The sequence below is a fragment of the Lentibacillus daqui genome (assembly GCF_027186265.1).
GTDB lineage: Bacteria > Bacillota > Bacilli > Bacillales > Amphibacillaceae > Lentibacillus_C > Lentibacillus_C daqui.
On sequence record NZ_CP114176.1, the window covers coordinates 1,094,967 to 1,325,652 of the forward strand.

Annotated in this window: 226 protein-coding genes, 1 tRNA gene, 1 other RNA gene, 2 pseudogenes and 3 riboswitches (2 of these 233 only partly in view); of the genes and pseudogenes, 192 read left to right on the plus strand and 38 right to left on the minus strand. The window is 40.3% G+C overall.

The genetic code is table 11. The features are described from left to right. The 5 genes from O2S85_RS05580 to O2S85_RS05600 all read left to right on the plus strand — a co-directional run. Positions 1 to 1,192 carry the 3' portion of a sensor histidine kinase gene (locus tag O2S85_RS05580; protein ID WP_269411708.1) on the plus strand. It extends 212 nt beyond the left edge of the window, so 1,192 of the gene's 1,404 nt are visible here — the last part of the coding sequence; its start codon lies beyond the left edge, outside the window; it ends in the stop codon at positions 1,190 to 1,192. A 19-nt stretch (positions 1,193 to 1,211) separates the two neighbouring features. Then, entirely contained in the window at positions 1,212 to 2,642 is a 1,431-nt protein-coding gene (locus O2S85_RS05585) for a response regulator transcription factor (protein ID WP_269411709.1), read from the plus strand. A gap of 118 nt (positions 2,643 to 2,760) precedes the next feature. Further along, a complete protein-coding gene (locus O2S85_RS05590) occupies positions 2,761 to 4,062 on the plus strand; it encodes an ABC transporter substrate-binding protein (protein WP_269411710.1) in 1,302 nt (433 codons plus the stop codon). A 313-nt stretch (positions 4,063 to 4,375) separates the two neighbouring features. Further along, on the plus strand, positions 4,376 to 5,314 hold the full coding sequence (locus tag O2S85_RS05595) for a carbohydrate ABC transporter permease (protein WP_269411711.1): 939 nt from the start codon (positions 4,376 to 4,378) through the stop codon (positions 5,312 to 5,314). A gap of 68 nt (positions 5,315 to 5,382) precedes the next feature. Further along, entirely contained in the window at positions 5,383 to 6,135 is a 753-nt protein-coding gene (locus tag O2S85_RS05600) for a carbohydrate ABC transporter permease (protein WP_269412485.1), read from the plus strand. A gap of 158 nt (positions 6,136 to 6,293) precedes the next feature. Here the strand turns inward: O2S85_RS05600 and O2S85_RS05605 are convergent, their stop codons facing one another. Next, a complete protein-coding gene (locus O2S85_RS05605) occupies positions 6,294 to 7,085 on the minus strand; it encodes an SDR family oxidoreductase (RefSeq protein ID WP_269411712.1) in 792 nt (263 codons plus the stop codon). A gap of 158 nt (positions 7,086 to 7,243) precedes the next feature. Continuing rightward, positions 7,244 to 7,289, plus strand: a riboswitch (PreQ1 riboswitch). A 72-nt stretch (positions 7,290 to 7,361) separates the two neighbouring features. Between O2S85_RS05605 and queF the strand changes: the two genes are divergently transcribed. Together queF and O2S85_RS05615 are read left to right on the plus strand one after the other, a co-directional pair. Further along, a complete protein-coding gene (gene queF, locus O2S85_RS05610; protein WP_269411713.1) occupies positions 7,362 to 7,859 on the plus strand; it encodes a preQ(1) synthase in 498 nt (165 codons plus the stop codon). Positions 7,860 to 8,446: 587 nt separating this feature from the next. Then, entirely contained in the window at positions 8,447 to 9,634 is a 1,188-nt protein-coding gene (locus tag O2S85_RS05615; RefSeq protein WP_269411714.1) for a M24 family metallopeptidase, read from the plus strand. 71 nt (positions 9,635 to 9,705) lie between these two features. Here the strand turns inward: O2S85_RS05615 and O2S85_RS05620 are convergent, their stop codons facing one another. Then, complete coding sequence (locus O2S85_RS05620; RefSeq protein WP_269411715.1) at positions 9,706 to 10,680, minus strand: 2-hydroxyacid dehydrogenase; 975 nt, start codon at positions 10,678 to 10,680, stop codon at positions 9,706 to 9,708. A 175-nt stretch (positions 10,681 to 10,855) separates the two neighbouring features. On the opposite strand from O2S85_RS05620, the gene O2S85_RS05625 reads away from it, so the two are divergent. Genes O2S85_RS05625 through O2S85_RS05645 form a run of 5 tightly spaced genes read left to right on the plus strand, consistent with a single transcriptional unit; the run spans position 10,856 to position 16,169 of the window. Continuing rightward, positions 10,856 to 12,049 (plus strand): M20 metallopeptidase family protein, encoded by a 1,194-nt coding sequence (locus O2S85_RS05625; RefSeq protein WP_269411716.1) that lies wholly within the window; start codon positions 10,856 to 10,858, stop codon positions 12,047 to 12,049. A gap of 14 nt (positions 12,050 to 12,063) precedes the next feature. Next, positions 12,064 to 13,053, plus strand: a complete 990-nt coding sequence (gene eutB, locus O2S85_RS05630) for a hydroxyectoine utilization dehydratase EutB (protein ID WP_269411717.1) — start codon at positions 12,064 to 12,066, stop codon at positions 13,051 to 13,053. A 14-nt stretch (positions 13,054 to 13,067) separates the two neighbouring features. Next, a complete protein-coding gene (gene dat / locus O2S85_RS05635) occupies positions 13,068 to 13,901 on the plus strand; it encodes a D-amino-acid transaminase (protein ID WP_367748391.1) in 834 nt (277 codons plus the stop codon). A 30-nt stretch (positions 13,902 to 13,931) separates the two neighbouring features. Beyond that, positions 13,932 to 15,056, plus strand: a complete 1,125-nt coding sequence (gene alr, locus O2S85_RS05640; protein ID WP_269411719.1) for an alanine racemase — start codon at positions 13,932 to 13,934, stop codon at positions 15,054 to 15,056. A gap of 42 nt (positions 15,057 to 15,098) precedes the next feature. Beyond that, positions 15,099 to 16,169: a tartrate dehydrogenase gene (locus tag O2S85_RS05645; protein WP_269411720.1), complete on the plus strand. Its 1,071-nt coding sequence runs from the start codon at positions 15,099 to 15,101 to the stop codon at positions 16,167 to 16,169. Between the two features lie 95 nt (positions 16,170 to 16,264). On the opposite strand, the gene O2S85_RS05650 is transcribed toward O2S85_RS05645, so the two are convergent. The 7 genes from O2S85_RS05650 to rfbA all read right to left on the minus strand — a co-directional run bounded on the left by O2S85_RS05650 (position 16,265) and on the right by rfbA (position 23,092). Continuing rightward, positions 16,265 to 17,971, minus strand: a complete 1,707-nt coding sequence (locus O2S85_RS05650) for a DUF6044 family protein (protein ID WP_269411721.1) — start codon at positions 17,969 to 17,971, stop codon at positions 16,265 to 16,267. Beyond that, positions 17,934 to 19,055 (minus strand): dTDP-4-amino-4,6-dideoxygalactose transaminase, encoded by a 1,122-nt coding sequence (gene rffA / locus O2S85_RS05655; protein WP_269411722.1) that lies wholly within the window; start codon positions 19,053 to 19,055, stop codon positions 17,934 to 17,936. Before rffA ends, O2S85_RS05650 begins: the two co-directional genes overlap by 38 nt. Before the next feature lie 76 nt (positions 19,056 to 19,131). Continuing rightward, a complete protein-coding gene (locus tag O2S85_RS05660; protein ID WP_269411723.1) occupies positions 19,132 to 19,497 on the minus strand; it encodes an EamA family transporter in 366 nt (121 codons plus the stop codon). Beyond that, a complete protein-coding gene (locus tag O2S85_RS05665; RefSeq protein WP_269411724.1) occupies positions 19,497 to 20,189 on the minus strand; it encodes a GNAT family N-acetyltransferase in 693 nt (230 codons plus the stop codon). Before O2S85_RS05665 ends, O2S85_RS05660 begins: the two co-directional genes overlap by 1 nt. Positions 20,190 to 20,194: 5 nt before the next feature. After that, entirely contained in the window at positions 20,195 to 21,154 is a 960-nt protein-coding gene (locus O2S85_RS05670; RefSeq protein WP_269411725.1) for a glycosyltransferase family 2 protein, read from the minus strand. Further along, a complete protein-coding gene (rfbB, locus tag O2S85_RS05675; protein ID WP_269411726.1) occupies positions 21,133 to 22,167 on the minus strand; it encodes a dTDP-glucose 4,6-dehydratase in 1,035 nt (344 codons plus the stop codon). The genes O2S85_RS05670 and rfbB overlap by 22 nt, the downstream gene beginning before the upstream one ends. Next, complete coding sequence (rfbA, locus tag O2S85_RS05680) at positions 22,160 to 23,092, minus strand: glucose-1-phosphate thymidylyltransferase RfbA (protein ID WP_269411727.1); 933 nt, start codon at positions 23,090 to 23,092, stop codon at positions 22,160 to 22,162. Before rfbA ends, rfbB begins: the two co-directional genes overlap by 8 nt. Before the next feature lie 254 nt (positions 23,093 to 23,346). On the opposite strand from rfbA, the gene O2S85_RS05685 reads away from it, so the two are divergent. The 17 genes from O2S85_RS05685 (at position 23,347) to O2S85_RS05765 (ending at position 39,936) form a co-directional block, all read left to right on the plus strand. After that, entirely contained in the window at positions 23,347 to 23,805 is a 459-nt protein-coding gene (locus O2S85_RS05685; RefSeq protein WP_269411728.1) for a hypothetical protein, read from the plus strand. Between the two features lie 95 nt (positions 23,806 to 23,900). Then, entirely contained in the window at positions 23,901 to 24,854 is a 954-nt protein-coding gene (locus O2S85_RS05690) for a threonine ammonia-lyase (RefSeq protein ID WP_269411729.1), read from the plus strand. Between the two features lie 104 nt (positions 24,855 to 24,958). Then, positions 24,959 to 26,368 carry an NADP-dependent phosphogluconate dehydrogenase gene (gnd, locus tag O2S85_RS05695; protein WP_269411730.1) on the plus strand — a complete coding sequence of 470 codons (1,410 nt, stop codon included), beginning with the start codon at positions 24,959 to 24,961 and terminating at the stop codon, positions 26,366 to 26,368. Between the two features lie 191 nt (positions 26,369 to 26,559). Continuing rightward, positions 26,560 to 26,760 carry an alpha/beta-type small acid-soluble spore protein gene (locus O2S85_RS05700; protein ID WP_269411731.1) on the plus strand — a complete coding sequence of 67 codons (201 nt, stop codon included), beginning with the start codon at positions 26,560 to 26,562 and terminating at the stop codon, positions 26,758 to 26,760. 111 nt (positions 26,761 to 26,871) lie between these two features. Then, entirely contained in the window at positions 26,872 to 27,624 is a 753-nt protein-coding gene (locus O2S85_RS05705; protein ID WP_269411732.1) for an alpha/beta hydrolase, read from the plus strand. 38 nt (positions 27,625 to 27,662) lie between these two features. Then, complete coding sequence (locus O2S85_RS05710; RefSeq protein ID WP_269411733.1) at positions 27,663 to 28,613, plus strand: dipeptidase; 951 nt, start codon at positions 27,663 to 27,665, stop codon at positions 28,611 to 28,613. Positions 28,614 to 28,741: 128 nt separating this feature from the next. Then, positions 28,742 to 29,959, plus strand: coding sequence for a formaldehyde dehydrogenase, glutathione-independent (gene fdhA / locus O2S85_RS05715; RefSeq protein WP_269411734.1), 1,218 nt, complete (start codon positions 28,742 to 28,744; stop codon positions 29,957 to 29,959). Between the two features lie 189 nt (positions 29,960 to 30,148). Continuing rightward, positions 30,149 to 31,852, plus strand: coding sequence for an IS1182 family transposase (locus O2S85_RS05720; RefSeq protein WP_269411735.1), 1,704 nt, complete (start codon positions 30,149 to 30,151; stop codon positions 31,850 to 31,852). 377 nt (positions 31,853 to 32,229) lie between these two features. After that, complete coding sequence (locus tag O2S85_RS05725) at positions 32,230 to 33,060, plus strand: MIP/aquaporin family protein (protein ID WP_269412486.1); 831 nt, start codon at positions 32,230 to 32,232, stop codon at positions 33,058 to 33,060. Between the two features lie 15 nt (positions 33,061 to 33,075). Further along, a complete protein-coding gene (gene glpK / locus O2S85_RS05730) occupies positions 33,076 to 34,572 on the plus strand; it encodes a glycerol kinase GlpK (protein ID WP_269411736.1) in 1,497 nt (498 codons plus the stop codon). Positions 34,573 to 34,681: 109 nt separating this feature from the next. Then, complete coding sequence (dhaK, locus tag O2S85_RS05735; RefSeq protein ID WP_269411737.1) at positions 34,682 to 35,674, plus strand: dihydroxyacetone kinase subunit DhaK; 993 nt, start codon at positions 34,682 to 34,684, stop codon at positions 35,672 to 35,674. Positions 35,675 to 35,687: 13 nt separating this feature from the next. Further along, entirely contained in the window at positions 35,688 to 36,308 is a 621-nt protein-coding gene (gene dhaL, locus O2S85_RS05740; RefSeq protein ID WP_269411738.1) for a dihydroxyacetone kinase subunit DhaL, read from the plus strand. A gap of 4 nt (positions 36,309 to 36,312) precedes the next feature. Next, entirely contained in the window at positions 36,313 to 36,684 is a 372-nt protein-coding gene (gene dhaM / locus O2S85_RS05745; protein WP_269411739.1) for a dihydroxyacetone kinase phosphoryl donor subunit DhaM, read from the plus strand. 57 nt (positions 36,685 to 36,741) lie between these two features. Then, positions 36,742 to 37,287: a glycerol-3-phosphate responsive antiterminator gene (locus O2S85_RS05750; protein ID WP_269412487.1), complete on the plus strand. Its 546-nt coding sequence runs from the start codon at positions 36,742 to 36,744 to the stop codon at positions 37,285 to 37,287. Positions 37,288 to 37,818: 531 nt separating this feature from the next. Then, positions 37,819 to 38,046, plus strand: a complete 228-nt coding sequence (locus tag O2S85_RS05755; protein WP_269411740.1) for a DUF2164 domain-containing protein — start codon at positions 37,819 to 37,821, stop codon at positions 38,044 to 38,046. A gap of 17 nt (positions 38,047 to 38,063) precedes the next feature. Beyond that, positions 38,064 to 38,246, plus strand: coding sequence for a YwbE family protein (locus O2S85_RS05760; RefSeq protein WP_269412488.1), 183 nt, complete (start codon positions 38,064 to 38,066; stop codon positions 38,244 to 38,246). Positions 38,247 to 38,376: 130 nt separating this feature from the next. After that, positions 38,377 to 39,936 (plus strand): FMN-binding glutamate synthase family protein, encoded by a 1,560-nt coding sequence (locus O2S85_RS05765; RefSeq protein WP_269411741.1) that lies wholly within the window; start codon positions 38,377 to 38,379, stop codon positions 39,934 to 39,936. A 218-nt stretch (positions 39,937 to 40,154) separates the two neighbouring features. On the opposite strand, the gene O2S85_RS05770 is transcribed toward O2S85_RS05765, so the two are convergent. Further along, complete coding sequence (locus tag O2S85_RS05770) at positions 40,155 to 41,009, minus strand: CvfB family protein (RefSeq protein WP_269411742.1); 855 nt, start codon at positions 41,007 to 41,009, stop codon at positions 40,155 to 40,157. 623 nt (positions 41,010 to 41,632) lie between these two features. On the opposite strand from O2S85_RS05770, the gene O2S85_RS05775 reads away from it, so the two are divergent. Both O2S85_RS05775 and O2S85_RS05780 read left to right on the plus strand, forming a co-directional pair. Beyond that, positions 41,633 to 41,953, plus strand: coding sequence for a CHY zinc finger protein (locus tag O2S85_RS05775; protein ID WP_269412489.1), 321 nt, complete (start codon positions 41,633 to 41,635; stop codon positions 41,951 to 41,953). Between the two features lie 195 nt (positions 41,954 to 42,148). Beyond that, complete coding sequence (locus O2S85_RS05780) at positions 42,149 to 42,388, plus strand: ferredoxin family protein (protein ID WP_269411743.1); 240 nt, start codon at positions 42,149 to 42,151, stop codon at positions 42,386 to 42,388. A 272-nt stretch (positions 42,389 to 42,660) separates the two neighbouring features. On the opposite strand, the gene ytaF is transcribed toward O2S85_RS05780, so the two are convergent. Further along, positions 42,661 to 43,275 carry a sporulation membrane protein YtaF gene (gene ytaF, locus O2S85_RS05785; RefSeq protein ID WP_269411744.1) on the minus strand — a complete coding sequence of 205 codons (615 nt, stop codon included), beginning with the start codon at positions 43,273 to 43,275 and terminating at the stop codon, positions 42,661 to 42,663. A 605-nt stretch (positions 43,276 to 43,880) separates the two neighbouring features. Then, positions 43,881 to 45,197, minus strand: a complete 1,317-nt coding sequence (locus O2S85_RS05790; protein ID WP_269410923.1) for an IS1380 family transposase — start codon at positions 45,195 to 45,197, stop codon at positions 43,881 to 43,883. Between the two features lie 897 nt (positions 45,198 to 46,094). Here O2S85_RS05790 and O2S85_RS05795 point away from each other — a divergent pair. Continuing rightward, positions 46,095 to 46,229 carry a hypothetical protein gene (locus O2S85_RS05795; protein ID WP_269411745.1) on the plus strand — a complete coding sequence of 45 codons (135 nt, stop codon included), beginning with the start codon at positions 46,095 to 46,097 and terminating at the stop codon, positions 46,227 to 46,229. A gap of 55 nt (positions 46,230 to 46,284) precedes the next feature. Here O2S85_RS05795 and O2S85_RS05800 read toward each other — a convergent pair whose 3' ends face one another. Next, positions 46,285 to 47,646, minus strand: a complete 1,362-nt coding sequence (locus tag O2S85_RS05800; RefSeq protein WP_269409153.1) for an IS4 family transposase — start codon at positions 47,644 to 47,646, stop codon at positions 46,285 to 46,287. A gap of 203 nt (positions 47,647 to 47,849) precedes the next feature. Here O2S85_RS05800 and O2S85_RS05805 point away from each other — a divergent pair, with 203 nt between their 5' ends. From O2S85_RS05805 to O2S85_RS05820, 4 genes are read left to right on the plus strand one after another with little or no spacing between them, the layout of a single operon-like run. Next, on the plus strand, positions 47,850 to 48,407 hold the full coding sequence (locus O2S85_RS05805) for a hypothetical protein (RefSeq protein WP_269411746.1): 558 nt from the start codon (positions 47,850 to 47,852) through the stop codon (positions 48,405 to 48,407). Next, positions 48,397 to 48,876, plus strand: coding sequence for an NADPH-dependent FMN reductase (locus O2S85_RS05810; protein WP_269411747.1), 480 nt, complete (start codon positions 48,397 to 48,399; stop codon positions 48,874 to 48,876). The genes O2S85_RS05805 and O2S85_RS05810 overlap by 11 nt, the downstream gene beginning before the upstream one ends. After that, on the plus strand, positions 48,873 to 50,159 hold the full coding sequence (locus tag O2S85_RS05815) for a CocE/NonD family hydrolase (RefSeq protein WP_269411748.1): 1,287 nt from the start codon (positions 48,873 to 48,875) through the stop codon (positions 50,157 to 50,159). Before O2S85_RS05810 ends, O2S85_RS05815 begins: the two co-directional genes overlap by 4 nt. Beyond that, the gene (locus O2S85_RS05820; RefSeq protein WP_269411749.1) at positions 50,149 to 51,432 is read left to right on the plus strand and encodes a YcaO-like family protein; all 1,284 of its coding nucleotides are present in this window, start codon (positions 50,149 to 50,151) and stop codon (positions 51,430 to 51,432) included. The genes O2S85_RS05815 and O2S85_RS05820 overlap by 11 nt, the downstream gene beginning before the upstream one ends. Positions 51,433 to 51,620: 188 nt before the next feature. Here O2S85_RS05820 and O2S85_RS05825 read toward each other — a convergent pair whose 3' ends face one another. Further along, positions 51,621 to 52,802 carry an IS256 family transposase gene (locus O2S85_RS05825; protein WP_269411750.1) on the minus strand — a complete coding sequence of 394 codons (1,182 nt, stop codon included), beginning with the start codon at positions 52,800 to 52,802 and terminating at the stop codon, positions 51,621 to 51,623. Between the two features lie 26 nt (positions 52,803 to 52,828). Here O2S85_RS05825 and O2S85_RS05830 point away from each other — a divergent pair, with 26 nt between their 5' ends. The 14 genes and pseudogenes from O2S85_RS05830 to allB all read left to right on the plus strand — a co-directional run bounded on the left by O2S85_RS05830 (position 52,829) and on the right by allB (position 69,859). Then, a complete protein-coding gene (locus O2S85_RS05830) occupies positions 52,829 to 53,506 on the plus strand; it encodes a class I SAM-dependent methyltransferase (protein ID WP_269411751.1) in 678 nt (225 codons plus the stop codon). After that, positions 53,499 to 54,728, plus strand: a complete 1,230-nt coding sequence (locus tag O2S85_RS05835) for an MFS transporter (RefSeq protein ID WP_269411752.1) — start codon at positions 53,499 to 53,501, stop codon at positions 54,726 to 54,728. The genes O2S85_RS05830 and O2S85_RS05835 overlap by 8 nt, the downstream gene beginning before the upstream one ends. Beyond that, positions 54,715 to 55,200: a GNAT family N-acetyltransferase gene (locus O2S85_RS05840; protein WP_269411753.1), complete on the plus strand. Its 486-nt coding sequence runs from the start codon at positions 54,715 to 54,717 to the stop codon at positions 55,198 to 55,200. The genes O2S85_RS05835 and O2S85_RS05840 overlap by 14 nt, the downstream gene beginning before the upstream one ends. A gap of 38 nt (positions 55,201 to 55,238) precedes the next feature. Then, positions 55,239 to 55,748, plus strand: a complete 510-nt coding sequence (locus O2S85_RS05845) for a GNAT family N-acetyltransferase (protein WP_369419890.1) — start codon at positions 55,239 to 55,241, stop codon at positions 55,746 to 55,748. Between the two features lie 297 nt (positions 55,749 to 56,045). Then, positions 56,046 to 58,220, plus strand: coding sequence for a DNA topoisomerase III (locus O2S85_RS05850; RefSeq protein WP_269411754.1), 2,175 nt, complete (start codon positions 56,046 to 56,048; stop codon positions 58,218 to 58,220). 389 nt (positions 58,221 to 58,609) lie between these two features. Then, a complete protein-coding gene (locus O2S85_RS05855) occupies positions 58,610 to 59,458 on the plus strand; it encodes a sugar phosphate isomerase/epimerase family protein (protein WP_269411755.1) in 849 nt (282 codons plus the stop codon). Between the two features lie 98 nt (positions 59,459 to 59,556). Then, positions 59,557 to 60,795, plus strand: a complete 1,239-nt coding sequence (locus O2S85_RS05860; RefSeq protein WP_269411756.1) for a pyridoxal-phosphate-dependent aminotransferase family protein — start codon at positions 59,557 to 59,559, stop codon at positions 60,793 to 60,795. Between the two features lie 440 nt (positions 60,796 to 61,235). Next, positions 61,236 to 62,480: an allantoate deiminase gene (gene allC, locus O2S85_RS05865; RefSeq protein WP_269411757.1), complete on the plus strand. Its 1,245-nt coding sequence runs from the start codon at positions 61,236 to 61,238 to the stop codon at positions 62,478 to 62,480. Next, positions 62,477 to 64,228, plus strand: coding sequence for an acyl-CoA synthetase FdrA (gene fdrA / locus O2S85_RS05870; RefSeq protein WP_269411758.1), 1,752 nt, complete (start codon positions 62,477 to 62,479; stop codon positions 64,226 to 64,228). Before allC ends, fdrA begins: the two co-directional genes overlap by 4 nt. Before the next feature lie 62 nt (positions 64,229 to 64,290). Then, positions 64,291 to 65,554, plus strand: a pseudogene (locus O2S85_RS05875) (YlbE family protein). Between the two features lie 63 nt (positions 65,555 to 65,617). Then, positions 65,618 to 66,586: a carbamate kinase gene (arcC, locus tag O2S85_RS05880; protein ID WP_269411759.1), complete on the plus strand. Its 969-nt coding sequence runs from the start codon at positions 65,618 to 65,620 to the stop codon at positions 66,584 to 66,586. A 13-nt stretch (positions 66,587 to 66,599) separates the two neighbouring features. Next, entirely contained in the window at positions 66,600 to 67,364 is a 765-nt protein-coding gene (gene allE, locus O2S85_RS05885; protein ID WP_269411760.1) for a (S)-ureidoglycine aminohydrolase, read from the plus strand. A gap of 106 nt (positions 67,365 to 67,470) precedes the next feature. Further along, a complete protein-coding gene (gene allD / locus O2S85_RS05890; RefSeq protein WP_269411761.1) occupies positions 67,471 to 68,520 on the plus strand; it encodes an ureidoglycolate dehydrogenase in 1,050 nt (349 codons plus the stop codon). A 70-nt stretch (positions 68,521 to 68,590) separates the two neighbouring features. Next, a complete protein-coding gene (gene allB / locus O2S85_RS05895; protein ID WP_269411762.1) occupies positions 68,591 to 69,859 on the plus strand; it encodes an allantoinase AllB in 1,269 nt (422 codons plus the stop codon). Here the strand turns inward: allB and O2S85_RS05900 are convergent. Then, positions 69,809 to 71,170: an IS4 family transposase gene (locus tag O2S85_RS05900; protein ID WP_269411003.1), complete on the minus strand. Its 1,362-nt coding sequence runs from the start codon at positions 71,168 to 71,170 to the stop codon at positions 69,809 to 69,811. The genes allB and O2S85_RS05900 overlap by 51 nt on opposite strands. A 166-nt stretch (positions 71,171 to 71,336) precedes the next feature. Between O2S85_RS05900 and O2S85_RS05905 the strand changes: the two genes are divergently transcribed. From O2S85_RS05905 to O2S85_RS05935, 7 genes are all read left to right on the plus strand, one after another. After that, positions 71,337 to 71,483: a hypothetical protein gene (locus tag O2S85_RS05905; protein WP_269411763.1), complete on the plus strand. Its 147-nt coding sequence runs from the start codon at positions 71,337 to 71,339 to the stop codon at positions 71,481 to 71,483. Positions 71,484 to 71,751: 268 nt separating this feature from the next. Further along, a complete protein-coding gene (locus O2S85_RS05910; RefSeq protein WP_269411750.1) occupies positions 71,752 to 72,933 on the plus strand; it encodes an IS256 family transposase in 1,182 nt (393 codons plus the stop codon). Positions 72,934 to 73,207: 274 nt separating this feature from the next. Then, positions 73,208 to 73,708, plus strand: coding sequence for a 2-oxo-4-hydroxy-4-carboxy-5-ureidoimidazoline decarboxylase (gene uraD / locus O2S85_RS05915; protein ID WP_269412491.1), 501 nt, complete (start codon positions 73,208 to 73,210; stop codon positions 73,706 to 73,708). A 21-nt stretch (positions 73,709 to 73,729) separates the two neighbouring features. Beyond that, positions 73,730 to 74,707, plus strand: coding sequence for a factor-independent urate hydroxylase (gene pucL / locus O2S85_RS05920; protein ID WP_269411764.1), 978 nt, complete (start codon positions 73,730 to 73,732; stop codon positions 74,705 to 74,707). Further along, positions 74,704 to 75,057, plus strand: a complete 354-nt coding sequence (uraH, locus tag O2S85_RS05925; RefSeq protein ID WP_269411765.1) for a hydroxyisourate hydrolase — start codon at positions 74,704 to 74,706, stop codon at positions 75,055 to 75,057. The genes pucL and uraH overlap by 4 nt, the downstream gene beginning before the upstream one ends. A 249-nt stretch (positions 75,058 to 75,306) precedes the next feature. Then, positions 75,307 to 76,665: a nucleobase:cation symporter-2 family protein gene (locus O2S85_RS05930; protein WP_269411766.1), complete on the plus strand. Its 1,359-nt coding sequence runs from the start codon at positions 75,307 to 75,309 to the stop codon at positions 76,663 to 76,665. Positions 76,666 to 76,692: 27 nt separating this feature from the next. Beyond that, entirely contained in the window at positions 76,693 to 77,139 is a 447-nt protein-coding gene (locus O2S85_RS05935; RefSeq protein ID WP_269411767.1) for a nucleoside deaminase, read from the plus strand. Between the two features lie 73 nt (positions 77,140 to 77,212). On the opposite strand, the gene O2S85_RS05940 is transcribed toward O2S85_RS05935, so the two are convergent. Then, the gene (locus O2S85_RS05940) at positions 77,213 to 78,856 is read right to left on the minus strand and encodes a PucR family transcriptional regulator (RefSeq protein WP_269411768.1); all 1,644 of its coding nucleotides are present in this window, start codon (positions 78,854 to 78,856) and stop codon (positions 77,213 to 77,215) included. A gap of 158 nt (positions 78,857 to 79,014) precedes the next feature. On the opposite strand from O2S85_RS05940, the gene O2S85_RS05945 reads away from it, so the two are divergent. Together O2S85_RS05945 and O2S85_RS05950 are read left to right on the plus strand one after the other, a co-directional pair. Next, positions 79,015 to 79,992: an oxamate carbamoyltransferase subunit AllH family protein gene (locus O2S85_RS05945; protein WP_269411769.1), complete on the plus strand. Its 978-nt coding sequence runs from the start codon at positions 79,015 to 79,017 to the stop codon at positions 79,990 to 79,992. A 42-nt stretch (positions 79,993 to 80,034) separates the two neighbouring features. After that, positions 80,035 to 81,390: a uracil/xanthine transporter gene (locus tag O2S85_RS05950; protein ID WP_269411770.1), complete on the plus strand. Its 1,356-nt coding sequence runs from the start codon at positions 80,035 to 80,037 to the stop codon at positions 81,388 to 81,390. A gap of 65 nt (positions 81,391 to 81,455) precedes the next feature. Here the strand turns inward: O2S85_RS05950 and O2S85_RS05955 are convergent, their stop codons facing one another. The 3 genes from O2S85_RS05955 to O2S85_RS18760 form a co-directional block, all read right to left on the minus strand. Continuing rightward, complete coding sequence (locus O2S85_RS05955) at positions 81,456 to 82,022, minus strand: DJ-1/PfpI family protein (protein ID WP_269411771.1); 567 nt, start codon at positions 82,020 to 82,022, stop codon at positions 81,456 to 81,458. A 194-nt stretch (positions 82,023 to 82,216) separates the two neighbouring features. Next, positions 82,217 to 84,103 carry a thioredoxin domain-containing protein gene (locus tag O2S85_RS05960; RefSeq protein WP_369419895.1) on the minus strand — a complete coding sequence of 629 codons (1,887 nt, stop codon included), beginning with the start codon at positions 84,101 to 84,103 and terminating at the stop codon, positions 82,217 to 82,219. Positions 84,104 to 84,140: 37 nt separating this feature from the next. Beyond that, positions 84,141 to 84,302, minus strand: coding sequence for a DUF255 domain-containing protein (locus O2S85_RS18760; protein WP_367746733.1), 162 nt, complete (start codon positions 84,300 to 84,302; stop codon positions 84,141 to 84,143). Between the two features lie 265 nt (positions 84,303 to 84,567). Here O2S85_RS18760 and O2S85_RS05965 point away from each other — a divergent pair, with 265 nt between their 5' ends. After that, positions 84,568 to 85,323, plus strand: coding sequence for an acyl-[acyl-carrier-protein] thioesterase (locus tag O2S85_RS05965; protein ID WP_269411772.1), 756 nt, complete (start codon positions 84,568 to 84,570; stop codon positions 85,321 to 85,323). 252 nt (positions 85,324 to 85,575) lie between these two features. On the opposite strand, the gene betA is transcribed toward O2S85_RS05965, so the two are convergent. Beyond that, the gene (gene betA / locus O2S85_RS05970) at positions 85,576 to 87,261 is read right to left on the minus strand and encodes a choline dehydrogenase (RefSeq protein ID WP_269411773.1); all 1,686 of its coding nucleotides are present in this window, start codon (positions 87,259 to 87,261) and stop codon (positions 85,576 to 85,578) included. 32 nt (positions 87,262 to 87,293) lie between these two features. Continuing rightward, on the minus strand, positions 87,294 to 88,763 hold the full coding sequence (betB, locus tag O2S85_RS05975; protein WP_269412492.1) for a betaine-aldehyde dehydrogenase: 1,470 nt from the start codon (positions 88,761 to 88,763) through the stop codon (positions 87,294 to 87,296). 250 nt (positions 88,764 to 89,013) lie between these two features. Between betB and cudC the strand changes: the two genes are divergently transcribed. Both cudC and O2S85_RS05985 read left to right on the plus strand, forming a co-directional pair. Then, positions 89,014 to 89,577 (plus strand): choline uptake/conversion transcriptional regulator CudC, encoded by a 564-nt coding sequence (cudC, locus tag O2S85_RS05980; RefSeq protein WP_269411774.1) that lies wholly within the window; start codon positions 89,014 to 89,016, stop codon positions 89,575 to 89,577. 33 nt (positions 89,578 to 89,610) lie between these two features. Then, complete coding sequence (locus O2S85_RS05985) at positions 89,611 to 90,504, plus strand: glycine betaine ABC transporter substrate-binding protein (protein WP_269411775.1); 894 nt, start codon at positions 89,611 to 89,613, stop codon at positions 90,502 to 90,504. Between the two features lie 61 nt (positions 90,505 to 90,565). Here O2S85_RS05985 and O2S85_RS05990 read toward each other — a convergent pair whose 3' ends face one another. Further along, positions 90,566 to 90,703 carry a hypothetical protein gene (locus O2S85_RS05990; RefSeq protein ID WP_269411776.1) on the minus strand — a complete coding sequence of 46 codons (138 nt, stop codon included), beginning with the start codon at positions 90,701 to 90,703 and terminating at the stop codon, positions 90,566 to 90,568. A gap of 131 nt (positions 90,704 to 90,834) precedes the next feature. After that, positions 90,835 to 91,251 carry a YmaF family protein gene (locus O2S85_RS05995; RefSeq protein ID WP_269411777.1) on the minus strand — a complete coding sequence of 139 codons (417 nt, stop codon included), beginning with the start codon at positions 91,249 to 91,251 and terminating at the stop codon, positions 90,835 to 90,837. Between the two features lie 222 nt (positions 91,252 to 91,473). On the opposite strand from O2S85_RS05995, the gene O2S85_RS06000 reads away from it, so the two are divergent. Next, complete coding sequence (locus tag O2S85_RS06000; protein WP_269411778.1) at positions 91,474 to 91,929, plus strand: flavodoxin domain-containing protein; 456 nt, start codon at positions 91,474 to 91,476, stop codon at positions 91,927 to 91,929. A gap of 65 nt (positions 91,930 to 91,994) precedes the next feature. On the opposite strand, the gene O2S85_RS06005 is transcribed toward O2S85_RS06000, so the two are convergent. Continuing rightward, positions 91,995 to 92,612, minus strand: a complete 618-nt coding sequence (locus O2S85_RS06005) for a C39 family peptidase (RefSeq protein WP_269411779.1) — start codon at positions 92,610 to 92,612, stop codon at positions 91,995 to 91,997. Between the two features lie 298 nt (positions 92,613 to 92,910). Here O2S85_RS06005 and O2S85_RS06010 point away from each other — a divergent pair, with 298 nt between their 5' ends. Both O2S85_RS06010 and O2S85_RS06015 read left to right on the plus strand, forming a co-directional pair. Then, a complete protein-coding gene (locus O2S85_RS06010) occupies positions 92,911 to 93,138 on the plus strand; it encodes a hypothetical protein (RefSeq protein ID WP_269411780.1) in 228 nt (75 codons plus the stop codon). Positions 93,139 to 93,238: 100 nt separating this feature from the next. Next, positions 93,239 to 94,192, plus strand: a complete 954-nt coding sequence (locus O2S85_RS06015) for a DMT family transporter (protein WP_269411781.1) — start codon at positions 93,239 to 93,241, stop codon at positions 94,190 to 94,192. Positions 94,193 to 94,251: 59 nt separating this feature from the next. Here O2S85_RS06015 and O2S85_RS06020 read toward each other — a convergent pair whose 3' ends face one another. Further along, the gene (locus O2S85_RS06020; RefSeq protein ID WP_269411782.1) at positions 94,252 to 95,586 is read right to left on the minus strand and encodes a short-chain fatty acid transporter; all 1,335 of its coding nucleotides are present in this window, start codon (positions 95,584 to 95,586) and stop codon (positions 94,252 to 94,254) included. A gap of 202 nt (positions 95,587 to 95,788) precedes the next feature. Here O2S85_RS06020 and phnX point away from each other — a divergent pair, with 202 nt between their 5' ends. The 5 genes from phnX (at position 95,789) to xsc (ending at position 101,964) form a co-directional block, all read left to right on the plus strand. After that, positions 95,789 to 96,613, plus strand: coding sequence for a phosphonoacetaldehyde hydrolase (gene phnX, locus O2S85_RS06025; protein ID WP_269411783.1), 825 nt, complete (start codon positions 95,789 to 95,791; stop codon positions 96,611 to 96,613). A 57-nt stretch (positions 96,614 to 96,670) separates the two neighbouring features. Beyond that, positions 96,671 to 97,393 (plus strand): GntR family transcriptional regulator, encoded by a 723-nt coding sequence (locus tag O2S85_RS06030; RefSeq protein WP_269411784.1) that lies wholly within the window; start codon positions 96,671 to 96,673, stop codon positions 97,391 to 97,393. A gap of 405 nt (positions 97,394 to 97,798) precedes the next feature. After that, a complete protein-coding gene (locus O2S85_RS06035) occupies positions 97,799 to 99,154 on the plus strand; it encodes an aminotransferase (RefSeq protein ID WP_269411785.1) in 1,356 nt (451 codons plus the stop codon). Positions 99,155 to 99,216: 62 nt separating this feature from the next. Continuing rightward, entirely contained in the window at positions 99,217 to 100,155 is a 939-nt protein-coding gene (locus O2S85_RS06040) for a selenium metabolism-associated LysR family transcriptional regulator (RefSeq protein ID WP_269411786.1), read from the plus strand. Positions 100,156 to 100,188: 33 nt separating this feature from the next. Further along, positions 100,189 to 101,964, plus strand: coding sequence for a sulfoacetaldehyde acetyltransferase (xsc, locus tag O2S85_RS06045; protein ID WP_269411787.1), 1,776 nt, complete (start codon positions 100,189 to 100,191; stop codon positions 101,962 to 101,964). 320 nt (positions 101,965 to 102,284) lie between these two features. Here xsc and O2S85_RS06050 read toward each other — a convergent pair whose 3' ends face one another. Continuing rightward, positions 102,285 to 103,784: an APC family permease gene (locus tag O2S85_RS06050; protein ID WP_269411788.1), complete on the minus strand. Its 1,500-nt coding sequence runs from the start codon at positions 103,782 to 103,784 to the stop codon at positions 102,285 to 102,287. A 403-nt stretch (positions 103,785 to 104,187) separates the two neighbouring features. Between O2S85_RS06050 and O2S85_RS18765 the strand changes: the two genes are divergently transcribed. From O2S85_RS18765 to O2S85_RS06120, 15 genes are all read left to right on the plus strand, one after another. Beyond that, positions 104,188 to 104,289, plus strand: coding sequence for a putative holin-like toxin (locus O2S85_RS18765; RefSeq protein ID WP_367746730.1), 102 nt, complete (start codon positions 104,188 to 104,190; stop codon positions 104,287 to 104,289). A gap of 376 nt (positions 104,290 to 104,665) precedes the next feature. Then, the gene (locus O2S85_RS06055; protein WP_439649452.1) at positions 104,666 to 105,880 is read left to right on the plus strand and encodes a CynX/NimT family MFS transporter; all 1,215 of its coding nucleotides are present in this window, start codon (positions 104,666 to 104,668) and stop codon (positions 105,878 to 105,880) included. Between the two features lie 101 nt (positions 105,881 to 105,981). Then, positions 105,982 to 106,146 carry a hypothetical protein gene (locus O2S85_RS06060; RefSeq protein ID WP_269411790.1) on the plus strand — a complete coding sequence of 55 codons (165 nt, stop codon included), beginning with the start codon at positions 105,982 to 105,984 and terminating at the stop codon, positions 106,144 to 106,146. Positions 106,147 to 106,433: 287 nt separating this feature from the next. Continuing rightward, positions 106,434 to 107,165, plus strand: a complete 732-nt coding sequence (gene pxpB, locus O2S85_RS06065; RefSeq protein WP_269411791.1) for a 5-oxoprolinase subunit PxpB — start codon at positions 106,434 to 106,436, stop codon at positions 107,163 to 107,165. Between the two features lie 57 nt (positions 107,166 to 107,222). Further along, positions 107,223 to 107,975 (plus strand): LamB/YcsF family protein, encoded by a 753-nt coding sequence (locus tag O2S85_RS06070; RefSeq protein ID WP_439649437.1) that lies wholly within the window; start codon positions 107,223 to 107,225, stop codon positions 107,973 to 107,975. Positions 107,976 to 108,002: 27 nt separating this feature from the next. Then, complete coding sequence (locus O2S85_RS06075) at positions 108,003 to 108,956, plus strand: 5-oxoprolinase subunit C family protein (protein ID WP_269411793.1); 954 nt, start codon at positions 108,003 to 108,005, stop codon at positions 108,954 to 108,956. After that, a complete protein-coding gene (locus O2S85_RS06080) occupies positions 108,953 to 109,522 on the plus strand; it encodes a nucleotidyltransferase family protein (protein ID WP_269411794.1) in 570 nt (189 codons plus the stop codon). The genes O2S85_RS06075 and O2S85_RS06080 overlap by 4 nt, the downstream gene beginning before the upstream one ends. Positions 109,523 to 109,571: 49 nt before the next feature. Beyond that, complete coding sequence (locus O2S85_RS06085) at positions 109,572 to 110,066, plus strand: DUF1648 domain-containing protein (RefSeq protein WP_269411795.1); 495 nt, start codon at positions 109,572 to 109,574, stop codon at positions 110,064 to 110,066. Between the two features lie 189 nt (positions 110,067 to 110,255). Further along, positions 110,256 to 110,996, plus strand: coding sequence for a Cof-type HAD-IIB family hydrolase (locus tag O2S85_RS06090; protein WP_269411796.1), 741 nt, complete (start codon positions 110,256 to 110,258; stop codon positions 110,994 to 110,996). 206 nt (positions 110,997 to 111,202) lie between these two features. Then, the gene (locus O2S85_RS06095; protein ID WP_269411797.1) at positions 111,203 to 111,388 is read left to right on the plus strand and encodes a cold-shock protein; all 186 of its coding nucleotides are present in this window, start codon (positions 111,203 to 111,205) and stop codon (positions 111,386 to 111,388) included. A 363-nt stretch (positions 111,389 to 111,751) separates the two neighbouring features. After that, entirely contained in the window at positions 111,752 to 113,275 is a 1,524-nt protein-coding gene (gene exaC, locus O2S85_RS06100; protein ID WP_269411798.1) for an acetaldehyde dehydrogenase ExaC, read from the plus strand. Positions 113,276 to 113,346: 71 nt separating this feature from the next. Continuing rightward, positions 113,347 to 113,700 carry a DUF779 domain-containing protein gene (locus O2S85_RS06105; RefSeq protein WP_269411799.1) on the plus strand — a complete coding sequence of 118 codons (354 nt, stop codon included), beginning with the start codon at positions 113,347 to 113,349 and terminating at the stop codon, positions 113,698 to 113,700. Between the two features lie 123 nt (positions 113,701 to 113,823). Beyond that, positions 113,824 to 114,864, plus strand: coding sequence for a hypothetical protein (locus O2S85_RS06110; RefSeq protein ID WP_269411800.1), 1,041 nt, complete (start codon positions 113,824 to 113,826; stop codon positions 114,862 to 114,864). A gap of 173 nt (positions 114,865 to 115,037) precedes the next feature. Further along, the gene (locus O2S85_RS06115) at positions 115,038 to 115,505 is read left to right on the plus strand and encodes an IDEAL domain-containing protein (RefSeq protein WP_369419905.1); all 468 of its coding nucleotides are present in this window, start codon (positions 115,038 to 115,040) and stop codon (positions 115,503 to 115,505) included. A gap of 143 nt (positions 115,506 to 115,648) precedes the next feature. Further along, positions 115,649 to 116,086, plus strand: a complete 438-nt coding sequence (locus O2S85_RS06120; RefSeq protein WP_269411801.1) for an IDEAL domain-containing protein — start codon at positions 115,649 to 115,651, stop codon at positions 116,084 to 116,086. A gap of 119 nt (positions 116,087 to 116,205) precedes the next feature. Here the strand turns inward: O2S85_RS06120 and O2S85_RS06125 are convergent, their stop codons facing one another. After that, the gene (locus O2S85_RS06125; protein ID WP_269411802.1) at positions 116,206 to 118,245 is read right to left on the minus strand and encodes a penicillin-binding transpeptidase domain-containing protein; all 2,040 of its coding nucleotides are present in this window, start codon (positions 118,243 to 118,245) and stop codon (positions 116,206 to 116,208) included. 329 nt (positions 118,246 to 118,574) lie between these two features. Between O2S85_RS06125 and O2S85_RS06130 the strand changes: the two genes are divergently transcribed. The 5 genes from O2S85_RS06130 (at position 118,575) to nagB (ending at position 121,872) form a co-directional block, all read left to right on the plus strand. Continuing rightward, positions 118,575 to 118,700: an anti-repressor SinI family protein gene (locus tag O2S85_RS06130; protein WP_269411803.1), complete on the plus strand. Its 126-nt coding sequence runs from the start codon at positions 118,575 to 118,577 to the stop codon at positions 118,698 to 118,700. Between the two features lie 79 nt (positions 118,701 to 118,779). Continuing rightward, the gene (locus tag O2S85_RS06135; protein ID WP_269411804.1) at positions 118,780 to 119,112 is read left to right on the plus strand and encodes a helix-turn-helix domain-containing protein; all 333 of its coding nucleotides are present in this window, start codon (positions 118,780 to 118,782) and stop codon (positions 119,110 to 119,112) included. 357 nt (positions 119,113 to 119,469) lie between these two features. Continuing rightward, positions 119,470 to 119,622: a hypothetical protein gene (locus O2S85_RS06140; protein ID WP_269411805.1), complete on the plus strand. Its 153-nt coding sequence runs from the start codon at positions 119,470 to 119,472 to the stop codon at positions 119,620 to 119,622. 337 nt (positions 119,623 to 119,959) lie between these two features. Continuing rightward, positions 119,960 to 121,144, plus strand: coding sequence for an N-acetylglucosamine-6-phosphate deacetylase (nagA, locus tag O2S85_RS06145; protein ID WP_269411806.1), 1,185 nt, complete (start codon positions 119,960 to 119,962; stop codon positions 121,142 to 121,144). Next, positions 121,144 to 121,872 carry a glucosamine-6-phosphate deaminase gene (gene nagB, locus O2S85_RS06150; protein ID WP_269411807.1) on the plus strand — a complete coding sequence of 243 codons (729 nt, stop codon included), beginning with the start codon at positions 121,144 to 121,146 and terminating at the stop codon, positions 121,870 to 121,872. Before nagA ends, nagB begins: the two co-directional genes overlap by 1 nt. A 253-nt stretch (positions 121,873 to 122,125) precedes the next feature. On the opposite strand, the gene O2S85_RS06155 is transcribed toward nagB, so the two are convergent. Further along, positions 122,126 to 122,758 carry a YigZ family protein gene (locus O2S85_RS06155; protein WP_269411808.1) on the minus strand — a complete coding sequence of 211 codons (633 nt, stop codon included), beginning with the start codon at positions 122,756 to 122,758 and terminating at the stop codon, positions 122,126 to 122,128. Between the two features lie 179 nt (positions 122,759 to 122,937). Here O2S85_RS06155 and O2S85_RS06160 point away from each other — a divergent pair, with 179 nt between their 5' ends. From O2S85_RS06160 to O2S85_RS06340, 38 genes and pseudogenes are all read left to right on the plus strand, one after another. Next, positions 122,938 to 124,077: a sensor histidine kinase gene (locus O2S85_RS06160; RefSeq protein ID WP_269411809.1), complete on the plus strand. Its 1,140-nt coding sequence runs from the start codon at positions 122,938 to 122,940 to the stop codon at positions 124,075 to 124,077. A gap of 132 nt (positions 124,078 to 124,209) precedes the next feature. Then, complete coding sequence (locus O2S85_RS06165) at positions 124,210 to 124,902, plus strand: response regulator (RefSeq protein ID WP_269411810.1); 693 nt, start codon at positions 124,210 to 124,212, stop codon at positions 124,900 to 124,902. A 158-nt stretch (positions 124,903 to 125,060) separates the two neighbouring features. Further along, on the plus strand, positions 125,061 to 125,903 hold the full coding sequence (locus O2S85_RS06170) for a DegV family protein (RefSeq protein ID WP_269411811.1): 843 nt from the start codon (positions 125,061 to 125,063) through the stop codon (positions 125,901 to 125,903). 297 nt (positions 125,904 to 126,200) lie between these two features. Beyond that, positions 126,201 to 127,601 (plus strand): ATP-dependent helicase ComFA, encoded by a 1,401-nt coding sequence (locus O2S85_RS06175; RefSeq protein WP_269411812.1) that lies wholly within the window; start codon positions 126,201 to 126,203, stop codon positions 127,599 to 127,601. Between the two features lie 10 nt (positions 127,602 to 127,611). After that, complete coding sequence (locus tag O2S85_RS06180) at positions 127,612 to 127,755, plus strand: hypothetical protein (RefSeq protein ID WP_269411813.1); 144 nt, start codon at positions 127,612 to 127,614, stop codon at positions 127,753 to 127,755. Then, the gene (locus tag O2S85_RS06185; RefSeq protein ID WP_269411814.1) at positions 127,748 to 128,284 is read left to right on the plus strand and encodes a ComF family protein; all 537 of its coding nucleotides are present in this window, start codon (positions 127,748 to 127,750) and stop codon (positions 128,282 to 128,284) included. The genes O2S85_RS06180 and O2S85_RS06185 overlap by 8 nt, the downstream gene beginning before the upstream one ends. Before the next feature lie 168 nt (positions 128,285 to 128,452). After that, a complete protein-coding gene (locus tag O2S85_RS18770; protein WP_369420077.1) occupies positions 128,453 to 128,614 on the plus strand; it encodes a flagellar biosynthesis anti-sigma factor FlgM in 162 nt (53 codons plus the stop codon). Further along, on the plus strand, positions 128,596 to 128,742 hold the full coding sequence (locus O2S85_RS06190) for a hypothetical protein (RefSeq protein WP_269411815.1): 147 nt from the start codon (positions 128,596 to 128,598) through the stop codon (positions 128,740 to 128,742). Before O2S85_RS18770 ends, O2S85_RS06190 begins: the two co-directional genes overlap by 19 nt. Before the next feature lie 149 nt (positions 128,743 to 128,891). Then, positions 128,892 to 129,104, plus strand: coding sequence for a flagellar filament capping protein FliD (gene fliD, locus O2S85_RS06195; RefSeq protein ID WP_269411816.1), 213 nt, complete (start codon positions 128,892 to 128,894; stop codon positions 129,102 to 129,104). A 49-nt stretch (positions 129,105 to 129,153) separates the two neighbouring features. Next, positions 129,154 to 129,294 (plus strand): annotated as a pseudogene (locus O2S85_RS06200) (flagellar export chaperone FliS); the annotation flags it as partial. Between the two features lie 218 nt (positions 129,295 to 129,512). Continuing rightward, positions 129,513 to 130,076, plus strand: a complete 564-nt coding sequence (hpf, locus tag O2S85_RS06205) for a ribosome hibernation-promoting factor, HPF/YfiA family (RefSeq protein WP_269411817.1) — start codon at positions 129,513 to 129,515, stop codon at positions 130,074 to 130,076. 388 nt (positions 130,077 to 130,464) lie between these two features. Then, entirely contained in the window at positions 130,465 to 130,626 is a 162-nt protein-coding gene (locus O2S85_RS06210) for a hypothetical protein (protein WP_269411818.1), read from the plus strand. 381 nt (positions 130,627 to 131,007) lie between these two features. Continuing rightward, complete coding sequence (gene secA / locus O2S85_RS06215; RefSeq protein ID WP_269411819.1) at positions 131,008 to 133,521, plus strand: preprotein translocase subunit SecA; 2,514 nt, start codon at positions 131,008 to 131,010, stop codon at positions 133,519 to 133,521. 268 nt (positions 133,522 to 133,789) lie between these two features. Next, a protein-coding gene (gene prfB / locus O2S85_RS06220; protein ID WP_269411820.1) for a peptide chain release factor 2 occupies positions 133,790 to 134,891 on the plus strand; the annotation gives its coding sequence in 2 pieces (ribosomal slippage) (positions 133,790 to 133,861 and positions 133,863 to 134,891; 1,101 coding nt in all). A 180-nt stretch (positions 134,892 to 135,071) separates the two neighbouring features. Further along, entirely contained in the window at positions 135,072 to 135,440 is a 369-nt protein-coding gene (cccB, locus tag O2S85_RS06225) for a cytochrome c551 (RefSeq protein ID WP_269411821.1), read from the plus strand. Positions 135,441 to 135,932: 492 nt separating this feature from the next. Then, positions 135,933 to 136,619 carry a cell division ATP-binding protein FtsE gene (ftsE, locus tag O2S85_RS06230; RefSeq protein ID WP_269411822.1) on the plus strand — a complete coding sequence of 229 codons (687 nt, stop codon included), beginning with the start codon at positions 135,933 to 135,935 and terminating at the stop codon, positions 136,617 to 136,619. Next, entirely contained in the window at positions 136,609 to 137,502 is an 894-nt protein-coding gene (ftsX, locus tag O2S85_RS06235) for a permease-like cell division protein FtsX (protein WP_269411823.1), read from the plus strand. Before ftsE ends, ftsX begins: the two co-directional genes overlap by 11 nt. Positions 137,503 to 137,642: 140 nt before the next feature. After that, a complete protein-coding gene (locus O2S85_RS06240) occupies positions 137,643 to 139,019 on the plus strand; it encodes a murein hydrolase activator EnvC family protein (protein WP_269411824.1) in 1,377 nt (458 codons plus the stop codon). 258 nt (positions 139,020 to 139,277) lie between these two features. Beyond that, positions 139,278 to 140,732, plus strand: a complete 1,455-nt coding sequence (locus O2S85_RS06245) for a S41 family peptidase (protein WP_269412494.1) — start codon at positions 139,278 to 139,280, stop codon at positions 140,730 to 140,732. A gap of 132 nt (positions 140,733 to 140,864) precedes the next feature. Further along, the gene (locus tag O2S85_RS06250) at positions 140,865 to 142,100 is read left to right on the plus strand and encodes a PDZ domain-containing protein (protein ID WP_269411825.1); all 1,236 of its coding nucleotides are present in this window, start codon (positions 140,865 to 140,867) and stop codon (positions 142,098 to 142,100) included. A gap of 176 nt (positions 142,101 to 142,276) precedes the next feature. After that, positions 142,277 to 144,262 carry an excinuclease ABC subunit UvrB gene (gene uvrB / locus O2S85_RS06255; RefSeq protein ID WP_269411826.1) on the plus strand — a complete coding sequence of 662 codons (1,986 nt, stop codon included), beginning with the start codon at positions 142,277 to 142,279 and terminating at the stop codon, positions 144,260 to 144,262. A gap of 288 nt (positions 144,263 to 144,550) precedes the next feature. After that, positions 144,551 to 147,427 carry an excinuclease ABC subunit UvrA gene (gene uvrA / locus O2S85_RS06260; RefSeq protein WP_269411827.1) on the plus strand — a complete coding sequence of 959 codons (2,877 nt, stop codon included), beginning with the start codon at positions 144,551 to 144,553 and terminating at the stop codon, positions 147,425 to 147,427. A gap of 154 nt (positions 147,428 to 147,581) precedes the next feature. Further along, the gene (locus O2S85_RS06265) at positions 147,582 to 147,932 is read left to right on the plus strand and encodes a YojF family protein (RefSeq protein ID WP_269411828.1); all 351 of its coding nucleotides are present in this window, start codon (positions 147,582 to 147,584) and stop codon (positions 147,930 to 147,932) included. A gap of 28 nt (positions 147,933 to 147,960) precedes the next feature. Next, positions 147,961 to 148,626, plus strand: coding sequence for a bacillithiol biosynthesis deacetylase BshB2 (bshB2, locus tag O2S85_RS06270; protein ID WP_269411829.1), 666 nt, complete (start codon positions 147,961 to 147,963; stop codon positions 148,624 to 148,626). Between the two features lie 141 nt (positions 148,627 to 148,767). After that, the gene (locus tag O2S85_RS06275; RefSeq protein WP_269411830.1) at positions 148,768 to 148,965 is read left to right on the plus strand and encodes a PspC domain-containing protein; all 198 of its coding nucleotides are present in this window, start codon (positions 148,768 to 148,770) and stop codon (positions 148,963 to 148,965) included. Then, a complete protein-coding gene (locus O2S85_RS06280) occupies positions 148,965 to 149,321 on the plus strand; it encodes a phage holin family protein (RefSeq protein ID WP_269411831.1) in 357 nt (118 codons plus the stop codon). The genes O2S85_RS06275 and O2S85_RS06280 overlap by 1 nt, the downstream gene beginning before the upstream one ends. A gap of 214 nt (positions 149,322 to 149,535) precedes the next feature. Beyond that, a complete protein-coding gene (gene hprK, locus O2S85_RS06285) occupies positions 149,536 to 150,471 on the plus strand; it encodes an HPr(Ser) kinase/phosphatase (protein WP_269411832.1) in 936 nt (311 codons plus the stop codon). 11 nt (positions 150,472 to 150,482) lie between these two features. Beyond that, complete coding sequence (gene lgt / locus O2S85_RS06290; RefSeq protein WP_269411833.1) at positions 150,483 to 151,322, plus strand: prolipoprotein diacylglyceryl transferase; 840 nt, start codon at positions 150,483 to 150,485, stop codon at positions 151,320 to 151,322. A 36-nt stretch (positions 151,323 to 151,358) separates the two neighbouring features. Then, positions 151,359 to 151,997 carry a pyrophosphatase PpaX gene (gene ppaX, locus O2S85_RS06295; RefSeq protein ID WP_269411834.1) on the plus strand — a complete coding sequence of 213 codons (639 nt, stop codon included), beginning with the start codon at positions 151,359 to 151,361 and terminating at the stop codon, positions 151,995 to 151,997. A gap of 3 nt (positions 151,998 to 152,000) precedes the next feature. Then, positions 152,001 to 152,519, plus strand: a complete 519-nt coding sequence (locus tag O2S85_RS06300; RefSeq protein WP_269411835.1) for an acyltransferase — start codon at positions 152,001 to 152,003, stop codon at positions 152,517 to 152,519. Between the two features lie 435 nt (positions 152,520 to 152,954). Next, positions 152,955 to 154,616, plus strand: a complete 1,662-nt coding sequence (locus tag O2S85_RS06305) for a glycerol-3-phosphate dehydrogenase/oxidase (RefSeq protein ID WP_269411836.1) — start codon at positions 152,955 to 152,957, stop codon at positions 154,614 to 154,616. Between the two features lie 180 nt (positions 154,617 to 154,796). Beyond that, entirely contained in the window at positions 154,797 to 155,798 is a 1,002-nt protein-coding gene (locus O2S85_RS06310) for a tetratricopeptide repeat protein (protein WP_269411837.1), read from the plus strand. A gap of 84 nt (positions 155,799 to 155,882) precedes the next feature. Beyond that, positions 155,883 to 156,839, plus strand: coding sequence for a thioredoxin-disulfide reductase (gene trxB, locus O2S85_RS06315; protein WP_269411838.1), 957 nt, complete (start codon positions 155,883 to 155,885; stop codon positions 156,837 to 156,839). 242 nt (positions 156,840 to 157,081) lie between these two features. Beyond that, positions 157,082 to 157,552 carry an 8-oxo-dGTP diphosphatase gene (locus O2S85_RS06320; RefSeq protein ID WP_269411839.1) on the plus strand — a complete coding sequence of 157 codons (471 nt, stop codon included), beginning with the start codon at positions 157,082 to 157,084 and terminating at the stop codon, positions 157,550 to 157,552. Positions 157,553 to 157,569: 17 nt separating this feature from the next. Then, positions 157,570 to 158,460 carry an RNase adapter RapZ gene (gene rapZ / locus O2S85_RS06325; RefSeq protein ID WP_269411840.1) on the plus strand — a complete coding sequence of 297 codons (891 nt, stop codon included), beginning with the start codon at positions 157,570 to 157,572 and terminating at the stop codon, positions 158,458 to 158,460. Beyond that, positions 158,457 to 159,416: a gluconeogenesis morphogenetic factor MgfK gene (gene mgfK, locus O2S85_RS06330; RefSeq protein WP_269411841.1), complete on the plus strand. Its 960-nt coding sequence runs from the start codon at positions 158,457 to 158,459 to the stop codon at positions 159,414 to 159,416. Before rapZ ends, mgfK begins: the two co-directional genes overlap by 4 nt. 68 nt (positions 159,417 to 159,484) lie before the next feature. Beyond that, positions 159,485 to 160,441, plus strand: coding sequence for a DNA-binding protein WhiA (gene whiA / locus O2S85_RS06335; RefSeq protein WP_269411842.1), 957 nt, complete (start codon positions 159,485 to 159,487; stop codon positions 160,439 to 160,441). 121 nt (positions 160,442 to 160,562) lie between these two features. Continuing rightward, positions 160,563 to 160,817, plus strand: a complete 255-nt coding sequence (locus tag O2S85_RS06340) for an HPr family phosphocarrier protein (protein ID WP_269411843.1) — start codon at positions 160,563 to 160,565, stop codon at positions 160,815 to 160,817. Positions 160,818 to 160,926: 109 nt separating this feature from the next. On the opposite strand, the gene clpP is transcribed toward O2S85_RS06340, so the two are convergent. Next, positions 160,927 to 161,523, minus strand: a complete 597-nt coding sequence (gene clpP, locus O2S85_RS06345; protein WP_269411844.1) for an ATP-dependent Clp endopeptidase proteolytic subunit ClpP — start codon at positions 161,521 to 161,523, stop codon at positions 160,927 to 160,929. A gap of 790 nt (positions 161,524 to 162,313) precedes the next feature. Between clpP and O2S85_RS06350 the strand changes: the two genes are divergently transcribed. The 10 genes from O2S85_RS06350 (at position 162,314) to O2S85_RS06395 (ending at position 171,689) form a co-directional block, all read left to right on the plus strand. Then, positions 162,314 to 162,389, plus strand: a tRNA-Arg gene (locus O2S85_RS06350). A 210-nt stretch (positions 162,390 to 162,599) separates the two neighbouring features. Further along, positions 162,600 to 162,842, plus strand: a complete 243-nt coding sequence (locus O2S85_RS06355; protein WP_269411845.1) for a glutaredoxin family protein — start codon at positions 162,600 to 162,602, stop codon at positions 162,840 to 162,842. A 135-nt stretch (positions 162,843 to 162,977) separates the two neighbouring features. Continuing rightward, positions 162,978 to 163,997, plus strand: coding sequence for a sugar-binding transcriptional regulator (locus tag O2S85_RS06360; RefSeq protein WP_269411846.1), 1,020 nt, complete (start codon positions 162,978 to 162,980; stop codon positions 163,995 to 163,997). Positions 163,998 to 164,034: 37 nt separating this feature from the next. Beyond that, positions 164,035 to 165,042: a type I glyceraldehyde-3-phosphate dehydrogenase gene (gene gap / locus O2S85_RS06365; RefSeq protein ID WP_269411847.1), complete on the plus strand. Its 1,008-nt coding sequence runs from the start codon at positions 164,035 to 164,037 to the stop codon at positions 165,040 to 165,042. Between the two features lie 117 nt (positions 165,043 to 165,159). Then, complete coding sequence (locus tag O2S85_RS06370; RefSeq protein WP_269411848.1) at positions 165,160 to 166,341, plus strand: phosphoglycerate kinase; 1,182 nt, start codon at positions 165,160 to 165,162, stop codon at positions 166,339 to 166,341. A gap of 18 nt (positions 166,342 to 166,359) precedes the next feature. Continuing rightward, positions 166,360 to 167,118 (plus strand): triose-phosphate isomerase, encoded by a 759-nt coding sequence (gene tpiA, locus O2S85_RS06375; RefSeq protein ID WP_269411849.1) that lies wholly within the window; start codon positions 166,360 to 166,362, stop codon positions 167,116 to 167,118. Next, positions 167,115 to 168,656, plus strand: coding sequence for a 2,3-bisphosphoglycerate-independent phosphoglycerate mutase (gene gpmI / locus O2S85_RS06380; RefSeq protein WP_269411850.1), 1,542 nt, complete (start codon positions 167,115 to 167,117; stop codon positions 168,654 to 168,656). Before tpiA ends, gpmI begins: the two co-directional genes overlap by 4 nt. A gap of 26 nt (positions 168,657 to 168,682) precedes the next feature. Next, positions 168,683 to 169,969, plus strand: coding sequence for a phosphopyruvate hydratase (eno, locus tag O2S85_RS06385; protein ID WP_269411851.1), 1,287 nt, complete (start codon positions 168,683 to 168,685; stop codon positions 169,967 to 169,969). A 130-nt stretch (positions 169,970 to 170,099) separates the two neighbouring features. Next, a complete protein-coding gene (locus tag O2S85_RS06390; protein ID WP_269411852.1) occupies positions 170,100 to 171,053 on the plus strand; it encodes a nucleoside hydrolase in 954 nt (317 codons plus the stop codon). A gap of 48 nt (positions 171,054 to 171,101) precedes the next feature. Beyond that, entirely contained in the window at positions 171,102 to 171,689 is a 588-nt protein-coding gene (locus tag O2S85_RS06395; protein WP_269411853.1) for a nitroreductase family protein, read from the plus strand. Positions 171,690 to 171,817: 128 nt separating this feature from the next. On the opposite strand, the gene ptsP is transcribed toward O2S85_RS06395, so the two are convergent. Continuing rightward, the gene (gene ptsP / locus O2S85_RS06400) at positions 171,818 to 173,530 is read right to left on the minus strand and encodes a phosphoenolpyruvate--protein phosphotransferase (RefSeq protein WP_269411854.1); all 1,713 of its coding nucleotides are present in this window, start codon (positions 173,528 to 173,530) and stop codon (positions 171,818 to 171,820) included. A 254-nt stretch (positions 173,531 to 173,784) separates the two neighbouring features. Here ptsP and secG point away from each other — a divergent pair, with 254 nt between their 5' ends. The 44 genes from secG (at position 173,785) to O2S85_RS06615 (ending at position 217,027) form a co-directional block, all read left to right on the plus strand. After that, complete coding sequence (gene secG / locus O2S85_RS06405) at positions 173,785 to 174,018, plus strand: preprotein translocase subunit SecG (protein WP_269411855.1); 234 nt, start codon at positions 173,785 to 173,787, stop codon at positions 174,016 to 174,018. A gap of 306 nt (positions 174,019 to 174,324) precedes the next feature. Further along, the gene (locus O2S85_RS06410) at positions 174,325 to 175,071 is read left to right on the plus strand and encodes an alpha/beta hydrolase (protein ID WP_269411856.1); all 747 of its coding nucleotides are present in this window, start codon (positions 174,325 to 174,327) and stop codon (positions 175,069 to 175,071) included. A 61-nt stretch (positions 175,072 to 175,132) separates the two neighbouring features. After that, complete coding sequence (rnr, locus tag O2S85_RS06415; RefSeq protein ID WP_269411857.1) at positions 175,133 to 177,301, plus strand: ribonuclease R; 2,169 nt, start codon at positions 175,133 to 175,135, stop codon at positions 177,299 to 177,301. Between the two features lie 237 nt (positions 177,302 to 177,538). Next, a complete protein-coding gene (locus O2S85_RS06420) occupies positions 177,539 to 178,282 on the plus strand; it encodes a metal ABC transporter ATP-binding protein (RefSeq protein WP_269411858.1) in 744 nt (247 codons plus the stop codon). Further along, positions 178,282 to 179,139 carry a metal ABC transporter permease gene (locus O2S85_RS06425; protein WP_269411859.1) on the plus strand — a complete coding sequence of 286 codons (858 nt, stop codon included), beginning with the start codon at positions 178,282 to 178,284 and terminating at the stop codon, positions 179,137 to 179,139. The genes O2S85_RS06420 and O2S85_RS06425 overlap by 1 nt, the downstream gene beginning before the upstream one ends. 36 nt (positions 179,140 to 179,175) lie before the next feature. Next, positions 179,176 to 180,111, plus strand: coding sequence for a metal ABC transporter solute-binding protein, Zn/Mn family (locus tag O2S85_RS06430; RefSeq protein WP_439649453.1), 936 nt, complete (start codon positions 179,176 to 179,178; stop codon positions 180,109 to 180,111). Between the two features lie 119 nt (positions 180,112 to 180,230). Further along, complete coding sequence (gene smpB / locus O2S85_RS06435; RefSeq protein ID WP_269411860.1) at positions 180,231 to 180,698, plus strand: SsrA-binding protein SmpB; 468 nt, start codon at positions 180,231 to 180,233, stop codon at positions 180,696 to 180,698. Positions 180,699 to 180,828: 130 nt separating this feature from the next. Continuing rightward, positions 180,829 to 181,195, plus strand: a transfer-messenger RNA (tmRNA) gene (gene ssrA / locus O2S85_RS06440). A gap of 330 nt (positions 181,196 to 181,525) precedes the next feature. Next, complete coding sequence (locus O2S85_RS06445; RefSeq protein ID WP_269411861.1) at positions 181,526 to 181,882, plus strand: carboxymuconolactone decarboxylase family protein; 357 nt, start codon at positions 181,526 to 181,528, stop codon at positions 181,880 to 181,882. Continuing rightward, positions 181,879 to 182,181, plus strand: a complete 303-nt coding sequence (locus O2S85_RS06450) for a carboxymuconolactone decarboxylase family protein (RefSeq protein WP_269411862.1) — start codon at positions 181,879 to 181,881, stop codon at positions 182,179 to 182,181. The genes O2S85_RS06445 and O2S85_RS06450 overlap by 4 nt, the downstream gene beginning before the upstream one ends. A 192-nt stretch (positions 182,182 to 182,373) precedes the next feature. Further along, positions 182,374 to 182,478, plus strand: a complete 105-nt coding sequence (locus O2S85_RS06455) for a TetR family transcriptional regulator (RefSeq protein ID WP_269412496.1) — start codon at positions 182,374 to 182,376, stop codon at positions 182,476 to 182,478. Between the two features lie 92 nt (positions 182,479 to 182,570). Then, the gene (locus O2S85_RS06460) at positions 182,571 to 182,717 is read left to right on the plus strand and encodes an anti-repressor SinI family protein (protein ID WP_269411863.1); all 147 of its coding nucleotides are present in this window, start codon (positions 182,571 to 182,573) and stop codon (positions 182,715 to 182,717) included. A gap of 104 nt (positions 182,718 to 182,821) precedes the next feature. Continuing rightward, positions 182,822 to 183,877 (plus strand): M42 family metallopeptidase, encoded by a 1,056-nt coding sequence (locus O2S85_RS06465; protein WP_269411864.1) that lies wholly within the window; start codon positions 182,822 to 182,824, stop codon positions 183,875 to 183,877. Positions 183,878 to 184,044: 167 nt separating this feature from the next. Continuing rightward, complete coding sequence (locus O2S85_RS18775) at positions 184,045 to 184,401, plus strand: nucleotidyltransferase family protein (protein ID WP_367746709.1); 357 nt, start codon at positions 184,045 to 184,047, stop codon at positions 184,399 to 184,401. 51 nt (positions 184,402 to 184,452) lie between these two features. Beyond that, positions 184,453 to 184,758, plus strand: coding sequence for a nucleotidyltransferase substrate binding protein (locus tag O2S85_RS06470; protein ID WP_269411865.1), 306 nt, complete (start codon positions 184,453 to 184,455; stop codon positions 184,756 to 184,758). 281 nt (positions 184,759 to 185,039) lie between these two features. Further along, positions 185,040 to 186,044, plus strand: coding sequence for an LLM class flavin-dependent oxidoreductase (locus O2S85_RS06475; protein WP_269411866.1), 1,005 nt, complete (start codon positions 185,040 to 185,042; stop codon positions 186,042 to 186,044). Positions 186,045 to 186,246: 202 nt separating this feature from the next. Continuing rightward, the gene (locus O2S85_RS06480) at positions 186,247 to 186,444 is read left to right on the plus strand and encodes a hypothetical protein (RefSeq protein ID WP_269411867.1); all 198 of its coding nucleotides are present in this window, start codon (positions 186,247 to 186,249) and stop codon (positions 186,442 to 186,444) included. A 653-nt stretch (positions 186,445 to 187,097) separates the two neighbouring features. After that, the gene (aceA, locus tag O2S85_RS06490; protein ID WP_269411868.1) at positions 187,098 to 188,375 is read left to right on the plus strand and encodes an isocitrate lyase; all 1,278 of its coding nucleotides are present in this window, start codon (positions 187,098 to 187,100) and stop codon (positions 188,373 to 188,375) included. Positions 188,376 to 188,525: 150 nt separating this feature from the next. Continuing rightward, positions 188,526 to 189,110 carry a nitroreductase family protein gene (locus O2S85_RS06495; protein WP_269411869.1) on the plus strand — a complete coding sequence of 195 codons (585 nt, stop codon included), beginning with the start codon at positions 188,526 to 188,528 and terminating at the stop codon, positions 189,108 to 189,110. 139 nt (positions 189,111 to 189,249) lie between these two features. Further along, positions 189,250 to 190,536, plus strand: coding sequence for a hemolysin family protein (locus O2S85_RS06500; RefSeq protein WP_269411870.1), 1,287 nt, complete (start codon positions 189,250 to 189,252; stop codon positions 190,534 to 190,536). 221 nt (positions 190,537 to 190,757) lie between these two features. Continuing rightward, on the plus strand, positions 190,758 to 192,836 hold the full coding sequence (locus tag O2S85_RS06505) for a heavy metal translocating P-type ATPase (RefSeq protein WP_269411871.1): 2,079 nt from the start codon (positions 190,758 to 190,760) through the stop codon (positions 192,834 to 192,836). Between the two features lie 222 nt (positions 192,837 to 193,058). Continuing rightward, the gene (locus O2S85_RS06510; protein WP_269411872.1) at positions 193,059 to 195,458 is read left to right on the plus strand and encodes a 3-hydroxyacyl-CoA dehydrogenase/enoyl-CoA hydratase family protein; all 2,400 of its coding nucleotides are present in this window, start codon (positions 193,059 to 193,061) and stop codon (positions 195,456 to 195,458) included. Positions 195,459 to 195,503: 45 nt separating this feature from the next. Beyond that, positions 195,504 to 196,679, plus strand: coding sequence for an acetyl-CoA C-acetyltransferase (locus O2S85_RS06515; protein ID WP_269411873.1), 1,176 nt, complete (start codon positions 195,504 to 195,506; stop codon positions 196,677 to 196,679). A 44-nt stretch (positions 196,680 to 196,723) separates the two neighbouring features. Continuing rightward, positions 196,724 to 198,508, plus strand: a complete 1,785-nt coding sequence (locus tag O2S85_RS06520; RefSeq protein ID WP_269411874.1) for an acyl-CoA dehydrogenase FadE — start codon at positions 196,724 to 196,726, stop codon at positions 198,506 to 198,508. Positions 198,509 to 198,812: 304 nt separating this feature from the next. Next, positions 198,813 to 199,169, plus strand: coding sequence for an arsenate reductase family protein (locus O2S85_RS06525; RefSeq protein WP_269411875.1), 357 nt, complete (start codon positions 198,813 to 198,815; stop codon positions 199,167 to 199,169). 196 nt (positions 199,170 to 199,365) lie between these two features. After that, positions 199,366 to 199,749 carry a glycine cleavage system protein GcvH gene (gcvH, locus tag O2S85_RS06530; RefSeq protein WP_269411876.1) on the plus strand — a complete coding sequence of 128 codons (384 nt, stop codon included), beginning with the start codon at positions 199,366 to 199,368 and terminating at the stop codon, positions 199,747 to 199,749. A gap of 134 nt (positions 199,750 to 199,883) precedes the next feature. Further along, complete coding sequence (locus tag O2S85_RS06535) at positions 199,884 to 200,237, plus strand: toprim domain-containing protein (RefSeq protein ID WP_269411877.1); 354 nt, start codon at positions 199,884 to 199,886, stop codon at positions 200,235 to 200,237. A 10-nt stretch (positions 200,238 to 200,247) separates the two neighbouring features. After that, a complete protein-coding gene (locus tag O2S85_RS06540; protein WP_269411878.1) occupies positions 200,248 to 200,562 on the plus strand; it encodes a thioredoxin family protein in 315 nt (104 codons plus the stop codon). Between the two features lie 214 nt (positions 200,563 to 200,776). After that, positions 200,777 to 200,885: riboswitch (SAM riboswitch) on the plus strand. A gap of 151 nt (positions 200,886 to 201,036) precedes the next feature. Continuing rightward, the gene (locus O2S85_RS06545; RefSeq protein WP_269411879.1) at positions 201,037 to 202,068 is read left to right on the plus strand and encodes a methionine ABC transporter ATP-binding protein; all 1,032 of its coding nucleotides are present in this window, start codon (positions 201,037 to 201,039) and stop codon (positions 202,066 to 202,068) included. After that, positions 202,058 to 202,726, plus strand: a complete 669-nt coding sequence (locus O2S85_RS06550; protein ID WP_269411880.1) for a methionine ABC transporter permease — start codon at positions 202,058 to 202,060, stop codon at positions 202,724 to 202,726. Before O2S85_RS06545 ends, O2S85_RS06550 begins: the two co-directional genes overlap by 11 nt. A gap of 15 nt (positions 202,727 to 202,741) precedes the next feature. Next, a complete protein-coding gene (locus tag O2S85_RS06555) occupies positions 202,742 to 203,575 on the plus strand; it encodes a MetQ/NlpA family ABC transporter substrate-binding protein (RefSeq protein WP_269411881.1) in 834 nt (277 codons plus the stop codon). 248 nt (positions 203,576 to 203,823) lie between these two features. Continuing rightward, complete coding sequence (locus tag O2S85_RS18965; protein ID WP_483101289.1) at positions 203,824 to 203,964, plus strand: YuzK family famiily protein; 141 nt, start codon at positions 203,824 to 203,826, stop codon at positions 203,962 to 203,964. A gap of 370 nt (positions 203,965 to 204,334) precedes the next feature. Then, positions 204,335 to 205,129 (plus strand): Fe-S cluster assembly ATPase SufC, encoded by a 795-nt coding sequence (sufC, locus tag O2S85_RS06560; RefSeq protein WP_269411882.1) that lies wholly within the window; start codon positions 204,335 to 204,337, stop codon positions 205,127 to 205,129. Positions 205,130 to 205,147: 18 nt separating this feature from the next. Further along, a complete protein-coding gene (gene sufD / locus O2S85_RS06565; RefSeq protein WP_269411883.1) occupies positions 205,148 to 206,455 on the plus strand; it encodes a Fe-S cluster assembly protein SufD in 1,308 nt (435 codons plus the stop codon). Then, positions 206,455 to 207,675, plus strand: a complete 1,221-nt coding sequence (locus tag O2S85_RS06570) for a cysteine desulfurase (protein ID WP_269411884.1) — start codon at positions 206,455 to 206,457, stop codon at positions 207,673 to 207,675. The genes sufD and O2S85_RS06570 overlap by 1 nt, the downstream gene beginning before the upstream one ends. Then, entirely contained in the window at positions 207,665 to 208,099 is a 435-nt protein-coding gene (sufU, locus tag O2S85_RS06575) for a Fe-S cluster assembly sulfur transfer protein SufU (RefSeq protein ID WP_269412497.1), read from the plus strand. The genes O2S85_RS06570 and sufU overlap by 11 nt, the downstream gene beginning before the upstream one ends. Before the next feature lie 79 nt (positions 208,100 to 208,178). After that, positions 208,179 to 209,576, plus strand: a complete 1,398-nt coding sequence (gene sufB / locus O2S85_RS06580) for a Fe-S cluster assembly protein SufB (RefSeq protein ID WP_269411885.1) — start codon at positions 208,179 to 208,181, stop codon at positions 209,574 to 209,576. 147 nt (positions 209,577 to 209,723) lie between these two features. Further along, positions 209,724 to 210,533, plus strand: coding sequence for a sulfite exporter TauE/SafE family protein (locus O2S85_RS06585; RefSeq protein WP_269411886.1), 810 nt, complete (start codon positions 209,724 to 209,726; stop codon positions 210,531 to 210,533). A gap of 3 nt (positions 210,534 to 210,536) precedes the next feature. Then, entirely contained in the window at positions 210,537 to 211,937 is a 1,401-nt protein-coding gene (locus O2S85_RS06590) for a bifunctional metallophosphatase/5'-nucleotidase (protein ID WP_269411887.1), read from the plus strand. A gap of 95 nt (positions 211,938 to 212,032) precedes the next feature. Beyond that, on the plus strand, positions 212,033 to 212,335 hold the full coding sequence (locus O2S85_RS06595; protein WP_269411888.1) for a YunC family protein: 303 nt from the start codon (positions 212,033 to 212,035) through the stop codon (positions 212,333 to 212,335). A gap of 161 nt (positions 212,336 to 212,496) precedes the next feature. Then, positions 212,497 to 213,279, plus strand: a complete 783-nt coding sequence (yunB, locus tag O2S85_RS06600; protein WP_269411889.1) for a sporulation protein YunB — start codon at positions 212,497 to 212,499, stop codon at positions 213,277 to 213,279. Positions 213,280 to 213,323: 44 nt separating this feature from the next. Next, positions 213,324 to 213,501: riboswitch (Lysine riboswitch) on the plus strand. 116 nt (positions 213,502 to 213,617) lie between these two features. Continuing rightward, the gene (locus tag O2S85_RS06605) at positions 213,618 to 215,168 is read left to right on the plus strand and encodes a Na+/H+ antiporter NhaC family protein (RefSeq protein ID WP_269411890.1); all 1,551 of its coding nucleotides are present in this window, start codon (positions 213,618 to 213,620) and stop codon (positions 215,166 to 215,168) included. 217 nt (positions 215,169 to 215,385) lie between these two features. Next, on the plus strand, positions 215,386 to 216,915 hold the full coding sequence (locus O2S85_RS06610; RefSeq protein WP_269411891.1) for a sodium-dependent transporter: 1,530 nt from the start codon (positions 215,386 to 215,388) through the stop codon (positions 216,913 to 216,915). Between the two features lies 1 nt (position 216,916). Beyond that, positions 216,917 to 217,027 (plus strand): methionine/alanine import family NSS transporter small subunit, encoded by a 111-nt coding sequence (locus O2S85_RS06615; protein WP_269411892.1) that lies wholly within the window; start codon positions 216,917 to 216,919, stop codon positions 217,025 to 217,027. Between the two features lie 228 nt (positions 217,028 to 217,255). Here O2S85_RS06615 and O2S85_RS06620 read toward each other — a convergent pair whose 3' ends face one another. Continuing rightward, complete coding sequence (locus O2S85_RS06620; protein ID WP_439649438.1) at positions 217,256 to 218,227, minus strand: M23 family metallopeptidase; 972 nt, start codon at positions 218,225 to 218,227, stop codon at positions 217,256 to 217,258. 71 nt (positions 218,228 to 218,298) lie between these two features. Further along, positions 218,299 to 218,880: a YhcN/YlaJ family sporulation lipoprotein gene (locus O2S85_RS06625; protein ID WP_269411893.1), complete on the minus strand. Its 582-nt coding sequence runs from the start codon at positions 218,878 to 218,880 to the stop codon at positions 218,299 to 218,301. Between the two features lie 157 nt (positions 218,881 to 219,037). Between O2S85_RS06625 and O2S85_RS06630 the strand changes: the two genes are divergently transcribed. Further along, positions 219,038 to 219,313, plus strand: a complete 276-nt coding sequence (locus O2S85_RS06630) for a YutD family protein (RefSeq protein ID WP_269411894.1) — start codon at positions 219,038 to 219,040, stop codon at positions 219,311 to 219,313. 71 nt (positions 219,314 to 219,384) lie between these two features. Here O2S85_RS06630 and O2S85_RS06635 read toward each other — a convergent pair whose 3' ends face one another. Next, positions 219,385 to 219,672, minus strand: coding sequence for a hypothetical protein (locus tag O2S85_RS06635; RefSeq protein WP_269411895.1), 288 nt, complete (start codon positions 219,670 to 219,672; stop codon positions 219,385 to 219,387). 149 nt (positions 219,673 to 219,821) lie between these two features. Here O2S85_RS06635 and O2S85_RS06640 point away from each other — a divergent pair, with 149 nt between their 5' ends. After that, the gene (locus tag O2S85_RS06640) at positions 219,822 to 220,259 is read left to right on the plus strand and encodes a DUF86 domain-containing protein (RefSeq protein WP_269411896.1); all 438 of its coding nucleotides are present in this window, start codon (positions 219,822 to 219,824) and stop codon (positions 220,257 to 220,259) included. A 13-nt stretch (positions 220,260 to 220,272) separates the two neighbouring features. After that, on the plus strand, positions 220,273 to 221,043 hold the full coding sequence (gene nucF / locus O2S85_RS06645) for a 5' nucleotidase NucF (protein WP_304608131.1): 771 nt from the start codon (positions 220,273 to 220,275) through the stop codon (positions 221,041 to 221,043). 39 nt (positions 221,044 to 221,082) lie between these two features. Here nucF and O2S85_RS06650 read toward each other — a convergent pair whose 3' ends face one another. Next, entirely contained in the window at positions 221,083 to 221,595 is a 513-nt protein-coding gene (locus tag O2S85_RS06650) for a phosphatidylglycerophosphatase A family protein (RefSeq protein ID WP_269411898.1), read from the minus strand. Between the two features lie 220 nt (positions 221,596 to 221,815). On the opposite strand from O2S85_RS06650, the gene O2S85_RS06655 reads away from it, so the two are divergent. Further along, positions 221,816 to 222,790, plus strand: coding sequence for a YutH/CotS family kinase-like spore coat protein (locus O2S85_RS06655; protein WP_269411899.1), 975 nt, complete (start codon positions 221,816 to 221,818; stop codon positions 222,788 to 222,790). Between the two features lie 22 nt (positions 222,791 to 222,812). Beyond that, positions 222,813 to 223,778: a 2-hydroxyacid dehydrogenase gene (locus tag O2S85_RS06660; RefSeq protein ID WP_269411900.1), complete on the plus strand. Its 966-nt coding sequence runs from the start codon at positions 222,813 to 222,815 to the stop codon at positions 223,776 to 223,778. A gap of 412 nt (positions 223,779 to 224,190) precedes the next feature. On the opposite strand, the gene O2S85_RS06665 is transcribed toward O2S85_RS06660, so the two are convergent. Continuing rightward, positions 224,191 to 224,415 carry a NifU family protein gene (locus O2S85_RS06665; protein WP_269411901.1) on the minus strand — a complete coding sequence of 75 codons (225 nt, stop codon included), beginning with the start codon at positions 224,413 to 224,415 and terminating at the stop codon, positions 224,191 to 224,193. Positions 224,416 to 224,565: 150 nt separating this feature from the next. On the opposite strand from O2S85_RS06665, the gene O2S85_RS06670 reads away from it, so the two are divergent. Beyond that, positions 224,566 to 224,895, plus strand: a complete 330-nt coding sequence (locus tag O2S85_RS06670) for a YuzD family protein (RefSeq protein ID WP_269411902.1) — start codon at positions 224,566 to 224,568, stop codon at positions 224,893 to 224,895. 558 nt (positions 224,896 to 225,453) lie between these two features. Beyond that, positions 225,454 to 225,810, plus strand: coding sequence for a HesB/IscA family protein (locus O2S85_RS06675; RefSeq protein WP_269411903.1), 357 nt, complete (start codon positions 225,454 to 225,456; stop codon positions 225,808 to 225,810). A gap of 230 nt (positions 225,811 to 226,040) precedes the next feature. On the opposite strand, the gene O2S85_RS06680 is transcribed toward O2S85_RS06675, so the two are convergent. Beyond that, a complete protein-coding gene (locus tag O2S85_RS06680) occupies positions 226,041 to 227,024 on the minus strand; it encodes an NAD(P)/FAD-dependent oxidoreductase (RefSeq protein WP_269411904.1) in 984 nt (327 codons plus the stop codon). Between the two features lie 293 nt (positions 227,025 to 227,317). Between O2S85_RS06680 and O2S85_RS06685 the strand changes: the two genes are divergently transcribed. The 3 genes from O2S85_RS06685 to O2S85_RS06695 all read left to right on the plus strand — a co-directional run bounded on the left by O2S85_RS06685 (position 227,318) and on the right by O2S85_RS06695 (position 229,486). Beyond that, a complete protein-coding gene (locus O2S85_RS06685) occupies positions 227,318 to 228,538 on the plus strand; it encodes an NAD(P)/FAD-dependent oxidoreductase (RefSeq protein WP_269411905.1) in 1,221 nt (406 codons plus the stop codon). A gap of 147 nt (positions 228,539 to 228,685) precedes the next feature. Next, on the plus strand, positions 228,686 to 228,997 hold the full coding sequence (locus O2S85_RS06690) for a YuiB family protein (RefSeq protein WP_269411906.1): 312 nt from the start codon (positions 228,686 to 228,688) through the stop codon (positions 228,995 to 228,997). A gap of 294 nt (positions 228,998 to 229,291) precedes the next feature. After that, entirely contained in the window at positions 229,292 to 229,486 is a 195-nt protein-coding gene (locus O2S85_RS06695; protein ID WP_269411907.1) for a hypothetical protein, read from the plus strand. 41 nt (positions 229,487 to 229,527) lie between these two features. Here the strand turns inward: O2S85_RS06695 and O2S85_RS06700 are convergent, their stop codons facing one another. Both O2S85_RS06700 and deoD read right to left on the minus strand, forming a co-directional pair. Then, the gene (locus O2S85_RS06700) at positions 229,528 to 230,136 is read right to left on the minus strand and encodes a biotin transporter BioY (protein WP_269411908.1); all 609 of its coding nucleotides are present in this window, start codon (positions 230,134 to 230,136) and stop codon (positions 229,528 to 229,530) included. Positions 230,137 to 230,282: 146 nt separating this feature from the next. Continuing rightward, on the minus strand, positions 230,283 to 230,686 hold the 3' portion of the coding sequence (deoD, locus tag O2S85_RS06705) for a purine-nucleoside phosphorylase (protein WP_269411909.1). 304 nt of this gene lie beyond the right edge of the window; only the last 404 of its 708 coding nucleotides appear in the window; its start codon lies beyond the right edge, outside the window; it ends in the stop codon at positions 230,283 to 230,285.

Here is a 230,686-nt window from a genome sequence, read left to right on the forward strand (position 1 = left end):
TAAAACCATCTTACAAAATGAAATGGAAAAAATAACGAATACTTTCTATGATATTGATCCGATCAAAATTAAAAACTACCAAAATCTATTGGAATCGTTCATATTGGAAAGTGAATTGACGGTTGGTTTCGTATTTCGGGATGACATTGAGCAATATACCTATCATTTGGAGCAAACGCATAATGCATCGGATTACATACAGGAAGCAACCCTCGAATTAATTGATCTTGAATTAACGGCGTATCAATCATTCTATCAGGACCTGCAAGCAAGGAATCATGCTTTTTTCTATTTTATCCTTTTGTTATTTGTTTCTACAATCATGTTGGCGATATTCTTTGCCTGGTGGTTTTCCAAAGGGATTACCAAACCTATTGATAAACTATCCCATGCAGCAAAAGAGGTTGCAGCAGGTAATTTAACCGGAAGCCCGATTACCATACGCTCCAATGATGAATTGCAATTACTTGGTGATACATTTAACAGTATGCGCACAAATATTCATTATCTGGTCGAGGAAATTAGGGATCAATCCGAAATGGACCGTCTTTTGAAAGATATGGAATTAAAACACTTGCAAAGTCAGATTAATCCGCATTTCTTGTTTAATACGCTTAATACTTTATCGAAAATGGCCTATTTGGAAGATGCGCAGTCAACATCAGCTTTGATTGATTCAGTGGCAACATTATTGAGGCACAATCTGGGGGATATTGATAGTCAGGTGACGCTTGGAGACGAGGTGAAGGTTGTAAGGGATTATTTTCATATTCAAAAGACCAGGTTTTCCGAACGGATCCAATTCGATATGTCAATCGATGAAACTTGTTTAGCAATTCAGATACCACGATTAACCCTGCAGCCGCTTGTAGAAAATGCTTTTATCCATGGGATTGAGGAAAAAGAGGATGGTGGCACCATCACATTGACAATTTTTCCATGTGGGGAAGACGTTGTCGTTCAAATACATGATGACGGTGTCGGTATGACAGAAACTAAAGTTAATGAGCTAATGTCACTGATGAAGCGTAAGGGTAGGCATGTGGGACATTCGACAGGAATCGGTTTAACTAATGTGATCCATCGTCTGCAACTATTCTATCAAAAGAACCATGTTGTGGACATTCAATCGGAACCAGGTCATGGCACAACCATTTCGCTGTTCCTTCCCAAATATAACGTGGAAACATAACCAAAGGAGTAGAATATATATGCGCATATTAATTGCTGAGGATGAATTACTCGAACGAAAAGCAATGGTAAAGTTTATCGCAGCGAATTTTACTGATTTGGAAGTTGTTGGAGAGGCGTCTAATGGAAGAAAGGCGATTGAATTAGCACGGCATTATAAACCTGACATCATTTTTATGGATATTAAAATGCCGGGTATTAATGGACTTGAGGCGATAGAAACGATCATCCATGAAACTGCTTCCGTCAAGTTTATTCTTGTTTCAGCATATGACTCGTTTGCTTATGCAAAAAAGGCGATGCAGTTTGGCATCAAGGAATATATTTTAAAACCGGGGAAAAAGGTGGATATCATTCAGGCGATTCGTCGGGTGCAAAAGGAAATTATCCGGGAACGAGAACAACTTGCGGAACAATCGCAAACTAATCAGCTGGTTAAGGAACATCTGTTGACCAAATTGATGAAATATCCAGTTGATGATGCAACCAAACGCCTTCAACAGCAATTTTTCCCACAACTGAAAAATGGATACTTTCTTGTAGTGCAGGCAGTTAATGAAATTTCATATGATCAGGTCAAACAAATCTTTACCTTTCATCTTCCCGCGTCCTTTATTATGCAGCAACAAGGGGATTGGTATAATGTTTGTGTTTTTTCGTCTGCAAAAGTAGATAAAGCGGTAATATTGCAGACGGCCAGAATGATTCAAATGACATTGGGCGGAAATAGCTTCATTGGTGCAAGTTATTCATATCCTGTTGATGATTTACCTAAGGCTTATCATGAAGCTTTTTCAGCCTGCTTTGAACTGGAAAAGGAGCAAAACCGCCACTACGGATTTTTTATGAGCAAACGAACCTATTTATCGATTAACCAACCAGTTGCTAAACTACTGGATTTGATCGAACGTTGTAATGACCAGGAAGCATTGCAGTTTTACAGGGATAACCTGGGTCAATTTACCGCCAACGACCGGGATGAAATATACATGAAGATAAAATCAATGTTGACCAACCGTGGGCTAACCGCGCCGGAACAAAGCTTATCCGATTTAACCACAACCAAGGACTGGGAAAAATTTATTACGGTTTGTTGTTTGCAAATGCAGGAATATCACCAATCAAAACAATATATGGAGAAAGCAAAGCAATTTATCAAGCAGCATTATCGGGACACTATAACCCTGGAAGAAACAGCGGATCAAGTGAATTTAAGTCCCAATTATTTTTCTAATCTATTTAAGCAGGAAGAAGGTGCTACATTCATTGAATACGTTACCCGGGTACGTTTACAGAAGGCAAAAGAATTACTGGAGGAAAATAGCTATTCATTGAAAGAAATTAGTGCATTGGTTGGATACAATGATCCCAATTATTTTAGCCGAGTGTTTAAGAAACATTATTCCAAATCACCGAAACAGTTCCAACAGGCTATTGGATCAAAGACATAAATACCGAAACCATAAAAAAATGAAGAGAATCGTAAAAATGTACAGAAATTCTTCCATCCAAATACTAAAGTTTAGATTTATAATTTGTGTAAGCGTTAACAAAGGGGAGGGGGAATCAATGGTGAAAAAGATGTATGGATTTATTTTATTTTCCGTGTTCGCACTTGTACTCGCGGCATGTGGTTCAGATGCGGATTCGTCAGGCAAGTCCAAAGATGAATCTGCATCTGATTCAGGTGACAGTGCCAATGATGAGGTAGAAATCTTTAGCTGGTGGACCGGTGCAGGAGAGGAGGATGGCCTGCTTGCGCTTATTGATCTTTTTGAGGAAAAACATCCGGATATTAAAATTAAGAATGCTGCTGTTGCAGGTGGGGCGGGTACAAATGCAAAGGCAGTATTGGCAACGCGCATGCAGGGGGACGATCCACCGTCAACTTTTCAGGTCCATGGTGGTGCTGAATTGAATGAAGGCTGGGTGGCGGCTGACAAAATGGAACCATTGGATGACTTTTATAAAGAGAACGATTTAATGGATAAATTCCCGGATGACCTGATTGATCTTGTCAGTAAAGACGGAAAGATTTACTCCGTGCCGGTTGATATTCACCGGGGAAATGTCTTGTTCTATAACATGAAAGTATTTGAAGAAAATGATATTGACGTACCAAAAACATTCGATGAATTTATCGCCGCTGCGGACAAATTGCAGGATGCCGGGATAACGCCACTTGCATTAGGGGATAAAGAAGGCTGGCCAGCAACCCAAGTATTGGAAAATATTTTGTTGGGTGTACTTGGTCCTGACGATTATAACAAGTTATTCGCAGGTGAAATCGAATTTGATGATAAGCGTGTCAAGAAAGCCATTGACCAATTCGATAAAATGCTTGATTACGTAAATGATGACCACGCTTCCCGTAACTGGCAGGATTCCGCTCAATTAGTAGCAAATGGGGAAGCAGCCATGATTAATATGGGTGACTGGGCAAAAGGGTATTTTAACAACGATCTGGATATGGAAACCAATAAAGACTTCGGATACTTTGCTTTTCCTGAAACAGATGGAAACTTTGTTGTAATCACGGATACATTCGGATTGCCACAAGGCGTTGACAATCCAGATAATGTCAAGGAATTTCTAAAGGTTCTTAGTTCTGTGGAAGGTCAAGACGCATTTAATCCGTTAAAAGGTTCCATTCCTGCACGGGTTGATGCAGATAAATCAAAGTATGATGAATACGGCAACGACGCCATGGATGATTTCAATGATTCACGATTGGTTCCAAGTCTTGCCCACGGATCAGCGGCTTCGGAAGGATTTTTAACCAAAGTCAATCAGGCAGTTAATATTTTTGTAACACAACGAGATGCGGATAATCTTATTCAGGCGTTGAAAAGCGCGGCAGCAGAGCTATAAGTGCGTGTTCAAAAGGAGGATAAAAAGGACCGAGAAGTTCAAGGTGGCGTAGCTTTGAGCACCGGAGTGTACATAAAAGGTACATGAGGAGTGGAAAAGCAAGCCAACGAGCTTCTTCAAAGGAAGGCCGACTAAAAACGGGCTTGCGCTCAGGCGTCGACATACCCCTTTTGCAGGGGCATGTCATTTTTACCGGACTTTTTGAACATCCTCTATAAACATAAGTAATTGGATGGAGGCTGTCTTATTTATGGCAACAGCCTCCAGATTTTTTGACTGATAAGCTTGGATCCTCTTGATAGGAGGCGATGATATGGAGAGAGAAATACAAATCAAGCGTAAGAAGCGGTTGACAAAGGATCAGTGGACAGCAATAGCTTTTTTAATTCCATCCTTTATATTGATTCTCATTTTTGTTTACGGATTTATCGGCTGGACCGGATATGTTTCATTAAGTAACTGGAATACGTTAGTTCCGGATTTATCATTTGCCGGATTGAAAAACTATATCTATTTATTTCATGATTTTCGCTTTCAGGCAGATCTGAGAAATACATTATTTTTTACCGTGCTATTTATTGCTCTGGTGATTGTGTTGGGAATGGGAATTGCTATTCTGATCGATCAAAAGCTTAAAGGGGAATCTATTTTCCGAAATATATTTTTATTCCCGATGGCTCTATCATTCATTGTGACCGGGGTCGTTTGGCAATGGCTGCTTAATCCGTCAACAGGGTTTAACCATTTCTTGAACATGGTTGGTATTGAACCGAAATGGTATACGGACACCAATGTGTTAGCCGGGTTTCAGTGGGGAAGCATTGAGTTCGGCTTGCCCGTTGCAATTATTGCGGTTGTTATTGCAGCGGTATGGCAAATGACCGGTTTTTCGTTGGCTATGTATTTGGCGGGACTCCGGGGCATTTCGGATGAACTTCGGGAAGCAGCACGCATAGACGGAGCGAGTGAATTTCAGGTATATCGAAAAGTTGTATTGCCTATGCTTATGCCAATTACAGTGAGTGTCATTATTATTATGGCCCATATCTCCTTAAAAATATTTGATCTGATCTACGCGATGACCGGATCTGGAGCCAATTTTGTAACGGATGTTCCTGGTGTCTATATGTTTGAGACAACGTTTAGAGGAAATTATTATGCAAATGGAGCAGCAATTGCTATTATCATGTTGCTGTTGGTCGCGATATTTATTGTTCCATATTTATGGAATAGTCGAAAGGGGGATCAATAGTGGCAGCATCCTATATTGGTAAATTCATTAAATACTTGATTCTCATCGTTTTGGCTATTTTATTTTTGATGCCAATCTACGTCATCATTGTCACGAGTTTAAAGCCATTGGATGAAGTATCACTTGAGCAAATGTGGGCATTACCAACAACGATTGATTTCAGCTCGTATGCCCAAGCTTTTACAAACCTGGCACCCAACTTTTGGAACAGTGTTTATCTGGTAATCCCTGCGACTTTATTGTCAGCTTTACTTGGTGCTATGAATGGATATGTGTTATCTAAGTGGAAATTTAAAGGGTCGAATACGATATTTACGATTATTCTTTTCGGCATGTTTATACCATACCAAAGTATTTTGATTCCATTAATCCAATTTTTACGGTCAATCGATTTATATAATACAATTTCGGGATTGGTACTGGTTCATGTTGTCTATGGTCTGCCAATAACTACGTTGATGTTTCGCAATTTTTATGCCAGTATCCCGGACACGATGATCGAAGCTGCAAAAATCGATGGTGCTAGTTTTTTGGGGATTTTCCGGCATATTATGATTCCCCTGTCGATCACGGGGTTTGTTGTTGTAGCAATTTGGCAGTTTACAAATATTTGGAATGAATTTTTGTTTGCTGTAACCATTACAACGTCAGATAAACAACCAATTATGGTCGCTCTGCAAAACTTATCCGGCAGTCAGATTGTTCAATGGAATGTGCAAATGGCTGGGGCATTACTAGCTGCATTGCCAACATTGCTTGTCTATATCTTTTTAGGTAAGTATTTTGTCAGGGGCTTGTTGGCAGGATCGGTGAAAGGATAGCTTACTTTCTGGGATTCTCTATGACGAGTAATAAGACTCTCACCCAAAAATTGTCTGGGTGGGAGATGAGAAATAGGTGGTATGAAAGTGAGGTTTGGATTGATTTATAGTTGGAAAAGCGCTGCAAACTCAAAGATTCCGCAGCGCTTTTGTTCTATCTACAATGCCTTGACCAGTCCACCATCAACGACAAGTGTTTGCCCGGTTACATACGTATTTGCCTGGGAACATAGGAAGACAACCATCTTGGCAAACTCATCCGGTTCACCGTAACGTTGCATGGGAATCGATTGTTCTGATTTTTTTCTTTGCTCATCCGGGTCCATGTTTTGCTTTTTCGCAGTGATTTGATCGAGACTAGTCACCCGGTCAGTCGCAATCCTGCCTGGCCCAATCGTATTGATTAAAATATTGTCCGCTGCAAGTTCCTGTGACAAGCTTTTGGCAAGACCAACAATCCCCGCCCGAAACGTATTGGACAAAATCAGATTGTCCAATGTCTGTTTAATGGATGAGGACGTGATATTAACAATGTGCCCGCTTTGTTGCTTTTTCATATATGGCAGTGCTTCACGGATTGCCCGGACAAAACTTAACAGGTTTAATTCAAATGCGTTTTGCCAGGCGTCGTCATCAAAATCATCAAATAAACCAGCAGGAGGACCGCCCGCATTATTGACAAGGATATCAATCGTTCCATGTTTCGCAGCTGCTTTCGCGATTAATTGTTTGATGGAATCAGGGTTGGTAATGTCACAAACTTGATAGTGAACATGCGCATTCCCTGTTTCTTTTTGGATCTCATTTTTTGTTTTCTCCAGTTCACTTTCATTCCGGCTGGCGATGAAAACATGTGCCCCTTCCTCCGCAAATAGGTGTGCAGTTGCTTTGCCCAAACCTTTACTAGATGCCAATACAACAACCGACTTGCCTTCAAGACCTAAATTCATGGAATGACCTCCAATCAAATTTTTACTTGTGTTTTTATTATGAAATGAGGTGGGACGAAATTCAAATGTTAAGCTGGATAACCTCTAAATTAACGTTGACATCCTCAAGCCTTCCAGATATAATTACCAGCAGAAACAATGGGTGAATACCTAACTATACTGGAGAGGTTCTTAGTTCAACCCTCTATAAAAAACTAAGGACAAAACATGTCATGATCCAAAAACCATGTGCCTTAGGGGACCATGGTTTTTTTATGGAGTAAAGGAGGATTTAACGTGGCAGGGCGCGATGATAATGACTTGACTGATCTTACTTTGTTAGGCAGTCAAGGAACAACATATGCCTTTGATTACACACCGGAAGTATTGGAGACATTTGATAACAAGCATCCGAATAGGGATTATTTTGTGAAATTTAACTGCCCTGAGTTTACAACGCTTTGTCCGAAAACTGGACAGCCGGATTTTGGAACCGTTTATATCAGCTATATTCCAGATCAAAAGATGGTAGAAAGCAAATCACTAAAGCTGTATCTATTCAGTTTTCGTAATCATGGGGATTTTCATGAAGACAGTATGAATATCATTATGAATGACCTGATTGATCTAATGGATCCGCGTTACATTGAGGTGTGGGGAAAGTTTACACCTAGAGGCGGTATTTCAATTGATCCATATTGTAACTATGGCAAACCAGGTACCAAATTTGCGCAAATGGCTGACCATCGGTTGATGAATCATGATTTGAATCCAGAGAAAATAGACAATCGTTAATTTGTATCAATTACTCTGGAAACCCCGCAAATCACTGCTACATATCAGTATTGGCGGCGATGGATCCGTACTGATTTAGCCGTATGAATGGCTGATTATTGGTGCCTGGGTCATCCTTGGAGTCATACGCTATAACGTGACTATTGGGAACAACGGCAAAAAGTATTCCAATAAACACATGGAGAAGGAATTGAATCGCGTTGCATGACAGATTTTGAGCGAACCGCGGTGAATCGTTGGTTCGCTTTTACATAACTAAAATTGCAAAATAATGATTCGCAATAGTTATTGCATTCAAAAAAGTGTTGATTTATAATATAGTTAAAACCACATTGACAGGTTCCAAAATGATTTTTTTTGCATTTTATATAGTAAGCACCTTTATTACTAAATTCCTTTTAGTGCGTATGTACAAAGCCCGTTTTATCTTGTGGACAAATAACAGGATAGGAATAAAAATGCAGAAGATGGTTTCCGTAAAACCGAAACCTAAATGAAATCCGGAAATGAGCTAAGAATTGTAAACGCGTTCATTCACTATCCTGTTGTTCAGCAAGTTATATTTGCTTGAGAGGATGGGATGAGGGATGTTAACATTTTCGGTTTCGGAGTTTAAGGAACGATTAGTGAAAACAAAACAGCGGATGACAAATGCCGGGGTTGATATTTTGCTGGTGACCGATCCAGCAAACATGAATTATTTAACAGGGTATGATGCCTGGTCATTTTATGTTCATCAGGTGCTTATTATCCTGATCGATGAAGAACAGCCGATTTGGGTGGGGCGTGGTCAAGATGCAAGTGCGGCCAGTCACACTACTTGGCTGGATGATGATCATATTATTCCATATGGCGATCATTATGTGCAGTCAACCCAGAGGCATCCAATGGACTTTGTTTGTGATTTGTTAAAAATGCGAAAACGAGATAAGCAAACGATTGCCGTTGAATGTGATGCGTATTATTTTACGGCTAAATGCTATTTGCAACTTGTGAAAGGTTTGCCAAATGCGACATTTAAAGATGGTACCAATATGGTTAACTGGGTTCGGATTGTCAAGTCGGATCAAGAAATCGCTTATATGAAACGAGCCGGCAAAATCGCGGAAAAGGCGATGCAGACCGCGTTTGACATGATGGATGAAGGGGTAAGAGAATGTGATGTTGTTGCAGGCATTGCTCATGCTCAAATAAGCGGCCTGGAGGATTTTGGTGGTGATTACCCAGCAATTGTTCCATTATTGCCAACAGGTGAAAAAACCTCAGCATGTCATTTAACGTGGACCGAGGATCGTTTTAAACAGGGGGATCCAGCGATTATTGAATTGGCAGGTTGTTATAAACGTTACCATTCACCATTGGCCCGAACGATTGTAATTGGTGTGCCGACTGAACGAATGCAGTATGTCGCGGACTGTGTCGTAGAAGGGTTAAATGCAGCACTGGATGCAGTCAAACCTGGTATAACCTGCGAGGAACTTGAAATGGTTTGGCGTAGAGTTATTGAGAAAAATGGTATTAAAAAAGAATCACGGATGGGCTATTCGATGGGATTGAATTACCCACCAGACTGGGGAGAGCATACGGCAAGCTTAAGGCCTGGAGATCGTACTATTCTGGAGCCAAACATGACTTTCCATTTGATCCCGGGAATATGGATGGAGAATATGGGTGTAGAAATTAGTGAATCATTCCGGGTTACCGAAACAGGCTGTGAATTATTAGCTGATTTTCCGCGTGAATTGATGGTGAAGCCGCATATCAGACTGGCATAATACGAAAGAGATTAGCCCCTCACTACTCTAATGCGTTAATGTAGTGAGGGGGCTAACCGCATATGTCCTTCTTACTCAGCTTTTATTTTGATTAAATTCGGCGGTGTCTTCCCATTCAAACCGGCTTCTAAATTATACGCAGCAAGTTCTGACATTTTTAGCTCGGTTTCATGTGTGGATGACCCAATATGAGGGGTGGTCACCACATTTTTTAATGCTAGTAGCGGATTATCTATAGCGACTGGTTCGGTAGCAAACACATCCAAACCTGCTGCGGCTATGTCGCCGTTTTGTAATGCCCGGATCAATGCCGGTTCATCAACTGTTTTTCCACGCGAGCCATTAATAAACATGGCAGATGGTTTCATCATTTGGAATTCCTTTTCTCCCATCAGGCCTTTCGTTTCGTTTGTTAATGGTGTAATCAAACAAACAAAATCAGCTTCACCTAATAATCCGTCAAGACTACGATAGGAAGCGGCGAATTTTTCTTCTGCTTCAGGTTTTCGGCTGCGGCTATGATACAAAATGTTCATATCGAAACCAAAATGGGCACGTTGGGCGAGTGCTTTACCAATACGTCCCATGCCAATAATGCCAAGGGTTTTGTGGTGAACATCTACTCCAAAATACTCGGGGCCGATTGCCTCTTGTTTCCATTCTCCATTTTTTACAAGCCGGTCAAGTTCCGGTATTCGTCTTGCAGTTGCGATTAAAATGCCAAAAATCGTATCGGCAACCGTATCATTAAGTACATCCGGTGTGTTGGTTGCCATGATTCCCCGTTTATTAAGTTCTTCTAAATCCAGGTTGCTATAGCCAACGGAAACATTACTAATAATTTTCAATTTTGGTGCTTGCTCCAACAATTCCCGATCAACCACCAATTCTAAGCCAATAATTCCTTCAGTTTCCTGTAAACAGGTTAAAAACGCTTTATCAGTTTTTGTGTCGATATCTTTAAAAAAGTGTACATCATATTTTTGTTGCAATGCTTCTAAGACAGGTTTTTCCACACGGTTATAAGCAATAACTTTCCTCTTCATACGATTCCTCCATTTCACACACCATCCTACCTTAAAAATAGCGATATTTTATCATGAAGTCAACACGCTAAAAGGAATATTTCAAATTATAGGATGTTGATTGACAATTTGAATAGTCTGAATTAATCTGAATATAATTGGAATAATGCTTGCTTGATGGAAAGGTGATTTGGAAATGGAAAAATCGGTACGTGACCGTGCAAGTGAACTAACACCCCAGTTGATAAAGTGGCGACGTAAATTTCACCAGTTTCCGGAATTGAGTTTTCAAGAAAAGAAGACGTCAAAATATGTGAAATCAGTTTTGGATGATATCCCTGGCATGCAAGTGGAGATGGGTGTTGGTTATCCTACTGCTGTTGTTGGCACGCTTTCCAATGGCTCAGGACCAACCATTGCCATTCGCGCCGATATGGATGCATTGCCGATTCAAGAGGAGAATGCCCACGCATATCGCTCAAAGCATGAAGGTGTGATGCATGCGTGTGGTCATGATGCCCATATATCGATTGGGTTGGGCGTTGCAAGTTTGCTTGGTGACAGTTTTCAAAACGGTCGCTTACAGGGAACGGTTAAATTCCTATTTCAACCGGCGGAAGAGAAAGCGGATGTCAAAGGTTCTACCGGTGCACCCTATCTGATCAAAGCTGGTGTATTGGATGATGTGAATAGCGTAATGGCACTGCATATGAACCCGGAAAACCCAGTCGGTGAGGTGAAGATTCACGATGGGTATAGTATGGCAAATGTCGATGTGTTTCAAGCGACAGTATATGGAACAGGTGGTCATGGCGCCTATCCGCACCTTGGAACAGACCCGGTATGGATGCTTGGACCGGTATTGCAGGCATTGCATGGGATCGTGGCTAGAAGAATTTCCCCGCTGGACGCCGCAGTCATTAGCATTGGCAGTATCACAAGCGGGTTTGCCAGCAATGTGATTCCATCCGAAGTTGTCGTGAAAGGAACCATTCGCAGTTACCACCCGAATGTACGAAAAAAGATTCATGATGAGCTTCAGAAGGCATTTTCATTAGTAAATGTTTTAGGTGGGGCATTTGATTTAACGATTACACCAGAGGATCCGGCATTGAAAAATGATCCCGCCGTTAATCAACACCTTCGTCAGGTCATCAATGATTTATATCCCGATTTCACCATTATCGATGCACCATTTGGGTTGGGCGGGGAAGATTTTGCCCATATGACCAAAGTTGTGCCAGGTTCCATGTTTTTCCTTGGGTGTGCGATTGGAGATGGTGTCCATCGTGAGTTGCATACGCCAACTTTTGATATTGATGAACGGGTTTTGCCAGTGGGTGTTGCGATTTTGACAGAAGCTGCAGAGCGATATTTGCGGATAACCTGAAGGAGGACAATTTTATGTCAAGTTCGCCGATAACGTTACGGGATATATGGAAAGCTCGTCAACGGATTGCACCCTTTGTACAAAAAACACCATTAATCTATTCCCCATCGCTATCAGAATTTGCTGGAACCTTGGTCTATTTAAAACTGGAAAATTTAAATGTTAGCGGCTCATTTAAAATCAGAGGGGCAGCAAATAAAATCCTTCATTTGACACCAGAACAGCAAAAACTTGGTGTAACCACATTTTCGACAGGGAACTTTGGTATGAGTGTTGCATACATGGCGGAAAAACTGGGCATCCAGGCAACCATTTGTATCTCTAACCGTGTTCCTAACGCCAAAATCAAACAGTTGCAGCGATCTGGAGCCCGGCTGGATATTGATGGCAAATCACAAGATGATGCCGAACAGCGCAGTTACCAACTGGAAAAAGAGCAGGGAATGACCGTGATTCATCCGTTTGACGACCAAGATGTCATTGCCGGTCAAGGAACAATCGGCCTGGAACTGCTTGACGATTTACCAGATGTTGATACAGTCATCGGTGGATTATCCGGTGGAGGGCTTCATTCCGGTTTGGGTGTTGCTCTAAAAGAAACCGATCCAACGATTAAGGTTATCGGACTATCAACTGCAAAAGGGGCGGCAATGCACGCTAGTATTCGAGCGGGCAAACCAGTTATCGTAGAGGAAGAGAATACCTTAGCTGACAGTTTGCTAGGCGGAATCGGTGTCAATAACCAGTACACTTTTAATATGGTGCAGCGATATGTGGATGATATTATTTTATTAAATGAAGATGAATTTGCCCAAGGGATGGCTTTTATGCTTGATAAGCACCGAATGGCTATCGAGGGAGCGGCTGCATCCGGGATTGGTGCGATTTTAAATCGGCGAATACAATTAGGTTCGCGTGTAGTCGTCATTGTTAGCGGGGGCAGTGTAGATACATCGGTTATATTAGCGATTACCAAAGCATATATAGAAGACGAAAAGGGGTGATTTTTGTGCATCATATGCTTTATAATGATCGAATCGTCAAGCGGGAAAATCTAGTTGATATTGAGGATCGGGGCTATCAATTTGGTGACGGGATCTATGAGGTGATCGGTGTCTATAACGGCACCCCTTTGATGCTGGATGAGCATATGGCACGTTTACAAAGGAGCGCTCGTGAAATACAATTAACTTTACCTTCTTCCATCAACCATTTGAAAAATAATCTACTGGAATTGGTAAAACAAAATGAGCTAAATGAGGGCATTATTTATATGCAAGTTTCCAGGGGGGTTGCACCACGCTGGCATCAGTTTCCGAATACTGAAGTTTCCCCGGTAACAATCGCTTATACAAGGGAGGAACCACGGGAGACCAATGTAGAGGACGAAGGAGCAACAGCGGTACTGACCGAGGATATCCGTTGGTTGCGTTGTGATATTAAAACACTTAACTTACTGCCAAATGTGCTTGCCAAACAAAAGGCAGTAGAACACCATGCGATTGAAGCGATTCTTCATCGGGGGAACGTGGTTACCGAAGCAAGTGCGTCCAATGTGTTTATTGTCAAAAATGGAGAACTGTATACCCACCCGGCAAACAACTATATTTTGAATGGCATCACCCGGCAAAAAGTTTTACAGTTATGTCACGACCTAAACGTAAAGGTAAATGAGAAACTATATACGGTTGATGATTTACTGCATGCCGATGAGGTGTTTATATCCGCCACCAAATTGGATGTTGTGCCGATTTTACATGTCGATGAACATATCATTGGTTCTGGAAAACCTGGTATGATTACGAGACAGATAATCGCTGCATTTCGTTCTTTCTACCAGCAAACAACGTAAGCTAACCCGATCTGGGAAGGGTGTGTTGTCATGCATGCATTTGAATCTTATCATCCTACTATTGCTGAAATTAACATCAATGCTTTCAAAGAAAATCTCACAAAGCTAAAACAGATAGCCAAAAACAGTAACCTGCTTGCCGTCATTAAAACGGATGGATATGGGCATGGGATTGTACCGATCGGGCATGCCGCTGTTCAAGCCGGGGCGGATCGTCTGGGGATTACCACCGTAGCGGAGGGGGCATTGCTTCGTGAAAGTGGTGTTAAGAACCCGATTCAGCTATTAAGTGCGATTACACCGGAACAAGCGGGGGCAGTTGTTGCCAATCAATTAACAGCTTCCATTTCTTCCTCACAAATAGCCATTGCCATTAGTAATGAAGCAAAAAAGCAAGGAACAACCGCAGCTGTGCATCTGAAAATCGACACAGGACTGCATCGATTCGGGGTGAATCCCGAGCAGGCCGTAGCTGTTTGTCGATCATGTTTTTCACTCCCGGGACTATATTGGGAAGGAATCTATACGCATTTTTCTTGTGCCGATGAAGGAGACTGGCAGACAACCAATCAGCAATTTCACCTGTTTACGACGACGGTATCCGATTTAGACAAACACGGATTTCATTTTCCCCTTCATCATGTTGCTGGTTCAACGATTACCATGAAACGAAATGATTGGCATCTCGATATGGTCCGACCCGGGATTGCTTTATTCGGCTACCATCCCGATCGACGCCAACAGAATATCTTGCCGTTAAAGCCAGTTTTGACACTAAAATCGAAAATCCTCCAAGTACGGGAACTGCCACCTCATACGCCGGTTGGTTACGGTGGAGAATACGTTACGAAGACAACAGAAAAAATTGCGGTCGTACCTATTGGCCATGGTGACGGCTATCAGCGAATCTTATCAAATAAGGGAGAAATGTTAGTAAAAGGAAATAGAGCCGGGATTGTTGGTACGATTTCATTAGACCAGACGTTAATTAATGTCACAGGAATATCGGATGTTAACGAAGGGGATGAGGTAGTTATTATTGGCGAACAGGGAGACGATGACATACCGGCATATGAAATAGCGGACTGGATGAACAGTATTGTTGACGAGGTTCTGGCTAGTTTGATGGAACGTATCCCGAGGGTGTATATTTGAGATTGGATACAGGCGTAATCCAAGAAGGTGAGGAGATAATAAATGAAGAACTTAAAAATTGCACTTATTCCGGGTGATGGTATTGGACCAGAGGTGATAGCAGAGGGAGTAAAGATTTTGCGTGCCATCGAAAAAATGGACTCCTCGCTTTCGTTTTCATTTTCCGAGTTTCCGTGGGGATGTGAATATTATCTTAGGGAAGGCAAAATGATGGATGATGATGGGATTGAACAATTAAAACCATTTGATGCCATCTATCTTGGTGCAGTCGGTTATCCAGGTGTGCCAGATCATGTTTCGTTACGTGATTTGTTAATACGGATTCGCAGACAGTTCGATCAGTACGTTAATTTACGGCCAGTGACATTATTAAATCCATCGCTAACACCGCTAAAAGGAAAAACGGAACAGGATATTGATTTTCTGGTTATTCGGGAAAATAGTGAAGGAGAATATTCGGGTGCAGGGGATTGGCTATATAAAGGCAAGCCAGAAGAAGTTGTGCTGCAGACAGGTGTATTTTCCCGAAAAGGCACCGAACGGATTATTCGTTATGCGTATGAAGAAGCGCGCCGGACAAATCGGTCATTGACCAGTGTTAGTAAAGGAAATGCCTTGAATTACTCGATGGTGTTTTGGGATGAAGTGTTTGCGGAAATTGGCAAGGAATACCCCGATGTGGAGACATATTCGTATTTGGTTGATGCGGCAAGTCTTTATTTTGTGTCTAACCCGGAACGATTTGGTGTAGTCGTTACGTCTAATTTGTTTGGTGACATATTAACCGATATTGGAGCAGCAATTACTGGTGGCATGGGGCTTGCGACAGGGGCAAATATTAACCCCAAGAAAAAGTTCCCGTCCATGTTTGAGCCTGTCCATGGATCTGCACCAGACATTGCCGGAAAGGGGGTTGCTAATCCAATTGCCTCCATCTGGTCAGTTAGCCAGATGATGGACTTTTTTGGAGAAAAACAATGGGGAGCAGCGATTCTTCACACCATAAAGGAATTACTCCAGGAGACAGATTCGCTTACACCTGATCTTGGCGGTAAGGGGTCTACCAGCGATGTAGGTGATCGCTTTGTTGAATTGTTGGAACGTAACGGTTGAGGCTCAACAACTAAAAACGAATGATACAATTGGGTTGTATCATTCGTTTTTTTATTTAAAAGGAGAGTGGATCGCACTTGGACAAGGTAACTTCCTTATTCTCCCTTGTTCACACGTGCTTGATATAAATAAATTTTCCAAGGGTAACCTTTTTTCTGAAAGCTGCGTTCATAATGAAGGTCGTTTTCTTGATAATTTTCGATTGGGACAGCGGAAAAGATGTAATCACCGCCAAGATCTTTGAATGCTTTGGTATTGATATCAAGGTCTTTAATGGTTTTTTTGCTGTTTTTCGTGAACATATAATGCTTGCCGATTTCACTTACATAAATATAGGCTCTGCCGCCCCAGGTATCGTAGTAGGATTTTAATGTTTTGTTTTTATCAAGCTCTGGCGCAATGATTTTACGAAATTTGTGTTTATAGGATAATGGATAACTATTATTGTAGGTATCCAGCGTATAAAAGCCATTGTACTGGGCAATGGCCGGGTGCAAGCCAATATTGACGATACGGTAGTCGGATGGGTCTTTTCCAATATAATCTTTCACGTCATCAAATAATTCAGTTGCATAAAATTGTTTGAATGTCGGGTTCTTCGTTTGACTGTATTTGGTTTCTTCGTTTAACGAAAAGACCATACAAACCTGCAAAATGATCAACAGGATGACGAATGGCTTAAAGAATTTAAAGTGTTTCCATAAAATTGTTAAGGCAAGCGCGAAACAAATATACCAAATCGGCGGGTCCAGAAAATGAATCCGGCTAAAATTAAATGTATTGGCTATCATAATATTATCTTTTACCACGCGCCAGCCTTCCCAATACCAGAACGCATACCATAATGACAGGAATACATTAAATAGAAATAGGTATAGGAGCAATTTTGGTTTTAGATAGCGATAGGCAGCTACAAGCAGACCCAGACCGATAACTGGGAAGATAACTAAATAGTGAATCGATAAATCATGCGTATGCCCGTTGATCAAATTATGTAGAAACAACTGAAACGTACCCGGTAAATCTTTATGTCCGAGGTCCAATTCATCACGATGCGAGGTAAACCCGCCCTCTAAAAACATCGAATAAATCAGCAAATATTCTTTAGCAAGATAAACGGCTGTCATTCCGGCAATCGCTGCAAAAAAAGGCCAATTAACGTGCTTGGTACGGATCCAATCTACTAACCACAATATTCCCATTAACCCAAGAAAAAAGACAAACGTCAGAATAAAGCTTGAGAAAAAGGGAATGAGCAATAGGATAATCCAATTATAGACTGGTGTCGATTTCCCTGATGTGCGGATCGTTAAGAAAATATGTAATGCCAATGGTAATCCGGCGATCGATAATAAACCGGACGGCCAATATGGTAAAAGCGCAAATCCCAATGATACGCCAACAATGATGAATGATGTTGACTGGTTACGTAAAAAATGCTTTTTAAGTAGTAAATACATACCGAAAAAAGCGACAAGCCGCATGATGGTTTGACTGATCGTATAAGCTGTCATTGGTTTGAACAGCACATACATCCAAACCACAGCATCGAAACCGGACGGAAGTGTACTTCTTGGCAATCCATTAATGATATTCGGCAGTGCAACATCATGTAATGTAAAGATATGTCCGCTCTCAGCTAATATTTTATACCAGACGATGTTGGAGTCCATATTATCATGGACGCGGATATGAGCATCTTCACCCAGCCAATAATAGGGAAATAGATAAGCGATAATCACTAGAAGTGCGATCAGAATATATTTATGATTGGTAATACGTGTAAATAGATTGGACCACATGATCGACAGCCTCTTCTCCAATTCCATAATATAACGGCAAGCGCAATAAGCGTTCACTTTCCGTGGTTGTATAGTGGTCTGTGCCAACGAACTTTCCGAACTTTTTCCCAGCGTATGAACTGTGCAATGGTACGTAGTGGGTTACGGCCATGATATCTTTGTTCTTTAAAAATTCCATTAGCCCGTCACGTTCCGCTTCATCTTTTGCCTTGATAAAAAACATGTGGGCATTATGTTGACAATCTTCCGGGATGGATGGTAGTTCGATCTGCTCCATGCCTTCTAAAGCCTGTTTATATTGCTGCCAGGTGGCAAGCCGATCCTGAGTTATTGTTTCCGCATGTTCTAACTGCACGGACAGATAAGCCGCGTTTAAGTCGCTTAATAAAAAGGATGAGCCAACATCACGCCAGGTATACTTATCAACCAGCCCCTTTTTAAATTGTTTTCGGTTCGTGCCTTTTTCCTGAATGATTTCTGCAGGTTCTATCGCTGTTGGGTCGTTAATAATAAGTGCACCACCTTCTCCACATATATAATTTTTGGTGTCGTGGAAGCTAAACGTACCAAAGTGGCCAATGGTACCCAATGGCTTTCCTTTATATGTACAGCAGAGTGCTTGTGCTGCATCCTCGATTACCCATAAGTTGTAACGATGGGCAATCTCCATAATGGCATCCATATCACAGGCCACACCTGCATAATGAACCACAACAATTGCCTTTGTCCGTTCGGTGATTGCAGCTTCTATTTGGACTGGATCAATATTCATCGTTTCAGGTTGAATATCAACAAATCGAATGGACGCTCCTCTAATGGCAAACGCGTTTGCGGTGGAGACAAAGGTATAGGATGGCATAATTACTTCATCCCCGGTCGTAATTTCAGTTAGTAATGCAGTCATTTCCAGGGCTGCTGTACAGGACGGAGTTAATAACGCCCGCTCACACCCCAAGTGATCTTCCAACCAATCCGTACATTTTTTTCCAAATGGGCCATTACCAGACAATTTATTATTTTTAATTGCTTCGTGCATCGCCTTTTCTTCTTCGCCCACATTACAGGGTACATTAAATGGAATCATCTTTGTTCACCTCGTTTTGTGCCAATAGTTTCCTGCCATTATTCGTTCTCAACAAAATGTTTTAAACCATCTACAACTACAGCGATTGACTCGTAACGATGATGCCTGAAACAATTAGGGCGAGACCAATTACTTTTTGCAGCGTAACAGGTTCCTGAAATAAGAAAACAGATAGTAAGAACACTAAAACAAATGAAAGACTCATAAATGGATAGGCATAACTAATATTAAACTTGGTCATGGCTGCCATCCAAAATAAAGAAGCTACAAAAGCGGAAAGAAATCCGGATAAAATAACCGGATCCAATAATAGCTTTAGCAGGAAAACAAGTTTATCGAGCCACCCATCAGGCAGACTGCCAGCACGGTCAATTTTCCATTTTAAAATTAATTGACCGTAAACCGTAAAGAAAATCGTGCCAAAAATATATGCGTATCCCATTATTTTTCCTCCGGGGCAGGACCTGTTAATTTATGATAGACATCTGTCGTACGCTTTAATTTAAATCCGAGACTAATAAATAGATTTAAAGATGCCAGATTTGCCGCAGAAATCGAAGTCTTTAATTGCTCATATCCAAGTTCAAATTGCGCTTGACAGCATTTACTGGTAAAAGCTTTTGTCAGTCCCTTGCCGCGAAATGTTTCTTTTATTCCGAGCAGAAGTACTTTATCGTCTTCATAACCGTAAAATCCTGCAAGTTCCCCATGATTGTAAAGAGCAATAATCAGATCCTTTTCCTGCAAATCACGTACCCAATTCATATAACGAAGATCAGCCATGAAGGACGGGATATGAAAGTCCCGATGGAAACGGCTAATTTCAAATACTTCCTCGGCGATCGCATAGACATCTTCTGTTACATAATTCTTGGAAATTGAAGTCCCTTCCTGCTCAATCAGCTGTAAGTCTTTCTTTTGACAAACGGGTTCGATCATGGTGTCCATGTAATAAAAACCATGTTTGAAAAGCAGTTCCGTGTTTGCCATTGGATCTACCTTAATCGTGTAGTGACCATCATATCGATCGGTTTCGTTAAGCGCTTCTTCTGTTAGTGAGGTGACTTCGTATGTATCAATATGAAAATTTCGTTTATCCCAAGGAGTTGGACGTAAATAGGTTGCTGTCTTCATATATATCAGCTCTCTTTCTTTGCATCCTCAGATTCGTTTGTTGTTTCCCGAATCAGATAAAGTGGTCTGGCTTTTGTTTCATTAAATACTTTGCCAAGATATAAACCAAGTACCCCGGTGTTAAATAAAATCAATCCACCAATAAAATACAGGGAAACCATCACACTAGTCCATCCTTGTACAGTTGCATCAAGGAAAAAATAGCGGATAAATAGATAAACGCCAAACAGAAAGGAAACAAAGGAAATCAAAAATCCCAATTGTATTGATAGCCGTAATGGCATGTTGGATTGGGATATGATCGCGTTGGTTCCCAATTTAACCAGCCTTTTTATATTATAGGAGGTTTTTCCTTCTTTTCTGGCATTATGCTTTACACGTACTGTTCCTGTTTTATACCCCATCCACTGAACAAATAAAGGAAAAAAGCGGGTTTGTTCACGCATGGTTCGAAAGCCTTCAATTACTTTTCTCTCACTAATACTGAAATTGGCAATGGTATAATCGGAATTCCACCCCGTAAAGAAATCATAGATACGGTAAAACAACTGTGATGATTTCCGCTTAAGCCATTTATCCTGACGTTTTGTTCTGTTGCCAAAAACAACTTCATATCCTTCTAATGCTTTTTGATATAATGTCGTAATCTCTTCCGGGCGATCTTGCAAGTCACAATCCATCACCACTACCCAGTCGCCGTTGGTATAATCAAGACCGGCAGTAATGGCATGATGTTGACCAAAGTTACGGGCCAGGTCGATTCCTTTGATCCGATTATCCTTTTGGCTGAGCTGCTTGATCGTCTCCCACGCCTGGTCAGGGCTTGCATCATTGACTAAAAAAATTTCGAGTTGGGCTGGAATGGCTTCAATTGTGTTGATGATACGGGTACATAATTCTACCAGACATGTTCTGCATCCGTAGACAGGGATGACGACCGAAATCAGAGGGTAACTTTTTCCCATTTATTCACATACCATTCTACCGTTTGTTTGATACCGTCATGAAATGTGATTTCCGGTTTCCAGCCCAGTGCATCCCTGATTTTTGTATCATCAACTGCGTATCGCCGGTCATGTCCCAACCGATCTGTGGTAAATTCAATAAGATCAGAAAAATGCTCAATTGAATTTTTAGCTTTTCGTTCCGGCTTTAGCTGATCAAGTATACTGCAGATCTCCTGAGCAATCCTGATATTGGTCCATTCGTTACCGCCACCAATGTTATACGTTTCCAGACGGTTTCCATGATGGTAAATCAAGTCAATTGCCCGGCAGTGATCGGTTACATGAAGCCAATCGCGGATATTTTGTCCGTCACCGTAAATCGGAATTGGCTCTAGTGCAAGTGCTTTCGCAATAATCGTTGGAATCAGTTTTTCGTCATGTTGTTTTGGCCCGTAATTATTGGAGCAGCTTGATATCACGACATTCATGCCATACGTGTAGCCGAAACTTTTCACTAGTAAATTGGCGCTTGCTTTTGATGCACTATACGGGTTGCGTGGATCATACGGTGTGTTTTCATTAAATTTACCTGTTTTTCCGAGTGATCCGTAGATTTCATCGGTAGAAATATGATGAAATCGGCGTTCCTGAAGTACCCCTTGTTGTTCCCATGCGTTTCTTGCAGCCTGTAATAACACTAATGTGCCAGTAATATTTGTTTCGGCAAATTGTTTGGCATCTTGAATCGACCGGTCAACATGTGATTCAGCGGCAAAATGGATAACGCCATCAATATTAAACTCCGAAAAAATGGAAGTGATCAATTTTTCATCGGTTATATTACCCTTGACAAAATGATAATTCGGGTGGTACTGTACTTCAATTAGATTATCCGTTGTACCGGCATATGTCAGCTTATCAATATTGATAAGCTGACAATCAGGATATTGTTGCAGAAAATAAGTAATGAAATTGGATCCGATAAATCCTGCTCCTCCGGTAACAAGAAGGGTAGGCTTTCGTTTATTCATTTTCAACCAGTCCTAACATTGGGTTGCGATCGATGGCTTCCCAGTACTGCTCCGTATGCTTGCGATTGGCAATGTCCAGCAAATACTTTCCATAATCATTTTTTTCCATCGACTTCCCTTTTTTGTATAATGCTGCTTTTGATATATATCCCATATAATAGGAAATTTCCTCCAAACATGCCAGTTTAAAGCCTTGGCGCTGTTGAATGTTTTTTACAAAGGCACTGGCGTCAAACAAGGATTCGTGGGTTCCGGCATCCATCCAGGCGAAACCTCTTCCCAACAACTGAACATCTAATTGTCCGCGCTTTAAGTACTCTTTATTCAAATCGGTAATTTCCAGTTCTCCGCGTTTGGAGAAGCTTAATTTGCGGGCGTAATCCACTGCACGTGCATCGTAAATGTATAGTCCGGTTACTGCAAAGTCCGATTTTGGTTCAGCGGGTTTTTCTTCCAGTGAAATGACTTTTTGTCTGTGATCGAATTCCACTACGCCAAATCGTTCCGGATCCTTTACCCGATAACCAAAGATGGTTGCATGCCGGTGATTGCTGATGGCCTCACGAAGCATCGTTGTAAATCCTTGCCCATAAAAAATATTATCACCAAGAATAAGGGTGACGTTATCTTTTCCGATAAAATCTTCGGCAATCATAAATGCTTCCGGAATACCATTCGGTTCGGTTTGCTCTTGATAGGTGAGTGAAATTCCGAAACTTGAGCCATCACCAAGCAATTCTTCAAATCTGGGACGGTCATGAGGTGTGCTGATGATCATGATTTCTTTAATTCCACCTAACATCAATACAGATAACGGATAATAAATCATCGGTTTGTCAAAAACAGCCAAAAGATGCTTGTTGATGCTATTTGTACTTGGTGATAAACGGGTTCCGCTGCCACCAGCCAATATAATACCTTTCATGAATACCATCCCTTCCACTTTTTAACTTTTTCACTAATATGATTATAAACGATCTCTTAACAAGGTATAACCGTTTTGCATGAAAATTAATCTTACAATTTTATTTCAGATTTATCGCAAAAGTGTGGGACAAGAGATGTTTTTTCTTGAGGCGTGTTTTTCGACATTATTTGCAGTCTTTGCATCTCTTCCAATACTATTTGTCCCAGTCGTGGAATAAGGATATAGAAAACACACCATAGGGGATGGATGGCATGAAAGGTAAGGTAATCGGGATAATGATTTTGTTATTTACTGCAATTGCTCTGGCCACAGGAGGTTATTTTTATTTTCGCCAATCACCAGAAGATATGGCACAAAAAGCAGTAGATACATTTTATACATATGAACAGGACGGTGCATTTTCTGAATCATGGGCCATGTTCCACCCACAGATGAAAGAAAAAATCGATAAGGTTCAATATCTGCAAATTCGGCCGCATGTGTTCCTAAATGACTTTGGTGTTGATACATTCACCTATACGCTTGGTGAACCGGAAAAGACGGAAGGATGGACAATGGAAGAGGGTGCGGAACCAATTGATGTGGCATATAAAGTAACTGTAACACAGACATTCAAAGGGAAATTCGGCAACTTTAATATTGTTCAGGATGTATACACGACTCTTGTGAAAGGGGAATGGACGATTCTATGGGATTATGGGGACAGATGAATGATGTACGGATGTACGATTGTAGTTGTTGATTATCCAGGGACAATTCGTCTAAACTTATTTTAAAGATATTTTTCAAGGGGGGGAATAAATTCATGGTACATATTGACGATATTCGGCAGGCAAAGAAACGAATTTCCGATATTATTCATACAACACCAATCCTTACATCAAAACAACTCTCATCTATGTGTGGAAATGAAATATTTTTAAAAGGTGAGCATCTGCAAACAACGGGTGCCTTTAAAATTAGGGGAGCGACAAATAAGGTAAAACAGGTTGCAAAGGAAGGAGCGCGATTTGTCACGGCTGCGTCATCAGGGAACCACGGACAAGCGGTTGCCTATATTGCCAATGTGCTGGGTGTGGATGCAACAATTGTTGTTCCGGAAGATGTAACCGAAAGTAAACTGCATGCCATCCAGTCTTATAATGGAAAAATTGAAAAATGCGGATTAACGTCAGCGGAGCGCCTGCCACGGGCCAAAGAGCTTGCGCATGAGGAAAATGGTGTGTTCATTCCGCCATATGATGACCCTTATATTATTGCCGGGCAGGGAACAGCAGGTCTGGAAATTTTGCAACAATTGGATGACGTCGATATGGTTGTCGTACCGGTCGGGGGTGGTGGGTTAATTTCCGGAATTTTAACCGCCATCAAAGAAACAAAGCCACATGTGAAAGTGATTGGCGTGGAGCCGGAAATTGCGAATGATACCTATTTATCATTGAAAAAGGGGAAAATTACCGATATTTCCGAAACGAGAACAATTGCTGATGGACTTCGGACCAGTCAGCCGGGCGATTTGACCTTCCCAATTGTGCAAAAGTACCTCGATGATTTAGTCCTTGTCAGTGAACACGAAATTAGTCAAGCATTATTCTTTGTGCTTGAACGCATGAAACAGCTTATTGAGCCATCCAGCGCTGTATCCGTAGCTGCAGCGATGTTTGACAAGCTGGGTGTAAAAGACAAAAATGTTGTATGTGTGCTTTCGGGTGGAAATGTGGATGTGCGTAATTTAAGTGGAATTTTTCCAAGAGATTAAACTGGGCAATTTACTACAATGAGTGGTTTTTAATGATATAATTGATGAGATGGAAGAACAATAAACTGATAAATAAATGAGTTAGATTCAGAAAGGAAATGAATATGGTAAAACAACAAATTGGTGTGATCGGATTAGCAGTTATGGGAAAAAATCTGGCATTAAACATTGAAAGCAGAGGGTACTCTGTCGCAGTATTTAACCGTTCCCCTGAAAAAACAGAAGCGTTTTTGGCAGACGAAGCGCAAGGGAAAAATATTACTGGCGTACAATCAATTGAAGAATTTGTAAACACGCTGGAAAAACCACGAAAAATTTTGCTGATGGTAAAAGCAGGTCCGGCAACCGATGCAACGATTGCCTCTTTGCAGCCTTACTTGGAAAAAGGCGATATTTTGATTGATGGTGGGAACACACTATTTGAAGATACCATCCGCCGGAATAAACAGTTGCAAGAAACTGGTATCCACTTCATTGGTACAGGCGTTTCCGGTGGTGAAGAAGGCGCATTGAACGGCCCTTCCATGATGCCTGGTGGACAAAAAGAAGCCTATGATCTTGTCGCACCAATTTTTGAAGCTATCGCCGCCAATGTTGATGGTGATCCATGTGTGACATATATTGGTCCAAATGGTGCCGGTCATTTTGTGAAAATGGTACATAACGGTATCGAATATGGAGATATGCAACTAATTTCGGAAGCTTACTACATTTTGAAACATGTGCTTGGTATGAACAACGATGAACTTCATGATGTTTTTGCCGAATGGAATAAGGGTGAATTGGACAGTTATTTGATTGAAATTACATCGGATATTTTTACCAAGGTAGATGAGGAAACAGGGAATCGTCTAATTGATGTTATTTTGGACAAGGCAGGACAAAAAGGAACTGGTAAATGGACAAGCAAAAATGCCTTAGATTTGGGAGTGCCGTTACCATTAATTACCGAATCGGTGTTTGCCCGGTTTATTTCGGCGATGAAAGATGAGCGTGTGCAAGCAAGCAAAGTGTTAAGTGGACCGAACACCGGTGGATATGATGGCAAGCGCGAAGAACTCATTGAAGCTGTACGCAAAGCATTATATATGAGTAAAATCTGTTCCTATGCCCAAGGATTTGCGCAAATGCGTGCAGCTTCAGAGGAACATGATTGGCATTTGCAATATGGCGATATCGCGATGATTTGGCGTGGTGGCTGCATTATACGTGCGCGTTTCTTGCAAAAAATCAAGGACGCTTACGATCGTGAACCAGCGCTTGCCAATTTATTGCTCGATCCTTACTTTAAAGAAATTGTGGAAAACTATCAATCGGCATTAAGGGAAGTGGTTTCCATTGCTGTGAAACATGGAATTGCTGTACCTGCCTTCTCAAGTGCGATTGCTTATTATGACAGTTACCGTTCCGCAGATTTGCCTGCCAATCTGCTACAGGCGCAGCGTGATTACTTTGGCGCTCATACGTATGAACGAAAAGATAAAGATGGTGTATTTCACGCCAATTGGTTTTAATAACGATAAAGTGAAACTCTTCATTTGATGGAAGGGTTTCTATTTTTTAAAGGCCAGGAAGTATAAGAATCCAGGTTACGGATTAGACCGCAAGCAAGCCAGCTTTTAACAGGGATAACCAGTGACAAAAAAGTAAAATATACAGATGAACAGAGTACTTCTGTTCCTAAACCCCACAAGGAGTGATCGGTGTGGCAGACAACAATCGTAATCAATTGTTAGTGCCTGGTGCAAGAGATGCAATGGAAAACATGAAGGATGAAATTGCAAATGAATTTGGTGTCAAGCCTGGAGCGGACACAACTGCACGTGAAAACGGATCGGTGGGTGGCGAGATGGTCAAACGAATGATCCAAATCGCTGAACAAAATATGCAAAATGGCAAACAGTAGTATGCCTAAGCCATCGTTTATGGCAAAAGGGGACACCCGAGGTTTCGGGGTCCTCTTTGTTTGTGGTAAACTGGATTTGTCAGAAATTTTATTTACCAAGGAGGAGAAACTATGTCACAATCGTTTCAGGTCATAAAAGGGGCGGAAGAATTTTATTTTCCCGGAAATGATACCGGTGTATTAGTCATCCACGGATTTACAGGTTCAACACAAAGTATGTATTATCTTGGAGACGAGCTGGCGAATGCTGGTTTTACAGTGTTCGGGCCACGTTTAACCGGGCATGGAACTGCGCCGGAGGATATGGAAACAGCGACATATCAGGATTGGATCCAAACAGTTGAAGATGGATTGGAAAAATTGAAAGTCACCTGTTCCTCCGTTTTTGTGGCGGGGTTATCGATGGGGGGGACGTTAACATTATATTTGGCAGAAAATCATCCAGAAATTAAAGGGATTATCCCCATAAATGCGGCTGTAGAGATGCAGGAAATGAAGCAAAATTATAAAGCGTTATCTTCTGCCAATACAAGGTTTGTAGAAGGTATTGGTTCTGATATTAAACAACCTGGTGTGAAAGAATTGGCATATGCACAAACCCCGGTAAAATCAATGGGAGAACTTATTTCTCTGGCTGAACTTGTCAGGAACGATTTGCCAAAAATTACTGCACCAATACTTATTTTTTCATCTGCCGAAGACCATGTGGTTCCCCCGGAAAATTCCCGGGAAATATATGAGTCAGTTTCATCGGAAAACCGTACGATCACGATTTTGGAAAATAGTTATCATGTTGCCACTTTGGATCATGATAAAGAATTAATTGCTGAAAAAAGTATTAAATTTATTCAATCACTGCAGTAATTCATCTAATAACCAAAACAAACAAAGGAGTCCTAGCTTTGAACATAATCGATACACATTGTGATGTTTTATTAAAACTGCAAATGGCTAAAAGAGGAAAGCCGTTTGGCCAGGAACCAATCCATTTTCAGGACTCTGATCGGCTGGACAGTAATTTAACCCGTTTAAAGCAAGGTGGTGTACGGGTTCAGTTTTTTGCTATATTTATTGACCCGGATGTACCGTCCGATGAAAAATGGCAACACGCGCTCGAGCAAGTTGATTTGTTTTATACAGAAATATTAGAAAAACATCACGAAATCAAACATATTAGAAGTTGGACAGATCTGGATCAATTGCAAAAATGTGAAATGGGTGCCGTGTTGACATTGGAAGGTGCTGATGCATTTGGTAATGATCTGATCAAATTACGCCATTTATATCGATTGGGTGTTCTATCGCTCGGTCTGACCTGGAATAATGCCAACCTTTGCGCTGATGGGGCAGGAGAACCACGCGGCGGAGGCTTGACATTATTGGGAAAAGAAGTCGTCAAGCTGAATAATCAGCATCATGTCTTCACTGATGTATCACACGCGACGGTAAACGGCTTTTGGGATATTTTGGAGTATACTGATTATCCGCTCGCCAGCCATTCGAATGCACGAGCGATTTGTGATCACCCGCGAAACCTGTATGATGACCAAATCAAACGGATGTTTGCTAAAAATGGACTGATCCAGGTTGTTTTTCATCCGCTCTTTTTAACCGGGGATGAAAATCATGCAACGATTACCGATTTATTGCGACATATAGAGCATTTATGCAGCCTTGGCGGGGTCAAGCAAATCGGTTTTGGTTCTGATTTTGATGGTATCAGTCACTATGTTCGTGATCTGGAAAATGCCGCAAAATATCCTAATCTAATCAATGAACTGCAAAAGCATTATTCGGAAGACGAAGTGAAAGGATTCTGTTACCAAAACTTTTTAGACCATCGGCCAATCTAGTAAAAGTGTAGTCTACTTTCCTCTTGTTAATAGGTCATCCCCGCTTTCTGCGCATTTTTTACTACTCTGCATCATAGAATGGTAGCACGTACAATTTGTACAACTATTTTTAAGGGAGTGGATTAGTATTGGCAGGAAATCGTGGCGTTGTCTATGTAAAACCTGGGGAAGTTGAGGTTCGGGATCTCGACTATCCGGATTTGGTACTACACGATGGCCCAGGTGTTAACCCGTTAAACGTAGGCAGAAAATGTAATCATGGTGTTATTTTAAAAGTTATTACGACTAATATTTGCGGCAGTGACCAGCATATGGTTCGCGGCAGAACAACTGCTCCGAGTGGATTAGTATTGGGTCACGAAATTACTGGAGAGGTAATCGAAGTTGGTAGTGATGTAGAATTTATTAAAAAAGGTGACATGGTGTCGGTCCCGTTTAATATTGCCTGCGGTCGCTGTCCGAGCTGTCGCCGACAAGATACACATATTTGCGAAAATGTGAATCCGGATCGCCCGGGGTCTGCATATGGTTACGTGGATATGGGCGGCTGGGTTGGCGGGCAGTCCGAATATGTAATGGTGCCATATGCTGACTTCCAGTTATTAAAATTCCCTGACAAAGATCAAGCGATGGACAAAATTCTGGATTTAACCATGTTATCGGATATCTTTCCTACAGGGTATCACGGTGCGGTGAGTGCCGGGGTAAAAACTGGGTCTACTGTATATGTTGCTGGTGCTGGTCCGGTCGGATTGGCAGCCGCACATTCCGCCCAGTTGCTTGGTGCGTCCGTTGTTATTGTTGGTGACATGATTGAAGAGCGCTTGCAACAGGCAAGAAGCTTTGGATGTGAAACGATCAATTTAAGAGAACATGCGAACGTTGGCGAACAAATCGATCAAATTCTGGGTGTTCCTGAAGTAGATTGTGCAATTGATGCGGTTGGGTTTGAAGCAAGTGGGCATGGCGAAGGAGCGGGAGAAGCACCGGCAACCGTGCTTAATACGGTGATGGATATCACCCGAGCCGGTGGGAGACTGGGGATCCCAGGGCTTTATGTTACAGGCGATCCCGGTGCAAAGGATGCTGATGCTAAAGAAGGCACCTTGAAAATCAGGTTCGGATTAGGCTTTGCCAAAGCACATACATTTGTGACCGGTCAAACACCGGTAATGAAATATCATCGTGATCTAATGAAGGCTATTTTGAGTGGAAAAGCACAAATCGCAAAGGCAGTCAACGCAACCTTGATTTCCCTTAACGAAGCTCCGGCCGGGTATAAGCGGTTTGATGGTGGTGTCTCGAAAAAATTTGTCATAGACCCACATGGTTTGGTGCGAAATTAACTTGGATTAATAATAATGAAAAAGGGGAAAGAGGCTGGGACAAAACTCCAGTAAATAAAAATTAAGGCGTAGGAGCTTACACTAAAAAAGTGTAGGCCCCACGCCTTTTTTGACATTATTTTAGTAAACAAAAAGGACACCCTTTGATAAAATTAAAGTAACTACACAATAATTTATGGAGGTGTCCTTATGTTTAAACATTATACCATGAATCAGGTAGTTTTGCCGCTAGATTTAGAAATTAAATTGAAAGAGAATGATATTGCTTTTGCGATCAATGATCTTGTCGAGAGTATTCCTGAAGAGGTTTTCGATGACTTTATACGACAAACCGGCCGTCCTGCGTACCATCCTCGCATGATGTTGAAAGTCATTTTGTGTGGGTATACGCAATCCGTGTTTTCTGGTCGTAAAATAGAAGCTTTATTACAGGATAGTATCCGCATGATGTGGTTGGCTCAAGGACATGAACCCAGCTATCGCACGATCAATCGATTCCGTTCTAATCCACACAGCGAAAAGTTATTGCGTGAATGCTTTGTCCAGTTCCGGAATCAGCTTGTGGAAAAGGAATTGATTGAAGAGGAAGCCATTTTTATTGATGGTACAAAAATTGAAGCGAACGCCAATAAGTTCACCTTTGTGTGGCGGAAATCCGTTGAAAAATATAGTGATAAGCTAATCGAAAAGTCCAATCAACTGTATGATGAGCTGTTGGAGAAGGAGATCATCCCGGCAATAGAGCGAGAAACAGAAGAGGAACTTTCCGTTAAAGAAATGGGAGAAGTAGTCGAAAAGTTAGATGAAAAGGTTGAGGAATACGATAAAAAAATCGAAGCTTGTGAGGTTGGTAGCGAACGAAAGAAAATCCGTTCCGAACGTAAATTTCCAAAACAAGCTCGCAAGAAATTTACCGATTTCATCAACCGTAAACAAAAGTATCAAAACGATATGGAGATTTTTGGTGATCGCAATAGTTACTCAAAAACGGATCCAGATGCGACGTTTATGCGCATGAAGGATGACTACATGAAGAACGGTCAATTGAAAGCTGGTTACAATGTCCAGATTGCAACGGAAGGTCAATACGCGCTCGCTTACGATGTTTTCCCAAACCCGACGGATACACGCACCTTAATTCCTTTTCTCGACTCGATTGAAGAAAACTTTTTCGAACTGCCGGAACACGTTGTCGCGGATGCCGGATATGGCAGTGAACAGAATTATGAAGATATCATCGAGAACCGAAATCGAACGCCACTTATTACATACAATCAATATCGAAAGGAGAAGAAAAAGAAGCATAAGGACAACGCTTTTCATGTAGATAATTGGGATTATAATGAGGACGAAGATACTTTTCTGTGCCCAAATGGACGGAAAGTACGATTTAGCCATCATTCCAAACGAACAGACAGGTACGGATTCACCCGTGAATTTAAAGTGTACGAATGTGAGCACTGTTCGGGCTGTCCACTCCGCGATTTATGCACGAAAGCAAAAGAAGGGAACAACCGAAGAGTCTACATTAATGAAAAGTGGGAATCCCAAAAAGAATATGTACGTGCGAAGCTTTCAGACGAGAAAACTGGTGAAATTTACGGAAAACGTAAAATCGATGTAGAACCAGCGTTCGGCTTTCTGAAGGCTAATTTGCGTTTCACTCGTTTTTCCGTTAGAGGAAAACAGAAAGTGAAAAATGAATTAGGAATTGCATTGATGGCGGTGAACTTGAGAAAGTACACCGCCACGAACAGTAAATTAGTACCGGAAGATAGAAACAACTCCACAAAAAAGGTTCCAAGCAAACTTTTGATTTGCTTGGAACCTTTTTATTTACTATTTTTGGCTAGTTATGTCCCAGCCTCTTTTTCTTTGAGGATTAATGTGTAGATATTAGGGAATAAGAATGTATATAAGGAAATATATTTAGACTCGGACGATGCCAGCCCATCATGCACTTAAGATGTTAATATGTTATTTGTAGGAATGAACAGTACGGAATGGACATAAATTTTTATAACAATTAAATTCATCAAGGGGCTTATATTACGAAATGCGGAGTTTCGGAATAAAAAAATTTTCATTGACAGCGATTACAGTATAAGAGTATACTAAACCTAACAAGTTAATGATGTGTCGGAGATTTGGAGACCCGCATTTCAATGGTATCTTTTGTAGGGAAAGGTATATCTATTGAAATGCGGGTCTTTTTCTTTTATTTCATTTCTTGTTGCAAAATGAAATTTACTGAAAAAGGGGTGGGAGATATGTCCGAGTTTTTAGCCGAGCTTATTGGTACGATGATCCTAATTATTTTAGGAGGAGGTGTCGTTGGAGGTGTCACGTTAAAAAGTTCCAAATCTGAAGGAGCTGACTGGATTGTTGTGACCGTTGGCTGGGGTCTCGGTGTTACCATGGGGGTTTACGCTGTTGGGAATTTTACCGGAGCGCACTTAAACCCTGCGGTGACATTAGGATTCGCTGCAGCCGGCGATTTTCCATGGGCGAAGGTTCTAACGTATATTAGTGCACAAATGATTGGTGCAATCATCGGTGCTTGTATTGTCTTTTTAAATTATTTACCACATTGGAAGGAAACAAAAGATCAGGCCGCAAAATTGGGTGTGTTTGCAACTGGTCCGGCTATTCGCAGTTTTTTCTCCAATTTGGCAAGTGAGGTTATTGGCACGTTTGTCTTAGTGCTGGGTTTAATGTTTATTGGTGCAAATGAAATTACAGAAGGGTTGAACCCGCTGATTGTTGGGGCGTTGATCCTGGCAATTGGTGTTTCACTGGGTGGTTCGACCGGATATGCCATTAATCCGGCCCGTGATCTTGGCCCACGAATTGCCCATGCTTTTTTACCGATACCAGGTAAAGGTGGATCGGATTGGAGATATGCCTGGATCCCGGTTGTTGGACCAATTATTGGCGGGGTCTATGGTGCACTATTTTATAATGCTATGTTTGCAGGGGAATTTTCGGTATCATTTTGGATAGGAAGTATCATTGTATTGTTCATTTTGATCGGAGCAGCGGTACATGAACTGAATAAGGGAAGAAACGAAAATAAAATAGGCGAAGACATAAAAAATTAACGAGGAGGAATTATGATGAGTAAAGAACAGTATATTTTAGCGTTGGATCAGGGAACAACAAGTTCACGAGCCATATTATTTGATCATAGTGGTGCAATTGTGGAGACAGCACAGAATGAATTTGAACAATTCTTTGAACATCCTGGCTGGGTTGAGCACGATGCAAATGAGATTTGGAATTCTGTACTGGGGTGTATGGCTGAAGTATTGCGTAAGGCGGATGTTGATCCAAGTCAGATCGCTGGCATCGGGATTACCAATCAGCGGGAAACAGCAGTTGTTTGGGATAAAAACACCGGTAAGCCAATTTATAAAGCGATTGTCTGGCAGTCAAGACAAACGGAGGGTATATGCAAAGAATTACGCGATGCTGGCTATAATGATGTGATTCGCGATAAAACAGGGTTACTGATAGATCCATACTTTTCCGGAACAAAAGTAAAGTGGATCCTTGATAACATCGATGGTGCAAGAGAAAAAGCGGATAATGGCGAATTATTATTTGGCACGATGGATACTTGGCTGGTTTATAAATTATCCGGTGGAAAAACACATATTACTGATTATTCCAATGCCTCCAGAACACTGATGTTTAACATTTATGATTTGCAGTGGGATGATGAACTTTTGGATATTTTGAACGTTCCGAAGAGTATGTTGCCTGAAGTTCGCCAATCATCTGAAATATATGCTCACACAGTTGACTATCATTTCTTCGGTCATGAAGTGCCAATCGCAGGAATTGCTGGAGATCAACATGCAGCATTGTTTGGTCAGGCTTGTTTTGAAGAGGGAATGGCCAAAAACACATACGGTACAGGCTGTTTCATGCTGATGAACACAGGTGATAAAGGGGTAAAATCAGAAAATGGACTGTTAACTACATTGGCATGGGGTGTTGACGGAAAAGTGGAATATGCATTGGAAGGTAGTATTTTCGTTGCTGGTTCTGCAATCCAGTGGCTGCGTGATGGTTTAAAATTGATTGAAGACGCACCACAAAGTGAAGCGTTTGCCACAGAAGTTGATTCGACTGATGGCGTTTATATGGTACCTGCTTTTGTCGGATTGGGAACCCCTTATTGGGATAGTGAAGCACGGGGGGCAGTTTTCGGATTGACTCGCGGTACGACGAAATCCCATTTTATTCGGGCTACACTGGAATCATTGGCATATCAGACTAAAGATGTGCTGGATGCAATGATTGCTGATTCAGGAACTGATTTAAAAGGTCTGCGTGTGGACGGCGGTGCAGTGAAAAATAATTTCCTCATGCAGTTCCAGAGTGATATGTTAGGTGTACCGGTGGAACGACCGGTTGTTCAGGAGACAACCGCATTAGGTGCCGCCTATTTGGCAGGACTGGCGGTTGGATATTGGAAAGACAAAGAAGAGATTTCAAAGCAGTGGCAAAATGAAAAAACGTTTACGAATCAAATGGATGAGGAAAAACGTAATGAATACTATCAAGGCTGGAAAAAGGCCGTACATGCAACACGACAATTTAAATAATGATGTCGAGACCAACTATAGCAGTTGGTCTCTCGTTTAGTTATGCAAAGCTGCTTTTTTAGGTTATTCTGAAAGTGGGTTTCAAGTCATATAGGGAGTGATGAGTGGGATGAAAAAAATCGTAAATAATCCGGAACAGGTTGTCACTGACATGTTTAAGGGGTTTGTTTCGGCACATGCAAACACCATGAAACAACTATCTGAAACAACAGTCGTGACACGTAAAGAAGCACCTATCACGGGAAAAGTTGGTCTTGTCAGTGGTGGAGGAAGTGGACATGAACCTGCACATGCTGGATATGTCGGCAAGGGTATGCTGGACGCTGCCGTGTTTGGGGAAGTATTCACGTCACCAACGCCTGATCAGGTATTCGAAGCCATTAAGGCAGTTGATAGCGGAGCCGGAGTTCTGTTGATTATTAAAAATTACACAGGTGATGTAATGAATTTTGAAATGGCCCAAGAGATGGCTGAAGCTGAGGGAATTCAGGTTGATAAAGTTGTGGTCAATGATGATGTTGCAGTTGAAGACAGTTCGTTCACAACGGGTCGACGCGGAATCGCAGGAACTATTTTTGTCCATAAAATTGCTGGCGCGATTGCCGAACAGGGTAAGTCGCTGGCTGAGGTGAAGGCTGCCGCGGAAAAAACGATTGACTACGTTCGCTCGATCGGAATGGCAATTGCACCTTGTACCGTTCCAGCAGCAGGGAACCCAAGCTTTACGCTGGCCGAAGATGAGATGGAAATCGGGATTGGCATTCATGGTGAACCAGGAATAGAACGAAAAAAATTGGCAAATGCTAACGAGATCGCAACCGAATTGGTTGAAAAAATTTTAGCAGATATGGATTTTACCGATAGTGATGTGGCAGTGATGATCAATGGTTTAGGTTCTACTCCGGAGATGGAATTATATATTGTGAATGGGAGAGTCCAGGAAATATTACAAGAAAAAGGCATAACGGTCTATCGCACATTTGTGGGAGAATTTATGACCTCATTGGAAATGGCGGGATGTTCCGTATCATTGTTAAAACTGGATAATCAGCTGAAAGCATTATTGGACGCCCCATCTGAAGCACCAGCATTTCGTAACTGAAGGAGGAAAAGAAATGGATGTTTTTCAGGTAGAACATGCACATACATGGCTAAAGCTTGCCAATGAACGAATTCAGGCCAATAAGGAACAATTAACCGAACTGGATCAGGCAATCGGCGACGGAGATCACGGCATTAATATGGCCCGTGGTTTCAAGGAAGTGATAAGCAAACTTGATGCAAATGATTACGATACAGTAGCTGATGTTATGAAGGATACAGCAATGACTTTAATGTCCAAAGTTGGTGGTGCTTCCGGGCCGTTATATGGAACTGCTTTTTTAAAATTGTCCATGGCTTTTAAAGGAAAGAATGTCGATTATCAAACATTCATAAAAGGAATCGATGAAGCAGTAAATGGATTGAAACAGCGTGGCAAGGCGGAAATAGGTGAAAAAACGCTTGTTGATGTATGGGCTGCTGTTTCCGAAACACTACAGGACAACACAACGTTTGCAGGTGACACGATTCTTCAAACAGCTAAAACAGCAATGGAGCATACGAAGGAAACGATGGCAACCAAAGGTCGGGCTGCATATTTCAAGGAGCGATCGATTGGGCATCTTGATCCAGGAGCTGTTTCTTCCTACTATCTATTTGAAGCATTAAGCCTTACAATTGATGAAGGAGCGTGACCCCATGGCTTACACAGGACTGGTGTTAATCTCGCATAGCCAAAAGATTGCAGAAGGTATGAAAGAAATTATTCGACAAGTGATCAAGGAGGTTCCGATTCAGCCAGCTGGGGGAACCGACGAAAATGAGATAGGTACAAGCATCGATAAAATACTGCAAGCCATTGAACAGGCGGATGATGGGAATGGAGTCATCCTCATGTATGATCTTGGCAGTGCCAAAATGAATGCGGAAATGGCCATAGAGATGACTGACAGGGAAAATATTAAACTCGCTGAAGCACCATTAGTCGAAGGATCCTATGTCGCTGCTGTTGAAGCAGGACAGGGAAAATCTGTTGATGCGATTATCGACAATCTGAAACGCCATTTTTAAGGCCATTTTTACTGCTTTTAAACTGTAATGAAGAACTACGCTTTGAGGTGATCAAATATCGTTGAACTAAATGGAATCTTGCCAGCAGTCAGAGAAATGAAGGATTTTGAGAAATTGTTATCCAGTGATCACGAATGGATTATATTTTTGGAATCAAGACTTTCACAAATTAAAAACCTTGTTAGATATGCCAAGCGAAGTAAGAAAAAGGTATTGATTCACGCTGACCTTATTCAAGGATTAAAAACCGATGACTACGGAATTGAGTTTGTTTTTCGGGAAATCAAACCAGATGGCATTATCTCGACTCGGGGTAATGTCATTTCCCTGGCAAAGCAACATCATTTGTTAGCAGTTCAGCGAATGTTCGCTGTCGATTCCCATGCACTGGACAATACCATCCAGATTATCAATCGTGTGCAGCCGCACTATATTGAAATTATGCCAGGAATCGTACCAAACTTAATTACTGAGGTTTCGGAGCGGACTGGTACTCCGGTCATTGCCGGCGGACTGATTCGAACGGGTGAGGAAGTGCAAAACGCCTATGCTGCCGGGGCAAAAGCGATTTCCACTTCAGAAAATGAATTGTGGGATCTCTAAAAATAAAGTTGCCTGATTGGTTTTAACAGATTCCTTTTGAGGAGCACATCATATCTTTGACATCCTAAAATGGCGGAAAATATCATATTGCCTTTAATAAACTCGTTATATGTTAGCTTATTGAGGTTTCAGCTAATTCGACAATATGAATAACAGATTGGGAACAAAAATTCTCACTCTGTTATTTTTTATGTTAAACTATTCGTCATTTGCAAATCATTACCTTCTGCTTTTTTATCAAACAAGACAGGTCATCTCCCGGCCGATTCCCATTATTTCCTTTCCCATCAACCGAGAGAGGTCATCTACGGTCGATTTTATAAAGTTTTTGGCATTTTCTTGATGCTATTATGCCAGGTGCTAATAACTTCAACGATTCAAATGACCTTCTGCAAATGATTGGGCATGGATTGGGGGTTTACATAAGGTTTAACGTTGAATTTGGAGAAGAGGAACGCAGGAAAAAGATTAGGCAGTTCTGGTTAAGGTTGATATAATGTTAGTAATATCTGTAAAGGGGTGCGCGTTACGATGAAATCGAAATTCACATTGACAAAGGAACAAAAAGAGGAACTAACTGGTTTAATAAAGGGCTATTTTAGCAAAGAGCGTGACGAAGAAATAGGCGATTTAGCTGCTATGTTATTACTGGAATTTTTCATGGATGAACTTGCACCTATTTTTTACAACATGGCTGTAGAGGATTGCCATGCTTTTATGAGCGGAAAGCTGGATGATTTATTTGAAATTCAGAAGTAGGAGGAAGAATCATGCCAATGGATGGGAGATATCGTAAAAACATTTATCCCGGATTAGCAGTTTCTATTATTTTGAAAAAAGATCAGCGGACCGGGAAGACAACCGATGGTATCGTTAAAGATATATTGACAAAATCGGCTTACCATCCTCATGGAATCAAGGTACGATTAGCGGATGGACAGGTTGGACGTGTAGTGTAGGAGATGCTCGGTGAATAAGTTGATAAAATGGCTGATACTGGCAAGTTTTCAAGAAGAAGTGTGGATTTGATTCTCTAAAATGATGCAACCTAATTGTACTACAAGTATATGGTAAAGGCGGGTAGTTAGCATGAATATAGCCAATATCATGACAATTATTGGGTTTGTTACGGTTGTACTCGTGTTATTGGTGTTGAGCATAATTTGGATCTATGTGTTCTTCGTTGACCGGACCCAAAAGCAGCATCCGGTGTTAAGAAATTATCCTGTTATTGGGCGGGCACGATACTTTTTTGAAAAGATTGGGCCGGAACTACGTCAATATTTTTTTAATAACGATAACGAGGGAAAACCTTTTTCACGCCGGGATTATCAACATATTGTTAAAACAGCTAAATATAAACGGGACGTCGTTGGTTTTGGTTCACAGCGAGATTTTGATGCAGCCGGTTTTTTTGTGCGAAATTCGATGTTTCCCAAACTAACAGAAGAAGTAAACATAGATCGGAAAACAAAAGTGACTACTCAACGGTACTTGCTGTTGAAAGATCCACTATTTACGGAAAGAAAAGAAAAACTGGAGGATAACGAATCACTAGCATACTTGCTTCCGGAAGAAGACGCAATTGTCATTGGGGAGAATACCCGTCATCCATTTGTTGTTAGAGGTCAAATTGGTATGTCAGCAATGAGTTACGGCGCTCTTGGTCCCAAGGCGATTACAGCATTATCAGAAGGGTTGGGGATTGCTAAGGGTACCTGGATGAATACGGGAGAAGGTGGTCTATCCGATTACCACTTAAAGGGCGACGTCGATATTATAATGCAAATTGGACCCGGTTTGTTTGGAGTAAGGGAAAAGGATGGCAGCTTTGACTGGAATGAGTTACTGGAAAAAAGCAAGATTCCACAAATCAAAGCATTTGAATTAAAGCTTGCTCAAGGTGCTAAAGCACGCGGAGGGCACATTGACGGGGAAAAGGTCACTGAAGAGATTGCCCGGATCCGTCGTGTCGAGCCTTACAAATCTGTGGACAGTCCAAACCGGTTTACCGAATACAGTGATATTCCCTCTTTGTTTGAGTTTATCGAACGGATTCGGGAACATACTGGGAAACCTGTTGGCATGAAAATCGTAATCGGCAGCCCGGATGAAGCGGATGAATTAGCCAAACAGATCAAAGAGTTAGGAAAAAATCCTGACTTTATTACTGTTGATGGTGGAGAGGGCGGTACAGGGGCATCATATCAAGAACTTGCTGACAGTGTTGGACTTCCAATTAAAGCTGCACTTCCACTTGTAAATGACGCATTGGAAAAACATCGGGTTCGCAACCGGGTGAAAATCATTGCCTCGGGTAAATTATTTTCGCCAGACCGGGTAGCGATTGCTCTGGGAATGGGAGCAGATATGGTTAATATAGCGCGTGGTTTTATGATTACCGTTGGATGTATTCAAACCTTGAAATGTCAATCCAATGTTTGCCCGGTTGGTGTCGCCACGACAGACCCGGAACTGCAAAAGGCGCTTGTCATTGATGAAAAGAAATGGCGGACCGCAAATTACGTCATCACCTTACGAAGAGGGCTATTCCGGATTGCCGCAGCAGCTGGCCTTAATTCCCCACGAAAATTTTCCCGAGAACATATTGTTTATAAGGATGAAAAAGGCAAAATTCAGCCATGGTAAATGATGCAAAAAAGAGTGCGTTCCGGAAAACGTACTCTTTTTGTCAACATATATTGCATACCTGCTCGAAAACGCCCGTGAGCTGCTCGGGAAGTGCGCAGCGCATACTCGCTCGAAAAATCTCTATAGTCGCTCACGAAAGGAACTTCCGCTCGAGTGAGATGAAAAACCAATCAAGGGGGATCAGGGTCTATCCAGTGAAGCGATCTTGTCTGTTTCTATTTCAAATATGTATTCTCATCCCGTTGTTCAACCTTTCCTTCTTTCATAAGTTTACCTAAAGCACGTTTAAATGCAGCTTTACTAATTTGGAAGGTTCCCCTAATATCTTCCGGATCGCTTTTGTCGCTAAACGGAATGACACCATTATGCTCCTGTAAATGCTGTAAAATTTGATCGGCATCTTCGCTCATACTTTCCCCTTTAAGTGGTCTTAGCGAAACGTTTAAAGTTCCGTCATTTTTTACTTCAATAACGCGACCTGTCACCCATTCGCCAAGCCGAGGTTCTTGCTTTCGTTCGGTATGATGGATGAATCCACGGTAGTCATCCTCTGTAATGATCGCTGCCCCTTCTTTATTGGTTCGATATACTCTGCCACTAATCGATTTGTTCAGCAGTTCTTCCGGTGCCCATTCCCATTGTTTGGATAAAATAGCCTCTGTCGCCGGAATTGCCAGTAAACGGCCTTTTTGATCTTTTCCCAAGGTAACATAAAGCATGTCACCGGGCTCTGGCCAAACGTCTACAAATAATGGCAAATCATCCTTTGAAACGAGTATCTCTTTGGCTATTCCGATATTGACAAACACACCTAAACTGGGCATGACTTCAACCACTTCCGCCCAATCATAGACGTCCATTTGAATGGAGGGCAACCGGGTAGTAGCAATGGTTTGTCCCTTTTTATTCTGGTATAAAAAGACGTCAACTGTATGTTCGGGTTCTAGTTCATATTCTGTTTCATTATGGTGCAAAAGTGCTTCATTTCTATCTTTTGTTAAAACATAACCGGTATCAATTTTTCGTGCTACAGTCATCGGCTGAACTTTGCCGATTGGTAATGTATTCATAATCGTAAGTCCCTACTTTCATATATATGCGTTCAAAAAGGAGGATAAAAAAGACCGACTTTTAGTGAAGATCCCTATCAAGTGTCCTTTTTACCGGAGTTTTTGAACATCATCCATGTATTGGAAAAGGGGCACCTCATGATTAAGGTACCCCTTTGATTGCTAAAGTAACACATAAGATTTACGTTTTTAGTGCCCGAAATGTTTCGGGTGGGAATTCTTGATTTTACTGGACGTTCAAAAGTTTAACAACGTCCTGCTTTATATTCCTGATTAATGTCGTGAGAAATCTTAGGTTTGACCAAGAATTCACTCATGCCGCGGGTTTTGTCCATTGGGTGTTTTCTAACTTAAGCAATGTCAGCCCTACCTGCTCTGACATCCTTGCGACCCCGTAGTCGCGCCAGTGTGAATAAGTATCTTCAAAAACATTCCGTGAATGCCAGAATACTTATTGTTACTTCATAGATGTACAATCATCACATATTTACTTGCAATTGTCAAGAGTTACGAAAAATTATTCTGGCATTACCAACAAAACCGAGGTTGTTTTGAACACTTCTTTTAATTTCCCACCTGGAGTTATCTTCCCCAAGACTGGTATAATTAAACAAAAAGGAGCGATGAACGTGTGTAAAGTACATGGAGCGATTGATTCGGAAACGAGATGTCAACACTATCATGGAGAAAATGATCGAATTGCCATTAAGTTTTATTGTTGCGGAGAGTATTTTTCTTGCTATCAGTGCCATGCGGAGAAAGGTTGCGGGAAAACAAAGGTGTGGCCACAATCAGAATTTAATCAACGAGCCATACTGTGCGGTGCGTGTGGTACGAAACTTTCCATTCAAGATTATTTAAATTGTGGTGCAATCTGCCCCGAATGCGGTGCAAACTTCAATCCCGGATGTTCGCTGCATCAGCATTTATACTTTGATGTGTAAACTATCGATCCAATAGCGGAATTTCAACCAAAATGGTAATCGACTCGATATCGATCACATGTCAACTTTACAAGTGAATTCATAGTTATTTAGGCAAATTTACAATAGGACAAAGCGAAACACTTGAAAAAAGCCGATCACATAGTATTAAATTGACTATGGAAACTTATTTTCCAAGGTAGGGAGGGAAAAATAGTGGCATTTGTAATATTGGAACCTTGTATAAACGAAAAATCAGCGGAATGTGTGAGCGTTTGTCCTGTTGATTGTATAGAGGAAGGACCGGATCAGTTTTATATTGACCCGGATGTTTGTATCGATTGCGCAGCTTGCAAGGCAGTTTGCCCGGTTGATGCAATTGAGGAGGAGTATGATCTCACATCAAAGCAAGAGTATTATTTGGAGAAGGCAGAAAACTTTTTCCGAGATCGATAAACGATAAAGCTTGCTGTCGATGATCAACAACATATAATGTTCATCATTTTGTATGGCGTTTCATGGTTTGCTTTTTTTCAAAGGGTGGATATTTGTATACACCGAAGAAAGGATAGAAATATGATTCGAACCATTTTAATAATTATTGGTGCAATTGTGGTGATTGGCTGGATCATTTCCATTTTATAAAATTTGTAATGCCGGCCAAGGTTTGATCCTTGTCCGGCGGTAAGTTTCAGGTAGAACCATACATGTTTTAAACCGTGGATTTCTCACAACATGTTGTAAATTCCGAGTGAAATAAGCAAAAAAGGTGGAAGCAGTATTAACTTTTTGATCCATCGGTTGTTGGAGAGGAACATACCGACATGAGTTCCGCAAAATACCAATAGCCCACTCATAAATGCTATCAAACTTGCCGTTAATATTGGAGAATAGCCCACCATTGCCGCACTTAAGCCAGCGCCAAAGGCATCAAGAGCCAGAGCAAAACCAAGCAAAAAGGCCTCCTTGTTGGAAATTATTCCAGATTGATCCAAATCCGCCTGTTGTGGTTCTTTCAGCACGGATTTAAACTGGGAGAACTGTGATTTCTTGACTTCTATTTGACCATCTGGTTTTGATCTGGTTACATTCCACAAACAAAACAATCCGATCAAAACCAATATTACCCCGCCAATGATTTTGGCCGCTTTCTCCGAGATAAAAGTCGTTAATACACTCCCGATTGTCATCGCAGTCAGTACAATAATTCCTGAGCAAAGCATAATAATCAATAAAGCGGTAACCGGAATTCGTATGCGGCGCATGCCATAAGCGATGCCAACACCAAAACCATCCAAACTGACGGCCATAACCAAGAAGAATAGCCCTGTATAAAACAGCATAGTTAATCAAATCCTTTAGTATTACGTTCTAAAATATTGTATGGCAAACCGCTGTTGTTGTGATGCTTGACAGGTGTTGATTTTTAGATTACCTACCATATCTCTTTAACACTTTAAAAATTGGTATGTTAAAGCGTATTATAAATATAAAAAATGTTTTATGGAATGAGAAAAGATGGCGATTATGCTTTGCTCTCGAGAGTAGATACTGTTGTTAACAAATAATTAGTAGAAATATAAAGCATTGTAAATCCCGTGGGGAAAAGGTGCAATCAATATTATGAACATCCCATTGTTACAAAAAGTTTCCTCCCTTGTATATCAGATATGAATTTCGTTAGTATCAGTAATGATCAGAGAAGAAAAGACGTTGTGAAAGAAAATAATCCGTATTAGGGAGAAAACATTATCCTGAATTATTCATACTTCTAACCAAAAAGATAAATGAAGCTTAGCCCTGGGTTATTTTCGTAAAATAAGATGGAACCTTTCCAGAAATGGTTTGCTTAAACTAGAGATCCTTGAAAATCTCTAGTTTTTGGACATACGACTCCCTTGGTCTTACGATGGTTTTTTAAATGTGCTTAGAGAACAGCGGTATGGCCTCACTCTAATTGTAATCTTTGAATTCGCTGTAATACTTTCCAGAAAAACGATTGATACACAAAGCTGGAGGCTAATTTAAAGTAAAGAGATCGTCCTGACTTTACCAATTTACTGGCGACTTTAATGATTCTAGTTCGTATCGTTTGGATCCGCATGTTTTTCTGTTCTTCAGGAAAACAAAGCGTACGCATCCAATTCGTAAGGTTATAAGCTAACAAACTAAGCATCATTCTAACCTCATTGCATTCAAATTTATGGCTGCTCATGCGATCCAGGTTAAACCCATTTTTGGATTCCTTGATATAATTCTCCATCGTTCCTCTTTTCTGGTAGGAATGAACAATATCTTTAGGAGAGAAGACATCAGTCAGGTTCGTTACAAAGAAAGCGTGCGTGAAAAACAATTCACCGGCCGGACGAACGGATTGGATGATCACTTTTCTTGGCTTGGACCATGATTTTGCCTGATACTCGGCTTCTTCATAATAGATTTCCGATTTTGTCACATCGGTTGGAACAGTGGAAGGGTGCAGCTCATCGGCAAGTCGCTGCAAATTAGGATTGGATTTCAAACGAATCACATAATAAACCGATTCATCCTCGCACAGTTCATATAGGCCCGGGACGGCGAAGCCACTGTCACCGCGCAGAAACGGGATGGTTTCAGGAAACTGCTCATTGTAATGGTTGATAACAGGCTCGATAAAATCCACCACGCCATTGGAAGTATAGACATTGCCTGGGCGTAGTTTTGCTTTCAAAAAATCGCCGGTGATACCGTCAAAAGCAACTAAAGGATGAAATCCAATGGTTCCATAATGCGTATTGAATGTTGCATCCTCCTGATCGCCATATGTATCTGCATGAGTGGAATCCAAATCCAGAATAATCGACTTGGCATTTCTATATTGATGCACCTTGTCTAAAAGTTCCTGGTTTGCCTGGTTTAATTGTTCCATCGATTCATCATCAAATCGCGGGAAAAGCCGGGATAAACTTGGTTGGGAAGCTAAAGCATCTGTTCCTACAACCTGCGTAAAGACAGGATCATTCGTTAATTGATCAGCTGCGTCATCTTCGGCATATCCAGCAATGATTTGATACATCTTTTGGCGAAGTAACTGTTCATTGGAGTGAACATAGTAACGTCGATCATCTTTAAGCTTTAAATGCTTTGTCAGCGTTGAGAAGAAGCCAATCTTTTCATCGAACTCTCGGAATAAGAGTTCACCTGTATCGGATGAAAGTGCACCACCATCGTTAGATAATTTGATTTGGCGATTGAAATCTAGCGGTATTTGCGGTAAAGTAGCCAATATAAGAACCCCTTTCTGTTGGTTTTTGTTGGTACTTTAACTGTAACAGAAAATGGGTTCTTTTTTCATTTATTAGATGAATAAATGTTTTGGCTAAACCGACTGTCAGATAAGCATTTAAACTGTATTATAGAATTTCAGTGAATAATTCAGGATTATATGTATTATGGAAAATTTTCAGGGATTAAATGTTCTGGTCATTAATATTGGGCTATACGGGATGAATGCCGATAGCAAATTAGAAAGATGAATTATTCGTGTTAAATTGTGCCGGATATTCATCCTATGATTGAGAAGGTATTGAATGAAGAATAGACGTAATACGAAAATGTCAATTAGCTGGACAAAAATTCAGGCAGTTTGAATTTGTGGGGGAGGCTATTGGATCGTTCAATGAAACTATTGCACATACAGCTGGGATGAATTAATTGGCTCTTCGCTATCTAATGTTGAAATAGCAAATTAGTAGGGCTGTATTTATGCCGTTAATTTGGGGCACCTCATGTTGGATCTGCCACTGACCGTAATATGATCAAAGCTAAACCGGACAAGGGAATGGGTTCAGTTGCCGGCTCAACATTCTCCACCTATAACTTAAATATTTGACCTCACGTCCGATTCTGGAAAATTAACGGCATTCAACACTATATAGCGAGGAACCAATTAATTTAGATTTGTCTCGGAATCCTTTGGCATCTCTGTCTTTTAAGCTGATTTTTAAGAAGAAACTGTATACACCAATAACCTGAATTACTAATTGGAGTTTAATGCATCTTAATTCCTTACTACTACTTGAGTATAACCTGTTATCAAATAATTCATATCACTTGCAAAACTTTACATTGAATGCTTTAATTAATATAAACCGGTTCACAACTTAAAAGGGAGGTGTAACTAGTGGAAAATTATAATCAAGATCAGGAAGAAAAAAATACATTAAAGCCTGAATTATCTGTTCAACTTTCTTGTCATCATGCATTGGTTCATAACCCATTTGTTTGGGAAGATGATGAAGATGAAAAATCTGAATAACAACTAGGTTATTTCGATTTTGGATTATGGTTACCTAATTTCTTAAATAAAGACCTCAACTTTCGCAGCACAAATTAGGCAGGTACACCTTGATATAGTTAGGCAGACCTGCAGCCCAATGCTGTAGTTGACTTTTGATTAGTTTTTTAAATTTACTATTTGTCTTTTTTAGGGCATCTTCAAGAAGCTCGATTAATTGCTGTAGTGCCACAGCCCAATCAAGTTCCTTTACCTCATCACAGAGTTCATAAAACATACCGCCGAGTGTACGGTCGTCTGTACTGCATCGATTTTGCCAGGACAATAGGATATACCTTGTGAATACAATCGTTGTATGGGCGATAAGAGAGTCATATGATCTACCTTGAAACTCTTTTTGAAGTTTCAAAAGGGACTTCGTTGCCTTAAAGAAAACTTCAATATCCCACCGCATGCCATAAATGCGGATAATTTCTTGTTCGGTTAATGTACAATCTGTGCTCAAGATTGCCAGCCATTCGCTCTTCTTATTTCGATTGCGAATAAATACAATTTTCACATCCACCCCATTCTTCATTGTGGTATGAATGGAACGCAAAATGTTTTTATGATGTGCTGTAGGTTTAGCTAACCGATACAACTGTTTCAAACCAACCCAGTTGTCATTAACCAGGTATCTTTGGTTGGTATCTTTAACCATGCCAATAACGTCAACACCTTGTTCTACAATGGATCCTATAAGTGGCTGCTGTGTGAACCATGAATCCATTAAAACGTAGGATGCGTCAATACCTTTGGAGAATGCACGTTTGATCATTCCCGGTAATTGTTCTGGAGCTTTTTGTAAAGCTTCTTGTCGTCTTTTATAACCAGACGTACGCTTATCGATGCTTTCATTTATGCCGTTGATTACAGCCTTTTGAGAGCTCAACAACGAGAAATCAATTGGCATAAAAGTGGCGCCATCAGACCAACCAAGCGTGAGCATACGAAACCCTTTATAATAACGCATTTTTTGGGAAGCGTGATCAAAACAGCGGGCAAGTAACTCTACTTTTTTACTACGGTTCCGTTCATAAGATGAATCATCAACAATTAGTACTCTCGGACGGTCATTTTTAGTTAATGTGCTAACTTTACTAATAGTGGCTGCACTTAATGAAAGCAAAAAGCGTCGCCAATTGTATCTTGGGTTGTTTAGGAAACGGTATATCGCATTCTTTTCAGGTAGACTATCCGATTTCTTGCTTTGCAAAAGTCTGAACCAGTTTTTACCTTCGAAGATCAGACAGAAAATGAGTTTGAAAATATAAGCACAAGTGAAACCAAGGTTTTTATTGATCCCTGCGTCCCTTAGGTGTTTTAGAATATTTAATTCGTCAAATGCAGATTTTAATTCTTTTGGCAGTTGATTTTCTTTGTCATTATTCGCTATCATAGTAGTAGGCACCTCGCTCATGGTAGTTTTTTCTAGTCAATTAAACTATACCAAAAGTGGAGGTGTTTTTCTTTTATAACGATTGAATGTCAAGAACTATATTTGATTTATCACACGCTACGTCGCGGCTTAGTTAAATTAACTTTTTACTCCGCGAAAGTTGAGTAAAGACGAGGCCTCGTCAAATATACAAGGTGATAATATTGGAAAAGTATACAGAGGTTTACCACTGTTATGATGCTTATGGAAATATATTAACATTTGATGCTACAGGAAATGTTGTCGAAAAGACACAAATTGTTGATCATAAATCAGAATCATTTTCAGATGACGGAAATATACAGTCATTATTGTTCAAGGACACACTAGAGTCCCGGCTAAGTAAAAGTGTAATTAAGCAGGATAGAAATTACTATTTTTATTCGGAAATTTCAAATATACATAGTGATATTAGGAATACCATTCCTATTTATATTGGGAATTATTTTTTGATAATTGGACCACAAGTATTCTCGGAAAATAGTGCTTGTATAAACTGTATGTATCAACGTATTTCCGGTACAGATTTATACAGCAAAGTCCTAAAGGAGCACTCACACTTTAACTCGACACTTATTAATTTTATGGTGAAATTTATAAAAAGCAATAAGGAAATTGAAGAAAATAGAATTGAAATAATTGATATATTAGATAACAGGCAAAACTCATACATCCTTAAAGTTCCTGGTTGCAAGAATGAGGTGCATATTAATGAAAAATAAGACTTTAATCATTAATGGCTCCCCAAGAAAGAATAATAATTCAAGCTTGGTAGTTCGGGAAATAGAAGAGTTTTTAAAAAATCTCAATAAAAATTATTTGGTTTTAAAATTAAATGAAAACAAAAATATTAAAGAAATTATTAATGCCTTCAATAATTCAAGTCAACTAATATGGGTTGTACCAGAATATAACTGGAGTTATCCTGGCGTTATTAAAATGTTAGTAGAACAAATAGGTGTTGAATTACTGCAAGAAAAGTTTAATATTGTTATTTCAGTGTCGATAGGACCAAGTTCCAGAAATGCGCTCTCATCAATGGCAAATTTATTATTTTCAATGAACTCGATAACATTAACACCTGGGGTTGAAATAAATAATATTAGAGATTGTAATCCAGAGTATATTCAGGAACATATTTTACCTCCTATAAAAAATTTATTCTATTTTAGTAGGAAGGTTAAAGAATGATTAGTTTTGATAGTTTTAAATTTCACGACATGTTTACTATGAAATTTGTTCCTAGTAAAGAAGCTGAAAAAATTATATTATTAAGGACCCCCTATAACTCTCAAAATTATTTAGTGTGGGCTGAGAATCTAGTGAAGAGATTAAATTCAATTGTTTACATACAGGATGTAAGAGGAAGATATCAATCTAATGGTGAGTGGATTCCTTATAAAAATGAAGAAAAAGATTGCTTTCTTCTAGCCGAGCACGTAAACAAAAATAACAATAAAAATTTGCCCGTATTTGTTGTTGGATCTTCTTATGAGGCCTATACCGCCAGGTTAACGGCTCTGTATTTAAAAAACGTTGGTGGAGTAGTTTTAAGAGTAGGGGTTAGGTCAGAATATGAGGCAATGTACAATAATAATTCTTTTAGGCTATCTGATCGTATTTGGTGGATGATGACCCATGGATTGAACAAAGAATCTGATTATAATACATTTCAAGAACTACTTACAAATAATCCGGATATATGGAAATGGAGTCGTGAAGAGTGGTGTAAGTTTCTCGATTATCCTTTTTTATTTTCCATGGTGACCAAAGGTGTTATCCCTTTTCCTAAATGTCCCGTTTATATAATAGGTGGTTGGAGAGATGGTTATGTCGATGGCAGCTGGCGTGATTATATTAATTGGTTATCAACGAACAAGAACATCATCATTGGAGACTGGGATCATAGTTTACATTCAGAAGAAATGAAAAAGGTTAAAGAAATAACATGGTTGAAGGACCACAAAGATTTATCAAAATCTAGATATAAAATTATGTCTTCTAATGATTGGGTTATTAATCCAAAACTTAATAAAGATATCATAACCATTGAAAAGAATTTTTCTAGGTCTTTTTTTTATAGTGATGGAATTGAGTCGGATTATTTTGGCATGCCCCTTATAAATGGAGTGAACTCTCTAAATATACCATTAAAAATTAATGAAATAGGTTTTTATATCGGTACACCTATCTTAGAATACCGAATAAATGAAAAAAATAATTGGTATGCGCAGATAATAAGAAAGAGTAATGGAAATATTGAAATTCTATCAACCTTCATACTAAAACCTGAAAATATTAATTCAATAGGTATGCCATTTGCTTTTTTTAATGATTCTATGGAAATAATTGAATTAAGAGTTTCGCCTTGTTTTCATCCTATTTACTATAGCCCGATTGTTTCAAAGAATTATTCAATTCACATTAAAAATTTAACTATCTATAAGAAAAGTGGTGATAAACGTGGTAATTAAAGATATAACGGATACTATTAAAAACAAGCCGTTGATTATTGATAAACGTACTGGGATTATTAATTCCGTAAGACAGATAATTACTAATGAATTTCCTGATGTATTTACAGTAAATGCAATTGTTAATAATACAGCTTATTATGATAGAAAATGGCCGTGTGATAGAGCAGGTAGCGGGACGGCATATACACTTGACACGGCAATTAATAGTGCAATTGGTGAGGCAATTGAGAGATACTGCGGGAATATTGTTAATAATGAACTAATATACGCAAACGTGAATGAATTACAAGAGAGAAAAAAAACTTACTATAAGGTAGAACGTTTTGTTAAATATAGTGAAGCCCAATATCAAGCAAAAGGCTTTCCCTTTAAGAAACAAGGTGATGACGAACAAACCTATTGGATAGAAGGTAAAAGTTTATTAAACGGGGAAAAAGTTTTGGTTCCTGCTAGTTTGGCATATGTAAACTATTGGATGTTAGGAGAAAAACAAAAAAAGTTTCATTTTCCTCAACTATCTGGTATCGCAAGTGGTACATCATATGAATCTGCGATTCTTTCAGGATTAGGCGAAGTTATTGAAAGGGACATCACCATGAAATGGTGGATTAGTTCGCTTAATAAAAACATAATAGAGAAAAGTATGATCAATGATAGTCTTAGTTTTACTGTCTATCAGTTAGGAAACACCCCACTTCTTACCATTGCTGCTTTTCTTTGGGATGACTTAAATATGCTGTGTAATGTTGGCTTTTCAAGTCGATTTGATTTAAATGATGCAGTCAGTAAAGCTAAAAGCGAGGCCATTCAGCTAAGAAATACATCTTTGTCCTTGTTAAATAATGATCAAAAGGCCAACAAAAGTAATATTTTGGGGCCTGAACATTATTTAAAAGAATTTAAGATGGATAGAAGTTACGAAAAGGATTATAGAAAAGATTATAAAGATATGTATGATTTAATTCATAATACTCAGTATTACCTCGATCCTAATAATGTAAAAAAATTAGAGAAGTATAGGCTGGGAGAAACTACAAAACCAAACAAAAGTGAATCTTCAAATTTAAAAGAGTTAATTAAATCTATTGGCAAAAGATATGAAAATGTTATTGTAGTGGATCTAACTACTTCAGATGTCTTACTAACACCTTTTAGGGTAGTAAGGGTTTTGGTAACAGATATGATTTCCAATTCACCAACTGCCTATCCTCCGTTAGGTTTTTTTGAGGAATCAGAAATAATAAACCTTAGTCCGCTACCACACAGTTAATTCTATTTAATAGCAAAATGGGGGTAATGAAGTGCATATAGATAGTTTATTAAATCGTGTATATAATAAAGCACATGAATGGCAGGTACTGTCAATAAGTTTGTGTAAATTAATAGAGTATCCTCGGAATTGGGATTTGTTTTCTGACACCTACCCTGGGTACCCAGGGTAGGTGTCAGAAAATTAAATCAGATATTATTTGGTTTCCCGTATCGTTTTTCAAACATGTCCTGTAGCTGCTGATAAGCGCTTGCGAATCCCCTTAATTTTCGTTCTCCCCATCTTTGGTTATAGTCGGTTACTTGAAGGTACACTACTTTTTCTGTCGCCCTTTCGCTTGGTAAACTGTTCATGGTTTTTGTGCGCTTCTTGATTTCCTTCATCGTCCGCTCGATGATGTTCGACGTGTATATCACGCGCTGGATAGACGATGGGTAATCCAGGAAAGTCAGAAGCACTTCTAGATCTTCTTCCCATGATTTCACGACTTTAGGATGCTTCGATTGCCAAACCTGCTTAAATGCGTTAAATTGCTTTCTGGCTTCTTCTTTGGTACTTGCCTGATAAATAGGTTTTAAGTCTTCTGCTATGGCTGTCTGATCCTTTTTACGCACGGCATTTAACGCATTGCGGATTTTATGAACAACGCATCGCTGGACATCGGCTTTTGGGTACACCTCTTTCATAGCTGTTTCCAACCCGGGAAGACCGTCAAACACACCAAGCAACACTTCTTCAGCCCCGCGCTCGTAAAGATCTATCAAAATCTCTTTCCAGCCCAAGGAACTTTCCTGACCGCCTACATAAAATCCGAGAATTTCGCGGTAGCCATTCTCATTAACTCCAATGACGAGGTAGACGACCTCATTGGCAACGTCATCCCGGCGCAACTTTAAATAGGTTCCGTCCAAATAGAGGACTGAGTAGCGTTTATTCAATGGGCGTTGCTGCCAGGCCTCAATATTTTCAACTGTCGCTTCCGTGATGTTACTGACGGTTGTGGCGGAGTAGGAAGATCCTAGCATATGTTCAATCATTTCCCCAATTTCACGCGTACTAACGCCTTTCTGATACATGCGCGTCACTGTTTCACCTACCCACTGATCACGGCGTTGGTAAGGATCAAATAATTCCGTCTGAAAGTCACCATGGCGATCACGAGGTACTGCGAGATCATCAATATGACCGTGTTTGGTATCAAGGGACCGTTTGTAATAACCGTTTTTCACTTGTTTCAATTCAGGGTGTTCTACCTCGAAAAACTGCTTTCTTTCTTCCTCCATGATGGTCTCCAACTGCTCTTTGACAAAGTCACGTACAAGGTTATCCAGTTGATTTATAAAGTCATGATCCGTTATACTTTGAGACATGGTAGGGTTTCTCCTCTCTTTATTTGTTGTCCAATTTTGAGGATACCCTACCTCTTTTTTTCGTCTCAAATATTTTACACAAACTATTTTACGTCATCGAATGGCAGAGAGATATATATAACTATAGAGCAAAGAACATTTTATTGATTGGTGGTTATATAGAAGTATTTAGTATTTTGGAAAGAGTTGACTCCGATACAAAGCTTCATGTTGTAGATGTAGATGAAACAAAGTGTATGCAGCTAAGAAGACAGTTTTCAGATAATAGACTGATAATACATAATGTGGATATCATCCAGATTAATAATTGGATAGAAAAATTTGATATGATAATTATGAATTTCGTTCTAGAGCATTTGTATGGAGATACAAAAAAGGTATTGGAATTGTGCGAAACTCTTTTAGAATTAGAAGGAGATCTTTTTATTAGTTCTTGGCTACCGATAGTTGACGAATATGATATTGAAAAGAATCCCGAAATGTATAAATACATTCATGAAACTTCCATAGACAAATTAAAAACAATCAATTTACCAGTTAGGGATTCTGAGTTTTTTGAACACCAAGAAGAGATATCGAAAACGGATTATAATGATTGGCTAAAGTTTTCTAGTCAATACACAACTGAAAAAGAAGGCGGGCTAAAGCACATTGGTACAAGTGTTTTTCACTGTAAAAAACAGGTGGATGAGATGAATGGGTAATAAGGTAGCGATTAATTTTTTTGTGATAAGCGCAATTGCTAGTTTGTTAGCAGGATCTTTAACAAGGATAATAGTAATACTATTCGCTACTGACTATTTTGAAACTACCGCTTCAATATCCTGGATTGTGGCATGTGAAACTATCCCATTCCTTGTCTTCGGGTTATTTTCTGGGATTTTAGTTGATAGAAAGAATAAAAAGGGATTACTTATCCTTTGTGATATAGGTAGAATGTCCGCAATGTCACTTATATTTGTTTTTTGGTTCCATGGAAATTTAAATCTTTTTTATTTAGTACTATTACTCCTGTTGTTTGGATCATTTGATACAATTTATCAAACAGCTGAATCCTCGATTCTGCCCGAATTGGTAAAAAATAATAAATTAATGACATTTAACGGATACATCTGGAGTGCAGCAAATTTATCATCACTAATTGGTCCAGCAGCTGCAGGGATAATATATGCATACACTGGTGGACTATGGGGGCTATCGATAAATATAGTCATTTACTTGGTCTCTATTTTAAATCTATTATTCCTTCCTAACACCAAAAATTATGCGAAAAATCATAAAGTATTTGAGCCGACGATATTCAAAGATATATATTTAAGTTTCAAAAGTATTTTATCAAGTAAACCTTTATCTTCAATTTTATTAATTCTTTTTGTAGGTAATTTTTTATTAGCTCCTGTTGAATTTTTAATCATATCTCATCTTAGATTTGATTTGGGGGTAACTAGCGAGTTAACGGGTTTTATTTTATCGGCAAGTGGATTGGCAGGTCTTTTGGGGGGATTTATTTTACCTAAATTAAATAAAGCCGGACTTAAAGGACGAAATATAATCATTTATTCTTCTCTTTTAATTTTAGTAGGAGCTTTATTGCTGATAATATCCTTAAATTATTTAATTATTACAATTGGGCTTTTTCTTATCTCGTTTGCAATAACAGCGAGAACAGTTTACATAATAACCTTGAGACAAGTTAAAACAGAAAAAGCAAAATTAGGAATTGTGAACAGTTGCTTTAAGTTTATTTCCTTTGGTGTTCAACCTTTAGCGATTTTTGTATTCAGTCTTGTTTCAGAAGGCATTGAAGTGTATAATACACTCCTTTTATTAGTTATTCTGTTCGCGCTACAGGCAATATGGATTATGTCAATGATAGGAAAAAGCAATGACTATGAAATGGGGGAGGATTCATTTGAAAATTCGTAAAGCGTATCCATCAGATGTTTCAGATATTAAAAATTTATGTGTGAAGGGTGTTCAAATAGCATTTGAAAATGTGTACACACAAATTTTTATTGATAAGTCGATAGAAATCTTTTACAATCATGAACGTATTCAAAAAGAAATTTCATCTTATTTAGTAGCGGAAGACGATAGTGATATTATTGGTTGTATATCCTGTGGAATAAATGAAATGAGAGGCGAGTTATTTTCGCAAATTTATGCGTTTCATGTTGTTCCAACAAAACGAAGGAATGGAATTGGAGGTAATTTATTAGAAACGGCTTCCAATTATCTTCGTAAGAAAAAAATAAAAAGGCAATATGTTAGTGTATTGGGCAATAACGATAATGCTCTTCCATTTTATTATGCGATGGGATTTATTGAGGCTAGTAGACATAGTTTAGAGGATTCAATAAATAGCACATATTCTTTAGATTTAATGCGAAATTTATGAAGTATAAAAGATATTAGGAATTAATTCAATAGGAGGTTATGATGGTAGAAATTAGAATGGCTAGGTTAAAGGACGTTGAAGGGATAGCCAAGGTATGTATTGATGCTAATAGAGATACTTATAAATATACGCACTCAGAAGAATTTATTGAAAGAACAATAAGTGAATTTTATAATTATAAAAGAATAAAACAAGAGGTATTACATACTTCCTCCAGCTGGCAAGGATGGTTTGTGGCTATTGAAAACGATAAAGTTGTAGGTGCAATTGGAGGAGGAATGATTAATGATGAAAAGGGTGAAATATTTGTTTTATATCTTGATATTAATAAAAGAAGAGAAGGAATTGGGACACTTCTATTAAATTACTTGACGGATATTCAGAAGAAAGACGGTGCCTTAGAACAATGGGTTTCGGTTGCGAAAGGGAATCAAAAAGGTATTCCTTTTTATGAAGCGAAAGGATTTAAACGTGTAAAGGAAATAAAGAGTTTTGAATCAGCAGAGAATGAAAATTATACTTCATATCGGTACTCGAGAAATATATAAATTTTACCAACAGATAACCAATTTCACATAAACGTTATATAAAATTAATTTTTTAAACCTCAATAAAAGAAGCAAGTTTGAAACAAAAAAATTCAAGAATAGGCATCAAAAATTCTCCGTAAATTATCGGAACTTTTTGATGACTATTCTTGTTGGAGTAAATATATTTCTTTTGGTAAAGAACTTAAAAGAAGTATGCATGGAATTCAAATTCAAGCAATTAATCAAGCCAGCCGACTTTCTCTCCAATTCATGCTAAAATAGCCTTAAAGATTTTTTTACAGAGAGGATTTTTACATGAGTAAAACGGTTGTACTAGCAGAAAAACCGTCTGTCGGCAGAGATATTGCCCGAGTATTAAAATGTACGAAAAAAGGAAATGGTTTCATGGAAGGCGCTAATTATATTGTGACCTGGGCGCTTGGACATTTGGTAACCTTAGCTGATCCAGAGGTTTATGATGATAAATATAAAACATGGAAACTGGACGACCTGCCAATGCTTCCACAACATTTGAAGTTGGTTGTGATGAAAAAAACCGGCAAACAATTTAATGCTGTAAAAACACAGTTGAACCGAAAAGACGTAAAAGATGTAGTGATTGCTACAGATGCAGGGCGGGAGGGAGAACTTGTTGCCCGCTGGATTATTGATAAGGCACATGTAAAAAAGCCAATTAAACGGCTATGGATTTCATCCGTTACCGATAAAGCAATTCGTGACGGATTTAACCATTTAAAACCGGGAAGCCAATTTCAAAATCTGTATGCATCAGCAGTTGCCCGCTCGGAAGCGGATTGGTATGTAGGATTGAATGCGACCCGTGCATTGACAACCAAATTTAACGCACAATTATCAAGTGGCCGGGTACAGACTCCGACACTGGCAATGATCGATGCCAGAGAAAAAGAAATTCAAGCATTTAAACCAGAAACATTTTATGGACTGGAAGCTAAAACACAAAAAGGCTTCAAATTAATCTGGCGGGATGCGAAAAATAATAGCCGGATATTCTCCAAAGACAAGGCGGATCGTCTGTTGGAAGGGGTCAAAAATAAACCGGCAACCGTTGTAAGTGTGGATAAGACGTTCAAAAAAAAGCACGCGCCGCAGCTATATGACTTGACTGAATTACAGCGTGATGCCAACCGGATTTTCAACTTTTCTGGAAAACAAACACTGTCACTCATGCAGAAATTATATGAACAACATAAAGTGCTTACCTATCCACGGACCGATTCACGGGTCATCTCAACGGATATTGTTCCGACATTGAAGGATCGGGTTAAGGCATGTGGTGTTGACCAATACGCCAAAATTGCCGGAAAAGTGTTAAACCGGGACTTCAAGTTGCCAAAATCAGTAGTGGATAATAGCAAGGTGTCTGATCACCATGCTATCATTCCAACCGAACAGCCGGTGGTGCTTGCAGATTTAAGTGATCAGGAACGAAAAATATACGACTTGGTTGTCAAACGCTTTTTAGCAGTACTTTCAGAGCCGTATGAATATGAACAAACAACCATTGTCGCTGAAATTGGCAAAGAACATTTCACTGCCAAAGGAAAAATTGTCAAGAAACAAGGCTGGAAGGAAATTTATGATAGAAGTAGTGCTGAAAACGAAGATGATGTGGATGATCAGCGCTTGCCGGCTGTGAAAAAAGGTGATGTGTTTACTAATTTACGGTTGACCAGGACAAGTGGCGAAACGAAACCACCAGAACGTTTTACTGAAGGCGGATTACTGCAAGCGATGGAAAATCCCGTTCGCTTTATGGCCAAGGATGAACGGCATTTAGCTGGCACGATCAATAAAACCGGTGGACTGGGAACCGTTGCGACCCGTGCCGATATTATTGAAAAATTATTCAATAGCCAGTATATGGAAATGAAAGGGAAGCATATTTTTATCACTTCTAAAGGACGGCAGTTGCTCGATTTGGTACCGGAAAAGTTGCAATCCCCAGCTTTAACTGCAGAATGGGAACAAAAACTTGGTGCAATTGCGGATGGTAAATTGAATAAAGAACGCTTTATTGCCGAAATGAAGGAATATGCCAAAGAGGTTGTGCACGAGATCAAGACAAGTGACGCGACTTTCAAGCATGATAACATGACCGGTACCAAGTGCCCGAAATGTGGAAAACTGATGATGGAAATTAAAAATAGACATGGTCGTATGCTTGTTTGTCAGGATCGGTCATGTAACGGTAAAAAGAATATCGCCAAATATACCAATGCACGTTGCCCTAATTGCCATAAGCGCATGGAACTACGCGGTGAAGGGGAAGGACAAATGTTTGTTTGTAAATGTGGACACAGAGAAAAGCTGTCAACCTTCAACCAGCGTAAACAACAAGAGAAAAAGAATCATGTATCCAAAAAAGACGTCAACAAGTATTTGAAAAAACAGGATGATGGATTTAAAAATAATGCACTTGCCGAACAACTGGCGAAGTTGAAAAAATAACCCTATTATTGTTAATAGAAAAGGCGAATGAAGCGCACCCTTCATTCGCCTTTAGTATGGATAAACATGAATGGTATAAGTAATAACTGTACTCCATGATTGAAAAGAAGCGAACGGCCCCTTTTTTAAAAACCCCATTTTTGTATAAGATAAATAATATTATTTTTATAATTTGATTAATTTGCACAATGACATGAGCTATTTGGAACTTTACACTGTAACAAAAGGTGGTGTAAATCCAAAATGATGCAAATAAGCTTTATCGCAAATGAAATGCTTCAAGCTATCACGACCCCAAGATTCAAACGTACAAACAGTAGACTATTACATGACAGCGTATAAATGTGTACTAACATTTACGGCTGAAAAAAACGAGGTGCTTAAAATTTATGAAAAAAGGTATAAGTGATGCGAACTTTATTCCCGATTTGGGGACGGATAAGTTTTTGGAAGCTGCAAGCAAAGCGGGTTACGAAGGTGTTGAGCTCAATTTACGTGAACAGGGTGGAGACATTACAACGGAAATGTCTGGAGCAAAAGCTAGAAAACTGGTGCATCTTGCAGAACATTATCGTATTGAAATAGCTAGTTTAACAACGGGATTACTCAATGACTTTCCACTATCCTCCAATGATCCGAGTGTTCGTCAAAAAGGAATGTATATTGGCGAAAAATTAATTGACTTTGCATCTGAAATGGGGGTAGAAATAGTGCAAATGACCCCAGGCGTAACTTATGCTGGCACTCCTTATCAAATATCTTATGAACGAGCGAAAGAGGCATTTATGGAATTGGGGGATAAAGCAGCAGCTGCCGGTATAACCATTGGAATCGAGAATGTTTGCAAAAAATTTTTGGCAAGTCCTTTGGAATTCAACAATTTTCTTAATGATATCAATCACCAATCTGTTCAGGTTTATTTTGACAATGGAAACGCCCTTGCAACAGGGTATCCTGAGCACTATGTCAATATGTTGGGAGATCGTTTCGTGTCTATGCATGTGAAGGATTTCCGGCTGTCGGTTGGAGATTTCGTCCCAATTATGGAAGGTGATACGAACTGGCCTGCCATGATGAGTGCACTAAATGATATCCCTTACGAAGGTTATCTGATTGCGACGCCACCTTATCCATATCCGAATTGCCATTACCGCCATATGGAGAAGTTCTCACAAGACTTAACAACGATCCTGAATTTGATCAAGATCAATGAAAAAGGGGAAACGGATACGGTTTAAACGGCTTCCAATGTAAAGATATATATTGCAAAACACGATATAAAAAATTAACTATCGTACACCTAAATACATGCATATAAAGGAAAGGAGAACGAAACATGGAATATCAAGAATTAAATTTGCCGTCCAGAACGATTATGACACCTGGTCCGGTAGAGGCTGACCCGCGTGTTTTAAGGGCACTCTCTACTCCGATTATCGGACAATTTGACCCGCAATTTTTAAATTTAATGGATGAAACGTCAGATCTTTTGCGTTATGTTTTTCAAACGTCCAACCATCGAGCATTTCCAGTTGATGGTACTTCGCGATCCGGACTCGAGGCTGTTCTTACCAGTATTATAGAGCCGGGGGATAAAGTGCTTGTTCCTGTGTTTGGTCGTTTCGGTTATTTGCTGACCGAAATGGTGGATCGTGCAGGTGGACAAACACATATGATGGAGGCGGAATGGGGTCAAGTGTATGACCCACAGGATGTAATAGCCGAGATTAAGAAAATAAACCCAAAAGTAGTTGCTGTTGTCCACGGGGAAACATCGACTGGACGCATGCAGCCCCTTGAAGAAATTGGTGCGTTTTGCCGGGAAAATGATATCTTGTTTGTAGTAGATGCGGTAGCAACGCTTGCTGGTGTTGAATTTAATACAGATGAATGGAATGTAGATGCCGTAATCACAGGGACACAAAAATGTCTTGCTGTCCCAACTGGAATGGCACCCCTTACTTACAATGATCGTATAGAGGAAATCTTACTGGCACGTAAAAAGATTGAACGCGGCTTATCATATGATGCGGTGAACGACAAAAAAGTCCAGAGTAACTACTTTGATTTAAGCCAAATCCAGGATTACTGGTCCCCTGACCGTTTAAATCACCATACTGAATCAACAACCATGCTATATGCTTTGCGTGAAGGTTTGCGTGTGATAAAGGAGGAGGGGATAAAGAGTCGTATTGACCGTCACACCAAGCACGGGAAGGCGCTGTCTTTAGGGTTGAAAGCAATGGGGGTAGAGTTATTTGGCGAAGAAGAAAATAAACTGCCTGTTGTTACCATTGTGAAGGTTCCTGAAGGGATAAGTGAACAGGCAGTGCGACAAACCATGCTAAACCAATTTGGCATAGAGATTGCCGGGGCATTTGGGCCACTAAAAGGAAAAGTATGGCGAATCGGCTCCATGGGTTATAGCAGCAGAAAAAACAACATTTTACGTGTTCTTAGTGCGTTAGAATCAACGTTGACCTACTTTGGTGCAAAGGTAAACAAGGGTGACGCAGTACAGGCAACATTAGAATATTATGCAGAAGCGGACAACCCTGTTATTTATAAAGTTTAACAGCTAATTTCCAAAGCAGTGTTTGAACAAACAAACACTGCTTTTTCAAAAGGTAAGGGAAATTCAGGTTCTATCCTGCAGGGGATTATTCACTTTGTTCAAAAATAATTTGAATAATTGTTTGAGTTGGATAATTATTTCTTTATCGGTTTCAAGTATACTTAACATTGAAAAGATAAACGTTTTTTTATTAACAGTGCGTGTTTAAAAAGGAGGATAAAAAGGACCGAGAAGTTCTAGGCGGCGTAGCTTTGAGCACCGGAGTGTACATAAAAGGTACATGAGGAGCGGAAAAGCAAGCCAACGAGCTTCAAAGGAAGGCCGACTAAAAACGGGCTTGCGCTCAGGCGTCGGCATACCCCTTTTGAAGGGGCATGTCATTTTTACCGGACTTTTTGAACATCCTCTAACAGGAACCTGTTTTTAAAGGGAGATGTGGCATGAAAACAAGGATATATGAAGATTTAGGCAGGGAATGCCAAAATAAACTCGAGTGGCTGGCAGATATGAGCCGTGATCCCGGAGGCGGTGTTTCGAGACTACTATATAGTGCGGAATGGGTAGAAACACAACAAGCGTTAAAAACATTGTTTAATCAGGAAGGTTTGAAGACATATTTCGATGAGATAGGAAACTTGTTTGGAAGATTGGAAGGTAAAAACACCAACGATGAGACCATATTAACAGGTTCGCATATTGATACTGTTAAAAACGGCGGGATGTATGATGGACAGTTTGGTATCGTAGCAGGTTTTATGGCAATTAAATATTTACAAGAAAACTTTGGAAGGCCATACCGCAACATAGAAGTTGTTTCATTGGCCGAGGAAGAAGGAAGCCGTTTTCCCTTTACCTTTTGGGGTTCGAAAAATATCGCCGGAACGGTAAATGCTGCAGAGGTAAATGAACTCAAAGATGCAAAAGGTAATGTATTCGGAGACGTGATCAAACAAGCAGGCTTTGACTATAAACCAATTGATAAGACACGTGATGACCTAAAAGCATTTATTGAAGTTCACGTAGAGCAGGGTAATATTCTGGAAACAGAAAAAGTACCGGTGGGGATCGTCCAGCATATTACCGGCCAGCGCAGATTTACAATTTCCGTCAAGGGACAGGCGAATCATGCCGGAACAACGCCAATGGGTTATCGTAAAGATGCAATGAATATAGCTGCCCGAATGATAACGGCAATTAATGATTTAGCTGTTGCCTACGGTGATCCAATGGTGGCAACCATTGGAAGTATTGCGCTTGAACCAAATACGGTAAATGTTGTTCCAGGAAAAGCAACATTTACGATCGATGTACGACATACGCAAAAAGAAATATTGGTTCAATTTACTGATGATTTACGCGCCAGATTAAATGCTATTGCAGAACAGTTTGGTGCAGAACTTGAAATAGACATGTATATGGATGCCGATCCTGTGGCAATGGACCCGGGAATTGTCCGTGTTATCAGAAACACGTGCGATAAAAATAAGATGAATTACAAGATGATGCACAGCGGTGCCGGACATGACTCGCAAATAATGGCCCAGGCAATGCCAACTGCGATGATTTTTGTGCCAAGCCGAAATGGTATCAGCCACTCACCAGATGAATTCACTGATGTAAAGGATCTGGCTGAAGGTGTAAAAGCATTGATTGGCACACTTTATGAACTCGGTTATCAAAAATGAGGTATGTAACAGATGAAGGTATTGGAGGGAAGAATTTGCTTTATACCGTAATTAAAAAAAATCTGTATCAAGATTCCGTCAATCTTATGTTACTTACAAACTATTTATCCGAAATGGACAATATTAATCAAGTTTCTATCATGATGGGAACACCAGCCAACAAAGATATTTTTAGAGGATCAGGACTCTATACGCCGGAACTGGATACGGCAAATCCAAACGATTTATGTATTGTTGCCGATGCATCAGATAAGGAAATGGTTGATCAACTTATCCTGGAAGTCGATAGTTTCCTCGCGAATCAATCATCAACATCAAAAGAGAAATCTATTTCTGTTGTTCGAACGTGGGAAATGGCTGAAAATAAATTGCCAAATGCAGATTTGGCAGTCATTTCAATTGCTGGTGAATATGCAGCATCCGAGGCAAACAAAGCACTTGATCGGAATCTTCATGTGTTTTTGTTCAGTGATAATGTCAGTTTGGATGATGAATTGCAGCTAAAGAGGCGAGCAGAAGAAAAGGGGCTGCTCGTGATGGGGCCGGACTGTGGTACTGGAATATTTAGTGGAGTCCCAATCGCATTTGCAAATGTGATTGAAGAAGGCAACATTGGCGTTGTTGGAGCATCCGGTACAGGTATTCAAGAAGTAACATCGATCATTGGAAGACTTGGTGGGGGCATCTCTCATGCAATAGGAACCGGCGGGAGGGATCTGTCAGCAGAAATAGGTGGGATTACTACTATAAGAGGGTTGCAAATGTTAAACGCCGATCCAGAAACAGATGTCATTGTGTTTATTTCCAAACCGCCGGCACCTGAAATACGTGAAAAGGTTATCGAGGAATTTAAAAAACTCCATAAACCGGTTGTTGCTGTCTTTATGGGTGATAGACCCCAAAAACAGCATGATAACGTCTATTACACATGGACTTTACGAGATACGGCTTTAAAAGCTTTAGAACTTGCAGAAAAAAATCAAACAACTGCTGACCAACTTGTCGCAGATCATAAAGAATTGAGAGACATGAAGAAAAATCCAGAACAACTTCATGTAAAAGGATTTTACTGTGGTGGTACGCTGGCACTTGAAGCAGCAATGATCCTCCGAGAGGCGTTCGATCTTCATGCGGTAAATGAACACCCGGAAGGCATCATGTTGGACGATCAAGGATTTGAAGTCATTGATTTCGGCGATGATGCCTATACAAAAGGGCGAGCACATCCAATGATCGATCCAACATACCGAATGGAAAAAGTAAAAGAGGCAGCTGCTGACCCGAAAACAGCAATTATTTTACTAGATAATGTAATTGGATATGGCGCTCATGATAATGTCGCTGGAATATTAGCACCAGTAATCCAAAAGGCAAAAGCTGAACGCAATATAATCTTCATTACTTCTGTAACCGGGACAGGACTTGATCCGCAAGTTTACGAGGACCAGGTAAAAAAATTGAAGGAGTCAGGTGCGATTGTTGCTGATAGTAACGCACAGGCAACAGCATTGGCAGTTGAAATCGTGAATTATTTAATTGGGGAAGAACGACCAGCAGCCAATAAAGATGAATCTCGGGAAGGCACAATTACAAACCTGATTTCGGCTAAACCAAATGTAATAAATATTGGCTTGTCCAGTTTTGCAGAAGCAATTGAAAAGCATGGCGGTCAGGTTGTCCAGTATCAATGGGCACCAATCGCCGGTGGAAATAAACACTTTGCCAAGATATTAGAATTACTCAAATAGTGGAGATGCTCGCACGAAGAACTTGCCAATATGACAACTATAGTATAACGAGGGGGATTAAAATGAAATATCAGTCCATTTCAGATGCGAATGAAGCGGTAATAGAAAAAGTAATAGAATCGCAGCCATTTTTATTGGATGTTGTACCGGCGAAGAAAGTCATCCCTGTATTAAATAAGAAAGTGATTTTGCACTCAGGTCCACCGACAACTTGGGAGAAAATGCCGGATCCAATGAAGGGTTCCTGTATTGGTGCCGTGATATTTGAAGGGTGGGCGGACAATAAAGATGATGCCAGTGAGCTGCTGAGTGAAGGTGAGATTGTTTTTATGCCATGTCATTCAGTTAATGCTGTAGGTCCAATGGGAGGAATCACAACAGGGAATATGCCAGTTGTGGTGGTTGAAAACAAATCCGGAACTAACCGGGCTTATTGTAATCTCAACGAAGGTATTGGTGCAGTACTCCGATTTGGTGCTTATAGCAGTGAGGTTATTAACCGGCTGAAGTGGATGCAGTGTGTATTGGCACCGGCATTATCACGAGCATTACATCAAATGGACGGAATGAACGTTAATGTTCTGGTATCAAAGGCAATTACAATGGGAGATGAGTTTCATCAGAGAAATATTGCGGCATCCGCTTTATTCCTGAAAGAGATTGTTCCGTATCTTATTACTGCAAAACTCCCGGATGACGAATTGCAGGAAGTTGTTAAATTTTTGGCTGATAATGATCAGTTCTTCCTGAATATCATGATGGCCTCAGCAAAGGCTGTTATGGATACTGCTGCAACAATTGAAGAAGGTAGCATTGTCACGGTATTGGCGCGTAATGGTGACCAATTTGGCATAAAGGTTAGTGGTCTGGGAGATCAGTGGTTTACCGCACCTGTCAATACACCGGATGGTTTATACTTCAGTGGCTATAGTTCAGCTGACGCAACACCAGATATGGGGGACAGTGCCATTACTGAAGCGTATGGTGTTGGTGGCATGGCTATGATTGCTGCACCGGGAGTAGTTCGTTTTGTAGGAAGCGGCGGATTTCAGGATGCAGTCAGAACGAGTGATGAAATGCGTGAAATCTGCGTTGCTAATAATCCGAAATTATCCATACCAACCTGGGATTTTCAAGCTTGCCTGCCTGGGTATTGATATCCGTAAAGTTGTGGAAACCGGAATTACTCCAGTTATCAATACGGGAATTGCCCATAAAGTTGCGGGTAATGGGCAAATAGGTGCTGGAACTGTTCGTGCTCCATTAGACTGTTTTGAAAAAGCACTGGAAGCCCTTGCTGAAAAATATGGCGTAATGGCGAGTTAACAAGAATAGGAAAGCACAGTAGTATGCTGACGTGCGAATTCTAGAAATATTTGGGGGAGTTTTATGGGGAAGACAATTGTTATTGCGCTCGGAGGAAATGCAATTTTACAAAGTGGACAGGAAGGAACATATGAGAATCAATTAAATAATATCCGAAAGAGCAGCAAGTTTTTGGCAAAATTAATAAAAGACGGTCACAGGATTATGATCACACACGGAAATGGACCACAAGTTGGAAATATTCTTCGTCAAAATGAAGAAGCTGCAGATGTCGTTCCAAGCATGCCTTTAGACGTTTTGAACAGTCAATCGCAAGGATTTATTGGCTATATGCTTGTTGATTGTCTGGAAAAAGAATTAATAACACTTGGAGTTGATGTTCCTGTTGTCAATCTATTAACTCGTGTTAAAGTATCTATAGAGGACGAAGATTTTAAAGAACCTTCAAAACCAATTGGCATGTTCTATACAGAAAGAGAAGCCGAAGAACTTGCGTTGGAAAAAGGGTGGGATATGAGAGAAGAATTTGGCCGTGGATGGCGAAGAATTGTTCCATCACCTAAACCATTACAAATTTTAGAAGCGAAAACGATTCAATCACTGGCAGAAGCGGGGAACGTTGTTATCGCTTGCGGCGGTGGCGGGATTCCTGTAACGACTACAGCAGACGGCATGGTTGAAGGAGTTGAAGCGGTAATTGATAAAGACCGCAGCAGCTGTCAGCTTGCCAAAGAAGTAAACGCTGATATTTTTATGATCTTAACAGATGTTGAAAATGTGTTTGTTAATTATGGTACACCGGAACAAATGGCATTACAAGAAATTTCGGTTGATCAATTGGAGCACCATGTTACCCAGGGTCAGTTTACTAAAGGAAGCATGGGGCCAAAAGTGGAATCAGCACTGGGATATGCCCGCCAAAATGGAACAGCAATTATTTGCTCTTTAGAAAAAGCTGATGCAGCACTACTTGGAAAATGCGGAACCATTATTACGAAACAGCGTTCGAGACAAATATTAGAAAATAAATAGGGAGAGGTTGCTTATGGGATATCCAACAGATATATTGTCAAGCAGAGCAATTATTGAGCCTTTCAAATTTGCGCTTATTCCACCTGAAGGCCGTGTACACAACGTTGTACCAGGATTTGAGAATTGTACGATGAGCATTTTGGGTTCACCGAAACTTGGTGCTACTTTTGTAGATTACATTATAACGCTTCATGAAGGCGGGGGAAACAAACAGGGATTTGGTGGACAGGAAGATATTGAAACATTTGTATATGTTTTTGAAGGTAAAATAAAAGCGTTTGCAGATAGTGAGGAGTTTATCCTAGAGAGTGGAGGTTATTTATATTGTCCCCCGTCTGTACCTTTGTTTTTAGAAAATATTCAAAATGGGGATGCGAAACTTTTCCTTTACAAACAAAAGCATAAATCATTAGAGGGTCATATGCCATGGGTTGTATCAGGAAATTCGCATGATATTGAAGCAATTGATTATGAAGGGATGTCGAATATGCGACTACAGGATTTATTGCCAGCTGATCTTGCCTTCGATATGAATTTCCATATTCTTACCTTTGATCCGGCAGGCTGTCATCCGTTTATTGAAACACATGTACAACAGCATGGAGCTTATTTAATGTCTGGCGAAGGTGTATATAATTTGGACAACCGTTGGATACCGGTAAAAAAAGATGATTACATTTATATGGCGCCTTATTGCCTGCAAGCAACGTATGCTGTCGGCAGGGAAAAAATGTCCTACCTTTATTCCAAGGATTGTAACAGGGATGAAGATTTATAGTCTGAATGACTATGAAGCGTGATCTTTTGTGGTGAACAAATAGAGATTTAAACTTACTGGTCAACTTGATACACACAATAGAAATGGGTGAAGAGGTGACATATGAATGAAGCTGTCAAAAGAAAAATTGCATGATCTTATAAAAACTAAACTGAACCGGGCAGGGTTAATGGAATCACATGCTAGTGGCGTTGCAGATGTACTTGTCCATGCTGATCTTAGGGGGGTCCATTCCCATGGGGCGATGCGAGTGGAATATTATGCAGAAAGAATTGCAAAAGGCGGGATTAATGCAAATCCTGAATTTCAATTCGAGAAAACCGGTCCAGCTTCCGGTTTATTTGATGGCGATAACGGGGCAGGGCATGTTGCAGCAAAAGAGGCAATGGACGAGGCCATCGTCCTTGCCAGGGAAAATGGCATAGGAGTTGTCGGCGTTAAGCGAATCAGCCATAGCGGAGCATTATCCTATTTTGTCCAGCAGGCTGCCAATGAAGATTTAATCGCCCTTTCTGTTTGTCAATCAGATCCAATGGCAGTACCGTTTGGCGGTGCTGAACCTTATTATGGGACTAATCCAATTGCATTTGCGGCGCCGGGCAATGAAGGAAAACAGATCACGTTTGACATGGCAACAACTGTTCAGGCTTGGGGCAAAATCCTGCACGCAAGATCAAAAAACGAATCCATTCCAGAGGATTGGGCTGTTAATGAAAAGGGTGAAGCAACAACTAATCCATTTGAGGTGCAGGCGTTATTACCAATTGCAGGTCCAAAAGGATATGGGTTGATGATGATGGTAGATATTTTATCTGGTGTTTTACTTGGGGTTCCATTTGGGAATAAAGTGTCATCAATGTATCATGATTTAAGTGCAGGCAGAAACTTGGGTCAACTTCATATTGTCATTAATCCAGCCTATTTTACAAATTTAAATGACTTCAAAAAAAATATAACGAATACCATGACCGACTTGAACCAGATTAAACCAGCATCAGGCTTTGATCATGTATCCTATCCCGGTCAGCGAAGTGCGGAGAGGGAGGAAAAATACAAAAAAGATGGAATAGAAATTGTCGATGAAGTCTATGCCTATCTTGTTTCCGATAAAATCCATAACAATGCCTACAATCACAAGGATCCATTTGCGACGTAGTCTACTATACTAGCATTTTAGAATACTGTGACAAGATTGTTTGACCATTCCTTTGAAAAGGGGGCAAATCGTGTTTGATTTAATTATAAGAGGCGGGAACGTCGTACTTAGTGAAGGTGTTTATCAGGTAGATATAGGGGTAACTAAAGGAAAAATTGCTGCAATTGCGGATTCTATCACCGGTGATGCCAAAGAAATTATTGATGCTGGTGGACAATATGTGTTGCCCGGAATGATTGACACACATGTACACATTAATGAGCCGGGCCGTACAGAATGGGAAGGATTTAAAACGGGAACAAAGGCATTAGCAGCAGGTGGTACAACTAGTTACATCGAAATGCCGCTCAACGCTTTGCCAGCAACAACAAATAAGAAGGCTTTGGATCTGAAATTGGAAGCAGCAGAAAACAAGAATTACATTGATTACGCTTTTTATGGTGGTCTTGTACCTGGCAATCTGGCAGATTTGCAGGCGCTTGCGGATGCTGGTGTTCAAGGATTTAAATGCTTCATATCTACATGTGGAAGCGATACACCAGGTGATTTTTCAAATGTAGATGATTATACCTTATATAAAGGGATGCAGAAATGTGCAGAACTGGATCAATTGCTCTGCATCCATGCTGAAAATCCTGTTCTAACAGATAATTTTGAAACGGAAATGATAAGCCAGGGAAAAACTTCAGCAATGGATTATGCCGACTCGCGCCCTATTTTTACCGAAGTAGAGGCAGTACAGCGTGCATTGCTTTTTGCTGGAGAAACAGGGTGCAAGCTCCATTTTGTTCATATTAGTTCTTCTGAGGCCATTCAAGCAATTTTAAACGCTCGCAATGCGGGCGTTAACGTAACTGTTGAGTCATGTACCCATTATTTTGCGCTTACTGCTGAGGAAGTGGGGAATATTGGAACAAGAGCAAAATGCCAACCGCCAATTAGAAAGGCAGATGACCAAAAGAAGTTATGGAAGGAGCTGATGCGAGGCAATATTGATTGGTTAACATCTGATCATTCTCCATGTACAGAGGACTTGAAAGAAGGGAACTTTTTTGAAGCATGGGGCGGTATTAGCGGTGCCCAAAATAATGTTGATATTATGTTTGATTTGGCTGTAAAACAACATGGTATGCCGATAAACCAATTTGCAAATCTGATTGCTGCACATCCGGCCGAACGGTTCAATTTATTTAATAAAGGTACAATTGCCATTTCAAAAGACGCGGATATGATACTCGTTGATCCCGATAGCTCATATATCGTAAAAAAGGAACATTTATATTATAACTCAACTTTCGCAGCCCAAACTAGGCAGGTATACCTTGATATAGTTAGGTAATCCCGCAAACCAATACTGTAGTTGACTTTTGATTAACTTTTTGAATTTCTTGTTCGTTTTATTCAAAGCATCTTCAAGAAGCTCGATTAGTTGTTGTAATGCAACTGCCCAATCCAGTTCATTTACTTCGTCACAAAGTTCATAAAACATCCCGCCAAGTGTGCGGTCATCTGTACTACAGCGGTTTTGCCAAGACAAAAGGATATATCTTGAAAAGACAATCGTCGTGTGGCTGATTAGTGAATCATAGGATCTACCTTGAAATTCCTTTTGTAATTTCAACAGAGATTTTGTCGCCTTGAAAAAGACTTCAATGTCCCAGCGCATTCCGTAAATTCGAATAATCTCTGTTTCTGTTAACGTACAATCCGTACTTAAGATAGCTAACCATTCACTTCTTTTATTGCGATTTCGAACGAATACAACTTTTACTGGTACTCCGTTTGCCATCGTTGTATGAATAGAGCGCAAGATACTTTTGTTTCCCGATGCTGGTTTCGCTAGACGATAAAGTTCTTTTAAATTAACCCGTTTTTCATCAACTAAATAACGTTGATTGGTAGCTTTCACCATACCAATCACGTCTATACCTTGTTCCACAATCGATTGAATCAGTGGCTGCTGGGTAAACCAACTATCCATTAACACATAAGATGCGTCTATTCCTGCAGAAAGTGCCCGTGAAATCATAGATGGTAGTTGTTCTGGAGCTGTTTGTAGGGCTTCTTCCCGTCTTTTATAACCAGAAGTGCGTTTGTCTACTTTATTCGAAATATCATTGATTTTTGACTTCTTTGAGCTTAATAAGGAGAAGTCGACTGGCATGAAAGTGGCACCATCCGACCAACCAAGCGTAAGCATACGAAAACCTTTGTAAAAACGCATTTTTTGAGATGCGTGATCAAAACAGCGAGCCAGTAATTCTACTTTCTTACTCCGGTTCCGTTCATAGGCAGAGTCATCAACGATTAACACTTTTGGACGATCATTTTTGGTCAACCGACTTACTTTAGAAATGGTTGAAGCACTTAGTGAAAGTAAAAAACGGCGCCAATTATACTTGGAATAGTTTAAAAAGCGATAGATGGTGTCTTTCCCTGGCAGACTTTCTGATTTTTTGCTTTCAAGCAATCGAAACCAATTTTTCTGTTCGAAAATCAAACAAAATAGGAGCTGAAATAAATAAGCACAAGAAAACCCAAATCCTTTGGTGATACCGGCTTTCCGCAAATGTTTAAGCATCTCTAATTCATTAAAACCAGATTTTAATTCGGTTGGCATTTGATTATTTTGGTCATTATTCGCTATCATAGTAGGAGGCACCTCTTCTATTTGGGAGTTTTTTTCTAGACAATTAAACTATACCAAAAGTGGAGGTGTTTTTCTTTTTTATAGTAGGCAGATGTCAAGGTCCATAATGAATTTCCAAAAGTACTTTACCAGATAAAGGTTAGATGTCATTTTTACTCTGCGAAAGTTGAGTTATAAAAATAAACATAGTGCGTATGAAGGAAGAAAAATTGATTGTCGTGTTACAAAAACAATACTGCGTGGTCGTGTTATTTTTGAATTGGGAAAAGGCATTATTGGGGAGCCTGGAGGCAAGTTTATGCCAGCGGTTTAATAATGAAAAAAGTCCTGGAACTGTTTTGTCAAGCGGTTTCGGGACTTTTTAAATCCGCGTCCTAACTAATTATTATTCAAAGTGCACATTAAGTTATTCAAGATAAATAAATATCTGTTTTTATTGTCTAAATAAAACAGATACAGATTTACATTTTGTTTATATATTACGATGACGTAAAATAGTTTGTGTAAAATATTTGAGACGAAAAAAAGAGGTAGGGTATCCTCAAAATTGGACAACAAATAAAGAGAGGAGAAACCCTACCATGTCTCAAAGTATAACGGATCATGACTTTATAAATCAACTGGATAACCTTGTACGTGACTTTGTCAAAGAGCAGTTGGAGACCATCATGGAGGAAGAAAGAAAGCAGTTTTTCGAGGTAGAACACCCTGAATTGAAACAAGTGAAAAACGGTTATTACAAACGGTCCCTTGATACCAAACACGGTCATATTGATGATCTCGCAGTACCTCGTGATCGCCATGGTGACTTTCAGACGGAATTATTTGATCCTTACCAACGCCGTGATCAGTGGGTAGGTGAAACAGTGACGCGCATGTATCAGAAAGGCGTTAGTACGCGTGAAATTGGGGAAATGATTGAACATATGCTAGGATCTTCCTACTCCGCCACAACCGTCAGTAACATCACGGAAGCGACAGTTGAAAATATTGAGGCCTGGCAGCAACGCCCATTGAATAAACGCTACTCAGTCCTCTATTTGGACGGAACCTATTTAAAGTTGCGCCGGGATGACGTTGCCAATGAGGTCGTCTACCTCGTCATTGGAGTTAATGAGAATGGCTACCGCGAAATTCTCGGATTTTATGTAGGCGGTCAGGAAAGTTCCTTGGGCTGGAAAGAGATTTTGATAGATCTTTACGAGCGCGGGGCTGAAGAAGTGTTGCTTGGTGTGTTTGACGGTCTTCCCGGGTTGGAAACAGCTATGAAAGAGGTGTACCCAAAAGCCGATGTCCAGCGATGCGTTGTTCATAAAATCCGCAATGCGTTAAATGCCGTGCGTAAAAAGGATCAGACAGCCATAGCAGAAGACTTAAAACCTATTTATCAGGCAAGTACCAAAGAAGAAGCCAGAAAGCAATTTAACGCATTTAAGCAGGTTTGGCAATCGAAGCATCCTAAAGTCGTGAAATCATGGGAAGAAGATCTAGAAGTGCTTCTGACTTTCCTGGATTACCCATCGTCTATCCAGCGCGTGATATACACGTCGAACATCATCGAGCGGACGATGAAGGAAATCAAGAAGCGCACAAAAACCATGAACAGTTTACCAAGCGAAAGGGCGACAGAAAAAGTAGTGTACCTTCAAGTAACCGACTATAACCAAAGATGGGGAGAACGAAAATTAAGGGGATTCGCAAGCGCTTATCAGCAGCTACAGGACATGTTTGAAAAACGATACGGGAAACCAAATAATATCTGATTTAATTTTCTGACACCTACCCTGGGTACCCAGGGTAGGTGTCAGAAAACAAATCCCAATTCCGAGGATACTCTATTAATTTACACAAACTTATTGACAGTACCTATATTACAGTGACTTATACTATATTATGTTTTATTCTATTATTAATCGATAATTCAGAATGGGGGTTAGATATAGATAACTAAAACCATTCCGAAAAGCAGTCGATTATGCGTGGGAGGAGATGATTTTTCATAATTAAGAAAAGATCCCGGACAGTAAGTTGAAAGGAATGATAGCGATGTCATTGGATTTGAACGACATTAACAATCTGGATAAACCTGCTTTTGTGCATAAGCTTGGGTTTGTCTTTGAGCATTCACCATGGGTAGCAGATGCTGCCTGGTATCATCGCCCTTTTTCATCACTAACAGAACTTCATCAAGCAATGATATCAGCTGTTGAACATGCCGAATGGAGTAAAAAACTAGATTTAATAGAAGCACATCCCGATTTGGCTGGTAAAGTTCACATGACAAAGGAATCACAAAAGGAGCAAAGCAGTGCTGGTCTTGATCAGCTTTCAGAAGCAGAAAGCAAGGAGTTCCTGGAACTTAATAAAGCATATACAGAGAAATTTAGGATTCCTTTTATTGTAGCTGTAAAAGAAAATACAAAAGATGAAATAAAGCATGCCTTAAAGGAACGGTTGATGAATAATCGTGAAACTGAAATAAATACAGCGCTTCAGGAAATATATAAAATTGCTCGTTACAGGTTAGAGGATATCTAATAATAAAACTGGGAGGTTTTTATGATGGCAAACGAAAGAATGATGCATTATGGAAAAAAGGACGTATTTGTATACCGGACGTATGCAAAACCATTGACAGCAGATCCGATTCCGGAGTCCAATTTTACGAAAAGAGACAACATAATTTTTGGTGTAGATGTTCAGGTGGCTCTATATGGGGATTTTCTCCATAATTACATTGAAGGTGATAATACGAATCTTGTGGCAACCGATTCAATGAAAAACTTTATTCAACGCCAGGCTGGTGAATTTGAATATTCCACCATTGATGGATTTCTGGCGGAGATTGCCAAAAGATTTATTGCCAAATATCCACAAATCAATCAAGTTGTGATTAGCGGCCAGGAAGTGCCATTTGGACCGGTAAATGTTGCCAAAGAGAATGGTATTGAAGAGAGCGGTATTGTGCTGCGTCCTTCTCATACGGAACGTGCAAGGGCTACTGTTACTGTAAAGCGTACTGGTAATGGGGCAGAGATAGTAGATTATGCAAGTGGTATTCAGGACATTCACCTCATTAAAATAACTGGCAATTCATTTTACGGATATGTTCAAGATGAATATACACAGTTGCCAGAGGAAAAGGACCGAAATTTGTTCATCTATGTTGATATAGACTGGACGTACAACGATGTTAGCGACGGAACCTCTCTTGATGCAGTCAATCATGTGCCGGCAGAGCAAGTAAGAGACATAGCGGCGTCCGTATTTCACGATTTGCAAAATAACTCGATTCAGCATTTGGTCTATCATATTGGACTGCAAATTCTGGAACGTTTTCCACAACTAAATGATGTTAAATTTTATACCAATAACCGTACATGGTTAAAAGTGGTAGAAAATATAAGTGATTCGGAAGGCAAAGTGTACACAGAGCCACCTCTTCCATATGGATATCAAGCTTTCTCAGTTACCCGTGAAGATCTTAAAGAAGCAAAAGTAAACCGTAAGCATAAGCAAAGCAGTGTTCATGTATGAGTTTAAGTACACATGTGCTTGATACAGTTAAAGGTGGCCCTGCCAAAGGAATGAAAATTGAATTATGGCGGCTTATCTCACAGGCTAATCGTAAACTGGTTTGCGAAATGAAAACAAATAGTGATGGACGCGTTGATACCCCTTTGTTAACGGAGGAAGAGTCCGAGCCAGGTGAATATGAGCTTGTTTTCTATACGGCGGATTATTTTCGGGAACAAGGAGTAAAATTGCATGCGCCACCTTTTTTGGACAAAATTCCAATCCGTTTTGGCATAGCGGATCATAACAGTCATTATCATGTGCCTTTACTGGTTACACCGTGGAGTTATAGTACCTATCGGGGAAGCTGATAGCATTATAAGTCCTGATTGGAACAAAGGGGGACAGCTTGCCTCTCCAGTATTTTGGAATCTCTTACAATTGATGAGGTGGCATGTCCTCCCACTCCTGACAATGAAAGCGCTTCATGTTATTGCACAAGAGGAGTTAGGTAAAACATAGAAAATAGCTTGCTCACAATAGGACAAGCAATTCGGATGATCTGTGAGATATCTCTTTTGGAAATGAAGTTTTACTCTAAACAATGAGGAGCGTTAATAATGAGCGATGTTAATGAAAAACTAGGCTTTGGAAAATCAGCTGTATTAGGTTTTCAACATGTTGCCGTCATGTATGGCGGTGCGGTAGTAGTGCCAATTCTTATTGGTTCAGCCATTGGCCTTACGCAGGATCAACTAGTCTACTTGATATCGTTTGATCTGTTCACATGCGGTATTGCCACTCTTATCCAGGCACTTGGATTTGGCCGGCATGTTGGAGTCAAGCTACCGGCGTTGATGGCTATTTCGTTTATTGTCGTTGGTCCAGCAATATCAATTGGCAAAGTATATAGTATAACGGGGATATTGGGTGCAGTTATTGCTTCGGGTATCATCGTGACTATACTATCGCAATTTGCCCAAAAACTTGTACGTTATTTTCCGCCAATTGTTACAGGATCAGTTGTATTAATCATCGGTATAACATTGATGCCTGTTGCAATGGAAAATGCTGCCGGTGGAGCTGGAGCAGCTGACTTTGGAAGTTTTAAAAATATTGGTACCGCCTTGTTTACCTTTATTAGTTTTCTGCTGATTAATCATTTTTGTAAAGGATTTATCAAGTCCATCGCAATATTGCTGTCTTTATTCATTGGAACGGTTTTTGCCTATTTCCTTGGAATGGTGGACATCTCTGTTTTCGGAGAGGCTTCATGGGTTAATGCTATTCAGCCCTTTTTCTTTGGACTCCCCACTTTCCATCTATCGGCGATTATCACAATGACATTGATTGCAATTATCATCATGGTGGAAAGCACCGGTGTATTTTTTGCCCTTGGTGAAGTTTCAAACAAGAAAATTGACGGACATGATGTAAAAATTGGCCTTAGGGCAGAAGGTATCGGTACGATCATTAGTGGTATTTTTAATTCCTTTAATCACTCCACCTTCTCGCAAAATGTCGGACTGGTTTTACTTACAAAGGTTACAAGCAGATACGTGGTCGCAGCAGGAGGTCTGATTTTAGTTATCATTGGTTTGGTGCCCAAAGTAGCAGCGATTACTACAATGATTCCATCGGCGGTACTAGGCGGTGCAATGATACCAATGTTTGGCATGCTTATTTCCGCATCATTGCAAATGATGGCAAAAGATGATTTGTCCAAGACATCCAATCAATTGATTGTTGGGGTTGGTGTCGGAATCGGAATTGCAGTGGATGGTGCTGCAAAAGCCTTTGCACAATTTCCAGAGACGATAAGCATGATTTTGGAAACCGGACCGGCCATGGGGGCAATCGCTTGCTTTATTTTAAACTGGTGGTTCAATGGACCTACTGATAACAATGCGAAAAATGAACAAGTAAATAATAGGTTAGAAAGAACATCTAAAGAAGCCGCTTCAGTTGTTAATTCTTAAAAATATTAGTTTTAGTCCATGGAGGTTATGATGAAAATTTTTATGGAAAGAGCTGTCCAATTAGCCTTGGAAAATGTTCGAGATGGTGGACAACCGTTTGGCGCGGTACTTGTGCAAAATAATAAAGTTATTGCAGAAGGTGTGAATACACTGCACAAGACATTTGATATCACGGGTCATGCAGAACTTAGTGCTATCCGTAAAGTACAGCGTGAGCAAAAGACAAACGATCTGTCAGATTTCATCATGTATGCCAGCGGTGAGCCATGTGCGATGTGCCTTACAGCAATGTATTTTACCGGTATTAGAGAGATATATTATTGTTCCTCGCTTGCTGATGCAGTGCATAAAGGGTTCCCGCAATCTGAAGTAATGACTGATCAAGATCTTAAGAAACTAAAGGATTCCATGATTTGTATGCCAGTAACCGAAAAAATAGAAGATCCTATTAAGCTTTGGGTTGAACATTTGTAGTACCTGGAAACCGCATGAAAACCTTTGATCAGTTTTCATGCGGTTCTTGAGGTAATAAGTGTAGTAAAAGTGGTTATTTATCTTCTTTAAGAATGGTTCCGATGATTAAAGAAACACGTATACGCAAGGAGTCATCCGGATCCTGGAAAGAACAATTAAGGAGTTCCTCAGCTTTTTTAATCCGGTATTTTACCGTGTTACGGTGAACAAATAGTTTTCGGGATGTCTCTGATATTTCACATTGGCAATCCAAGTAAACCTCTATTGTCTTTACCAGCTCCTGGTCGTCTTTTGTATTTGGATATGCAAGCATTTTAAACGTGTTCTCATAAAGTGCTTGTAAATCTTTGCGAGGAATGATGTTTAATAACTCTTTTACCTCTTTGGTTTTGTAAAAATTGATAAATCCTTTCTTTTTTAACAAATATCCATTTTTAATGGCTTCAACAGCTTCTTGATAGGCTACAGGAATGTCATTTAGTCGCTGGATTTGATTGCTGATCCCGAATGAAATGGAGAATTCCTCTTGTATGTTGTCCCGGGCAACCTCGATGAAATCTTTGATTCTATTCATTACGGACTCCGTGTATTCGGGAAATTGAAGCAACATAACAAAGAATTTCCCTCTGGTAAAAATAGTTGCGTTTAAGTTGGCGTTCATTAATTCATCCTCCAGCTGATCATAGATGCTGTTATGGAGTTCTGCAATGTTTTTTTTATTAGGGCGCAATGTTTCGTAATTTTCTCCTTCCGTATCAATTGCACATACAATGCAAATACTTTCCATGTCAGTTTTTAACCCATAATAGTTGGCTCTGCTAATAATTTCTTTCTCTGACTGAATTTTCTCTTCAATCAAGTCGGCAAAAAAATTGTTTTTTAATAATCGGGAATTCTCATTTATTGCCTGTTCCTTGATCATCGTAAACGAAAGAACGTTACCTGCTTGTTCGATTGCTATTTGTGAAGATGGATAAGGTAGTGTCGTATAATCAATAATGATCAGCATGCTTGGGTATTTCCGTTTTGTTTGTACCGGAAAAGAAGTTACAGATTGCTCTGCCAAAACAGAGGTTGTAAATGTAGCCCCTTCACGTATATTATCAATATCCTGTTTAACAGTCTGAATAATTTCTTTTTCGGCGATCTTCATCGAATCCTTTTGAAAATCATAGCTGTGGGATATGAAATCGCCTCGGTGGTTTAATAAAATAACCGGACGTTCCAAAAAATGTCCAAGCTGGCCAATTAGTGCCTGCAGATTATATTCTCTAAACATCATGTCGGAAAATTCTCTTTGAATATGAAGTGCATAGTAAAGTTGTTCTGCTTCATGATTGTTTAAAAAGTTTAATATATGTCGTGAAACATCACCAAGTGTATATTGCAACGGCAAATCAATAAGAGGGAATGATAGATTATCAGCCAAGAGTTTTACTTCATCAGGCAGTTCCTTTAAAAATCGTTTAACTTTCATTACCATACCAGAACAATTTAGGGCGTGCATTTGTTTAATTAACTCACACAATTTTTGAGGGTTATCTTTAAACGGATACGCGGTTGTCAGCAGCAAGTGATTTTTGTCCAAAAATTGAATAACGTCAGGAGTATCGGAAATATTAACAAACTGCACATGCCTGGTAAGCCCCCGATGTCCCGCCAAAACGGTGCTATCTTTCATCCCTTCCAAAATAAACAGGTCATTAAGCGCTTTCATTTTATCCTCCAAATAAAAGTTTTTTAAAACATCAAACTAATTATACTATATCGTTAATATAGTTAAAAGTAAACAAAAAGCTACTCGCATTTTATCTGTTGTAGCTAATGACGCAGATTTTGCGTTTCACTATACTATGATTAAAGGTGTGAACTTGTATGAAAAAAAATCAATCTATCGTATCTGTAAAGAGATTAAAAGCATGTATGCTAAGTTCCGGAATTTATGATATTCTTGAATACAAAGTGGCGGGAAAGGTTCATAGTGTATTTGCAACAAGTTTTAATTTGATTTTTGCAGACCAATTGATCCATATCGGCCCGATGAAGCATGGCATCGCACCATTTGGTATTGGTGTGGATTTGCAAAGGTTGCAAAGGTTGACTCGTCGTATTAGCCAAGGCCAGGTGGTAAGATGGGATCAAAATCTTAATAGCATTGTTTTCGCGGATCAGAGTCTTTTGCTTGAATCTGCTAAAGTTATTCACAACTCGCTGATCATAAACCAACTTAATCAGGTAGTACTAGATAGAAATGTAGCGTTTGCAGCACAAAAATTATTTGAACAGGAATGGCAAACAGGTATTGTAAGTGACCATAAAGCAATAAAGAAGATATTTACCAATTTTCTATTCCCGAAAGTCCCCAATGTAAAGGAGTCAACGTTACAGCCAATGCATGATTTATTACGGCTTGCCGGTGACGATCATTTAATTAATGCAGATACGGTCTTTCATTATTGGATTGGCAGAGGACCAGGTCTGACTCCAAGCGGAGATGATATGATAACTGGTATATGTGCGGGGCTACACATTTTTAATCAGTCAGATAGTATTTTCAGTCGTAAATTAAAACATTTTTTGGTGGAACATGGAAAACAAAAGACAACAAAGATTAGTCTGGAATACTTGTTTTATGCAGCTGAAAACCAATTCCACTCCCATCTGATTTATTTATGTAAAAGGCTTGTACAATCAGATGTAAATAAGCTTATAAATGCAATGGAAATCATGCGGCAAATAGGTCATACTTCCGGAACAGATACGTTAATTGGTATATTATTAGGAATAAAGGCCATACGTTGGAAAAAAACGTTTGCGAGAACCATTGATGTTACAAACAATGAAGATCATTAGGAACAAAATCATTTTCCGAATATGAAAAGGTCGGTGGAGGTCATGGACGGACTATTAAAATCTAGCAATTGGTTATCGGGCTTACAGTGGCTCTTTTTTATTTTTACCAATATTGTTGTCATACCAATTACGGTTGGGGCGGCATTTGAACTCCCACAAGAAAAAACGGCTGGTCTGCTGCAACTATCATTTGTCATAACAGGAATCGCATGTATAGTTCAAGGTTTATTTGGTCATAAACGTGCAATTATGGAAGGGAATTCAGGACTTTGGTGGGGGGTGATTTTGACACTTTGTTCCACCGCAGTTGCCCAAGGAATGCCTTTACCTGTCTTGGGTGGCAGTCTGACAGTTGGTGTAATCATCTCCGGAATTCTGACTATTATCATTGGCATTACAGGACTCGGACCATATCTTGCCAAGTTATTTAACCCGGGTGTTATGGGCGTGTTTATGTTTTTATTCGGTGTAAAATTAATCGGGATATTTTTAAAAGGAATGCTGGGAATCCCATTCGGTAATGATGCGGATTCGGCAACCATTGATTTGTCCATCTCGCTATTATCTATTATTATTGCGATTATTGTAACGATCATCAGTATTAAAGCATCGCCATCTGTTAGACGCTATGCACTACTAATTGGGATCATCGTTGGCTGGATTGTATATAATCTAACATTTGGCCAACAAAATACAGTTGAACAATCAGGGTCAGCCGGAATTGAACTATTCCCGCTCGGAAAGCCTGCATTCGATGTGGGTGTGATCATTACTGCGGTTATCGCCGGGCTATTAAATACCGCTAATACATTTGGAGCACTTAAAGGAACCGACAGCATGTATGGTGAGGAAACAACAAAAGGGCAATATCGCCGCTCGTTTACGATTACCGGTATTTTTACAGGCATTGCTGGTGTGCTTGGACTTGTCCCATACGCTCCATATGTGTCGTCTATCGGGTTCTTGAGCCAAACCGGAGTTACTAAACGATTGCCATTTATTCTCGGTGGTTTCATGTTCTTTGTGATGGGGATTATTCCTCCAATCGGACACTTTTTTTCATTATTGCCATTGAGTATTGGGAGTGCTGTATTATTTGTTTCATATTTGCAGTTGTTAAACTCGTCATGGGATTTTTTCAAACAAGTTAAGTTCAATACACTTAATGTCTACCGCTCAGCAATCCCGCTATTTGTCGGAATTATTATTATGACACTGCCATTATCCTATTTTGACTCCCTGCCAGACTTTATCCGGCCAGTAATTAGCAGTGGACTTCTGGTAGGAATTATCCTGGCCTTGATACTGGAAAATGTATTTAAATGGGATCGCATTGGAGAAGTGGGGCGCGTGGACGATTCTTCCCATGTCTCACCAAAACTTGGTAATAGCCAATAAAAGCGCGGAATAAAAAAGAAAGAGGCGTCCAGATTAGGAACGCCTCTTTCCTTTTTTTGAGAAATTTATACTTCAACGTTCGCCTGATTCACTTGTTTAACAAACTCCTTCATCAATCCGGGGAGATCAGGCCAGGCATGACCGGAGACAAGGTTTCCATCCGTATGCAATGGCTTCTCAACATAACTGCCACCAGCCGCTTCAACTTCCGGTTTGCAAGCAATATAGGCTGTCATTTCTCTTCCTTTCAGATATTCCTTAACAGTGGTTAGAACCATGCTGGCATGGCAGACAGCCGCTATCGGTTTGTTGGTTTCAAAAAAGTGGCTAACAATTCCGGGAACATGTTCATTCAATCGGATATGTTCTGGTGCTCGTCCTCCCGGTATAATCAGTCCATCATAGTCTGCTGGATTAATATCTGCAAAGGTAGCACTCGCTTCAATTAGGTAGCCTTCTTTTTCGGTATATGTTTCCCAGCCGATAAAATCATGTACAACCGTATGCAATTGCTTTTTACTGGCAGCTGCAATTGTCGGTTCATACCCTTCCTCCAGACAACGGAAATATGGATAGTAAATTTCCAATGCCTCTACTGCATCACCTGCAAGTATCAAAATCTTTTTTGCCATGTATAAAACCCTCCTTCAAATGTGATTAAATATACTATTCGACCCGCGGATGGAATAGTCCTTCTCATGTAAGGAAATTGTAACAGTGCCGGGCACCCGCACTAATGTGAATATTCAAAACTGTACAGGTGCCAGGTACCTAAACAAATGACAGCTGAATCATCAAAATAGAGTTTATTGGGGGCAGAGAAATCCTACCCCCGTCCATATATCATCTTTAGGGCTTTTTCGATGTCTGTTGTTGGCTGTTGACAGGCGAAATTTTCACATACATAAATTGTTGTCTGATTATCAATTTTTTTATACGCAGCGGCAAATGGAGCAACGGAAGATAACTCTTCTGCGGATTCACCGACAAGTACACTGATATCCGGTAAAAACTGGCCATGCAGCTCAGTTAACAGTTCCTGCCTAGCTGGATCATTCCCTTTACCAACCACAACTACTTCTTTTGTTGGTTGTTCCGTTAACAGAAGACTTTGCAAGAAAAAGGTACTACCTAGTGCATAATGGTTGATATCGTTAAAAAAGATAGCATACATTTCCTCTGTCTTTTCTTGATATTCCATTTCTCCGGTTAAGGATGCTAAACGAACAAGCATGACTGCTGCGACACTATTGCCTGATGGGAGTGCTCCATCGTAAATTTCCTTTTCCCTCGAAATTAGTTCTTCACTGTCATGACCGTTAAAGAAAAAACCACCATTTTTATGGTCCCAAAATAGGTCAATCATTTCATTGGCAAGCGCTTTGGCTTTTTTCAAGGCATCCAATGAAAATGTTGCATCATACTGCTCCAAGTAAGCCCATAGCAAAAAGGCGTAATCATCAATGTAGGCAAGATATCTTACTTCTTCATCCCGATAGCGTGCCATTAAACGATTATCACGAAAAAGATTGGACTCGATAAAACGTAATGCTTTTTCTGCAGCAGCAAGGTACTTTTCCTGCTTGAAAACCTTTCCCGCTTTCGCCAAGGCAGCAATCATGAGTGCATTCCATGATGTTAAAATTTTATCGTCAACATGTGGGTAAACTCGTTTTTCCCGGGATTGTAATAATGCTTTCCGTGCCTTTTCCAATTCTTCTTGTAAAGTCGTTGGGGTTAGTCCAAATTCATCAGCAAAACTGGAACTATTAGTATGAATTAGATTTGGAATATTTTTTCCTTCAAAATTTCCATACGGTGTCAAATTGTAGATGGTCGCATATAAATCACCCAGTTCTTCACCAAGGATTTCGAATACTTCTTCATAATCCCACACATAATATTTTCCTTCTTCACCCTCCGAATCAGCGTCGATTGCCGAATAGAATGCCCCCTCAGAACTGGTCATTTCCCGCATAACAAACGTAATGATTTGCTCAGCTACCTGCCTATAAAAAGGGTCATCCGTAATCTGATAGCATTCGGTAAAAGCCATTAATAATAAAGCATTATCATACAACATCTTTTCAAAATGGGGAACCAGCCAAGCTCTGTCGGTCGAATAACGGGCAAAACCAAACCCAACATGGTCGTAAATTCCCCCGTCTGCCATGGCGTGTAATGTTTTCTCCACCATTTCCAAGGCAGTGGTGTCATCATCGAAGTGATATTTTCTTAATAGAAATAATAAGTTCTGTGGAGCGGGAAATTTCGGTGCCGAACCAAATCCGCCGTACTCCGGATCAAAAAGCTTACCAAGTTGATTGACCGCTTCCTTGACACTATTCAATGTCAGCCGATTGTTGCTTTTGGTTGCGACAGTTTGTGCTAATGCATCTGTTACGCTTTTGATTACCTCATGGATATGGTTAGGATCACTTGTATATTTTTTATAAAGCTGGGTGAGTGCGTCCGTTAGTCCGGGCATCCCATGTTTACTTTTTTTTGGAAAATAGGTTCCAGCGTAGAATGGGATTTTGTCCGGTGTCATAAAAATCGTAAGCGGCCAGCCACCTTGTCCCGTCATCATTTGGCATACTTTCATATAAACGGCATCCACATCCGGGCGCTCTTCCCGGTCAACTTTGATGGCAATATAATGGTCGTTTAATAAGCGGGCAACTTCCTCATCTTCAAAGGATTCGTGCGCCATGACGTGACACCAATGACATGTGCATTAGGACCACCAACTAGCTATACCCAATAGATAAGAAGATGGGTTTACCTTCTCGTTTCGCTTTTGCAAATGCTTCGTCACTCCACGCAAACCAATTTACAGGGTTATACGCATGTTGTAATAGATAGGGTGACTTTTCTGCGATTAATCTATTGGGCTCTCTGTTAGTTGTCATGAGGCATCACCTTCTTTCTTAAAGTTATTTACCACTACTTTACCACAAATCACCCACCGAAATGTATCATAGCAAAATTTTTATTTTCTAAATGACGTAATGTTATAATAACTTTAGTTTAAAAAACTTGTTTATTTCATCAAACAGCCGATCGCTTGTAATTAATTGGCTTCAGTTTGCTTCGACTGAATGGATTCATATTTACTACAAATCACATAACATTTGCTATCATATAGACAAGACTTATTATAGGGAGAGAAATAAAATGGAAGCTGTCACAGTGTTCAAAGAGAATTATCATGTCGATTTACGGGATGTTGATTTTAAAAAGCAACTAAAGCTTAGTACGTTGTTTAGCTATTTTCAGGATGTTGCCAGCCTTGCTTCAATTAATCTTGGATTTGGCATTCATACATTGGAACAAAAATATGGAGTTGCATGGATACTAATGCGAATTCGTGTCGATATGATTCGAAACCCGGTTTTGGACGAGGAAATTACGATCGAAACTTGGCCGTTAGAACCGAAAAAATTGGAATTTGAACGGGACTATATTGTTAGGGATCGTGAAGGAAATATTATCGTACGAGCAGTTTCAGCATGGGTGATTATGGATATTCAACAGCGAAAGTTAAAAAGAACAGAAGTTATCGGTTTTACCTATCCGGAAATTATTACACAACGGGCAATCGATTGCAAATTGGGTAAGTTAAAGCATTCCGGCGAGCTTAAAACTTCCTATAAAAAGGTAATTGGTTATAGTGATATTGACTTCAATGGTCATTTGAACAATTCCAAATATGTTGACTATATCATGGATTGCTTTGATATGGAAGAACATGAGAAGTTCGATGTGAAAACGATTGAGGTCCATTTCATGAATGAGGCAATGCCAGGCAATAGGATTGTTTTATATAAAGATACATCTGAAGGTGCGAATCAGGTATACATAGAAGGGGTGAATGAAAAAGATCAGCGAACCGTTTTTAAAGCAAGGGCGGAGGTTAAAGAGAAAAATTAGTTATCTGGTCATGTAAATAAGCTAATAGGAAGGGAAAAGCAGCTGTTAATCAAGGAGTTCCACTTCATTATTTTCAGGCATGTATTAAATTCTTCTCCGAATTAGCCAGTAACATAACGCAAACCATGCCCACCACCCACACAATTAAAGACTGAACTACTGGATGGAAGCCAATTGTTCCAGTAGTTCAGCCATCAGCAATGTTACAATAATATTTTCATTCCTTCATTTTCTAACAAGCTCATCGTTGACTTACCTCTCTACTGTGCCGGCGACTTCTGAATGTACTCTATGACGGTAATAATCCAGATAGGAAGGTTTCAACGGTTGATTTCCGAGGATGATGTCCGCTGCCTTTTCTGCCAACATCAACACTGGTGCATGGATATTCCCGTTTGTAGTGTGAGGCATAGCTGACGCATCAACTACCCGTACGTTGTCCAGGCCATGAACTTTCATGGTCAGCGGATCTACAACAGCCAGCGGATCTGAAGCGGAACCCATTTTTGCCGTACATGATGGATGGAGTGCCGTTTCGGCGTCATTCGCTACCCACTGCAGAATTTCCTCATCCGTTTGAACAGAAGGCCCGGGGGAAATTTCACCCGAGTTGTAAGGCGCTAACGCCGGCTGAGAAAGAATTTCCCGTGAAACTCGTACCGCTTCCACCCACTCACGCCGATCCTCTTCAGTAGAAAGATAGTTAAATACAATACTAGGATGTTGAAAAGGATCACGCGAACGGATCTTCAGTCTACCTTTGGAGTTGGAGTACATTGGTCCAACGTGTACCTGGAATCCATGCTTTGTGTCTGCTTTTTGCCCGTCATATCGAACGGCAAGCGGAAGAAAATGAAACATCAAATTCGGGTAATCAACATCTTCATTCGAACGGACGAAACCTCCACCTTCAAAATGATTGGATGCCGCCGGTCCAGTACGTCCAAGTAGCCATTGCAAGCCGATCCAAGGCATTTTTGCTTTATTTAGGCTAGGTTGTTCCGAAACAGGCTGCGGACAAGCGTGCTGAATATATACTTCAAGATGATCCCTGAGATTTTCGCCTACACCTGGTAGGTTAACGATTGGTTTAATGCCCAGCGAGCGTAGATAATCAGCGTCTCCTACACCAGACAACTGAAGTAGCTGTGGCGTGTTGAATGCACCACCGGAAAGGATAACTTCGCCCGCGTTAACATGATAGGTTTTCCCATTCTTTTGGTAGGTTACACCGTTGGCTCGGGTATCATTAAAGTCGATATTGGTAACAAAAGCACGCGTTTCCACTGTAAGATTTTTACGTCGCATAACAGGCCGCAAATACGCGCGTGAAGCTGACACTCGTCTGCCGTTATGTACCTGGCTGTCGAATGGGCCGAAACCTTCCTGACGAAAACCATTCACATCGGGTGTTCTTGAATAACCAGCCTCAACAGCTGCATCAAAAAAAGCTTGAAATAAAGGATTCGTGGCCGGTCCGCGCTTTAATTTAATTGGGCCATGGTGACCGCGGTATTCATCGGATGGATCCGCTCCATAAGTTGTTTCTAGTCGCTTAAAATATGGCAGGCAATGCGCATAGTCCCAAGTTTCCATACCTGGGGCAGATCCCCATCGTTCGTAGTCCATCGGGTTACCACGCTGGTAAATCATACCGTTAATGGAACTTGACCCTCCCAGAACCTTTCCCCGGGCATGTGCAACTTGGCGTCCATCCATATAAGGCTCTGGGTCAGAGGAGTAGATCCAGTCATAGAAACGATTGCCTGACGGGAACATCAAAGCTGCTGGCATTTGAATAAACAAATCCCATGGATAATCACTGCGCCCAGCTTCCAGGATTAGAACACTGCGCGATTTATCTGCACTTAAACGGTTGCCGAGTACAGAACCCGCACTACCGCCACCAATGATTACATAATCGTAAGTTTGTTTCATCTGTAAGCCCCCTTGAAGATTGTAAATAGAAACTAAAACCAATTGATCGGCTCCGGTTTTAAGTTATGGAAAATATGTTTCGTTTCCTGATACTCTTCCAATCCTGGTTTTCCAAGTTCACGACCAATACCGGATTGTTTGAAACCGCCCCACGGTGCATGTGGAAAGTAAAGGTTAAAGTCATTGATCCAAACGGTTCCCATACGCATCTTGGCAACACAGCGCTCAGCCTTGGCGATATCCTTTGTCCACACCCCGCCGGAAAGTCCGTAAATTGAGTCGTTTGCCAGATTGATAGCTTCATCTTCGGTTGTAAACTTCTCTACCGTAATGACAGGACCAAATCCTTCATTCTGTACTACGCTCATCTCGGTTGTACAGTTAGTTAGAATGGTAGGCAGATAGAAGAAGCCGTTTTGTAATTCCGGATCTTCCGGACGTTTGGCACCGATTGCAACTGTTGCGCCTTCCGCGATGCCTTGTTCTACATAGCTCGTCACTTTATTTAAATGTTCTTGGGAAATAAGCGGTCCCATTTGCGTTGACTCATCAAAACCATTACCAAGTTTGATGTTTTTCACGCGTCCCACCAATTTCTGAACAAAATCATCGTGAATGCTTTCCTCGACAATTAATCTTGTGCCCGCGGAACAAATTTGCCCAGCGTGGAAAAAGACGGCATTCATTGCTTGATCAACCGCTGTTTCCAAATCGGCGTCGGAAAAAATAACATTAGGATTCTTACCGCCAAGTTCCAGTGCTAGTTTTTTTACATTGACACTAGCCGCTTGCATGATCTTTTTCCCGGTTTGAATCCCGCCGGTAAACGAAATAAGATCAACATTCGCATTGTTGGAAAGTTCAGCCCCAACCGTATCTCCAGCGCCAAGAACAAGATTGGCTACACCCGCCGGCACGCCCGCTTCTTCGATTAATTCAAATACTTTTACATGGGTAAGCGGTGTGATTTCACTTGGTTTGATCACTAATGTATTCCCGGCAGCAAGTGCGGGGGCCAATTTCCAAGATGCTTGCAGTAGGGGATAATTCCATGGTGTGATTTGTCCACACACACCAACTGGTTCTTTGACAACTTTACTAACGGAATTTGGAATGGGAGAGTTTATGATTTCTCCACCATCTTTATCTGCCATTTCCGCATAATAACGGAAAACACCGGCAATATCGTCCATATCTCCACGGCTCTCCTCGATGGTTTTACCTGTATCAAGGGATTCGAGTTCAGCTAATTCCTCTTTATCCCGCTCGATAAACGCTGCGATTTTACCAATGATTCTGCCTCGTTTAGTAGCTGGAGTTGTTGGCCAAGGCCCATGATCAAATGCTTTTCTGGCAGCGGCAATTGCTGTTTTTGCATCAGCAACATCCCCTTCAGCCGCTACTGCGATAACTTCTTGATTAAATGGATTGATAATTTCTCTTGTATTACCAGAGATGGAATCGATCCATTGCCCATCAATATATTGTTGTTTTAAGGTCAACATTATCCCTCCTCATCATTAAGTTTATTTAAAAAAAATTTAATGGATTGAACAAATGTAATGTATCATGTGATTTTAAGTTTGTCAAAAGTGAAAAATATTAAATTTGCCAAACCCTAATGGTTATATATTATTCACCATGTTTTATGTTATTTGATGATTTGACAATTCGTTTTAATCCGGTATTATTAACTTTGTAAAAAAATAATTTAACAAATTTAATTTTTAAATAAGAAATGGAGGTGAACGAATGGCATATGCACAAGAAGATGAAGTTCGAAACAAGCTTGATGAAGCTAAAGATCAGGTGATTGGCGCAATATCTGAAACGATGGATCTTTATGGCGTGACACCATCTGCGGGGAAATTATATGCAATGATGTATTTCAAGGAGCAGATGAATCTGGATGAAATGCGCCAAGAGCTGGGCATGAGTAAGCCAAGCATGAGCACAAGCGTCCGCAAGCTTCAAGATAATGGCATGGTGAAAAAAGTATTTCAGCGTGGATCCAGAAAGCACACATATGTAGCAGAAAAAGATTTCTTCCGTTCATTCATGTCTTTCTATTGTCAGATGTGGGAGCGGGAAGTGAATATGAATATGGAAGCCATCGATCACGCCCAAGTGGATATCCGTGAGATTTTTGAAGATGAGACCGTTCCCAATGACTTGCGAAAAGAGGCTAAAGCAGATTACGACCTGCTCGAATCATCAAAGGTGTATTACCGTTGGCTGGAGCGATTAACAGCCAGTATTCGAACAGGGGAGATATTTGAATTTTTACCGAAAAATCCGGGGGAAGACAATAAATAATTTGAAATAACATGGGGAGGAGAATGTAAATTAATGTCTTTTAAAAAACTGTATATGTTTATTCTATTCATTCTAGTAGTAGTGCTTACAACAGCATGTGGAAGTACAAGTAGTGGAGAGAAAAAGGATTCAGGTGAAAAAGCAGCTGGCGATAAAACAATTGTCATGGGACAGATTAATTGGGCTGAAAATATTGCTGTCACCAACATGTGGAAAGTGATTTTGGAAGAGAAAGGTTACGATTTGGATCTGAAATTGCTGGACATGGGTACACAAATGGCAGCTCTTGCAAGCGGGGATTTGGACATTAGCCCAGAGGTATGGCTGCCTGTGCAGGATGCCAATTATTTGAAACAGTATAAGGATGAAGCCGATTTCTCGGATGAAACCTGGTATGATACAGCAAAAGTTGGACTGGTTGTTCCGGAATACATGGATGATATTAACAGTATTGAAGATTTAAATGCCCATAAAGATGAATTTGAAGGAGAAATTACCGGATTTGATGCCGGCGCCGGAACTATGGAAGTAACCGAGGATATGATGAAGGAATATGATCTTGACTTTGATTTGGTACCAAGTTCCGAACCGGCGATGATTACGACTATTCGTGAAGCGATAAAAGATAAAAAAGCGGTTGTTGCACCGCTTTGGAGTCCACATCGCGTATTTTCCGAAATGGACTTGAAGTTTTTGGATGATCCGAAGAAGGTTTATGGCGATGCGGAGAAAATTCACCATGCAACAAGGCACGAATTTGCAGACGATTATCCCGAGGTGGACAAATGGTTGAAAAATTGGAAAATGGATGATGACCAGGTTGGTGATCTCATGAGTACGGTAAATAAAGCTGAAGATCCCGAGGAAGGTGCAGCCAAATGGGTGGAGGATAATCAGGATTTGGTAAATGAATGGCTGGAAGAATAAATCATACAAAAGGTGTCATATCCTACAAAAGGGTTTGACACCTTTTTTGAAAAATCTTTTTTTATGCCTCATCATCCACTGGTTCCGCTATTTTACTGGCTATCCAACGCTTGGCTATTTCTTCATCGATATCATATTCTTTTCCTGCACGTAATAAATCACCATGGTAGGCGGTTTGCACATTCATTTTTACTCTCATTTTGGTATGGCTCCTTTTACAAAGAATGCAGATAGGTTGTATATTAAAATCACCTTACATAAATTATTATATCGCCCTTCATTGAAATTGAAAATAGGGTTTGTATAAATTCAGATTTGCCTTGATTGTATTCAGCTTTTCGATGGCCTGGTAAATCCTTTAATCGTATGGGTATGCCCATCGTTTTCGGTTGTTCTGATTTCGGCATAATGGGTGTGATAGCCGTCTGGCAAGGATATTGGCGGACTGGTATATGCTTCATAATAATGAATATGTCCATCCTCAAACGTTGTATTTCCCCATATTTTGTGGACATGACCTTCTTTTGTTTCAATTGGTGTACTTGTTACCCCGGGATGTAAATGGGTATGTTTATCATTGCATGATGTTGCTCCAGTATGAGCATGTGTATGCCCTTTTTGTTCCTGTCCCATTGTCTGGGAAGGACTCATTTTTGCACGTTGTTCGGGATAATTCTTCTGTTGCCAGTTTGGATAGACCGGTGTATATGGGGCATAACCAGGAAACTGTCTCATGTCATAATACAATGTATACAACTCCTTTGATTTTTATTGTCATGATAGGCTATGATCATGAATCTTGTACGGTGAAAGAAAAAATTGACTAGATAGAACATAATGCGTCTATTGTCACAGCTTTGCCATAAAAATTTCGCCTTTGAGTAACCAATAAGTATATCAATTGAAAATAATTATCATTATCAAGTAGAATAAAGTTAAGCTACAATTTAGGATGTGGGGGATGACATTATGGCAAAAATTATTTTGTTGGATGCCAGTATGACAGGCAGCACGGAAATAATGGCTGATGCGATCGGTGATTATGTAAAGGGTGCTGGTCATGAGCTGGTACGTAAATCATTTGACTTTGATGATATTGATGTACAGGAATTGCTCGATTATGATGGGATATTGATTGGCTCTTATACATGGGATGATGATCTGCCATATGAAGTAGAGGATTTTTACGATGATCTGGATAGTGTTGATTTGACTGGAAAGCTTGTAGGTGTATTTGGTTCATGTGATTCGTTTTATGATTCATATGGCGCTGCACTTGAGACCATTGCTGCAAGAATCCCGGAAATTGGCGGTACGATGTATGAAGAAAAATTAAAAGTTGAACTGGAGCCAAATGATAAGGATATTGCAGATTGCAAACGATATGCTGCGGAATTTTTGGACCAGCTTGCGAAAATGGAATAACATACGTGTAAATAAAGGTGGTGGAAAGAGGGAAAGTAACAGATCCCCCTCTTTTCAATTTTCTATCATTCGGATTTGTCTACGTCTACCGTAACCGCACGTTTTTTCATGGAGGCCCAATTATGCTCGAATATATGTCTATCATAATGTTCTTCTTTTCCAGTATAAGGATCATTCACAATGACATGGTCACCATCAATCCCAATAATAACAACCGCATGTTCATTACAGTACCAGTCAATGGTGTTGCCAGCCGGATCTTGCCATGATTTACTATGATAGGTTTCATTCTGATTAATGGTGGTCCAGGCCATCACTGGTGTCCCGGAGCGTACAACGTTCAGTAGTACCTCAAAGTCCTGCCCCGTTAAGTCAACGCCTTTCCCTGGCAGAAAGTGATCAATAGTTTCCAGAATCGGTTTTTCAAAAACTCCAAAACTACCATCATCGGTATATGGATCACCAACAAATTGGTCGTTGGGGTTAGCCCCATACCATGTTCCGTCCACAAACCTGACTTTTTCACCCTTTGAAAGCTTCTCGACTACTGCAAATTTACTGACCGTTTTTCCTGCCCAGGTGAGCAACATGGCTAAAGATGTTGCTTCACAACCGGTGGGTAATTCCGGGTGTTGATTAATAGTCGGAACACCATCAATTTTGCATTTATGTTTATTTTCCACCTTATCAAACTCCTTTCATAATTATTATACAATATTGGAAGGCGAGTTGTCTGTCCCGCAAGTTACTTTCCGAAAACACATACGTCAGCCTGGTTAAAATATTGGGAAAGACATAAACGAACAAAATACCCATTCTTGTATTGACGGGGATTTGCTTACAGGAATGCGGCGTAATCATGTCAAGATGGTTGATGCCCGTCAGCCTAGATAAAAATACCCAGATCCGGATTCGTTCCAATGGCACTTGTGAAGGGTATAGTGGCATGATAATTTAAACTTGTTGAGGAGGCGGGGCACGTTGGACAAGAAAATGATAGACAGCTTATTGCAGACCATCACGGATATGACGGACGAGGTAGAGGATATACAGTCAAGCGGGTATCTTCTTAATGAATTCGTTACCGATATAGAAACAAAAATCAACGAAACAGGCCATGGATTAACAGGATTGCAGCGTGATATCCGTGAAATTGATCAAAGTGCTGCCAAAGTGGTCGATAAAATTTTGGAAAAGAAAAACCAATGACGTAAAGCAAATTAAAGCGTGCACAAGCAGGCTTATTTTTTTTGCGTGAATTTTTTGGTATGCTTTTAGATATATTTGTGTTTTCGAGTGGAGGAAGACTATGAAAAAATCAAGTAATTCATTTACGATACTACTCCAAAAAAATAAGGGACTCATGTGGCTGCTGATTTTGACGATTACACTCCTTTGGGGCTATGCATGGGTGTTAATGAAAGAAGTACTTGCATATATGGGACCGTTTACTTTTTCCTCCTTTCGATTTGCAACAGGGTCGATCGCGTTGCTATTGATTGTATGGCTGTCCAAAAAACGATTTCCGCTCAAACGATATTGGAAACCGTTATTAGTACAAGGAATCTTGCAAACATCCATTGTTTTTCTCCTCGTTATGTATGGACTCCGGTTTGTGGATGCAGGGAAATCCTCGGTACTATTATATTCGATGCCAATGTGGAGCAGTTTATTGGCCGGAAAATTCCTCGGTGAAAAATTGACATCAGCAAAATGGGTCGGTTTACTGATTGGGATGGTTGGGCTTTTAACTATTTTGGGCTGGGACATATGGATTGGTCAAAGCATAAAGGTTCTTTTTGGGGAGTTGCTTATCATTATTGCTGCCATATCCTGGGGTGTCTCAAATGTTTATTTTCGTAGGAAACTTCAGCATTTGCCAAAATTGGAAACCAACGCTTATCAAATGCTGTTTGGTACAATCGTCATGATTATTGTCACGTGTCTCATGGAGTGGGGAGAACCAATTGATTTAAACGTACATAGTATCTACTATATTTTGTTTACTGGTATTCTGGCATCTGCGTTATGTTTTACAGTTTGGTTCCTCATTTTAAGTTTAATAGATATGGTGACCGCAACGATTTCCACACTGCTGGTCCCGGTTTTTGGCTTGTTGTTCAGCAGTTTGATTATTGACGAGAAACTATCTGTTGGTGTTTTAACTGGCTCAGGCTTGATTATATTCGGGATTATTGTTGCACAGGTGACGAGGAAAGAAAAAGCACAGAGAGATAAGGCAGATGTCCAGCAAGGCAGGTAAAATTCAAAACCCTCACATTATCGTTTGTGAGGGTTTTGAAGGTTGTTACTTGTTACTCGCTAAAAGAACAGTAGACCAATAGCGATTGGGAAGAAACTGTAGATTAGGATCAAGACACAAAAGCCCATGATATCGCGAACTTTCAAACCGGCAATCGCTAGTAACGGCAATGCCCAAAATGGCTGAATCATATTGGTCCATGCATCTCCCCATGCAACAGCCATCGCAGTTTTCGCCGTATCTGCACCAATTTCCAGTGCAGCCGGTACCATAATTGGTCCTTGAACTGCCCATTGCCCGCCACCGGAAGGAACAAAGAAATTGATGATACCGGCACTAATAAAGGTAAACAATGGCAGAGTTGTTTCATTGGAAATACTGACAAACCATAAAGACATTTGTTCCGATAATCCGGATGCGACCATCATACCCATAATGCCGGCATAAAAAGGAAATTGAATAATGATCCCGCCGGCATTTTTCACCGCACTGGTAACACTGTTCAAAAACCGGCGTGGTGTTTGGTGAAAAATAATTCCCAAGAACAGGAAGGTAAAGTTAACAATGTTGATATTTAAATCAAAACCATTTTTGAAAAAGAAGTAAATAACGAAACAAAGTCCCAGAATACCTGTGAGATAGGAAACGATCCGGCTGTTTTCCAGTCGTTCTGCGGGTGTCAATTTTTCGATATCCACGCTATCTTCCGCTTCATTTTCAGTCATAGATTCCGACTTCCATGATGTTGCATCAGTATTTTGCAATGGTCCTCTCGACTTTATCAAAAACCGGTTAAAAAATGGTAAGGTAAACAATAGCACCAAAACGATAAAAATATTAAACCAACTGAACAATGTTTCGGTTACAGGAATAATACCAATAGAATCTTCCAGAAAATGTCCCGGGGTTGCGATTAATAGCGGAATGGAACCGGATAATCCGCCATGCCACAGAAGAAATCCACTATATGCACTTGCCATCAGTACCCGATAATCCACTGTCGGAACGCGTTTTGCGAGATGAATAGCGTATAATGCACCAACAACCAATCCAAATCCGTAATTGATTAAACAAGCGATGGAGGCAATAAAGGTAACCGCCAAAATAGCTTGTTCAGGCGTATTTGCCAGCTGGCTTAATTTGGCCAGCAGCTTTTTGATGATTGGTGTGCTAGCTAGAATGTAGCCTGTTACTACAATTAAGGACATTTGCATGGCGAAATCAAGTAAATCCCAGAACCCGGATCCCCAGTAATCAATCATCTGGATTGGTGAACTGCCGGTAAAAATGATACCCAATACAAAAACAGCAAACGTTAAAATGATCGCAAATAAAAACGCATCAGGCAAAAAGCGCTGTACCATCCGATCGAAAAAAATTGTGATTGACCGCATAAATTTCCCCTCCTTTTTATGAAATCGGTTTCTAATTATATATTACCAAATGGTTTTTAAAATGGGTATATAATTTATTTTTATTAATTTTAAAATGGAATATATTAATCCAAACATTTACAAAATACTGTGATTCATTATATTATAAAGGTGGATGAAAATCGCTTTGGATTAATTATGAAATGACAAAGGTGGAATCTGGATGAATGATCAATCTCTGCAACATGTCAAGGCAGTATTTATGGATTGGGCAGGAACAATGGTTGATTATGGTTGTTTTTGTCCGCTGGATGTATTCTTGGAAGTCTTTAATAAAAAAGGTATTGAAGTTTCACATGAAGAGGCACGTGAACCAATGGGACTTCCTAAGCGGGATCATATTAAAAAAATTTGCGAAATGGATAGAATTGCAAATGCCTGGGAAAAGAAGTACGGGCGATTTCCCAATGAAAAAGATGTGGATGGACTATATGCTGATTTTGAACCGGCTTTGTTGTCTATTTTACCAAGTTATAGCACACTTATTCCAGGTGCTGCTGAAACTGCCCAATGGTTACAAAAGAATGGAATTAAGATAGGATCAACAACAGGATACACAAGGGATATGATTGATATCGTGGTCCCGTCGGCAAAACAACAGGGATACGATCCCGACTCAGTCGTTACATCTGATGAAGTTCCAGCCGGACGTCCAAACCCTTGGATGATTTTTCGTAACGCTATGAACCTAGGAGTCTACCCATTAAGTCATACGGTTAAAATTGGTGACACGTTAAATGATATAAACGAAGGAATAAATGCTGGAACGTGGGTTGTAGGGGTTGTAAAAGGAAGTAGCGAACTGGGCATGACTGAAAAAGAGGTAAATGAATGCGATCCAGATATACTCCTGGAAAAAATGGAAGCGATTAAGAGGCGTTTCAAGGGAGCGGGTGCGGACTATGTTATTGAATCAATTGGGCAATTGAAAGAGGTAATTCCCAAAATCGATCTCCAAATATCTCAATTAGAAAGGGAATTTGTATAAAGTATTTGGACTCTCTGGAACCCCAAAGATTAAACAACCTGTAGAGAGGGGGATATCATGCAACTCGACTATTCAAATTCCATCCCATTGCATATTCAATTGAAAAAAATAATTGAAGCTCAAGTGACGGAGGGAGTGCTATCTGAACAAATTCCAAGCGAACGACAGTTTATGGAAGATTATAATATTAGTCGCAGTACGGTTCGTGAGGCGATTAATTTGTTGGTCAGAGAAGGTATATTAGAAAAACGACATGGGAAAGGGACCTTTGTTTCGCTAAAACCGATTCATGATTGGTTGGGAAATTTAAGTAGTACGACGGAAACAATCCGCAATATGGGTATGAAGCCGGGGGCAAAACTTATCACACATTATCGCACTACACCATCTGGCTACATACGGGAGATGACCGGCTTTACCGAAGCATACTTTATCAAACGAATTCGCTATGCAGACGATATTGCTATTGGTGTGGAACGACATTATTATCCGGTGCCAATCGGGGAGCGGTTAGCTCAGTATGATCTTGATAATGCCACACTTTATGACTTGATTGAAAACGAGCTCGGTATTCAGTTTGCTGAGGCGAATCAAACGATATCCAGTGGCCCATTATTAGTAGAAGATCAAGAGTATTTAGGGGCTTCAGCCAATCAACATGTGTTAATTGCGGAACGGATTATTAAAGATCAGGCAGGTAATGTTATCGAAATGGAAGAGGCGTTCTACCGCAGTGATATGTACAACTTTAAAATTAACTTATCACGAAAATTTGGCTAAACGGGCTGTAATCATTTATAAATAGGTTAAATAAAACTTATTGTGTTTTTAAATATCAAAATTTAATAAAAACATTGAAATTTACCCGTGAGTTAGAATATACTAATTATAAACCTAATTCAACTGGTACGGACGTCACGATCTTGAGCAACGTCTTGCAGTAGTTATTTTTTGAGTTGGGAGTAATTATAGCGGGCATTGAGGTCTTACACAAAATTAAGAGGAAGAAAAACAGTCGGGAATGTAAGCGATTTCCCGGGGCTGTAAATATCGAGGTGTTTGCATGAACGGTAACTGCCTTTGATGAAGGTTGATTTATAGGTACCAACGAGCACACTGAAGAGGGTACTTTTTAGGGTGCTCGCCCATAATATGTATCTACTATTTTCGAATGGAGGCATTGATATGAAGACTGAAGTGGAAAAACATGCTGTATCAGAACAAACAACATCACATTTGTGGAATGCTATGCATAAATACAATCCGGATGCTCAGGATATGATGGCGGTATCCGGTAAAGGGTCATGGTTTAAAGATGAGAATGGCAAAGAGTATCTCGACGGTGTATCAGGATTATGGTGCTTAAATCTTGGCTACGGTCGGGAGGAGATTGCTGATGCAGCTGCAGAACAAATGAAGAAACTGACTTATTTTCCATTAACTATGAATCACCCGCCTGCTGTTGAATTAGCTGGGAAGATCAGTCAGCTCTTGGATGCAGATTATCAAACATTTTTCTCAAATAGTGGTTCCGAGGCTAATGAGACAGCGTTTAAAATTGCCCGACAGTATCATAATCAGACCGGTAATCCTAGAAAGTATAAATTTATCTCGCGTTACCGGGCATACCACGGGTCAACCCTTGGTGCATTAAGTGCAACCGCACAAGCGAATCGACGTACGAAATATGATCCCGGCGCACCAGGTTTTTTACATGTTTATCCACCCTATAGCTATCGCTCCGTTTTTGAAGGAAGTCCGGAAGAATCGGACTTGAAAGCAGCGCAAATGCTGGAAGAAATGATTAATTGGGAAGGGGAGGAAACGGTTGCAGCAGTGATTATGGAGCCGATTATCTCTGGTGGAGGAGTCCTTGTACCGTCACCGAAATATATCCAGCGTGTTGCTGAGATTTGTAAAGAGCATAACGTACTTCTAATTATGGATGAAGTTGTCGCCGGTTATGGTCGAACAGGAAAAATGTTTGGTTTCATGCATGCAGAGGGTGTTCAACCTGATATTGTTACGATGGCTAAAGGTTTGACGAGCGGTTATTTACCACTGGGTGCAACATCAGTTAAAACGGAAATTTATGATGCCTTTAAAGAGGCGGGAAAAGATAAACATTTCCGTCATGTTTCCACGTATGGAGGTCATCCGGCTGCATGTGCGGTTGCACTTAAAAACATTGAAATTATTGAGCGGGAACACATCGTGGAGCGTGTACAAAAACTTGGTGAAACCAAACTGGCTAAGCTTCATCAGTTGCAAGACCACGAAAATGTTGGTGAAGTTAGACAAAAAGGATTTTTAGTAGGAATAGAAATGGTTACAGATAAACAGTCCAAAACACCAATTGATGAGGCAACAATGGGCGAAATCGTAGGGAGGTGTAAACAAAAAGGCCTGATCATCGGTAAAAATGGCGATACTGTACCAGGTCAAAACAATGTGATTATTATTGCACCGCCACTTTCTAGTACAGAAGAGGATTTGGATTTTGTTGTAGAGACGGTTGAGTCTGTTATTCGGAGTATCTAGATTGTGAACTTCTACTTCCTTGGGAACAGGGGGAATGGAAGTTAGATGGGAAGGTAATAGATTTGAATTATGAACGATTAAAAACGTTTATTGCTGTTGCCGAAAAAAAGAGCTTTTCAGAGGCCGCCAAAATTTTATATGTTACGCAACCAACGATAACATCACAGGTAAAGGCTTTGGAGGAGGAACTGAATACCAAGCTATTTGAACGAACAACGAAAAAGGTAGCGATGACGCAATCTGCACACATTTTATTGAAATTTGCCAAGGAGATTGTTCGTTTGAGTGACTCAGCCCAAAAAGAAATTTCACAAATGGAAAGTACAATAAATGGCGATTTGCGGGTGGGATGTAGTCTGACTGTTGGAGAATATATACTTCCAGAGTTTTTGAAGCGGTTCAAAGATGCATTTCCACATGTCCGAATGAGTGTGGAGATCGCCAATTCACATCATATTGTCGAGAATATAAAGGATCAGGTTATTGATGTGGGTTTAATCGAGACTCCGATTGAGGATCAAAAAATTGTGAGCGACCCTATCCTGGAGGATGAACTTGTTTTAATTACGAAACCGGATTACTTTTCAAGTCATGAACTGCAAATTTCGCAGGAAAAATTAAGGGAAGTACCACTCATTATTCGTGAACAGGGGTCAGGAACCCGATCTGTTGTGGATCATTATCTTAAACAGGCCGGGCTTTCGTTAGACGATTTGAATGTGGTGATGGAGCTTGGTAGTACCGAAGCAATTAAGTCAGCAGTAGAATCTGGATTAGGAGTCTCATTTATTTCCAAAAACACCATAAAAAAAGAGCAAAAGTTAAAATTACTGAAGACGTATCAGGTGAAAAATATCTCGTTTTACCGTTATTTTTATATTGCCTTTCGAAAAGATCATGTTTTAAAAACAACAACGGAGTTATTTATCAAAGAACTGGGAGACATTATTCAGGAAAAGGAAGTAGGTAAGCTAATTCCGTTACCATCAAGCAATTGTTGATGATAGATTGATAATTTTTAAGGAGGAATTCAAATGGTAAACCAACAAGCAGAATTGAAGAAAGCAACAAATCAAAAAGTGAAGATGACACCTAGTGAGGCAATCGTCGAAACATTAGTAAAAGAAAATGTCAAAGAAGTTTATGGAATAGTTGGCTCCGCATTTATGGATATGCTTGACCTGTTCCCGACTGCCGGGATCCGTTTTATACCGGTACGTCACGAACAAAGTGCCGGTCATATGGCGGATGCGTATGAGCGGGTTACAGGAACTGCCGGGGTGATCGTCGGTCAAAATGGTCCCGGGATTACAAATATGGTAACGTCCGTAGCAGCGGCCAATCAGGCGCACAGCCCGATGGTAGTTATTTCTCCATCTGCAGGGACAGGATCTGTTGGTTTGGATGGTTTCCAGGAAGCTAATCAGGTGTCCATTTTTGAAGATATTACCAAAGAGACTGTACGCGTAACCAATAAAAACCGTGTAGCCGATTGCCTGAGAACTGCCTTTCGAATTGCGTATGCAGAACGTGGGCCGGTGTTATATGATATACCTCGCGACCTGTTTTATGGAGAAATAGAAGATTATATCCTCGAGCCAAGTCAATATCGCACAGACAAGCGCGGCAGTGGTGATCCGGCATCAATTGAGAGGGCTGTTTCCCTATTAAAGGATGCGAAAAACCCTGTTATTATTTCGGGTCGCGGATCTGTAGATGCAGATGGTATTGATTCAGTTGTAAAAATAGCAGAACATTTGTCAGCACCTGCTGCTTGTGCATATATGCATAATGATGCTTTTCCAGTCGATCATCCACTTGCTGTTGGGCCAATTGGTTATATGGGATCCAAGGCTGCCATGTATACACTAAAAGAGGCTGATGTTGTGTTAGCCATTGGAACACGTCTATCACAGTTCGGAACGCTTCCTTGTTATGATATTGACTATTTCCCTAAGGATGCCAAAATCATTCAAGTCGATATCAATCCACGGCAAATTGGGCGTACACATCCGGTTGAAGTTGGTATTATTGGTGATGCCAAAGCAGCCAGTGATGAAATTTATCGTCAGCTTCAGTCAGCTGTGCCATCTCCGGTGAAAAATTCGGCACGTTTAGCAGAGGTTAGTGATTTGAAAGAAAAATGGGAACAGGAATTAGTTGATCTGGCAATGGTGGATGGCGATCCAATCAATCCAAGACGGGCACTATTGGAATTGACTAAAGCACTTCCAAAGAATACAATCATCTCATCCGATATTGGTAACGTTTCATCGACTGCAAATGCCTATTTGAAATTTAATCAAACGAGACGTCATATTGCCGCGTTAACATTTGGCAATACAGGTTTTTCTTATCCGGCAGCACTTGGCGCCCAGTTAGCCGATCCTGATGCACCAGTTGTAGCGATTGTTGGCGATGGTGCATGGGGCATGAGCCTGCATGAAGTAAGCACGGCAGTTGAACAGAACATCCCAGTTATCGCTTGCGTGTTTAACAATAGATCATGGGCAGCAGAAAAGAAAAATCAAGTTGATTATTATGATGATCGTTATGTTGGATCGAATATTGAGGGCCCTGATTTTGCCGAAGTTGCCAAGTCAATGGGGGCGCTAGGCTATACGATTGACAAAGCAGAAGATATCGGTCCAACTGTAAAAGAGGTATTAAAACAAAGAAAGCCTGCCGTTTTGAATATCTATGTAGATGGGACTCAGCTGGCGCCACCATTTAGAAAAGATGCATTACACATGCCTACTCGCTTGTTGGATAAATATAAACACCTTGATTATAATGAATGGAAAAAATAACATATAAGTGCGTGTTCAAAAGGAGGATAAAAAGGACCGAGAAGTTCTAGGCGGCGCAGCTTTGAGCACCGGAGTGTACATAAAAGGTACATGAGGAGCGGAAAAGCAAGCCAACGACGAAATTCGAAGTGTCATTTTTACCGGACTTTTTGAACATCCTCTATAAACTGAAAATGCTCCGTACCAGTATCATTGGTATGGAGCATTTTTTTAAAGACACCAGACGACGAATTAATAGTTCCATTTAGCGTGATTCAGAAATAACTAGCAGCAGACAATAAAATTGGGACAGAAGCATTATCACCTGTCCCGATTTTATCTTATTCGTTTCCTGCTTCAACCCCCGGAGTATTCAACTCTGTTTTATTTTCTTCAACTTTAATCTGTTTATTTCCAAGGATCAAATAATTTAACTCCTCTGTGGGGATTTGGTTAAATTCTTTTCGTTTAGCTAAATAAAATACTACCCCAAGAACTATCCAGGCGATTAGGGCAATTCTTGACTGAATACCCAGGAAAGCCGGAGAACCAGGGATAAGTAGAAGTAAGATAAACGTTATACTTGCCAGCATCCCTACAAGTGAAAAAAGTTTCTTTAGAGGTGCAATCACATGTTTACTTGGGTTAAAGCTACTGTCCATCGACCATTTAAAAATGATATATGCGGTATAACAAGTATACAGATAGGCAATGGATACCCCGATAGACGACATGTCAACGACCCAAGTTAATGCTTCACGCCCAAACCATGGGGCGAACATTGACAGTATGACTGTAAAAATAATACTGACGTAAGGCGTTTTGTATTTCGGATGGACTTTGGAAAATATCTCAGGCAATATTTTGGCACGTGACATGGCGAAAAGCAGGCGACTTGATGAAATAATAAATCCATTTAAGCCGGTGAAAATCCCCATACAAAGCGCAGTCACGAGAATAACCAAGCCAAATGTACCGAGTACGCCGGTAATGGCATTCGCTGTACCCCAAAGATTGTTTTCCGCAGCAAGCGCGTCCCATGGGGTTGCCATTGCCGTGACGCCTACCATAAATACATATAATAACCCGGAAAAAAATAGAGCCAAAACAATGAGACTAAATGCTTTTTTGGTAGAGAAGTTAAATTCCTCAGCGGCTTGCGGGACATTGTCAAAGCCAACAAAAGCCCATGGTGCAATGGCTACAATTGAGATAATCGCGGCAAATGATGTGGTGCCTGTTGGAAATAATGGTTGCATGTTCGCAAAAGATGTTTCTGGGCTTCCACCAACCAATAGTGTTAATGCTAAAACACCTGCAAGCATAATACAACAGAAAATAAATTGCATTTGACCACTAAGGCCGGTACCGCGGAAATTCAAGTAACCGAACAAGATCAGTACTAAAGTGGCGATGATAACCTCCGTTCCATATACATCCCAGCCGGCAATTTGATACATATGCAGATTCTCAATAAATTTCGGGAACACAAATTTAAACATTAAGGTAAACGCGGATGCATTAAGTGCAACGATACATATATAGCCTAGGGTCAGAAACCAGCCACATATAAAGGCATGTGTTCGTCCAAGGCTAACAAAAGCGTAGGCAAATTCTCCACCCGATACGGGGAAACTCTGAATTAAAAATCCGTAGCTGACTGCAATAAGCATCATGAGTGCTGCTCCAATGGAAAATCCGATCATAACCCCCAGTGGACCACCATCTTTCATCCATATGGTCGGCTGGACAAACGCACCCCAGCCAATCGATGATCCCAAGGCAATCGCCCAGACCCAGTGTGGTTTTAGCGTCTTTTGCAGTTCTTCACGCTCTGCCATATACAAAATCCTCTCCCTCTCTTTTTGTAATCGCTATCATAATTATTGATATAACATTTATCTATTATTTTAACTGGTTCGCACCAGTATAATCAATCAATTTTACAAATTTAGATTATTGCAATATAAAATAAAGCTTATGATAAATTCTTATAGGGCAGGAATACCCAGCAGAAGTAGAGGAGATTTTCCCATATGGAAATGCCCCCAATGGTTTGTTGTATTTCATAGCGTACAACAAGTAGCTATCATGGGTGGCCGTCCGGGTTGCTACGTAGGAAAAATGGTTCATTTGACAAACAAATGTTCTGTTTATGTGGTTATTTTAGCAAAGTTTGTGCTATACTAAAACTAAGATAATGTTCTTTTAGGGATTGGTCGGCTAGCCCTTTATAAGGTGGTGATGCCATTGAGCATTTTCGAGGCTTTGATCGTAATGTTTACATTCGGCACGTTTTTGCTGGGTCTGTTTACTTTCATCCTGGATTTGATCAATAAAAAATAGACCTCCCTATTAACCCAAAACAGTCGAAACGGGAGAGGTCTATTCCTGGATAGCTGATACCCTGGGGGAACCGCTTATCGCAAGACCACAGTTGCAGCTGTGGTCTTTATAAGTATATGCATATTTCTACCTATAGTATACCATATAAAAAGGGTTTGGAAAGGGAAATAACTCTGTAAATAACATAGCTTGGCTAGTTACCATTATCTACCATAAATATTGCTATCGAACAATATTTACGCTGTAATTGAAACAGTATTTTACCTTCCAATATACGGGAGATGGTAATATGCCACACTATTCAAATGTTATCCGTTCAACCGATTAATGTGCTATCATAGGAACAGTGATTTTGAAAGTGTGGAGGAATTGTATGATGGATGTAGATAGTTCGTTAACAAAAAAAGATACCAATCGGATGTATCGTTTTTTAATATATGCTGGAGTCATTATTGCGGCATTTAATTTGCGCCCATCCATTACGTCAGTAGGTCCGGTTATTGGGCTTATTCGCGATGACGTTGGGCTGTCTAATTGGAGTGCAGGGATCATTACAAGTTTACCACTGATAGCATTTGCACTTATTTCGCCGGTTGCACCCAAAGTTGGTAATCGTTTTTCCAATGAACGGGCATTGCTAATCGGCCTGATTTTGTTGCTTATCGGGATTAGTATTCGATCGATCACCTCTGTTTCCTTGTTATATATCGGTACGTTACTTGTTGGCATAGGGGTGGCCTTTTGCAATGTGCTCCTGCCCGGTGTAATAAAGGAGAAGTTTCCCAACAAAGTGGAACTGATGACCGGAGTGTACTCTACCGCAATGGGTGCACTTGCTGCTACGGCGTCTGGATTAAGTATTCCGATTGCGAAAGGACTAGGATTGGGATGGCAAATTGCTTTATTGATTTGGGCGGTGCCGGCAATTATCGGAATTCTTATTTGGGCCTATCTTAGTAAAGGTAAAAAAATGGAGAACCAGCAAGAATCGCAATTTGTAACATCATCGAATAACCGTATTTGGCGATCCCCGTTAGCGTGGCAGGTTGCCTGTTTTATGGGATTTCAGTCATTTTTATTTTATGTTACTATTTCCTGGCTGCCGGAGATCATCCATGATTACGGTGTTAGTATTGCAACGGCAGGCTGGATGCTCTCATTTATGCAGTTGATCGGCTTGCCGTTTAGCTTCCTGGTGCCTGTGCTTGCCGGACGTTTTAAATCGCAATGGTGGCTTGCCTGGCTGCTTGCCTTATGTGCGATTGGCGGGTATAGCGGCTTACTGCTCGGTAGTGGGTTCGTTATTATGATTATTAGTGTCATTTTAATTGGGATTGCACTTGGGGGCGTCTTTCCATTAGCACTGGCATTTTTGGGTATGCGCTCACGAAATGCCAGGCAGGCTGCTGAATTATCCGGGATGGCGCAATCATTCGGTTACTTATTGGCAGCTATTGGACCAATATTTATTGGATATTTATATGATCTGAGCCATAGTTGGACGATACCATTAATAACGTTGATCGGTGTAGGATTTATTGTTATTATTTTCGGTTCGTTTGCCGGACGGGATAGGTACGTATCGGATTAATAGTTAGTAAAAAATAGATTGATATAACCATGCACTTATTTGATGGCAGACCAGCCTGTGATATATGAAAAAGCCCGGTTAGAAATAAGGAGAGTGAAGACGTGCGTTTGTTAATTGAAATAATGGGCTGGATACTTGCAGCAATCGGAGCCTATTATATATCTGAAGAAAATACGATGGTAATTCATTATATACTGTTAATCGTCGGGATTGTTATTTTGTTAATGACACTACCGTTTAAAAGCTATCGCTACAAGAAACGATAAATTGAAAAAAGAAATGGAAGTGACACTATTATTTTGATTGGTGTTACTTCCTTTTTTGGTACATAGGTTAGTTCTGTGATTCAGGACGGAGTGGTTCTGCATATCCGCCAGAAAATGGGAATGGCTAATATATTATTTGAAATCGCTGATATAAATGTGGTTGTTGTTTGAACATACTATAAATAGATAATACATTCCAATGCCAATTTCGGATGGAATGTCCAAGCCAGAATCTATTTATGTTTTGTGCTACAATTTAGGAAAATGTCTTGGCAGGGAGGCTTTGTATGGGTAATGTTACGATAAAACCGGTTGGTGATACGTCGTTGAAAGTGGAGTTTCATGAAACAGTTTCACCGGAGTTAAATAGGAAGATTCGTACTTTTTGTCAGAAACTGCAAGAATTGTCTTTAACAGCGGTGGAAGAATGGGTGCCAGCGTTTGATTCGGTAACTGTTTATTATCAGCCGACACATATGACATATGAAAGCATTCGGAAACAATTGCAACAAATTGTGTTAACTGGAAAGGATGACATAACGCTAACATCCAGATATATCTATGTCCCTGTTTTATACGGCGGAAAACAGGGACCTGATTTAACCCGTGTTGCAAGCCATAACAGGTTAACAGAGAATGAAGTAATCGCGATTCACCAAAGGAATGAATATCTTGTCTACATGCTTGGATTTTTGCCGGGATTTCCTTATCTTGGTGGCATGGATAAACGTATCGCTACACCTCGGCTGGATGAACCGCGAAAGAGGATTGATGCAGGTGCCGTTGGGATTGCCCATGAACAAACAGGAATATATCCACTGGCTTCTCCTGGTGGCTGGAATATTATTGGAAAAACACCACTTCAACTGTTCCAGTCTGATAAGGAAAATGATGCTTTTTTATTTCAAGCAGGTGATGTCGTGTGCTTTTATGAAATAACTGCAGAAGCGTTTGCGGAAATCGAGCTGCTTGTGAAGGAAGGCAGCTTTCGTGTGAATGAAAAGTTTAAACAAAGATAATACCGTGGTAATGAAACTGGTTGATGTGTACGGTGAAATAAGGGAGGATGGATGAACATGGATAAGCAAATTGATTTGAATTGTGATATGGGGGAAAGCTTTGGCAGGTATACTATTGGTGCAGATGCGGACATGATGGCATATATTACATCGGCAAATATCGCCTGTGGCGGACATGCTGGTGATCCGGAAGTCATGGAGCAGACCGTTCGTTTAGCCAAACAACATGGTGTTGCCATAGGTGCACATCCTGGCTTTTTTGACCTGGCTGGATTTGGGCGTCGGATGATTGATTGCTCGGCTGCAGAAGTTTACCGGCTGGTGGTTTACCAGGTTGGGGCACTTGCTGCCTTTTGTAAGGTTAACCAGGCAAGGATGCAACATGTGAAACCTCATGGTGCATTGTATAATCTTGCGGGTCAAAACCGACAGATCGCAGATGCTATTGCTCGGGCTGTTCATGACATTGATCCATCGTTAATATTATATGGCTTGGCAGGCAGTGAATTGTTGCAAGCGGGTGAGGATCAAGGGTTACAAGTTGCTTCCGAAGTTTTTGCCGATCGAACCTATCAGCCAGATGGACGCTTAACACCAAGAAAACATCCAAATGCGATAATTGAACAGGCTGAAGCGGCTGTACAACAAGTGGAGCAGATGGTGAACCATGGTGTTGTTGAGGCGGTTGATGGCACCCAAATTAAGATTCGCGCCGATACCATTTGTTTACATGGTGACGGAGTGAATGCTGTTGCCTTTGCAAAAAAACTGCGAAGGAAACTGGAAGATGCTGAAATTAACGTAGGATAAGTTTAGGACTGAATTGGAGGTGCTGTAATGGCAGGTCAAAAAATATTTACTGTGAACAAGCCAGGAGTTATAACTTCTTTTCAGGATATGGGACGTACAGGATATCAACGGTTCGGTGTGCCGGTCGCAGGTGCGATGGATGTATTTGCATTTCAGATTGCCAATATATTGGTGGGAAATAAGCGCAATGAGGTTTGCTTGGAAGTTACACTCATTGGCCCGCAACTGGAGGCGCACTACCCCATTACTTTAGCCATAACAGGTGCTGATTTACAACCATCTGTAAATGGAAAGTCGGTTCACATGTGGGAGACGTTTACAATGGAGGAAGGGGACCAATTAACATTTGGCAAGCTTCAATCAGGGGTGCGGGCATATATTGCAGTAGCTGGAGGGTTCGCTGTACCCGCCATCTTTGGAAGTAAATCAATGGATATGAATAGTGGTTTAGGGTATATGCTGGAAAAGGGAGAGGCAATCGAGGGAAATCCTGTTGCAAGTCGTTCCGGGATTGGTCTTTCCAGAAAGGTTATTCCCATTTATCAAAAGGAAATTGATGTAGCCATCATTGAAGGACCGCATACCAATCTGTTTACAGAGGCGGATCGACAACGTTTTTACCAAACAACATTTATCGTTGGAGCTAATTCCAATCGTATGGGATACCGTTTGGAGGCAGCCGATTTTCAAATTACTCCATCAGGGGATATCTGGTCGGATGCCACGCCATTTGGAGGAATACAGATACCACCAAATGGTCAGCCAATTATATTGATGGCAGACAGGCAAACGACTGGTGGCTACCCGCGGATTGGTACGGTCATTTCTACTGACCTCCCAAACATTGCCCAGCTTCCCCCGCAAGGGAAAATCCGCTTTTATTCCATTTCCGTGGAAGATGCACAGCAACGACTAGTCAAAAGGGAAGCATTTCTGGAGCGGTTGGAAACCTTTCGTGTCGGTTTGGAGATAGGGAGATGAAGTGGCTTACGGAACAGGACATTGTAGGTATGATACACGAAGATGTATGGATGATGGAGGCATTACAGGCGGCAAAAAAATTACAGTTACCGGATTGGTGGATTTGCGCAGGTTTTGTTCGGACTAAAATTTGGGATACATTGCACTATTATGAGGAGAGAAGTCCACTTCAAGATATTGATGTTATTTATTTCGATAAGAATGACTTGAAGGAAACAACAGAGAAACGTTACGAAACCATATTGAAAGCTGCTGCACCAGAATATCCCTGGTCAGTAAAAAACGAAGCGCGGATGCATATCACAAATCAGATCGCTCCGTATATATCTTCGGTTGACGCCATTGCCAAATTCCCGGAGACGGCAACATCGCTTGGTGTCCGTCTTAATGAAAAAGACCATATTGTACTTACTGCTCCGCATGGAATAAATGATTGTGTACAATTGACAGTCAGACCAACACCTTTCTTTTTATTGGATAAACAGCGCATGGGTTTTTACAGGAAACGTTTATCTCAAAAGAATTGGCAGGAAACCTGGCCAAAATTGACAATTAATGAAACCTGAGATCCGCGTTTAACGTATAAACGTAAAAAAGCAAGGGGGCGAATATGTTATGCGCGATCGTCCAAAAATAGATCTTCCACCTTCTAAATGGGTGCAATTTTTAAACCTGATAGCTATGCTTATGCTGCTTAGTTCCATTGTTTATGTAGTGCTAACTTATCGCAGTCTGCCGGAAACAGTCCCTACGCATTTTAATGGAAAAGGGGAAGCAGATGGCTGGGGACATAAGGGAACTATTTTTCTTTTGCCTGTGATTGCAGTTATCTGTTATATCCCGCTTTATTTTTTGAGCAAGGTACCACATACCTTTAATTATACGGTAGAAATAACCAAGGAAAATGCACCTCGTTTGTATCAGTCAGCACGCTTGTTTATGACGATTATTAATGCCGAGACTGTAGCTATTTTTTCTTTTTTAACATGGGAGACAGTACGCGCCGCGAAAGGTTATGATACATTTGGTGTATGGTTAATCGTTGCGATCATAGTGGTACCATTAATTACGATTATTGTCTTTATGGTAAGGATGAATCAACTTCGGTGAACAAGAAAATCCCAATGGGCCATAAATGGTTTCTTTATTATTATTGGCCAGCCTTTGGTAAAATAGGTAATAGATAAAATTGCGTCATTCAAGGCGTACAATTGGCACTGGTGTTAATTCCGTTTTTAACAATACGTTTGTAAAATCGCGATATTCGAAACTCAAATATATTGGACAGGGAGCGTACATATGGATAACAAACATGAAATCAAATTGGTAGCACTAGATATGGATGGAACGTTGTTAACGAGTGAGCAGAAGGTATCAGAACGTACACAAGAAGCAATTAAACAGGCGCTTGCCAATGATGTACAAGTGGTATTGAGTACGGGACGGTGGATTAGTTCATGTCACCCGTTTGCTGAAAAACTAAATCTTACATCGTATTTAGTGACCTGTAATGGCGGGGAAATCTGGACGGTACATAAAGAATTAATTGAGCGGCACTTGCTTGATACAGAATTGATTGAAATGATGTGGGAACTTGGAGCCGAAAATGATATGAACTGCTGGATGATCTCAACGGATGATGTCTGGTATGACGCACGTCCGGATAATTTTTATGACCATGATTGGCTTAAAATCGGCTTCGACTCCCATAACAAAGAGAAATTGGATGACCTGGTGGAAAAACTGTCCTATCACAAGGGCTTGGAATTATCAAATTCTACTCCAACCAATATTGAGATCAATCCGGCCGGTGTTAACAAAGCAACGGCCATTACCAAGGTATGTGATTGGCTGGGGATGAGGATGGATAACGTCATGGCAGTAGGCGACAGTTTGAATGATATCAAAATGATCCAGGAAGCCGGGATCGGTGTGGCCATGGGAAATGCCCAGGAAGCGATCAAGATGGCCGCCGATTTCGTAACGGATACGAATAATCAGGATGGAGTAGCTATGGCAATAGAACGTTTTGTATTGTAATAAGGGCAGTTTTAAGATAACACCTTAGAATGGCTTAATCGATTTAAAAAAGTCAATAAAGTCAATCCCGGGATGATACAAAGTTACATGGCTAAATTGTCGTATTTTAACTTGTATTGTCTAAAAGCATCCAGAAAATTGCCAGCCCTTTCTTTGTCTGACGGAAAGGGGTATAATGGTAATAGTACCAGAAAGGGGTTGCTATCATGTCATTTTCACGCGGACCAAAAGAACCGGTTCCAGAGGTGGAAACCAATGTATGGTCATGTACTAGTGAAGACTGTCAGGGTTGGATGCGCGAGTCCTTTAGTTTCGAGCAGGAACCAAAGTGTCCGCTCTGTCATTCATCGATGAAGCGGGAAGTCCGTGTACTTCCGGAATTGGAAAGTTGATCATACGGCTGATAAATCATCAGTTGAACAATTTTACATGAGTTGATACATGACTTTTTTTATGTTCATATTTGTGGAGATGTCTGATCAGCGGCTTTTGTTTAGGGAAAAAAATAACTGAATTGAGCAATTGGAAAACAGGTTCCACCCTTGGAATGTGTTTTCTTTTTTTGTCCTCCGAAAGCTCCCATACATCTACATAGTGGAGGACTGGACATATAAAACGTGAAAACAATCACGTATCAAAGTATTGGAATAATTGGGAACCTCCTGTTATACTCTTAATAGATGATTTTGTCTATATGACTTCATCAATTAACTTTTGCAAGCGTTAACAAAAGGGATTGGGGAGGAATGATCGTAATGAGGTATGCTAATCCAAACACGGAAGGTGCCAAGGTATTCTTTAAAGAACGGTATGACAATTTTATTGGAGGTGAATATCGAGCGCCTTCGAGTGGAAAGTATTTCGAAAATGTTAGTCCTGTTACCGGGAAAGTATTTTGCGAGATTGCCAGATCTAATAAAGAAGATGTGGAAGCGGCCGTAGATGCAGCCTATAAAGTGAAGGATGAGTGGGGAAAAACATCGCCTGCACACCGGGCAAACATACTAAATAAAATTGCTGACCGGATAGAAGAAAATCTGGAAACACTGGCAGTAGCAGAAACATGGGACAATGGAAAGGCGGTTCGGGAATCACTTGCTGCTGATATGCCGCTTGCTGTCGATCATTTCCGGTATTTTGCCGGTGCAATTCGTGCTCAGGAAGGCGGCATTAGTCAGATTGATAATGATACGGTTGCCTACCATTTCCATGAACCGCTTGGTGTCGTTGGGCAAATCATCCCATGGAATTTTCCGATTTTAATGGCCACATGGAAACTTGCTCCGGCATTGGCTGCGGGGAACTGTGTTGTATTAAAGCCTGCAGAACAAACGCCGGCGTCCATTCATGTTTTACTGGATCTGATTAAAGACTTGCTTCCTGCAGGTGTGTTAAACATTGTCAATGGCTTTGGTGTAGAAGCCGGAAAACCATTGGCAACCAATAGCCGAATTTCCAAGGTCGCTTTTACCGGTGAAACAACAACTGGAAGATTGATCATGCAATATGCTTCAGAAAATATCATCCCGGTCACACTTGAACTCGGCGGTAAATCACCGAATATTTTCTTCCCGGATGTGATGGATAAAGACGATGCCTTTCTGGATAAGGCTGTCGAGGGATTGGTTATGTTCGCATTGAACCAGGGTGAGGTTTGTACTTGTCCATCACGTGCACTGGTGCATGAATCGATTTATGATGAATTCATGGATCGTGCTATTAAGCGGGTCAAAGAAATCAAAATCGGTCATCCGCTTGATACCGACACAATGATGGGCGCGCAGGCATCTCTTGAACAAATGGAGAAAATCAAATCATATTTGGATATTGGTAAGCAGGAAGGAGCCGATGTACTTGTTGGCGGCGAAGTCAATCAATTAGACGATCAATCACTAGCCGATGGTTATTATATCCAGCCAACAATCTTTAAAGGAAATAACAGCATGCGCATTTTCCAGGAAGAAATTTTTGGACCGGTTCTGGCCGTTACAACCTTTAAGGACAAAGAAGAGGCAATGGAAATCGCCAATGATACCTTGTACGGACTTGGTGCTGGTGTCTGGACCAGGGATATTAATACAGCATACCGGTTTGGCCGTGGAATTGAAGCGGGCAGGGTATGGACCAACTGCTATCACCAATATCCCGCACATGCAGCATTTGGTGGCTACAAAAAATCCGGAATTGGCCGGGAAAATCATTTAATGATGCTGGGTCACTATCAGCAAACGAAAAACCTGTTGATTAGCTATGGTGAAGGAACGGCAGGGTTATTCTAATAAAATACTTACGATGGTCGGGGGGGGGGCATATATTTTTGTTCCTTGTCCATTAGTAGGGGGTGTGAAACATGGTTGAACGGGTGACGGCTACGGATGAGGCATTAAGTTTGATAGAAACATTGAAAGATATCCATGGGCCACTAATGTTTCACCAATCCGGCGGCTGTTGTGATGGCAGTTCTCCAATGTGTTTTCCCAAAGGTGAATTTATTGTTGGTGATTCTGATGTGCTGCTTGGCGAAATCGGTGGTACCCCATTTTATATGTCAAAGGATCAATATGAATACTGGAAACATACCCAGCTTATTATTGATGCGGTTGATGGTCGCGGTGGTATGTTTTCCCTGGAAGGACCTGAAGGAAAACGATTTTTGACCAGGTCAAGGGTGTTTACCGAAGAAGAGCGGAAAGAATTAACCTAAGTTCTGAAAAACAAGGCCATGCGGAGATACAACTCTGCATGGCTTTGTAATATAAAAATTTTGCACTTATCCTGGGCAGGGCGCATATAATGAAATTAACCATTTTTATAAAGGGTGTGTCAGATGCCAAAAAGATACTACACAACCGGTAACACCTCAGAGGGCTTTGTGAATTTTACCTATTCAAACATAAAGGATATAAAACGTGTTATTGTACTTAAACATGATTCGAATAAGGTGAAGACGAGTGTAATTGATCAAATTATAAAAAAATATGAAGCATCAGACCAACTGGAGATAATATTAAGTCCACTTGGCGGCAAATATCGTGACGGTGTAATATGGAGGGATAAAGGAATTGCAATCATCACCGATCAGATAGCCCCAAACAAGATGGATATTGAGATTTGTGATTTGGAGAAAATTTTCCCGGCAAATATCTCACAGCATGAACTACAGCAACAAATCGATAGCGCAACCCAAAAGGCATATGAAAATTTTGCAACCGGACTCTCTATCCACGATAAATTGGAAAAAATCTATGTCGATCAAATGGATTTTAACCGTGCCAATGAACTTGCGAGTCATTTTATACAAAATCTGCTAGTAAACCAGCCTGACAGTCAAGTGAAAGGGAAAATACGCACGCGTCTATTTGGTACCAACACGCCGGATGGTGCAGTCAATGTGGTTCCGGAACTTATTAAAGATATTGCCAATGTATGCTATATAAAAGGGCGTGCGGGTACAGGAAAATCAACGTTTATGAAAAAAATAGTTAGCGCATGTACGGCAAAAGGATTGGATGTCGAGTTATACCGATGCAGTTTTGATCCAAGTGGACTGGATATGGTCATTGTCAGGGATCTTGATTTCTGCATATTTGACAGTACAGATCCACACGAATATTTTCCACAACGTAAAGACGATCAAGTCCTTGACCTGTATGACGAGACAGTGACTCCCGGTACGGACGAAAAATTTGCGGTACAAATCAAAAAATTGACGGCTGAATATAAATCGTACATGAAACAAGGAATTAAAAAACTTAAAGATGCGGATGTTTACAGAGAACAAATGGAAAGGATGTACTCAGTACCAGACGAAAATGAAATGAATAAACTAGTGAACAACTTCATGCATTTGGATACGAAAGTTGAATAAATATTGTTGGTAGAGACAGCCAAACGGGGGTTTAAATTGCATATATATTAACCTTTGTTTGGTTGTTTTCCATATAAAAAATAAAATTCTAAAGTTTACCACTTGAATTTTTTTCAAATATCGTGTAAAATTAATTAACTGAAAATTTGGAGTATGAAACGAAAGGGGGATGTATGATGGTTACCGTTAAGATGTTAAAGCCATATTATATTAAAGCGGATGATGAGTATGTGCGCGTTATCCTAGCATATCAATATTTTTCTGTGTTTATCCACGATCAATTGTATCATTTTGTACCAAACGAAGCAAAAGAAATCCGGATTAACCGGAGAACACGAACGGTTGATAATATTGAGGCCCAATTTGCTTTCCAAAAGGGCAAGAACATTATCCGCATTCCAATGACGAAACTTGTGACCCTCCCTGATTTTCAAACGGAATTACAAAAAATTATTGATCCATATATAAAGAGTCAAGAATCTATCAATATAGCAGTAAATGAAAACGTTAACAAAAAAATCATTGAAGAACTTGAACAGCAAAATTTGCGAAGATTAATTGATAAAGCGTTAGACGATCGGGATGAGAGACAATTTTATGAATTGACTTCATTACTTCGACAAGACCGAACCAACGAGTAAAGTAGCAACTAAGAAAATACAATATGATAAAGGGAGACATTTTAGTGCAGCTTTCCTGTTATCAAATGTCTCCCATGGCAAGCAGGTTTAAAGATGTGTAATAGGGGGAATTGTATAAAAATTAGCCAAAGGTGGTGAAGTAAATGGTTACCGTCAAAGAACTGAAACCTTATCACATTAAAGTAGACTCGGAATACATTCATATTATTTTGGCCTATCAATATTTCAACATTAGTATTGATGAATCCGTTTATAAGTTTGTTCCAGTGGATGCCAAAAAGATTACAGTGAATCGAAAAACAAAGCAAATAATGAATATGAAGGCGAAATTTGCATTTCAAAAGGGGAAGGAAATCATACATATTGCCATGACCGATCTGATATTTATTCCTGAATTTTTGATACAAATTCATTTGATTGCTGATCCGTATTATCTCGAAGACTTACCAACGAAAAAATCTAATGATGAAATTACGGAAATTATCGATGAATTAGAGCAACTTAATGTGAAAAGACTCATAGACCGTGCGTTGGATGAAAAGGATGAGACAGCATTCCGTCAGCTTGTGAAATACCTTTAAAATTGTGGACATCTTTCAGGTAAAGAATCGCCCAGAAACCTTACTTACAGTTGATTTGATCAAAAACAAGCTCTCCAGATAATCATTCATCCGGAGAGCTTTTCTTCAATTATTTTCAATTAATTATGAAAATCCTTTAATAGTTCCGCGGTTTTTTTCGCAACGATTCCGCTGCCGCCATCTTGTTTCTCAGTATGCTCCATCATCATGGCAATCAATATATCCGGATCTTTGGTAGGGTAGCCGACAAACCATCCATTTTCCGGACCTGATTTTTCGTCTGCTGATTTTTTCAATTCTGCTGTGCCAGTTTTTCCGGATACGGCGAAGTCTGATATATTGGCCATCTTTCCCGTTCCTTTAGGCGAACTGACTACTTTACGCAGTGCGTCCTGGATAACTTTGGCCTGATCACTTGTAATTATATCCTTTTTCCACACCTGTTTTGTTTTTTCATTAGCGAGCAATGTCGGTTTAAGCATGTTTCCATCATTTAAAAATGTTGTGTATGCTGTTGCCAGGTAAAGTGGGCTAACCTGAACTTGGGCTTGGCCATAACTGGAATTGGCTAATTGAACCTCACTATCAAATTTCCCATTTGAAGATATAGTTGATTTTTTAATTGGGTAGTCAAACGGAAAATCTTTTTCAAAACCAAATCGCTTTAAGCCTTTTGCGAACGTATCACTGCCCATATCGATTGCTTTCATGGCGAAATAAATATTGTCAGAACGGATTAAGGCATCGGCGATATCCACTGGCCCGTCGGAAGGGGAAACACGGCGTACCTTATAATCACCCCAACCCTTACCGTTACTCCACTCCAAACCATTGATTTCAACACCTTCACCTGGAACAATATTACCTGCTTTTAAACCAACAGCGGCGGAGATAGGTTTCATAACAGAACCTGGTGCAAATGTTTGCGAAAATCGATTGAGTAGTGGTTGTTTTGGATCATCTTGCAGTTTTTTCAGTTCATCCCCACTGATACCATTCATAAAATCGTTCGGATCGAAGGCGGGACTGCTGACAAGCGCCAGAGATTCACCGGTTTTTGGATCGATTGCAGCCGTTGTTCCCGCTTCACCATCATAAGCCTTGTAAATTTTCTCTTGAAGATCGATATCAATGGTTGTTTGAATATTTTCTCCATCTTTTACCGGTTTTTCCGCCAGTACCACCGGATCATTATTTTCCTCGTCCTCATTGGATATGGTAATGGTTACCCCCGGTTCACCTTTTAGTTTATCTTCATAGAGTTGTTCAAGCCCGCGTTTACCAATCATATCGTTTGCAGTATACGTACTAGGGTCTTGTTTTTCCAATTCCTCGGCGTTAATCTTGCCAATATAACCAACCAAATGTGCTGCTGCCTTTCCAGCAGGATAAACCCGTCCGGTAACATCACGACTCATTACTGGATCCAGCTCCAATAGTTGTTCCAGATTATCTTTTTTAGAATTGGAAATCTCTTTTAACGGAACATAAACATCAGGTTCAACCCAGTCAGCGTCCAAAGCCGTATTAATTTCATCTACTGACATGTCCAAAAGTTCGGCAATTTTCTCTTTCATTTGGTCTGGGTTGTCTCCCATTTTATTGGGAATAATGCCAATTTCACTGATCGTATCATTAAGTGCTAATGGCATTTTGTTTCGATCACGTATTTCCCCGCGTTTAGGCTCTTTGGTTTGGATATGTATCTTTCCGCCGTCTTTCATTTGCGGGAAAATATATCCGGGATCCCATTGCACAAACCAATTTTCCTCATCATTTTTTTCTTCTTTGACTAAAGTGGCCTGATAATCAAAAGAAATTGGACCGGCAATGGTATTCATTTTTACGGTTATGGGAAATGTTGCTTTTCCATTTTTCTTCGCATCTTTGAGCTCTTTTTTGCTTAGCTTTTTATAGGTAACTTGTAAGTCTGTTACCCCAAGATCTTTATAAATTTTCTTGTAGCGGTCAACAAATTGCTCAGATTTATAGGTTTCAGTTGATTTATCCGAAAGCAGGTTATACATCTTGTCAAAGTTTTGTTCATTCCACTGCTTTACATATGAATCCATCTGATCCTCTGGTGATGCTCCATCTGAACAAGCACTGAGAAGAAATAAAAACAAGAGACTGAACATAATCACTGTTATCTTTTTCATAGGACTCCCCCTAGATAAATAAATCTTACTTTATTTTAACACTTTTTCTGACGGACAAAAGTAAAAAGTTTAAAAAAACACGAACAAAAATCAGTGCATAAATTACCATATGTATGGAGATGTCATTTTTTGTAGAATACCGTATAGTCGGTTACAAAACTAGTTTCAATTCGACAAAATAAGCCATCCATTTACAGGCGGTTTTATAGTATATTATTCATAAGCAGAGCCTTGTTAAGGGTAAAATTTACCAGGTATATATAACTACTAATCTGTAGTACCGAATTATGCCAGGTCTGTTCGGTAATATAGTGAAGGAGATGGCGGCTATGTTAAAATTTGTTGGGAAACGTAAAATGGATGTTGAATGGGTTCGGTTAATTATGGAAGCGAAAATGATTGGCATAACCAAAGAGGAGATCCGCTTATTCCTTAAAAGTCAAAAGAAAAAATAAAATTTTCAAGAATTGTGCTTAATATAGAACCATTCACCTTTCCTATGGTATAATCTTCTAAGAAAGAAGGTGTTTGGGCTTGATCGGTGAGAAAATAAAACAATTACGACAAAACAAAAAAATGTCCATATCGGAGTTGGCTGAAAAGGCGGGCGTAGCAAAATCCTATTTGAGTTCCATTGAGCGCGGCCTGCAAACAAATCCATCCATTCAATTTATCGAAAAAATAAGTGTAGTACTAGAAATTTCCGTTAACGATTTGGTAAGAGAAGACGATGTGCCTACAGCAGAAGAACTGGATGATGATTGGTTGAAAATTGTCCAGGAAGCTATGGAATCAGGTGTCACCAAAGAGCAATTTCGCGATTTCCTGGAATTTAATAAATGGAGAAACAAGCAGAATAATAGTTAATAAATTGAACAACTCACTTTTGTATGCGGTTTATCATTTGAGTGAATGATCAAGGGGACTCCTGCCAAAATCAACGCCTGCGATCCTTTTGCGCACACACTTCTGCACATTCATTTCATATGTTGAATGAAAGGGCAGGTCAATGTTAAGGAAACAAGCTGCCCTTATTTACAATGTTTTTATAACAGATAGTTAATTCTGCTGCATGGGGCTTAACAAAAAGTGATCGAAGGCGACAAAAATAATAAAAACATAACGAATTATATATAGCAAGTTCCATTATTAGGCACAACATTTGCGGATTTTGTAGTATAATTGACTTATGGATCGAATTTTTGAAAAGGGCGTGAATAGATTGTGGGAGAGCAAGAGCAATATAAAAAAATCCTGAAAAATATAATTGATCAAGCGGAAAATCTCAAAATCCAGACGTCTGAACAATTGATTCAGGTTCTGGTAAATGAACTTAAAAGCAGCGCCATTTCAAGTGATAGTTTGGTCAACAAATAAAAAAAATGTAACTACACATTGCCGAATCTGGCGGGTGTAGTTTTTTATTTGAACGGCCGTATAGGTTGAGAAGCTCTGTGCTATGTTATAATGGATACATATTAAGGATGTTCAAAAAGTCCGGTAAAAATGACATGCCCCTTCAAAAGGGGTATGCCGACATTGGGCGCAAAGCCCGTTTTTAGTCGGCCTTCCTTTGAAGCTCGTTGGCTTGCTTTTCCGCTCCTCATATACCTTTTATGTACACCCCGGTGCTTAAAGCTACGCCGCCTAGAACTTCTCGGTCCTTTTTACCCTCCTTTTGAACACGCATTATTAGTAGAAAGGATGGCACAGCATGCAGCGTGATATGTTACTTTACATAAAAAATGCCAATATCTATACAGAACAAGGTTGGATCTCAAATGGATCTTTATTAGTTGAAAATGGAAAAATCGAGAAAATATATGAAGAAAAAGAATTTCCGAATCATCTCCCTGAGACGGTTGAAATAATAGATGCCCAATTTAACAATCTCATTCCGGGTTTTATTGATGGGCATATCCATGGGGCGAACGGGGCGGATGTGATGGATGCAACGGAAACAGCATTAGATACAATGGCGCAAGTTTTGCCTGAGGAAGGAACAACCAGTTTTTTGGCGACGACAATTACCCAGTCACCGGAAAATATTGATCGGGCATTAACCAATGTAGCAAACTATGTCAATAAACCAGGCCAAGCGGAAATAATCGGTGTTCATCTGGAGGGCCCGTTTATTGAAAAAAGCAAAAAAGGTGCGCAACCACTGGAATATATTATGGAACCAAACCTTGAACAATTTCAACATTGGCAGGAGCTTTCCGGAAACGTGATTAAAACCATTACCATGGCTCCGGAACATGATCAAGACGGAGCGTTTATTTCTTATCTTGCCCAATCAGGTGTAAATGTTTCAGCGGGACACACTGGGGCAAATTTTGCAGAAATAAACAAAGCGGTTACTTATGGCGTGCGACAGTTAACCCATTTATGTAATGCGATGTCAGGGATTCATCACCGGGATATTGGCGCGGTGGGAGCCGCCTTACAGCTGGATGAATTACGTGCGGAGTTAATTGCTGATGGAATTCATGTTTCACTGGAAATGCTACAGCTAATATATGATAATATGGGTAGTGAACGATTAATGCTTATTACGGATGCCATGCGGGCTAAATGTTTACAACCTGGTGATTATGAATTGGGCGGACAGCCGGTAAAAGTGACAAACGATCGGGCTCTATTGGATGACGGTACATTGGCTGGAAGTATTTTAAAAATGTATCAAGGCGCACAAAATATGTTGCATTTATCCAATGTTGACATGGAAGCAGTGATCAAAATGACGGCTGTAAATCCGGCCAAACAGTTACGGGTATATGATCGTAAAGGTAGCATCGCTGTTGGCAAAGATGCAGACATATTACTCGTTGATGATGCGCTAATGCTTGAAATGACAATGTGTCGTGGTGTGATAGCTTACAGGAAGGGGAATAGATAATGAAAATTTTAAAGGTGAAAGATTATCAGGCAATGAGTGAGAAAGCTTGTCAATTAATTGTGGATCAATTAAAACAACTGGAAGAACCAGTTCTGGGATTGGCAACCGGGTCCACGCCAGAAGGTCTATATCAGCAATTGATCGAACAACATGTCAAACACGGAATCTCATTTAAAAATACTACTACGTTTAATTTGGATGAGTATGTTGGATTGGCAAAGAGCGATCCGAATAGTTACCATTTTTATATGCGTAATAAATTGTTTGATCATATTGATATTCCACAAGATCAAACCCACGTGCCAAATGGAGAGGGCAAAGATTTAACTGCTGTTTGTCAAGATTACGAGGATGCAATAAAGGCAGCTGGTCATGTAGATATACAGGTGTTGGGAATCGGTTTGAATGGACATATTGGTTTTAATGAACCAGGAACATCTTTTTCCAGCAGAACCCATGTTGTCACACTGGACGAATCGACAAGAAAGGCAAATGCCCGATTCTTTGCTTCGTTGGAGGATGTTCCGACAAAGGCTATTACAATGGGGATTCAATCAATTTTGGAAAGCAAGCAAATTATTCTGCTAGTCTCCGGTGAGAAGAAAAGTGATGCCGTTGAAAAGTTGGTTAATGGAGAGGTTTCTGAAGACTTTCCTGCTTCCGCTTTAAAGCAACATGATAATGTTATCCTGATTGCCGATGAAGCTGCACTTAAAAATGTGAAATAATACAGCGAAACTTCATTCAATGGGACTTCGTTGAACAAAACGTTCTAATATGAGTTGTATAGAACAAGACATAAAGACGTAGCAATTTCGTCTATGTTCCTATATGGTTTTTATGACTATTCCCCCATCTCCTTCGTTTTGGTTTACGTGCATGTATAGATGGGGGTATTACAATCCGCCAACTTTGATAAGAATATAACAGTCCTATATCCAGCTATCTTAAGATGAGCGCTTGTTCTTAATTTTACATACGTTATACATCAATCTCAAAGTAGCGTAGATCAGTCTGTTTTATGATGGCCTGATCATTCGTTAAATTAATCATCCATTCCATAAATGATTCTGTAGCTGCTTTTTTTACATAAATGATCAATTCCGCCTTTTCGGAATAGTGAATGGTGGATAAAATATATTCAGAATGACGTATTTCGTTCTCAAGCCTGCCTAACATGGTATAATCAACAGTAACAGAATACCCTTGTGTCAATTGTCGTTTAACGATGCCAGTTGTTTGGACAGCTTTTGATGTCGTACTGCTGTAGGCGCGGATTAAACCGCCAGCACCAAGCTTGATACCACCGAAATAACGCGTGACAACAACAGCAGTATCTTTTAAGTTCTGCTTTTTTAAAACTTCCAGAATAGGAACTCCCGCAGTTCCCGTAGGCTCACCGTCATCATTAGCCTTTTGAATGTGATCATGTTCGCCAATAAGATATGCAGAGCAATTATGTGTAGCGTCGGAATATTTCTTTTTTATTTCCTGGATAAATTCAAGTGCAGCATCCTCACTTTCAACACGTTTGACATGGCCAATAAAACGCGATTTCTGGATGATTTGTTGATCAGATCCCTCTCTTTTTACGGTGAAATAAGTAGACAGCATTATTTTATACCTCCCGGGTCAATATGATGATAGATTATCAAATTAGAAAAAACAGCTGATTCGACACTGTGAAAAATGTGTAGTAAAAAGGATAATCTTTCCTGAAAGCGTGCAAAAAGACCCTACAAAAACAAATAGAGCTTGCGAACAATTATAGCATAGGTTGGTGGTTTTACAGAATGGTACTGAAAACTTCTGAAAAGGCGTTAGACACAGTTATTGATGAAATGATCGATGTAGTGGAAAATAGCAAGGATGAGATTTTTAATATTAGTGAGGCTGCACGCAAGGACTATGAGCAGTTACAAAAAGAATTGGCAATCATCAGGAAAAAAGTTGTGAAACACATCGATGATGGAGATAAGCTCCAACAAAAAGTACGTTTTTCCAGACAACGTCTATCTGAAGTGAGTAAATACTTTGATCGTTATTCTGAAACGGAGATACGAGAAGTATATGAACGTACACATAAAATGCAAACAGAGTTGGCAATGCTTCGCCAGGAAGAAAAAGTACTGCGCGAGCGTCGGGACGATTTGCAACGCAGACTAATCTCGCTTGACCAGACAATTGAACGTGCCGAGGGGCTTGCCGGAAAGATTTCTGTCATCCTAACCTACCTAAATGATGATTTTAAGCAAGTAAACGAAATGATTGAAGAGGCAAAGGAAAAACAAGAATTTGGTTTAAAGATTATTGAAGCGCAAGAGGAGGAACGCCGTAAAATATCCCGCGAGATTCATGATGGTCCTGCGCAAATGCTTGCAAATATATTACTACGTTCGGAACTAGTTGATCGGATCTTTCGGGAAGGAAGTACGGAGAATGCCTTAAAGGAAATAAAGAGTGTTAGGGAAATGATTCGCTCCTCCCTTTACGAGGTACGCCGGATTATTTATGATCTCCGTCCGATGGCACTGGACGACTTGGGATTGGTACCAACATTAAAAAAGTACCTGTCTACAATTGAGGATTATCATGCTGTTAAAACAGAATTTATTTCGCTGGGTAGTGAAAATCGACTACAGCAAAAATATGAAATTGCCATCTTTCGCCTGGTTCAAGAAGCAGTCCAAAACGCTATTAAACATGCGGAGGCAACTTTGATCAAGGTGAAAATGGAGATTAATAGAAACCTTCTCGCTGTTGCGATTAAAGACAATGGGAAGGGTTTTGACACCAAAGTGAAAAAGGATAAATCATTCGGACTGATGGGTATGCGTGAGCGCGTGGAAATGCTGGAAGGCACCTTGGAGATAAATTCCGTTATCGGCGACGGAACCACCATTTTGATCCATGTACCATATAATCTGGAATAATTTTCGGGTTGGCAGATGAAGTTCACTTTATAATCACTTGATTTAAATTTGTATAAAGAATAAGATAAATCTATCATAGTAACGATTATGGGGTAATAGACGGAGTATTCGATATCTGGGAGGAACCAAGGCATGAGCAAAACAGATTTAACGAAAATCATATTAATCGATGACCATAAACTATTTCGTGAAGGGGTAAAACGAATTTTGGAATTTGAACCAACGTTCGAAGTTGTTGCTGAAGGCGATGATGGTGAGATTGCCAAAGAGCTTGTAAAAGAGCATCGCCCTGATGTGGTCTTAATGGATATCAATATGCCAAATATGAATGGTGTACAGGCTACAGCGGATTTGGTAAAACATTTTCCGAAAACACGTGTGATTATTTTGTCGATTCACGATGATGAGAGTTATGTAACACATGCATTAAAAACAGGGGCACAGGGATATTTATTAAAAGAGATGGATTCTGATGCGTTAATTGAAGCAATAAAGGTTGTCAGTGAAGGCGGGTCTTATCTCCATCCAAAGATTACTCATAATTTGGTGAAGGAATACCGTCGTTTGGCACACGAAAATATGAAGAGTATTGCCGAGTATGGTATTGAATACCGCAAACCGCTTCATTTATTGACGAAGCGGGAATGCCAGGTATTGCAATTGCTGGCAGAAGGAAAAAGCAACCGGGCTGTATCGGAAGCGCTGTATATCAGCGAAAAAACAGTCAAAAACCATGTAAGCAATATTCTACAGAAAATGAACGTTAATGATCGTACGCAAGCAGTCGTATCAGCGATTCGCAAAGGATGGGTAGAAGTACTATAAAAGCTAATTATATATTGTTCATAAACGTGCCCAGCAACCAAGCTGGGCAGCTTTATACCAATCACCTATAATAGAAAGGTGTTTTTTGCTGTTATCCAGTAAATAAAACCAGCTTTTTACATATATTTTTACTACGATTAAGAGAGGAGGGAAAGATTATGAATATAGCTGTCATGACTGATAGCACAGCATATATACCTGCTCACACCAGGGAGGAATTAAATATTCATATGATTCCGCTTAGTGTCGTTTTTGGCGATACCTCTTATCGGGAAGAAATTGATATCACAACGCAGCAATTCTATGAAAAGGTACGAAAAGCTGATGAATTGCCAAAAACATCCCAACCATCGATTGGCTATATATCCGAAAAATTAACCGAACTCGCGAAGCATTATGATGCAGTAATTTCGATTCATTTATCTAGTGGTATTAGTGGAACCATGAATGCTGTCGCCAGTGCAGGTGAAATGGTTGATGACATCGCTGTTCATACGTATGATTCCGAGTTAAGTTGTGCGGGACAAGCCTTCTATGTTTTGGAAGCGGTAAAAATGGTTGAGGAAAACAAAACACCGGAAGAAATACTTAAACGATTTGATGAAATGAAACAACATATACGTGCTTATTTTATGGTAGACGATCTCAAGAACTTGCAACGAGGTGGCAGACTGAATAGTGCCCAAGCAATTGTCGGCAGTCTATTGCAGGTGAAACCAATTCTTCATTTCGTTGATAAAGTTATTGTTCCGTTTGAAAAAATACGCACACGAAAAAAAGCGTTAAATCGGATTGTTGGTATGATGGAAGATGATCTGGAGAAAGGTAAGTCATTGAAAGTTGTTATCATCCATGCCAACTGCCAACAAGCAGCTGAAGAATGGCGAAATCGAATAAGTGCAAACCACCCCGGATTGGACATCTCCATTGGATATTTTGGTCCAGTTATTGGCACCCACTTGGGAGAGGGAGCAATTGGTATGACGTGGTATGTCAAATGAAGATTCGATAAAGTGAAACTGTATTCATTGGAGGGTTCCTTCCCTCCCCCAATGATCCAGGGGAACAAAGGCTAAATTCGCAACGTCCTGTTGCAACGCCTTTGTGACCTGCCTCGTTTAGTCCCGAACGAATGCGTCAATAACCTCTGAACTAACCTTTGAAGACAAGGTTAGTTCCTTCATCATATTGTTTAAATCCATTCATTTTGAACCTAGTTAACTACAGGCTTTTTATCCGTTGAACTAACCGTTATCAATTTCTACTTTTACTATATATAAATAATAGGAGCGTGAAAAATGGCTTCAGAAACTACAAATCAGTTAGCCAATCAATTTGCGGGGAAATTATTATTACGTAGTGAAATTCCATTGAGTGAGGATGTGTTTCAACATTGCGTTTCATCAGGAAATTTTACAGCGGTATCTTCCATCAGCAAAAATCTATTGTATTGCCAATGTAATCGATGTGGGAATAGGGAACCCGGTTTATTTGCCAAAATACCCTGCCAAATCTGTCATAGAGAACATCATTATTGTCGTAAGTGTATTGAAATGGGAAGAGTTATGGAATGTGAGCCACTGTATTACTGGAATGGAGATCAACCGGCTTGGGCGACACCAGCTGATCCTTGTTCCTGGGATGGAGAGCTTACCGATAAACAACAGTTGGCAGCTGATCGTATTACCCAGGCAATTGTTTCACAGGAGAAGGAACTGTTAATTTGGGCGGTTTGTGGGGCGGGGAAAACGGAAATGCTTTTCCCCGGGATTACAAAGGCGCTTCAGTCAGGTAAACGTGTATGTTTAGCAACGCCAAGGGCAGATGTAGTACGAGAACTGTTACCGCGATTTAGACAGGTATTTGCCGGGGTATCGATTCAGGGGTTGTATGGTGGCAGCGATGAAAAGGAAAAAGTTGCCCAACTAATCCTTTCCACAACCCATCAGTTGCTTCGATTTCGTCAAGCGTTTGATGTCTTGATTATTGATGAAATTGACGCCTTTCCTTACCACAAAGATCCCTCCCTATCATTTGCTGCCAATCGTTCCCGAAAGCAGATCAGTACAATGATTTATTTAACAGCTACTCCCAGGAAAGAACAACGTAGAAGAATGCTCCAAAAACAACTGAACCACATGTTTGTGCCGACCCGTTTTCACGGTTATCCACTTCCTGTACCTTCTCTGAAGATGTGTCGGACTTTAAAAAAAGATTTGGCAAGACCCGCACCACCGAAATTGTTAACGGAATGGCTAAAACAGCGTGTAAATCCTGAACGCCAACTTTTGTTATTTGTACCAACAATTGAACTGGCCGAAAAATTGGAAATGGTGCTTGCCAGGAAGTTCATCCAACTTGGGTGGTTGCCTAGCAAACAAGCTATCACGTTTGTACATGCATCTGATCCGGATCGGGAAGAAAAGGTGCAACAATTCAGACGGAAAGAAACCTTTATGTTACTTACCACCACGATTCTCGAACGTGGCGTTACCTTTCCTTCCGTAGATGTTGTGGTGCTGGATGCCGGGCATGATGTATTTGATGAAGCGGCGTTAGTACAAATAGCCGGTCGTGCAGGTAGAAGTCCCGATGACCCAACCGGAGAAGTATTGTTCATTCATGACGGTAAAACGGACGCGATGGTTGAGGCAGTTTCATCCGTTAAAGCTATGAATAAACGGGGAGGCTTTCGCTGATGTTTTGTTTATGGTGCAATCAACAGATCATTCTGGATTTGAACTGGAGCAAGTTGCTGTTTTTATCCAAGCAGAGACACCTTTGCCAGACATGTCAACAACAATTAAAACCACTGACCGGAAAGCGTTGCAGCCGTTGCAGTCGAATGTGTGATGATCCAGTATGTAATGACTGTAAACAATGGGCAACGTACTATTATGATAGGGATGTTTTAACGAGAAATTATTCTGTCTTTGTTTATAATGACGTCATCCAGGACATCGTGACCAAATGGAAATACCGGGGAGATTATGTGTTGGGAAACATTTTTAAACAGTATATCTATCAAACATATAAACAACATAAATCTTCATTACCGGATCAAATAATAACTGTGCCAATCCCACTAAGTGGACAGCGACTGCTGGAGCGAGGATTCAACCAGGCAAAAATGCTGGCAAATTTTCTCCCGTTAAAGCAGGAAGAGTTGCTTCATCGACTTCATGGTGAAAAACAATCAAAGAAAACGAGAAAAGAACGCTTATCATCAAAAAATCCTTTTTATCTGTTGAAAAAGGTTAACAAACCAGTTCTGCTTGTCGATGATATATATACGACAGGAACAACATTGCGTCATGCAGCAAGTTTATTAAAGCAAAATGGTTGTCCTGATGTATATGCGTTAACATTAGTTCGCGGGTAAATCTGTTTATATAAAGCGAAAAGTGCCGATCATAGATAAGTCAGAGGAAAGGCGGGATAGCGGTGAAAATCCATGGTTCGAATCATATCAACTTTAATACGTATCAACAGCAAATGCAAGAACAAACTGTGAATTCAAAAGATACAAAGTAATCTTGGTCATTTTGAAATATCGAATCAAACCAAGCAGCTTCAGAAAAATAGCCAGCCAGGTGCCAAACGCGCAAAATATGTTCAGGATATTAAACAAACTATCGATTCCGGCGAATATCGTGTCAATCCGCAAAAAACGGCGAAAAAGATGATAGATTTTTGGAAAAAGCATCAATAAGGGAACCTGAAATGCGAATAGGTGGATTAGCTTCGGGTATGAATATTGATGATTCAAATAAAACGTTTGGGGAGCTTCTGGATGAAATGCCTGAGTTAAGGTGGGGAAAACGCGAACTTCAATTATAACGGCATTAAAACATAACTTCCAAAGATAATTCATACACATTAAGTGACATTACGTACCAATTCAAGGATGTAACGGCAGGAAAGGTAACGCTAACGGTTACGAATGATGCCGACGCTGCCTTTTATTCCATTATGGAGTTTATTAACCAGTGTGTCAAAGCTGGTATGTCAATGTGGAAACCGGTGGCGAGATTACTTCCTTTGGTAAACGGATGAAACAGTTAAACAAACAAATTGATACGTTTCAGGACCGGTTAACCCAAATCGAGGACCGGTATTGGCGTCAGTTTACCGCAATGGAAAAAGCAATCTCACAAATGAATGAGCAATCTGATTATTTAATGCAGCAATTTGGTAATTGAAGGAGAAAAAACCATAACGAGACACAAGAAGGGGTGACATGTTAAGCCTTATCAGAATAATGCGATTAATACAGCATCCGGCGGTGAATTGACACTGATGCTGTACAATGGCTGTATTAAATTTATCAAGCAGACCATCAATGATTTAAACGAAAAAAATGATGAGGCGAAAAACAAAAATATTCATCAGACGTATATAAATCCATATGTCAATGTCGGTACAATGGACGGTATGTTTTTGGATCGAAAAAAATAGCTGTTTTGAACATATCCTTAAAGGGAAAGTGCGTGTTTGGCGTAGTCCGACAAGATGCTATTAAATTTTCCCGACTATTTATTTGTTTAGGCAGGAATTAGGAAGGGTATTGTAGAATAAGAAGTACATAAGAATAAAAGGAGGACACTTTTATGAATTACAACATTCGTGGTGAAAATATTGAAGTGACTGGGGCCATACGTGACTATGTGCAAAAGAAAATTGGTAAGCTGGAACGATATTTTGATACACCACCAACATCAGAAGTGCATGTTAATTTAAGTGTCTATCATGATGAGCAGCGCATTGAGGTGACCATTCCAATGACGGATTTATTACTTCGTGCCGAGGAGCAACATGTGGATCTGTACGCTGCCATCGACCTTGTAGTTGACAAACTGGAGCGTCAAATAAGGAAATATAAAACAAAGGTAAATCGTAAATCCCGGCAAAATGGTTCACCAAAGCATATATTTGCCGAAATGGAAAAAGAAACGAAAGCAAATGAGTTCGATGAAGATGAAGATGATAATGAAATAGATATTGTCCGAACAAAACGATTTAATCTTAAGCCGATGGATTCAGAAGAAGCAGTCCTGCAAATGGATATGCTTGGCCATGCATTTTATGTCTTTACAAATGCGGTTTCCGGTGATACAAACGTCGTTTACCGGCGTAAAGATGGGAAATATGGATTAATCGAACCAAATAGTTAAACGGGATAGTAAAAAGGCTGACAAAGGAGTCAGCCTTTTTTTAATGGGAAAGTAAGGATGAATTTTGGGTTATTGTTAGTATTGTTTAGCAAGACGGAAAAAATCGGACCCCAAGGGCGATTTTTAATTTCTGTTTTCTGCCCTACTGCTGCAGTTTTGTAAAGCAATAAGAAAAAATGTCGTAATTTGTCGATCAATATACTGAAATTTTGTTTTGGGCATGAAAAATGAAGCGGAAATCGAGTTTTTAATGAAAATACATGTCGAATTTTGTTGTTTTTTAGCAAAAAACTGTCGAATTGAATGCCAAAATTGAAAAATGGCAATTGGTCTATTTGTTCTTTTTCATGGTATAAGTAATATACAGAAATGCGAAGGAGGATTACATATGAACCATCAAGATTCGATTGCGTTTGATGCGCTTGTTGTAAAAGTACAGCAACACGAAGAAACGATTACTCAATTAATGGAAATGGTGGCGACGACAAACCGGAAAATGATGGAACTATCACGTAAGTATGATAAAGAACATCACTATACACTCTCATGAGTTCCACGCAACACCAGCCTCTGATTTTCCACTATGTTTCCTCGAAAGGTATCTTCACGAACAAAAAACAGCCCGGCACCGGGCTGTTTTTTGTTTTCATAGGCGCCCAAACATGCAAATGACGAACATATGATAGACGATTCAGTTGTCACTTTTATGAAGAAAGTGTTATTATTGATCATGGACTATCGTAGTATAAGGGTGTGTTCAAAAAGGAGGATAAAAAAATCGAGGCCGGCTAAGGTCTCGGGCGTTCTGTTGCTACGCCGACAATAGTACGTCGAATTTCGGGACAGTTGAAATTCGAAATGTCATTTTTACCCGGATGTTTTGAACAGTCTCTTTAAGTGACGATTTTTACCTTGCGAGGAGCGTTTTATTATGCCAGGATTATTGCAAAAAATTTTTGGTGATGGAAATCAAAAACAACTTAACAAATATCAAAAAACAGTAGATAAGATAGATGCATTAGAACCAGAATATGAAAAATTTACCGATGATGATTTAAAAAATAAGACGGAAGAATTTAAGGAGCGGTATCAGAACGGCGAATCACTTGACGACATGTTGGTAGAGGCATATGCCGTTGTACGGGAAGCCTCCAAACGTGTCCTTGGTATGCGTCCGTTTCCGGTTCAATTACTAGGTGCGGTTGCTCTTCACGAAGGAAATATAGCCGAAATGAAAACCGGGGAAGGGAAAACACTCGCTTCAACATTGCCAGCCTATTTAAATGCACTTTCCGGTAAAGGGGTTCATATTGTAACCGTTAATGACTATCTGGCTGACCGTGATGCACGGGAAATGGGAGAGTTATTCGGATTTCTCGGTTTGACAGTAGGTTTAAACGGTAACGGGCTGTCAAAAGAAGAAAAACGGGATGCTTATTATTGTGATATCACATATGGAACCAATAATGAGTATGGATTTGATTACCTGCGTGATAACATGGTGCTTTACAAAGAGGAGATGGTACAACGTCCGCTCAATTTTGCTATCATTGACGAGGTCGACTCCATTTTGATTGATGAAGCGAGAACGCCATTAATTATTTCTGGCTCAGCGCAAAAGTCTGCCTCGATGTACCAACAGGCAAATTCCTTTGTCAGTACGTTGAAAAATGAAACTGATTATACGTATGACGAGAAGACGAAGGGTGTACAATTGACAGAGGAAGGGATCAATAAGGCAGAACGTTATTTTTCGATTGATAACCTGTTTGATTTAAATCACGTCACATTGACCCATCATATCAACCAAGCATTGAAGGCACATGTTTCCATGCATCGAGATACGGATTACGTGGTTCAGGAAGGCGAGGTTGTCATTGTTGATCAATTTACTGGCCGACTGATGAAAGGCCGTCGTTATAGTGATGGCCTTCATCAGGCAATTGAGGCGAAAGAGGGTCTGCAAATTCAAAATGAAAGCATGACCCTTGCATCCATTACCTTCCAAAATTATTTCCGGATGTATCAGAAGCTGTCCGGGATGACTGGTACAGCAAAAACGGAGGAAGAGGAATTTCGCAGCATTTATAATATGGATGTTATTACGATTCCAACCAATAAACCAATTATCCGTGAGGACCGGGCCGATTTAATTTATAAAACAATGGATGGCAAGTTTAAGGCGGTTGCAGAAGATATTAAGGAGCGGCATGAAAAAGGACAGCCTGTTCTAGTTGGAACTGTAGCTGTTGAAACATCAGAATTAATCTCCAACTTGCTAAAGCGAATGGGTGTTAAACATGATGTCTTAAATGCCAAAAACCACTTTAGAGAAGCGGAAATTATTGAGAATGCCGGTGAGAAAGGCGCTGTAACAATTGCTACCAATATGGCCGGACGTGGAACAGATATTAAACTTGGTGAAGGCGTCAAGGAACTTGGCGGACTGGCGGTCATCGGTACGGAGCGGCATGAGTCACGCCGGATTGATAATCAGTTGCGTGGTCGTTCCGGACGACAAGGCGACCCAGGAATTACACAGTTTTATTTATCCATGGAAGATGAGTTAATGCGCCGATTTGGTTCTGATAATCTCCGTTCAATGATGGAGCGGCTGGGGATGGATGATACACAGCCAATTGAAAGCAAAATGGTTTCCAGGGCAGTTGAATCCGCGCAAAAACGAGTAGAGGGTAATAACTTTGATGCACGTAAAACGGTGTTATCCTATGATGATGTGCTTCGTGAACAGCGGGAAATCATTTACAAGCAACGGTTTGACGTGATTGACTCAGAAAATTTACGGGAAATCATTGAAGGAATGATCCAATCTACCGTTGAACGTGTCGTCCAGTCACACACAGCAGATGATTTGGATGAAAACTGGGAATTAACTGCAATTGTTGATTATTTACATGGAAACCTATTGGATCCGGAAGATATTTCAGCAGATGATTTGCTTGGTAAAGAACCAGAGGAAATGGTTGAGCAAATCATGGAGATTCTGAAAAGGAAATATGATGAGAAAGAAGAAGAAATATCACCGGAACAAATGCGCGAATTTGAAAAAGTCATTTTGCTGCGGACAGTTGATAGCAAATGGATGGATCATATCGATCAGATGGATCAATTACGACAAGGTATCCATTTACGAGCATATGGGCAAAATGATCCTTTACAGGAGTATCAGGCGGAAGGATTCCACATGTTTGAACAAATGGTCACAGCAATTGAGGAAGAAGTCTCCAAATATGTGATGAAGGCACAAATTCGCCAAAACCTACAGCGACAGGAAGTTGTCAAAAACACCCAAGCAGTTTCCGGTGGAGAAGATAATGATAAAAAGAAATCAAAAAAACCGTATGTGAAAAAAGAACGTATAGGTAGGAATGACCCATGTCCATGCGGAAGCGGCAAAAAATATAAAAATTGCCATGGTCGCTAAGGATGGAAATAGATAGACAAGGCCGAAGCGCTCACGCAATAGCTCAAAAACACTCCCGAATCAAGGGAGTGTTTTTCCGAGAATATACAAAACTAATAGGGGTGTTCAAAAGGAGGGTAAAAAGGACCAAGAGGTTCAAGGCGGCGTAGCTTTGAGCACCGGAGTGTACATAGAGGTACATGAGGAGCGGAAAAGCAAGCCAACGCTGAAATTCGAAGCGTCATTTTTACCGGACTTTTTGAATTTCCTCTAATAATGAGGTGACAGGATGGAACTAACAGAAATCAACCATGAATTAGAAAAAATAAAGGCGCGTATTGCCGATTTTAGGGGGTCTCTTTGACTTAGAGGCAAAAGAGGACCGGATAAAAGAGTTGGAATTGCAAATGACTGACCCTGGTTTTTGGGATCATCCCAACGAGGCGCAAAAAGTGATTAATGAAACAAACGGGCTAAAGAATTATGTTGACCGGTTTGCTGAATTGGAGGCAAAACTGGACGATCTGGAGGTTAGTTATGAATTAGTAAAAGAGGAAAATGATCCCGATCTATTTGCTGAACTAGAAGATGGGATGAATGACCTGCAGGAAAGTGTTAATCAGTTTGAATTGCAATTGTTGTTAAGTGAACCATATGATGCCAATAATGCCTTACTTGAGCTTCATCCCGGTGCTGGCGGAACAGAATCACAGGACTGGGCCAGCATGCTACTGCGGATGTATCAGCGCTGGGCCGAAAGTAAAGGATTTCAGGTTGAAACACTTGATTATTTGCCTGGGGATGAGGCAGGGGTTAAAAGTGTAACGCTATTTATTAAAGGTCATAATGCCTACGGGTATCTTAAGGCGGAAAAGGGCGTTCATCGTCTGGTACGAATATCTCCTTTTGATTCGTCCGGAAGAAGACATACATCATTTGTTTCCTGCGATGTTACACCTGAGTTTAATGATGAAGTGGAAATAGATATTAACAATGAAGATTTGAAAATTGATACGTACCGTTCCAGCGGTGCAGGCGGCCAGCATGTAAACAAGACAGATTCTGCAGTCAGAATTACCCATTTGCCAACCAATATCGTGGTGACCTGCCAATCAGAACGTTCACAGATACAAAACCGGGAACAAGCAATGAAAATGCTCAAATCAAAATTGTATCAATTGGAAATCGAACGTCAGCAACAAGAATTAAATGAAATTCGCGGTGAACAAAAAGAAATTGGCTGGGGCAGTCAAATTCGATCCTATGTTTTTCACCCGTATTCCATGGTCAAGGATCATCGAACCAATGTAGAGGTCGGGAATGCGCAAGGTGTTATTGATGGTGATTTGGATCCATTTATTGATGCATATTTACGCTCGCAAATGAAGTGAAAACCATTCCCGGCATATACGTGAATTTGTCGGTAATTTGTCATAATCTGTATAAGTGTTGCTATTGATGCATTTTGGTCGCTTTTTCAATGCCCAATGGAAAATCAAGGGTTTTAAAATTTGGCAAATGGGTTACAATATCCTTGATAGTAAAATTCTTTTTGTTAGGGGGATTTTAAAGTGAAGAAATGGTTATTAGCGGTTCTTTTTGGTACCGCCCTTGTACTCGGAGCTTGCGGTGGCGGCGGGGATGACAACGCAGGCAATGACAACGGGAACAATAATGCCAAGGAAGAAAATAATGGTGGCAATGTAGACGAGCAAGCTGCAGAGGATGCTTTCCAAAGTAATTGTGCTTCTTGTCACGGCTCTGATTTATCTGGCCAAAGCGGTCCTAACTTGCAAAAAGTAGGATCAAAATATTCCAAGGATGAAATTGCTGACATTATTGAAAATGGTAAAGAAGGCGACCAAGGAACAATGCCAGCAGGAATGGCTACTGGTGACGATGTTGATCTAATCGCTTCTTGGCTGGCACAAAAGAAATAAGAAGATTTTAGGGAAGCTTGACCAACCTTATATGGTTGGTCAAGCTTTTTAAATTTTTTTCATAAGTTTTTAATAAATAGGTCTAATGAAGTGTTGACATGAAGCAGTGACTACAATTAAAATATTGCATTTGAAATAAAAATGTAATATTTTTTTGCCTAAAAATGTCGTCGAAAAATGTTATACTATGGAAAGTATGATAAAATACTGTTGCAAGTTACCGATAATGAACCCCGGCACACATCCCAACTTAAAGTGCGTGTTCAAAAAGGACCGAGAAGTTCTAGGCGGCGTAGCTTTGAGCACCGGAGTGTACATAAAAGGTACATGAGGAGCGGAAAAGCAAGCCAACGAGCTTCAAAGGAAGGCCGACTAAAAACGGGCTTGCGCTCAGGCGTCGGCATACCCCTTTTGAAGGGGCATGTCATTTTTACCGGACTTTTTGAACATCCTCTTAAACGAATTTAAATAATTTAAAAGGTGATTTGAAATATGATAACGATGAAAGATGTATATAAAACATATTCCAACGGTGTGACTGCACTTAATGGAATTAATGTATCGATCGACATGGGAGAGTTTGTTTACATAGTCGGTCCGAGTGGTGCAGGGAAATCCACTTTTGTTAAACTTATCTATCGCGAAGAAAAACCCTCTGAAGGATTAATCATTATCAACAATAAAAATATAGCCGAGATAAAAGAACGAAAAGTCCCCTATCTGCGCCGTGACATCGGTGTGATCTTCCAAGATTTTAAATTGTTACCCAAACTAACAGTCTATGAAAATGTTGCCTTTGCATTGGAAGTAATCGAAAAGCCGCCTAAAACAATTCGTAAACGGGTCATGGAAGTACTGGAAATGGTTGGATTGAAAAACAAAGCCAGGTTTATTCCGGATGAACTATCCGGTGGGGAGCAGCAGCGTGTATCTATTGCACGGGCAATTATCAATCAACCTAAAATAGTGATCGCAGACGAGCCAACAGGTAATATTGATCCCGACACTTCCTGGGGGATTATGCGCATTTTTGAAGAAATCAATTTGCGTGGTACGACCATTATCATGGCTACGCATAATAAAGAAATCGTCAATACCTTAAAAAAACGTGTTATAGCCGTAGAAGATGGCTTAATTGTACGAGACGAACATCGAGGTGAATACGGCTATGAGATTTAGAACATTAAGACGGCATGTTCGTGAAGGGTTTAAAAATATTTTTCGCAACGGCTGGATGACAGTGGCCTCGGTTGGTGCCGTCACAACGACATTGATTTTGGTCGGTGCCTTTCTTGCAATAATGTTCAACTTGAATAATATGGCCGATAACATTGAGGGCGACGTTGAAATTAATGTGCTGATTGACTCCACAGCAAATAAAGCTCAAATTGAACAATTGAATGGGGAAATTAAGGACATTGGCAAGGTAGAAAGTGTCCGGTTCTCATCAAAGGATGAACAGTTAAAGGAACTTATTGAAAGCATGGGAAAACAAGGAGACGCTTGGGAGTTATTTGAACAGGATAATCCGCTGAACCATGTGTTTGTGGTCAAAACAAAAGATCCAGTTGACACCATCAATGTTGCCAAAGAAATCAGCGGGTTCGATAGTGTGCAAGAAGTGAACTATGGCCAGGATGTAGTCAAGCGATTATTCCAATTTAACAAATATGCCCGGACTATTGGGATTATCTTGATTGTTGGATTATTATTTACCGCGACATTCCTAATCTCAAACACTATTAAACTCACGATTATGGCGCGCAGTAAGGAAATCGGCATTATGAAATTGGTTGGAGCGACCAATGGATTCATTCGGTGGCCATTTTTCATTGAGGGGATGTTACTAGGTATCCTTGGGGCAGTAATTCCGATCGCCGTTGTTTTAGGTGGTTATTACTATCTGGAGAATGTTCTTAGTCAGAAAATCTCATTTAGCTTTGTAACATTATTACCTTTTAACCCGTTTGCTTGGGAATTATCACTTGTTATTCTACTAATTGGTGCAGTGATTGGAATTTGGGGCAGCACAATGAGTGTCCGTAAGTTCTTGAAAGTTTAATAGCAGATGTCCTAAAGACCGATGTTAATAGAAAAAACATATCAAAAAGTTGCCAAATAAAAAAACAAATGTACAGCTGATATTTGGTGACTTTTTGAATAATGGTTGCAATTGTAGAGAGAAAGGGTAGGGTTTACGAGATGAAAAAAGTAGCACCATATATACTTACTGGAGTCCTCATGTTGGGATCAAGTTTTTCTGCGATCAGTCCTGTTCATGCAAAATCAATGGACGAAGTGAACGATCAGATCAATCAGTTGGAAAAAGAAAAAGATGAACTGACAGAAAAACAAGGGGATGTAAACAATAAGAAAAACGATGCCGACAAAAAAATGAATGATAATCTGTCTAAGCAAGATAATGTAACAGACCAGTTGAATAAGCTGGATGATCAACTTTCTGATACAAAAACCAAAATTAATGCCAAAGAAGATAAAATTGCTGAAACTAACAATGAAATCAATCAGCTAAAGGAACAAATCAAGGAATTGAAACAAGAAATTGAAAAGTTAAAAACAAGTATTAAAGAACGAGAGGCATTGCTTAAAGAGCGACTTCGAGCCATTCAACAAAATGGTGGAGATATGAAGTATATGGAAGTTATTCTTGGCTCACAAAACTTTAGCGATTTTATTAGCAGATCATCGGTAGTTAATACAATCATGGATTCCGATAAGGGAATTATGGAAGCGTTGGAAGCTGATAAAAAGGAATTGGAAAAAAAGCGATCCGACGTTCAACAGAATAAAAAAGAAGTAGAAGACAAAAAGGCTACATTAGAGGCGCAAAAAAAGGAACTGGAATCCTTGAAGAAAAAATTGAATAAACAAACGGGCGAGAAGAAAAAAATGATGAAGAAGCTCGAAAAAGAACACGATGAACTGGAAGATTACAAAATGAGTTTGGAAGAGCAGGAACGGGTAATGGATCAACAGGCCCAAGCGATTGAACAAGACAAAAAATCCGCCGCTGATCAAAAGGCCAAATTGGAAAAACAGGCAGAAGAGCGAAGGGCCAAAGCAAAAGAACAAGAAAAGGCACAAAAGCCCCGGACAAGTGCAAATGCAAATACAACGAGTACTAGCAGTAATACCAGTAAGAGCAGCAGCTCTGAAAACATCCAAACTGGTGGTAGTGGCAAATTAGCGTGGCCGGCAAACGGACGGCTATCATCAGGCTACGGAGCGAGAAGTTTTGGCTATCACTACGGCGTCGATATTGCCAATTCTACTGGTACACCAATCCATGCTTCTGAATCGGGTACCGTAACCCGGGCTGAGCGTTCGGATAGCTACGGAAATGTGGTATATGTCTACCATCCACATCTTAACCTGACAACGGTTTATGCACATATGTCAAGTTTGTCCGTTAGTTATGGTGATCATGTTAACGCTGGTCAGCAGATAGGTTTAATGGGCAATACAGGACAATCGTTTGGAAGTCATTGTCACTTTGAAGTTCATGAGGGACAATGGAGCTACCGTAGCGGTGTCGACCCAATGCCATATTTACAATAACCATCTCGTTATGAATCTGGAAAACTTGTATCGAGCTCCAATCGGTGGATTTCATGATTTGACTCAATCAAGCATAGGCTATATATTAAAGGCATCGCACATTACGGTGTGATGCTTTTTTGATAGGAAAATGAACAGGCCAATCTTGGAACGCTAATAGAATAGGTCGGCTAGTCTGTTTGACGAATGTACATGAGAATGTTTAATATTTTATAGATAAGAACCACCAATCCAAAAATGATTAATTGGGGTGAGATGATGAAGTTTAAAAAACAGCATATACTTATTTTAGCTTTAGCGCTTATTCTCGCTTTTGTCGGGGGTTTTGCAGGAGTGAAACTGGCACAACCGCATCAGGCGAAGGAAAATAGCGAAACCAATTTGGACACGCCATCTACTGCAAGTGGCAATACCGAAGTACCGGAAAATATGGATAAAGTGGAACAGGCTTTTCAATTAATTAAAGAGAATTATTTAGAGGATGTAAAGGATCAAGATTTAATTGACGGCGCTGTTAAGGGAATGCTAAAAACATTGGATGACCCTTACAGTACATATATGGATGCCGAAACGATGAAAGGCTTTAACGAAACCATAGAATCATCTTTTGAGGGTATTGGTGCTGAAGTAAGCTTGAAAAATGGAAAGGTCACCATCATCGCTCCGATCAAAGATTCACCTGCTGAAGATGCTGGATTACGACCTAATGATCAGGTTTTAAAGGTGAATGATGAGAGTGTCGAAGGATTGGAACTATATGAAGCCGTGGAAAAAATACGCGGGAAGAAAGGTTCCAAAGTTGTCTTGAAAGTACAACGACCCGGTGTTTCTGACCCGTTTGATGTAACCCTTGTACGTGATGACATCCCCGTTGAGACCGTGAATGCGGATGTTAAGAAAATGAACGGAAAAAAAACCGGCATACTAGAAATTACCACATTCTCGGAGAATACAGCGAAGGAATTTGATGAGCAATTAACGAAACTGGAAAAGCAGGGAATCGAGGGTCTGGTTATTGATGTTCGGGGTAACCCCGGCGGATTATTTGATGCAGTCCAGGATATTTTGAAAATGTTCATTCCGAAAGACCTGCCATATGTCCAGATTGAGGATCAAAATGGTGAAAAGACACCATATTACTCAGATCTGAAAAAGAAAAAAGATTACCCAATTAGTGTTATAGTTGATGAGGGGAGTGCCTCAGCTTCGGAAATTCTGGCGGTGGCGATGAAAGAGGCTGGATATGATGTCGTGGGAACGAAAAGCTTCGGAAAAGGAACCGTGCAACAAGCAGTTCCTATGGGGGATGGAAGCACCATTAAACTAACCTTTTATAAATGGCTTTCCCCTAAAGGAAATTGGATTCACGACAAAGGAGTTGAGCCAACGATTAAGGAAAAGCAGCCAAATTATTTTTATTCAAACCCGATCAAGGTCAAAAAACCACTTGCCTACAACCATACGGGTGAAAACATTAAGAACATACAAATCATGTTATCGGGATTGAACTATGATACTGGCCGTGATGATGGATACTTTAATAAACAGACAGAGCAAGCAGTCAAGGCGTTTCAACAGGACAACGATTTAAAACAAACAGGCAAGGTTGATGAAAAAACCGCAGAACTGATTGAAGCACAAATTATTGATCATATTCGCGAAGGTGATGACGATCAGCAAATGAAAAAGGCCTTGCAGGAACTGTATAAATAAGATAGTAAATCCGCGGAAAAGCCCGCGGATTTGTTGTGTTCAAAATATCGTATCATGGTAAAATAAAAGGAGTATGTACAAAACAGAAATAATGCCAGTTGACATGCTTGAAAAGACGTACATAATTGTTATGTGAAGAAGGTGATTAAATTGGCTGAAGCATGGTTATTCGAATTGGTCAAGGGAATTGGCAAATTGTTTTTAAATCCGCTTCTGTATTGGGCGGTTATACTAGTTGTTTTAAGTGGAATATCCAGAGTCAAAAAGGAACGAAGCAATTTTGGTATAAAAGTATTTGATGTGTTTGCGGAATGGCAAAACACATGGCGGATATCGCTTGTATCCGGTTTGGTTGTTTCCGTAGTATGTTTAGGGTTGGGAGTAATCTTTTCTTATGAGACTGTTATTCTATTAAGTCTGGTAAGTATTGTGCTTAGTGTCGCATTAAAATTCACCTATCTTTCTCCAAGTTACACTATTGGAATAACGTTTTTATTGCTATTATTTATTCCCCTGCTAACGGACGAAATCCCGTTCATTCACGGCAACGATTTATTTTCGGCTGTAAATTTCACCGGATTAGCGCTTTTATTGGGGTTATTGTTATTGGTCGAAGGGATCCAGGTGAACCATGTAAATCGAAATGAATCATTTCCCGAGCTGGTAATGAGCAAACGTGGTAAGTGGGTAGGGCAACACCACTTGAAAAAAATGAGCATCATCCCATTCTTTGTATTAATACCTTCCGGGGCGATTACCCCATTTGCTTCATTTTGGCCGACTATTTCAATTGGCGCAGACTCGTATAGTATATTACTGGTGCCTTTTCTACTTGGGTTTGATCATATTGTAAAAGGACATGCCCCTTATCAGGTAAAAAGAAAATTGGCCACTTCCATTGGGATGCTTGGTGTATTGGTATTATTACTTGCTGTGGGGAGTTTATTTATTACATGGCTGTCACTTACTGCTGTTATTATAGCTATTTTGGGCAGAGAATATATTCGTTATAAACACCAAGTATATGATAATAAAAGCAATCCATATTTTCATATGGAGAAAAATGGATTAAAGGTGTTGGGAGTCATTCCTGGTTCGCCGGCTGACCAAGTTGGTGTGTTAACCGGGGAGACGATTTATAAGGTTAATGGACAACGTGTCAATCAAGTGGCCGACTTTTATCGTGCATTACAGACTAGTGGTGCATACTTCAAAATGGACGTAATTGACGATGGCGGAGAGATTCGTTTTGTACAACACGCCTTTTACCAGCACGATCATCATGAATTGGGAATTTTGTTTGCCAAAGAAAAATATCGGCTGTCTGAGAGAAAGAGAAATAAAGACTCGAATGTGAAGCAAGAATAGAATCCATGTCATAAACCTTGATAGGCACATGTTCATGACTGGTATATCCTCAGGTTGGAAATACTAATATTAAACTTCTTAAGCAAAAAAATCGAATACTCGTTCGTTTGTATGTTAAAATAATTAAATATCTATGGTAAACTAATGAGAGAGAATATAGATCGGAGGCTTGCCTTATGGAAAATCAGTTTGATCTGGTGGCGAACTATGAGCCACAGGGTGATCAGCCAAAAGCTATTGAAGAATTAGTGCAAAAAATACTGGCTGGTCAACGGCATCAGACTTTACTTGGGGCGACGGGTACAGGGAAAACATTTACGGCATCCAATGTAATCAAGGAAATCAATCGTCCGACACTGGTTATTGCCCATAATAAAACTTTGGCAGGGCAGCTATACAGTGAGTTTAAGGAATATTTCCCGAACAACGCAGTAGAGTACTTTGTCAGTTTTTATGATTACTATCAACCAGAGGCATATGTCCCATCATCTGATACATTTATTGAAAAAGATGCAAGTATAAATGATGAAATAGATAAATTGCGACACTCTGCAACGTCGGCATTATTTGAACGAAATGATGTTTTAATTGTTGCCAGTGTATCATGCATATTTGGTTTGGGGTCCCCGGACGAATATGGCAGTCAGGTATTATCATTACGCATGGGTATGGAAAAAGACCGCGATCAATTATTACGTGAATTGGTTGATATCCAATATGCCAGAAATGATATTGACTTTAAACGTGGGACATTTCGCGTGCGTGGTGATTCCGTCGAAGTTATCCCCGCATCGCATGAAGAGCATTGTCTGCGTATTGAATTCTTCGGTGATGAGATTGACCGTATTCGCGAGGTCGATGCCTTGACTGGTGAAATCATTGGGGATCGGGAACATGTTGCTATTTTCCCGGCGTCCCACTATGTAACCCGTGAAGGAAAACTGAAAATGGCTATGGAAAGTATCCGGCAAGAACTGGACGAACGTTTAAAAGAATTACGTGATGACAATAAATTGCTGGAAGCACAGCGTCTGGAGCAGCGAACCAACTATGATCTTGAAATGATGCAGGAGATGGGTTTTTGCTCCGGTATTGAAAACTACTCCCGTCATTTGGCATTGCGGGAACCTGGATCAACACCATACACATTGCTTGATTATTTTCCCGAGGACTATTTAACCATTATTGATGAATCCCATGTTACATTACCGCAAATCAGAGGAATGTATAACGGAGACAGAGCAAGGAAACAGGTTTTAATTGATCATGGATTCCGTCTTCCATCAGCGCTCGATAACCGGCCGTTGACATTTGAAGAATTCGAAAAGCTGTCCAACCAGCTCATTTTTGTATCAGCAACCCCCGGGCCATATGAAATGGAACACTCATCGGTTGTGACCGAGCAGATCATTCGACCAACAGGACTTTTGGATCCAGAAATTAAGGTGCGTCCGATTAAGGGGCAAATTGATGATTTAATTGGCGAAATTAATACCCGGGCTGAACGTAATGAACGGGTGCTTGTGACAACGCTGACCAAGAAAATGTCGGAGGATTTGACCGATTATTTAAAGGAAATCGGGATCAAAGTTGCTTACCTGCATTCGGAGATTAAGACACTGGAGCGAATTGAAATTATTCGTGATTTGCGTGTGGGTAAATACGATGTTCTCGTTGGCATTAACTTGTTACGTGAAGGACTAGACATACCTGAAGTATCGCTTGTAGCTATTTTGGATGCTGATAAAGAAGGATTTTTACGGTCAGAGCGTTCTCTGATTCAAACCATGGGGCGGGCAGCCAGAAACGAAAATGGTATGGTAGTGATGTATGCCGATAACATTACCAATTCCATGCAGGCTGCCATTGATGAAACGAATCGTCGCCGTGAAAAACAAATGGCGTATAATAAAGAACATCATATTACACCGAAAACGATTCGCAAAGAAGTACGTGATGTTATTCAGGCTACAGTTGCTGCGGAAGATCAGGAAACATATAACGCAGAGGGAACCAACCTGACAAAATTGCCTAAGAAAGACAAGGAAAAGGCAATCGAGAATATGGAAAAAGAAATGAAAGAAGCTGCCAAAGCGCTTGATTTTGAAAGGGCCGCAGAACTGCGCGATATTGTACTGGAGCTAAAAGCAGAAGTATCATAAGAACAAAGGCGTAAGCACCCGGTTAGCGGCGTATGTGCTGGACTGAACCGTAGGAGATAAAGGAAACATGCCTCTGCAAAAGGGGTATGCCGACGTTGGCCGCAAAGGCCGTTTTTAGTCGGCCTTCCTTTACCCCGAGTCGATGTTGACTTATCGTACGAAGGTGAAGGAAGCACACTAGCCGCTGGGTGCTGGAGCCGGACGGGGCTCGCCTTGTCCCAAGCAGAGTAGAGCGCAAATTTTTATGCTTCTTTTCTATAATTAAAATGGAAGGATGACGAGTTCATCATGCCTAGTAAAGCTATACAAATAAAAGGTGCCAGAGCACATAATTTAAAAAACATCGACATTTCTATTCCAAAGAACAAACTTGTCGTTCTGACCGGCCTATCCGGATCCGGAAAATCATCGCTTGCCTTTGACACGATCTATGCTGAAGGTCAGCGTCGTTATGTGGAATCATTATCGGCATATGCCAGACAATTCCTGGGACAAATGGACAAACCGGATGTGGATGCCATTGAAGGGCTTTCTCCGGCCATTTCCATTGATCAAAAAACAACCAGCCGGAATCCACGGTCGACGGTAGGAACTGTTACGGAAATTTATGATTACTTGCGCTTGCTGTTTGCCCGGGTAGGACGGCCAACCTGTCCAAAGCACGGAATCGAAATCAGCTCGCAAACCGTACAACAAATGGTTGATCGGATTTTGGAATACCCAGAGCGTACCAAAATGCAGATATTGGCACCAGTTGTTTCCGGTCGCAAAGGGGAACATGTGAAAATCTTTGAACAACTAAAACAAGAAGGTTATGTACGGATTCGCGTAGACGGTGAGATGCGGGAAGTTGCTGATGAATTTAAATTGGAAAAGAATAAAAAACATTCCATTGAGGTTGTTGTTGATCGGATTGTTGTAAAAGATGGCGTGGCCGGGAGACTTAGTGATTCGATTGAAACAGCACTGGAACTTGGGGAAGGAAACATTATTGTTGATGTTATCGGTGACGAAGAACTTAAATTCAGTGAAAACCATGCCTGCCCGATTTGCGGTTTTTCCATCAGTGAACTGGAACCACGTTTGTTTTCATTCAACAGTCCCTATGGTGCCTGCCCAACCTGTGATGGTTTGGGAACCAATTTGGTTGTTGACATCGATCTGGTTATTCCGGATTGGGAGAAAACACTGAATGAACATGCTATCGCCGCCTGGGAACCAATTAGTTCGCAATATTATCCCCAGCTTTTGAAAAGTGTTTGTACCCATTATGGAATTGATATGGATGTACCGGTGAAAAATTTGTCCAAACAGCAAATGGACATTATTTTATATGGCAGTGGCAAAGAACGCATCCATTTCCATTTTGTCAATGATTTTGGTAAAGTTCGTGATAACGAAATTATGTTTGAAGGGGTCGTAAACAATATTGCCCGACGATATAGGGAGACATCGTCAGACTTCATTCGAGAAACATTGGAAAAATACATGACCCACAAAGATTGTCCGACGTGTCATGGATACCGGCTAAAGGAAGAAGCACTTGCCGTATTGATTAATGGCCTTCATATCAGTCAGGTTACCGATTTTTCGATTACCGAGGCAAGTCAATTCTTTGGCACGCTGGAGTTAACGGAAAAGGAAGAAAAAATTGCCCGGATGATTTTAAAAGAAATTAGTAATCGGCTGACCTTCTTGAACAATGTAGGTCTGGATTATTTAACATTGTCACGTGCTGCCGGAACTTTGTCAGGCGGAGAAGCTCAGCGGATTCGCCTGGCTACACAAATTGGTTCCGCGTTAACAGGTGTGTTATACGTATTGGATGAACCATCGATTGGGTTACATCAACGGGATAATGACCGATTAATTGGAACGTTAAAGCAAATGCGGGATTTGGATAATACATTAATTGTGGTGGAACATGATGAGGATACGATGCTTGCCGCAGATTGGCTGATTGATATTGGTCCGGGTGCAGGGGATCATGGCGGCGAGATTGTTGCAAGCGGAACACCGGAAAAGGTAATGAAGAACAAAAAGTCCCTGACTGGCAACTATTTGTCCGGTGAAAAATTTGTTTCTGTTCCATTGAAACGGCGGAAACCAACCAAAAAAAACATTGAGGTTGTTGGTGCACAGGAAAACAACCTGAAAAATGTCGCAGCGAAATTCCCAATTGGATTAATGACCGTTGTTACTGGTGTTTCCGGTTCGGGAAAAAGTACGTTGGTAAACGAAATTTTATATAAATCATTGGCGAAACAATTGAATAAAGCCAAGCTTAAACCTGGAAAGCATCAAAAGATCAAAGGGATAAATAATATCGAAAAGGTCATCGATATTGATCAATCACCAATTGGTCGAACTCCTCGTTCCAATCCGGCAACATATACGGGTGTGTTTGATGATATTCGTGATGTGTTCGCCCAGACGAATGAAGCAAAAATCCGGGGGTACAAAAAAGGACGGTTCAGTTTTAATGTCAAAGGCGGTCGCTGTGAAGCATGCCGCGGTGATGGCATTATTAAAATTGAAATGCACTTTTTGCCTGATGTGTATGTACCATGTGAAGTGTGTCACGGTAAACGGTATAACCGTGAAACATTAGAAGTGAAATATAAAGGCAAGAGCATTGCCGATGTGCTGGATATGACCATTGAAGAGGCATTGGACTTTTTTGCCAACATCCCGAAAATAAAACGTAAACTGGAAACGATTGATGATGTTGGTCTTGGTTATGTCAAACTCGGTCAGCCGGCAACAACATTATCCGGCGGGGAAGCACAACGGGTCAAACTTGCCAGTGAATTGCATCGCCGTTCGAATGGTAAGTCATTTTATATCCTGGATGAACCAACAACAGGTCTTCATGTTGCTGACATTAAGCGATTGTTGAGTGTTTTGCAACGATTGGTTGACAATGGGGATACCGTATTAATCATTGAACACAACCTGGATGTCATTAAAACGGCTGATCATATTATTGATCTTGGACCTGAAGGCGGTGAACGTGGCGGTGAAATTATTGCCACCGGAACACCGGAACAAATAGCAGAAACGGAAGAATCGTACACAGGGCGCTATTTACGGCCGATTCTGGAACGTGACCGCAAACGGATGGAAACAATGCTTAGAGAAAAGGAAAAAGTGGCTTCAAAATAAAAATAACAACAGCAAACCCGGCTTCGGGGCTTGCTGTTGTTATTTGCCTTTCAAATCGTTCGTAAACTAACAAGGAATAGCTTGGGCAAAATTTTTGACGTGCTTTATCCTTTTCTGTAATGTAAAAGAAGAGGTTGTAAGGAGGAGTAGCCGGATGAAGCCGATAGAAATGGATGCAGTACAACAACACTTGGACCGTTTAAAAGATAAAGAGGTTTATATTCATTTGGAAACAACGAACGGTGCCTATGCAAGTCATGTAAATGAGAAGGCTTATACCGTTGGTGCATATATTCGTAACGCAAAAGTTAAATTTTCGCAAGCCAAGCTTGTTGGTAATGGTCAATCATATCGAGCAGGGTTGAAGATGGAGATTGGCTGGATTTATGCAGAAGGGTTAACCGACTGGACCATTCATGACCATCAATTACTTTTGGCGGGTCATGATCGAGAAGGTCGGCTCATGGTTGCGCTGGAATTAAGCGAAACACCATTTCGTCAGTAAGAGCGTGTTCAAAGAAAGGGTGAAAAACATGGAAAAACATGTCGTAGTAATTTACCCGCACCCAGATGATGAATCATTTGGTGCAGCGGGAACCATCACCAAGTTTCGAAAACAGGGTGTACCCGTTACCTATTTATGTGGGACGCTAGGTGAAATGGGTCGCAATATGGGGAATCCGACATTTGCCAATCGGGAAACATTACCAGATATACGCAAAGAAGAATTGATTGCTGCATGTAAGGAACTGGATATGGATTTGCGAATGCTAGGCTACCGGGATAAAACGGTTGAATTTGAGGATCGCCAACAGATAGCGGGACATGTGAAAGGAATTCTGGAGGAAATCGAGCCAAGCCTAGTCATTACCCATTATCCCGGTTATGCTGTACATCCAGATCATAATGCAATGGGTGCAGCAGCTGTGGAAGCAGTCCGGCAAATGGATGAAGCCAAACGACCGGTTGTTTGGGCTCAGGCAATATCCAATAACTATTACGATGAACTTGGCAAGCCAGACATCAACAATGATGTGACAGATGTAATCAATGAAAAAATGGCTGCAATTATGTCGCACAAATCACAGGCGAATGGTGTACTGGCACAATTTCATGACAATCAGAGTACAGCAACAGATATATCGGAAATCGCTAAAAGATCAATGGGAAAAGAGCGATTTTTTATTTGGGACTATTAGTTTGACATCATCCATTTATATAATCCCTGCCAACAAAAAGGCGGGGATATTTTATAAAAAGAGTAACATTTAGCTTTATGAATGTCGTATGATGAATATAATAGAAAAAGAATGGAATACGAAGATAAGGGAGAGAATACCATGCCCAAACGTTTAACAAGATCGATTAGAGACCGTAAAGTTGCTGGTGTTTTGGGCGGAATAGCCGAATACTTTAATATTGATTCGACTATTGTCAGACTGGCATTTGTTATTTTGCTCATAACGAGTTTCTTTACTTTAACCCTGATCTATTTGCTAGCTGTTTTCATTATGCCAAATGATGGTGAGGTGTATTAATGTTTTTGCGGTGGATATTGTCCGTCTTCTTGAATGCGGTAGCCCTCATCGTAGTAGCGCAGCTGTTTGATTCTTTTCATTTGGAGGGATTCGGTACAGCACTTCTGGCAAGTGTTATTTTATCCATTTTAAATGTGATCGTAAAACCAATTTTGATTATTTTCACCTTGCCAATTACAGTCTTATCGCTGGGATTGTTTTTGTTTGTGATTAATGCGATTACATTAATGATTACGCAAGGGCTGATGGATGCCTCGTTTGTTATTGAAGGATTTGGCACAGCTGTTATTGCCTCTATTATTATTTCCATCCTAAACCTTTTGTTGAATCAGTTGGTAAAAGATACGATACGTTAATATAGGTGCAAATCATCACAGGTTCATACCTGTGATTTTTTGTTACTCATTAATGAAAATATGCTACAATAAAAAGCAGTAATTCGATTAAACAGCGTGCATATGGGAAAGTTACGCTGATGCTTAAAAAAAGAGTCTGATATTGATAACGGCTATTCTGCAAGATTTTTGAACAGCCAGGTTTTACTTTGTACCCGAACTGGAGGACAAAAACATGGAAATCGTACGGACAAAGGATCTATTAGAGAATTTTAATTTAACGCTTGTAGCGGGGAAAGACGGCATACATAGGGAAATACCAACAAGTGATATCTCCCGTCCAGGAATTGAAATGACTGGTTATTTTAAGTATTATCCCAAAGAACGTTTACAATTAATAGGCAAGACGGAAATGGCCTATTATTTAGATCTTACCACTAGTCAACAAAAAGATCGGGCGGCCAAGTTATGTACGGACATAACCCCCGGCATCGTAATTAGCAGAGGGATGGATGTTCCGCAGCCAATGCTTGATGCAGCCGATGAGTTTGGTGTGCCCATTCTCCAATCACCCAGGAAAACGAGCAGGGTTATTAGCAGGCTGACAAATTATCTGGAGGCCAAATATGCCCCATTTACAGCTATTCATGGTGTACTAGTTGACATCTATGGAGTCGGCGTGTTGATCACGGGTCAAAGCGGGGTAGGAAAGAGTGAAACCGCATTGGAATTAGTTAAACGTGGACATCGACTGGTCGCTGATGACAGTGTAGAAATACGCCAGGAAGATTATGATAGGTTAATTGGTAATTCCCCGCCATTAATTGAACACTTACTGGAAATTCGCGGATTGGGCATCATAAATGTAATGACCTTGTTTGGTGCAGGGGCAGTACGCAATTATAAAAAAATCTCACTTATCATCAACCTGGAATCGTGGGATGAGGAAAAGCAATATGATCGACTTGGTCTTGATGAAGAGAAAATGAAAATTATGGATGTGGAGCTTCCAAAAGCAACGATCCCAGTTAGACCGGGAAGGAACCTTGCTGTGATTATTGAAGTAGCTGCCATGAATTACCGTTTGAAAAAAATGGGATTTAATGCTGCAGAAGAATTTTCCGAGCGCCTAACAACCATGATTGATCAAGAAAAAGATGCAACGGAATAGGAGGGGTTTTTTTGACTTGTGATGCACCGACACTTGATCGTGTGTTTATACACGTTGGATCATTTCCAATTTATTGGTATGGCGTTATTATTGCTGCTGGAGCATTTATTGGATTATGGTTGGCCACCAGAGAAGCAAACCGTCTTGGGTTAAAAAAAGATATTATGGTCGATTTGGTTGTCTTTGCTATTCCAATTGCCATTATTTGTGCCCGTATCTATTATGTCGTTTTTGAATGGGATCAGTATAAAGATGGACCCTGGTGGGGTGTGTTCGCCATTTGGAATGGTGGAATCGCCATTCATGGGGCATTGATTGGTGCCGTACTGACAGCAATAATATTTTCCCGAGTAAAAAAGGTATCCTTCTGGCAGTTGGCGGACATTGCGGCCCCAAGCCTTATCCTGGGACAGGCAATCGGGCGCTGGGGCAACTTTATGAATCAAGAGGCACATGGCGGACCAATATCGGAGGCTGCGTATCATCATTTTCATCAATATTTGCCAGATTTTATTATGAATCAGATGTGTATCGACGGCGTCATGTATCACCCCACCTTTCTTTATGAATCTGTCTGGGATATACTTGTGTTTTTATTTTTACTATGGCTACGCAGAAGAAACCCGGCGCGTGGCGAAGTATTCCTTGCCTATGCCATGACATACTCGGTCGGCAGATTTTTTGTGGAAGGAATGCGGACGGATAGTCTGGTTTCCGAGGGTATACGAGCTGCGCAAGTTATCTCTGTCGTAATTATTGTGGTCGGTATTGTCTTAATCTTTTACCGACGGAAATCCGGGATGGCCAAATATCATTACGATGGAACGAAATTGCCTTCAAGAAAGAAATAATTGACCAGATTACAGCAAAAGCGAGGGAACAAGTGAATGAATATGGATACAATACTTTTTGATTTGGATGGAACATTAATTGATACAAATGAATTAATTATTGCTTCTTTTCAACATACATTCAAGCATTATGGAATGGCGATAACCCGGGAGCAAACGATTGAATTTATCGGACCGCCATTGAATGAATCCTTTGCGAGCTTAGTACCAGCGGAACAGGTGGCTGCCATGATTGATACGTATCGTGAACATAATTTACTGCACCATGACGATTATGTAACGGCCTTCCCTCATGTGGTGGAGACAATAAAACAACTTAAAGAGCACGGGCTAAAACTGGGGATTGTAACAACGAAAAGATTTCAATCCGTAGAAAAAGGAGTAAAATTAACGGCTCTGGAACCATTCTTTGATGTAACGATTACACTTGATGATGTAACCCATGCGAAACCACATCCAGAACCTGTTATTATGGCCATGAAGCGGCTGGGTGCACAAAGAGAATCGACGCTAATGGTTGGAGATAATTCGCATGATATCGAGGCTGGTCAGCATGCTGGTGTGCAAACGGCGGCGGTCGCATGGTCATTAAAGGGAAGGGAAAAAATGCTGGAATATAATCCAACTTATATACTTGATGATATCAGGGATCTGTTAACGATCATTGGGGTGTGACCCATGCGGAATACCAAGCGTTATCCGGTTAAACACGCTAATTCCCTATGGCAAATTTATCGGACGGTGCCTTTTTGGAAGGTTGTCAAAAATTTTATCGTCATTCAAACAGCCCGCTATACACCATTTTTGGCAATGAAAAATTGGCTGTATCGTACATTTTTACATATGTCTGTTGGGCGACAAACCGCTTTTGCATTAATGGTTATGCCAGATATTATGTTCCCGGAAAAGATAACAGTAGGTTCAAATTCTGTCATTGGTTATAATACAACGATATTGGCACATGAGTATCTGATTAAGGAATATCGGATTGGTAAGGTAACTATTGGTGACGAGGTAATGATCGGCGCGAATACGACCATATTGCCAGGTGTTACAATTGGGGATCATGCAATTGTATCGGCGGGAACACTTGTAAATAAAAATGTTCCTGCCGGCGCGTTTGTTGGCGGTAACCCCATGCAGCTGATTTATACAAAAGAAGAAATGGAACAACGACAGATGGAAGATGAAACCTAAAAAACAATATCAATTATGTGAGCAATCCTCTTTCCAAAACACCTAATATATGTTACGATACATTTAAGTTAATAATTTGGACGGAGAAAACGGAGAAACCGCAAACCATCAATGGGTAGATAATATTCATTGATGTGATTTGTGGTTTTTTTATTTGCTATATATGAACTTCTCCGTATTCGACTTTCACGTATCCGCATTTTTCCTCCGTATTTTCGTCCTGTTAAAATATAATTCCACATTTGATACATGAATTTCCATAGAAACGGGAATTGATATCTATAGATTGGTGGATTTATGATGAGCATTTATTGGCTGTAATACCCCCGCCTCCAATTTAAGAGAACGAAATGCGAAAGTAGGGGAGAAACAGCCCGTATTCCTGATTCGTTCGGGCCTGCACAATGAAGTTTTATTTTATGGGGAGTGATTGGCATGACAAATTTTTCAAGTTTTAACCGTGATCATATTTTTAAAAACTTAACAGATAAACAGCTGGATGTCCTGGTAATCGGTGGTGGAATAACAGGATCGGGTATTGCATTGGATGCTGTCACCCGAGGATTATCTACCGGAGTGGTCGAAATGCAGGATTTTGCTGCAGGTACATCGAGTCGCTCAACAAAACTTGTCCATGGCGGCTTACGTTATCTGGCACAATTTGAAGTGAAAATGGTTGCGGAAGTGGGTAAAGAGCGGGCAATCGTCTATGAAAATGGCCCACATGTTACCACGCCGGAATGGATGATGCTTCCATTTCATAAAGGTGGAACATTCGGACCGTTTACTACCAACATTGGGCTGCGCGTTTACGACTTTCTTGCCGGTGTTAAAAAAACGGAACGCAGAAAAATGTTAAGCCCGCAAGAAGCACTAAAAAAAGAGCCTTTAATCAAACGTGAAAATTTAAGAGGTGCCGGGTATTATGTGGAATATAAGACGGATGATGCCCGATTAACCATTGAGGTTATCAAAAAGGCTGTGCAAAAAGGTGCACATGCTGTCAATTATGCACAGGCTACAGAATTTATATATGATAAATCCGGGAAGGTAATAGGTGCCTATGTACGTGATCAATTGACCGGAGAAATGCATGAGATCTATGCCAAAAAGATTGTCAATGCTTGTGGGCCATGGGTAGATGATCTTCGGGAATTGGACGGTTCTAAAAAAGGGAAATCACTGCATTTAACCAAAGGTATTCACCTGGTATTTCCTAAAAAACGATTTCCGTTACAACAGGCCATTTACTTTGATACTCCTGACAAACGGATGGTTTTTGCTATTCCCCGGGAAGATAAAACCTATGTCGGTACTACCGATACGAGCTATGAAGGAGATATCGCTCATCCAACTATGACTGAAGCAGATCGTGATTATTTACTTGATGCGATCAATTATATGTTCCCAACAATGGATATGAAGGCATCAGATGTTGAATCAAGCTGGGCAGGATTACGGCCATTAATTGCCGAAGACGGGAAAAACCCGGATGAAATTTCGCGGAAAGATGAAATATTTGTTTCTGATTCTGGTTTAATTTCGATGGCTGGCGGAAAATTAACCGGTTATCGAAAAATGGCGGAACAAGCGGTTGATAAGGTTGTCAAGCAATTAAAAGAAGAAGAAAACATTTTATATTCGGATTCGGAGACCCGTAATCTGCCTATTTCCGGTGGGGAAGTTGGCGGATCAAAGGGATATCAGCAATTTAAACAGCGGAAAATAGAAGAGGCACAAGCGCTTGGTCTTGATGAAGAAACAGCATTGATGCTTGTGAAGAAGTATGGGGCAAATATTGACACCATTTTCGAAATTTATCAGGAAAAACAAGCAGAAGCCAAACAAGTTGAAATTGATCCGGTTGTTTTTGCTCAACTTATTTACGCCATGGAATATGAACTGACCTATAAACCGGTTGATTTCTTTATCCGCCGCACAGGTGGTTTATTCTTTGATATTAACTGGGTAAGAACGCACAAAGACAATGTAATTGCTTATATGGCACAGGTTTTGGGATGGTCATATGAACAGGAAACAGCTTACCGTAATGAATTGGACCAGCTGCTTCGTGAGGCAGTTACACCTGTAGGATAAGGACAAAGGTGCAAGCGCCCGGTAATTTTTATAGTTTCTTTCTTTCAAGATAAAGAGCTCCTGTCGTAAAAGATAGGAGTTTTTGTTTCGTTACGCAAAAATAATCCCCAACCCCCCATCTTCATGATAATCTGTGTTATACTTTGTTGCGGATGATTACTAAAGAATGAGGGGAAAATTGTGCAACAACTAAAGAATATAACAAAAAGCGAGCAGGATAATATTCTACCGTTTATCCCTGAGGGTGACTTTTATTTTATGAAAGGTGTCGAAGCTTTTCGACGGAGAAAATTTGATCTTTCGTTAAAATGGTTGCAAAAAGCGGTTGAACAGGAGCCTGAAGAACCGTTATACCAATGCCAAATGTCCATTGTCTATACGGAAATAGGTGCATATGATAAGGCGAATCAGGTGCTGACTGATGTATTACAATTTACCCGTGAAGCATATACAGACTGTTATTATTTACTGGCTAACAATTATGCCCATTTAGGATTGTTACAGGATGCAAAAAAATATGCGCGCACATATCTTGATAGTGAACCAGATGGCGATTTTAGCGAAGATGCCAAAAGTTTGCTTGAAATACTTGATATTGATGAAGACGATGGGGAATGGGCGCTTGAGGAAGAGGATGAGCTCCTGATTTATCAAGAGACAGTGTTTTATCATATGGAGAATCAGGAGTGGGAAAAGGCATTGCCGTTACTCGAAGAAATGGTCACATTGTTTCCGGAATATACTGCGGTGCATCATGATTATGCACAGGCATTATTTTATAGTGGTTCACCGAAACGGGCGATACAACTCGAACATGATCTATTGGATAAAGAACCAAATTCGTTGATTAGCCGATGTAATTTGGCAATTTTTTATTATGCTTATAATCAGCGTTCAGAAGGTGAAAAATATGTGCAGGCACTATTAAATATCTATCCTGTTCAAGAACAGCAGAAATTGCGGATCGCGGTGACATTAGCAAGTGTTGGGTTGTATTCCGATGCAACGGCCCGTTTTCGCTTGCTGAAAAAAGGGATTGTAAAAAATCACCCTTCGTATTATCGGTGGTATAGTACAGCGTTGTTTAAGTCCGGTAATGCAGCAAAAGCGCTGGAACTGTGGAAGGAAGGTTGCAAAAAACACCCAAAGCTGGCATATGAAGATGTACAATGGATGTTGTGATTGAGCAGAATAATAGACGAAAATACCTAATTCTTATACCATTAGGTTGGCTTAATCAAAATAGACAAAAGGGGCTGAAATTACATGTCCGAAGAACGTATTTATGATGTTATTATTGCTGGTGCCGGTCCCGCTGGCATGACAGCTGCGGTATATGCATCACGGGCAGATCTGGACACACTAATGATTGAACGAGGAATTCCCGGGGGGCAAATGGCCAACACGGAAGATGTGGAAAACTACCCGGGTTTTGACAATATATTAGGTCCGGATTTGTCGAATAAAATGTTTGAACACGCAAAGAAATTTGGTGCAGCATATGCATATGGTGATATTAAGGATGTAGAAGATCATGGTGAATATAAACTGATCAAAGCGGGCAAGCATGAATACAAAACTCGTGCCTTAATCATTACAACCGGGGCACAATATAAAAAATTGGGCGTACCAGGTGAAGAAGAACTTGGTGGTCGCGGCGTATCATATTGTGCCGTTTGTGATGGAGCTTTCTTTAAAGGAAAAGATCTGGTCGTCATCGGTGGTGGTGATTCCGCGGTAGAAGAGGGGATGTATTTAACCCGGTTTGCCAACAAAGTTACGATCATTCACCGCCGTGATGAATTGCGGGCACAAAAGATTATTCAACAGCGTGCATTTAATAACGATAAAATTGATTTTATCTGGAATACTGTTGTGGACACGATCAATGGTCCAGATGGTAAAGTAAGTAGTGTATCACTGCATAACAAAGAAAACCGGGAGAAAAGTGAATTCCCGGCCGATGGAGTATTTATCTATATTGGGATGGTCCCATTAAGTGAACCGTTTAAGTCACTTGGCATTACGAATGAGGATGGTTACATTCCAACTAATGAAAACATGGAGACAAGTATACCAGGTATTTTCGCTGCCGGAGATATTCGGGAAAAGGAACTTCGCCAAATTGTGACAGCGACAGGCGATGGCAGTATTGCTGCAGAAGCGGCACAAAGTTATATTGATGATTTAAAGGAAGAATTAAACACAGCTAAATCATCGTAAAAAATGAAGTAATTGCATTTTAACGTCACTGTAACACGCGCGAAACATTGAGGGGGTATAATAAAACATAACTAATTGACCCCCTTTTAATAGATAAATTAGTTTTTGACACAGGCACTTGTTGCCTGTGTATTTTTTTGTGCAGCCTCTATTCTAATCATATATTTGTTGCTCCCTCGGTTTTTACTGTATAATAGTAATGATGAATTAAAATGAATTCCTCGCTAGAAAGAGGTGTACATATGCAGCGGGTTACAAACTGTATATTAATACATGATGATCACGTATTAGTCATAAAAAAACCAAGACACGGGTGGTATGCGATCCCAGGTGGAAAGATGGAACAAGGGGAATCCATTAAGGAATCTGTTCAAAGGGAATATTGGGAGGAAACGTCATTAACGTTAAGTCATCCACGTCTGACAGGGGTTTTTACATTTAACATTTTTGATGGAGAAGATGTTATTCAGGAGTGGATGATGTTCACCTTTGTTTGTCATCATTACACGGGTGAGATGACAACGTATTGTCGGGAAGGGGAGCTTGAATGGGTTCCACTTGGTCGTGTGCATCAATTGCCAATGGCTGAAGGTGACCATAAGATTTTTCAACATGCTTTCACGTCAAATGAATTATTATACGGCACATTTCAATATACAAAAGCGTACGAGTTGCTTGATATGCGGCTAGATCCGGCTGATTCCGCCATATAGGGCGAGGAGGATGTATAATGAGCGAAATGGAACAGGAAACGAAATTAGTTATTATTACCGGGATGTCTGGCGCAGGAAAAACCGTTGCCGTACAAAGTTTTGAGGATCTTGGTTATTATTGCGTAGATAATCTCCCTCCAGCACTGTTGCCAAAATTTTTAGAGCTTATGCGAGATGCAACAAATAATATTAGACGGGTTGCTCTAGTAATGGATCTGCGTGGGCGTGAATTTTTTGATTCGCTGTTTGAGGCGCTTGATGTGTTGGGTGAAGCGGATTGGCTTGAGGAACACATTATCTTTTTGGATGCTAAGGACGAGACCCTTGTGACAAGATATAAAGAAACGCGGCGTTCCCATCCATTAGCAGTTGGCGGTCTGCCGCTTAAGGGGATTAAGCAGGAGCGGAAAATACTGGATGAACTAAGGGGGCGGGCGCAACGGATAATTGATACAACAAATCTGAAACCGCGTGAACTGCGTGAAAAGATTTTAAAGGCTTATGCAGAAGATAAACAAGAGATTTTTTCTGTTCATTTGGTCTCATTTGGTTTTAAATATGGGGTACCGATTGATGCGGATTTAATGTTCGATGTCCGATTTTTACCAAATCCGCATTATGTTCCACATTTACAGCCTTTAACAGGACTGAATCAGGATGTTGCATCATATGTATTTAAATGGACGGATACACAGAAATTTAGCGAAAAAGTTCTTGATTTACTGCAATTTATGCTGCCACAGTATAAAAAAGAAGGGAAATCCCAATTGGTCGTGGCGATTGGATGTACGGGTGGGCAACATCGCTCGGTTACGTTGGCAGAATACTTTGCAAAGCAATTATCAACCGGGTATATTACGCATATTACGCACCGGGATATTGATAAACGGAAGGGAAATCGTATATGAACAGCAAAGCCCGAGCAAACGTAGTTGTAATTGGTGGTGGAACAGGAATGCCGGTTCTTCTGCGTGGCTTAAAGGATTTACCAATTCAGCTAACAGCCCTGGTAACTGTTGCCGATGATGGTGGCAGCACCGGCAGATTACGGTCGGAAATGGCTATGCCTGCCCCGGGGGATATTCGTAATGTCATCGCTGCTTTATCAGATGCAGAACCAATGTTGCTTGACCTATTCCAGCATCGATTTGCCAATGGAAATGGGCTGTCCGGCCATTCGATGGGCAATCTTTTGCTGGCTGCTATGACATCAATAACAGGAGATTTCTATACTGGAATTAAGGAAATCTCACGTGTGCTTAATGTAAAAGGAAAAATTTATCCAATATCCAATGAAAATATGTCACTTCATGCGAAAATGACCGATGGTTCGATTGTTTCGGGTGAATCAGCCATTCCAATGGCCCATAAACGAATTGAACGGGTATTTTTAAAGCCCCAGCCAATTAAACCATTACCAAATGCGGTAAAGGCCATTGAACAGGCAGATCTGATTGTCATCTCCCCAGGGAGTTTATACACGAGTATTATGCCAAACTTGATCATTCCACAAATTGATATGGCCATCAGGGAAGCGAAAGGTCGTGTGGTTTATGTATGTAATGTCATGACCCAGGCAGGGGAGACAACTGGATATACAGCCAGTGATCATGTGAAAGCCATTTATGATCATGTCGGTGAAGGCTGTATAGATTCAATTATTGTTCATAATGAACCAATCAGCAAGTCCGTACGAAGTGTTTATGCCGAAGAAAACGCGGACCCGGTAGTTTACGACATAGATCAGCTGCTTGCCATGAATTTACAAATCATTGAAGGCGATATTATCGACCATTCAAAAATGACATTGCGCCATGATACGCAGAAAATTGCCAAACTGCTTTATTCTATTATTGATCAATGAACAGAATGGCCTGCTAATTATTTCTGTTTGTTTCAAATTCGATGAAACGATAAGGGGGGTGTGAAGGGATGTCTTTTGCTTCAGAAATAAAGAAAGAGCTGACTTCCATAGAGGTGGATGAATGCTGCAAGACTGCGGAATTGGCAGCATTAATCCGTATGAATGGTGCTATCTCCCTTTCCAGACAGGCATATTTGCTTGATGTGCAAACAGAAAACGCCGCTATTGCCCGCCGCATTTATACATTAATTAAATCTTCCTATCCGCTGCCAGTGGAATTGCTTGTCCGTAAAAAAATGAAATTAAAGAAAAATAATGTATATATCGTTCGTTTAAAAAAGGATGTACGCAAACTGTTGGTTGATCTTGATATTCTTGAGGAACCATATACATTTGTGCGGACAATTTCCAACCAGTTTTTAAATCAAACCTGCTGTCAGCGGGCCTATTTACGTGGCGCTTTTTTAGCTGGAGGATCCATTAATAATCCGGAGACTTCCTCTTACCATTTGGAAATATTCAATTTTTATCAGGAACATAATGATGCCCTATGTGACCTGTTAAACAGCTTTGACCTAAAAGCACGTAAACTGGAACGGAAGAACGGCTATATAACGTATATTAAGGAAGCCGAAAAGATTACCGAGTTTTTAAATTTAATTGGGGCACATAATGCTTTATTTAAATTTGAAGATGTCCGGATTGTTCGTGATATGCGAAACTCCGTTAATCGTCTAGTGAATTGCGAGACAGCAAACCTGAATAAAACAATTGGTGCAGCTTTCAGACAAATTGAAAATATTAAATTTATTGAACAAACAGTCGGATTGGATGCATTGCCGGAAAAACTTCGTGAAATTGCGATATTACGCATTCAATATGAAGATGTCTCATTAAAGGAATTAGGGGAATTGGTTAAGGGCGGCAAGATCTCCAAATCTGGTGTAAATCACCGTCTAAAGAAAATTGATGAGTTCGCCGATAAATTACGCAACGGCGAAAAGTTGGGCGCATTAAAAGAGTAAATACGATGCAATTACCATGTATTTCATGGTATACTATAAACTATTAGAAAGCACCTCCTGTTTATGGAGGTTGCTTCGATTAAATGTATGACAGCGTTTACAAAAAGGAAGGATGATGGTAGTGGTTGAGAGGTCTGTGACAGTGGAGCTTGAGACAGGATTACAGGCAAGACCGGCAGCACATTTTGTACAGGAGGCAAATCGATATGGTTCTCATTTATTTTTGGAAAAGGATGGGAAACGAATTAATGCCAAAAGTATTATGGGATTGATGAGTCTGGCGATAGGAACTGGTGAGACCATTACATTAATTGCCGAGGGTGCTGATGAGGAGGTTGCCATTAATCATTTGGCTTCGTTTGTTACAGAAACATAGAAAATGGAGACTAGTTACCAGAGCTGGACATGACTTGTGTTACAGCAATACATTCTATAAAACAAATGAGGCAGATCCCGCAAGACCCGCCTCATTTATTTTTATTTTCTTATCTATCTTTTTCATTGTTTCGTTCCAGCACTTTATCGATCAAACCATATTCTGCTGATTTTTGCGCGGACATGAAATTATCACGTTCCGTATCGTGTTCGATTACCTCCAATGGTTGACCAGTACGTTCAGACATAATACGATTCATGCGTTTTTTGATTTCAATGATCCGTTTAGCATGAATTTCAATATCTGTTGCCTGACCTTGGGTACCTCCTAATGGCTGGTGAATCATAATTTCACTATTTGGCAGAGCATAACGTTTACCTCTTTCGCCGGCGGTTAATAAGAATGCTCCCATGGACGCGGCCATTCCGGTACAGATCGTTGATACATCGGGTTTAATAAATTGCATCGTATCATAAATAGCCATACCAGCTGTGATGGAACCACCTGGCGAGTTAATGTAGATGGAAATATCTTTTTCCGGGTCCTCGGCTTCCAGGAAGAGTAATTGAGCAACAATAGAGTTTGCCACATTGTCATCGATGGCACTGCCAAGCATAATGATTCGGTCTTTAAGTAGTCGTGAGTAAATATCATATGCCCGTTCTCCGCGATTGGTCTGTTCAATAACTGTAGGGATTAAATTCATGGTTAGTTCCTCCTTCTTTCAATTGATCCATTTAAGAGGATGTTCAAAAAGTCCGGTAAAAATGACTTGCCCCTGCAAAAGGGGTATGCCGACGCCTGAGCGCAAGCCCGTTTTTAGTCGGCCTTCCTTTGAAGCTCGTATTGGCTTGCTTTTCCGCTCCTCATGTACCTTTTATGTACACTCCGGTGCTCAAAGCTACGCCTCCTAGAACTTCTCGGTCCTTTTTATCCTCCTTTTTGAACTCGCACTTTTAGATTGGATAGTTTCATCATACCTAATAGGTCAAAAAAGGTCAAACAAAAACGATCGACATGAACCGCAACCTTTTAAAACCAGCCCTAAAACCGTCTGCAATCCAGGGTGTTTCTTGTATCACGAAATTCCGCTTCTTCCATCATTCCCTATTATACAGAATATAAACTTTATTTATTGAACTTCCAAATTCATTACGTGGAGCACCATTTTTACCAGATCCTTTGTACATTCTCTTTTAATGGTTTTTTAATTGCTTTTGATGTATTGGTTTGTATCGTGGGAATTCCGACCTTTGATAATTTGATTTTCAGGATGAATATGATACATGGGTGGTGACCTGCTTTGGGGGATTTTCTCTCTTTTTCCAAATTTAGTGGAAAAAATTTGTTATGTCAATGTCAAATGAAACTTTTTCTGTGAAGAGATGATTTTCAGTGGTTTGCAAGGGAAGAGAAAGAATAAATTTGTAAAAAAAGGCTTGTATTTGTAAACTAAAGAAGTTATAATGTTCATTGTGCGTTAATTAATCCGAAATGCGCCCGTAGCTCAGTTGGATAGAGCGTTGGTTTCCGGTACCAAGTCTGCCGGGGGTTCGAATCCTCCCGGGCGCGCTTAAATAAAGCGGCAAGGAAGTAAACATTTGCTTACTCCCTTGCCGCTTTTTCATTGCTAATAGACTTCTAACATCAGAATTTCGCGTGAAGTAATACATACCACAAAAGGACTTAAGCATATCATTATAAAATTTCCCGGGATTATGGCACAATTACAGATAAGGGTTATGGACATGCTACACCATAACAGAATAATGGAGGTTCCGGATGATTAACGTTATTTTTTACACGAAGGAAAATTGCCCATTATGCGAGAATGCATTGGCTCTTTTGAAACTTTTGCAACAAGATTATTCATTTGATATTGATACACGGGATATCTATAGCAATGACAACTGGCTGGAAAAATATCAATTACTTATCCCATATGTCAAAATAGGTGCAGTTGAACTTGATTGTGAACAAATAAATTTGGCTACCCTTGAAGACGCAATAAAAATGGCAAATTGATATTTATAAGTTGAAATTATCCTGCACTATGATAAAATAAAATTATACAAAGATTCTTTGTGTAATTTTTTTGCTCCAATCGGGACATATTATGACCTATCGGGACATTATTGATCCAACAAAAGGGGCTTGTCGATGCGAGCTTTAATTGATTTACAAAAAAAATTATTCCCAGATTTGCTGCAAATCATGCAACAACGCTATACCGTATTGAAAAGTGTCAGCATGTTTCAGCCGATTGGCAGGCGAGGTCTTGCGGAACAGGCGGGTATGACTGAACGCTCGGTTCGTGGTGAGGTAGATCTACTGCAGACCCAAGGGTTGTTGGATGTAACCTCAAAAGGAATGCTTATTACGGATGAGGGGAAAGTAGTAGTAAAGCAAATGGCTGCTTTTATGAAAGAAGTCATGGGAATAACAGTTTTGGAAGAACAACTGCAGGATATATTACATGTAGAAAGAGCGATTGTTGTTCCTGGTAATAGCGATGATGAGGATTGGGTAAAACTAGAAATGGGCAAGGCGTGTGTATCGTTTCTCAAAACGATTGTGGCGGACAATCCGACGCTTGCTGTAACCGGTGGGACAACGATGGCTGCTGTGGCACATGCGATGTATCCTATCGGCGATGCTGTGCCATGCCTGTTTGTGCCAGCAAGGGGCGGCATTGGTGAAAAAATGGAGAATCAAGCGAACACAATTGTTGCTGAAATGGCACAAAAGGCAAAGGGGGCATATCGTTTGTTGTATGTTCCCGACCCATTAAGCGAATCATCATATCAATCAATGATTCAGGAACCATCCATACAGGAAGTTTTACAACTGATCCGTAATGCTGACATTGTCTTGCATGGGATTGGTGATGCGCTAACGATGGCCAAACGGCGGAAAACAACTGATCAGGTTATCCGGCAGCTAATCGATCATAAAGCAGTTGGTGAGGCATTTGGTTATTATTTCAATAATCAAGGTGACGTCGTTCACAAGGTACGTACAATCGGCATGCAGATGGAAGATCTGACAAAAGCAAACTATGTCATTACAGTTGCTGGTGGCGCCTCAAAGGCACAAGCTATTACATCTTATTTTAAATGGGGTAAAAGTAATTTGTTTATCACCGATGAAGCCGCGGCAAAAAGGATTTTAAGGGAATAATCTCTTTAAAATATTAAGTTCATGGGAGGACTATCAAATGACAGTAAAAATAGGTATTAATGGATTTGGACGTATTGGACGTAATGTATTTCGCCAAGCATTAAAAAATGATGCAGTAGAGGTTGTTGCAGTGAATGATTTAACCGATGCTGACATGCTTGCACACTTATTGAAATACGATTCCGTACATGGGAAATTGGAAGAAGAAGTTACTGTAAATGGTTCTAATTTAGTTGTTGGCGGCAAAGAAATCAAAGTATTGTCCGAACGTGATCCAGCGGACTTGGGCTGGGGAGACCTCGGTGTACAGGTAGTTATCGAATCAACCGGTCGTTTCACCCATCGCAACGATGCCCAAAAACACTTGGATGCTGGTGCCAAAAAAGTAATCATTTCAGCACCAGCTAAAGAAGAAGATTTAACAATGGTAATGGGTGTCAATGAACAAGATTATGATCCGGCAAAACACCATGTATTATCAAACGCATCATGTACAACTAATGGCATTGCACCACTTGCTAAAGTATTGCATGAAAAATTTGGTTTAAAACGCGGTTTAATGACTACTGTTCATTCCTATACCAACGATCAGCAAATTCTTGACCTGCCACACAAAGATTACCGTCGTGCCCGTGCAGCTGCACAAAATATTATTCCAACAACAACCGGTGCGGCAAAAGTAGTTGGTAAAGTATTGCCAGAACTTAACGGTAAATTAAACGGTATGGCCATTCGTGTACCAACACCAGATGGTTCAATCATTGATTTAGTTGCTGATCTTGAGCAAAATGTAACTGCTGAAGACGTCAATGAAGCATTCAAAGAAGCTGCAAATGGTGATTTGAAAAATGTCTTGGAATATACCGATGAACCGCTTGTTTCTTCCGATATTGTTGGCAACAGTCATTCCTCTATTTTTGACAGTTTATCAACAATGATTTTGGAAGATAACATGGTGAAAGTTGTTTCCTGGTATGATAATGAAATGGGTTATTCAACCCGTTGTGTGGATATGGCCGCATTCATAGGTGAACAAGGACTATAAGGTAGAATTAGGGTATAATGGGGGAGGATGGCTATTCCTCTCCCTTTTTCATTAGATTAGAAATGACAGATAAAGGGAACAACAAAACCGTACATACTTTTCAGGGAGGCTCTTTATATGAATAAGAAAACATTGACAGACCTTGATGTGAAAGGTAAGAAGGTCTTTTGCCGTGTCGATTTTAACGTGCCAATGAGCGATGGGAAAGTGACTGATGATACCCGCATTAAGGCTGCATTGCCGACCATCGAGTATTTAACGGAAAATGGTGCGATTTTAATCCTGGCAAGTCACCTTGGCCGTCCAAAGGGGAATGTGGTAGAAGAACTGCGCTTGGATCCAGTTGCTAAGCGATTGAGTGATCTAATTGGCAAGGAGGTCACTAAAACCGATGCTGTTTATGGGGAAGAAGTGAATCAAGCCATTTCCCAACTTGAAAATGGGGATATATTACTGATTGAAAATGTCCGTTTTGAGCCCGGTGAAGAAAAAAATGATCCCCAACTGATTGAGGCGTTTGCGTCCATGGCAGATTTATATGTGAATGATGCATTTGGTGCCGCCCACCGTGCTCATGCATCTACAACAGGAGTGGGCGAGAAACTGCCTGCTGCGGCCGGTTTTTTAATGGAAAAAGAAATCCGTGTGCTTGGCAATGCCTTAGAAAATCCCGATCGTCCGTTTACAGCGATCATTGGCGGGGCAAAGGTGAAGGACAAAATTGATGTCATTGACCATTTGCTGGATAAGGTTGACAATCTAATTATTGGTGGCGGTCTTGCTTATACGTTTATTAAAGCGAAAGGATACGAAATTGGCAAATCATTGTTGGAGGAAGATAAACTTGATTTGGCCAAGCAATTTATGAACAAAGCTGATGATAAAGGCGTACGCTTTGTCCTGCCAGTCGATGCGGTTGTTGCTGATGATTTTTCCGAAGATGCTAATACCAAAATAGTTGCAATTGATCAAATACCTGCTGATTGGGAAGCGCTCGATATTGGTCCAAAAACACGGGAACTTTATCAAGAGATAGTTGCTGATTCCAAACTAATTATCTGGAACGGACCAATGGGAGTATTTGAAATGAATGCATTTGCTGGCGGAACAATGGCAGTTGCCAAAGCATTGGCTGAAACCGATGGCTATACCGTTATTGGTGGTGGCGATTCCGCTGCGGCTGTTGAGAAATTTGGCTTTGCTGGTGACATGGATCATGTATCGACCGGTGGTGGGGCATCACTTGAATTTATGGAAGGAAAAGAACTTCCAGGTGTCCAGGCACTTGATGATAAATAAAATTGATGGGGTGATAGGATGCGAAAAACTGTAATTGCCGGTAATTGGAAGATGAATAAAGTTTTATCAGAAGCGGATCAGTTCATGGAGGAGATTACGGGCAAAATAACAAATAATGATAATACAGAAGCAATTGTATGTGCACCATTTCCATTCTTGCCTTCCCTTGTGGAAAAAGCAAAAAGATCCAATGTAAAAGTTGGAGCACAAAACATGCACTATGAAGAAGATGGTGCATTTACGGGAGAAGTTAGTCCTGTCATGTTAAATGATTTGGGCGTAACGCATGTTGTTTTGGGACATTCGGAACGTCGGGAATATTTTGCCGAGACCGATGAGACTGTGAACAAGAAAACCCATGCTGCCTTTCAACATGATCTGATTCCGATAGTCTGCGTTGGCGAAACTTTGGAGCAACGGGAAAACAATGAGACTATGGATCATGTCAAAAATCAAGTGCAAAAGGCATTGGCCGGTCTGACCAATGACCAGGTTGAGCAAACAATGATTGCCTATGAACCGATTTGGGCAATTGGTACAGGAAAAACAGCCACTAGTGACCAGGCTAATGAAGTTTGCAGCCATATTCGTAAAGTGATTGGAGAATTGACATCAACAGACGTAGCGGAAAATGTAGTCATCCAATATGGCGGAAGCGTCAAACCAGCAAATATCGATGAATTACTGGCTAAATCAGATATTGATGGTGCCTTGGTCGGCGGTGCAAGTCTCGAAGCCAATTCATTCCTGCAACTTGTGGAGGCGGGTACGAAATGAGTAGTAATAAGCTAGCAGCAATTATTATTCTTGATGGATTTGGAATTCGTCAAGAGAAACAAGGAAATGCAGTAAAGCAGGCCAATAAGCCAAACTTTGACCGGTATTGGGAAAAATACCCTCATAATCAGTTACAGGCAAGTGGAAAAGCGGTTGGACTTCCTGAAGGACAAATGGGAAATTCCGAAGTTGGCCATTTGAACATTGGTGCAGGAAGGATTGTTTATCAAAGTCTGACCCGCGTTAATTTGTCAATTGAAGAAGGAGATTTTTTCGAAAACAGTGCTTTTGTTAAATCGGTGCAGCATGCCAAACAACATGACAAAGCATTGCATATCTTTGGCTTGTTGTCAGATGGTGGGGTTCATAGCCATATTAACCATTTGTTTGCTTTACTAAAATTAGCCCAAAAACAGGGTCTTGACAAGGTTTATGTTCATGCATTTTTGGATGGGCGAGATGTTGGTCCAAAAACAGCGAAAAAATACATCAAGGAAACGGAAGAAAAAATGGAGGAATATGGTGTCGGTGAATTTGCCACGATTTCCGGCCGGTATTATTCCATGGATCGGGATAAACGCTGGGATCGGGTGAAAAAAGCTTATGATGCCATGGTTTATGGGGAAGGACCAAAATACCAGGATCCGTATACATTGGTTAATGACTCGTATGAAAATGGAATTTATGATGAGTTTGTTATTCCATCCGTTTTAACAGATGAAAATGGAAAACCGAAAGCAACCGTCCAAGATGGGGATTCAATCATTTTTTATAATTTCCGTCCAGACCGAGCCATTCAGATTTCAAGAACCTTTGCCAATGAAGACTTTCATGACTTTGATCGTGGTGATAAGGTGCCACAAGATCTTGACTTTGTGATGCTGACCAATTTCAGTGAGTCTGTTGATGGCTATGTCGCTTATCAGCCGGTAAATCTTGATAATACGATTGGCGAAGTATTATCTCAGAGCAATATGAAACAACTGCGGATTGCCGAAACGGAAAAATATCCGCATGTTACCTTCTTTATGAGTGGTGGCCGTGAGCAGGAATTTCCGGGTGAGAAACGGATTTTGATTAATTCACCAAAGGTTGCGACGTATGACTTGAAACCGGAGATGAGTGCGTATGAGGTGACCGACGCATTGCTTGAGGAGCTTGATAAAGGCGAGGAGAATGCGATTATCTTGAACTTTGCCAATCCTGATATGGTTGGTCATTCAGGTAAATTGGAGCCAACGATAAAAGCAATTGAAGCGGTTGACGAATGTCTTGGTAAAGTAGTAGATAAAATCACGGAACTTGGTGGTCATGCGATTATTTTTGCGGATCATGGCAACTCGGATGAAGTGGTCACACCAGATGGTAAACCGATGACGTCGCATACAACAAATCCGGTTCCGGTAATTGTGACCAAAGAAGGTGTTGAGCTGCGAGACGGTGGCATTTTAGCAGATGTTGCTCCGACATTGCTTGACCTGTTAGATGTTGAGAAACCAGAAGAAATGACTGGTGAATCATTGATTACAAAACAATAGATAATAAATATAAAGGAGTGTTTTTAATGCCATATATTACAGATATTTATGCACGAGAAGTATTAGATTCCCGCGGTAACCCAACTGTTGAAGTGGAAGTTTTTACGGAGTCAGGAGCATTTGGTTCCGCAATCGTTCCAAGCGGTGCCTCTACAGGTGAGTACGAAGCTGTAGAATTACGTGATGGAGATAAAGATCGTTATCTTGGCAAAGGGGTCACACAAGCAGTCAAGAATGTCAATGAAACGATTGCTCCGGAATTACTTGGTCTGGATGTTACCCGGCAAAATATTATTGACCGGTTAATGATTGAGCTGGATGGTACAGAAAACAAAGGAAAATTGGGTGCTAATGCAATTTTGGGTGTCTCAATGGCAGTAGCCCATGCAGCGGCAAGTTATTTGGAAATGCCATTATATAATTACTTAGGCGGCTTTAATGCAAAAACACTGCCAACACCAATGATGAACATTTTAAATGGTGGTGAACATGCAGACAACAATGTTGATATCCAGGAGTTCATGGTCATGCCTGCTGGTGCCCCATCATTCAAAGAAGCACTGAGAATGGGGGCGGAGGTTTTCCATTCCCTGAAGAATGTGCTGAAGAAAAAAGGCTATAATACTGCTGTTGGTGATGAGGGTGGATTTGCGCCAAACCTTGGTTCCAATGAAGAGGCTTTGCAGACTATTGTTGAGGCCATTGAGGCAGCCGGTTATAAACCTGGTGAAGAAGTGAAACTTGCGATGGATGTTGCCTCATCCGAAATATATGAAGATGGCAAGTATAACCTCAAAGGTGAAGGTGTGGTTCGTACTTCAGAAGAAATGGTCGATTGGTACGAATCATTGGTTGAGAAATATCCAATTGTTTCCATTGAGGATGGATTGGATGAAGATGACTGGAAAGGCCACAAAAAATTAACAGACCGTTTGGGCAGCCGTGTTCAATTAGTTGGGGACGACCTGTTTGTTACCAATACCGTACGCTTGGCAAAGGGTATTGAACAGGGTGTAGGAAACTCCATCCTTGTTAAAGTAAATCAAATTGGCACTTTAACGGAGACATTCGAAGCGATCGAAATGGCTAAACGTGCTGGTTATACGGCAATTATTTCTCACCGTTCAGGAGAAACAGAAGATGCCACCATCGCTGACATCGCAGTTGCTACCAACGCAGGTCAAATTAAAACAGGAGCACCTTCCCGCACGGATCGTGTAGCCAAATATAATCAGCTCTTGCGTATTGAAGATGAGCTAGCCGGTATGGGTGAATATGCCGGAGAGACAGCATTTTATAACCTGAAAAAGTAAATAGGTTCCATTCATTTTACACCACTTACCCGAACAGCGGGATAGTGGTGTTTTTCTTTTGGTCTAGGACAATGCAGGTGGTTAATAAGGTATAAGGAAACATACTTTTTACAAAAACAGGAGGAATTGCATGGCGGTAAAAGTGCTACTGTTTGGGGATATTGGAATTGATGATACGGTTGCACTTATGTATGGTTATTTTAAAGATGAAATTGATATCGTGGGGGTCGTGGCCGATTATGGCAATATACCACGAAAAAGAGCGGTAAGGAGTGTTCGTTACTTGTCCCGTTTATTGGGAATATCCGAAGATGAAGTCAAAATTATTGGGGGTGCAGAACTCCCCTTAACAGGTACCGAGCCAACATATTTTCCGGAAATCCACGGGGAATATGGATTGGGACCGATTATCCCACCTCACCTTCCTGATGGGACGATTGAAAATTTTTTTGAAATCATCGATATCATCAAAAAGTATCAAAATGAATTGATTATCGTCAACATTAGCCGGTTAACATCGTTGGCGACTATGTTTGTTTTATACCGTCATTTAATGCAAAAAGTTCAATCAATCTATATTATGGGTGGGGCATTTTGGGTACCGGGGAATGTGACCGCTGTATCAGAGGCGAATTTTTACGCTGATCCTATTGCTGCAAAAACGGTGCTGAATCATGCCCAACGTGTTACCATCATTCCTTTAAATGTTACCCAAAAGGCCGTCATCACTCCGCAAATGGTTGATTACATTGCCCATAAAGGAAAAGCGAAGATCATAAAGCCACTAATGGATTATTATTACAACTTTTATAAAAAACGTAATCCACTTATCCAAGGGAGTCCTGTTCATGATGCTTTAACCTTAATGGCAACTGTTCATGAAGAGATGTTTGGCTTTAGTTATCTTCCGGTTGAAATTGTTCAGGATCCACATGGAGTTGCCAAAGGTCAAAGTCTCGCGGATATTCGACCATATTTAAATCCGAAAAACAAAAAGGGAAAGATACATCGAATTGCTTTTACACTCGATTATTCAAGATTTTATAATGATTTTATGTCGGTTATGACCGGAGAGCGTTTTTAATGGGTATCCAAATGTGCTAATCTAGAAAAAGAATTATAGATTAGCGGGGTGGTTACCATCGATATATTCGAGGCAATCAAGGGGAGAAGAAGTACACATAGTTTTTATCCTGACGAAGTAAATATATCGATTTTAAAAGAAATTTTTACATATGGGTCATGGGCTCCGACACACTATATGAAAGAGCCGTGGAACATAAAACTGTACCAGGCCAAGGGAAAAGAGAAATTGGTGGATGCCATTATTGCGAGTTACCAGCGGATAGGTATGCTTAAGCAAGATAATGACCCAAAAACAGTAAAGATGATTGCATCCATGAAACAATTTTTATTGGAAATTCCTCATCATGCATTGATATACTTTACCATTAACCCGGAGCCAATTCGTTATGAAGAGGAATACGCTTCTGTTTGTGCTTTTATTCAGAACATGCAATTGGCGGCATGGTCGTTTGGAGTGGGCATGTTATGGACCATTACGCCATATATGCATGATCCCGGATTTGCCGAGGACATTGGGTTGGATAGTGATCAAGTGAAGATTGCTGCGGTTATGCAGATTGGCTATCCAAAACAAATCTCAAGGAATAAAGGGAGGACAGCGATTGAACAAAAACTTGAAATTATTTCGGAATAAATAGACCCAAATGGAATATTCCGGATAGGGCGATTATATATCGACAAAACGTGCAGATGTATCAGCCCAGGACGATCAATAATAACAACCCGCTTGACCAGATTGTCCAGGCGGGTTGTTGCTGTTTCCTATTCTGTTTTTTCTTTGATGAATTCCACAACTTCTTCAGCGGTTCCCATGCTAAGAATTTTTTCTTTATAGGAGGCGAGTTTTTCTTTTGATAGATGCGAAAGCTGTGTTCTGGCTGGTAGAATTGATGTAGCACTCATGCTAAACTCATCAAGACCTAACGCCAATAGAATCGGAATTGCAATTGGATCACCGGCCATTTCCCCACACATGCCAACCCATTTATCTTCACTATGAGCAGCCTCAATTACATTGTTCACCAGGTTCAAAATTGCCGGATTGTATGGCTGATACAAATAGGAGACACGTTCGTTCATCCGATCCGCTGCCATGGTGTATTGAATCAAATCGTTGGTTCCTACACTAAAAAAGTCTACTTCCTTAGCGAACTGTTTAGCAATGACAGCTGTTGCAGGAATTTCTACCATGATACCAATTTCAATATGATCGGAGACCTCTTTTCCTTCTTTTTTCAGGTCTTCTTTTTCATCGAGCAAGATGGCTTTTGCCTGGCGAAATTCTTCCAGCGTAGCAATCATCGGGAACATAATTTTTAAATTTCCATGGGCACTGGCACGTAATAAGGCGCGCAATTGCGTGCGGAAAACTGATTCATTTTCCAGGCAGAAACGAATTGCACGAAAACCAAGGAATGGATTCATTTCTTTTGGTAAATCCAAATAGCTGATTTCCTTATCCCCGCCGACATCAAGTGTTCTGACTACAACCGGCTTGTCACCGAATTGCTCCAGCACTGACTTGTAAGCCTCATATTGCTCTTCTTCGGTTGGAAGTTCGGATTTCCCCATGTAAAGAAACTCGGTACGATAAAGTCCTACACCTTCTCCACCGTTTTCCAAAACTCCTGTAACATCTTGAGGTGTGCCGATATTGGCAACCAATTCGACTTGCTCCCCATCAGAAGTCATTGTAGGCTCATTTTTTAATTTTGCCCATTCTTCTTTCTGCTTAGCAAAATCTTCCTGTTTTTTTCTGTATGCTGTCAGTTCATCATCTGAAGGGTTAACAATAACTTGTCCTTTCAGACCATCAACAATTACGGTATCATTGTGGGAAACCATATTCGTGATTTCTTTTGTTCCGACAACGGCTGGAATTTCAAGTGATCGCGCCATAATCGCGGAATGAGAGGTGCGGCCGCCAATATCTGTGGCAAACCCTTTGACAAATTTGCGATTTAATTGCGCTGTGTCGGATGGTGTTAAATCGTGAGCAATTACAACCACTTCTTCATCTATCAAAGCGGGGTCGGGAAATGTTACACCAAGCAGATGAGCCATAACCCGTTTGGTAACATCCTGAATATCCGCAGCACGTTCCCGCATATATTCATTGTCCATGTTTTTAAATATCTCGATAAATGTGTTGGCTGTTTCTTCCAAAGCGGCTTCGGCCATGACATTATCAGTGGTGATCTTGTCCTTGATCGGATTAATCAATTCAGGATCACTTAGTACAAGCAAATGGGCGGAAAAAATTTCGGCATGCTCGTCACCAATTTCTTGTTTGGCGTGGGCTTTGATTTTTTCTAATTCTTGTTTAGATATTTCCAATGCCTGATCCAGACGTTTTATTTCTTCGTTTGGATTATCGATTGGTTTTTTGCCAAATGATAAATCGGGAGTAACAAGTTGATAGGCTTTTGCAATGGCAATCCCATTTGCAGCAGCAATTCCATCTATAAATGACATAATGTTTACGACCAGCCTTTCTTGTAAAAAAAATGTATATAACCATCTATTATTTTAACTTTTCCACAAGCCAGTTTCAAGTTATAGTGCGTAATTGCGGGCATTTTGTCGAAAACGTGACACTATCTTCCAATTCTCGGTCGCTATTTTACGTATACCGTAAATGTCTGCCTTCGCTTTCCACTTGCTATTGGAAATAAGATTATGCTAAAGTATTATTAGGTAATTGTACGTTACAGGAGGTGCCATACGTAATGTTAGGGGTCGTACACATTTTGTTAGTGATCGATGCAATCATAATGATCGTTTTAGTTTTATTACAATCGGGTAAAAGCGAAGGCTTATCCGGTGCTATATCGGGTGGTGCGGAACAGTTATTCGGGAAACAAAAAGCCAGAGGAGCCGACCTGTTCCTGCATCGAAGTACAATTGTGACAGGAGTCATTTTCTTCGTCTTAGCTTTTTTAAGTGCATACGTATTACAATAAAGTGAAACTTCATTTCGTAGAGTGATCTTCCTCTACGAAATGTTAGTTAAGCAAATCAGGAATTTACGGGATGTTTATCCCCCGCCTGCTATGTTTTTGGTTTATTAATGCTAAGCGGTGGGGATTCAGAACGTTCATTCGTGATAATCAATAGTTGTTAACCCTACTGTAAAAAGAACAGTGGGGATTATTTTTTATTTGGGAGGAAAAATGGAATAATGTAAACAAACAACATTTACGTCTTTTTTCCTCGAATCATGTACAATAGAATAATATGGTAAGCATTTTAAAGGAGTTTGAACACGTATGAAAATAAAACAACCAGAACCGTTTACGTTTGAAGCTGGTCAACGTGCGGTATTATTATTACATGGGTTTACCGGTCATTCGGCAGATGTACGCATGTTGGGACGATTTTTAGAAGGAAAAGGCTATACCTCGCATGCGCCAATATACCGTGGTCATGGTCTCCCCCCCGAAGAAATAATAAAAGCAAATCCGGAGCAATGGTGGGAAGATGTCCAAAATGCACTTCAACATTTACGTGATCTTGGCTATGAGGAGATTGCTGTTGCCGGTCTATCACTTGGCGGGGGGTTGGGGTTGAAACTGGCCTATTCAGAAAATATAAAAGCCATCATTCCCATGTGCGCACCGATGTTTTTTGATAATACAACCCAGTTAACTCAAGGGTATAAAACATTTGCGAAAGAATATAAACAACTGGAAGGAAAAAGTGATGATATCATTAAGCAGGAAGTAAAAGAATTACTGGAAAATTCTACGGATCTGTTTGCACAGCTAGGATCGTTTATTACGGAAGTGAAACATAATGTCGATACGATATATACACCAACCTTTGTCGTTCAAGCGCGAAAGGATGAAATGATTAACACGGATAGTGCCCAATTCATTTATGACAATGTGGAAGCAGAAGATAAATATATAAAATGGTATGAGGAATCAGGTCATATTATTACGTTGGATAAGGAAAAGGATAAATTGCATCACGATATTTATCAATTCCTCGAGTCGCTCGATTGGCAGCGATGATCGTGTGTTTTTAAAAATAGGCAAACAGGTAAATAATAATGTAGGAAAGAAGGTGAAACGTATGGAAGAAATAAAGCAGCGTATCCTCGATTTTTTTCATGAAAATGGGACAAGACCATTATCTGTAGAAGAAATAGAACAATCATTAGAGCTTGAGTACTCCGAGGATTTTAAGGAACTAATTAAATCACTAAATGCGTTGGAAAATGAAGGTGAACTTGTCAGAACCAGAAAAAACCGTTTTGGCTTACCGGAAAAAATGAACTTGATCCGTGGCTGTATTCAAATGCATGCAAAGGGATTTGCTTTCTTAATCCCGGACGATGATAATCAGCGGGACATTTATATCCATTATTCTGATTTGGCATCAGCGATGAATGGTGATAAAGTTTTGGTTCGGTTGGAGAAGAAGAGTGAGGCTGGACATCGACCAGAGGGGAAAGTAATTCGTATCCTTGAGCGGGCCGTACATACGGTTGTAGGCACGTTTGAAAATAACCGGTCATTTGGCTTCGTTATAGCAGATGATAAGCGCATACCTAACGATATTTTCATTCCCAAGAACATGACACAGGGTGCAGTGACCGGTCATAAAGTGATTGTTTATATTACAAAATATCCGGAGGGCAGGAAAAGTGCGGAAGGGGAAGTTATCCAAATTCTTGGACATAAAAATGACCCCGGAATCGATATTCTTTCCATTATCTATAAACACGGCATTAAAATAGAGTTTCCGGAAGAAGTATTATCGCAAGCTGCAGAGGCACCGGAGAGTATCAGGGAGGATGAAAAAGCGTTACGTCGCGATTTGCGTGATGAAATGATTGTGACCATTGATGGTGCTGATGCCAAAGATCTTGATGACGCTGTTTCCGTTAAGCAATTAGACAATGGAAATTATCAACTCGGTGTCTATATTGCAGACGTCAGTTATTATGTTAAAGAAGGGACCCCTATGGATAAAGAGGCTTATGAACGGGGCAACAGTGTCTATTTGGTAGACCGGGTAATCCCGATGATTCCACACCGACTGTCCAATGGCATCTGTTCATTAAACCCAAAAGAGGACCGATTGACGTTGGGTTGTTCAATGGAAATTAATTCCAAAGGGGAAATTGTTAATCACGAAATTTTTCAAAGTGTCATTAATACAACGGAACGAATGATCTATCGCGATGTCAACAAGATTTTGGTCGAAAAAGATGAAACGGTACGCAACCAATATGAATCACTTGTACCAATGTTTGAAAAAATGGAAGAGCTGGCGGTCATCTTAAGGAAAAAGCGGATGAGCCGGGGAGCGATTGATTTTGATTTTAAAGAGGCCCAAGTACTTGTTGATGAAAACGGCAAGCCGGAAGATGTCGTATTACGCGAACGTTCGGTTGCTGAGCGATTAATTGAAGAATTTATGCTGGCGGCGAATGAAACCGTTGCGGAACATTTTCATTGGATGGACGTACCATTTATCCACCGTATCCATGAAAATCCAGATGAAGGAAAATTACAAACCTTTTTCGACTTTCTTGCGGGTCTTGGTTATTCTGTAAAAGGAACTGCCAATGACATTCATCCACGAAGTTTGCAACAAGTACTGGAGAAGGTGAAAGGCAAGCCGGAAGAGATGATTGTATCCAAGTTGATGCTGCGTTCCATGAAACAGGCGAAATATGATCCGCAGAGTATCGGTCATTTTGGTTTGGCAACAGAATTTTATACCCATTTCACCTCTCCAATTCGACGTTACCCGGATTTAATCGTACACCGGTTAATTCGCACGTACTTGTTGGAGAATCATTTGGATAAACCAACTCTGAAAAAATGGAAAGAACGCATGCCGGACATTGCCAAACATACATCGGCGACCGAGCGTGCTGCGGTTGATGCAGAACGTGACACAGATGATTTGAAAAAAGCAGAATATATGAATGATCGGATTGGTGAGGAATATACGGGTGTGATCAGCTCCGTAACCAATTTTGGCATGTTTGTCGAGCTGGAGAATACGGTCGAGGGACTTATTCATGTCAGTACCTTAACCGATGATTATTATCATTATGATGAACAAAATCAAGCTCTAATTGGTGAGCGAACGGCTAATATTTATCGGATTGGTGATGAAGCAGAGGTTCGAGTTACAAGTGTGAACCTTGATGAACATACGGTTGATTTTGAAATGATTCAACCCATCCGTAAACGGCGCAAGCAAAAAAAGCATAAAAATAAATAGGTTGTTAAAGAATTGTTCAAAAGGGTATCTAAAATAACGGATACCCTTTTTTGAACCGAAAACAGTAGAGATGCATATTTTAAAGTAAAGTTGCATGGGGGCAATTTAATTGTTGACAACTAATTAAATGTCATTTATACTACACAATATAACAAATTCAATTAAAATGCATGTACACAAAATGATGATAAAAATGAGAAAAAGACAGGAGAATAATAAAGAAAAGAAGGGACGAGAATGGAAAATTCAATTACGGTCAAGCAGTTGAATGTATCCTATAATGGTATACCGGCCATTACAAATATATCTTTTCATATGAGCGGAGGAAAGCTTGCAGGCATCATTGGACCCAATGGTGCAGGAAAGTCCACTTTGATGAAGGCAATCCTGGGCTTAATACCAAAAGATAAGGGTGAAGTATCGTTTGCCGGTAAATCGATTAAGGAAGTCCGGAAAAAGATTGCCTATGTTCCGCAGCGAAATGATATCGATTGGGATTTCCCGATTACAGTCCTTGATACGGTTGTACTTGGTACTTATCCCAAACTCGGTATATTTCATCGCCCAAAAAAGCAGGATAAAGAATGGGCTTACGAATGTTTACAACAAGTCGGCATGGAGGACTTTGCTAAAAAACAAATTGGTGAATTGTCGGGCGGTCAGCAGCAACGTATCTTTTTGGCAAGGGCGCTCGCGCAACAGGCATCCTACTTTTTCCTGGATGAACCATTTGTTGGTATCGATATTTCGAGTGAAAAAACAATTATTGCCATTTTAAAACGACTTCGTGATGAGGGGAAAACTGTATTTGTCGTTCACCATGATTTAACGAAGGTTGACGACTACTTTGATGATTTATTATTAATTAATCAGGAATTAGTTCAGTACGGATCGGTTCAGACGGTGACACAACCCGAGTTAATGTCCAAGGCATATCGAACCAACTTTTCAACGTTGAATAAGTTGGGGGTTGGTGTCTAATGGAATTTATCTCGGATATAATGAACTATGGTTTCCTGCAAAAAGCATTATTTACTTCGATCATGGTCGGCGTGATATGTGGCGTGATTGGCTGTTTTATCGTTTTGCGGGGCATGGCACTAATGGGTGACGCCATCTCCCATGCGGTTCTTCCAGGTGTAGCAATTTCTTATATGCTGGGGATTAATTATTTTTACGGCGCTGTTCTGTTTGGTATATTAACCGCACTTGGAATTGGTGTTGTCAGCCAAAATAGCCGAATCAAAAATGACTCATCGATCGGGATTGTATTTTCTGCATTTCTTGCGTTAGGGGTTATCTTGATTTCCAAAGCGCAAAGTGCCACTGATTTAACACAAATCCTGTTCGGGAACGTGTTATCGGTCAAATCATCTGATATGTGGATGACGCTTATTGTTGGCGGTATTGTATTACTTGTTGTCATCCTGTTTTATAAAGAACTTTTAATTAGCAGTTTTGATCCAACCATGTCGGCTGCCTATGGTTTACCAATTCGCGTTATTCATTATACGATCATGATTTTACTGACCATGGTCACGGTAGCCTCTCTACAAACGGTTGGGGTTATTTTGGTTGTTGCAATGCTGATCACACCTGCATCAACGGCTTATTTGTTAACAAACCGACTATCAACCATGATCGTTTTGTCATCACTATTTGGCGCTGTTTCTGCCATGGTTGGTCTGTACTTTAGTTTTGTTTATAACTTGAGCTCTGGAGCGGTAATCGTACTTGTCACGACATTGCTCTTTATCCTTGCCTTCATCTTTGCTCCTAAGCAAGGGATACTATGGCGATTTATTCGAACGCATAAAAATAGAACGGCAGCTGAATAGGTTTAATGCCGCTAAAGAGAGGTGAGAAAAGGCATGATGAAAAAATTGGGTAAAATGATAGTTGTTTTTCTCGGGACTATCTTCATATTAGCTGCATGTGGCACAAATTCCTCCGGGAAAGATAATTCGGACGGAAAAATCCAGGTCGTTACCACATTTACGATCTTGGAGGACATGGTCAATGAGATAGGCGGAGACCAGGTTGAAGTTTATAACCTTGTCCCGATTGGAACGGATCCACACGAGTATGAACCACTTCCGGAAGACATTAAAAAAGCATCCGATGCTGATGCCTTATTTTATAATGGGCTGAATTTGGAAGGCGGTAAACACGGGTGGTTCTTTAAATTAACCGACTCTGTTGAACAAGACGAGAACCGCATTTTTAAATTAACAGATGGTGTCGAACCAATGTATTTAACAGGTGAAAAGGGAAAAGAAGAGGAAATCAACCCTCACGCCTTTGCGAACCCGAACGTTGGCATTAAAATGACCGAAAATGCCCGTGACGCATTAATTAAGGTGGATCCCGAACATAAAGCGGAATACGAAAAAAATGCGGATGCTTATTTAGATAAGCTAAAAGAAATTGATCAGGAATACCAGGATAAAATTGCAGATATTCCTGAAGAAGATCGTGTGCTGGTAACCAGTGAACGTGCCTTTCAATATTTGGCCGATCAATATGGTCTGAAAGAAGGTTATATCTGGGCGATTGATACAGAAGAAAATGGTACACCAGAACAAATTAAATCGTTAATCCATTTTGTCAAGGAAAACGATGTACCCGGATTATTTGTTGAATCTAATGTGGACACCCGGCCGATGGAGACTGTTTCTAAAGAGACCGGGGTGGAGATTGCCGGAACACTTTATTCTGATGAAATAGGAAAACCGGGTGAAGAAGGAGATACGTATCTTTCTTACTTGGAATATAACATTAATGAAATACACGATGTATTAGCAAAGTAATGATTGTAAGGGGCATGGTTTTTCGCACATGAAGAGAAATCATGTCCATTTATTTTAGTTGGAATTATACTATTTTTTTGCTAAAATAAGGCACATGTAAATAGTAGGAGGATACCGGTATGCCAAAAGGAACTGGGAAAACACTCGCGCAAAATAAAAAAGCATCCCATGATTATTTTATTGAAGAAACTTATGAGGCGGGGATTGTGTTGCAAGGTACGGAAATTAAATCTGTCCGTGCAGGTCGTATTAATTTAAAGGATGCTCACGCACGAATTGACCGTGGGGAAGTCAAGCTTATTAATATGCATATCGCCACATACGAACAGGGAAACCGATTTAATCATGATCCAACCCGAACCCGAAAATTGTTGCTTCATCGCAAGGAAATTGATAAATTAACTGGATTAATTCAACAACAGGGTTATGCACTTGTACCGCTAAAAGTTTATATAAAAAATGGTGTTGCGAAAATCCTGCTTGGTCTTGGTCGTGGAAAGAAAAAATACGATAAACGGGAAGACCTGAAGCGGAAACAAATGAAATGTGATGCTGATCGTGCAATAAAAGAACATAACCAAACGTAAAGTTTTCCAGCACTTGATTTTATGATGATCTGTGATATAATTATATTTGTCGTTAGGGAGTTATTGACTTCATTTAATGACATGTTAACTTCATAACAGCTCAATACATCCTCGAGCGTTACTCTTTTATGGGGACGTTACGGATTCGACAGGGATAGATTGAGCTCAGGTTGCACGTCGAGGTTACGGCTCGTAAAACGTTATTCGCCTAAATATAACTGGCAAAACTAACAATCAACCAGCTTTAGCTGCTGCGTAAGTAGTACTAAAGCGATCCTTCCTGCCATCGCCCGTGTGGCAGATTGAAGGGTCTCAAATGAAGCGGGCTATACTGTCATTCGCCGTCTGAGGATGATAGTTGAAACCAATCAGACTAGCTACTTGAGAAGCCTGTTGGTAGGCTAACGATGTAGCGAATGATAATATACCAACTACGCGTGTAGAAGCCTGAGTGGCGATATCCCTGGACGTGGGTTCAACTCCCACCGTCTCCACCAATACATAAGTTGGTGGTTTTTTTGTGTTTTGATAAATCCGTTTCAAAATATTTATGATTTACAATGCTTAGTCATAGCACGAAGAACTTTGCTTCAAATAACCTCTTTTCATTTAATAATTCACTACTATATTTTCCATTCCTGGGAGTAACCAAGTTGTACTTGCTAAGGATCCATTCAGCGCGTTTCCTCTTTTGTTCTATTCTTAAAAAATATAAACACTCTCCAGTGTAAAAAATACATCTTCTTTCTTTTTTATGTACAGATTACTGAATGAAGTTTCACTTTAAACGGAAAGGGAAATGTAAATTGTAGAAAGGGTGTTGAAAAATGACTAATTTATATCAAAAAGAAAACATGAATCATTTAAGTCAGTTAAAGGATTTCGCTCCGGAACAAATGCATGCTTTCTCTGAGTATAATGAAGCCGTTTTTAAAGAGGGAGCATTAACGAAAAAAGAAAAAGAGATCATTGCCGTTGCTATTGCCCATGTGACTGAATGCCCGTACTGTATTGATAGTCATACGCGCAATGCCAAGGCAGCTGGAGCCTCGTTAAAAGAATTGGTTGAAGCTATATTTGTCGTTTCTGCAATAGAGGCAGGAGGTGCAGTGACACATAGTACCAATATGCATAATGCAAAGGACTCGGATTCCTCGGATACCCTTTATGCACGATCCATTTGAAAAAACTGAACCAATTAGGAAAAAGTGCTCCGGATGGCTTTAGGGGATATTCCAACTTCAGTGCAACAGCCATGAAGGAAGGAGAACTGGATGCTAAATTTAAGGAGATTCTCGCAGTAGCTGTTGGACATGCTACATTATGCCCGTATTGTATCGATGTGCACACGAAAAATGCAGATAAAGCCGGAGCTACCGATGAAGAACTATCGGAGGCTGTATTGGTAGCATCGGCATTGCTTGCTGGCGGTGCATATGCGCATATGGCGAATATGATACAAAGCTACAATGATGAGGTATAAAGTAAACTTCATGGTAAAATAAAGCTGTAACCTTGGAAGGACTTCCTTTTTTGGAGGTCTTTTTTGTATAGATAGATCATAACTACTTAAACTACTTAAGAGTAACAAAGAGTGTATTGAATTTAGGAAATATTCTTCATTTATATCTTGACGATAGTGAAAAAGTATTAGATAATACTTGTGAGTAATATAATGAATACGATTGTTAAACGGGCCGGGTTAACGCAACCGACTTTTTATCTATATTTTAAAGGTAAGAAGATAATTGCGGAACTGGTCCGTTTATTTTGTACGTAATTGTCGAAGCTGGTTACGAACATAATAAATAAAAATGGAAGAATTTGTAATTGAACGCTGCTTTTCATAAAATAAGGGGGTTGATTATTATCATGGAAGTGGTGGGGGGAAAGAAAGAAGGAAAAGTTAGGGAAGAATGGGTTTCATTGATCTTAATGGCAAAACAATTGGGAATCAAACCAGATGAGGTCAGAAATTTTATAAAGAAAAATTCGCGAGTTCATACGGATAAGAATTAGAATAAAATGGTGAACTTGGCCATTCGATGGCTGAAAATCCTTTTGTTTCATTGGCTTTAACGATAGAATATATGGTGAAAACTATTTTTTAAAGGAGTTATATCATGACTACATACCCAAACATAAATGAAACAAAAGAACGGATTAAGCAATTGGTATCGATTCCAAGCCCATCCGGTAACACGGGAAAAGTAATGCAGCATGTAGAAGATATGTTAAAGAATCTGCAAGTGGAAACAAAGCGTAATCATAAAGGTGGACTAATCGCAACATTGCCCGGGAAAAACGATCAAGAACACCGCATGTTAACTGCCCATGTTGACACGCTGGGCGCGATGGTCAAGGAAATAAAAGATAACGGACGGCTTCGTCTTGACCTTATTGGCGGGTTTAAATATAACGCCATCGAAGGGGAGTATTGTGAAATTGAGACAGCAAGCGGAAAAACTTTTACCGGGACCATACTGATGCACCAAACATCAGTCCATGTTTATAAAAATGCGGGAGAGGCGAAACGCAATCAGGAAAATATGGAAGTCCGGATCGATGCAAAAGTGGAAAATGCAGAAGATATTCGCAATCTGGGAATTGAAGTTGGTGATTTTGTTTCCTTTGATCCGCGTGTTCAACTAACCGGTAATGGGTTCATTAAATCACGCCATTTGGATGATAAAGCAAGTGTTGGTATTTTATTGCAATTGATCAAACGATTAAAAGAAGAACAAGCAACATTACCATATACAACCCATTTTTTGATTTCCAATAATGAAGAGATTGGTTATGGCGGTAATTCGAATATACCAGCAGAAACGGTAGAGTATTTGGCGGTGGATATGGGCGCTATGGGTGATGGACAATCAACGGATGAATATACAGTTTCTATTTGTGTAAAAGATGCCAGCGGACCCTATCATTATGGGCTGCGTAAACACCTGGTGGATTTGGCCAAAACACATAACATCGGATATAAATTGGATATTTATCCGTATTATGGATCAGATGCTTCAGCAGCAATCAAGGCAGGAAATGATATTGTCCATGGGTTGATTGGGCCTGGTATTGATTCTTCGCATGCGTATGAAAGAACGCATGAGAGCTCTTTGGATTGTACAGAGCAATTGTTGTATCATTATGTGCTTTCCGAAATGGTCATTCACTAAACTATTATAATAAATGAAGCGAACTTACCTTTGCTTGTTAAGGATTTCCTTTCTCACTTTTTTTCATACGCCTTATCCAATTGGCAAAAACTATTGTATTTTGGAGGTGAGAACGCAAGGTGAGTCAGGCGAATATGTTATCATGAAGGGATTCAAAAATATAGTGGATGGTGATCTTTGTGTCCAAAAACAGGCAAAACAGAGACCAAATATTGAAGCATTTAAAAAGTATTATTATCTCTACATTAAATGATACCCCCACAAATGTATATCTATTTGGTTCATGGGCTCGAATGGAGGAAAAAAGAACCTCGGATATTGATATTGCACTACTGTCACCGGAGGGAATTCCAGACTATAAATGGGCGGAACTTCGTGAACGTATTGAGGAGTCAACATTGCCATATCATGTTGACTTAGTTGATTTATCAAAAGCGGATCATGAATTTGTAATCAAGGTTGAAAAGGAGGGAATAAAATGGAAAGATTATTCGAACGTATTCAGGTCGCAAATCGGGCGTTGAATACACTTGTAGAACTGATTCATATAAAAGATATGACAGATATTGAACGTGATGCAGCAATTCAACGTTGAGTATAGTTTTGAGGCATGCTGGAAGGCGGGTAAACAATATTTGTACGATGTGGAAGGTCTTGATATTGGTTCACCTAAGGGGGTGATCCGCTCGTTTCGGGAAGTCGGCGTCTTTACGGAGGAAGAAACCGTTTTGGGCCTGAAAATGGTGGATCATCGTAACATGACAGTACATACATATAACGAATCGATATCCATTGAAATAGCCAGTATGCTTCCACAATATTGTCAATTCTTGCAACATTGGATCGAACGGATCAAAAACCGGTGCGATGAAGAAAAATAGGAGGAGGATTAGAATATTTTTCTTTGATTTAATTGCTATCATACTGGTTTTAATCGGCATTGTACATTTGTACCAATCCATCAAATATTGCTTTTTGGGCGTATTTTACCCTGGGGAAACGGAACATGCCTTTTTGGCTTTGTAAATGGTATTGGGAATTTACGTTTTAGTCACGAATGTGTGAAATGACTTAATCGACTGTGATTAGGTCATTTTACTTATGCCAGGTAAAAGACATATACTTAAGTTATATCAATTTTGAAAGGAAGCAGGGATATATCGTGAAACTAAGTATTCTCGATCAAGCACCAATTTCAGCCGGAAAGACAGCACAGGAAACGTTACAGGATTCGATAAAACTTGCCCAAACGGGAGATCAGCTTGGCTATACGCGCTATTGGATTGCTGAACATCACGATCTGACCGGTCTCGCCTGTCCAGCTCCAGAAGTGATGATCGGTATCATTGCGGCACAAACGAAAAACATCCGGATTGGCGCCGGTGCCGTATTATTGCCGCACTATAAACCATTTCGGGTGGCAGAAAACTACAATTTGTTAGCAACCTTATATCCGGATCGTATCGATTTAGGCATTGGCCGGGCACCAGGCGGATCTGCGGAAGTAACGATGGCATTGTCTGATAATTTTCTGGAACAGGTACGAAAAGTTCCAGAAAAACTGGATGACCTATTACGATTTTTACATCTGGATTTTCCCAAAGATCATATGTATGCCAAGATAAAACCGACGCCAGTTCCGGAGATTTCACCGGAGCCATGGATGCTCGGGACAAGTGGAAAAAGTGCTGTATTAGCCGCTGAGAAAGGGATGGCCTATACATTTGGCCATTTTATGAGTGATGCAGATGGTCCGGAAGTTGTCAAGAACTATCGACAATTGATGACGGAAAAATATCCAGATCAGGTCGCAAAAGTAATTGTGACCATTACAGCTGTTTGTGCAGAAACTACGGAAAAAGCAGAAGAACTTGCGATGAGCAACTTGTTATGGAATGTACTACAGGCAAAAGGGGAAGGTGAAGAAGGGGTACCTACAGTAGACGAAGCGTTATCCTATCCATTTTCAGCGGAGGAACAGGAAATGGTGGACAAAGCTAAAGAAAAAATGGTGATCGGAAATCCCCAGGAAGTAAAGCAACAACTTGAACATTTGCAGCAGGCTTATCAGGCAGATGAATGGATGATTGTCACGATAACACATGACCATGAGGCGAGAATAAAATCGTATGAATTAATTGCGAATGAAATTTTTCATCAATCCTGATTATTGAGCTAACTAAAGAAAAAGATTATTGGTTCCATGGTCGCATATCAAATGTAGGAAATTTAAATAGACAAAGGAGAGAGGGCAGATAAACAGCTTCTCTCCTTATTTTTGTGTTAAGGTATGCAGCATCCCAAATCCAGGATGAACGGACTGAGGTTAAACAGATCTTTCCGATGCAGAGGCGAAAATTGCCGACGTATTGCTTGATCTGAAGGATTTGAATAAAGAGATTGCCAGAGTAGATAATGCATTGGCGAACAACAAAAAGCAAATGAAAAACACAGAGGGCAACATTACAGATCAAAAGAAACAAGTTGATAAACTCGAGATTGTCCGCTTTTGGTTTAAAAAAAGCGGAGGCGTGATCAAATACTTATCACTTCCAATTAAAAGATGATACATTGATCCGCCCCTGTAGTTAATTTATTAAAGGCGCTGTATGATGCAAATCCCCAGCCAATGTTGTTAACTTTAGTACTGCTGCCAAATCATTTCGGTGGTTTTCCTCGAAAATCTACATGAATAATTGTTTATCACGCATTAACTGTCAGTAATACCCCACTGATTGAAGTTTTACTTTATTACATAGCATGTCCCGCTCTGTTTCTATTACTATTTTCCTATTTTAAAAATTATTAAATGTTTTTTGAAAAATGGGTTGTAATTTTAACGAGGAGTCTATATACTGTATTATAACAGAAATACAAAATTAAATCTGTTATATAAAAAGGAGAGATGTTGTATGAAAAAGACTACACATGTTCACTGTCAACAATGCGGAAAGCCGATGAATGCGAAAGGTTATTTGCTTGAGTGTGATTATTGCTTGTCAAAAAAGAACGAGGACTAATTTTTTGCCCAAATTGTTATATAACAATATAATAATTTATTTGTTGTATTATAACAAAGGGAAGCCAGATAGACAGGATGCTGTTAAAGTGGTTGGTCAGGCATCAAAAACATTATTTGGCAAACTGAAGTAGCAAGCTGATTTTGTGAGTTTCTTAACATACCTGTATACAACTATTTATTTGAAAGGGGAAATAACAAATGAGACAAAAGCGAATCGAAAATTTAAAAAAAGAGTGGGAAACAGATTTACGCTGGGTCGGAGTGGAACGGCCATATTCAGCTGAAGATGTGATCCGGCTACGAGGGTCAATCGATGTAGAACATACTTTGGCGACAGTAGGAGCAAAGAAACTGTGGAAACAAATTCATGAAGAAGATTATATCCACGCCCTTGGAGCATTGACAGGAAATCAAGCGGTACAACAGGTGAAGGCAGGTTTAAAAGCCATTTATTTAAGTGGCTGGCAGGTTGCAGCAGACGCGAACTTGTCGGGGCATATGTACCCGGATCAAAGTTTGTATCCGGCAAACAGTGTACCGAATGTTGTGAAGCGAATTAATCAGGCGTTACAACGCGCCGATCAGATTCACTATTCGGAAGGTGTCGAGGAGATTGACTGGTTTGCGCCGATTGTGGCTGATGCCGAGGCCGGATTTGGTGGACAGTTGAATGTTTTTGAACTCATGAAGGCAATGATTGAAGCAGGAGCATCTGGGGTTCATTTCGAGGATCAATTATCTTCGGAGAAAAAATGTGGACATTTAGGTGGGAAAGTGTTATTACCAACACAAACAGCCGTCAAACATTTGATTGCTGCCCGATTTGCCGCCGATGTGATGGGGACACCAACCATCATTATTGCCCGAACCGATGCCAATGCAGCAAACCTGATTACCAGTGATATCGATGACTATGATGCACCATTTATGACCGGGGAACGCACGCCAGAAGGATTTTATAAAACGAAAGCAGGGATAGATCAGGCAATCAATCGAGGCATCGCTTATGCCCCATATGCTGATTTGATTTGGTGTGAAACCTCTGAACCAAACATTGAAGAAGCGCAGCAATTTGCCGATGCCATTCATGCCAAATATCCAAATAAGCTGCTGGCGTATAATTGTTCACCATCGTTTAACTGGAAACGGAAATTGTCTAATGATGAGATTGCCAGTTTCCAACAACAAATTGCTAAAATGGGATATAAGTTTCAATTTGTAACCTTAGCTGGATTCCATGCGTTAAATCATAGCATGTTTAACCTGGCCAAGAACTATAAAGAACGGGGAATGGCTGCTTACTCTGAACTGCAGCAAGCGGAATTTTCCAGTGAACCGGATGGATATACTGCAACCCGACATCAGCGTGAGGTTGGTACCGGTTATTTTGATGAAGTAGCACAGGTGATATCAGGTGGAACCTCCTCAACTGCAGCATTAAAAGGGTCAACCGAAGAGGAACAGTTCACCGAGTAATCCAATTTCAATTGTAAAAAACTAACCAGTCATGTTGGCTGGTTAGTTTTTTTGCAAAGGACTGCTTATAAAAAGTAAAATGGTTTTAAAAAGTAAGTGATTCATGTATAATGATATGTAATCTTAATCTTTTAGGAGGAAAATCTTTAAATGTTGGAAGTAGAAGAATTTCGTAAGGCGTCATATGATATTGATCCGATTTATGTGAATCGCTGGTCACCAAGATCCTTTATGGATAAGGATGTACCAGATGACACTCTTTATAGCGTTTTTGAAGCTGCGCGTTGGGCTCCATCTGCGGCAAATAAACAACCATGGCGATTTGTCATTGCTCGTAATCAGTCGGATCGGGAAAAATTTTTGACGTTCATTAATGAGAGTAATGTTGTGTGGTGTAAGAAAGCTCCTGTGCTTGTTGCATTACTATCGAAAACAGATAATGAAGATGGAGGAAAAAATCCAACACACGCATTTGATGCCGGAACTGCCTGGGGATTTTTAGCATTGGAAGCATTCCGCAAAGGGTTGATTACACATGCAATGGGTGGTTTTAATCGGGAAAAGGCAAAAGAAGTACTATCCATTCCGGAAAACTATGATGTCCATGCGATCGTTGCTTTAGGATATAAAGGTGAAAAAGATTTATTAACTGATGCTTATCGCGATCGGGAAAAACCTTCGATGCGAAAAGATTTGTCAGAATTGATGTTTGAAGGAACATTTGTAAAGGAATAGTTTTAGTAAATAAAGATGACCTCTTCAAATACGGGGAGGTTATTTTATTTGCATTGCATGCCGATAAAATAATGGGTGAAAATAAGAGTTGAAATATGCATGAACGGAGGTGAGACCCTGCATCCTCGCGGGAAATGATATGGAAATAATATATTTATTGTTGGTTATTATACTAATTATCTTGACCGCATTTTTTGTTGCAACCGAGTTTTCCATTGTTAAGGTGCGTCCGACCAGAATTGATCAGTTAATCGTGGAGGGAAGTAAGCAAGCCGTACACGCAAAGAAAATAATTGATAATCTTGATACATACTTGTCGGCAAGTCAATTAGGAATTACGGTGACGGCATTAGGTTTGGGGTGGCTCGGGGAACCAACGATAAAGGCATTCATTGATCCACTTTTTACGAAATTGGGGCTTAGCTCGGGTTTTGCTTCTTTGCTATCTTTTATTATTGCATTCATCATCATCACCTTCTTGAACGTTGTAGTTGGTGAATTGGCGCCCAAATCAATTGCGATTCAAAAGGCTGAAAAAGTTACCTTGATGTTTGCCAAACCGCTTATCTTATTTTATAAACTTATGTTTCCGTTTATTTGGGTGTTAAATCATTCTTCCAGGTTGATTATTCGCTTATTTGGTTTTAAGCCCGTTAGCGAAAATGAAGCTGCGCTAACGGAAGAAGAGTTGCGATTAATCTTGTCGGAAAGCTATGAAAGTGGGGAAATCAATCAGGCGGAAATGACATATGTGAATAACATCTTTGAATTCGATGAGCGGGTCGCCAAAGAAATTATGATACCAAGAACGGAAATGGTTTGTTTTTTTAAAGACAGTGATGCTGAACAAAATGCAGCAATTGTCCATGAAAAACAATTTACGAGATATCCAGTGGCGGAAGAAGACAAGGATCATATTGTTGGATTGGTGAATATTAAGGAATTATTCACCAATCGTCTCAATGATGGCAGTGAATCCATTGTTCCCCTTATTAGACCGATTCTTTATTTTTCCGAATCCACACCGATTAAACAAGCCCTTATCACAATGCAAAAGCAACGCATTCATATGGGGATTGTTATTGATGAATATGGTGGTACAGCGGGATTATTAACAGTTGAGGATATTTTGGAAGAAATTGTTGGAGAGATCCGTGATGAATTTGATGTGAATGAAAAACCAATGTTGGAGCAAGTCGATGATCAGACAACCATTGTTTCCGGGAAGTTATTATTGGAAGAAGTAAATGAATTATTTCAAATTGACCTCCAAGATGATGAGGTCGATACAATCGGAGGCTGGATCATTACAAATCATATGGATGCTAAACAGGGAACAACAATAGAGTACGGTGGGTATCGATTTGTTGTCGAGGAAATTGATGGCCACCAGATTAAAAAAGTTAAAATTGAAAAGATCGAATAAAAAGACAAGCGTTCCATCACGTTTGTCTTTTTATTCATCGATATGAAGGTATCGTAACGGGAATAGTTGGTATATTTGCCGATTTGCTGAATTTGCCGGAAAAAAAGTTACGTTTAACATATACTATACTGGGGTATTGTATAATGAATGTTTAAATAACAAATCCAAGGAGTAAATGTCTTTTGCAAGGAGACATTAATACCCGAAAAGGAGAAATCTGTATGGAAAATCATGACAAGAAACAGCATAACCACAATTTCCATCATGAACACGGTTCACATAAGTATCATAACCATGATGAGCATTATGTACATGAAGAGCATGATCACGAAAGCCATGGCGGCGGTCATAACCACCATGATCACGGGGGTATGGTGAAAGATTTTAAGAAGCGCTTCTACATTTCCTTAATCGTAACGATTCCAATTCTTATTATGTCGCCAATGATTCAAAGTTTTATTGGTGTTGATTGGCAGGTACCGTATAACCAATATATTTTGTTTGTGCTTGCTACCTTTATCTTCTTCTATGGAGGATGGCCATTTATTACCGGTGGGATCAGTGAGTTAAAAGACAAAAACCCTGGCATGATGACGCTTATAGGTCTTGCTATTCTAGTTGCATATGTATATAGTTCCCTTACTGTATTTGGACTGGAAGGAAAGGACTTTTTCTGGGAACTGGCTACATTGATTGACATTATGTTACTTGGGCATTGGATTGAAATGCGTTCAGTAATGGGGGCATCTAATGCACTTGAAGAACTTGTCAAACTAATGCCTAGTGAGGCACATAAGTTGGATGAAAACGATGAGGTACAAGACATTCCGGTATCCGATTTAAAAAATAATGATCGGGTGCTTGTGAAACCAGGTGAAAAAATTCCTGTAGATGGAATAATCATTGATGGTAAATCAGCAATAGATGAATCAATGTTGACTGGAGAATCTGTACCCGTAGAAAAAAATAAAGACGATGAGGTAATTGGTGGTTCAGTTAACAAAGAAGGGTCACTTACCATCCAAGTTGAAAAAACGGGAGAGGATTCATATCTTTCCCAGGTTATAACATTAGTAAAAGAAGCTCAGGAATCAAGGTCCAGAACACAGGATGTTACAAACCGGGCAGCAAAATGGTTGTTTTATGTTGCCTTGGCATCAGGTTTTATCACACTGTTCATCTGGTTAATTCTAGGGTACCCATTCGATGTTGCCCTTGAGCGAATGGTTACCGTGATGGTTATTACCTGTCCACATGCACTTGGTTTAGCGGCACCACTTGTTATAGCAGTTTCGACATCGATTTCGGCAAAACATGGTTTACTGATCCGCAATCGTGCCAATTTTGAAGGTGCAAGAAACTTGAATGCAGTTGTTTTTGATAAGACAGGAACGCTAACAAAGGGTGAGTTTGGTGTTACAAATATTGTACCAAATGAGGGTTATCAAGAAGATGAAGTCCTGATATGGGCAGCGAGCTTGGAACAAAATTCTGAGCATCCAATCGCCACGGGCATCGTAAAATCGGCAAAAGCAAAAGAGATAAAGCTGAAAAAGATTTCCGATTTTGAATCCATCACTGGTAAGGGAATCCAGGGAATAATTGATGGGAAAAAAGTGAATGTTGTTAGCCCCGGTTATGTTGCTAGTCAAAGCATGGCATATGATGAAAAGCTATTTAATGAAATGTCGGAAGAAGGAAAGACAGTCGTATTTGTTTTACTAGACGATGAATTGGTTGGTATGATTGCCTTGGCAGATATCGTTCGGGAAACGGCGAAAGAAGCAGTTGCTGCGCTTAAGGAGGACGGTATACATTCGATCATGTTAACCGGTGATAATAAAAAGGTTGCAAACTGGGTTGCCAAACAACTTGATATTGATGAAGTGTATGCAGAAGTTTTACCGGATAAAAAGGCAGATCAAGTGAGGGAAATTAAAGAAAAAGGCTGGAAAGTTGCGATGACGGGAGACGGAGTAAATGATGCACCCGCATTGGCAACTGCTGATTTGGGTATCGCAATTGGCGCAGGTACCGACGTAGCTATGGAAACAGCTGATGTCGTCCTGGTAAAAAGTAACCCAAAAGATGTTGTCTCGTTGATTGATCTATCGAAGAAAACATATAGGAAAATGATCCAGAATCTATGGTGGGCAACAGGCTATAATATTTTGGCAATACCGCTTGCGGCAGGAGTATTAGCACCTATTGGTATTGTATTAAGTCCAGCGGTAGGAGCTGTATTGATGAGTCTGAGTACGATTATTGTTGCGGTTAATGCAAAGTTGTTGAAGGCGTAAATTGAATAGATCTTTGTAAAGAGAAGTGAACCAAATCACCGGTTCGCTTCAATTTTATCCGCACCTTTATTGCATAATGTACCGATGAAAATTTTTTGTTCATTTTCATTGCGATATTTCTGAATATAACTTATACTAATAACTAGATGGATAGGGAACATCTTTTATTTTTTGCAATAAAATGAATGAGTATTCATTCAAGTGATGATAGGGGGAGAAATCATGTCACGAACGATCAAACGTGTTGCAGTATTAGGATCTGGTGTAATGGGATCGGGAATTGCTGCCCACTTAGCAAACGTTGGGATACCGACACTAATGCTTGATATTGTGCCAAAGGAACTAACCAAAGATGAAATGAAAAAAGGGTTGAGTTTGGAGGATCGCGTGGTAAGAAATCGGATGGCTGCTCAAAGCAAGAAAGCCTTGTTGAAGCAAAAACCATCACCAATTACAACCAAGGAAAGTCTTGATTTAATCGAGGTTGGCAATATGGACGATGATATCGAAAAATTGGCTGATGTCGATTGGATTATCGAAGTTGTTGTGGAACGACTGGATATTAAAAAACAAGTATTTGCAAACGTTGACAAGTATCGCAAACAAGGGACGATTGTCAGTTCAAATACTTCGGGGATTTCTATTGAAGCAATGGCAGCCGGCTGCTCAGAAGATTTCCGGAAGCATTTTCTAGGTACACACTTTTTTAATCCACCACGCTATCTGAAACTTCTGGAGGTTACCCCAACGAAAGATACGGATCCGGAAGTTCTGGCATTCATAAAAACATTTGGTGAAAATGTACTCGGAAAAGGTGTGGTGGAAGCAAAGGATACACCAAACTTTATCGCCAATCGAATCGGTACATACGGTCTTCTCGTAACTGTTCAAAAGATGCTTGAGGAAGGGTATAGCGTTGGAGAAGTTGATTCCGTTACAGGGCCGATGATTGGCCGTCCGAAAAGCGCTACTTTCCGCACCTTGGATGTAGTTGGACTGGATACATTTATTCATGTCGCAAAAAATGTTTACGATCAAGTGGATGGAGAAGAGAAAAAGGTATTTGATGTACCGGACTTTTTATTACAAATGCAGGAAAAAGGTTGGCTTGGTGCAAAGAGCGGTCAAGGATTTTTCTTGAAAAAGAAAGATAAGACCGGTAGTACAATCTATGAACTAAATCCACAAACATTGGAATATGAAGACCGTAAGAAATTAAAAACAGCTGCGACAGAAGCAGCTAAACAGCAAAAGGGTTCCCGGCGTAAATTGAAAGCGCTTGTGTCTGCAAAGGGAGATCGAGCCGGTGATTTAGTTTGGTCCGTTATGAAACCAGTCCTTATTTATTCGGCCGAGCTTGTCGGTGAGATTGCCGATGATATTGTTGCTATCGATCAAGCGATGAAATGGGGCTTCGGCTGGGAACTTGGCCCATTTGAATCATGGGATGCAATCGGTGTGCGTGAATCGGTAGAGCGGATGCAACAAGAAGGCGACACCGTTCCGGATTGGGTACTTGCCTTTTTGGAAGAAGGCAATGAATCGTTCTATAAAAAGGAAAATGGTCACATTTATTATTATGATCATGGGAAATACAAACAGCAGCATTTTAATAAGAAACAAATTAATCTGAAACAATTAAAAGATATCAATGGGGTAATTAAAAAGAATACGGGAGCTAGTTTAATAGATTTGGGGGATGGTGTTGCTGGATTGGAGTTTCACTCACAAAGCAATGCCATCGGGCTTGATGTTATTCAAATGATCAATTTCGCTATTGAGGAAGTTGGTAAAAACTACAAAGGGCTTGTGATTGGCAATCAGGCTAAAAATTTCTGTGTCGGTGCAAACCTTGCCATGATGCTGATGGAAGCACAGGATGACAACTTTTTTGAACTGGATATGGTTGTCCGGCAATTCCAAAACGTTGGGTTGAACATGAAGTATTCAGAGAAACCAATTGTTGCAGCGCCATTTAATATGACACTGGGCGGCGGTGCCGAGGTCTGCTTGTCATCAGCGGCCATACAAGCATCACCGGAAACCTATATGGGGCTTGTTGAAACAGGAGTTGGCCTCATCCCAGGCGGAGGCGGTACGAAAGAACTTTATTTGAAAGAAATTCGCCATTTGCCAAAAGGTATCGACTTCGATTTATCCAAGGTAGCCAATGATGTGTTTGAAAAAGTTGCCACAGCAAAAGTGTCCACATCTGGAGCAGAAGCACGGGAAAATGGCTTTTTAAATGGTAATGATGCTATTAGTGTGAATCCGGATCATCTGTTACATGATGCCAAAGCAAAGGTTCTGGCTTTAGCGAATGCGGGCTATCAAGCACCAAAACGAGAAAAAATACCAGTTGTTGGTGAGTCAGGATATGCTGCGATGCTTATGGGAGCCAAATCAATGAAATTAAGCGGCTATGCATCCGATCATGATGTGAAAATTGCTGAAAAACTGGCTTATGTACTTTCCGGAGGTCGCATTAAAGAGGGTACATTCATTGATGAACAAGTTATGCTTGATCTGGAGCGGGAGGCATTTTTGAGCCTGATTGGCGAACCGAAAACACAGGCCCGGATGCAGCACATGTTACTGAAAGGAAAGCCATTACGCAACTAAAAAAGCTTAAGGTCCAGGTTTGATAAATAGAAGAGGGGGATAAAAGTGAAGGAAGCGGTTATTGTTGCAGGTGCAAGAACCCCTGTAGGAAAAGCAAAAAAAGGGTCGCTGGCAAATTCCAGACCGGATGATTTAGCAGCCTTAACGCTTAAGGAAACATTAAAACAAGCAGGGAATTACGATGGAAATATTGATGATGTGATTATTGGCTGTGCCATGCCTGAAGCAGAACAAGGAGCGAATATGGCACGAAATATTGCGGGACTTGCAGGATTACACCATGATGTACCGGGGATTACGATTAATCGTTTTTGTTCATCGGGTTTACAAAGTATTGCGTTTGCGGCCGAGCGGATTATGATTGGGGCAAGTGACACGATGATTGCCGGTGGTGCAGAATCGATGAGTCTTATCCCAATGGGTGGCCATGTGGTAAAACCAAATTCCAAGCTTGTCCAGGATGCGCCGGGCTATTATATGGGAATGGGGCACACCGCAGAGGAAGTAGCCAATCGTTTTGATATTTCCCGTGAGGATCAAGATGCTTTCGCCGTCCGCAGTCATGAACGGGCAGCAAAAGCTATTCAGGAAGGTAAATTCAAAGAAGAAATTGTACCAGTCGAAGTAACTGAACGCGTAGTAGGAGAAGATAATAAAATTGAAGAAAAAAGTTTTACATTTGAAATGGATGAAGGGGTTCGCCTAGGAACAACCATGGAAATATTGGCGAAACTACGGCCAGCCTTTCATGTAAAAGGATCGGTTACAGCGGGAAATTCCTCGCAAATGAGTGATGGGGCAGCAACCGTATTATTGATGGATCGGGAAAAAGCGTCTGCTGAAGGATTAACACCACTGGCCAAATTCCGTTCCTTCGCGGTAGCTGGTGTTGAACCAGAAATTATGGGCGTTGGACCGGTTGCGGCTGTACCGAAAGCATTAAAAATTGCCGGCCTTGAACTATCAGATATCGGCTTGTTTGAGTTAAACGAAGCATTCGCGTCCCAATCGGTTCGCGTTATCCGCGCGTTGGATCTGAATCCGGATATTGTCAATGTCAATGGTGGAGCAATTGCCCTTGGTCATCCACTAGGCATGACCGGTACGAAATTAACGTTGAGTTTGATCCATGAAATGAAGCGCCGGAACGTACAATTTGGTGTTGTAACGATGTGTATCGGTGGTGGTATGGGTGCTGCCGGGGTGTTTGAGTTAATTTAATCTATTAATCCGTTGGTAAATTATTAATAGAAAGGACGTTAACAATGAGTGAAACAAAAGAAAAGTTATTTAAAGGTGGAGCTTTTTTAGTAGAAGATTTAACCGCTGATGATATTATCACACCAGAGGATTTTACAGAGGAACATAAAATGATTGCCAAAACAACCGATGAATTTGTTTCCGGCGAAGTCCTGCCCGTGAAAGACAAACTGGAAAATCATGAATTTGACTATTCGGTAGATTTGCTTAAAAAGGCTGGTGAGCTCGGATTATTAGGTGCAGATGTTCCAGAAGAATATGATGGTCTGGCATTAGATAAAATTAGTTCATCGTTGATTACTGAAAAATTTGCCCGTGCAGGTGGATTTGGAATTACACATGGGGCACACGTTGGTATTGGTTCCCTGCCGATTGTATTTTTCGGAAACGATGATCAAAAGAAAAAATATTTGCCAAAGCTGGCGACGGGTGAACTGTTAGCAGCATACGCACTGACAGAACCTTCCTCAGGATCCGATGCCCTGGGTGCAAAAACAACAGCAAAATTAAATGAGGCTGGTACCCATTATATTTTAAATGGCGAAAAACAATGGATCACTAATTCGGCATTTGCTGATGTATTCGTTGTCTATGCCAAAATTGATGGTGAACATTTCACGGCCTTTATCGTTGAACGCGAATTTCCCGGCGTTTCTACTGGAAATGAAGAAAATAAAATGGGAATTAAAAGTTCATCCACACGTACATTAATTTTGGAAGATGCAGAGGTACCTGTTGAGAACTTATTAGGCGAAAAAGGCAAAGGACACAAAATTGCTTTCAATATTTTGAATGTAGGACGTTATAAATTAGCTATCGGGGCTGTCGGTAGTTCAAAACGCGGAATTGAAGTAGCAACGAAATATGTGAACGAGCGTAAACAGTTTGGCCAGTCAATTTCCGACTTTAACTTAACGCGGGAAAAGTTGGCAACCATGGCAGCGAGAACTTATGCCAATGAAAGTGCCGTTTATCGTACAGTGGGTCTGTTTGAACAACGCATGGGTTCACTAACGGATGAACAATTAAAAGATGGTAAAGAAATAGCAAAAGCAATAGCGGAATATCAAATCGAGTGTTCCCTGAACAAATTTTCGGCCTCGGAATGTCTTGATTATGTAGCTGATGAAGCCGTACAGCTCCACGGAGGGTATGGTTTCATGGAGGAATATGAAGTCGCAGGTATGTATCGTGATTCGCGAATTAACCGTATTTTTGAAGGGACCAATGAAATCAACCGCCTTCTCGTGCCAGGAACATTGCTGAAAAAAGCGATGAAGGGTGAATTGCCATTACTGCAAAAAGCGAAAAGTTTGCAGGAAGAACTCATGATGATGATGCCGGAAGAGATTGGGGATAAAACACTGGAACAGGAAAAACACCTTTTGAAAAACGCCAAGAAAATTATTTTGCTTGGTGCCGGTCTGGCAGCGCAAAAGTATGCAAAAAAATTGGAAAACGAGCAGGAAATCCTCGTGAATCTGGCTGATATGGTTAATGAAGTGTACAACATGGAGGCAGCTATTCTACGTACAGAAAAAGCGATCAACAAATCAGGAGAAGAACAAAACAAACAAAAACTGCTTTATACGCAAGTCTATGTTCAGGAGGCATTTAATCGGATTGAAGCAGATGCCAAAGAAACATTAATTGCTGTTGAAGAAGGCGATACATTACGAATGATGCTGTCATCGTTACGTAAATTAACGCGCCACACACCAACCAATGTAATTGCCAAGAAGCGTGAAATTGCTAAAGGTATTATTGAAGAAGAAAAATATTTTGTATAAAGTAGTGTTCGTTAAATGAATTCGGGTATAGCTGTTCCCGCCGAGAAGAGAATTTGGGGGGGACTGTTTTTTCGGAATTCTGGCAGTATTTTTGTCGAAATCTCCCTATGATGATCCACCAAATGAGTTTTTTAACTGAAGAAGGATAAAATGTGAAAACCCTCCTGCTGTAATCTGTAGCAGGAGGGTTTCAAATGGTTATATATTTAACGGTAATATCCAGTAATTGCGCTTTCTTCGACTATGTACATCTAATTTTGTTATAATATATGCAATCAAAAAAGGGTGCAAAGGAGTGGTTCACATGGCATTGACATTCTACTGGTATCCAAAATGCGGTACCTGTAAAAAAGCGAAAAATTGGCTGGATGAACACAATATAGATTATACAAGTATACATATTGTGGACAACCCGCCATCACAGGAAGAATTGATGCAATTGATCGAGAAAAGCGGGTTGCCTGCAAAGAAGTTTTTCAATACGAGTGGCAAGAAGTATCGGGAAGGAAATTTCAAGGAAAAAATTAAGGATGCAAGCACCGAAGAAATGGCAGAAATGCTCGCATCCGATGGCATGTTGATCAAACGGCCGATCGTCACGGATGGACAGAATGTAACGGTTGGATTTAAGGAAGAAACTTTTCAGGAAAATTGGTTGTAAAATTAAAGTGAAATACTAGAAATAAACGAGAATACCTAGTATAGTAATATTGCAATGAATAAAGAGGATGTTCAAAAAGTCCGGTAAAAATGACCTCAGACTACTGTTGACGTTACAACAGGACGCCCTAAGACCTTAGCTGATCTTGGTCCTTTTTATACTCCTTTTTGAACGCACTTTAACGGAGGGATTTTCAATGAGCTTACCAGAAGAATTATTATATTCAGAAGAACATGAGTGGGTAAAAAAAGAAGACGATAAAGTCAGAATCGGAATTACAGATTTTGCCCAAGATGAATTAGGCGACATTGTTTTTGTTGAATTACCAGAAGTTGGTGACGACATCGAAGCAGATGAGCCTTTCGGAAGTGTGGAATCGGTAAAAACTGTTTCAGAATTGTATGCGCCAATTAGTGGTAAAGTTGTTGAAGTAAATGATGATTTAGAGGACAACCCTGAATTTGTGAACGAATCACCATATGAAAAGGCGTGGATGATTGTCGTTGAACCATCGGATGAATCAGAAATGGATGACCTGCTGTCGGCTAAACAATACGAAGAAGTAACGCAGGAAGACTAATTTCCACAAATGAATAGTACATGTCAGAAGGCTGGCTTGCACCGAAAAAGAAGGTGTATAGTCAGCCTTATTCACATCATAAGATGGTAATAGGGAAGCTTTTTGCTTGAATTGGTAAGGAGTGCTATGGGATCATGACAAATGAATCGGATAAGGTGATTATTGTTGAAGGGTTAACCGATAAAAAGCAAATCAAAAAAGTCATCACAGAGGACCTGGAAATTGTTTGTACGAATGGAACGCTGGGTGTGGAACGGTTTGATGAACTATTATATGCGTACGATTTGGATAATAAAGACGTATTTATTTTAGTTGATGAGGATGATTCAGGGATCAAGTTACGCAAACAATTGGCCCGGGAACTTCCGCATGCCAATCACTTATATGTCAGTAGTGAGTACCGGGAAGTAGCAACAACGCCCGAGCAGGTACTTGCGACAATTTTGGTTAGCAAAAGCATTGAGGTTAATCCGATATTTTTAATTTAGGGTGATCGTATTGCAGCAATTTACAGAAGAAGCAAAAGCAAAAGAGAGTTATTTTCTATATATTTTCACCCCGTTGTGTGGTACGTGTAAACTGGCCAGGACGATGCTGGATAAGATCGAGTCTGTACATCAGGAAAATATTTTTTACGAAATGAACGCCTCAATAAATCCGGAGTTTATGCAGGAATACAAGATCGAAAGTGTTCCGTGTTTGTTCATCAAACAAGATGGAAAAATCAAGGAGCGAGTTTATGCATTCCGCTCCATTGCCAATATTTATCACTATTTGCTTGAATATAAACCGGAATTGTTTGCGACATCATAATTCAACGAGGCTCTGGCAAACAAGTGGATCCAGCATGGACAAAGGGTATAAGGACAGGGTATCCATATTCTTATATTGCCTTTTGCAGGCGGTTGATCTACCAACCAATTGATGTAGGATAATTGGGAATTAGCGAACTATTGAACTTCATATTGACACTAGTGATTTGCAATGCTAATATTTAATTTATTATTAACAGCAATATATGATAAATCTCTTATCTTGAGCGGTGGAGGGACTGGCCCTGTGAACCCGCGGCAACCTTCAGGCAATTCGTTTGAAAGGTGCCAATTCCTGCAGAGTAGTACTTTGACAGATGAGGGAACTTAGAAGACATTAAAAACGTCTTTCTGTTCCCCGCAGAAAGACGTTTTTCCGTTATGTGGGGCATAATATAATCATGAAAATACAGATGATTTAAGTTTGTTTCCTGTATGGTTTGCCCTGGAAGGATTTTAAAAGGAGGACTATTTCTTGATTTCGATTGAAGGGTTGAGCAAAATTTTCTCATCATCCAATAATGAGCAAATCACTGCTGTGAATGAATTAACGTTAGATATACAAGAAGGCGAGATATTCGGGGTGATCGGATATAGCGGGGCGGGAAAGAGTACGTTTGTCAGGCTGCTGAATCGGCTGGAGGAACCGACGAGCGGACGGATTGTTATCCATGACCACGATATTACCGAGATGAATGCGAAACAGCTTCGGGTTGCCAGACAAGAAATCGGTATGATCTTTCAACATTTTAATCTGCTTTGGTCACGGACGGTCAAAGACAATATCGCATTTCCGCTGGAGATTGCAGGTGTTCCAAAGGACAAGCGTGACAAGCGGGTGAAGGAATTAATCAATCTTGTTGGTCTTACGGAACGCGAGAATGCTTACCCATCCCAGTTAAGTGGTGGACAAAAACAGCGGGTGGGAATTGCCAGAGCGCTTGCAAATAACCCGAAAGTATTATTATGTGACGAAGCAACTTCGGCGTTGGATCCGGAAACAACCGATTCCATTTTGGACCTGTTGGTGGATATTAATAAACAGCTGGGATTAACGATTATCTTAATCACCCATGAAATGCACGTCATTCGCAAAATTTGTAACCAGGTCGCTGTCATGGAAAAAGGAAAAATTGTGGAGCAAGGCGATGTGTTGGACATATTTTTGCGGCCGCAACAGCAGGTAACGAAGCGTTTTGTTGAACAGGTGATGGGGACAGCAGATGAAAATGAAGGTGTAACAGATCTGATTAACACATATGAGCATGGTAAAATTGTTCGTCTGCATTTTATTGGGGAAACTGCCAATCAGGCACTCATCAGCAAGGTGGCCAAGGAGTTTTCCATCGACGTAAATATCCTGCAGGGAAAAATTACGCAGACACAGGCAGGAGCCTATGGAACATTGTTTGTTCAGATGATCGGCGAAACGTCTGAATTGAACAAGGCGCTCCGGTTTATTCAGGATACCTCGGTAGAAGTGGAGGTGTTCCGTGATGCTGACTGATTTATTTCCTAATTTGAATATGGAAGATTTTTGGGATGCGACCTATGAAACATTTTATATGACCTTATTGGGACTTCTTGGTACATTTATTCTGGGAATTTTACTAGGGTTGCTCTTATACCTGACAGCTAAAGATGGGATATGGCAGAATAAATTTATTAACCTAATTGTTGCTGCTGCTGTCAATATCTTTCGTGCGATCCCATTTATTATTTTGATCTTTTTGTTATTCCCATTTACCGATTTTTTACTAGGAACGATTCGCGGCCCCAATGCTGCATTGCCTGCCTTAATTATCGGGTCGGCACCGTTTTATGGCCGATTAGTTGAGATTGCTCTAAAAGAAGTGGATAAAGGTGTGGTTGAGGCTGCAAAATCCATGGGGGCAAAAACAAGAACAATTATCTTTCGCGTCTTACTGCCGGAATCGATGCCTGCTTTGATTTCCGGATTAACGGTGACCGCAATTGCGTTAATTGGTTATACGGCAATGGCTGGAGTAATTGGCGCTGGAGGATTAGGTAATTATGCCTATTATTTTGGTTTCCAGCGACGTGACTTTGATGTTGTCCTTGTTTGTACTGTGGCAATTGTTATCATTGTATTTATTTTTCAGTTCATTGGCGACTTTATTTCCAATAAATTAGATAAAAGATAGAGAGGGGAATTTTTGATGAAAAAGGTTTTTATACTTCTGTCTGCAATACTGGTACTTCTTTTAGCGGCTTGTGGCGGTGGTTCCAGTGAGGGTAAAGATGAAGACGGTAATACAACCATTAAAGTGGGTGCAACAAGTGTCCCACATGCCGAAGTATTGGAAAAGGCGAAACCGATCTTGAAAGAAAAAGGGATTAATTTAGAGATTGAGGAATTTCAAGATTATGTATTACCTAACGATGCACTTGCTGATAGTGATCTGGATGCGAATTATTTTCAAACCATTCCCTTCTTAGAACAAGTGATAAAAGATACCGGCTACGATCTGGATTACATTGATGGCATTCATATTGAACCAATGGGGATTTATTCAAAAGATATTAAAAGTCTGGATGACGTCAAAAATGGTACAGAAGTGATTATGAGTAATTCAGCGTCAGACCATGGACGGATACTGGAATTATTTGAAAAAAGTGGCTTAATCAAGCTGGATGATAATGTGGATAAAGTAAATGCGCAGATTGATGATATTGTTGAAAATCCAAAGCATTTAAAATTTTCAGCTGATTATGATGCTGCAATTTTACCGGAACTCTATAATAAAGAAGACAATGTCCTTGTTGCAATCAATACTAACTATGCAATTCAGGCTGATTTAAATCCACTGAAGGATGCTTTGGCTATAGAGGACGAAAATTCCCCATATGTGAATGTGGTTGCCGTACGATCGGAGGATAAAGATAATGAAGCATTAAATACACTTGTTGATGTGCTGCAATCCAAAGAAATACAAGATTTTATGATGGACAAATACGATGGAGCAGTTGTCCCGGTCGGTGGCGAGGATTAAATTGCAACGTTTAGAAAATATCGAGTAAATGACAGGTATAAGGGTGAAAATAAAGGTATTTAACGAAAAATAATTATTGTGTTTACCGCAGAAGGATTTTTCCTGCGCAATGAATTGTCTGAGGTTTATATTCGTTTTGTCAGGGGAATTGTCCTTGTGTTAACCTTATGATTGTAAATAAAACGAAAGGATGATTCACTATTCATAGTGGAATACGAATGAATTACACTCCCGAAATGGAAAAGGCAATGCAGCAGTCTCATGGAATAGGTTACGCTGAATATGGGAGGAAGCTTGACAAACGAATTAATATTGAAAAGAGAAGACAAAAAGAATATGAGCAATGTAAACACATGGTAGCAGAAATCGATAGTCATTTGCATAGATAATAATAAAAGGATAGATGCTGGCAACTCCAATGCGGAGCTTGCCGGCATTTTTGTTATTGAAGACAGTACATCATATGCCATGTGGGCAAAGAAGTGCGTGCCTTGTTGGATGAGACGTCGGCTGGGATAACAGCATATTTCAAGTAAAACCTGTTACAGATGACAGATCATGTTTCATGCGTGGACGAACAAAGAGACCTTACTTTATGTTAAACTATAATAGCAACAAGGTACCGTGTATAATTTATCAGCTTAAAAAAGTTGAATATACATTCGAAATGATATAAGATTGGAATGAGAATAAATTGAGAATGGATATTGATCCATTTGATAAATACACACATATATAACAACAAATGGAGGTATTGATATGGCTGGATCAACACTGGAAATAAAAGATCTTCATGTGTCAATTGAAGAAAGAGAGATTTTAAAAGGTGTCAACCTTACAATAAAAGGTGGCGAATTTCATGCGGTAATGGGACCAAACGGAACAGGGAAATCGACCCTTGCATCAGCGATCATGGGTCATCCTAAATATGAAGTAACCCAAGGCAGTGTTTTGTTGGATGGAAAAGATGTTTTGGAAATGGAAGTTGATGAACGAGCACGTGCGGGACTGTTCCTTGGTATGCAATATCCAAGTGAGATCAGTGGAGTGACAACTTCAGACTTTTTGCGTTCTTCCATTAATGCACGTCGTGAAGAGGGCGATGAAATTCCGCTCATGAAGTTTATCAAAGAAATGGATAGTACGTTAGATTACCTTGAAATTGATAAAAACATGGCACAGCGCTATTTGAATGAAGGTTTCTCCGGTGGTGAGAAGAAACGTAATGAAATTCTCCAATTAATGATGATTAAACCGGAAATTGCCATTTTGGATGAAATCGACTCTGGTTTGGACATTGACGCGCTTAAAGTTGTTTCCAAAGGTATTAACAAATTACGTGATGAAAATTTTGGCTGCCTGATTATTACCCACTATCAACGCCTGTTGAACTACATCACACCGGATGTTGTTCATGTCATGATGCAAGGCCGTGTCGTTAAATCCGGCGGTCCGGAACTTGCTCAGCGTCTGGAGGCTGAAGGTTATGACTGGATCAAGGAAGAATTGGGAATTGAAGACGAAGTTGCTGAAACACAAGAGCAAAATGCGTAAAAGATAGGAGGGGTATTGATGACTGTTGAAACAAGGCTGCCATATGATCAAGCTTATATCAATCAATTTTCACAGGAAAGAAACGAACCGGAATGGATGCGGGAAATACGCCTCCATGCATTGGAACAAGCTGACGTGCTTGAAATGCCTAAACCGGATAAAACGAAAATCGGCAAATGGAATTTCAGCCAATTTAAACATACTGCACAAGGTGAAAGGATATCTTCACTTGGTGAACTGCCAGCTGAAATCCAGGAGTTTCTCGATCAGGAAAATAAACCGGAAAATCTGATAATCCAACGAAATCACACCATTGCCTATGCATCATTAACAGATGAATTAAAGGAAAAGGGTGTTATTTTCACAGATATTTTCACTGCACTAACCGAGCATGAGGATTTGGTCAAGCGGTATTATATGAAAGATGCCGTATCGATTGATGAACATCGTTTAACTGCATTGCATGCGGCATTAATGAATGGCGGTGTGTTCGTTTATGTACCAAAAAATGTTCAACTTGACACCCCGCTGCAATCTATTTTCTGGCAGGAAGACCCGGAAGCGGCCATCTTTAATCATGTGCTTGTGGTTGCCGATGAAAATAGTTCGTTAACATATGTGGAAAACTACATTTCCAGTAATCATGAGGAACAAACAGTTGCTAACATTGTGACGGAAGTTATTGCGCAAAATAATGCCAAGATCGCCTTTGGTGCGGTTGATAATTTTGCTGAAGGCACAACAACATACTCCAATCGCCGTGGTGTAACTTATCGTGATGCAACGATTGATTGGGCATTGGGACAAATGAATGATGGAAATACAGTTGCTGAGAATATTACACATTTGGTTGGCGATAATTCCAATTCCAATGCCAAAATGGTATCAGTAGGTCGTGGAAAGCAAACTCAAAATTTCCAATCCCAAATTGTCCACTTCGGTAAAAATACAGAAGGTTATATATTACAACATGGTGTCATGAAAGATAAGTCAACGGCTATTTTTAATGGAATCGGCAAAATTGAACATGGTGCATCGAAATCAAATGCAGAACAAGAATCCCGGGTACTCATGTTAAGTGAACGGGCGCGTGGGGATGCCAACCCAATTCTATTGATTGATGAAGACGATGTCATGGCTGGTCATGCTGCATCAGTCGGCAGGGTTGACCCAGTACAAATGTATTATCTAATGAGCAGGGGAATAACCAAAACGGAGGCAGAACGCTTGATTATTCATGGTTTCCTGGAACCGGTTGTCGGCCAGTTGCCAATTGAATCAGTCAAAAAACAACTGTCAGAAGTCATTGAGAGGAAGGTTTACTAATGGATGTCAATGCCATACGGGAACAGTTTCCCACGTTACATCAGGAAGTGAACGGGCATCCTTTGGTATATCTTGATTCATCAGCAACGTCGCAAAAGCCATTGAAGGTAATCGATGCAATTGACACATATTATCGTAATGATAATTCAAATGTTCATCGTGGTGTGCATACATTAGGCTCACGGGCTACTGAAAAGTATGAAGGAGCACGGGAGAAAGTACGCCGGTTTTTGAATGCAAAGAGTACTGCGGAGGTTATTTTCACCCGGGGAACAACAACCTCAATTAATACGGTTGCGTACAGTTATGCGCGAAGTACATTACAAGCGGACGATGAAATTTTGATTACGCCGATGGAACACCATAGTAATATTATTCCCTGGCAACAGACGGCAAAAGCAACAGGCGCGACTTTAAAATATTTGCCGTTGCAAGCAGATGGTACGATATCGCTGGCAGACGTGCGTGAAGCTGTTTCCGATAAGACGAAAATCGTTGCCATTGCCCATGTTTCCAACGTCTTGGGAACCATTAATCCGGTAAAAGAAATTACCCAAATCGCCCATCAACATGGTGCTGTGATGCTTGTTGACGGGGCACAGGGAGCACCCCATATGCAAGTAGATGTTCAAGATCTGGATTGTGATTTTTACGCATTTTCCGGACATAAAATGTGTGGTCCTACAGGCATTGGGGTATTATATGGAAAACGTGAGCTTCTGGAAGATATGGAACCGGTAGAATTTGGCGGCGAAATGATTGACTTTGTTAATTTGTACGATTCTACCTGGAAGGAGCTTCCATGGAAGTTTGAAGGTGGTACACCAATCATTGCCGGGGCAATAGGACTTGGTGCTGCGATTGACTTTTTGCATGAAGTTGGCATGGAAAACATTACAGCGCACGAACATGAACTGGCAGCCTATGCTCAATCTAAACTTCGTGCTATAGATAGAATTACGGTTTATGGTCCACAAGAACGTGCAGCGTTGGTTACGTTTAATTTGGATGATGTGCATCCGCATGATGTATCCACTGTACTTGATGCGGAAGGGATTGCAGTTCGTGCCGGCCATCATTGTGCCCAGCCGTTGATGAAATGGTTAAACGTAACGGCTACTGCAAGGGCAAGCTTTTATTTGTATAATACGATGGAAGATATTGATCGGCTTGTAGAGGGACTCTTGAAAACAAAGGAGTATTTTGGTGATGTCTTTTAACCTCGATACACTATACCGAAAAGTAATCATGGACCATTATAAAAATCCACGCAACAAGGGTACAGTAGAAGGCGATGCGCTGACTGTCGATATGAATAACCCGACATGTGGAGATCGCATTCAGCTGCAATTACAAGTAGAAGACGGTATTGTCAAGAATGCTAAATTTAATGGAGAAGGTTGTTCCATTAGTATGGCATCGGCGTCCATGATGACACAGGCAATCAAAGGGAAACATATTAATGATGCATTAAAAATGTCAAAAACATTTTCCAACATGATGCTTGGAGAAGATGTTGACATGGAAGAGGCAGATTTTGATGACATTGCAGCATTGCAGGGTGTTTCCCAATTTCCTGCAAGAATTAAATGCGCAACCCTTGCATGGAAAGCGATGGAAAAAGGGGTCCACGAAGATAAATAGGCGCCGGTCATTTGCAAGCCTGGAGAAAATGAACTGGCCACAGGGTTAGGAAGGATCATACCTTAAAGGAGGTTTTTTCATGGCTAAGAATATGCCAGAAATGGAAGAGTATAAATATGGATTTCATGATAAAGATGTCTCTATTTTTCGTACGGAACGAGGTTTAACGCCAAAAGTAGTTGAAGAAATTTCGAGAATGAAAGAGGAACCACAATGGATGCTGGATTATCGCCTGAAAGCATTGGATCATTTTTATAAGCGGCCAATGCCACAATGGGGCGGTGACCTGTCTGAATTGGATTTTGATGAAATAGTTTATTACGTTAAACCATCTGAACGCCAGGGAAAAACATGGGATGAGGTTCCTGATGAAATCAAACAAACATTTGACAAGTTAGGAATTCCGGAAGCAGAACAAAAATATTTGGCAGGGGTTTCCGCCCAATATGAATCTGAAGTTGTTTATTCCAGCCTGAAAGAGGATCTGGAGGCAATGGGTATCATTTTTAAAGATACGGATACAGCACTTCAGGAACATGAAGAATTATTCAAGGAATACTTCGGTAAAGCTATCCCGCCAACAGATAATAAATTTGCTGCCCTTAACTCAGCCGTCTGGTCTGGTGGATCATTCATTTATGTACCAAAAGGTGTAAAAACAACGACACCATTGCAAGCATATTTCCGTATCAACTCGGAGAATATGGGACAATTTGAACGGACGCTGATCATTGTTGATGAAGGTGCTTCTGTCCATTATGTAGAAGGTTGTACGGCGCCAGTCTATACGACGAATTCATTGCATAGCGCGGTTGTGGAGATCTTTGTTAAAAAAGACGCATACTGCCGCTATACAACGATCCAAAACTGGGCAAACAATGTTTATAATCTGGTAACGAAACGTGCGACATGTGAGGCTAACGCGACAATGGAGTGGATCGATGGAAACTTAGGTTCAAAATTGACCATGAAATATCCAGCTGTTCTATTGAAAGGTGAAGGTGCACGCGGTAATACCCTATCGATTGCAATTGCCGGACGCGGTCAATGTCAAGATGCTGGTGCAAAAATGCATCACCTGGCACCAAACACTTCGTCAACGATCGTATCCAAATCGATTTCCAAACACGGCGGAAAAGTAAACTACCGCGGACTTGTTCACTTTGGACGTAAAGCAGAAAATGCCCGTGCCAATGTTGAATGTGATACGTTAATCATGGATAATGAGTCAACTTCGGATACCATTCCATATAATGAAGTTTATAACAATAACATTTCTTTGGAACACGAAGCAAAGGTATCTAAAGTCTCAGAAGAACAATTATTTTATCTAATGAGTCGGGGATTAACAGAAGAAGAAGCGACAGAAATGATTGTAATGGGCTTTATTGAGCCGTTTACTAAAGAGCTTCCAATGGAATATGCCGTTGAAATGAACCGGCTGATCAAGATGGAAATGGAAGGTTCGGTAGGTTAAGTTTGAACCCACCAAAGAGCTCGCAATTTGCGGGCTCTTTTTATTTTTGTTCAACTAGCCTATATCAATAGAATTCATTACTAATGCGTGCTAGTATGGTGATAGACATATCAAGTAACGACAACGTGAGATAGTAGGGATTCGTAATTGGTTTACATCATTTGTTTATTCATTGGCATTGTAACAGCTTTTGTAGGAAGTTTAATCGGACTTGGCGGCGGGGTCATTTTAATTCCAAGTTTGTTGTTTTTGTTCCATTATACCGATATGTTCGCTTGGGCAACCCCTCAAACGATTGTGGGAGTCTCCTTAATGGTGATGGTTGTTACGGCATTATCTTCGTCTATATCCTATTTCCGAAAGGGTCGTATCGATTATAAAACGGGCCTTTTATTTCTGGTGGGAAGTATTCCGGCTGGTATTTTTGGTGCCTGGTTAAATCAGTACATTGATGCGGATAAATTCTCACTCTATTTTGGTATTTTGATGCTGGTCATATCTACTTTATTTTTAATCAAGCATGATAAGAAACATACGGATGATCAGGAACATTATAACCGTTCCTTTCAGATTGGGAATAAAACATATTGCTATACCATTTCGATTTGGAAAATAATCGTATTATCTGTTATTGTCGGTGTTTTATCCGGGCTGTTTGGTATTGGTGGGGGAGCGATTATTGTACCAGCAATGATTTTGTTGTTTGGTATCCCCGCACATATAGCTTCAGCAACTTCCATGTTTATTATCTTTTTTATCAGCGTGATTACAGTCAGTTCACATATTTATTTGGGCCATATTAACTGGCAGTATGTGTTTTTCTTTATTCCTGGTGCATGGATTGGCGGGACGATCGGAGCCAAAACCAATCAATTCTTAAATGGAAAAACATTGGAATGGATATTACGGATTTTACTTGTTATCATTGGGATTCGATTAATAATAGAAGGTGTTTAAACTATGCAGGAGAAAATATATTTTTATTATACGAATGATTTGCATAGCAACTTTTCCCAATGGCCGAAAGTAGTGCAATATTTAAATGATGCACGGGCAAGTACATCGCTTGAGCGGGCATCCAGCTGGGTAATGGATATTGGTGATCATATAGACCGTGCGCACCCAATTGCTGAAGCCTTTATGGGAAAAGCGAATGTGGACCTGATGAACGATGCCGGCTATGATTTAGTAACGCTTGGGAATAATGAAGGTATCACGCTTAATCACCAGGATTTATACCATCTTTACGACCAAGCAAATTTTCAGGTTGTTTGTGCCAACCTTCATGATATGGCAGAACCAGCTCCAGCATGGCTCCATTCACATGTGTATGTCCAGTCATTAACTGGCATACGGATTGCTGTTATTGGTCTTACAGCACCTTTTAATGATTATTATGAGCTGCTGGACTGGCATGTTTCGGATCCGTTTGCAGTGTTGGAACGAGAAATCAAGATGGTTGAACAGTCGTCAGATATAATTGTGTTATTATCTCATCTAGGACTCAGTGAAGACCAGACGATAGCCCGACGTTTTCCCGAAATTGATGTGATTATCGGTGGACATACGCATCATTTACTACGTACAGGCGAGATCGTTAATAATACAATACTGACAGCGGCAGGGAAGCATTGTCACTTTATTGGTGAAGTTATTTTGACATGGGATCATCACCGCAAACAACTCGTACATAAAGAGGCATATGCAACTGACATTAGTCATTTAACCAAGGACATGCGGACAGAGAGAAAAATACAAAAACTTACCGATCAAGCGGATGATTTACTAGGCAAGACAGTTGTGCACCTGGATCAATCAATTGAGGTGAAGTGGTTCGAGGATACAAAAATTATGGAAAAACTAACAGCAAACATGAAACATTGGACAAGGGCTGATTGTGCGATGCTGAATTCTGGCCTGCTACTTGACCGATTGCCTGCTGGAGATGTCACGTACCAGGATGTGCATCGAATCTGTCCACATCCAATTAATCCATGTGTCGTGGAATTAAATGGCGACGAATTGCTTGAGGTTGTCCGCGCATCGTTTACCAGAGATTTAATGGAGCTGCAACTAAAAGGTTTTGGTTTTCGCGGTAAGCTGATTGGGCGCATGATATTTTCCGGAATTACCGTTCGCACAAAAGCTTACACCGATGGACATGAATCAGTCAGAGAAGTGTTGTTTCAAGATAATCCTATCAATCCAGATCGTACTTACACGGTTGCAGTTGCCGATACATTTACATTCGGTCGATTGCTTCCGGAAGTGGCCAGATCAAAAACAAAAAAATATTTTTTACCAGAATTTCTGCGTGATCTACTCGCTTATACTTTAAAAAAAGACTTTGCTGAACGGTAATATGAGATTTAACCGCTTCTGGTCACAACCAAGTGTCATTGCCCAAGCCCCTTGAATACATATGTTAGTGTAAATAAGAGGGGGGAAACGGTAACATGATAACAGTAAATCCATTGGAAGTAGAGGGCTTGTTCTTTACCGCTATCGAAGTAGAGTTGCCAAAAACGAATTTATTAATTATTACAAATGAAATAGGTTATATCATGTGTGGTGCTTTGGATGTAGATGTATTGAATGAGATGTTGGCAGACCGTCATGTTATTGCCGGGCGCGCTGTTGGGGTGAAAACAATTGACGATTTACTAAATGCACCACTTGAAAAGATAACGGATGCAGCTAAACAGTATGACTGGGAGCCGGGTATGATCGGTCGTGATGCTTTGATCAAGATATCATGATGACGGGTAGTGGTTTTACAAATGGCGGTGGTTAAAGATATCAGACTGGCGTAGATGCCTGGACCGGATATTGTAGAATTGTAGAATGCTTGAATAATTAATCCGGAAATAGCATTCTAACCCCTCTGAAACAAGCATAAAATTGTTTCAGAGGGGGGTTGATGTTGCGACGACGGCCAGTTTTCAAGAAAAGAAGATCACCACTTCCAGCGAAAAATATTTTGGTAATTACCATGATCTTATTCGTGGCTATGATTGGACTAACCCTTATTATTGTGGATGCAGGGATTAAACCGACATTAAGGGATATAGCTGAAGTGAAAACAACAGAGTTTGCGACCCGTGGGATTAATGCTGCTGTGAAATTCGCAGAGGATTATGATTTTGAAAATGTTACGGAGTTTACCAGGGATAATGAGGGCAACATTACATCCTGGAAATTCAGACCTGATGCGATCAATGAAATAAACCGATATGCAACCGATAGAGCAGAAGAGTTTTTTTTACGAATGAATAGTGGGGAAATTCCGGAGGATGAACAATCGGACCTTGATTTGGATTATGGGGATACTGCAGAAGAGAAGAGTACCGAGGATCCGACACTGATCAATATCCCGCTTGGGGAAGTAACTGGTAATACTGTACTTTCTAATCTTGGCCCCCAAATACCTGTAAACCTGGAGCTGGTTGGAAATGTGAAAACGGATGTAAAACATGAAGTAGAAAAATTCGGGATTAATAGTGCGCTAGTGAAGGTTTATATTCATGCCGAGGCTGAAGTGCAAATTGTTATACCGTTTTCCACCAGTGTCAAAGAAGTAAGCACTGATGTTTATGTGACTTCCGGTATTGTGATGGGGAAAGTTCCGGAATATTACGGCGGTGGGGGAAACAACAATCCGCCAATTTCGATACCAAAAAATGAGTTGCAAAAAGATAAGTAGACTAGTATAGTATTAATATAAATAAATAATCAACCTTATCAGATCGGTGAGGTAGAGGCGCAAGCAGGATGAGTATCCAATTGGAGAATGACAACGATGATGATTGGAAAAAGGGCTGGTTGCCGAAGCATCATAAAGATCATATTTATCGATGCTGGTGTATCTTTGAACAAGGGGTATACTGTCATGCATATCACAAATGTATGGAGAACTACTGATCGAAATGGAGGATAACGTATACTAAAAACAATGGTAGGTTATTTTCTATCGTTGTTTTTTTATGTCTTTAAAATTTCCAGGTTCTCCGGTCGTTTGATGAAGAAATGGAGGTTTACCATATGGAGGGAACAATTTATTCATTAATCCCCCCGGTACTTATGTTAATACTTGTCTTGCTCACAAGAAAGGTATTGCTGTCGTTGGGGGCAGGGATTATTGTAGGAGCATTATTCATTCATCAATTCAATATTTTAGAATTCTTAAAGGAAATATGGAGGTCGTTCGCTAGCATATTTGTAGACGATGGGAGCTTTGACGGCGGCAACCTGTTGTTGGTAGGATTTTTACTAATGCTGGGAATTATGACTGCATTTATAACAGCATCCGGTGGAAGTCATGCTTTTGGTGATTGGATGATCAAACGTGTCAAAACAAGGGTCGGGGCACAGGTGATGACTGCAATTTTAGGTATTATTATTTTTATTGATGACTATTTTAATGCACTTGCTGTTGGTCAAGTGGCCAGACCATTGACGGACAGGCATCGAGTCTCGCGTGCAAAACTATCGTATTATATTGATTCCACCTCCGCGCCTGTGGCTGTTCTTTCGCCAATATCCAGTTGGGGAGCGTATATTATCGGGTTGCTCGGAAGTTTGTTTGCTGCAAATCAAATAACAAATATACAGCCATTTGAAGCTTTTATCAAAATGATTCCGTATAATTTTTATGCTATTGCAGCAGTTATTCTTGTTTTCCTCGTAGCATTTATGAAATTCGACATGGGACCAATGCGAAAACATGAAAACCGGGCTGTTCAGACAGGGGAAGTAGTTGATCCGAATAAAAAAGTACCAGGTGATTTAAGCGAGACTTTCACACCGCATCAGAACGGCCGTGTTTATCACTTAATCGTACCAATTGTTGTTTTAGTTGTGGCAACTGTTGCGATGATGTTTATTACGGGCATAAAGGAAAGCGGTGAAGTTGGATTTTTGCAGGTTTTCGCCAATACAAATGTTAATGTTTCACTGTTCATTGGGGGATTGTTAGCCGTAATTAGCTCACTGATTTTTCATCTCCGGTCCAGTCACCCAAGGGCCTCTTTAACAATGATTGTTATCGAAGGTGTTAAGGCTATGCTTCCAGCCATTTATATATTAGTTTTGGCATGGATGATTGGTTCCATCATCGGCACATTGGAAACCGGGAGTTATTTGGCAACACTTGTGGATAATGCTTCGATAAGCACAACATTATTGCCATTTTTATTTTTCATTATTGCTGGTTTTATGGCATTGGCTACAGGTACTTCATGGGGTACATTTGCTATTATGCTGCCGATTGCAGTGGACGTGACACTTGGTGCAGATATAAATATGTTATTGCCAACATTAGCAGCGGTGCTTTCCGGATCAGTGTTCGGGGATCATTGTTCACCGATTTCGGATACAACAATATTATCTTCAACTGGTGCCGGTGTGCAACATATTGATCACGTTTTAACCCAAATACCGTATGCAATGTTGGCTGCACTGGTTTCATGTATTGGTTATTTGATTATTGGCTGGACGAACTATATGATCCTTGCTTTGGCGACGGCTATCATTATTTTGGTTGCCATTGGTTTTTTATTTCAATTTATCGAAAAAACAAAAGTGGAAAATTAACGCAACCCCCTTCTTGTCAGTGGATGAGAGGGGGTTTTTAGATGGTAAAGTTTGCGTGATGCGGCTAGGCATATATTGGTTGGTCAATATGTTGAAACACTTTGACATAGTCTAAAAGTAACGGTATAATACAAGTATAAATATCAGAAAAGGGGAAAGATTTTAATTTAATCTAATATAATTAAATAGAAGAACTTACTAATGAGGAGGTCAATCAATGGAAAATCGTTCGCAATGGGGAACAAGGGCGGGATTTATTATGGCTGCAGTAGGGTCAGCTATTGGTCTTGGGAACATATGGCGATTTCCGGCCGTCGCCTATGAAAATGGAAGCGGTGCATTTTTTATTCCATATTTATTTGCGTTACTAACTGCAGGAATTCCGATTTTAATCATGGAATTCACGATGGGACATAAATATCGCGGTTCAGCTCCGTTAACGTACAGCCGAATGCATAAGAAATCTGAATTCATCGGCTGGTGGGCAGTAGCGGTTGCATTTGTCATTTCAACGTATTACTCGGTTATTATCGCCTGGGCAATATCTTATGCACTATTTTCATTTAATCTAAGCTGGGGAACAGACACGGAATCATTTATGTTTAACGATTATTTGCATTTGGTTGATCCGGGGAATTTTGGTGGTTTGGTTCCTGGTGTACTTATCCCGCTCATCATCGTTTGGATTGTCGTATTGGGAATTTTGTTCGCAGGAGTTAAGAGGGGGATTGAGATAGCAAACCGCATCTGTATTCCTGCATTGGTCATTATTTTCTTGATTGTTGTTATTCGTGCCATTACACTGCCAGGTGCGATGACTGGACTGAACGCATTCTTTGAACCGAACTTTGCCGAAATTGCGAAGCCTGGTGTCTGGGTTGCAGCCTATGGTCAGATCTTCTTTAGTTTATCAATAGCCTTTGCGATCATGATTACGTATTCCAGTTATCTACCCAAAAAGTCGGACATTACTAATAATGCGTTCATTACCGGGTTTGCAAACTCCGGTTTTGAATTACTTGCTGGAATTGGTGTATTCGCTGTACTTGGATTCATGGCTACCCAACAAAATGTACCTGTCGATGAGGTTGTTGCCGGTGGTGTGGGGCTGGCATTTGTAGTATTCCCGCAAATCATTAATCAGTTCCCAGCGCTAAACGGGTTATTTGGTTTCTTATTCTTTGCCTCGTTGATGCTCGCAGGGTTAACTTCATTAATATCGATTTCTGAAACCTATGTTGCCGGGTTGGTGGATAAATTCGGCATTACCCGGAAAAAAGCAGTTTTGTTTGGTGGCGGACTCGCCGCGATCTGTTCCTTTGTTTTTGCCACAAGAGGCGGATTAAATTTCCTGGATACGACCGATTACTTTATTAACCAGTTTGGAGTTGCTTTGCTTGGGTTAATTGAAGTGATTTTTGTTGCATGGGGATTGCGTAAACTTGGAGAATTTAAAGCTCATGCAAATGCCATTTCTGATATCCGGTTAGGCTGGTGGTGGACTGCTAGCTTGGGAATCGTTACACCACTTGTACTCGGCTATATGCTGTTTGGTCTGTTTAAAGAAAATTTACTGAAACAATTTGCAACTGAAAATGGTAACTATGAAGGGTATCCTGATTTCTTTATTTTTTATAGTGGCTGGTTTGTAGCAATTGCGGCATTAGTGATTGGTATAATCATGACCTTTACTAAATGGAAAACACGTGAGAACGAAGCACAATCAAAGACGAAGGAGGCAAACTAATATGAGTGGAGGAGCGATTGTTGTTGCGATTTTTGGAATCATTATTATTTGGGGGGGCTTGGCGGCCAGCATTGTAAATGCCGTGAAAAAATCCAAAGAATCCAATTCATAAATTTAATTAAATTTTCCTTAAAGTGCGTGTTCAAAAAGGAGGATAAAAAGGACCGAGAAGTTCTAGGCGGCGTGGCTTTGAGCACCGGAGTGTACATAAAAGGTACATGAGGAGCGGAAAAGCAAGCCAACGACGAAATTCGAAGTGTCATTTTTACCGGACTTTTTGAACATCCTCTTAAAAAGAGCCATTATTTATACAATGATGGCTCTTGTTTTTTCCGTTATTTCACTTCACCATTCGTTCCCACTTGCGTAAATATGGATATGGATCGAACGACCATTCACTATGACCATTATCTTTGTACATGCCATAATGCAAGTGCGGTGGAAACTTCCCCGAGGTTCCCGGCGGCCCATAACCTGTTGAGCCAACACTGCCGATGATATCACCGGGTTTCACAACTTGCCCCACTTTAATTCCGTCTTCATATCCGCTTAGGTGACCATAATAGTGATAAATATTATTGATATCACGAATTCCAATCCGCCAGCCACCATACAAGTTCCAGCCTTTCATTTCTATCACCCCATAGGTGGTCGATTTGACCGGTGTTCCATAGTCAGCAAAAATATCTGTCCCTTCATGGATACGGGTTCCGCCAAATCCACGTTTGTCCCCCCATGTACTCCTGTAACTATAATTGTAATTGGTTGCAACCGGAAAATCCCTGTCTACTAAATGCAACTTTTGATACTGTTGAAACACCTTTGCCGTGTTCATAATTGTCTGGACGGTAAGATCCCGCTTATAATAATGCCATAAACCGATTTTGATATCCTCTTTTGTCGGTCCATATTGCAACAACCAATTGGCCATTGTATATAAAACATCTTCCGGATTTCCCGGATCTGCCTTTTCATCGCCGTTTCCATCTTTACCGATTCCGTTAAAAAGTGTTATTACATTTGGATGATCACTTTTGGCACCGTTTCCTAAGCCATACCATAGTTCATCCGGAATAGATATGGAAACTTTTTGCTCTGATTTCTTATTGCTGTCGTTTCCCATGTTGCGCTCATATTGATCAATAGCCGCAATATAATACCAGGGGATTTGCGTTAAGCTTTCTGTTTTTTTATAGAGAGCCATTCGGGTTTGGTAAATGTTATTGTCGTCCGCAGCTGTCGGAACAGGAAATAAACCCATGATAAACAGAAGGATAAAGGAGACGATGAAATAAGTACGGACACGCAACATTTAATCACACCTCCTATTTAAAAAAAACAAAGAGGGCTGTCATATCGTTGCCCCCTTTGCTTACGATGGAATTATCTTGTGTTATTTTCCATATTGTTCTCTCTGCCTTGGGGAGATTTTTTCATCTCGTGAATAATGTTATCAATAGTATTGTCATAATTTTGGTTACGAATGCTGGAATTATGCAAACTTTGGATATCGTTCATTAACGTTTGGTTATCGGATACATAAATATTGAAAAATCCCGGCATCGTTGATTTGGCGGTTTTGCTGGCAATATCTGCAGCAGTGGCTGGATCCATATCATCATTTAACTGGTAGGCAATTAATACTTCTTGATCAGTAACAAGTGTAGCTGCTTCATTAAAACCGTTGTTGCGTAAAATCATTCTGGTAATCATATCCGCCATTTTGTCCCGATCGATTTGAACGGAATGCAGATTCTCATGATCGTTATTCAATTGGTTCTTATTGTAGCGGACATAGCCAAGTTTGTTGTCTCTTTCCTCGTCTGTTGGGGTATGCTGTCTGTCAGGTGTCAATGAATCAGACATTTGTTCCTGTTCACTTTGGGAATTATTGTTTACTCCATTACAACCGGTAATAATGGCCAAGCTTAACACAGATGGAAGAAAAACTTTCCACTTCTTCATCGATTGACCTCCTAAGGCAAATATGATTGTTCCCCCTCACAGTTAGTTTGTAGTGCATGACAAAAATCATACAAGCAACATAACAGGTTCTCTTTGTAATTTCTGGTTATTAGGTAATGGATTATGGTACACTATATACAATGTGGGGGGAATTAGGTTGATTGAAATCCAAGGAAAGTATTATGAAGTTATTGAAAACATAAAGAATGCCTTTCAGGAGCCTATAGTAAAAGAACGGTATTCAGAAATTTTGACAAAATATGATTTTATTGTCGGTGATTGGGGCTATGATCAATTACGGCTAAAAGGATTTTATGATGACCAAAATGCAAAAGCTTCTTTCGATACAAAAATAAGTGCACTGGATGATTACCTGTATGAATATTGTAATTTTGGCTGTGCTTACTTTGTATTAAAAAAGGTGGATATATAAAGCCCTGTTCAACGGCTTATTTAACGTAAAAAAGAAATCGGCAGCCCCGGCCGATTTCTAAATACAGGTTGTCAGTCATCTTCCTGCTGTGGGTGAACATCGTCTGGCTCGTCATGAATTGGATGGGCACCGGGTGTTTGTCGTGGTAAATCCTCATGAAGTTCTCTATACGGGTAAACAAATGCACTATCACGGCGCTGATGTTTTGTCCAGGGCGTCGACTTGCTGGAAGTAACAGGTTCATCTTTATTGATTTCCGAACCAGCTGGACCCTCCGGAAATTCTTCGGGAATTAAATAATTTCTCCTATTGTTTACATTGGAAAAATCCGAGTACTTGTCCTTATCTTTTTCTCCCATTTTACATTCACCCCTTTAAATGATAGCTTTTGTTAAGAATAATGATTGAACCATGTTAATTAATGGTATGAAAAACAAGCCACAAACCGGGAGCCTCCATCTTAAATATGGTATAGTAATTACTGTGATGGATGTTTAGGAGGGATATAATGTATTTTGTGGATCGTGAAAAAATCGAACAGACATTAATATATATGGATGATTTATTGCAAGTAGTCAAAAAAGAGCAACCGAAAACCGACATGGAAAAATTGGGGTTGGAACGTATTGCTCAGATGACCGTTGAAGCAATCTTAGATACCGGAAACATGATGATTGACGGTTTTATTATGCGGGATCCGGGCGGGTTTGATGATATCATTGATATATTAATCGATGAGCAAGTATTACCGGAAAGCGACGAAGGTACATACAAATCGATGATCCAATTGCGAAAAAGGTTGGTAAAGGATTATCTCGATGTGGATCATGAAACATTACGAACAAGCCTGTTGGATCATATTCATGTGTTGGAACAATTTAGCACACATATCCGACATTATCTCGAAAATGAATTGGGTGTTGCCAATGCATTCTCCAACAATTGATACGAGAAACCATGTGAAGCGGTACAATGCATATTTAATCGATCTGGATGGAACAATGTATCGCGGTGATGAACGGATTGAAGCTGCCGCGGAGTTCGTGGAGCAATTATATCAAAGAGACATTCCTTATTTATTTCTAACCAATAATTCCGCAAAAACAAAGGAACAAATTTCAGGAAAATTAACGGGTATGGGGATCAGATCGACACCCGATCATGTTTTTACATCCGGCATGGCAACTGCAAACTATATTAAACAACAAAAAGCAGGTGCACGTTGTTATGTGATAGGGGAAGAAGGATTGGTTGACGCGATACAAAAGGAACAATTGCAGGTGACAGATGAAGCGGTTGACTTTGTTGTCGTCGGGATTGACAGGAAGATAACTTATGAAAAACTGGCAATCGCAACGCTTGCAGTTCGTAATGGGGCTTCGTTCTTGTCAACAAATAGTGACATCGCCATTCCAACAGAACGTGGTCTTGTTCCAGGAAACGGTGCCATTTCATCCGTTATTACGGTAAGTACTGGCCAAGAGCCAATTTTCATTGGTAAACCCGAGCGAATTATTACTGAACAAGCATTAAAAGTATTGGGAACTGCCAAAGAAGAAACATTGATGGTAGGAGATAATTACCATACGGATATCCTGGCCGGGATTCACGCAGGTATCGATACACTGATGGTATTTACCGGTGTGACTCCATACACGGATTATCCTCATTTGGAAACCAAGCCAACCTATCATGTACGGAATTTGGCCGAATGGTTTAATTATATGTAACAGGGAGTGCAATTCTTGTGCACTCCCTGTTCATTCTGCTTAATCATCCAGTTTTTTTGCATCGGCAGAACCATGTGCTAATCTGCTTGATGCAGCCGCAGCAATGGCACCGACAATATCGTCAAGAAAAGTATGACACTCACCAGTTGATTTATCATTTAATCGTTTGAGAATGCCTGGTTTTTGTTTATCAATGTAACCGTAATTTGTGAAACCGATAGAACCATAAACATTGACAATGGACAGTGCAATGATTTCATCAACACCATATAAACTCTCATCCGTTTCAATGGTTTGTTGGAGCGGATAATCCAATTTGCCAACTTCCGCCAATTTATCAAGCTGTATTCCGGTTAAAATCGCATTCTGTACCTCCCGTTTGGTTAACACCCGATCCACATTGAACTTGCAATCTTCCATGCTCAAATCATCATGATATTTGGCCTGTAAGTAATAAACAAGTTCGGCAATGTCATCGACTGTAACCCCACGATCGTTTAACCATTCCCTTGCTTTTAATTCCAATTCGCTTTGACTTGTATTTTTATCCATAATAATCTCCTTTCATTTTTTGGTTAAGATGTGTCGTTTGCTGACATAGATTATAATAAATGGGTATATTGCCATCTTTATCGGTTTTTTGCCATGAAAATAATAAGTAATATATATCCATAACAACAATATATGATTACAGTTCAACTCTACCATGTCGTTGAACTGCCATTCAGTTTAAGAGGCCTCTGAATGAATTTTCACTACGGGAGGGAGTAAATTGCAAGACTTGCTTGCAACATATTATGATGTGCAAACGGAAGAAATAGCCGTACTGGATAACAGGCACGGAAATAAAAGTGGTGACGCCATTTATTTTATCATTTCTGCCGCCAACAAGGAAACTATTTATATGGAACAGGCATCACTCGCCTACTACCTGGCTGAAAACAACTATCCCAACCTGGCTATTCCGATTCGCAATAAGCAGGGGGATTGGTTTTTGGAATATCAGGGAAAGCGTTACATGGTTTTACAATTACATGAACAACAGCGGGTCAATCATTCTTCACCCGGACGGCAACTAGCCGAATTCCACCAGCTTGGTTCGATGTACAGGTATGAACCCAAGGAGATTTCCAGTTATGGGCAATGGAAACATTTATGGATAGAAAAATTAAGCCTGTTTGAAAAGAACATGACCCAAACGGCAATGGAAAACCCTTGCCCTTATCATCGGTTAGTCATGGATGTGTTTCCCTATATTATTGGAATCAGCGAAAATGCTATCCAATATGTGCAGGAAACGGAGCAAGAATATCGCTTTGACATGGTTGATCAAGGTACAATTTCCTTTAAGCGTTATCACGACAACATCACCAACTCGGTTTTATGGGCTGACAGCCTTGTATACGATCATCCTGCCCGGGATTTGGCAGAACATATTCGTACGTATTTTCTGCAGGAGGAAATCAGAAGTAACGAAATAAATGAATTTCTTCAAGATTACCAATCCGTTCGACCGTTGTCCATATTCAGTTGGAGATTATTGTACGCCAGATTAATTTTTCCTATCCATTTATACGATATATTGGAGCGCGGAATGATGCAAAGGACATCATATGATCAGCTATATCATGAGTTAAAGCCTCTGTTGGCGAACCAGCAGCAATATGAACAACGTCTGGCGCACTTTTTTGCCAATTTGGACATTGATCAAGAAAGATTGCAGATACCTGTGTTACACTGGTTGTAGGACTAATTAAAGGGTGAGATAAATGAAGAAGCAACGGATTTATATTACCAGGAAACTACCGGAAGAAATGATTAAACCATATCGTCAACAGTTCGATATTCGTATGTGGGAACAGGAGGAGAAGCCTGTTCCCAGAGATGTTTTGTTGAATGAAGTAAAATCAGCTGATGGCTTGTTATGCTTGATTACCGAAAAAATTGATCAGGAATTACTGAAACAAGCAGAACAATTACAAGTGGTAGCTAACATGGCGGTCGGTTATGATAATATTGACGTCAAATCGGCCAAACAGCTGGGAGTTACAGTGACCAACACACCTGATGTACTAACTGAGACAACTGCTGACTTAGCATTTGCCTTGTTAATGGCAACTGCAAGAAGATTGGTTGAGGCAAATACGTATATCAAAGCTGACAGCTGGCAGCATTGGTCACCGTTTTTACTTGCCGGAACGGATATCCACCATAAAACCTTGGGGATTGTTGGCATGGGCAGGATTGGAACCGCTATTGCCAAACGTGCGAAAGGTTTTGGTATGAACCTGTTGTATCATAATCGTTCACGCCATCCGGATGCAGAAAATGCATTACAGGCAACGTACACTGATTTTGAAACATTACTTCGTTCATCTGATTTTGTCATGTCTGTTGTTCCGTTGGCAAAGGAAACAGAAAAGCTGTTTAATCGGCACGCATTCCAAACAATGAAGTCATCCGGGATATTTATCAATGTATCACGTGGCGGTGTGGTGGATGAGCAGGCTTTATATGATGCACTGCAAACAAAGGAAATACATGCTGCAGGGCTGGATGTGTTCTCACAGGAGCCAATTAGAAGCAATCACCCATTATTAACATTGGATAATGCTGTTTGTTTACCACACATTGGCTCCGCAAGTGTTACGACCCGAAAGGAAATGCTACGGTTATGTCTGGATAACCTGTCCAATGTGCTAAATGGGGAAGGGGCGATTACCCCTGTAGAATAAGGTGGATGTAGTCATCGCATCGGGTAGAACAAAGGCGTAAGCGCCCGGTTAGTAGCGTATGTGCTGCGCCCGTGCAACACGGGTGGTTCGGTGTTGCTGCGCAAAGCAGCGGTTTTAACCGAACATTCCTACCATGGAGATAAAGGAAACATGCCCCTGCAAAAGGGGTATGCCGACGTTGGCCGCAAAGGCCGTTTTTAGTCGGCCTTCCTTTACCCCGAGTCGATGTTGACTTATCGTACGAAGGTGAAGGAAGCACACTAGCTGCTGGGCGCTGGAGCCGGACGGGGCTAATCTTGATTACAAAGTTATCCACAAGCATTTAATTTTTATAATTTCCTAAGCAGGAACAAAAAGGCAGACATCCATTTCGAGTGTCTGCCTGCCATTTCAAATGTATGTCTTTGGATAATTAAAATACCTGTTCGATCTCCGTAACACCTGGAACTTCTGCCATCAAAGCCCGCTCAATTCCGGCTTTCAAGGTAATTGTTGAACTTGGACAGTTACCGCATGCTCCCATCAGACGAAGAAGTACAATGCCGTCTTCATCAACATCAACCAGTTCTACATCTCCACCATCACGCAATAAAAATGGACGCAGTTTTTCCAATACTTCACGTACTTGTTCTTGCATTATCCATCTTCTCCTTTCCTAAATATATTATAAGTTGAAAGCGGAAAAAAATCTATTGAGAAATTCTTTTAGTATCATCCAATTACTTTCATTTTATCTTTTATCAAAGGTTTTGTAAAATGAAAGTAACGACAATGTGGAGGTTTTAGGATGGGGAAACAAAAGGTAACGATCACTGTATATGGCGCAGAACAAATTTGTGCCAGTTGTGTTGGCGCTCCAGGATCAAAGGACACGTATGAATGGCTGCAGGCAGCAATCGGCAGGAAATATGCCACGGACAATATGGAATATGAATACATTGATATCGATCATCCGCCCGAAGTTGAAAAACATCAGCAATTTGTCCAGCGTATATTTGACGAAGATATGTTTTATCCGATTGTTTTTGTCAATAAGGAACTAGTTGCTGAAGGAATTCCCAGATTAAAGACGATTTTTCAGCAATTGGATAAATGTGGTGTAGAACCTTTGGAATAAGAAGTGAGGATGCCGAAATGGAAAACCATTTACAAAATACATGGATTGGCAATAACTATATTTATCTTAATTTTTCGTTAAGATCAAAGGAGCCGGCGGATCGGTTTGGATAACCGGTACAGCAGAAGCGATAGCAACAGGCGTATTTCTCACAATAGTAAAGAAAGTATAAAAATCTAGGCTTTATTCAGCTCATGACAAAGCAGGCCACGTCCGGCTTCAGCGCCCAGCAACTAGCAAACTTCACACTTCTTCACTACGATAAGTCAACATCGGTTCATAAGTTAAAGGAAGGCCGACTAAAAACGGCCTTTGCGGCCAACGTCGGCATACCCCTTTTGCAGGGCATGTTTCCTTTATCTCATTGCGGGGGGTGTTCGGCTAAGAACGCCGCTTTGCGCGGCAACGCCGAACCACCCGTGTTGCACGGGCGCAGTTTGTACGTTGCTAACCGGGCGCTTACGCCTTTGTTCCAAGTTAAAAAGTTTGAATCATATGGGAACGGTTTGTATACTTATATGTAAGAGGGATCATTGTTAATACGAAGGAGGACATAAAATGGTTATTACATTGACGGATAACGCTGTGGATCAAGTCAAAGAAATGATGAAAGACGAAGAAGAAAATGTTCGCCTCAGATTTGGTATCAAAGGCGGCGGCTGCAGCGGATTGTCCTACTCGCTCGGGTTTGATTATGAGGTAAATGAAGAATTGGATATGGTTGATGATATAAATGGTATCCCCGTTGTTATTTTTAAACAGGACATTCCTATCATTGAGGGAACGACAATTGATTTCAAACAAAATATGATGGGTGGAGGATTTAGCATCGACAATCCGAACGCCATTGTATCGTGTGGCTGTGGGTCGTCATTTAAAGCGAAGAATCGTGAAGGCGTACCGGAAAAATGCTAAAGTAAAGATAAGCTAGAGCGCATGTATTATCGCTCTGGCTTTTTTATTGGCAAGAAACTGAGTACGGAGTGATCTGTGCATCGCATTGTTGTTTTCCTGCACAAATTGAAAACTTTTCATGATTATCCCAAATTCTCATTTTACTTCGGCACATAACAAAATACACCTCTTCATATGATTTTTTAATCAATGCAGAGGTGTATATAAAAAGCGCTATAGGGACTAACTTCTTAAAACATGCTTGTCGAATGTTTAGGTTGAACTCTCGCTTTCGGGTCAATATATTGTTTAGCATTATTGACGGCGGTTGGACCTTCGCCAAAACCAGTTGCGATCAAATTTATCTTCCCCGGGTATGTACAAATATCGCCGGCTGCATAAATTCCCGGAATATTTGTTTCCATTTTGGTATTTACAACGATACTGTTTTTTTCGATTTCCAAACCCCAGTCTTTGATTGGCCCCAGCGTTGAGACGAATCCGTAATTACACAAAATCGAATCAACAGTAACTTCCAATTCACGGTCGCCTTTAACTTCCTGCAGCAATACACTTTCAATTCTATCTTTGCCACTAATACCGCTTGGTGAAAAAGGGGTTAAGATATCCACGCTTGAATTCATCAATTTTTCAACACTGTACTCATGTGCTCTGAATTTGTCCCGGCGATGAACCAGCGTTACTTTTGCTGCGATCGGTTCAAGCATTAATGCCCAGTCGACAGCTGAATCACCACCACCAAGCAGCATTACATGCTGGTCCTTGTAATGGTTCATGTCCTTAACATGATAATGCAAATTAATTCCCTCAAACTTTTCGTAGTCGCCAACATTCAGGCGGCGTGGCTGAAATGCGCCGTTTCCAGCAGTAATGATAATGGTCTTTGTATAGTGTACTTCCTTATTTGTCGTCAATTTAAGCGTTTGATCTTCCAGACGCTCCACTTTCTCAACAGCTTGTCCCAATACAATTTCCGGGTCAAACATGTTGGCCTGTTCCTCTAAATTGTCTACAAGTTCTTGTGCGCGTATTTTGGGAAACCCGGCAACATCATAGATATCTTTTTCCGGATATAATGCGGTTAGCTGACCGCCGGTATGGGGAAGGCTCTCAATAATCTTTACACTAGCATCCCGCATTCCACCGTAGAAGGCAGTAAACAGGCCTGTAGGACCCGCGCCGATAATGGTTACATCATATATTTGTTCAGACATTAGTTAGTTCCTCCATTCTTCCTCTTCTATACTACGACATATTGAAATTATCATAAAGAAATATGCTGTTTGTTGTTATTCGGATGGGATAAGCAGGTATTCAGGGATTTTAAAAATGTAAAATAAGGGTTGAAAAATACAAGCAAACCGGATAATATATGATGTGGACTTTATATTACGAATTCATGACAATAATATTTCGATTGTTACATAATGATTTGTAGATCCAAGTTTTATATGAAATGGGTAATAGCGTTTATGATAGAATTAAAAACGGACGGAAGTGAAAATATATGGGGAAGCCGAGTGTTGTGATAATTGGCGCTGGGTATGGCGGAATGATGACCACGGTCAAATTGCAAAAATTATTAGGCACAAATGATGCCACAATAACGCTTGTTAATAATAACGATTATCACTATCAGACAACATGGTTGCATGAAAATGCGGCTGGTACGTTACATCACGACCGCACCAGAATTCCTATTAAAGAAGTGATCGATACCAATAAAGTGCGGTTTATAAAGGATACTGTTGTTGCTGTTAAGCCTGATGAAAAAAAAGTAAAATTAGGGAATGGTTGTCTATCCTATGATATCCTGGTTGTGGCACTTGGGTTTGAGGCAGCAACATTTGGGATACCGGGGTTAATGGAAAATGCATTTGCCATTGGTAATATTAATAGTGCACGACTGATTCGTGAGCACATAGAATACAATTTTGCGATGTACCATAATGACCCGAAAAAAGACCAGGCACGATTGAATATCGTGGTTGGTGGTGGTGGCTTTACTGGTGTTGAATTTCTTGGTGAGCTGGCTAACCGAATTCCGGAGTTATGCGCAGAATACGATATTGAAAAGAACCTGGTACGAATTATTAATATAGAAGGCGCATCGACTGTTTTACCAAACTTTGATGCCCAGCTTGTTGAATATGCAATGAACTCGCTTGAGGCACGTGGTGTAGAGTTTGTAACGGATGCTATGTTAAAACAATGTAATCCAACTGATGTCGTTTATGAAAAGAATGGTAAAGAAGAAAAGATTCCAACCCGTACAATCATTTGGGCTGCCGGCGTGCGGGCGAATACGATCGTTGAGGCATCCGGTTTTGCAACCAATCATGGAAAAATTGAAGTGCAAAAGGACATGCGCGTACCAGGCTATGAAGATGTATTTGTGCTTGGAGATTGTGCACATGTAACTGATCCGAAAACAGGCTGCCCATTTCCGCCAACATCTCAAATTGCGATCCAGGAATCACGAACGGTTGCTCGTAATATTAAGGCGCTTGTCAATGGTGATCAAAAGTTGGAAAACTTTAAAGCCAAAATTCATGGAACAGTTGCTTCACTTGGGGCGAACGATGCGATTGGAGTCGTGTTAAACAACCGAAAATTGTTCGGCTTTAAGGCTTCCATTATGAAAAAAGTGTTAGACAATCGGTATTTACTTCAATTAGGTGGGGTGGGTCTGTTAATGCGAAAAGGCAAATTCAATATTTTTTATTAAGCGTTATGTGAAGTTGGGCATTATCGAATGGAATATAATAAAAATGACAATTTCCGCAAAGGTGTACACGATCACCTTTGCTTTTTATATGTTTTCAGTTAAAATGAAATTTATATGCTTCGTTTGATAAATGGGGGGACACTGGTTTTGATTCAATTTGTCGTATCAATTATATTGTTTTTCGTTATTTTCTTTGGAATCGCCTTTATTTTGAATATGTTATTACGTCGTACATGGTTAATGTCATTTATATACCCATTTATAGTATTGATCATTGTCGATGGTATTTCAACGGCAGAATATTTTAAACATCCTGGAGCGGCATTTCAAACAGCGTTTACCAGATTGATTCATTTGACACCAGTCGATATCACGATACTTGTGTCCGGATTCATCGGAACTATCGTATCAGGTTTTGTGATTAAATTTTTGCGAAAAAGCGGCTATCAAATGTTTTAAGTGCGTGTTCAAAAAGGAGGATAAAAAGGACCGAGAAGTTCTAGGCGGCGTAGCTTTGAGCACAGGAGTGTACATAAAAGGTACATGAGAGCGGAAAAGCAAGCCAACGAGTTCTTCAAATGAAGGGCGACTAAAAACGGGCTTGCGCTCAGGCGTCGGCATACCCCTTTTGCAGGGGCATGTCATTTTTACCGGACTTTTTGAACATCCTCTTTAATTTAATTAGGACGAATGGTTGGGTAAATGAATAAAAAATTAGTAGATTGGCAATGATAGCACGAGTGAGGTGCTATCATGAAAAAACTGAAGATTTTGCGCAGGCCTGTCATGGTGTTACTATTTCTAGGAGCTTTTTATACGACACTTACCAGCATTTCAAATGTTACGTTTACAGATGTCCGTAACTGGATGGATCAAAATTCGTCTAAAGCTAAAGTAACCAATCTCGAGCACAAAGATAACCTGGAGGAAAAATCTTTAAGATATTAAATACAACAGATCTCGCTGATAATAGGGAGACCTGTTGTTTTTTATTTAAAGTGGGATACTTTCGGATGGAGCAGTTGCAAGGGAATCCGTTTGGCAATAGTAACCATGAAGAGACTTGCCAGAAAAGCCAGCGCCATATCCTTTACCATAAATGGAACCATACTTGTCCAGGCAACCAGATAGGAAATATCCACATGTAACAGTAAATGCATGATGAAATACATATAAGTGACGCCTATCCCATAATTACACAGCAAGCCAACTCCAGCAGAAAATGAATACCAGGGAACGGATGGACGTCGTTCTCTTTGTTCTACAAGCAACCCGACAAAAAAAGCCACAGCAATAAATGATAAAATAAATCCACCGGTTGGACTGGCTAATATAAAAGGTCCGGCCTTCATACCTGCAAATACAGGAACCCCGCAAACACCGACAAATATGTAGGTCAACATGGAAAATGTCCCCAACCGTTTCCCGAGCATCAAGCCAGCTAAAATGGCGAAGAAGGTTTGCAACGATAAGGGGACTGATGCACCACCAATCGGAACGGCAAGCCAAGGAAACCAAACAGCTATATTAGCTCCAATCGCCATTAAGCAAACAAATACCGCGCCAAAGGTTAAATCGATAGGTCGTAATCCTTTCATATGTACGCTCCTCCTCTCTCTTTTTATAATAGTAAGACAATTAACGATGTATGTCAACTATTTTTTTATGAGGTTTACAAAACCGTTCAAGTCTAATGACCTGAACGGTGAGTTTCGCTTTATGATAGGATCGTTTCCCAAAGATTCTATTTGATGACTGCATCCAAGGCAATTTCCATCATTTCATGAAATGTTGTTTGCCGCTCTTTTGCAGTGGTTTCTTCGCCTGTTAAAATATGATCGGAAACTGTTAAAATTGATAAAGCTTGACGGTCATATTTGGCTGCTAACGTATATAGTGCCGATGTTTCCATTTCAATGGCCAGCACCTTATATGCCGCAAGCAATTCATTTACTTCCTTTGCGTTATCGCGATAAAAGGTATCGCTTGTAAACACATTTCCTACTTTAGGTTCGATGCCTTTTTCCATACTTGTATCATATGCATTTTTTAGTAAGGAAAAGTCGGCGAGCGGGGCATAATCAATTCCGTTGAATACCATCCGATTAATTTGTGAGTCGGTGGTGGAACCTTGGGCAAGGATGACAT

Bases quoted from the DNA above. Each gene is read 5' to 3' on its own strand.
- cudC (WP_269411774.1), top strand. From the start codon at position 89,014: ATGGCATATGCACAAGAAGATGAAGTTCGAAACAAGCTTGATGAAGCT.
- pucL (WP_269411764.1), top strand. From the start codon at position 73,730: ATGATGGCAAACGAAAGAATGATGCATTATGGAAAAAAGGACGTATTT.
- O2S85_RS05850 (WP_269411754.1), top strand. From the start codon at position 56,046: ATGAGTAAAACGGTTGTACTAGCAGAAAAACCGTCTGTCGGCAGAGAT.
- O2S85_RS06210 (WP_269411818.1), top strand. From the start codon at position 130,465: ATGAACCATCAAGATTCGATTGCGTTTGATGCGCTTGTTGTAAAAGTA.
- O2S85_RS05815 (WP_269411748.1), top strand. From the start codon at position 48,873: ATGATTAGTTTTGATAGTTTTAAATTTCACGACATGTTTACTATGAAA.
- O2S85_RS06035 (WP_269411785.1), top strand. From the start codon at position 97,799: ATGAAGACTGAAGTGGAAAAACATGCTGTATCAGAACAAACAACATCA.
- dhaK (WP_269411737.1), top strand. From the start codon at position 34,682: ATGAAAAAAATCGTAAATAATCCGGAACAGGTTGTCACTGACATGTTT.
- gap (WP_269411847.1), top strand. From the start codon at position 164,035: ATGACAGTAAAAATAGGTATTAATGGATTTGGACGTATTGGACGTAAT.
- allC (WP_269411757.1), top strand. From the start codon at position 61,236: ATGAAAACAAGGATATATGAAGATTTAGGCAGGGAATGCCAAAATAAA.
- O2S85_RS06355 (WP_269411845.1), top strand. From the start codon at position 162,600: ATGATTAACGTTATTTTTTACACGAAGGAAAATTGCCCATTATGCGAG.
- O2S85_RS05685 (WP_269411728.1), top strand. From the start codon at position 23,347: ATGAAAGGTAAGGTAATCGGGATAATGATTTTGTTATTTACTGCAATT.
- O2S85_RS05725 (WP_269412486.1), top strand. From the start codon at position 32,230: ATGTCCGAGTTTTTAGCCGAGCTTATTGGTACGATGATCCTAATTATT.
- gcvH (WP_269411876.1), top strand. From the start codon at position 199,366: ATGAGCTTACCAGAAGAATTATTATATTCAGAAGAACATGAGTGGGTA.
- O2S85_RS06430 (WP_439649453.1), top strand. From the start codon at position 179,176: ATGAAAAAATTGGGTAAAATGATAGTTGTTTTTCTCGGGACTATCTTC.
- O2S85_RS05665 (WP_269411724.1), bottom strand. From the start codon at position 20,189: ATGAAGACAGCAACCTATTTACGTCCAACTCCTTGGGATAAACGAAAT.
- hprK (WP_269411832.1), top strand. From the start codon at position 149,536: ATGGAAATCGTACGGACAAAGGATCTATTAGAGAATTTTAATTTAACG.
- allD (WP_269411761.1), top strand. From the start codon at position 67,471: ATGAAGCTGTCAAAAGAAAAATTGCATGATCTTATAAAAACTAAACTG.
- ftsX (WP_269411823.1), top strand. From the start codon at position 136,609: ATGAGATTTAGAACATTAAGACGGCATGTTCGTGAAGGGTTTAAAAAT.
- O2S85_RS06125 (WP_269411802.1), bottom strand. From the start codon at position 118,245: ATGAAAAAGATAACAGTGATTATGTTCAGTCTCTTGTTTTTATTTCTT.
- betA (WP_269411773.1), bottom strand. From the start codon at position 87,261: ATGAAACAAACTTACGATTATGTAATCATTGGTGGCGGTAGTGCGGGT.
- eno (WP_269411851.1), top strand. From the start codon at position 168,683: ATGCCATATATTACAGATATTTATGCACGAGAAGTATTAGATTCCCGC.
- O2S85_RS06240 (WP_269411824.1), top strand. From the start codon at position 137,643: ATGAAAAAAGTAGCACCATATATACTTACTGGAGTCCTCATGTTGGGA.
- sufD (WP_269411883.1), top strand. From the start codon at position 205,148: ATGACTGTTGAAACAAGGCTGCCATATGATCAAGCTTATATCAATCAA.
- ptsP (WP_269411854.1), bottom strand. From the start codon at position 173,530: ATGTCATTTATAGATGGAATTGCTGCTGCAAATGGGATTGCCATTGCA.
- secG (WP_269411855.1), top strand. From the start codon at position 173,785: ATGTTAGGGGTCGTACACATTTTGTTAGTGATCGATGCAATCATAATG.
- O2S85_RS06050 (WP_269411788.1), bottom strand. From the start codon at position 103,784: ATGGCAGAGCGTGAAGAACTGCAAAAGACGCTAAAACCACACTGGGTC.
- secA (WP_269411819.1), top strand. From the start codon at position 131,008: ATGCCAGGATTATTGCAAAAAATTTTTGGTGATGGAAATCAAAAACAA.
- O2S85_RS06590 (WP_269411887.1), top strand. From the start codon at position 210,537: ATGCAGGAGAAAATATATTTTTATTATACGAATGATTTGCATAGCAAC.
- phnX (WP_269411783.1), top strand. From the start codon at position 95,789: ATGAATGATCAATCTCTGCAACATGTCAAGGCAGTATTTATGGATTGG.
- pxpB (WP_269411791.1), top strand. From the start codon at position 106,434: ATGGGTAATGTTACGATAAAACCGGTTGGTGATACGTCGTTGAAAGTG.
- rfbA (WP_269411727.1), bottom strand. From the start codon at position 23,092: ATGAAAGGTATTATATTGGCTGGTGGCAGCGGAACCCGTTTATCACCA.
- O2S85_RS05930 (WP_269411766.1), top strand. From the start codon at position 75,307: ATGAGCGATGTTAATGAAAAACTAGGCTTTGGAAAATCAGCTGTATTA.
- O2S85_RS06090 (WP_269411796.1), top strand. From the start codon at position 110,256: ATGGATAACAAACATGAAATCAAATTGGTAGCACTAGATATGGATGGA.
- yunB (WP_269411889.1), top strand. From the start codon at position 212,497: ATGTTGCGACGACGGCCAGTTTTCAAGAAAAGAAGATCACCACTTCCA.
- tpiA (WP_269411849.1), top strand. From the start codon at position 166,360: ATGCGAAAAACTGTAATTGCCGGTAATTGGAAGATGAATAAAGTTTTA.
- O2S85_RS05845 (WP_369419890.1), top strand. From the start codon at position 55,239: ATGATGGTAGAAATTAGAATGGCTAGGTTAAAGGACGTTGAAGGGATA.
- O2S85_RS06470 (WP_269411865.1), top strand. From the start codon at position 184,453: ATGCAGCAATTCAACGTTGAGTATAGTTTTGAGGCATGCTGGAAGGCG.
- O2S85_RS05910 (WP_269411750.1), top strand. From the start codon at position 71,752: ATGTCTCAAAGTATAACGGATCATGACTTTATAAATCAACTGGATAAC.
- rnr (WP_269411857.1), top strand. From the start codon at position 175,133: ATGGAAGAAATAAAGCAGCGTATCCTCGATTTTTTTCATGAAAATGGG.
- nagB (WP_269411807.1), top strand. From the start codon at position 121,144: ATGAAAATTTTAAAGGTGAAAGATTATCAGGCAATGAGTGAGAAAGCT.
- O2S85_RS06525 (WP_269411875.1), top strand. From the start codon at position 198,813: ATGGCATTGACATTCTACTGGTATCCAAAATGCGGTACCTGTAAAAAA.
- O2S85_RS06505 (WP_269411871.1), top strand. From the start codon at position 190,758: ATGGAAAATCATGACAAGAAACAGCATAACCACAATTTCCATCATGAA.
- O2S85_RS06425 (WP_269411859.1), top strand. From the start codon at position 178,282: ATGGAATTTATCTCGGATATAATGAACTATGGTTTCCTGCAAAAAGCA.
- O2S85_RS05590 (WP_269411710.1), top strand. From the start codon at position 2,761: ATGGTGAAAAAGATGTATGGATTTATTTTATTTTCCGTGTTCGCACTT.
- O2S85_RS06020 (WP_269411782.1), bottom strand. From the start codon at position 95,586: ATGCGGTCAATCACAATTTTTTTCGATCGGATGGTACAGCGCTTTTTG.
- O2S85_RS06000 (WP_269411778.1), top strand. From the start codon at position 91,474: ATGGCAAAAATTATTTTGTTGGATGCCAGTATGACAGGCAGCACGGAA.
- O2S85_RS06670 (WP_269411902.1), top strand. From the start codon at position 224,566: ATGGGGAAACAAAAGGTAACGATCACTGTATATGGCGCAGAACAAATT.
- O2S85_RS06680 (WP_269411904.1), bottom strand. From the start codon at position 227,024: ATGTCTGAACAAATATATGATGTAACCATTATCGGCGCGGGTCCTACA.
- O2S85_RS06510 (WP_269411872.1), top strand. From the start codon at position 193,059: ATGTCACGAACGATCAAACGTGTTGCAGTATTAGGATCTGGTGTAATG.
- arcC (WP_269411759.1), top strand. From the start codon at position 65,618: ATGGGGAAGACAATTGTTATTGCGCTCGGAGGAAATGCAATTTTACAA.
- O2S85_RS05770 (WP_269411742.1), bottom strand. From the start codon at position 41,009: ATGAATACATTACCAATCGGCAAAGTTCAGCCGATGACTGTAGCACGA.
- O2S85_RS05585 (WP_269411709.1), top strand. From the start codon at position 1,212: ATGCGCATATTAATTGCTGAGGATGAATTACTCGAACGAAAAGCAATG.
- O2S85_RS05660 (WP_269411723.1), bottom strand. From the start codon at position 19,497: ATGGGATACGCATATATTTTTGGCACGATTTTCTTTACGGTTTACGGT.
- O2S85_RS05615 (WP_269411714.1), top strand. From the start codon at position 8,447: ATGTTAACATTTTCGGTTTCGGAGTTTAAGGAACGATTAGTGAAAACA.
- sufC (WP_269411882.1), top strand. From the start codon at position 204,335: ATGGCTGGATCAACACTGGAAATAAAAGATCTTCATGTGTCAATTGAA.
- hpf (WP_269411817.1), top strand. From the start codon at position 129,513: ATGAATTACAACATTCGTGGTGAAAATATTGAAGTGACTGGGGCCATA.
- O2S85_RS06500 (WP_269411870.1), top strand. From the start codon at position 189,250: ATGGAAATAATATATTTATTGTTGGTTATTATACTAATTATCTTGACC.
- O2S85_RS05765 (WP_269411741.1), top strand. From the start codon at position 38,377: ATGAATATAGCCAATATCATGACAATTATTGGGTTTGTTACGGTTGTA.
- allE (WP_269411760.1), top strand. From the start codon at position 66,600: ATGGGATATCCAACAGATATATTGTCAAGCAGAGCAATTATTGAGCCT.
- O2S85_RS06265 (WP_269411828.1), top strand. From the start codon at position 147,582: ATGAAGCCGATAGAAATGGATGCAGTACAACAACACTTGGACCGTTTA.
- O2S85_RS05605 (WP_269411712.1), bottom strand. From the start codon at position 7,085: ATGAATTTAGGTCTTGAAGGCAAGTCGGTTGTTGTATTGGCATCTAGT.
- O2S85_RS05800 (WP_269409153.1), bottom strand. From the start codon at position 47,646: ATGATAGCGAATAATGACAAAGAAAATCAACTGCCAAAAGAATTAAAA.
- O2S85_RS06550 (WP_269411880.1), top strand. From the start codon at position 202,058: ATGCTGACTGATTTATTTCCTAATTTGAATATGGAAGATTTTTGGGAT.
- O2S85_RS06700 (WP_269411908.1), bottom strand. From the start codon at position 230,136: ATGAAAGGATTACGACCTATCGATTTAACCTTTGGCGCGGTATTTGTT.
- O2S85_RS05960 (WP_369419895.1), bottom strand. From the start codon at position 84,103: ATGGCGCACGAATCCTTTGAAGATGAGGAAGTTGCCCGCTTATTAAAC.
- O2S85_RS06130 (WP_269411803.1), top strand. From the start codon at position 118,575: ATGTTAAAATTTGTTGGGAAACGTAAAATGGATGTTGAATGGGTTCGG.
- O2S85_RS06555 (WP_269411881.1), top strand. From the start codon at position 202,742: ATGAAAAAGGTTTTTATACTTCTGTCTGCAATACTGGTACTTCTTTTA.
- nagA (WP_269411806.1), top strand. From the start codon at position 119,960: ATGCAGCGTGATATGTTACTTTACATAAAAAATGCCAATATCTATACA.
- smpB (WP_269411860.1), top strand. From the start codon at position 180,231: ATGCCAAAAGGAACTGGGAAAACACTCGCGCAAAATAAAAAAGCATCC.
- O2S85_RS05860 (WP_269411756.1), top strand. From the start codon at position 59,557: ATGGAATATCAAGAATTAAATTTGCCGTCCAGAACGATTATGACACCT.
- bshB2 (WP_269411829.1), top strand. From the start codon at position 147,961: ATGGAAAAACATGTCGTAGTAATTTACCCGCACCCAGATGATGAATCA.
- O2S85_RS06635 (WP_269411895.1), bottom strand. From the start codon at position 219,672: ATGGGAGAAAAAGATAAGGACAAGTACTCGGATTTTTCCAATGTAAAC.
- O2S85_RS06620 (WP_439649438.1), bottom strand. From the start codon at position 218,227: ATGTTGCGTGTCCGTACTTATTTCATCGTCTCCTTTATCCTTCTGTTT.
- O2S85_RS05835 (WP_269411752.1), top strand. From the start codon at position 53,499: ATGGGTAATAAGGTAGCGATTAATTTTTTTGTGATAAGCGCAATTGCT.
- O2S85_RS05950 (WP_269411770.1), top strand. From the start codon at position 80,035: ATGGACGGACTATTAAAATCTAGCAATTGGTTATCGGGCTTACAGTGG.
- O2S85_RS06245 (WP_269412494.1), top strand. From the start codon at position 139,278: ATGAAGTTTAAAAAACAGCATATACTTATTTTAGCTTTAGCGCTTATT.
- O2S85_RS06465 (WP_269411864.1), top strand. From the start codon at position 182,822: ATGACTACATACCCAAACATAAATGAAACAAAAGAACGGATTAAGCAA.
- alr (WP_269411719.1), top strand. From the start codon at position 13,932: ATGCATGCATTTGAATCTTATCATCCTACTATTGCTGAAATTAACATC.
- dhaL (WP_269411738.1), top strand. From the start codon at position 35,688: ATGGATGTTTTTCAGGTAGAACATGCACATACATGGCTAAAGCTTGCC.
- O2S85_RS05855 (WP_269411755.1), top strand. From the start codon at position 58,610: ATGAAAAAAGGTATAAGTGATGCGAACTTTATTCCCGATTTGGGGACG.
- O2S85_RS06605 (WP_269411890.1), top strand. From the start codon at position 213,618: ATGGAGGGAACAATTTATTCATTAATCCCCCCGGTACTTATGTTAATA.
- O2S85_RS06610 (WP_269411891.1), top strand. From the start codon at position 215,386: ATGGAAAATCGTTCGCAATGGGGAACAAGGGCGGGATTTATTATGGCT.
- O2S85_RS06075 (WP_269411793.1), top strand. From the start codon at position 108,003: ATGGCAGGTCAAAAAATATTTACTGTGAACAAGCCAGGAGTTATAACT.
- O2S85_RS05645 (WP_269411720.1), top strand. From the start codon at position 15,099: ATGAAGAACTTAAAAATTGCACTTATTCCGGGTGATGGTATTGGACCA.
- O2S85_RS06390 (WP_269411852.1), top strand. From the start codon at position 170,100: ATGGCGGTAAAAGTGCTACTGTTTGGGGATATTGGAATTGATGATACG.
- O2S85_RS18775 (WP_367746709.1), top strand. From the start codon at position 184,045: ATGGTGATCTTTGTGTCCAAAAACAGGCAAAACAGAGACCAAATATTG.
- O2S85_RS06570 (WP_269411884.1), top strand. From the start codon at position 206,455: ATGGATGTCAATGCCATACGGGAACAGTTTCCCACGTTACATCAGGAA.
- rffA (WP_269411722.1), bottom strand. From the start codon at position 19,055: ATGATTCCATTTAATGTACCCTGTAATGTGGGCGAAGAAGAAAAGGCG.
- O2S85_RS05965 (WP_269411772.1), top strand. From the start codon at position 84,568: ATGGAAGCTGTCACAGTGTTCAAAGAGAATTATCATGTCGATTTACGG.
- O2S85_RS05690 (WP_269411729.1), top strand. From the start codon at position 23,901: ATGGTACATATTGACGATATTCGGCAGGCAAAGAAACGAATTTCCGAT.
- ppaX (WP_269411834.1), top strand. From the start codon at position 151,359: ATGAATATGGATACAATACTTTTTGATTTGGATGGAACATTAATTGAT.
- O2S85_RS05810 (WP_269411747.1), top strand. From the start codon at position 48,397: ATGAAAAATAAGACTTTAATCATTAATGGCTCCCCAAGAAAGAATAAT.
- O2S85_RS06660 (WP_269411900.1), top strand. From the start codon at position 222,813: ATGAAGAAGCAACGGATTTATATTACCAGGAAACTACCGGAAGAAATG.
- O2S85_RS06640 (WP_269411896.1), top strand. From the start codon at position 219,822: ATGTATTTTGTGGATCGTGAAAAAATCGAACAGACATTAATATATATG.
- O2S85_RS06455 (WP_269412496.1), top strand. From the start codon at position 182,374: ATGAATACGATTGTTAAACGGGCCGGGTTAACGCAACCGACTTTTTAT.
- O2S85_RS06520 (WP_269411874.1), top strand. From the start codon at position 196,724: ATGAGTGAAACAAAAGAAAAGTTATTTAAAGGTGGAGCTTTTTTAGTA.
- O2S85_RS05720 (WP_269411735.1), top strand. From the start codon at position 30,149: ATGTTTAAACATTATACCATGAATCAGGTAGTTTTGCCGCTAGATTTA.
- O2S85_RS18765 (WP_367746730.1), top strand. From the start codon at position 104,188: ATGCCATTGAGCATTTTCGAGGCTTTGATCGTAATGTTTACATTCGGC.
- O2S85_RS06615 (WP_269411892.1), top strand. From the start codon at position 216,917: ATGAGTGGAGGAGCGATTGTTGTTGCGATTTTTGGAATCATTATTATT.
- aceA (WP_269411868.1), top strand. From the start codon at position 187,098: ATGAGACAAAAGCGAATCGAAAATTTAAAAAAAGAGTGGGAAACAGAT.
- O2S85_RS05900 (WP_269411003.1), bottom strand. From the start codon at position 71,170: ATGATAGCGAATAATGACCAAAATAATCAAATGCCAACCGAATTAAAA.
- eutB (WP_269411717.1), top strand. From the start codon at position 12,064: ATGTCAAGTTCGCCGATAACGTTACGGGATATATGGAAAGCTCGTCAA.
- uraD (WP_269412491.1), top strand. From the start codon at position 73,208: ATGATAGCGATGTCATTGGATTTGAACGACATTAACAATCTGGATAAA.
- dat (WP_367748391.1), top strand. From the start codon at position 13,068: ATGCTTTATAATGATCGAATCGTCAAGCGGGAAAATCTAGTTGATATT.
- O2S85_RS05625 (WP_269411716.1), top strand. From the start codon at position 10,856: ATGGAAAAATCGGTACGTGACCGTGCAAGTGAACTAACACCCCAGTTG.
- O2S85_RS05955 (WP_269411771.1), bottom strand. From the start codon at position 82,022: ATGGCAAAAAAGATTTTGATACTTGCAGGTGATGCAGTAGAGGCATTG.
- O2S85_RS06495 (WP_269411869.1), top strand. From the start codon at position 188,526: ATGTTGGAAGTAGAAGAATTTCGTAAGGCGTCATATGATATTGATCCG.
- O2S85_RS06695 (WP_269411907.1), top strand. From the start codon at position 229,292: ATGAAAAAACTGAAGATTTTGCGCAGGCCTGTCATGGTGTTACTATTT.
- O2S85_RS18760 (WP_367746733.1), bottom strand. From the start codon at position 84,302: ATGACAACTAACAGAGAGCCCAATAGATTAATCGCAGAAAAGTCACCC.
- O2S85_RS05595 (WP_269411711.1), top strand. From the start codon at position 4,376: ATGGAGAGAGAAATACAAATCAAGCGTAAGAAGCGGTTGACAAAGGAT.
- xsc (WP_269411787.1), top strand. From the start codon at position 100,189: ATGGTAAACCAACAAGCAGAATTGAAGAAAGCAACAAATCAAAAAGTG.
- gnd (WP_269411730.1), top strand. From the start codon at position 24,959: ATGGTAAAACAACAAATTGGTGTGATCGGATTAGCAGTTATGGGAAAA.
- O2S85_RS06095 (WP_269411797.1), top strand. From the start codon at position 111,203: ATGTCATTTTCACGCGGACCAAAAGAACCGGTTCCAGAGGTGGAAACC.
- uraH (WP_269411765.1), top strand. From the start codon at position 74,704: ATGAGTTTAAGTACACATGTGCTTGATACAGTTAAAGGTGGCCCTGCC.
- O2S85_RS06595 (WP_269411888.1), top strand. From the start codon at position 212,033: ATGATAACAGTAAATCCATTGGAAGTAGAGGGCTTGTTCTTTACCGCT.
- O2S85_RS06085 (WP_269411795.1), top strand. From the start codon at position 109,572: ATGCGCGATCGTCCAAAAATAGATCTTCCACCTTCTAAATGGGTGCAA.
- O2S85_RS06320 (WP_269411839.1), top strand. From the start codon at position 157,082: ATGCAGCGGGTTACAAACTGTATATTAATACATGATGATCACGTATTA.
- O2S85_RS06160 (WP_269411809.1), top strand. From the start codon at position 122,938: ATGGTACTGAAAACTTCTGAAAAGGCGTTAGACACAGTTATTGATGAA.
- gpmI (WP_269411850.1), top strand. From the start codon at position 167,115: ATGAGTAGTAATAAGCTAGCAGCAATTATTATTCTTGATGGATTTGGA.
- O2S85_RS05620 (WP_269411715.1), bottom strand. From the start codon at position 10,680: ATGAAGAGGAAAGTTATTGCTTATAACCGTGTGGAAAAACCTGTCTTA.
- O2S85_RS06110 (WP_269411800.1), top strand. From the start codon at position 113,824: ATGCCAAAAAGATACTACACAACCGGTAACACCTCAGAGGGCTTTGTG.
- rfbB (WP_269411726.1), bottom strand. From the start codon at position 22,167: ATGAATAAACGAAAGCCTACCCTTCTTGTTACCGGAGGAGCAGGATTT.
- O2S85_RS06665 (WP_269411901.1), bottom strand. From the start codon at position 224,415: ATGCAAGAACAAGTACGTGAAGTATTGGAAAAACTGCGTCCATTTTTA.
- O2S85_RS05705 (WP_269411732.1), top strand. From the start codon at position 26,872: ATGTCACAATCGTTTCAGGTCATAAAAGGGGCGGAAGAATTTTATTTT.
- O2S85_RS06360 (WP_269411846.1), top strand. From the start codon at position 162,978: ATGCGAGCTTTAATTGATTTACAAAAAAAATTATTCCCAGATTTGCTG.
- O2S85_RS06115 (WP_369419905.1), top strand. From the start codon at position 115,038: ATGATGGTTACCGTTAAGATGTTAAAGCCATATTATATTAAAGCGGAT.
- O2S85_RS06410 (WP_269411856.1), top strand. From the start codon at position 174,325: ATGAAAATAAAACAACCAGAACCGTTTACGTTTGAAGCTGGTCAACGT.
- whiA (WP_269411842.1), top strand. From the start codon at position 159,485: ATGTCTTTTGCTTCAGAAATAAAGAAAGAGCTGACTTCCATAGAGGTG.
- O2S85_RS06120 (WP_269411801.1), top strand. From the start codon at position 115,649: ATGGTTACCGTCAAAGAACTGAAACCTTATCACATTAAAGTAGACTCG.
- O2S85_RS06305 (WP_269411836.1), top strand. From the start codon at position 152,955: ATGACAAATTTTTCAAGTTTTAACCGTGATCATATTTTTAAAAACTTA.
- O2S85_RS06155 (WP_269411808.1), bottom strand. From the start codon at position 122,758: ATGCTGTCTACTTATTTCACCGTAAAAAGAGAGGGATCTGATCAACAA.
- O2S85_RS06175 (WP_269411812.1), top strand. From the start codon at position 126,201: ATGGCTTCAGAAACTACAAATCAGTTAGCCAATCAATTTGCGGGGAAA.
- O2S85_RS05775 (WP_269412489.1), top strand. From the start codon at position 41,633: ATGAACGTGTGTAAAGTACATGGAGCGATTGATTCGGAAACGAGATGT.
- O2S85_RS06280 (WP_269411831.1), top strand. From the start codon at position 148,965: ATGTTTTTGCGGTGGATATTGTCCGTCTTCTTGAATGCGGTAGCCCTC.
- O2S85_RS06275 (WP_269411830.1), top strand. From the start codon at position 148,768: ATGCCCAAACGTTTAACAAGATCGATTAGAGACCGTAAAGTTGCTGGT.
- sufB (WP_269411885.1), top strand. From the start codon at position 208,179: ATGGCTAAGAATATGCCAGAAATGGAAGAGTATAAATATGGATTTCAT.
- clpP (WP_269411844.1), bottom strand. From the start codon at position 161,523: ATGAATTTAATCCCTACAGTTATTGAACAGACCAATCGCGGAGAACGG.
- O2S85_RS06070 (WP_439649437.1), top strand. From the start codon at position 107,223: ATGGATAAGCAAATTGATTTGAATTGTGATATGGGGGAAAGCTTTGGC.
- O2S85_RS05935 (WP_269411767.1), top strand. From the start codon at position 76,693: ATGATGAAAATTTTTATGGAAAGAGCTGTCCAATTAGCCTTGGAAAAT.
- O2S85_RS06180 (WP_269411813.1), top strand. From the start codon at position 127,612: ATGGTGCAATCAACAGATCATTCTGGATTTGAACTGGAGCAAGTTGCT.
- O2S85_RS05650 (WP_269411721.1), bottom strand. From the start codon at position 17,971: ATGTGGTCCAATCTATTTACACGTATTACCAATCATAAATATATTCTG.
- O2S85_RS05755 (WP_269411740.1), top strand. From the start codon at position 37,819: ATGAAATCGAAATTCACATTGACAAAGGAACAAAAAGAGGAACTAACT.
- O2S85_RS06015 (WP_269411781.1), top strand. From the start codon at position 93,239: ATGAAAAAATCAAGTAATTCATTTACGATACTACTCCAAAAAAATAAG.
- O2S85_RS06445 (WP_269411861.1), top strand. From the start codon at position 181,526: ATGACTAATTTATATCAAAAAGAAAACATGAATCATTTAAGTCAGTTA.
- O2S85_RS06170 (WP_269411811.1), top strand. From the start codon at position 125,061: ATGAATATAGCTGTCATGACTGATAGCACAGCATATATACCTGCTCAC.
- O2S85_RS05945 (WP_269411769.1), top strand. From the start codon at position 79,015: ATGAAAAAAAATCAATCTATCGTATCTGTAAAGAGATTAAAAGCATGT.
- ftsE (WP_269411822.1), top strand. From the start codon at position 135,933: ATGATAACGATGAAAGATGTATATAAAACATATTCCAACGGTGTGACT.
- O2S85_RS06300 (WP_269411835.1), top strand. From the start codon at position 152,001: ATGCGGAATACCAAGCGTTATCCGGTTAAACACGCTAATTCCCTATGG.
- uvrA (WP_269411827.1), top strand. From the start codon at position 144,551: ATGCCTAGTAAAGCTATACAAATAAAAGGTGCCAGAGCACATAATTTA.
- O2S85_RS06185 (WP_269411814.1), top strand. From the start codon at position 127,748: ATGTGTGATGATCCAGTATGTAATGACTGTAAACAATGGGCAACGTAC.
- uvrB (WP_269411826.1), top strand. From the start codon at position 142,277: ATGGAAAATCAGTTTGATCTGGTGGCGAACTATGAGCCACAGGGTGAT.
- O2S85_RS06080 (WP_269411794.1), top strand. From the start codon at position 108,953: ATGAAGTGGCTTACGGAACAGGACATTGTAGGTATGATACACGAAGAT.
- O2S85_RS06650 (WP_269411898.1), bottom strand. From the start codon at position 221,595: ATGGATAAAAATACAAGTCAAAGCGAATTGGAATTAAAAGCAAGGGAA.
- O2S85_RS06625 (WP_269411893.1), bottom strand. From the start codon at position 218,880: ATGAAGAAGTGGAAAGTTTTTCTTCCATCTGTGTTAAGCTTGGCCATT.
- O2S85_RS06675 (WP_269411903.1), top strand. From the start codon at position 225,454: ATGGTTATTACATTGACGGATAACGCTGTGGATCAAGTCAAAGAAATG.
- O2S85_RS06030 (WP_269411784.1), top strand. From the start codon at position 96,671: ATGCAACTCGACTATTCAAATTCCATCCCATTGCATATTCAATTGAAA.
- O2S85_RS06055 (WP_439649452.1), top strand. From the start codon at position 104,666: ATGGATGTAGATAGTTCGTTAACAAAAAAAGATACCAATCGGATGTAT.
- O2S85_RS05670 (WP_269411725.1), bottom strand. From the start codon at position 21,154: ATGGGAAAAAGTTACCCTCTGATTTCGGTCGTCATCCCTGTCTACGGA.
- O2S85_RS05940 (WP_269411768.1), bottom strand. From the start codon at position 78,856: ATGAAAGCGCTTAATGACCTGTTTATTTTGGAAGGGATGAAAGATAGC.
- dhaM (WP_269411739.1), top strand. From the start codon at position 36,313: ATGGCTTACACAGGACTGGTGTTAATCTCGCATAGCCAAAAGATTGCA.
- O2S85_RS06370 (WP_269411848.1), top strand. From the start codon at position 165,160: ATGAATAAGAAAACATTGACAGACCTTGATGTGAAAGGTAAGAAGGTC.
- mgfK (WP_269411841.1), top strand. From the start codon at position 158,457: ATGAACAGCAAAGCCCGAGCAAACGTAGTTGTAATTGGTGGTGGAACA.
- O2S85_RS05760 (WP_269412488.1), top strand. From the start codon at position 38,064: ATGGATGGGAGATATCGTAAAAACATTTATCCCGGATTAGCAGTTTCT.
- rapZ (WP_269411840.1), top strand. From the start codon at position 157,570: ATGAGCGAAATGGAACAGGAAACGAAATTAGTTATTATTACCGGGATG.
- ytaF (WP_269411744.1), bottom strand. From the start codon at position 43,275: ATGCTGTTTTATACAGGGCTATTCTTCTTGGTTATGGCCGTCAGTTTG.
- O2S85_RS06105 (WP_269411799.1), top strand. From the start codon at position 113,347: ATGGTTGAACGGGTGACGGCTACGGATGAGGCATTAAGTTTGATAGAA.
- glpK (WP_269411736.1), top strand. From the start codon at position 33,076: ATGAGTAAAGAACAGTATATTTTAGCGTTGGATCAGGGAACAACAAGT.
- O2S85_RS18965 (WP_483101289.1), top strand. From the start codon at position 203,824: ATGCAGCAGTCTCATGGAATAGGTTACGCTGAATATGGGAGGAAGCTT.
- O2S85_RS05825 (WP_269411750.1), bottom strand. From the start codon at position 52,802: ATGTCTCAAAGTATAACGGATCATGACTTTATAAATCAACTGGATAAC.
- O2S85_RS06165 (WP_269411810.1), top strand. From the start codon at position 124,210: ATGAGCAAAACAGATTTAACGAAAATCATATTAATCGATGACCATAAA.
- O2S85_RS06535 (WP_269411877.1), top strand. From the start codon at position 199,884: ATGACAAATGAATCGGATAAGGTGATTATTGTTGAAGGGTTAACCGAT.
- O2S85_RS05600 (WP_269412485.1), top strand. From the start codon at position 5,383: ATGCCAATCTACGTCATCATTGTCACGAGTTTAAAGCCATTGGATGAA.
- O2S85_RS06460 (WP_269411863.1), top strand. From the start codon at position 182,571: ATGGAAGTGGTGGGGGGAAAGAAAGAAGGAAAAGTTAGGGAAGAATGG.
- O2S85_RS05985 (WP_269411775.1), top strand. From the start codon at position 89,611: ATGTCTTTTAAAAAACTGTATATGTTTATTCTATTCATTCTAGTAGTA.
- O2S85_RS06685 (WP_269411905.1), top strand. From the start codon at position 227,318: ATGGGGAAGCCGAGTGTTGTGATAATTGGCGCTGGGTATGGCGGAATG.
- O2S85_RS06420 (WP_269411858.1), top strand. From the start codon at position 177,539: ATGGAAAATTCAATTACGGTCAAGCAGTTGAATGTATCCTATAATGGT.
- O2S85_RS05990 (WP_269411776.1), bottom strand. From the start codon at position 90,703: ATGAGAGTAAAAATGAATGTGCAAACCGCCTACCATGGTGATTTATTA.
- trxB (WP_269411838.1), top strand. From the start codon at position 155,883: ATGTCCGAAGAACGTATTTATGATGTTATTATTGCTGGTGCCGGTCCC.
- exaC (WP_269411798.1), top strand. From the start codon at position 111,752: ATGAGGTATGCTAATCCAAACACGGAAGGTGCCAAGGTATTCTTTAAA.
- fdrA (WP_269411758.1), top strand. From the start codon at position 62,477: ATGAGGTATGTAACAGATGAAGGTATTGGAGGGAAGAATTTGCTTTAT.
- sufU (WP_269412497.1), top strand. From the start codon at position 207,665: ATGTCTTTTAACCTCGATACACTATACCGAAAAGTAATCATGGACCAT.